The 230,686-nt window shown below is 43.7% G+C and carries 234 protein-coding genes, 4 tRNA genes and 1 other annotated feature (2 of these 239 only partly in view); of the genes, 60 read left to right on the plus strand and 178 right to left on the minus strand.

Annotated features, from left to right (window positions below; translation table 11 throughout):
* Positions 1–276, minus strand: the start of a protein-coding gene (locus tag DYB02_RS10320; protein WP_029805568.1) for a phosphoethanolamine transferase. The gene continues 1,374 nt to the left of window position 1, outside the view; the window shows 276 of its 1,650 coding nt (coding positions 1–276); its start codon is at positions 274–276; the stop codon falls past the left edge of the window.
* Between the two features lie 276 nt (positions 277–552).
* On the opposite strand from DYB02_RS10320, the gene DYB02_RS10325 reads away from it, so the two are divergent.
* From DYB02_RS10325 to DYB02_RS10335, 3 genes are all read left to right on the plus strand, one after another.
* Entirely contained in the window at positions 553–834 is a 282-nt protein-coding gene (locus tag DYB02_RS10325; protein ID WP_031810041.1) for a PepSY domain-containing protein, read from the plus strand.
* Positions 821–1,339 carry a cytochrome b/b6 domain-containing protein gene (locus DYB02_RS10330; protein ID WP_029805571.1) on the plus strand — a complete coding sequence of 173 codons (519 nt, stop codon included), beginning with the start codon at positions 821–823 and terminating at the stop codon, positions 1,337–1,339. The genes DYB02_RS10325 and DYB02_RS10330 overlap by 14 nt, the downstream gene beginning before the upstream one ends.
* Positions 1,340–1,909: 570 nt before the next feature.
* Positions 1,910–2,092, plus strand: a complete 183-nt coding sequence (locus DYB02_RS10335; protein WP_021448657.1) for a YegP family protein — start codon at positions 1,910–1,912, stop codon at positions 2,090–2,092.
* A gap of 420 nt (positions 2,093–2,512) precedes the next feature.
* On the opposite strand, the gene DYB02_RS10340 is transcribed toward DYB02_RS10335, so the two are convergent.
* The 19 genes from DYB02_RS10340 to DYB02_RS10475 all read right to left on the minus strand — a co-directional run bounded on the left by DYB02_RS10340 (position 2,513) and on the right by DYB02_RS10475 (position 17,346).
* On the minus strand, positions 2,513–2,923 hold the full coding sequence (locus tag DYB02_RS10340; RefSeq protein ID WP_021448658.1) for a hypothetical protein: 411 nt from the start codon (positions 2,921–2,923) through the stop codon (positions 2,513–2,515).
* A 64-nt stretch (positions 2,924–2,987) separates the two neighbouring features.
* Positions 2,988–3,332 (minus strand): hypothetical protein, encoded by a 345-nt coding sequence (locus tag DYB02_RS10345; protein WP_025523159.1) that lies wholly within the window; start codon positions 3,330–3,332, stop codon positions 2,988–2,990.
* A 434-nt stretch (positions 3,333–3,766) separates the two neighbouring features.
* A complete protein-coding gene (locus DYB02_RS10350) occupies positions 3,767–5,017 on the minus strand; it encodes a VapE domain-containing protein (protein WP_021448660.1) in 1,251 nt (416 codons plus the stop codon).
* Positions 5,010–5,252 carry a helix-turn-helix transcriptional regulator gene (locus DYB02_RS10355; protein ID WP_021448661.1) on the minus strand — a complete coding sequence of 81 codons (243 nt, stop codon included), beginning with the start codon at positions 5,250–5,252 and terminating at the stop codon, positions 5,010–5,012. Before DYB02_RS10355 ends, DYB02_RS10350 begins: the two co-directional genes overlap by 8 nt.
* Positions 5,253–5,338: 86 nt before the next feature.
* On the minus strand, positions 5,339–6,346 hold the full coding sequence (locus DYB02_RS10360; protein WP_029805573.1) for a hypothetical protein: 1,008 nt from the start codon (positions 6,344–6,346) through the stop codon (positions 5,339–5,341).
* Positions 6,347–6,457: 111 nt separating this feature from the next.
* A complete protein-coding gene (locus tag DYB02_RS10365) occupies positions 6,458–7,642 on the minus strand; it encodes a site-specific integrase (RefSeq protein ID WP_029805575.1) in 1,185 nt (394 codons plus the stop codon).
* 281 nt (positions 7,643–7,923) lie between these two features.
* Positions 7,924–8,550: a LysE family translocator gene (locus tag DYB02_RS10375; RefSeq protein ID WP_021823303.1), complete on the minus strand. Its 627-nt coding sequence runs from the start codon at positions 8,548–8,550 to the stop codon at positions 7,924–7,926.
* Positions 8,551–8,699: 149 nt separating this feature from the next.
* Positions 8,700–9,005, minus strand: coding sequence for a hypothetical protein (locus tag DYB02_RS10385; protein WP_025630475.1), 306 nt, complete (start codon positions 9,003–9,005; stop codon positions 8,700–8,702).
* A 137-nt stretch (positions 9,006–9,142) separates the two neighbouring features.
* The gene (locus DYB02_RS10395) at positions 9,143–9,826 is read right to left on the minus strand and encodes a hypothetical protein (RefSeq protein WP_029807193.1); all 684 of its coding nucleotides are present in this window, start codon (positions 9,824–9,826) and stop codon (positions 9,143–9,145) included.
* A 160-nt stretch (positions 9,827–9,986) separates the two neighbouring features.
* Positions 9,987–10,388, minus strand: a complete 402-nt coding sequence (locus DYB02_RS10405) for an HIT family protein (protein WP_041956323.1) — start codon at positions 10,386–10,388, stop codon at positions 9,987–9,989.
* A 139-nt stretch (positions 10,389–10,527) separates the two neighbouring features.
* Positions 10,528–10,923 (minus strand): hypothetical protein, encoded by a 396-nt coding sequence (locus tag DYB02_RS10415; protein ID WP_029807295.1) that lies wholly within the window; start codon positions 10,921–10,923, stop codon positions 10,528–10,530.
* A gap of 140 nt (positions 10,924–11,063) precedes the next feature.
* Positions 11,064–11,810, minus strand: coding sequence for a KilA-N domain-containing protein (locus DYB02_RS10425; RefSeq protein WP_029807066.1), 747 nt, complete (start codon positions 11,808–11,810; stop codon positions 11,064–11,066).
* A 195-nt stretch (positions 11,811–12,005) separates the two neighbouring features.
* Positions 12,006–12,569 carry a hypothetical protein gene (locus DYB02_RS10435; RefSeq protein ID WP_029807064.1) on the minus strand — a complete coding sequence of 188 codons (564 nt, stop codon included), beginning with the start codon at positions 12,567–12,569 and terminating at the stop codon, positions 12,006–12,008.
* A gap of 144 nt (positions 12,570–12,713) precedes the next feature.
* Complete coding sequence (locus tag DYB02_RS25690) at positions 12,714–13,085, minus strand: hypothetical protein (protein WP_025506710.1); 372 nt, start codon at positions 13,083–13,085, stop codon at positions 12,714–12,716.
* 165 nt (positions 13,086–13,250) lie between these two features.
* Positions 13,251–13,697: a GNAT family N-acetyltransferase gene (locus DYB02_RS10440; protein ID WP_029806922.1), complete on the minus strand. Its 447-nt coding sequence runs from the start codon at positions 13,695–13,697 to the stop codon at positions 13,251–13,253.
* A gap of 1,339 nt (positions 13,698–15,036) precedes the next feature.
* Positions 15,037–15,249 carry a hypothetical protein gene (locus tag DYB02_RS10450; RefSeq protein WP_023623384.1) on the minus strand — a complete coding sequence of 71 codons (213 nt, stop codon included), beginning with the start codon at positions 15,247–15,249 and terminating at the stop codon, positions 15,037–15,039.
* Positions 15,250–15,356: 107 nt separating this feature from the next.
* Positions 15,357–15,788 carry a DUF695 domain-containing protein gene (locus tag DYB02_RS10455; protein ID WP_013571587.1) on the minus strand — a complete coding sequence of 144 codons (432 nt, stop codon included), beginning with the start codon at positions 15,786–15,788 and terminating at the stop codon, positions 15,357–15,359.
* Positions 15,789–15,955: 167 nt separating this feature from the next.
* Complete coding sequence (locus tag DYB02_RS10460; RefSeq protein WP_005477812.1) at positions 15,956–16,315, minus strand: VOC family protein; 360 nt, start codon at positions 16,313–16,315, stop codon at positions 15,956–15,958.
* 623 nt (positions 16,316–16,938) lie between these two features.
* Positions 16,939–17,346 (minus strand): hypothetical protein, encoded by a 408-nt coding sequence (locus tag DYB02_RS10475; RefSeq protein ID WP_031822898.1) that lies wholly within the window; start codon positions 17,344–17,346, stop codon positions 16,939–16,941.
* Positions 17,347–18,717: 1,371 nt separating this feature from the next.
* On the opposite strand from DYB02_RS10475, the gene DYB02_RS25695 reads away from it, so the two are divergent.
* The gene (locus DYB02_RS25695; protein ID WP_154216921.1) at positions 18,718–18,879 is read left to right on the plus strand and encodes a hypothetical protein; all 162 of its coding nucleotides are present in this window, start codon (positions 18,718–18,720) and stop codon (positions 18,877–18,879) included.
* Positions 18,880–18,926: 47 nt separating this feature from the next.
* Here DYB02_RS25695 and DYB02_RS10485 read toward each other — a convergent pair whose 3' ends face one another.
* From DYB02_RS10485 to DYB02_RS10565, 9 genes are all read right to left on the minus strand, one after another.
* Entirely contained in the window at positions 18,927–19,298 is a 372-nt protein-coding gene (locus DYB02_RS10485; protein ID WP_029806765.1) for a hypothetical protein, read from the minus strand.
* A 151-nt stretch (positions 19,299–19,449) separates the two neighbouring features.
* Positions 19,450–19,755 (minus strand): NIPSNAP family protein, encoded by a 306-nt coding sequence (locus tag DYB02_RS10490; RefSeq protein ID WP_029806764.1) that lies wholly within the window; start codon positions 19,753–19,755, stop codon positions 19,450–19,452.
* Positions 19,756–19,924: 169 nt separating this feature from the next.
* The gene (locus DYB02_RS10500) at positions 19,925–21,013 is read right to left on the minus strand and encodes an SEFIR domain-containing protein (RefSeq protein WP_031822893.1); all 1,089 of its coding nucleotides are present in this window, start codon (positions 21,011–21,013) and stop codon (positions 19,925–19,927) included.
* A gap of 765 nt (positions 21,014–21,778) precedes the next feature.
* Complete coding sequence (locus DYB02_RS10515; protein WP_041956334.1) at positions 21,779–22,180, minus strand: HIT family protein; 402 nt, start codon at positions 22,178–22,180, stop codon at positions 21,779–21,781.
* 151 nt (positions 22,181–22,331) lie between these two features.
* On the minus strand, positions 22,332–22,958 hold the full coding sequence (locus DYB02_RS10525; protein ID WP_021822674.1) for a LysE family translocator: 627 nt from the start codon (positions 22,956–22,958) through the stop codon (positions 22,332–22,334).
* A 159-nt stretch (positions 22,959–23,117) separates the two neighbouring features.
* Complete coding sequence (locus DYB02_RS10535) at positions 23,118–23,744, minus strand: LysE family translocator (RefSeq protein ID WP_031410966.1); 627 nt, start codon at positions 23,742–23,744, stop codon at positions 23,118–23,120.
* A 148-nt stretch (positions 23,745–23,892) separates the two neighbouring features.
* Positions 23,893–24,390, minus strand: a complete 498-nt coding sequence (locus DYB02_RS10545; RefSeq protein ID WP_029863388.1) for a DUF2867 domain-containing protein — start codon at positions 24,388–24,390, stop codon at positions 23,893–23,895.
* Between the two features lie 139 nt (positions 24,391–24,529).
* A complete protein-coding gene (locus DYB02_RS10550) occupies positions 24,530–24,964 on the minus strand; it encodes a GNAT family N-acetyltransferase (protein WP_029807282.1) in 435 nt (144 codons plus the stop codon).
* Positions 24,965–25,558: 594 nt separating this feature from the next.
* Positions 25,559–26,080, minus strand: a complete 522-nt coding sequence (locus tag DYB02_RS10565) for a GNAT family N-acetyltransferase (protein WP_029807265.1) — start codon at positions 26,078–26,080, stop codon at positions 25,559–25,561.
* Positions 26,081–26,431: 351 nt separating this feature from the next.
* Between DYB02_RS10565 and DYB02_RS10575 the strand changes: the two genes are divergently transcribed.
* Together DYB02_RS10575 and DYB02_RS10580 are read left to right on the plus strand one after the other, a co-directional pair.
* Entirely contained in the window at positions 26,432–27,562 is a 1,131-nt protein-coding gene (locus DYB02_RS10575) for an AAA family ATPase (RefSeq protein ID WP_005500272.1), read from the plus strand.
* A gap of 9 nt (positions 27,563–27,571) precedes the next feature.
* Entirely contained in the window at positions 27,572–28,444 is an 873-nt protein-coding gene (locus tag DYB02_RS10580) for a hypothetical protein (protein WP_029806891.1), read from the plus strand.
* A gap of 158 nt (positions 28,445–28,602) precedes the next feature.
* On the opposite strand, the gene DYB02_RS10590 is transcribed toward DYB02_RS10580, so the two are convergent.
* The 16 genes from DYB02_RS10590 to DYB02_RS10710 all read right to left on the minus strand — a co-directional run bounded on the left by DYB02_RS10590 (position 28,603) and on the right by DYB02_RS10710 (position 38,800).
* The gene (locus DYB02_RS10590) at positions 28,603–29,079 is read right to left on the minus strand and encodes a GNAT family N-acetyltransferase (RefSeq protein WP_025536975.1); all 477 of its coding nucleotides are present in this window, start codon (positions 29,077–29,079) and stop codon (positions 28,603–28,605) included.
* Positions 29,080–29,221: 142 nt separating this feature from the next.
* Positions 29,222–29,701 (minus strand): GNAT family N-acetyltransferase, encoded by a 480-nt coding sequence (locus tag DYB02_RS10595; protein WP_025523520.1) that lies wholly within the window; start codon positions 29,699–29,701, stop codon positions 29,222–29,224.
* Positions 29,702–29,847: 146 nt separating this feature from the next.
* The gene (locus tag DYB02_RS10605) at positions 29,848–30,120 is read right to left on the minus strand and encodes a nicotinamide mononucleotide transporter (protein ID WP_005462157.1); all 273 of its coding nucleotides are present in this window, start codon (positions 30,118–30,120) and stop codon (positions 29,848–29,850) included.
* Positions 30,121–30,725: 605 nt separating this feature from the next.
* On the minus strand, positions 30,726–31,220 hold the full coding sequence (locus tag DYB02_RS10615; RefSeq protein WP_029807001.1) for a GNAT family N-acetyltransferase: 495 nt from the start codon (positions 31,218–31,220) through the stop codon (positions 30,726–30,728).
* A 139-nt stretch (positions 31,221–31,359) separates the two neighbouring features.
* Positions 31,360–32,055, minus strand: coding sequence for a PIN domain-containing protein (locus DYB02_RS10625; RefSeq protein ID WP_029807000.1), 696 nt, complete (start codon positions 32,053–32,055; stop codon positions 31,360–31,362).
* Between the two features lie 286 nt (positions 32,056–32,341).
* The gene (locus tag DYB02_RS25915; RefSeq protein WP_256595181.1) at positions 32,342–32,473 is read right to left on the minus strand and encodes a hypothetical protein; all 132 of its coding nucleotides are present in this window, start codon (positions 32,471–32,473) and stop codon (positions 32,342–32,344) included.
* A gap of 223 nt (positions 32,474–32,696) precedes the next feature.
* Complete coding sequence (locus DYB02_RS25700; protein ID WP_154216439.1) at positions 32,697–32,834, minus strand: hypothetical protein; 138 nt, start codon at positions 32,832–32,834, stop codon at positions 32,697–32,699.
* A 2-nt stretch (positions 32,835–32,836) separates the two neighbouring features.
* On the minus strand, positions 32,837–33,334 hold the full coding sequence (locus DYB02_RS10640) for a hypothetical protein (RefSeq protein ID WP_049874847.1): 498 nt from the start codon (positions 33,332–33,334) through the stop codon (positions 32,837–32,839).
* A gap of 144 nt (positions 33,335–33,478) precedes the next feature.
* Complete coding sequence (locus DYB02_RS10650) at positions 33,479–33,820, minus strand: hypothetical protein (RefSeq protein WP_021822451.1); 342 nt, start codon at positions 33,818–33,820, stop codon at positions 33,479–33,481.
* Between the two features lie 190 nt (positions 33,821–34,010).
* Entirely contained in the window at positions 34,011–34,220 is a 210-nt protein-coding gene (locus DYB02_RS10660) for a DUF3955 domain-containing protein (protein WP_025506672.1), read from the minus strand.
* Positions 34,221–34,429: 209 nt separating this feature from the next.
* On the minus strand, positions 34,430–35,107 hold the full coding sequence (locus tag DYB02_RS10665) for a class I SAM-dependent methyltransferase (RefSeq protein ID WP_025527241.1): 678 nt from the start codon (positions 35,105–35,107) through the stop codon (positions 34,430–34,432).
* Between the two features lie 165 nt (positions 35,108–35,272).
* The gene (locus tag DYB02_RS10675) at positions 35,273–35,773 is read right to left on the minus strand and encodes a hypothetical protein (RefSeq protein ID WP_225868804.1); all 501 of its coding nucleotides are present in this window, start codon (positions 35,771–35,773) and stop codon (positions 35,273–35,275) included.
* A gap of 1,152 nt (positions 35,774–36,925) precedes the next feature.
* Complete coding sequence (locus tag DYB02_RS10690) at positions 36,926–37,246, minus strand: hypothetical protein (protein WP_025628418.1); 321 nt, start codon at positions 37,244–37,246, stop codon at positions 36,926–36,928.
* Positions 37,247–37,385: 139 nt separating this feature from the next.
* Positions 37,386–37,874 carry a hypothetical protein gene (locus DYB02_RS10695; protein ID WP_031822897.1) on the minus strand — a complete coding sequence of 163 codons (489 nt, stop codon included), beginning with the start codon at positions 37,872–37,874 and terminating at the stop codon, positions 37,386–37,388.
* 253 nt (positions 37,875–38,127) lie between these two features.
* Positions 38,128–38,451 carry a hypothetical protein gene (locus DYB02_RS10705; protein WP_029862746.1) on the minus strand — a complete coding sequence of 108 codons (324 nt, stop codon included), beginning with the start codon at positions 38,449–38,451 and terminating at the stop codon, positions 38,128–38,130.
* Entirely contained in the window at positions 38,444–38,800 is a 357-nt protein-coding gene (locus tag DYB02_RS10710; protein ID WP_029862745.1) for a DUF6864 domain-containing function, read from the minus strand. Before DYB02_RS10710 ends, DYB02_RS10705 begins: the two co-directional genes overlap by 8 nt.
* A gap of 261 nt (positions 38,801–39,061) precedes the next feature.
* Here DYB02_RS10710 and DYB02_RS10720 point away from each other — a divergent pair, with 261 nt between their 5' ends.
* Positions 39,062–39,460, plus strand: a complete 399-nt coding sequence (locus DYB02_RS10720) for a hypothetical protein (RefSeq protein ID WP_029862783.1) — start codon at positions 39,062–39,064, stop codon at positions 39,458–39,460.
* Positions 39,461–40,175: 715 nt separating this feature from the next.
* On the opposite strand, the gene DYB02_RS25710 is transcribed toward DYB02_RS10720, so the two are convergent.
* From DYB02_RS25710 to DYB02_RS11240, 53 genes are all read right to left on the minus strand, one after another.
* Entirely contained in the window at positions 40,176–40,601 is a 426-nt protein-coding gene (locus tag DYB02_RS25710) for a hypothetical protein (protein WP_162276216.1), read from the minus strand.
* Between the two features lie 537 nt (positions 40,602–41,138).
* Positions 41,139–41,378 (minus strand): hypothetical protein, encoded by a 240-nt coding sequence (locus tag DYB02_RS25715; protein ID WP_077345976.1) that lies wholly within the window; start codon positions 41,376–41,378, stop codon positions 41,139–41,141.
* A gap of 656 nt (positions 41,379–42,034) precedes the next feature.
* Entirely contained in the window at positions 42,035–42,643 is a 609-nt protein-coding gene (locus tag DYB02_RS10745; RefSeq protein ID WP_047022979.1) for a hypothetical protein, read from the minus strand.
* A 158-nt stretch (positions 42,644–42,801) separates the two neighbouring features.
* Positions 42,802–43,266 carry a GNAT family N-acetyltransferase gene (locus tag DYB02_RS10755; RefSeq protein WP_029862693.1) on the minus strand — a complete coding sequence of 155 codons (465 nt, stop codon included), beginning with the start codon at positions 43,264–43,266 and terminating at the stop codon, positions 42,802–42,804.
* A 160-nt stretch (positions 43,267–43,426) separates the two neighbouring features.
* The gene (locus DYB02_RS10765) at positions 43,427–43,612 is read right to left on the minus strand and encodes a hypothetical protein (RefSeq protein WP_011080267.1); all 186 of its coding nucleotides are present in this window, start codon (positions 43,610–43,612) and stop codon (positions 43,427–43,429) included.
* 256 nt (positions 43,613–43,868) lie between these two features.
* Entirely contained in the window at positions 43,869–44,315 is a 447-nt protein-coding gene (locus DYB02_RS10770) for a GNAT family N-acetyltransferase (protein ID WP_047022980.1), read from the minus strand.
* 1,591 nt (positions 44,316–45,906) lie between these two features.
* Positions 45,907–46,392 (minus strand): type VI secretion system amidase effector protein Tae4, encoded by a 486-nt coding sequence (locus tag DYB02_RS10800; protein ID WP_025611557.1) that lies wholly within the window; start codon positions 46,390–46,392, stop codon positions 45,907–45,909.
* Positions 46,393–46,651: 259 nt separating this feature from the next.
* Positions 46,652–47,209 carry a nucleotidyltransferase domain-containing protein gene (locus DYB02_RS10805; protein ID WP_029862606.1) on the minus strand — a complete coding sequence of 186 codons (558 nt, stop codon included), beginning with the start codon at positions 47,207–47,209 and terminating at the stop codon, positions 46,652–46,654.
* Between the two features lie 150 nt (positions 47,210–47,359).
* The gene (locus tag DYB02_RS10810) at positions 47,360–47,773 is read right to left on the minus strand and encodes a VOC family protein (protein ID WP_005483188.1); all 414 of its coding nucleotides are present in this window, start codon (positions 47,771–47,773) and stop codon (positions 47,360–47,362) included.
* A gap of 711 nt (positions 47,774–48,484) precedes the next feature.
* Positions 48,485–48,868 carry a RidA family protein gene (locus DYB02_RS10830; RefSeq protein WP_029862628.1) on the minus strand — a complete coding sequence of 128 codons (384 nt, stop codon included), beginning with the start codon at positions 48,866–48,868 and terminating at the stop codon, positions 48,485–48,487.
* A gap of 145 nt (positions 48,869–49,013) precedes the next feature.
* Complete coding sequence (locus tag DYB02_RS10840) at positions 49,014–49,916, minus strand: hypothetical protein (protein ID WP_049884690.1); 903 nt, start codon at positions 49,914–49,916, stop codon at positions 49,014–49,016.
* 1,047 nt (positions 49,917–50,963) lie between these two features.
* A complete protein-coding gene (locus DYB02_RS10850) occupies positions 50,964–51,176 on the minus strand; it encodes a hypothetical protein (RefSeq protein ID WP_047022985.1) in 213 nt (70 codons plus the stop codon).
* Between the two features lie 144 nt (positions 51,177–51,320).
* Complete coding sequence (locus DYB02_RS10855) at positions 51,321–51,722, minus strand: hypothetical protein (RefSeq protein WP_029862768.1); 402 nt, start codon at positions 51,720–51,722, stop codon at positions 51,321–51,323.
* 1,296 nt (positions 51,723–53,018) lie between these two features.
* Positions 53,019–53,573 carry a YdcF family protein gene (locus tag DYB02_RS10875; RefSeq protein WP_047022984.1) on the minus strand — a complete coding sequence of 185 codons (555 nt, stop codon included), beginning with the start codon at positions 53,571–53,573 and terminating at the stop codon, positions 53,019–53,021.
* 168 nt (positions 53,574–53,741) lie between these two features.
* Complete coding sequence (locus DYB02_RS10885; protein WP_029862668.1) at positions 53,742–54,134, minus strand: hypothetical protein; 393 nt, start codon at positions 54,132–54,134, stop codon at positions 53,742–53,744.
* Positions 54,135–54,815: 681 nt separating this feature from the next.
* On the minus strand, positions 54,816–55,130 hold the full coding sequence (locus DYB02_RS26105) for a pentapeptide repeat-containing protein (protein WP_200867533.1): 315 nt from the start codon (positions 55,128–55,130) through the stop codon (positions 54,816–54,818).
* Positions 55,042–55,428, minus strand: a complete 387-nt coding sequence (locus DYB02_RS25845) for a hypothetical protein (RefSeq protein WP_025441768.1) — start codon at positions 55,426–55,428, stop codon at positions 55,042–55,044. Before DYB02_RS25845 ends, DYB02_RS26105 begins: the two co-directional genes overlap by 89 nt.
* A gap of 134 nt (positions 55,429–55,562) precedes the next feature.
* Positions 55,563–55,997, minus strand: coding sequence for a hypothetical protein (locus DYB02_RS10915; RefSeq protein ID WP_025787444.1), 435 nt, complete (start codon positions 55,995–55,997; stop codon positions 55,563–55,565).
* 121 nt (positions 55,998–56,118) lie between these two features.
* Complete coding sequence (locus DYB02_RS10925; RefSeq protein ID WP_029862712.1) at positions 56,119–56,610, minus strand: GNAT family N-acetyltransferase; 492 nt, start codon at positions 56,608–56,610, stop codon at positions 56,119–56,121.
* Positions 56,611–56,743: 133 nt separating this feature from the next.
* Positions 56,744–57,241, minus strand: a complete 498-nt coding sequence (locus DYB02_RS10935; protein WP_029863388.1) for a DUF2867 domain-containing protein — start codon at positions 57,239–57,241, stop codon at positions 56,744–56,746.
* Between the two features lie 136 nt (positions 57,242–57,377).
* Positions 57,378–57,515 (minus strand): hypothetical protein, encoded by a 138-nt coding sequence (locus DYB02_RS25725; protein WP_154216439.1) that lies wholly within the window; start codon positions 57,513–57,515, stop codon positions 57,378–57,380.
* A 2-nt stretch (positions 57,516–57,517) separates the two neighbouring features.
* Positions 57,518–58,015: a hypothetical protein gene (locus tag DYB02_RS10945; protein WP_049874847.1), complete on the minus strand. Its 498-nt coding sequence runs from the start codon at positions 58,013–58,015 to the stop codon at positions 57,518–57,520.
* A 138-nt stretch (positions 58,016–58,153) separates the two neighbouring features.
* The gene (locus tag DYB02_RS10955) at positions 58,154–58,456 is read right to left on the minus strand and encodes a hypothetical protein (protein ID WP_024699549.1); all 303 of its coding nucleotides are present in this window, start codon (positions 58,454–58,456) and stop codon (positions 58,154–58,156) included.
* 138 nt (positions 58,457–58,594) lie between these two features.
* Positions 58,595–58,909: a hypothetical protein gene (locus tag DYB02_RS10960; protein WP_029862726.1), complete on the minus strand. Its 315-nt coding sequence runs from the start codon at positions 58,907–58,909 to the stop codon at positions 58,595–58,597.
* 149 nt (positions 58,910–59,058) lie between these two features.
* The gene (locus DYB02_RS10965; protein WP_047022986.1) at positions 59,059–59,556 is read right to left on the minus strand and encodes a DUF2867 domain-containing protein; all 498 of its coding nucleotides are present in this window, start codon (positions 59,554–59,556) and stop codon (positions 59,059–59,061) included.
* Between the two features lie 135 nt (positions 59,557–59,691).
* Entirely contained in the window at positions 59,692–60,174 is a 483-nt protein-coding gene (locus tag DYB02_RS10975) for a hypothetical protein (protein ID WP_015296910.1), read from the minus strand.
* Positions 60,175–61,338: 1,164 nt separating this feature from the next.
* Positions 61,339–61,806: a cold shock domain-containing protein gene (locus tag DYB02_RS10985; protein ID WP_029807252.1), complete on the minus strand. Its 468-nt coding sequence runs from the start codon at positions 61,804–61,806 to the stop codon at positions 61,339–61,341.
* A 217-nt stretch (positions 61,807–62,023) separates the two neighbouring features.
* The gene (locus tag DYB02_RS10995) at positions 62,024–62,446 is read right to left on the minus strand and encodes a hypothetical protein (protein WP_029807323.1); all 423 of its coding nucleotides are present in this window, start codon (positions 62,444–62,446) and stop codon (positions 62,024–62,026) included.
* A gap of 152 nt (positions 62,447–62,598) precedes the next feature.
* Positions 62,599–62,934 (minus strand): TonB family protein, encoded by a 336-nt coding sequence (locus DYB02_RS11005; protein ID WP_005378535.1) that lies wholly within the window; start codon positions 62,932–62,934, stop codon positions 62,599–62,601.
* Between the two features lie 548 nt (positions 62,935–63,482).
* Positions 63,483–63,956: a GNAT family N-acetyltransferase gene (locus DYB02_RS11015; RefSeq protein ID WP_029807254.1), complete on the minus strand. Its 474-nt coding sequence runs from the start codon at positions 63,954–63,956 to the stop codon at positions 63,483–63,485.
* A gap of 151 nt (positions 63,957–64,107) precedes the next feature.
* Positions 64,108–64,485: a DUF6979 family protein gene (locus tag DYB02_RS11020; protein ID WP_029807319.1), complete on the minus strand. Its 378-nt coding sequence runs from the start codon at positions 64,483–64,485 to the stop codon at positions 64,108–64,110.
* Between the two features lie 237 nt (positions 64,486–64,722).
* The gene (locus DYB02_RS25735; RefSeq protein ID WP_172401954.1) at positions 64,723–64,938 is read right to left on the minus strand and encodes a hypothetical protein; all 216 of its coding nucleotides are present in this window, start codon (positions 64,936–64,938) and stop codon (positions 64,723–64,725) included.
* A gap of 303 nt (positions 64,939–65,241) precedes the next feature.
* Positions 65,242–65,649, minus strand: coding sequence for an SH3 domain-containing protein (locus DYB02_RS26115; RefSeq protein WP_115224154.1), 408 nt, complete (start codon positions 65,647–65,649; stop codon positions 65,242–65,244).
* 148 nt (positions 65,650–65,797) lie between these two features.
* Positions 65,798–66,178, minus strand: coding sequence for a hypothetical protein (locus DYB02_RS11050; protein WP_017039289.1), 381 nt, complete (start codon positions 66,176–66,178; stop codon positions 65,798–65,800).
* 157 nt (positions 66,179–66,335) lie between these two features.
* Positions 66,336–66,848, minus strand: a complete 513-nt coding sequence (locus DYB02_RS11060; RefSeq protein ID WP_031822894.1) for a GNAT family N-acetyltransferase — start codon at positions 66,846–66,848, stop codon at positions 66,336–66,338.
* Between the two features lie 137 nt (positions 66,849–66,985).
* Positions 66,986–67,372, minus strand: coding sequence for an ASCH domain-containing protein (locus DYB02_RS11065; RefSeq protein ID WP_029807053.1), 387 nt, complete (start codon positions 67,370–67,372; stop codon positions 66,986–66,988).
* Positions 67,373–68,036: 664 nt separating this feature from the next.
* Complete coding sequence (locus DYB02_RS11080; RefSeq protein ID WP_017449638.1) at positions 68,037–68,405, minus strand: VOC family protein; 369 nt, start codon at positions 68,403–68,405, stop codon at positions 68,037–68,039.
* 136 nt (positions 68,406–68,541) lie between these two features.
* Positions 68,542–69,288, minus strand: coding sequence for a DUF4145 domain-containing protein (locus DYB02_RS11090; RefSeq protein ID WP_029807239.1), 747 nt, complete (start codon positions 69,286–69,288; stop codon positions 68,542–68,544).
* Between the two features lie 149 nt (positions 69,289–69,437).
* Entirely contained in the window at positions 69,438–70,394 is a 957-nt protein-coding gene (locus DYB02_RS11100) for a hypothetical protein (RefSeq protein ID WP_029807210.1), read from the minus strand.
* A gap of 195 nt (positions 70,395–70,589) precedes the next feature.
* Positions 70,590–71,069 carry a hypothetical protein gene (locus DYB02_RS11105; protein ID WP_225868802.1) on the minus strand — a complete coding sequence of 160 codons (480 nt, stop codon included), beginning with the start codon at positions 71,067–71,069 and terminating at the stop codon, positions 70,590–70,592.
* Between the two features lie 134 nt (positions 71,070–71,203).
* Positions 71,204–71,965 carry a hypothetical protein gene (locus tag DYB02_RS11110; RefSeq protein WP_029807115.1) on the minus strand — a complete coding sequence of 254 codons (762 nt, stop codon included), beginning with the start codon at positions 71,963–71,965 and terminating at the stop codon, positions 71,204–71,206.
* A gap of 600 nt (positions 71,966–72,565) precedes the next feature.
* A complete protein-coding gene (locus DYB02_RS11125) occupies positions 72,566–73,204 on the minus strand; it encodes a hypothetical protein (RefSeq protein WP_077345721.1) in 639 nt (212 codons plus the stop codon).
* A gap of 166 nt (positions 73,205–73,370) precedes the next feature.
* Positions 73,371–73,658 carry a hypothetical protein gene (locus DYB02_RS11130; protein ID WP_029807151.1) on the minus strand — a complete coding sequence of 96 codons (288 nt, stop codon included), beginning with the start codon at positions 73,656–73,658 and terminating at the stop codon, positions 73,371–73,373.
* Positions 73,659–73,856: 198 nt separating this feature from the next.
* Positions 73,857–74,159, minus strand: coding sequence for a type II toxin-antitoxin system RelE/ParE family toxin (locus tag DYB02_RS11140; protein ID WP_010448451.1), 303 nt, complete (start codon positions 74,157–74,159; stop codon positions 73,857–73,859).
* Entirely contained in the window at positions 74,147–74,404 is a 258-nt protein-coding gene (locus DYB02_RS11145) for a type II toxin-antitoxin system Phd/YefM family antitoxin (protein ID WP_005448240.1), read from the minus strand. Before DYB02_RS11145 ends, DYB02_RS11140 begins: the two co-directional genes overlap by 13 nt.
* 190 nt (positions 74,405–74,594) lie before the next feature.
* On the minus strand, positions 74,595–74,960 hold the full coding sequence (locus tag DYB02_RS11150; protein ID WP_029807180.1) for a DUF6404 family protein: 366 nt from the start codon (positions 74,958–74,960) through the stop codon (positions 74,595–74,597).
* Positions 74,961–75,135: 175 nt separating this feature from the next.
* Complete coding sequence (locus tag DYB02_RS11160) at positions 75,136–75,447, minus strand: antibiotic biosynthesis monooxygenase family protein (protein WP_017420651.1); 312 nt, start codon at positions 75,445–75,447, stop codon at positions 75,136–75,138.
* Between the two features lie 662 nt (positions 75,448–76,109).
* Entirely contained in the window at positions 76,110–76,739 is a 630-nt protein-coding gene (locus DYB02_RS11170) for a hypothetical protein (RefSeq protein ID WP_029807123.1), read from the minus strand.
* Between the two features lie 139 nt (positions 76,740–76,878).
* Positions 76,879–77,490: a hypothetical protein gene (locus DYB02_RS11180; protein ID WP_029807124.1), complete on the minus strand. Its 612-nt coding sequence runs from the start codon at positions 77,488–77,490 to the stop codon at positions 76,879–76,881.
* An 858-nt stretch (positions 77,491–78,348) separates the two neighbouring features.
* On the minus strand, positions 78,349–78,921 hold the full coding sequence (locus DYB02_RS11195; RefSeq protein WP_025639178.1) for a hypothetical protein: 573 nt from the start codon (positions 78,919–78,921) through the stop codon (positions 78,349–78,351).
* A 159-nt stretch (positions 78,922–79,080) separates the two neighbouring features.
* The gene (locus tag DYB02_RS11205) at positions 79,081–79,443 is read right to left on the minus strand and encodes a hypothetical protein (protein ID WP_029807170.1); all 363 of its coding nucleotides are present in this window, start codon (positions 79,441–79,443) and stop codon (positions 79,081–79,083) included.
* A 1,946-nt stretch (positions 79,444–81,389) separates the two neighbouring features.
* Complete coding sequence (locus DYB02_RS11235) at positions 81,390–82,118, minus strand: hypothetical protein (protein ID WP_029807091.1); 729 nt, start codon at positions 82,116–82,118, stop codon at positions 81,390–81,392.
* A gap of 227 nt (positions 82,119–82,345) precedes the next feature.
* Entirely contained in the window at positions 82,346–82,555 is a 210-nt protein-coding gene (locus tag DYB02_RS11240; RefSeq protein WP_025510468.1) for a DUF3955 domain-containing protein, read from the minus strand.
* A 309-nt stretch (positions 82,556–82,864) separates the two neighbouring features.
* Here DYB02_RS11240 and DYB02_RS11245 point away from each other — a divergent pair, with 309 nt between their 5' ends.
* Positions 82,865–83,827: an integron integrase gene (locus DYB02_RS11245; protein WP_021823496.1), complete on the plus strand. Its 963-nt coding sequence runs from the start codon at positions 82,865–82,867 to the stop codon at positions 83,825–83,827.
* Between the two features lie 60 nt (positions 83,828–83,887).
* Here the strand turns inward: DYB02_RS11245 and DYB02_RS11250 are convergent, their stop codons facing one another.
* The 8 genes from DYB02_RS11250 to DYB02_RS11285 form a co-directional block, all read right to left on the minus strand.
* Entirely contained in the window at positions 83,888–84,361 is a 474-nt protein-coding gene (locus DYB02_RS11250) for a DUF2947 domain-containing protein (RefSeq protein WP_005458833.1), read from the minus strand.
* Positions 84,362–84,374: 13 nt separating this feature from the next.
* Positions 84,375–84,962 carry an HD domain-containing protein gene (locus DYB02_RS11255; RefSeq protein WP_029805496.1) on the minus strand — a complete coding sequence of 196 codons (588 nt, stop codon included), beginning with the start codon at positions 84,960–84,962 and terminating at the stop codon, positions 84,375–84,377.
* Between the two features lies 1 nt (position 84,963).
* Complete coding sequence (gene rimJ / locus DYB02_RS11260) at positions 84,964–85,548, minus strand: ribosomal protein S5-alanine N-acetyltransferase (RefSeq protein WP_005458831.1); 585 nt, start codon at positions 85,546–85,548, stop codon at positions 84,964–84,966.
* A gap of 36 nt (positions 85,549–85,584) precedes the next feature.
* Positions 85,585–87,129 (minus strand): transcriptional regulator TyrR, encoded by a 1,545-nt coding sequence (gene tyrR, locus DYB02_RS11265; protein WP_029805497.1) that lies wholly within the window; start codon positions 87,127–87,129, stop codon positions 85,585–85,587.
* 100 nt (positions 87,130–87,229) lie between these two features.
* Entirely contained in the window at positions 87,230–88,270 is a 1,041-nt protein-coding gene (locus DYB02_RS11270; RefSeq protein ID WP_029805498.1) for a YcjF family protein, read from the minus strand.
* Positions 88,267–89,643, minus strand: a complete 1,377-nt coding sequence (locus DYB02_RS11275; protein WP_021453018.1) for a YcjX family GTP-binding protein — start codon at positions 89,641–89,643, stop codon at positions 88,267–88,269. The genes DYB02_RS11270 and DYB02_RS11275 overlap by 4 nt, the downstream gene beginning before the upstream one ends.
* Positions 89,644–89,854: 211 nt before the next feature.
* On the minus strand, positions 89,855–90,040 hold the full coding sequence (locus tag DYB02_RS11280) for a hypothetical protein (RefSeq protein WP_005458825.1): 186 nt from the start codon (positions 90,038–90,040) through the stop codon (positions 89,855–89,857).
* Between the two features lie 173 nt (positions 90,041–90,213).
* The gene (locus DYB02_RS11285) at positions 90,214–91,731 is read right to left on the minus strand and encodes a fumarate hydratase (protein ID WP_005376905.1); all 1,518 of its coding nucleotides are present in this window, start codon (positions 91,729–91,731) and stop codon (positions 90,214–90,216) included.
* Positions 91,732–92,002: 271 nt separating this feature from the next.
* Between DYB02_RS11285 and pabB the strand changes: the two genes are divergently transcribed.
* Positions 92,003–93,367 (plus strand): aminodeoxychorismate synthase component I, encoded by a 1,365-nt coding sequence (pabB, locus tag DYB02_RS11295; protein ID WP_029805500.1) that lies wholly within the window; start codon positions 92,003–92,005, stop codon positions 93,365–93,367.
* 138 nt (positions 93,368–93,505) lie between these two features.
* Here the strand turns inward: pabB and DYB02_RS11300 are convergent, their stop codons facing one another.
* Together DYB02_RS11300 and DYB02_RS11305 are read right to left on the minus strand one after the other, a co-directional pair.
* Positions 93,506–95,206: an ATP-binding protein gene (locus DYB02_RS11300; RefSeq protein ID WP_029806263.1), complete on the minus strand. Its 1,701-nt coding sequence runs from the start codon at positions 95,204–95,206 to the stop codon at positions 93,506–93,508.
* A 7-nt stretch (positions 95,207–95,213) separates the two neighbouring features.
* Positions 95,214–95,753, minus strand: a complete 540-nt coding sequence (locus tag DYB02_RS11305; protein ID WP_025518838.1) for a heme NO-binding domain-containing protein — start codon at positions 95,751–95,753, stop codon at positions 95,214–95,216.
* Between the two features lie 284 nt (positions 95,754–96,037).
* Here DYB02_RS11305 and DYB02_RS11310 point away from each other — a divergent pair, with 284 nt between their 5' ends.
* The 5 genes from DYB02_RS11310 (at position 96,038) to DYB02_RS11330 (ending at position 102,374) form a co-directional block, all read left to right on the plus strand.
* Positions 96,038–96,637: a CoA pyrophosphatase gene (locus DYB02_RS11310; protein ID WP_005458814.1), complete on the plus strand. Its 600-nt coding sequence runs from the start codon at positions 96,038–96,040 to the stop codon at positions 96,635–96,637.
* Between the two features lie 354 nt (positions 96,638–96,991).
* Positions 96,992–98,245, plus strand: coding sequence for a serine transporter (locus DYB02_RS11315; protein WP_005458812.1), 1,254 nt, complete (start codon positions 96,992–96,994; stop codon positions 98,243–98,245).
* 98 nt (positions 98,246–98,343) lie between these two features.
* Positions 98,344–99,705, plus strand: coding sequence for an L-serine ammonia-lyase (locus tag DYB02_RS11320; RefSeq protein ID WP_021823429.1), 1,362 nt, complete (start codon positions 98,344–98,346; stop codon positions 99,703–99,705).
* A 303-nt stretch (positions 99,706–100,008) separates the two neighbouring features.
* Complete coding sequence (gene tpdA / locus DYB02_RS11325) at positions 100,009–101,724, plus strand: cyclic di-GMP phosphodiesterase TpdA (protein ID WP_017448448.1); 1,716 nt, start codon at positions 100,009–100,011, stop codon at positions 101,722–101,724.
* 182 nt (positions 101,725–101,906) lie between these two features.
* Positions 101,907–102,374 (plus strand): GNAT family N-acetyltransferase, encoded by a 468-nt coding sequence (locus tag DYB02_RS11330; RefSeq protein WP_021447722.1) that lies wholly within the window; start codon positions 101,907–101,909, stop codon positions 102,372–102,374.
* Between the two features lie 82 nt (positions 102,375–102,456).
* Here the strand turns inward: DYB02_RS11330 and queD are convergent, their stop codons facing one another.
* Positions 102,457–102,819, minus strand: a complete 363-nt coding sequence (gene queD, locus DYB02_RS11335; RefSeq protein WP_005494779.1) for a 6-carboxytetrahydropterin synthase QueD — start codon at positions 102,817–102,819, stop codon at positions 102,457–102,459.
* A 294-nt stretch (positions 102,820–103,113) separates the two neighbouring features.
* On the opposite strand from queD, the gene DYB02_RS11340 reads away from it, so the two are divergent.
* Together DYB02_RS11340 and asnS are read left to right on the plus strand one after the other, a co-directional pair.
* Entirely contained in the window at positions 103,114–104,739 is a 1,626-nt protein-coding gene (locus DYB02_RS11340; protein WP_029805398.1) for a methyl-accepting chemotaxis protein, read from the plus strand.
* Between the two features lie 188 nt (positions 104,740–104,927).
* Positions 104,928–106,328 carry an asparagine--tRNA ligase gene (gene asnS, locus DYB02_RS11345; RefSeq protein WP_005458036.1) on the plus strand — a complete coding sequence of 467 codons (1,401 nt, stop codon included), beginning with the start codon at positions 104,928–104,930 and terminating at the stop codon, positions 106,326–106,328.
* A 91-nt stretch (positions 106,329–106,419) separates the two neighbouring features.
* Here asnS and DYB02_RS11350 read toward each other — a convergent pair whose 3' ends face one another.
* Positions 106,420–106,644 carry a hypothetical protein gene (locus DYB02_RS11350; protein WP_025612712.1) on the minus strand — a complete coding sequence of 75 codons (225 nt, stop codon included), beginning with the start codon at positions 106,642–106,644 and terminating at the stop codon, positions 106,420–106,422.
* A 99-nt stretch (positions 106,645–106,743) separates the two neighbouring features.
* Positions 106,744–108,135 carry an aminotransferase-like domain-containing protein gene (locus DYB02_RS11355; protein WP_041955572.1) on the minus strand — a complete coding sequence of 464 codons (1,392 nt, stop codon included), beginning with the start codon at positions 108,133–108,135 and terminating at the stop codon, positions 106,744–106,746.
* A 178-nt stretch (positions 108,136–108,313) separates the two neighbouring features.
* Between DYB02_RS11355 and DYB02_RS11365 the strand changes: the two genes are divergently transcribed.
* The 3 genes from DYB02_RS11365 to DYB02_RS11380 all read left to right on the plus strand — a co-directional run bounded on the left by DYB02_RS11365 (position 108,314) and on the right by DYB02_RS11380 (position 110,606).
* Positions 108,314–108,544: a hypothetical protein gene (locus DYB02_RS11365; protein WP_029806685.1), complete on the plus strand. Its 231-nt coding sequence runs from the start codon at positions 108,314–108,316 to the stop codon at positions 108,542–108,544.
* Positions 108,545–108,742: 198 nt separating this feature from the next.
* Complete coding sequence (locus DYB02_RS11370; protein ID WP_005458048.1) at positions 108,743–109,042, plus strand: hypothetical protein; 300 nt, start codon at positions 108,743–108,745, stop codon at positions 109,040–109,042.
* A gap of 373 nt (positions 109,043–109,415) precedes the next feature.
* The gene (locus DYB02_RS11380) at positions 109,416–110,606 is read left to right on the plus strand and encodes an amino acid aminotransferase (protein ID WP_005458051.1); all 1,191 of its coding nucleotides are present in this window, start codon (positions 109,416–109,418) and stop codon (positions 110,604–110,606) included.
* Between the two features lie 99 nt (positions 110,607–110,705).
* Here DYB02_RS11380 and DYB02_RS11385 read toward each other — a convergent pair whose 3' ends face one another.
* A complete protein-coding gene (locus DYB02_RS11385) occupies positions 110,706–111,347 on the minus strand; it encodes an outer membrane beta-barrel protein (RefSeq protein WP_005485468.1) in 642 nt (213 codons plus the stop codon).
* Between the two features lie 194 nt (positions 111,348–111,541).
* Here DYB02_RS11385 and DYB02_RS11390 point away from each other — a divergent pair, with 194 nt between their 5' ends.
* Together DYB02_RS11390 and DYB02_RS11395 are read left to right on the plus strand one after the other, a co-directional pair.
* Positions 111,542–113,431 (plus strand): putative nucleotidyltransferase substrate binding domain-containing protein, encoded by a 1,890-nt coding sequence (locus DYB02_RS11390; protein WP_017448443.1) that lies wholly within the window; start codon positions 111,542–111,544, stop codon positions 113,429–113,431.
* 8 nt (positions 113,432–113,439) lie between these two features.
* Entirely contained in the window at positions 113,440–114,159 is a 720-nt protein-coding gene (locus DYB02_RS11395; RefSeq protein ID WP_005494764.1) for a 3'-5' exonuclease, read from the plus strand.
* A gap of 101 nt (positions 114,160–114,260) precedes the next feature.
* Here the strand turns inward: DYB02_RS11395 and DYB02_RS11400 are convergent, their stop codons facing one another.
* The gene (locus DYB02_RS11400) at positions 114,261–116,144 is read right to left on the minus strand and encodes a methyl-accepting chemotaxis protein (protein ID WP_005458057.1); all 1,884 of its coding nucleotides are present in this window, start codon (positions 116,142–116,144) and stop codon (positions 114,261–114,263) included.
* Between the two features lie 226 nt (positions 116,145–116,370).
* Positions 116,371–117,942 (minus strand): BCCT family transporter, encoded by a 1,572-nt coding sequence (locus tag DYB02_RS11405; RefSeq protein WP_005458059.1) that lies wholly within the window; start codon positions 117,940–117,942, stop codon positions 116,371–116,373.
* Between the two features lie 395 nt (positions 117,943–118,337).
* Between DYB02_RS11405 and cosR the strand changes: the two genes are divergently transcribed.
* Complete coding sequence (gene cosR / locus DYB02_RS11410) at positions 118,338–118,814, plus strand: MarR family transcriptional regulator CosR (RefSeq protein ID WP_005494763.1); 477 nt, start codon at positions 118,338–118,340, stop codon at positions 118,812–118,814.
* A gap of 37 nt (positions 118,815–118,851) precedes the next feature.
* Here the strand turns inward: cosR and DYB02_RS11415 are convergent, their stop codons facing one another.
* The 6 genes from DYB02_RS11415 to DYB02_RS11440 form a co-directional block, all read right to left on the minus strand.
* Entirely contained in the window at positions 118,852–119,490 is a 639-nt protein-coding gene (locus DYB02_RS11415) for a response regulator (protein WP_025525656.1), read from the minus strand.
* Positions 119,474–120,838: a cache domain-containing protein gene (locus DYB02_RS11420; RefSeq protein WP_029805323.1), complete on the minus strand. Its 1,365-nt coding sequence runs from the start codon at positions 120,836–120,838 to the stop codon at positions 119,474–119,476. Before DYB02_RS11420 ends, DYB02_RS11415 begins: the two co-directional genes overlap by 17 nt.
* A gap of 114 nt (positions 120,839–120,952) precedes the next feature.
* Positions 120,953–122,239 carry a TRAP transporter large permease gene (locus DYB02_RS11425; protein ID WP_005483284.1) on the minus strand — a complete coding sequence of 429 codons (1,287 nt, stop codon included), beginning with the start codon at positions 122,237–122,239 and terminating at the stop codon, positions 120,953–120,955.
* A gap of 12 nt (positions 122,240–122,251) precedes the next feature.
* Positions 122,252–122,791: a TRAP transporter small permease subunit gene (locus DYB02_RS11430; protein WP_020838784.1), complete on the minus strand. Its 540-nt coding sequence runs from the start codon at positions 122,789–122,791 to the stop codon at positions 122,252–122,254.
* A gap of 125 nt (positions 122,792–122,916) precedes the next feature.
* Positions 122,917–124,005, minus strand: a complete 1,089-nt coding sequence (locus DYB02_RS11435; protein ID WP_029804163.1) for a TRAP transporter substrate-binding protein — start codon at positions 124,003–124,005, stop codon at positions 122,917–122,919.
* A 486-nt stretch (positions 124,006–124,491) separates the two neighbouring features.
* On the minus strand, positions 124,492–124,881 hold the full coding sequence (locus tag DYB02_RS11440) for a hypothetical protein (RefSeq protein WP_005490722.1): 390 nt from the start codon (positions 124,879–124,881) through the stop codon (positions 124,492–124,494).
* Positions 124,882–125,151: 270 nt separating this feature from the next.
* Between DYB02_RS11440 and DYB02_RS11445 the strand changes: the two genes are divergently transcribed.
* Positions 125,152–125,817: a DUF2982 domain-containing protein gene (locus tag DYB02_RS11445; protein WP_029804164.1), complete on the plus strand. Its 666-nt coding sequence runs from the start codon at positions 125,152–125,154 to the stop codon at positions 125,815–125,817.
* Between the two features lie 20 nt (positions 125,818–125,837).
* Here the strand turns inward: DYB02_RS11445 and DYB02_RS11450 are convergent, their stop codons facing one another.
* The 15 genes from DYB02_RS11450 to nrfB form a co-directional block, all read right to left on the minus strand.
* Entirely contained in the window at positions 125,838–126,494 is a 657-nt protein-coding gene (locus DYB02_RS11450) for an MBL fold metallo-hydrolase (protein WP_025625995.1), read from the minus strand.
* A 96-nt stretch (positions 126,495–126,590) separates the two neighbouring features.
* Complete coding sequence (mepK, locus tag DYB02_RS11455; RefSeq protein WP_005457820.1) at positions 126,591–127,139, minus strand: peptidoglycan L,D-endopeptidase MepK; 549 nt, start codon at positions 127,137–127,139, stop codon at positions 126,591–126,593.
* A 181-nt stretch (positions 127,140–127,320) separates the two neighbouring features.
* Positions 127,321–128,883 carry a L,D-transpeptidase family protein gene (locus DYB02_RS11460; RefSeq protein ID WP_456341217.1) on the minus strand — a complete coding sequence of 521 codons (1,563 nt, stop codon included), beginning with the start codon at positions 128,881–128,883 and terminating at the stop codon, positions 127,321–127,323.
* Between the two features lie 131 nt (positions 128,884–129,014).
* The gene (locus DYB02_RS11465; protein ID WP_029804166.1) at positions 129,015–130,097 is read right to left on the minus strand and encodes a DUF1513 domain-containing protein; all 1,083 of its coding nucleotides are present in this window, start codon (positions 130,095–130,097) and stop codon (positions 129,015–129,017) included.
* The gene (locus DYB02_RS11470) at positions 130,078–131,115 is read right to left on the minus strand and encodes an imelysin family protein (RefSeq protein WP_024702489.1); all 1,038 of its coding nucleotides are present in this window, start codon (positions 131,113–131,115) and stop codon (positions 130,078–130,080) included. Before DYB02_RS11470 ends, DYB02_RS11465 begins: the two co-directional genes overlap by 20 nt.
* Positions 131,116–131,125: 10 nt before the next feature.
* Entirely contained in the window at positions 131,126–132,508 is a 1,383-nt protein-coding gene (locus DYB02_RS11475) for a di-heme oxidoreductase family protein (RefSeq protein WP_024702490.1), read from the minus strand.
* 84 nt (positions 132,509–132,592) lie between these two features.
* A complete protein-coding gene (locus DYB02_RS11480; RefSeq protein WP_029804168.1) occupies positions 132,593–133,855 on the minus strand; it encodes an imelysin family protein in 1,263 nt (420 codons plus the stop codon).
* A gap of 176 nt (positions 133,856–134,031) precedes the next feature.
* Entirely contained in the window at positions 134,032–134,688 is a 657-nt protein-coding gene (ribA, locus tag DYB02_RS11485) for a GTP cyclohydrolase II (protein ID WP_005457833.1), read from the minus strand.
* Between the two features lie 221 nt (positions 134,689–134,909).
* Positions 134,910–135,086 (minus strand): hypothetical protein, encoded by a 177-nt coding sequence (locus tag DYB02_RS11490; protein ID WP_005483239.1) that lies wholly within the window; start codon positions 135,084–135,086, stop codon positions 134,910–134,912.
* Between the two features lie 148 nt (positions 135,087–135,234).
* Positions 135,235–135,645, minus strand: a complete 411-nt coding sequence (gene nrfF / locus DYB02_RS11495) for a heme lyase NrfEFG subunit NrfF (protein WP_005494740.1) — start codon at positions 135,643–135,645, stop codon at positions 135,235–135,237.
* Complete coding sequence (locus DYB02_RS11500) at positions 135,632–136,165, minus strand: DsbE family thiol:disulfide interchange protein (RefSeq protein ID WP_024699808.1); 534 nt, start codon at positions 136,163–136,165, stop codon at positions 135,632–135,634. Before DYB02_RS11500 ends, nrfF begins: the two co-directional genes overlap by 14 nt.
* Positions 136,143–138,050, minus strand: a complete 1,908-nt coding sequence (locus DYB02_RS11505; RefSeq protein ID WP_029804169.1) for a heme lyase CcmF/NrfE family subunit — start codon at positions 138,048–138,050, stop codon at positions 136,143–136,145. The genes DYB02_RS11500 and DYB02_RS11505 overlap by 23 nt, the downstream gene beginning before the upstream one ends.
* A gap of 9 nt (positions 138,051–138,059) precedes the next feature.
* Positions 138,060–139,031 (minus strand): cytochrome c nitrite reductase subunit NrfD, encoded by a 972-nt coding sequence (gene nrfD / locus DYB02_RS11510; protein WP_029804171.1) that lies wholly within the window; start codon positions 139,029–139,031, stop codon positions 138,060–138,062.
* Positions 139,028–139,714 carry a cytochrome c nitrite reductase Fe-S protein gene (gene nrfC / locus DYB02_RS11515; protein ID WP_017448429.1) on the minus strand — a complete coding sequence of 229 codons (687 nt, stop codon included), beginning with the start codon at positions 139,712–139,714 and terminating at the stop codon, positions 139,028–139,030. Before nrfC ends, nrfD begins: the two co-directional genes overlap by 4 nt.
* A 1-nt stretch (position 139,715) precedes the next feature.
* Positions 139,716–140,318 (minus strand): cytochrome c nitrite reductase pentaheme subunit, encoded by a 603-nt coding sequence (nrfB, locus tag DYB02_RS11520; protein ID WP_029804172.1) that lies wholly within the window; start codon positions 140,316–140,318, stop codon positions 139,716–139,718.
* Between the two features lie 468 nt (positions 140,319–140,786).
* On the opposite strand from nrfB, the gene nrfA reads away from it, so the two are divergent.
* Positions 140,787–142,196: an ammonia-forming nitrite reductase cytochrome c552 subunit gene (nrfA, locus tag DYB02_RS11525; RefSeq protein ID WP_021454367.1), complete on the plus strand. Its 1,410-nt coding sequence runs from the start codon at positions 140,787–140,789 to the stop codon at positions 142,194–142,196.
* Positions 142,197–142,312: 116 nt separating this feature from the next.
* Here nrfA and DYB02_RS11530 read toward each other — a convergent pair whose 3' ends face one another.
* The 3 genes from DYB02_RS11530 to gyrA form a co-directional block, all read right to left on the minus strand.
* Positions 142,313–142,864, minus strand: coding sequence for a hypothetical protein (locus DYB02_RS11530; protein WP_029804173.1), 552 nt, complete (start codon positions 142,862–142,864; stop codon positions 142,313–142,315).
* Between the two features lie 32 nt (positions 142,865–142,896).
* Positions 142,897–143,520: a TPR domain-containing protein gene (locus tag DYB02_RS11535; protein WP_029804175.1), complete on the minus strand. Its 624-nt coding sequence runs from the start codon at positions 143,518–143,520 to the stop codon at positions 142,897–142,899.
* Positions 143,521–143,641: 121 nt separating this feature from the next.
* Positions 143,642–146,278, minus strand: coding sequence for a DNA topoisomerase (ATP-hydrolyzing) subunit A (gene gyrA / locus DYB02_RS11540; protein ID WP_005494728.1), 2,637 nt, complete (start codon positions 146,276–146,278; stop codon positions 143,642–143,644).
* A gap of 309 nt (positions 146,279–146,587) precedes the next feature.
* Here gyrA and ubiG point away from each other — a divergent pair, with 309 nt between their 5' ends.
* The 4 genes from ubiG to yfaE all read left to right on the plus strand — a co-directional run bounded on the left by ubiG (position 146,588) and on the right by yfaE (position 151,572).
* Positions 146,588–147,295 (plus strand): bifunctional 2-polyprenyl-6-hydroxyphenol methylase/3-demethylubiquinol 3-O-methyltransferase UbiG, encoded by a 708-nt coding sequence (ubiG, locus tag DYB02_RS11545; protein ID WP_025535381.1) that lies wholly within the window; start codon positions 146,588–146,590, stop codon positions 147,293–147,295.
* Between the two features lie 501 nt (positions 147,296–147,796).
* Positions 147,797–150,079, plus strand: coding sequence for a class 1a ribonucleoside-diphosphate reductase subunit alpha (gene nrdA, locus DYB02_RS11550; protein WP_005457837.1), 2,283 nt, complete (start codon positions 147,797–147,799; stop codon positions 150,077–150,079).
* An 81-nt stretch (positions 150,080–150,160) separates the two neighbouring features.
* Positions 150,161–151,294: a class Ia ribonucleoside-diphosphate reductase subunit beta gene (nrdB, locus tag DYB02_RS11555; RefSeq protein WP_005494727.1), complete on the plus strand. Its 1,134-nt coding sequence runs from the start codon at positions 150,161–150,163 to the stop codon at positions 151,292–151,294.
* Positions 151,294–151,572: a class I ribonucleotide reductase maintenance protein YfaE gene (yfaE, locus tag DYB02_RS11560; RefSeq protein ID WP_005457859.1), complete on the plus strand. Its 279-nt coding sequence runs from the start codon at positions 151,294–151,296 to the stop codon at positions 151,570–151,572. The genes nrdB and yfaE overlap by 1 nt, the downstream gene beginning before the upstream one ends.
* A gap of 72 nt (positions 151,573–151,644) precedes the next feature.
* On the opposite strand, the gene DYB02_RS11565 is transcribed toward yfaE, so the two are convergent.
* The gene (locus DYB02_RS11565; protein ID WP_021448871.1) at positions 151,645–152,877 is read right to left on the minus strand and encodes a CinA family nicotinamide mononucleotide deamidase-related protein; all 1,233 of its coding nucleotides are present in this window, start codon (positions 152,875–152,877) and stop codon (positions 151,645–151,647) included.
* A 197-nt stretch (positions 152,878–153,074) separates the two neighbouring features.
* Between DYB02_RS11565 and DYB02_RS11570 the strand changes: the two genes are divergently transcribed.
* Positions 153,075–153,977 (plus strand): DUF3943 domain-containing protein, encoded by a 903-nt coding sequence (locus DYB02_RS11570; protein ID WP_021448933.1) that lies wholly within the window; start codon positions 153,075–153,077, stop codon positions 153,975–153,977.
* 224 nt (positions 153,978–154,201) lie between these two features.
* Positions 154,202–154,714 carry a glycine cleavage system transcriptional repressor gene (locus DYB02_RS11575; RefSeq protein WP_005483182.1) on the plus strand — a complete coding sequence of 171 codons (513 nt, stop codon included), beginning with the start codon at positions 154,202–154,204 and terminating at the stop codon, positions 154,712–154,714.
* A gap of 77 nt (positions 154,715–154,791) precedes the next feature.
* On the opposite strand, the gene nspC is transcribed toward DYB02_RS11575, so the two are convergent.
* The 10 genes from nspC to uvrY all read right to left on the minus strand — a co-directional run bounded on the left by nspC (position 154,792) and on the right by uvrY (position 164,915).
* Complete coding sequence (nspC, locus tag DYB02_RS11580; RefSeq protein WP_029806139.1) at positions 154,792–155,925, minus strand: carboxynorspermidine decarboxylase; 1,134 nt, start codon at positions 155,923–155,925, stop codon at positions 154,792–154,794.
* Between the two features lie 199 nt (positions 155,926–156,124).
* Positions 156,125–157,375, minus strand: coding sequence for a carboxynorspermidine synthase (locus tag DYB02_RS11585; protein ID WP_020838767.1), 1,251 nt, complete (start codon positions 157,373–157,375; stop codon positions 156,125–156,127).
* A gap of 18 nt (positions 157,376–157,393) precedes the next feature.
* Complete coding sequence (locus DYB02_RS11590) at positions 157,394–160,270, minus strand: pyridoxal phosphate-dependent class III aminotransferase (RefSeq protein WP_029806141.1); 2,877 nt, start codon at positions 160,268–160,270, stop codon at positions 157,394–157,396.
* Between the two features lie 736 nt (positions 160,271–161,006).
* Positions 161,007–161,082: transfer RNA gene (locus DYB02_RS11595), tRNA-Gly, on the minus strand.
* Between the two features lie 10 nt (positions 161,083–161,092).
* Positions 161,093–161,179: transfer RNA gene (locus tag DYB02_RS11600), tRNA-Leu, on the minus strand.
* 76 nt (positions 161,180–161,255) lie between these two features.
* Positions 161,256–161,331: transfer RNA gene (locus DYB02_RS11605), tRNA-Gly, on the minus strand.
* A 37-nt stretch (positions 161,332–161,368) separates the two neighbouring features.
* Positions 161,369–161,442, minus strand: a tRNA-Cys gene (locus tag DYB02_RS11610).
* A 390-nt stretch (positions 161,443–161,832) separates the two neighbouring features.
* Positions 161,833–162,390, minus strand: a complete 558-nt coding sequence (pgsA, locus tag DYB02_RS11615; RefSeq protein ID WP_005494716.1) for a CDP-diacylglycerol--glycerol-3-phosphate 3-phosphatidyltransferase — start codon at positions 162,388–162,390, stop codon at positions 161,833–161,835.
* 46 nt (positions 162,391–162,436) lie between these two features.
* A complete protein-coding gene (uvrC, locus tag DYB02_RS11620; protein WP_077345793.1) occupies positions 162,437–164,269 on the minus strand; it encodes an excinuclease ABC subunit UvrC in 1,833 nt (610 codons plus the stop codon).
* Between the two features lies 1 nt (position 164,270).
* Complete coding sequence (uvrY, locus tag DYB02_RS11625; RefSeq protein WP_005386783.1) at positions 164,271–164,915, minus strand: UvrY/SirA/GacA family response regulator transcription factor; 645 nt, start codon at positions 164,913–164,915, stop codon at positions 164,271–164,273.
* A gap of 499 nt (positions 164,916–165,414) precedes the next feature.
* On the opposite strand from uvrY, the gene DYB02_RS11630 reads away from it, so the two are divergent.
* Positions 165,415–167,778 (plus strand): DNA polymerase II, encoded by a 2,364-nt coding sequence (locus DYB02_RS11630; RefSeq protein WP_029804414.1) that lies wholly within the window; start codon positions 165,415–165,417, stop codon positions 167,776–167,778.
* On the opposite strand, the gene DYB02_RS11635 is transcribed toward DYB02_RS11630, so the two are convergent.
* Positions 167,775–168,542 (minus strand): nucleotidyltransferase domain-containing protein, encoded by a 768-nt coding sequence (locus tag DYB02_RS11635; RefSeq protein ID WP_017448417.1) that lies wholly within the window; start codon positions 168,540–168,542, stop codon positions 167,775–167,777. The genes DYB02_RS11630 and DYB02_RS11635 overlap by 4 nt on opposite strands.
* A 186-nt stretch (positions 168,543–168,728) precedes the next feature.
* On the opposite strand from DYB02_RS11635, the gene efpL reads away from it, so the two are divergent.
* Both efpL and DYB02_RS11645 read left to right on the plus strand, forming a co-directional pair.
* Entirely contained in the window at positions 168,729–169,295 is a 567-nt protein-coding gene (efpL, locus tag DYB02_RS11640) for an elongation factor P-like protein EfpL (protein WP_005465079.1), read from the plus strand.
* Positions 169,296–169,297: 2 nt separating this feature from the next.
* Positions 169,298–169,618, plus strand: coding sequence for an HI1450 family dsDNA-mimic protein (locus DYB02_RS11645; RefSeq protein WP_005465080.1), 321 nt, complete (start codon positions 169,298–169,300; stop codon positions 169,616–169,618).
* Between the two features lie 152 nt (positions 169,619–169,770).
* On the opposite strand, the gene rluB is transcribed toward DYB02_RS11645, so the two are convergent.
* A complete protein-coding gene (gene rluB, locus DYB02_RS11655; RefSeq protein WP_005465081.1) occupies positions 169,771–170,709 on the minus strand; it encodes a 23S rRNA pseudouridine(2605) synthase RluB in 939 nt (312 codons plus the stop codon).
* A 344-nt stretch (positions 170,710–171,053) separates the two neighbouring features.
* On the opposite strand from rluB, the gene DYB02_RS11660 reads away from it, so the two are divergent.
* A complete protein-coding gene (locus tag DYB02_RS11660; RefSeq protein WP_023585313.1) occupies positions 171,054–171,764 on the plus strand; it encodes a calcium-binding protein in 711 nt (236 codons plus the stop codon).
* An 89-nt stretch (positions 171,765–171,853) separates the two neighbouring features.
* Here DYB02_RS11660 and DYB02_RS11665 read toward each other — a convergent pair whose 3' ends face one another.
* Positions 171,854–172,474 (minus strand): L-threonylcarbamoyladenylate synthase, encoded by a 621-nt coding sequence (locus DYB02_RS11665; RefSeq protein WP_005465083.1) that lies wholly within the window; start codon positions 172,472–172,474, stop codon positions 171,854–171,856.
* 109 nt (positions 172,475–172,583) lie between these two features.
* Complete coding sequence (gene rnm, locus DYB02_RS11670) at positions 172,584–173,441, minus strand: RNase RNM (protein ID WP_005465084.1); 858 nt, start codon at positions 173,439–173,441, stop codon at positions 172,584–172,586.
* Positions 173,442–173,536: 95 nt separating this feature from the next.
* Here rnm and trpL2 point away from each other — a divergent pair, with 95 nt between their 5' ends.
* The 8 genes from trpL2 to DYB02_RS11710 all read left to right on the plus strand — a co-directional run bounded on the left by trpL2 (position 173,537) and on the right by DYB02_RS11710 (position 181,384).
* Entirely contained in the window at positions 173,537–173,662 is a 126-nt protein-coding gene (gene trpL2 / locus DYB02_RS11675) for a tryptophan operon leader peptide (RefSeq protein ID WP_005465085.1), read from the plus strand.
* Positions 173,609–173,712 (plus strand) — a sequence feature (Trp leader region). (Overlaps the previous gene by 54 nt.)
* A gap of 125 nt (positions 173,713–173,837) precedes the next feature.
* A complete protein-coding gene (locus tag DYB02_RS11680; protein ID WP_029804413.1) occupies positions 173,838–175,415 on the plus strand; it encodes an anthranilate synthase component 1 in 1,578 nt (525 codons plus the stop codon).
* Between the two features lie 5 nt (positions 175,416–175,420).
* Positions 175,421–176,011, plus strand: a complete 591-nt coding sequence (locus DYB02_RS11685; RefSeq protein WP_005465090.1) for an aminodeoxychorismate/anthranilate synthase component II — start codon at positions 175,421–175,423, stop codon at positions 176,009–176,011.
* A gap of 19 nt (positions 176,012–176,030) precedes the next feature.
* Positions 176,031–177,029 (plus strand): anthranilate phosphoribosyltransferase, encoded by a 999-nt coding sequence (gene trpD / locus DYB02_RS11690; protein WP_029804412.1) that lies wholly within the window; start codon positions 176,031–176,033, stop codon positions 177,027–177,029.
* Positions 177,030–177,042: 13 nt separating this feature from the next.
* On the plus strand, positions 177,043–178,482 hold the full coding sequence (gene trpCF / locus DYB02_RS11695) for a bifunctional indole-3-glycerol-phosphate synthase TrpC/phosphoribosylanthranilate isomerase TrpF (protein ID WP_029804411.1): 1,440 nt from the start codon (positions 177,043–177,045) through the stop codon (positions 178,480–178,482).
* Between the two features lie 40 nt (positions 178,483–178,522).
* Positions 178,523–179,713 carry a tryptophan synthase subunit beta gene (trpB, locus tag DYB02_RS11700; RefSeq protein WP_005465096.1) on the plus strand — a complete coding sequence of 397 codons (1,191 nt, stop codon included), beginning with the start codon at positions 178,523–178,525 and terminating at the stop codon, positions 179,711–179,713.
* The gene (gene trpA, locus DYB02_RS11705; RefSeq protein WP_029804410.1) at positions 179,713–180,519 is read left to right on the plus strand and encodes a tryptophan synthase subunit alpha; all 807 of its coding nucleotides are present in this window, start codon (positions 179,713–179,715) and stop codon (positions 180,517–180,519) included. Before trpB ends, trpA begins: the two co-directional genes overlap by 1 nt.
* 172 nt (positions 180,520–180,691) lie before the next feature.
* Positions 180,692–181,384: a Crp/Fnr family transcriptional regulator gene (locus DYB02_RS11710; RefSeq protein ID WP_029804408.1), complete on the plus strand. Its 693-nt coding sequence runs from the start codon at positions 180,692–180,694 to the stop codon at positions 181,382–181,384.
* 117 nt (positions 181,385–181,501) lie between these two features.
* Here DYB02_RS11710 and DYB02_RS11715 read toward each other — a convergent pair whose 3' ends face one another.
* On the minus strand, positions 181,502–183,043 hold the full coding sequence (locus tag DYB02_RS11715) for a long-chain-fatty-acid--CoA ligase (protein ID WP_029804406.1): 1,542 nt from the start codon (positions 183,041–183,043) through the stop codon (positions 181,502–181,504).
* Positions 183,044–183,584: 541 nt separating this feature from the next.
* On the opposite strand from DYB02_RS11715, the gene DYB02_RS11725 reads away from it, so the two are divergent.
* From DYB02_RS11725 to DYB02_RS11760, 8 genes are all read left to right on the plus strand, one after another.
* A complete protein-coding gene (locus tag DYB02_RS11725; RefSeq protein WP_005481619.1) occupies positions 183,585–184,844 on the plus strand; it encodes a dicarboxylate/amino acid:cation symporter in 1,260 nt (419 codons plus the stop codon).
* Between the two features lie 155 nt (positions 184,845–184,999).
* Entirely contained in the window at positions 185,000–186,181 is a 1,182-nt protein-coding gene (opaM, locus tag DYB02_RS11730) for an acyl-homoserine-lactone synthase OpaM (RefSeq protein ID WP_029806551.1), read from the plus strand.
* Positions 186,174–188,726, plus strand: a complete 2,553-nt coding sequence (gene luxN, locus DYB02_RS11735; RefSeq protein ID WP_029806549.1) for a quorum-sensing autoinducer 1 sensor kinase/phosphatase LuxN — start codon at positions 186,174–186,176, stop codon at positions 188,724–188,726. The genes opaM and luxN overlap by 8 nt, the downstream gene beginning before the upstream one ends.
* 95 nt (positions 188,727–188,821) lie before the next feature.
* Positions 188,822–189,064 (plus strand): hypothetical protein, encoded by a 243-nt coding sequence (locus DYB02_RS11740; protein ID WP_005481662.1) that lies wholly within the window; start codon positions 188,822–188,824, stop codon positions 189,062–189,064.
* Between the two features lie 221 nt (positions 189,065–189,285).
* Positions 189,286–189,849: a septation protein A gene (locus DYB02_RS11745; RefSeq protein ID WP_005481614.1), complete on the plus strand. Its 564-nt coding sequence runs from the start codon at positions 189,286–189,288 to the stop codon at positions 189,847–189,849.
* A 157-nt stretch (positions 189,850–190,006) separates the two neighbouring features.
* Complete coding sequence (gene yciA, locus DYB02_RS11750) at positions 190,007–190,402, plus strand: acyl-CoA thioester hydrolase YciA (protein WP_005459205.1); 396 nt, start codon at positions 190,007–190,009, stop codon at positions 190,400–190,402.
* Between the two features lie 115 nt (positions 190,403–190,517).
* Positions 190,518–190,814, plus strand: a complete 297-nt coding sequence (locus tag DYB02_RS11755) for a YciI family protein (RefSeq protein ID WP_005481648.1) — start codon at positions 190,518–190,520, stop codon at positions 190,812–190,814.
* A gap of 3 nt (positions 190,815–190,817) precedes the next feature.
* Positions 190,818–191,210 carry a GspS/AspS pilotin family protein gene (locus DYB02_RS11760; RefSeq protein ID WP_015296982.1) on the plus strand — a complete coding sequence of 131 codons (393 nt, stop codon included), beginning with the start codon at positions 190,818–190,820 and terminating at the stop codon, positions 191,208–191,210.
* A gap of 144 nt (positions 191,211–191,354) precedes the next feature.
* On the opposite strand, the gene metE is transcribed toward DYB02_RS11760, so the two are convergent.
* Positions 191,355–193,637, minus strand: coding sequence for a 5-methyltetrahydropteroyltriglutamate--homocysteine S-methyltransferase (gene metE, locus DYB02_RS11765; protein WP_029805603.1), 2,283 nt, complete (start codon positions 193,635–193,637; stop codon positions 191,355–191,357).
* Between the two features lie 455 nt (positions 193,638–194,092).
* Between metE and metR the strand changes: the two genes are divergently transcribed.
* Positions 194,093–195,004 carry an HTH-type transcriptional regulator MetR gene (metR, locus tag DYB02_RS11775; RefSeq protein WP_005481610.1) on the plus strand — a complete coding sequence of 304 codons (912 nt, stop codon included), beginning with the start codon at positions 194,093–194,095 and terminating at the stop codon, positions 195,002–195,004.
* A 20-nt stretch (positions 195,005–195,024) separates the two neighbouring features.
* On the opposite strand, the gene DYB02_RS11780 is transcribed toward metR, so the two are convergent.
* From DYB02_RS11780 to DYB02_RS11790, 3 genes are all read right to left on the minus strand, one after another.
* Positions 195,025–195,225 carry a DUF4250 domain-containing protein gene (locus DYB02_RS11780; protein ID WP_005457961.1) on the minus strand — a complete coding sequence of 67 codons (201 nt, stop codon included), beginning with the start codon at positions 195,223–195,225 and terminating at the stop codon, positions 195,025–195,027.
* Positions 195,226–195,598: 373 nt separating this feature from the next.
* The gene (locus tag DYB02_RS11785) at positions 195,599–196,285 is read right to left on the minus strand and encodes an HI_1241 family integral membrane domain (protein ID WP_005457936.1); all 687 of its coding nucleotides are present in this window, start codon (positions 196,283–196,285) and stop codon (positions 195,599–195,601) included.
* Between the two features lie 164 nt (positions 196,286–196,449).
* Positions 196,450–198,906 carry an EAL domain-containing protein gene (locus tag DYB02_RS11790; protein ID WP_005457928.1) on the minus strand — a complete coding sequence of 819 codons (2,457 nt, stop codon included), beginning with the start codon at positions 198,904–198,906 and terminating at the stop codon, positions 196,450–196,452.
* Between the two features lie 431 nt (positions 198,907–199,337).
* Between DYB02_RS11790 and DYB02_RS11795 the strand changes: the two genes are divergently transcribed.
* Positions 199,338–201,671, plus strand: a complete 2,334-nt coding sequence (locus DYB02_RS11795; protein ID WP_029805604.1) for a YgiQ family radical SAM protein — start codon at positions 199,338–199,340, stop codon at positions 201,669–201,671.
* Positions 201,672–201,801: 130 nt separating this feature from the next.
* Here the strand turns inward: DYB02_RS11795 and DYB02_RS11800 are convergent, their stop codons facing one another.
* Positions 201,802–203,898: a methyl-accepting chemotaxis protein gene (locus tag DYB02_RS11800; RefSeq protein ID WP_029803679.1), complete on the minus strand. Its 2,097-nt coding sequence runs from the start codon at positions 203,896–203,898 to the stop codon at positions 201,802–201,804.
* 560 nt (positions 203,899–204,458) lie between these two features.
* Between DYB02_RS11800 and DYB02_RS11810 the strand changes: the two genes are divergently transcribed.
* Together DYB02_RS11810 and DYB02_RS11815 are read left to right on the plus strand one after the other, a co-directional pair.
* Positions 204,459–205,136, plus strand: coding sequence for a response regulator transcription factor (locus DYB02_RS11810; RefSeq protein WP_005457963.1), 678 nt, complete (start codon positions 204,459–204,461; stop codon positions 205,134–205,136).
* A complete protein-coding gene (locus DYB02_RS11815; RefSeq protein ID WP_029803681.1) occupies positions 205,133–206,437 on the plus strand; it encodes a sensor histidine kinase in 1,305 nt (434 codons plus the stop codon). Before DYB02_RS11810 ends, DYB02_RS11815 begins: the two co-directional genes overlap by 4 nt.
* A gap of 80 nt (positions 206,438–206,517) precedes the next feature.
* Here the strand turns inward: DYB02_RS11815 and DYB02_RS11820 are convergent, their stop codons facing one another.
* Positions 206,518–207,756, minus strand: coding sequence for a leucine-rich repeat-containing protein kinase family protein (locus DYB02_RS11820; RefSeq protein ID WP_029803682.1), 1,239 nt, complete (start codon positions 207,754–207,756; stop codon positions 206,518–206,520).
* A 280-nt stretch (positions 207,757–208,036) separates the two neighbouring features.
* On the opposite strand from DYB02_RS11820, the gene DYB02_RS11825 reads away from it, so the two are divergent.
* A complete protein-coding gene (locus DYB02_RS11825; protein WP_031822822.1) occupies positions 208,037–208,933 on the plus strand; it encodes a 1-aminocyclopropane-1-carboxylate deaminase/D-cysteine desulfhydrase in 897 nt (298 codons plus the stop codon).
* Positions 208,934–208,972: 39 nt separating this feature from the next.
* Here the strand turns inward: DYB02_RS11825 and DYB02_RS11830 are convergent, their stop codons facing one another.
* Both DYB02_RS11830 and DYB02_RS11835 read right to left on the minus strand, forming a co-directional pair.
* Complete coding sequence (locus DYB02_RS11830) at positions 208,973–209,515, minus strand: isochorismatase family protein (RefSeq protein WP_029803686.1); 543 nt, start codon at positions 209,513–209,515, stop codon at positions 208,973–208,975.
* 150 nt (positions 209,516–209,665) lie between these two features.
* A complete protein-coding gene (locus tag DYB02_RS11835; protein WP_029803688.1) occupies positions 209,666–210,526 on the minus strand; it encodes a LysR family transcriptional regulator in 861 nt (286 codons plus the stop codon).
* 99 nt (positions 210,527–210,625) lie between these two features.
* On the opposite strand from DYB02_RS11835, the gene DYB02_RS11840 reads away from it, so the two are divergent.
* Together DYB02_RS11840 and DYB02_RS11845 are read left to right on the plus strand one after the other, a co-directional pair.
* A complete protein-coding gene (locus DYB02_RS11840) occupies positions 210,626–211,690 on the plus strand; it encodes an HlyD family secretion protein (RefSeq protein ID WP_025555651.1) in 1,065 nt (354 codons plus the stop codon).
* A gap of 9 nt (positions 211,691–211,699) precedes the next feature.
* Entirely contained in the window at positions 211,700–212,719 is a 1,020-nt protein-coding gene (locus DYB02_RS11845) for a DUF2955 domain-containing protein (protein WP_029803690.1), read from the plus strand.
* Positions 212,720–212,806: 87 nt separating this feature from the next.
* Here DYB02_RS11845 and DYB02_RS11850 read toward each other — a convergent pair whose 3' ends face one another.
* The 3 genes from DYB02_RS11850 to DYB02_RS11860 all read right to left on the minus strand — a co-directional run bounded on the left by DYB02_RS11850 (position 212,807) and on the right by DYB02_RS11860 (position 216,083).
* Positions 212,807–213,835, minus strand: coding sequence for a methionine synthase (locus DYB02_RS11850; protein WP_025499965.1), 1,029 nt, complete (start codon positions 213,833–213,835; stop codon positions 212,807–212,809).
* Positions 213,836–213,865: 30 nt separating this feature from the next.
* Positions 213,866–214,840, minus strand: coding sequence for a DUF1852 domain-containing protein (locus DYB02_RS11855; protein WP_005457949.1), 975 nt, complete (start codon positions 214,838–214,840; stop codon positions 213,866–213,868).
* A 328-nt stretch (positions 214,841–215,168) separates the two neighbouring features.
* Complete coding sequence (locus DYB02_RS11860) at positions 215,169–216,083, minus strand: GlxA family transcriptional regulator (RefSeq protein ID WP_029803691.1); 915 nt, start codon at positions 216,081–216,083, stop codon at positions 215,169–215,171.
* A gap of 110 nt (positions 216,084–216,193) precedes the next feature.
* Between DYB02_RS11860 and DYB02_RS11865 the strand changes: the two genes are divergently transcribed.
* Positions 216,194–216,718 carry a cysteine hydrolase family protein gene (locus DYB02_RS11865; RefSeq protein ID WP_029803693.1) on the plus strand — a complete coding sequence of 175 codons (525 nt, stop codon included), beginning with the start codon at positions 216,194–216,196 and terminating at the stop codon, positions 216,716–216,718.
* A gap of 122 nt (positions 216,719–216,840) precedes the next feature.
* Here the strand turns inward: DYB02_RS11865 and DYB02_RS11870 are convergent, their stop codons facing one another.
* The 9 genes from DYB02_RS11870 to DYB02_RS11910 form a co-directional block, all read right to left on the minus strand.
* Positions 216,841–217,560 carry an ABC transporter ATP-binding protein gene (locus DYB02_RS11870; protein WP_025591509.1) on the minus strand — a complete coding sequence of 240 codons (720 nt, stop codon included), beginning with the start codon at positions 217,558–217,560 and terminating at the stop codon, positions 216,841–216,843.
* 22 nt (positions 217,561–217,582) lie between these two features.
* Positions 217,583–218,866: an ABC transporter permease gene (locus DYB02_RS11875; RefSeq protein WP_029803696.1), complete on the minus strand. Its 1,284-nt coding sequence runs from the start codon at positions 218,864–218,866 to the stop codon at positions 217,583–217,585.
* Between the two features lie 2 nt (positions 218,867–218,868).
* The gene (locus DYB02_RS11880) at positions 218,869–220,083 is read right to left on the minus strand and encodes an ABC transporter permease (protein WP_029803697.1); all 1,215 of its coding nucleotides are present in this window, start codon (positions 220,081–220,083) and stop codon (positions 218,869–218,871) included.
* Positions 220,080–221,351 (minus strand): TolC family protein, encoded by a 1,272-nt coding sequence (locus tag DYB02_RS11885; RefSeq protein WP_029803698.1) that lies wholly within the window; start codon positions 221,349–221,351, stop codon positions 220,080–220,082. Before DYB02_RS11885 ends, DYB02_RS11880 begins: the two co-directional genes overlap by 4 nt.
* Entirely contained in the window at positions 221,344–222,477 is a 1,134-nt protein-coding gene (locus tag DYB02_RS11890; RefSeq protein WP_005457947.1) for an efflux RND transporter periplasmic adaptor subunit, read from the minus strand. The genes DYB02_RS11885 and DYB02_RS11890 overlap by 8 nt, the downstream gene beginning before the upstream one ends.
* A gap of 227 nt (positions 222,478–222,704) precedes the next feature.
* Positions 222,705–223,265 (minus strand): GNAT family N-acetyltransferase, encoded by a 561-nt coding sequence (locus tag DYB02_RS11895; protein ID WP_029803700.1) that lies wholly within the window; start codon positions 223,263–223,265, stop codon positions 222,705–222,707.
* A gap of 3 nt (positions 223,266–223,268) precedes the next feature.
* Complete coding sequence (locus DYB02_RS11900; RefSeq protein ID WP_029803702.1) at positions 223,269–223,694, minus strand: GNAT family N-acetyltransferase; 426 nt, start codon at positions 223,692–223,694, stop codon at positions 223,269–223,271.
* A 19-nt stretch (positions 223,695–223,713) separates the two neighbouring features.
* Positions 223,714–224,469 (minus strand): class I SAM-dependent methyltransferase, encoded by a 756-nt coding sequence (locus DYB02_RS11905; RefSeq protein ID WP_029803704.1) that lies wholly within the window; start codon positions 224,467–224,469, stop codon positions 223,714–223,716.
* Positions 224,470–224,494: 25 nt separating this feature from the next.
* Positions 224,495–225,127 (minus strand): class I SAM-dependent DNA methyltransferase, encoded by a 633-nt coding sequence (locus DYB02_RS11910; protein ID WP_029803706.1) that lies wholly within the window; start codon positions 225,125–225,127, stop codon positions 224,495–224,497.
* Positions 225,128–225,519: 392 nt separating this feature from the next.
* On the opposite strand from DYB02_RS11910, the gene DYB02_RS11915 reads away from it, so the two are divergent.
* Complete coding sequence (locus DYB02_RS11915; protein WP_005397084.1) at positions 225,520–226,053, plus strand: hypothetical protein; 534 nt, start codon at positions 225,520–225,522, stop codon at positions 226,051–226,053.
* Between the two features lie 49 nt (positions 226,054–226,102).
* On the opposite strand, the gene DYB02_RS11920 is transcribed toward DYB02_RS11915, so the two are convergent.
* The 3 genes from DYB02_RS11920 to DYB02_RS11930 form a co-directional block, all read right to left on the minus strand.
* Complete coding sequence (locus tag DYB02_RS11920) at positions 226,103–226,618, minus strand: protein disulfide oxidoreductase (RefSeq protein ID WP_029803707.1); 516 nt, start codon at positions 226,616–226,618, stop codon at positions 226,103–226,105.
* Positions 226,615–228,726 carry a protein-disulfide reductase DsbD family protein gene (locus DYB02_RS11925; RefSeq protein WP_029803709.1) on the minus strand — a complete coding sequence of 704 codons (2,112 nt, stop codon included), beginning with the start codon at positions 228,724–228,726 and terminating at the stop codon, positions 226,615–226,617. The genes DYB02_RS11920 and DYB02_RS11925 overlap by 4 nt, the downstream gene beginning before the upstream one ends.
* 61 nt (positions 228,727–228,787) lie before the next feature.
* Complete coding sequence (locus DYB02_RS11930; RefSeq protein ID WP_029803711.1) at positions 228,788–229,186, minus strand: hypothetical protein; 399 nt, start codon at positions 229,184–229,186, stop codon at positions 228,788–228,790.
* Positions 229,187–229,326: 140 nt separating this feature from the next.
* Between DYB02_RS11930 and DYB02_RS11935 the strand changes: the two genes are divergently transcribed.
* Complete coding sequence (locus DYB02_RS11935) at positions 229,327–230,223, plus strand: LysR family transcriptional regulator (RefSeq protein ID WP_029803712.1); 897 nt, start codon at positions 229,327–229,329, stop codon at positions 230,221–230,223.
* A 19-nt stretch (positions 230,224–230,242) separates the two neighbouring features.
* Here the strand turns inward: DYB02_RS11935 and DYB02_RS11940 are convergent, their stop codons facing one another.
* Positions 230,243–230,686 carry the 3' portion of a response regulator transcription factor gene (locus tag DYB02_RS11940; protein ID WP_005457930.1) on the minus strand. The gene runs 168 nt beyond the window's last position, so only the last 444 of its 612 coding nucleotides appear in the window; its start codon lies beyond the right edge, outside the window — the gene reads right to left on this strand; the stop codon is at positions 230,243–230,245.

The raw sequence follows: 230,686 nt of genomic DNA on the forward strand, positions 1-230,686 counted from the left end.
CATTGATGACAGTAATACCAATATGATTGATAAAGGCTTCAATAAAAATGGAAATGAGAAGAGTGTAAAAATAATGATGAAGCAGAAGAATAGTAGTAAAGGGCTGCTCAAAGCAAAACTGAGGGAATCTTCTGCTGCCAACTCGAAAATTTTGCTGGTAACAGGAAAGTTTAAAACTATGGCAAAGTATGCAGCAATTATCGTGATATAAGTCACAACATATATTTCGATTTGGAAAGATTGATGAAGTCTTTTGATGAATGGATTGTTTTTCATGAGTCCTAGCCGTGGAGAGGTTTATATTATTTCCATATAATTTCAAATGTTATCATGACGATATAAATGTGTAGATGTATTGATTTGAAAATTCTGGAACTAAAATCAAATACACCCAGCAAGTAGAGTCACGATAACTATCTTCAGAGCGAATTAGATCCAAAGTACTTGCATACAGAATTCTACTCTAATCAGTTTTCTTAAGTTTATCTTAAGTATTCAACACTAACATAATGCTTAATGTTGAATATCACTGATTTGAATAGGATATGCTATATGAATATTAATTTATTTTTCGTTACAACATTCGCAGTAACTGGCGTCATTTCTTTCAATGCATTGGCTGATCCCATCTGTACAACAGAATCACCAACCAAATGGATGCCAATAGATGCTGCAAAAGAAGTGGTTAAGTCACAAGGATATAAAGTGAAGAAATTAAAAAAAACGAGCTCAGGCTGTTATGAGCTTTATGGGTATGACAAAGATGGTAAGCGAGCTGAAATTTATTATAACCCTGTAGACATGTCAGTAGTTGAGGAGAATGATGAAGACTAAATTAGCCTATTGGGATCCTGTAGTAAAAGTGACCCATTGGGCCGCAGCGATTCTGTTTTTGTTGAATTTTTTCGTGACCAAGGCAGGGAGTGATGTTCATCAGTACATTGGATATACCTTGGTGGGCATCATTATTATCCGACTGGTTTGGGGGTGCATTGCCCCCCCTCCAGCACGATTGACATCATTTTTGCCTTCAATACCTAACGCAATTAAGCATATCAAAGAGGTCATAAAGACAAATACGGATTCTCATTCAGGCCACAACCCCGCTGGCGCTATTATGATTTGGGGTATGTGGAGCGGTCTCATTATCTCTGGTGTTTCAGGCTTCATGATGGAGACAGATCAATATTGGGGAGAAGATTGGGTCGAACTGGTTCACAATGGAGCTGTGAATATCACTTTCATTTGTGTTTGTATTCATGTATGCGCCGTGATTATGATGAGCCGCATGACAGGACATTCATACTTAAGGTACATGCTTCCTAAACGCAAAAAATAATATGATAGTACAATTTATTTAGTGGTTGGTTAATCTAAGCTTCTGAGAGCCAGTTGTTAAATAGCCAGTATCGGAAATACTGGCTATTCATTACTTCTAATTTGATTTTGATCGGGATGTAACAGGCATTCTCTCACCATAATTTTTGATATTAAGTTTAGCTACTGTGCTTCATGTTCCAATTTATGGATAAGCGACAATATTCTGCGACTGATTTCCAGTTGAACTAAACTCAGATAAATTTGGGTAGGGAAAATGTACCTAAATTGGATACTTTAGGATACTTTAGGATACTTTAGGATACTTACTCTAAACAGTTTTGGGGCAGAAACGTGCCAGTGACTTTGCTAATTTAGCATGATATCAATTGAGTCAAATACAGTGCTCCTCTAGTTTACTGACCAAATTCATCTTTCCACTACACTTTCGAATTCATTGAAACCGAGACAAATCATAATTTGCTCACAAAACACGCAAAATGCACTTGAGTTGATATGCAATAAGATCAATAAATATATCTGTGTGAGAAATCGTTCTCATAACTTACATTTACCCCAAAGGAGTAAACAAATGGGCAAGTATGTAATTAAGAAATCTACAAAGGATACCGTTCAACCATACTACTTTGTACTTAAAGCAGACAACGGGCAAGTGATTGCGACCAGTGAAATGTACGCTTCAAAGCAAGGGGCAGAAAATGGTATCGCCTCTGTTAAGAATAACGCAGACTCAGTAACTGTTGACGAGTCTTAAAATGATCCAGTTTCTGGCTTATAGCTGTCAACAAAGCCACCTACCAAGGTGGCTTTTTAGGTAACAATGTTATTCAATTTTATTGGAAAATTTAACAATATCGAAAGTGTTTAAGCTCAGACCCATCACTAACTCCTACCTAAGCAATAGACAGATTGCAATCGGCACTTTTGTTTTAATTTACCATTACACCTGATGTGCGCATTCAAGATGTTAAATGCATAAAATTAGTTCAGTCAAAGACAAGCCAGTAGAAATACTAAGAGGACCCGCGTTAGCGCAGTTTGGGGTATAAATGAGCTAGAGTAACCTGTTATATCTGAACCCAGACATCCCTACTTTCATGTAATATTATTATCTAAATTGAAGCTAGGGCAGTCAGGTTGGCTATGATATTACGACAATCAACCTGTATTGCGGTTAGTCTCTAAACTTGAGTTGTTCTCCAACAACTTGGATGTTGAACATATCAACTTGTTCTGAGATTTGATTTACTTTGTGCTTATCGATACCTTCTAGCTCACCTTCATCAGGCCAGTTAAAAGCGCCCAACACGGTAAGTGTCTCATTCAGTTTTGCATGTTTTCCTTTATCGACCAAACGTTCTAGCTCTAACGACTCTTGCTCAGAGCACGCTTGTAGCTTCAAGTTGTTAATATAGAGAACAACCTTTACCTTGTCCTCTTTAGATAACGAGTCAAACCATTCGTTACGAGGAAACAACTCTTTGCTTTGCTTTTCTTTAGCGATGCATTTCTCTCTCTGAATAATCCAGTTAAGAGTCGCCTCTTTAGTCTGTTTATCCATATGGAATTTTGTTACCCAATCCATATTTATGGATTCCGCTACAGCATTGGAGCTACTAAAGAGAACAAGGGATAACAATCCAATAAATTTATAATGACGCATTAGATACACACTTCCAAAACTTTTGTTCTTCACCGCTGGTTTGCCAAGTCATAGGCTCAGCAACCTGATAAATTCGACTACGAGTAACGGCGCTTGTGGCCAACATTGCATCACCAAACGTTTCCCAGTCATACTCTCGAATGGTGACCAGTTTTTCGAATGGACTGGAGGTGACACTGGGTGTTCCAAAAACAGCATAAAAAGGAGTTGCCGCTAGTACACCTGACAAAAGATTGCCACTTTCCATGATGCTTTTTATATCTCCTATAGCTCCCTTACTTTTATGACTAAGAGCCATATCTTTTACATCACAATACCCCAAAGATGCCATTTACTTTTCCTACCACTTTAAAAAATTAATTGTACCATACTGTTTTTAATGGCTTTTATTAATGTAATGGTGACGAAAAAGTTAATATCACTATAAAAAAGTGCACTTTGGGTTGTTTTATTGATATTACAACGTCCGCGATATCGATAGACAGAGAGCAGCATTCCCTGAGTGACAAATCATGTCTTTAGCTCGAATTGTACAGCACTCGCATAGCAAAGCGATACGCTATCTTTTTTAAGCTCTCTTTTTGGGAGGCCGATACCGGTTAGGGTAAAGCCAATTCCTCAATACGCAACTAGGGACCTTAAAGCTGAATGTTTTATCTATTACATGCCGAGAATGATGTGTCGTTTTCTGAAAGTAGAACAACTTACCCCACCTACCCCACTTAATATCGATTCAAGTGGAGTAAGTGGGGTAAGTTTAAGTACTTAGCAAAATGACGTTTGAGGACGAACGGTAGGGAAACAGTAGCGGTTTGAGCCATTGAGCATTTTCTTTTCTAACTTACCGTCTTTAGTCAGTTGGTTGAGCGCTTTACCAATCACATTTCCTTTTGATGTGTCAGCGTTGATAACTTCACATATCTGTTTGGTTGATAACCACTCTCTCGCTTTACCTGTACATTCTTCTAGGTGGTCGTTTAGCAAGTTATACCAGTTGCCTTTATCTACGTATTTGGATGACTCTTGCGACACTTGCGCTTGAATGTCAGACGACAACATCCAAGGATGATGTTCAACCATGAATTTGTGTTTCACCTCTAACCAGAATTGGCGCAGATTCTCTGGTTGGTTCAGCGTTAGCTCACCTGTTGGTTTGTAGTCCCAACCCAATATGTTATTGAGCGCATCCATGTCCGTCTCGCCCACCAGCTCAATGACGGCGTAGCGGGTATTTCCGGTTTCGTCTTTTAGAAAGTCCGTGCCGTTTACCGTCGCAATGAGGTTGGTTTGTCGGTCTTTCTTAATGTCATTGCGTGCATAAGGAGGACGCACCGTATCGCAAGCTCTTGTCACGAACGCTTTCAATGCCCCTTGGCAGTTTTTGGTTGAGCGTTCTAGTTCACCCAATTCCACTATCCATGAGCGAATAACGGTCAGCACACTGTCTTTGTTATCAGGGTTGAGCTCTGCTCCTTCAAGAAACGCACTCGGCATCACATTGGCAATTCGTTCAACAAAGGCGGTCTTTTTAAAGGATTGCTCACCTTGTAAAACAGGCACGAGCTTGGATTTAAAGCTACCCACAAAAAGACATGCTACACAGCCCACCAGCCAGTGTAGTAACACGATATTAGAGAGCGCGGGATTCTTAGTCTCTAAGCAATTAAGTACTGCTTCCACACGGGGCTTTCTATCCCACTCGCCATCAAGCCAATCAGCGATTGGATGGTAACTATTTTCATGTGCCACGGCGTTAAAATGGTCATCAATCGCGGATTTGGGCAATGTGTAAATTGACGCCAACGATACAAGCTCACTTCTGACGATATCTGGCGAACCCATACAAACCTTACCTTTGAATATATCAGGCTCTAAGGTCATCTTGTTGAGTTTAGCTTGGTAACCCGTACTCTTAAGTAATGCTTTCAAGTTATCGGCCGTGTTCAATACGATTTGTTGGCCTGACTCCTTGTATCTGACATGGGGAAATTCTGGTGCATTGCTATCGTTAAGCATGGAAGCCCTCCCCTTGTAGCAAGTGGTCACGTTTGACATGACTATCTAACCACTGGTCTAAGTCTTCTTTAAGATAACGGACAGCACGACCAATTTTAATGAAAGGAGGCGCAGCAGTTCGGTTCTTGCGCTGCCCTTCCATACGAGCTTGGCGTAAAAATGAACGGCTCATACCAATGTAAAGCGCCGTTTCTTGTTCTGTGTATACACGTTTATCAAGTGTGGTTTGAGTCATGTTGTTGTTCCCTCTTGTTCATTGAGGTTTCAACTTAACGACCACAAACGTCATATGACGTTATCAACGACGATGACGACGACGTTTTATTTTGACGGCCTAATTTGCCTCCTTACGTCGACCAATACATTCTTTCTGAATGAGTTATAAGACATGGTGTTTTCATTATCCCCACGACCAAACCACGTCACCGAGTCCTGAGTAATGCTTTCAATCAACGCATCAACATCAAATTGACGGTTAAACTCGTTCGCTCTCACGTCCTGCCTTATCATGTTCCAAACCTTATCCGCTCTGGCTTGAGGGTTGAGTGTTAATACTCGATGAGCAATTTGTGCAATGGGGTGGATTGGCATCGGTTGGATAACCGAATCCAACCCGAGTTCAGTAGGCGCATTAACCGACTCAATACACTGACCAGCAGTCTGGCTAACCGTTGAGCCTAGTGTTGCCTTAACCGTATCAACCGCTTGGCAACCACGATTCAATAGTACTGCTTTACCAAAAACATCAATGACCTGTTCCATATCAACGCGTATTTGACTGGGTTTAACCGTTAACGCATCGGTTGAAAGGCGTTGACCACGTTGACTTGGGTATTGCTCAGTAAGTTGATGCGTTCCGTCATTAGAGAAAATGGCGGATGCTTTAGTGATGAATTCCCCAACCACGCTCTCAGTGGTTAGAGAGGCATTAACCGATGCATAAGCAACAAACGCTTTGTTCGGTGGGGAGAGTGCATTAGGTGTGTATTTAAAGTGCGCTTGCAATACATGGTCAAACGTTTCAGTAACCGCACGCCAACGGTTGATACCATGCATCTCAACGATGATGACGTGTTGAACCTTTATAGATTCTAATGAACGCGCAAACCGCTTGGATGAGCTTTCAGTGAGTTGGACAATACCTTGATAGTCGAAGATGGCCGCGACACATTGACTTGGTGGATGAATAGCCCCAAGACTCGAAGCAGAAATATCGGCAAACAAACATAACCGCTCACCTTCAATGGCATCCAGTATATCCCACTTAGTTAAATGAGTTTTATCACAGGCTTCCTCAAGCCTTATATAACGGCGTTTAAACTGGCTCACTTCAATCCCTTGTTGAGTTAACGATTTCAACAACGAATTACAGCACCAAGACCACTGTATATAAAACCATACCTTTAATGCTTCGAGTGATGTCTCGATTTATCTTGCAACTTAACCAATCAGATTCACCGCCGCCGCTTTGTGCTCTGGAGCTAAGTGTGCATAACGCAGCGTCATCTTGAGGTCAGCATGCCCAAGCAACTCACGCACGATATTCAAATCAACGCCCGCCATCACTAACTTGCTTGCGAAGTGATGCCGCAAATCGTGGAACCTAAAATTCTCGATAGCTGCCTCTTTCAATAATGATTGCCACGGATATTGAAAGAACTCAACGGGCTGGTTATTCGATATAAAGACATAGTCAGCATCAGGATTCTGTGCTCGCCAGCGTTCAAAAAGCTTTAATACCGTGTCATTGAGCGGTATCGTTCGCGTCTTCTTCGACTTAGCATTTTCAGAAAGAATAGTTAAGTAACGATTAGGCAGTGAAACGTATTCCCATCGAAGGCTTAATAGCTCTCCTTTACGCATTCCTGTATTCATTGCGGTGATCACTAACGGCTCGAAGAAATCAACGAACTGAAGATGCTCTATCTTGTTATTGGACTTTCGAACGCGTTGATTTCGGCCTTCAAGGGTATCGAGTAAGCGCTTCTCTTCTTCCTTAGAGAGATACCGTATTCGAGTGTTATCTTGCTTGATGAGTTTAACACTGCTTAAGTTGTGGCTATCGATGAATTCCCACTCTACCGCACGATTTAAAGCGGCTCGAAGTCGGTTCACACAATACTCTATCGTTGCTGGGGCACGCCCTAATTTGCGACGCTCCGTGATCCACTGCTGAACATCCCACGCTTTTATCTCCTCTAACGGTCTGTCTAGGAGGTGAACAAACGAATGAGCGATGCAAGCATAAGCCTGATCCGCCCGCTTGGGGTTCATTGAGATAAGGTAGTCTTTATAGTGCTCAGAGAGAAAACGGCCAAGCGTCAGGTTTTTGCGCATCTCTGTCTTTTTAGCTTCATGACGAGATTCTTGGATATCCACCCCGCTCGCCACTAATCCAGCTTTCTCTTTGACTAAATCTCTCGCTTGAGCGGGTGTGAGTGAATCCGCCGAGCCGATGAAGTAATTTCGTTGTTTGCCATTTAAACGGTAGTAAAAGTAATACTTGATTGCGCCTTTAGGTGAAATGCGAGCATGAAACCCGCTGATTTCAGTGTCGTTGAGCCGTCCCTGTTCGACAGTTAGCGCCTTGATTGAGGTGTTGGTTATCTTCTTCTTAATGGGCATGCACAAGTCCTTTGTGTAGCATATATGTAGCAGAATAATTGTACATACACACATATCCATGAACAACAAAGCACAAACAACATACACATAAGTACATGTTTTTATGCGAGTATTAGCTCATTCTTGTTCATTGTTGTTTACTGGAGGCTTTTGCCCATTCCCACTGTTAAGGGGTGAACAACGCAATACCTAGGCCGTTGCAAACCGCCTTAAACACTAAAACTAACGCATAGTAAAAATGCCACGCGTTGTGAATCCCTCTTGAACAGTTTGTTATGCCACTAGCGCTCACTGATTGCGACTTTGCCTGCTAGCCCAATAAGCAGAACTCCCGAAACGCCCTCAAGAGCTCGCGAATAACGCTGAGAATTTGATCGACTGAAAACCCAACTACCGACTGAGGCATATAGAACGTTACACAGCGTAGCTAATGCGCTGAAGAGCAAACCAAGCACTAATAATTGCATTGATGCGGAGCCTGTAGATGTATCGACAAACTGAGGTAAGAATGAAAGGAAGAATAGCGCTACCTTCGGGTTCAAAACACTAACAATAACGCCTTGTACAAATACATTTTTGTTGGTTTCAACACTTTCACTAACCACTATTTTACTGTCTCCACGCCACATAGAAAGTAGAGACTGAACACCTAAATATACTAAGTAAGCGGCACCCAACCATTTTACCGCACTAAAAGCTACAGCAGAGCTGAGGATTATCGCGGACAAACCTAAACACGCAGCTAATGTATGAACAAAGTAGCCAACACCAAGACCAATTGCAGCTTTAAACCCAGTTGCCAGCTTACCTTTCATTGTGTTTGAAACGATGTAGATTACGTCTGGTCCAGGTATCATATTGATAGCCAGACAAGCGACTACAAATAGTAATATTGAGTTTAAATCCATTTCCTTTCCTCCATGTTGAACGTCTTGTGGCATAACGCCCTGTTAAGGTGTGAGCAACGCAATACCGATGCCGCCGCATAACACCTTAATCACCGAAACCAACGCATAGTAAAAATGCCACGCGTTGCGAATCACTCTTAAACAGTTTGTTAGGCAAATTTTACCTTCGCTACTTTCAATATGTACACAATAATAGCGACTAATAGTGCCCAAGGCATTGCAAACCACCAATAGTATGGTTCCTGGCTATCAGCAAGGTAGTAATTAAAAACTATAATTACACTCACAATTGTCGAAATGACATATGCTCCACCTAAAGCCATACAGATATCTGAGTGATGTTTAGAAAGTTCAAATTCACGCAGTTGAAATACTACAATGAAAAACACAAAAGGACTAAAAAGACAAACTGCAATGTGTAGAAATGAAAGAAGAATTAACCACCCAAGTGTCATATGTTTTCCTTTTATTTGTCTAACGCCCTGTTAAGGTGTGAGCAACACAATACCGAAGCCACCGCATAACACCTTAAACACTAAAAACAACGCATAGTAAAAATGCCACGCGTTGCGAATCACTTTTAAACAGTTTGTTATAACGATTTTTCCCGCTCTTCATAGCTAAACATCGTTAAAAAGTACTTTAGTTCATATAACTGCTCCCTCGTATTGGGAGTCAATTTATGCAGAATATATAAAAAAGCGATTAAAGATATGCCAACGACCCCTATCTGGGCTATGGTTTGAATATTCAAATTTTTCATTGTTGCAACTAAGATTGACATTGCAAACGTAACCGAAAAGCCCACTATTTTTTGTACGCTAACACCACTGTTTTCACATACAGCTATCCTAGAGTCGAGGATTTCCAGTATATCGCTAATATGAGATTGTTGGATATCATTTAGCCGAAGAGCTCTACGGAATTTCAAATATCGAGCCTTTTGATCTTTATAATCCTCAGGAGGTGCTTGAGATAATTCGTAATCTGAGTACTCTTCTTTTGTATATTTACTCTGGGCTTTAAACACTGAAATCAAACTAGAAGCTTCAAAAATCAAGAATGAAACAAGATATATATAGTACATATTTCGGTTGTCATCGAATGCAGCAAACATCGCTAAAGTCAGAAAAACTCCGAAAAGAATGATGGAACCCAAAATCAATACTTTGAATTTAAAGCTTATAAACTTGAGACTTTCTTTGAAAATCACAATCCTAGTACAATCTCTTTTATAAGCATTGAAGCATATTTCCCATTTACTTCGATATTTCAAACTTTAACATCTCCGAATCGTTATAACGCCTTGTTAAGGTGTGAGGCACGCAATACCGAAGCTTCTGCATACCACCTTAACCGCTAAAACCAACGCATTGTCAAAATGCCACGCGTGCCGAATCACTCTTGAACAATTTGTTAGCATACTTTTTCAACGCTCATAGATCTTTAAGTGATTCTCTAAGTTTATCCATACTTTGAATCCCAAGTTCACTACTAATCCAACCATACTGGTCGCCATGGAACCGAGGGAAAATATGCAAATGGTAATGGTCGAGCTCGTTGAAATGAGGTGCCTCTCCGTTGTTTTGCATAAAGCCGATACCATCGGGATTGAACTTAGCTTCTATACGCTTATATAAATCTCTTGCGACGTCGGTGATCTCTAAAAACACAGACTCGGGCAAGTCGATGAAAGTGCGGTATTGAGTCTTGGGACAAATTAAAATATGTCCAAAGTTGATTGGGTCATGGTCTGCAAAAGCTATAACTTGGTCAGATTCGTACACGATGACCGAGTCAATTTCACGATTAACAATTTGTTCGACTATCGTAGTCATCTAAACTCCTATCAAAGTATGCTAACGCCATGTTAAGGGGTGAGCAACGCAATACCTAAGTTGCTGTAAACCACCTTAATCACTAAAACCAAGGCATAGTGAAAATGCCACGCGTTGCGAATCCCTCTTGAACATTTTGTTATGTTTCGGGCTTAAAGGTAATTTCAAAATTATCACCATCCCAAAGAGAGACAACACCAAACCAATCTTCTCTAGTGTGAAATTTATTTTTTAGCTTACTTGCATCTTTACCGTCACTGACTGCTTTTTCATCATTGGTGCGAGCTATAACTGCACGGATTATCCGTTTGTTTTTAAAAGCGTCTTCGATATGGACTCGAAACTCATTATTACCATGACCTGACCATCTAGACACTCGATCAGCGTACACTATCGTTTTAGGCTCAGTCCCTTTCTGAAAGAATTGATTCCAAAGGCTACAAACTAGTTCACCTTTTTCATTTAGCGCCGAGACTGACCAATTTACATTTTTGAGTTTCGCACCATACTTGGCGAAACAAGATTGAATACCCATATTTTCCCCGTAGAAACATAACGCCCTGTTAAGGTGTGAGCAACGCAATACCGAAGCTCCCGCACACCACCTTAAACACGAAACGCAACGCATAGCAAAAATGCCACGCGTTGCGAATCACTCTTAAACAGTTTGTTAGCTTACTTTGCTTCCAACATTAATGTTTGAATTAAAGACAAAGCCTGTGGACTACGTTGTTTAAAATATTTTGGCGCCTGAATTGGAATCCACACCTCATTAAAGTGGCGACGAAAATCTTCATACAACTCAATTGGATAAAGTTTTGCATCAACTTCTCGACCATCAGGATATTCATGTTTGTAAGTTGGAAATGAATTAGGTTCAATACCCTTATTGTCTCGTAGCCACTTGCAAAACATACGTCCCTCAGAAATGTCGGGAACTAATGTATCCGGAAGCGTATAACCTGCCTGCTCAAGAGGAGCAATTAGGTTTAGAGTCAACTCATTTAACATCGAAAAATGTGTGTAAGGAACTTTGGAACGATTTTGCATATAGCGTTCCAAGTGAGCAGGAAGAACGGCTTTAGCACTCCCTTGTTGCCATTCTGTTACCCATTGAGAAACTTTTACTGCAAATTTAGCAGATAACCACTGTGCTAGGTTGATTGCCAAATAAGGGTGAACCCAAGTTCCTTGTAACTTAGGATCCCCACCGCGAATAACGTGGATAAGTTGCTCTTTCGGCACACCGGTTTGCGCTGATAATTCCCCGATGAACTCTTGCGTGCTTTTTAAAGAATGATAATTTGAGAATTGCTTACCAACGGATTGACATAGCGCCGTAGCACTAATATACCCATCACCAACGCGTTGTGGAATAATTTCTCCCTCTTCAACTCGAGGGATTAAAGCCAGTTGTTCCAACTTAAACTCCTATAAACTTTAGTACCAAACTGATTGCCTATTATCTGCAATTTATAGTATGACGTCCATAGTAAGCTAACGCCGCGTTAAGTAGTGAGCAACGCCACCACGAAACCTAACCATACCACCGTAAACACAAAACCCAACGATGGAACGAAAAATGCCATGCGTTGGGAATCTGTGTTAAACGCTTTGTTATGTGAAATTACACTCTGAACATAATTCTTCTATAATTTTAGCGTCCAATTCTGGAAACAGTTCAGCAAGAGCATCTACTGAAGCGTCACCAAGAGAACCACAACGCTCCCTTATTTTCTTTGCACTTTCATAAACTCCACCTGGTAGCTTTTGTACCAATTCATGCGCTCTAGAATAAAATTTATCAGAAGGCGACATTGGATGCTGAGTATACTTACTGGACATATCGACAGAAAATGCCACCGCAACACCCTCTTCAAGAAAGTTTGTATAACCAGCGACTGGATTTAACAAATGAATTGTTTCATGCGCTAGTTCATATAAAGCACAGGGCCAATAACCTTTAGAATTATGACTCAACTTAGCCCAAGCCCCATCAAAGTTAACGCTATTCATAATACATGGACCACTCGTAGTATTTTCTGAAAACGTAGGTTGATATACTTTCTTATCTTGTTCGATTCGTCCCAATAAGCTTTCAGCTTCTTGAAGTAAGAACTGTTGTAGCTTCCAGACTTCTGGAGCTGAATGTTCTGGTAATATTTCCGGAAACTTGTACATATTTCGACCTTTTCACATAACGCCCTGTTAAGGGGTGAGCAACGCAATACCTAAGCTACCGCATGCCACCTTAAACACTTAAGCCAACGCATAGTAAAAATGCCACGCGTTGCGAATCCCTCTTGAACAGTTTGTTAGGTGTTTTTATGCCGTTGACTCTCTGACATAAACATCTGAGCGCTCATTAACTTTACCTAAACGGACTAGCCTAGAAGCAATAGAGCCTTTTGTCCTTTTATGAGATTTAGATAGTTCATCAATACTTAAACCCGAGTCAAACCCTTTAGACAGCATTTCATCTTCGTCTGACTTCCATGGTTTACCAGCATTCTCGGGTAAATCGGATTTGCGCTTCTCAGCAGCAATTGATGCTTCGAGATTCTGCTTTGCCACACACAAAGCTCGAATTATTTGTGGTTGGTTGAAACAACTTTCATCCGATAAATCTTCACCAGTTTCAGGGTTAACTCCGTCTGATAACGCTGAGATAATTTCTAACGCTTTAATCATTTCCATAATATTTCCTCTAGCACTAACGCTATGTAACACCTAACGCCCAATTAAGGGGTGAACAACGCCTCCACCCAAACCTAAAGCATTGTGCCATAAACACTAAAACTGAAGTAGAAGTAAAAGTGCCAAGCGTTGTGAATCCCTCTTAAATTGCTTGTTATGTGCGTACTAAACATTAACGTACAATCTCAGCATGTCTTTGTGTTGAATACCATTTTCATAGATTGGCTCGGGGTAGTTTAACAAAAAATGGTCTTTGATGATTGAGTCTACTCGAAAGCCTAAACGCTGATAATAAGTCAGTTGATAACCAAATGTACCCGTACCAAGCTCTACACGATTAATTCCCTTACTTGGTAACTGAGATAGAACGAACTTTAGCAGCTTAGAGCCAATACCTTGACCTTGGAGTTCTGGAGAAACTGATACATTAAATATCTCAGCAAAGCAGTTAGTCTGCGCTTTAACGATACAAGCCGCTAAAATTTGCCCATGATCTGATGCAGCAAAGCACCATGAATCAGATAAATATGAAGCGATGTTAACTTCAGAAGGATCAGCTTCAAGCAACAAATCTAGTGGAATATCGCTACTTTTGACTTCGATATATTGCATATTTTCTCCAAGCACATAACGCCCAATTAAGGGGTGAACAACGCCTCCACCCAACCTAACGCATAGTGCCATAAACACTAAATTTGAAGCAGAAGCGAAAGTGCCAAGCGTTGTGAATCCCTCTTAAATTGCTTGTTATGTTTTACCACAAACACATGATTTACTTGAGAAAGAACTGATATTTCTAACTAGTTTTCTGAAGCAAACCACAAGGCTGAAACCAACTTGGCCACCAAAGGCGACCAACTAGAAACGAGTCATTCCACTTCCCTGTCCAATGAGGCAACCCGACCAAGTAACAACAAGCGCCCTATCTTTCCAACCAAAGCGTAAGACAATGGCAAATTGCCGAGGCAACTGCCAAGCCGAAATACTGCTTGGTTGTGAACCTGAAAGCGACTTTAAGCCAGTTAAACCCGAAGCCAACCGCCACGACCTGACAATGAAGCAACCCGCGAACATTGGCATGTTTTACGGGCTGAGAAATTCAAGAACTTAGACCGACAATGCGGATTTGCTGAGTCTACTAGGGACGAATTACCAGCGGGACAAAGAACTAGAGCCTAAGACCTTTAAGCCTTTGAATTTCTAGTAAACATAACGCCGCATTAAGGTGCGAACAACGCTAAATACCTAACCCAAACCATTGCACCTTAAACACTAAAACCAAGTTTAAACTGAGATCGCCAAGCGTTGTGAGTCACTCTTAAATGCTTTGTTAGGCGCTTCACGCAAATAGTTAAAATGGGATTTAGAAAACCACCTTTTGGAAAAAAGAACGCACGTAACCCACTGAATTTGGTTAAGACCCAAAGGCTAAAGCGACTAAGTTTCTGAAAACCACTGCAACCAAAACACCAAAGAAATTGGCAATTCAACACATAGAAATGGAATTTGGAAAGGCTGACTATCGGAACGAAATTCCAGCCAATAAACCTGTTTCGAAGGCAGACAAACTTAAAGCGATTTGAGCCAAAGAAACTGACAACAAACCGACCAGAAAACCGAATGAGGCAACCTGCGAAACTTGGCATGTTTTACGGATTGAGTGATTCAAGAACTTGGGAAGATAAAGCCAGATTGCCGAAAAACTGGAGCGAATGGCCGGAGAGAAATTAGAGATATGACCCACGAAATTTCTCACTGCGCCTAACGCCGCGTTAAGGGGTGAACAACGCAAGCCACCAAACCTAAATTATTGTGCCATAAACACAAAAGCTAAACTTAGAACTAAAATTGCCAAGCGTTGAGAATCCCTCTTGAACGCTTTGTTATGTTCGTAGCTATTTGAAACCACTGATATTTACAAAACTAGGTCTGAACGATGCAACAAACTTGCTCAAGCTAAGTGCTGCAACACTTCAATTTGAATGTCTCTCAGTAAGTTTTGAGTATGCTCCGACTGTAAATTAAGTTCACACCAGCCATCAGTTCCCATATATTCAGCAGAAATATAGCTGATACTTTTAATACCACTTTCATTGTTGAGGATTCCAGATAGTCGGAAAATACCTAATTTTGTGTGGATTCTGCTAATTTTGAAGTTTTCCATAAACCTCCAAGAACATAACGCCGCATTAAGGTGTGAGCGACGCTTGGCTATACTTGAGCGAAGCGAAAACGCCAAGCGTTGCGAATCACTCTTAAATGCTTTGTTAGCTATATGCCGAAATCAGTCTGAAGCTTTTTAAGGTCGCTCCATTCCTTATCTTGATAGAAATTAACGTCAATAGGATAAACATCATGACCAGATAAGGCTTCATTAAAATGCTTCATGAATACCTCCCTATTTGCGATATAAAACACAAATTCCTTGAGATCGTTTCCAGTCGCTGAGTATACGTCGAAATAAAGTTCTTCACGACCTTTGATAGTTTCAAGGCCATCTTCAAGCTTGATCATGAGTTCATTCACATGCTTTGGTGGCATTCCGTTATTAGAAGAGCCATCATATTTCCATGAAACTACGGTCAGCCACTCCATTTTTGAACGAGTGCTATTATCAGGAAATTCATTCATAAACTTATAAACGACAGGCTTTCCTTGAATTGTGGCTTCACCAACAGACCATGTTTCCTCTGACCACGCCATGAATGAAACTCCCAAAATTAGAATTGATAAAAGATACTTGAACATATAGCTAACGCCGCATTAAGGGGTGAACAACGCACCACCTAACCTAAACCATTGTGCCGTAAACACTAAAGCCAATTCAAACCAAAACTGCCAAGCGTTGTAAATCCCTCTTAAATGCTTTGTTATACGCGGGCTTTCGACCAAACTGCGAACTCATTACCACTTGGTTCTAGAAAATGAAAACGGCAACCACCAGGAAATTCGAATATAGGGCGAATGATTTCACCACCACTTTGAACGACTTTATTTAGAGTACTTTCAATGTCAGAGCTGTAGAATACTAAAAGTGCCCCACCGGTATTAGTTTGGCTGCAGCAATCAGCTTTGAAGAAACCACCGTCTAATCCCTGATTTGAAAAAGCTGTATATTCAGGTCCGTAGTCGACAAACTCCCAACCGAAAACTGAAGAGAAGAATGATTTTGTCGACTCTAAGTCTTTTGCGCCAAACTCAACATAATTAAGTTTTTCATGCTGATTCATTTCCTTGCTCCTTTTTGATTGCCCTGATAAGCGTATAACGCCGCGTTAAGGGGTGAATGCCGCACAAACCGACTTCCCGCAGACCACTTTCACCACCAAAAACCAACCGCATACCAAAAATGCCACGCGGCATGAATCCCTCTTGAACGCCTTGTTATGCTTAAGCTTCAATGGGTTACGTTTTACTAGAAACAAGATTAACTCGACTTTGATTTACAAACAAAAGACAAAACGTAGAAAACCGAAAAGACTCATAGTTTTAAATATCGGACTTTGAAATTTGGCCGCTAAAACTCAAAAACCAAAGATCAAATTGCTGATTGAGCCAGTCACCTTAACCTCGCACTTACCTGAAAATTGATTGAGGCAACTCTCTGAATTTTCAGCGCCAAAGAATAGTGTCCGAAAAATAGCGCCCAATGAAATCAACTTGCCGACAAGCACAAAACCAATCAGCCAAGGGAACAAAGAAAAACCATAAACCACTGATTTTATTTGATTAAGCATAACGCCCAGTTAAGGGGTGAAGCACGCAATACCGATGTTACTGCATGGCACTTCAACAATAAAATCAAACGCATATCAAAAATGCCACGCGTGCTGAATCCCTCTTGAACTGTTTGTTATATTTTAGTTTTAACCTCGGACATTGAGCTTAAAAGCGTATTTAGTTGCTCTGTAACTATTTTTAAGTTCTCTTGTTGAGTGTGACCAGCCGCACCCGGTTGAGGATTAGCTGCAATTTCATTGATTGATGTTTTCAAACTTTCAACCAAAGCTTGAGCTGCTTCAACTTTGGCAAGCGCGGCTTTACCCTCTATTACTTGTGGAGTTGAATCCAAAATACTAACGGTTGATTCCATGATTTGTTTTTGCCAACCTTGGATTGCAGCATTAACCTGACTTAGCGTCGCCTGTGCGTTATCTGAGTCTTTTTTAGCACTAGCTGAAAACCAAACAGCTAAAAGAATACTGCCCACAGACAAGACAATACTTAAAATAGGCATAATCCAATCTTTTACTATTTCCACAAAACTCTCCAAAAAATATAACGCCCTGTTAAGGGGTGAAGCACGCAATGACCAAGTTTCTGCATGGCACTTCAACACCGAAACCAACGCATACCAAAAATGCCACGCGTGCTGAATCCCACTTGAACTGTTTGTTAGCACGCTGCCCTTTAAGCCTTTGGCACACGCCAAGATATTGAAATATAGCACAAAATTTATAACTAAAAACACTGAAACCAAACGGGCAGCTGCTAAACTGAAAACTAACTTCAAGACGTAAGTTAGCTAGAAGAAAAACATGCTTAACTGCCCTTTTTCACCGCTTTCAAATTAGCAAAGGATTCGGACTTCGGACTTGAACAAACACGGCAAAGAGCCTAATTTAAGGTAAGAAATCGACCGCATCAAAGAAACCGCGCCAGAGAAATAGCCCGAAAGTTAGAAACAGTAAACGGTAAAATCAAAGCGAAAACATCTCATATAGTGCCACCAGAGCGAACATGAAAGGCACATTTGATCCGGTGTAAAGCGAGGAAAAGAAACCAATAAAAACAGAAACTTTTAACCTTTGATGCCAACCCAGTGCTAACGCGCAGTTAAGGTGTGAGAGACACACATGCACCCTAACCTAAAATAAACTCTGATAAATCCGTGCCTATTTGGGCACTAAAACCCCAATGCGTTTCGAATCGCCTTGAACGTCTTGTTATTCCGCAACTAAAGTCGGCTATGTTTACGCCTAATCTTTTGATATGACGAGAAATTTTCGGTATGCAGGCAAAAATCGAAGCCGAAGTATTTGGCAGCTCACTACCTTAAATCGCTTTAGCGTCACTCTTTAATTGCTGCGCCATATTAAGGTGCGCTTAAAGCGCTTTAAGGCTAGCATGGAAATGACCAATATTCGCCCTTTTCGCCGCTTTTCCACCCTATTACCCCGCCACTTTCACTCTTAGGCTACAACCACGTACATTCAGCCTGAGAGATCCGTTGCGGAAATAACGCCCTGTTAAGGGGTGAGCAACGCTAGCCACCCAACCTAAAATTTATACCGTAAACACTTTTACCAAATTTAGCATTAAACCGCCAAGCGTTGGGAATCCCGCTTGAACAGTTTGTTAGTTGCCAGATCCAAGGCTTTAATTTGAAGTTTATGAGCACTTTGCCAAGACGACCTTTACGTATTTTGTAAAACTCAAATCAGGCGCAGTTTCAAAGCGCCTGTCACTGAAACCACTTGGAATTTACAACGCCGTAGAAAACGGACTTTGAACACCAAACAAACCTTTTGGAACGACAATGCAGCAGAGCAGACTTTCAACAAGCTAATCAGCGTCTGAAACAGAAAAGTTAACAGCCAAAGAAACCAAAGCGCGATTTTTGCAAACCCAAATGACTCAAAACCGAATTGCTAAACCTAGCCAAAAAACATGGACATTAGCCCTAAACATTCTGCTGTGGGTACATTTTTCCTCGTTGGCAACTAACGCCCGCTTAAGTGGTGAGCAACGCTACCACGAAACGCAACTATTGCACCGTAAACACAACAGTTAATTCAAACCAAAATCGCCGAGCGTTGCGAATCCGTCTTAAAGCGTTTGTTAGGTGTGTTTCACTATATTTAGGTTGCCGTCTACAAACCCAATACTTAAACTTTTGTTGGACAAAGCTTTTTGGCGAATAGAACCACACGAGTTTACGTACTGCTTTGTAAACTGAAGTAGATTTTGCTCTGCCGTTTGCCAAGAACTACCGAATAGTGATTCACTGACTTTAATTTGCCGTTTGTTTGGTAGCCAATCTTCATTGCAAGCCCAATCCTCATTGTCCAAATCAAACTCTTCAGAACCGACAATTTCGACCAGAAATGGGGACTCGTAAATGTTTATATTAAACGCAATTATCCGTTCAGGAATAGCCTCTGACAACTGAGTATCCAACCAATCGCAGAAATCTTGTTCGTTGTGTATCATAATTTCCTTTAAACACCTAACGCCCAATTAAGGGGTGAGCAACGCTACCACCCAACCTAAAGCATTGTACCGTAACCACTAAAATTGAAGTAGAAGCAAAAATGCCAAGCGTTGGGAATCCCTCTTAAATTGTTTGTTATACGTTGCTTCCTTACCCGAGCACTGGTCTGAAAAAGCTACGTTCATAGCTAATAATGCAGTCTACTTTATCTGCAAACTCAAAAGCTTTAATACACTCAGGATCATTTAAAGATTTAAGACGATACTCTTCATATGCTGATAAGCTTTCAAATGTTAACAAAGCTAGAGCTATATTATTCGCACCTTCTGACGGTAGGAAATAGCCATTGTGTTGACCACCGAACTTCTCAACAAGTGGAATCCACATTCTTGCGTATTCTTCAAATTCTTTGACCTTTTTCGGGTCAATCACGTACCTGACATAGCAAGTAATCATAAGCTTTAAATCCTTCTAATTGCTTAATTTTATGCGCAACGTATAACGCCCTGTTAAGGTGTGAGCAACGCAATGCCGAAGCTCCCGCATACCACCTTAAACACAAAACGCAACGCATGGTAAAAATGCCAAGCGTTGCGAATCACTCTTAAACAGTTTGTTATGTAATTTATTCCCTCGTACTAAACACTACTGCATCAGGGTCATTCTCATCTGCCAAAACTTCCTCTTTCGTACGGAAGAGGATATTTGTCATTTTAATCATATTTTGGGATGACGGTTTCAACCCGTTTTTCTTATCCATTGCGACGTTTGTAATATAGAACTCTCTAAAATACTCAAATGAACTCTTAAACATTGCCATACTAGTGTCATTGTTTGGATTCATTTCATGAACGCGACTCAATGACATAATCATCGATTCATCTGGCTCTAAGCCAGCAGCTTTAAGCTTTTCAACCATAGACTCCCAATTTGAACCGAAATGAACTTTATAATCTTGTGGTCTAGATTTTGAAATACCATGGATAATACTAACCCGAATTTCATTCTTATGATCTGAGTACCCAAACTGTTTTTTGAGGCGATGAAAAATTTTCTCGCCAACCTGATTGTCATTAAACACAAATCCAAGCACGGGTGGGGACTGAAACGAAGGGTCAATAATTGTCGACATTGCTTTCCAACCAGCTTGATTCCATAAATCCAAATCAATGATCGTGCTGATGAACATAGATTTACGTTCTTTAGGCTCTAATGGTTCAGGTTGAACAGTTTGAGTCACTGGTTCACCCAGAGCTGGACGAATTGACTTAGACAAACCAAGAATGCGATCTTTTAGCTTTAACTTGACCTGCTCTTCAGAGACGCAGTAATGCGTATAGGGCTGAAGTGGCAGTGGTATATAGTCTAACGACGCTCGTTCAAAAACGATTGGGATAAATTTAGTATTATTGGTATTTAGGTTATAGAGTTGCTGTAAAATTAAGTTGGTTTCCCATTTCACGCCACCGCCTTGACTACTACCAGAGAAGTCATTAGCACGTTCATAAAATAGTCGAGAACAAACAACTAGGACATAGTCAGCCTCTTGAACTTGCCTCATCATCCATTTTGGCCACCCCTCAGGTGGAGACTCTTCATATTGGTCAATTTCTGAGTCAATTCCTTGGCTACGAAGATAGTTCGAGAACTGGAGAACAGAGTCAGACAACTCTTCAGACTCATGGGCATAGCTAATAAAAACTTTCTTGGTCATAACCTTAACCACAATATAATAAAGGAAAAGAATATCATTTTAGAACAGTGCCTTAAAGTAGCTTAGGCTAGCAAATTACATAACGCCCAGTTAAGGGGTGAAGCACGCAATACCGATGTTACCGCATAGCACTTCAACACCGAAACCAACGCATACTAAAAATGCCACGCGTGCTGAATCCCTCTTGAACTGTTTGTTAGCACGCTGCCCTTAAAGCCTTTGATATACGCCAAGACATTGAAATATAGCACGAAACTGTTGGCTAAAAACACTGAAGCTAAACGGAAAGCTACCAAACTTAAAACTAGCTTCAAGACGTGAGTTGGCTAGAAGAAAAACATGCTTAACTGCCCTTTTTGTCACCAGTTTCCAATTAGCAAAGAATACTGACTTCGGACTTTAACAGCAGCTTCAAAGAAACCTAGCTTTGACGAAAACATCTCAGCGCTAAAGAAACCACACCAGAGAAATAGCCCATAAGTTAGAAACCGTAAACGCTGCAAGCAAAGCGAAAACTTCACATCTAGTGCCACCGGAGCGAACGTGAGAGGCACATTGGTCAGGTGTAAATCTGGGAAAAGAAACTAAGAAACATCAAGACTTCTGACCTTTGAACCCAACCCAGTGCTAACGCCTTGTTAAGGTGTGAGGCACGCAATACCAAAGCTTCCGCATAACACCTTAACCACCAAAACCAACGCATAGTAAAAATGCCACGCGTGCCGAATCACTCTTGAACAATTTGTTAGCATACTTTTTCAATGCTCATAGATCTTTAAGTGATTCTCTTAGTTTATCCATAGTTTGAATTCCAAGTTCACTACTAACCCAACCGTACTGGTCTCCATGAAACCTAAGGAAAATATGCAAATGGTAGTGATCGAGCTCGTTGAAATGAGGTGCCTCTCCATTGTTTTGCATAAAGCCGATACCATTGGGATTGAACTTAGCTTCTATACGTTTATACAAATCTCTTGCAACGTCGGTGATCTCAAAAAACACAGACTCAGGCAGATCAATGAATGTACGGTATTGAGTCTTAGGACAAATTAAAATATGCCCAAAGTTGATTGGATCATGATCTGCAAAAGCTATAACTTGGTCAGATTCGTACACGATGACCGAGTCAATTTCACGATTAACAATTTGTTCGACTATCGTAGCCACCTGAACTCCTATCAAAGTATGCTAACGCCCTGTTAAGGTGTGAGCAACGCAATACCAAAGCCGCCGTATACCACCTTAAACACTAAAACCAACGCATAGTAAAAATGCCACGCGTTGCGAATCACTCTTAAACAGTTTGTTAGCACTTAGATCATCGCTGCTTCATAAACGCTATTGCTAACCCAGAAGACACGAATGTGATACCTGCACCAATATTTAACCCTGACACTAGTTTAGGCTTGTTTCTAAACCACTCAGACAATTGAGAAGAAAACACACCCATTAAGCTAAAGCCAATTGCTGTTAATGCTGCAAACCACACACCGTAGCCAATCATTTGAGTTGTCACTGAGCCTAAACTTGGGTTTACAAATTGAGGTACAAAAGCAAGAACAAACATACCTGGCTTCGGATTAAGTGCTGCTGATAGAAACCCAGTAGAAAAGATAAGTTTCAGAGACTGTTTTTTCGCTGGTTCCAGTGAGAACAGGTTTCTCGTACGGAGTACTTTCACACCTAACCATATTAGGTAAGCAGCGCCAACCAGTTTTACAACATAAAACGCCACTTCAGAGGTTTGAATTAAAAGGGTTAGCCCGAATGTTGCTGCGACTACATGAAATAAAATACCAGCACCAGAAGACATGCCTGACATTACTGCCGCCAGTCGACCTTGGCTTAAACCTCTACCTATAGCGAGCAAGTTATCCGGACCCGGCGAGATCACCAAAAGTAAACAAGCTAATGTATAAGTAACAAATACCTCTAATGGAAACATAAAACCTCCTTGTTGAATGATTCTGAGTGCTAACGCCCTGTTAAGGGGTGAGCAACGCAATACCGAAGCCGCCGCATACCACCTTAAACACTAAAAACAACGCAAAGTAAAAATGCCACGCGTTGTGAATCCCTCTTAAACAGTTTGTTAGCACTTCGATTATCGCTGCTTCATAAACGCTACTGCTAACCCAGAAGACACGAATGTGATACCTGCACCAATATTTAACCCTGACACTAGTTTAGGCTTGTTTCTAAACCACTCAGACAGTTGAGAAGAAAACACACCCATTAAGCTAAAGCCAATTGCAGTTAATGCTGCAAACCACACCCCGTAGCCAATCATTTGAGTTGTCACTGAGCCTAAGCTTGGGTTTACAAATTGAGGTACAAAAGCAAGAACAAACATACCTGGCTTCGGATTAAGTGCTGCTGATAGAAACCCAGTAGAAAAGATAACTTTCAGAGACTGTTTTTTCGCTGGTTCCAGTGAGAACAGGTTTCTCGTACGAAGTACTTTCACACCTAACCAAATTAGGTAAGCAGCACCAACCAGTTTTACAACATAAAACGCCAATTCAGAGGTTTGAATTAAAAGGGTTAGTCCGAATGTTGCTGCGACTACGTGAAATAAGATACCAGCACCAGAAGATATACCTGACATTACTGCCGCCAGTCGACCTTGGCTTAAACCGCGACCTATAGCGAGCAAGTTATCCGGACCCGGCGAGATCACCAAAAGTAAACAAGCTAATGTGTAAGTAACAAACACCTCTAATGGAAACATAAAACCTCCTTGTTGCATGATTCTGAGTGCTAACGCCGCGTTAAGGTGTGAACAACGCGACCACCTAACCTAAACCATTGTGCCGAAAACACTAAAGCCGATACAAACCGAAAATGCCGAGCGTTGAGAATCACTCTTAAACGCTTTGTTATGCCTGTGCCAACGTTTTCAAAGAACTAGGGACGATGAGCTTGTGAACTGGAGCAACAAAAAACATGTACACTTTGCCAAACATGTTATGTACATGCACCACCGTAGTGGCGTGTACTGTGATTTTATCGCCAACTACGTCCAGTAAAAACGACACTCTTACATCAAGATGTTTGTCACTGTCCTCTAAGACAATTTCAGTATCACTATTGCTGTGTAACGTGAAAATACCGATTCTCTCACCAACGCTAATGTTTGCTACATTTCCCGCTGACATAGCATCCTGAAGTCGACCTAAGTGCTTTAAACCAAGCATTGATACGATGCGATTTCTCGTTGCCATTAAGAATGAAACCCACGCTGGCGTTTGTTTCGCGATTTCAAGATAGACATCGAGCGCGGTTTGGTTATTGTTAGGGATTTCGCGTGAAAAGCTATCAGCGAAATAAGCCCCTTCGGCATAATCAAACAACTCAGAATGTTTTGGAATTGACATGTATTTCTCCCAAAAGGCATAACGCCCAATTAAGGGGTGAACAACGCCTCCACCCAAACCTAAAGTATTGTGCCATAAACACTAAATTTGAAGTAGAAGCAAAAATGCCAAGCGTTGTGAATCCCTCTTAAATTGCTTGTTATAAGCGTGGTTTGAGCATGTGCACGAACTGTTCATCCTGCCCTGTAACCTCAAAGCCAAACCTTTTGTAAAGTTGCCCTACTCGGTTTCCTTGTAAGTAGCAAAGCGTTATCGGTAACGACTTTTGTTCAGCAAGCTCAATGACCGCTTTTAATACTTGGCTACCAATTCCTTTACCCTGATATTCTGGTAATAGGAAAAAGCGACCAAAGTACAGATGCTCAGAATGATACTGCACCAAGTAACTGCCCACTGCGGTTCCATCGACTTCGATTATGGTTGGCTTTTCTTCGACCCACTCATTGTGATGAATTTCTCTTTGAACACTTTCGTCCCAACCAAATACAGCTTTGATTGGTTCAAATTCTGCTGATTTCTTAAGTTCGAATAGGAACTCATAGTCACTATTTTCAGCTTTACGGGTTTCGTACACCTAACTCTCCAAACCTACAACTACGGATAAGCTTATAACGCCCTGTTAAGGTGTGAGCAACGCATTACCGATGCCGCCGCATACTACCTTAAACACTAAAATCAACGCATAGTAAAAATGCCACGCGTTGCGAATCACTCTTGAACAGTTTGTTATGTGCGCTTGTACAGCGTATTCAATACATTAACAGTTAAGGGCCTAACCTTGTGTTGCGCACAAAAAGATCAATTGTGTGCATTCAACGGCGTTTTTTTAAAGTACAACAAGGCTAAGAAAATGAAATTTAATGGCGGGATAAATGCGAATATAAATCCAAAAATTGCCCCTGCTACACCTTTATTCAGCTTCCTTTCACCTAAAAAGAATCCAATTATTGAGTTGACCACTGCATAAACAATAAAGATCAGTAGAGGTAAATAAATCGCGTGCATAATAAATCCTTTTAAAATAAACACTGTGAGAACGTTATAACTTGCTTTACCTTAGCACATAACGCCGCATTAAGGTGTGAGCGACGCTTGGCTATACTTGAGCGAAGCGAAACTGCCAAGCGTTGCGAATCACTCTTAAATGCTTTGTTAGCCCTGTGGTTGACTAGTACATATAACCTAGCCAATCAAAATGTCCAACACCCCACGCCTTATCTCTGAGTGGTTTCACATACAGTTCATCAATATGCTCTACAGCAACTCCAAAGTTGGTGTGCTCGTGAAGCCTTAACCAAGACTGCATACATTGAACTTTGTTAAAGCCATTTGATGAGTAGAAATCATGTAACTCAGATATGAGGATTATGAAATCAACGTCTTTAGTTTCGGCAAATGCCGATACTTCTGACAACATGAAAGAGCCAATACCTTGCCCTCGATAACGTTCATCAACACAGAAGTCGATTATGCCCAGAACCTTATGTATTTCCCCACCGACGCTAACAACGCGATAGTCCAGTCCAAGATAGCCAACCAACTGTTCACCTTGAAAATGAAGGGCACGCATATGAGGTAGCTGCTTAAAGTAAGAACGACTTACTTGGCTGTCTGGAAAAGCTTGGTTTCTTAATGCTTCGATTGCCTTATGATGCAATTCTGAAACATCTATTTCTTGTACGATTTCCATATCGTTTCCTCGAAAAGGGCTAACGCCCTGTTAAGGTGTGAGCAACGCAATACAAAAGCCGCCGTATACCATCTTAAACACTAAACTCAACGCATAGTAAAAATGCCACGCGTTGCGAATCACTCTTAAACAGTTTGTTAGGCAAACGCGTGTGTGCGGTCATGTATTTGAGTTTTTTCATATCAATGTGATTCCAATGTGCAAAGTTGCTATCTAGATTCAACCAATTTTGGTTGTTTAGCAATGATATCAATGTTCACTTGAGCTGTGTTATTGTAAACTTCCCTTACATTGACAACACACGTGCGCCCTGGTTGTAGGGCACCACAAGTGAATTGAGTTGAATTCATAATGCTACTAAAGATTTCAGTCGAAAACTTCCACAGTTTCAAAAACAAAGTTGAATTGGACTTTACATCCAAAGATGGAGCTAACTTTCAGAAAACTAAATTTGGCAATGTGGCACCAGTAACAGCAATATTTGGAAAAAATGCATCAGGAAAAACTAACTTTCTAAAAAGTCTGAACTTTCTTAGAGGGTTTTGTGGTGGGAGAAGTTCCAATAACACTATCGATTCTATCAAGACGTTTCTGTTTAATAGTGACCCAACCAAATTTGAAGTCGAATTCTTCGAGGATGAACAACTGTTCAACTACAAACTAGTAGTCGATTCAAGCTCATCGGTATCTGAGTCTTTGTGGGTTGAAGATAAGTTGGTAATGAAGAGAGAAGGAACAAAAATAAACCTTGTCGATACTAACCATAAGTCGATAGAGATGCCGGTGCCTAGAGATCTATCTGCTATTAGGCATGCTGAGCGAAACTTGGACGGTGAATACAATTATATAAACTCTGTTTCGAAATTCTTTTATTGTATCGAGTCAAACGTTTACCATAATTCATTTAATATTGACAACACAAGTGTCTACAATATTTCGAGACGTCTAGCTAAAGATAAATTTTCATTTGGCTTGACAGAAAAGCTACTGACGCAATTTGACCCATCTTTAAAGAGAATCGAACTAAATAAACGAGAATTTAAAGATAGAGAACAATTTTATCCTGTCTTCTACCATAAAAGTGGCAATCAAGAATTTGCTGTGTCTTTAGACCAGGAGTCAAGTGCAATCAAACGATTATATGGGATTTTACCTCTAGTTTTATTCGTTAGTGCTGTTGGTGGAGTGCTAGTTATTGATGAGCTTGAATCTCACCTTCACCCTCAAATTGTTAATAAATTACTAGAGCTATTTCTTAAATTCAACTCTAATAATGCCCAATTAATATTTACCACCCACCAAGTATTACTTATGGATATACTTCCTAAAGATGCTATTTGGATTGCTGAGAAGGAAGATTGTGGTAGTAATATGACGAAACTTGTCGATAGAATGGCAGAAGGGAGCATAGATATTAATGATATTAGTGGCAACTATCTTTCAGGGAGATTTGACATAACTAAGGCTAATATAAAAAAGTAGTATATACACATGAATCATTTAAAATATTTAGTTTTGGTTTGTTTGTTTTTAACTAATTATTCAAACGCACAATATGCATCTAGTGACTTTGTAGATAGAAGTAGTTTAAAAATAAATTACATAGAAATTACCCAGGAAGAAGCTATTAAAAAATACAACCTTCCAGAAGACCTACCTACTTGGCTAATGAATGACCTTGTTAGAATTCATAGCCGAATTGAGAATGTTGATGCATTAGGAGCGACAAAAGCAGAATTAATCGCTTATAAAACTGCGCTCACTGAAAAAGAAAAAGAAATACTTGAACTAAAAACAGCATTGGATGCAAATAACACTCGATTAGACGACATGCGTGACTTTGGGTTGGGCTTTATCGGCATAATAAGCCTACTATCTGTTATTTCAGGGTATTTTTCCTATGTAAACGCTGGTACACATGCCCGGGCTGAAGTAGTAAAAGGCGTGCAAGAAGCAAAATCAGATGTTATTAAAGGTGTTGACGATACAAAAAATCATTACTTAGAAAAAGCCAAAAGCTTAATTGATAGCTTAGAAAGTGAAACCAAGTCCGCGTCTACAACTTTGAAAAATCTAAGTGAAAAAGAAAAGTCCGTTCTAGATGAGATATCTGAACTGGAAAATTTGAAAAATGACACAGAAAAACTATTATCGGAACTAAAAGTAGAAAGAAGTAGAATATCTGAATTTGAAGAAAAAATTGAACACTTACAAAATGACATTTCAAAGTTTAAAAAGGAACTTGCTTCTTCAGACTCCGAAAAGGTTTTTAAAGGCGGGAATAACGAAACAATTAACGAAGAGCATTACTTATCCATGATAAGAAACTTTAGTAAAAAACTGGATGAGAATATCGATGAGTAAGTATGTTCAAGCGAATATAGTTACTATTGAGGGAGTTTGCCTAACGCTCTGTTAAGGGGTGAGCAACGCAATACCGAAGCCGCCGCAAACCACCTTAATCACTAAAATCAACGCATAGTGAAAATGCCACGCGTTGCGAATCCCTCTTGAACAGTTTGTTAGGTGCGTAGCCAAAGTTGGTAAAAGTCTGTTTCATCGTGCTTGGGATTCTTGCGCACGAACTCCCAACCATGACGCTTATAGAATGTAAGAGCTCGATGGTTAGTTCGGCTTACTGAAAGTACAGCACGCAAACAACCCGCTTTACTCAAAGTGCTTACAATATAATCCTGCAATTTTGCAGCGAGTCCTGAACCACGAAAATTCGGCTTTAAGTAAATGAGATGTACATAGCCAGTCCCCGGCTCGGGTGAAAAGCTACGAAACTCTAACTGCCCTGCAAACTGACCATCCACAAATATATGGATATAGAACCATCCTGATGTTGCTAACCGGTCTAATACTCGTTCACGATAACCACTGATGAAGTCATCGAAACCATCGTAATGCCCAAAACTACAAAAGTATGCATCTTTTCTTGCAGCAACGCATAATTCGAAATCATCAATGTTTATCTGCCGAAAAGTAATTTCCATACTTACCTTTTCCTTCAAGCACCTAACGCCGCGTTAAGGGGCAGCAACGCGCTACCACAAACTTCAATTTACCACCGTAAACACAGATGCCAAGATTTGAGCCAAACTCGCCAAGCGTTGACTGTCCCTCTTGAACGCTTTGTTAGGCATAGGACGCTTTGTTTAGCACCCATTTTTCCAGTTCTTCGTTGTCATCATCAACGACAATGCCTGTAAAAACGAAATTGTTAGCTTTTACAACATTAAGTGAAGCTACATTGATTGAAGAAATCAAAGCAACTACGTTTTCAACCACACCTGTTCCAAACGCTAAATCGCAAAGTTGGTTAACTGCAGACTTTGCCAACCCACGACCTTGTTGCTTAGGTGCAACATTGTATCCAATTTCCACCTCACCAGCTTTGGGCTCATATTTAAAGCCACAAAAGCCAACAACATTATCTTGAAATAACATCATATAAGGCAGTGACCATATTTCAGCCCCAGCCTTTTGAGCTTGTTGCAATGAACGATTGAGTACATGATTAGGTGGAATAGAACCATTACAAAACTCAATTTCTTTCCCTGTTGTTCCAGTAATCAATTGATTCAGCTGTTTCTTATTTATCTGCTGTAGTTTCATTTTCCACTCTATGCCTAACGCTCTGTTAAGGGGTGAGCAACGCAATACCAAAGCCGCCGCAGACCACCTTAAACACGAAAACCAACGCATTGTGAAAATGCCACGCGTTGCGAATCCCTCTTGAACAGTTTGTTATGTGCGAACTTCTAGCTTGTAGATGACTGCTCAGCAACACTAACTTTAGGCTCTTTCTCTGGCGTCGACCATTTGATGATTGCTCTAAGGTTCATTGAGAAAAAGATGATATTTGCAATTATCATTGCCACACTGCCAGTAAGATAACCAACTGCTACCCAACTAGTGTTACCGCACATCATTAAAATGAAACCGATTTTGTTCTTATTTCCAATTTGCCAAATTGCAAGAAACGTAAGTACCATTGCAACCCAGTCGATTCCATAGTACTGAAAATATTCCATTTTTCCTCCAAGCACATAACGCCCTGTTAAGGGGTGAGCAACGCAATACCGAAGCCGCCGCAAACCACCTTAAACACTAAAATCAACGCATAGTAAAAATGCCACGCGTTGCGAATCCCTCTTGAACAGTTTGTTAACTGAGCGCCCTTCAGTTTTCGCCGAGCTTACAGCCACTGTAGCCAAAGCTGGTTTCACTAATTAATGATTAGTAAAGCTAACTCAAATATGTGTTTAACCAAAAGATTACAGTTTATCTTTAGTTTGAAATGTGTCTCACAACACCATACTTCGGCGATGTAAGTTCGCCGAACTAATCGCGAATGCCTTATATTATTAGAAGGCTTTGTGCCGCCTTTCACATCAGTAAACTTAAGTACCAAATTTAAATTAGTCGCATTAGCTAAATTAAGGAAACCAACCGAACACGCTAGACCTCTGGACCTAGAAACAGTATCAATGTGCTTTCGTATTTTCTGCGCCAGTTAACGCCGCGTTAAGGGGTGAACAACGCAATGCCACTCAACTTAAACTATTGTGCCATAAACACAAAAGCTAAACTTTAAACCAAAACTGCCAAGCGTTGAGAATCCCTCTTAAACGCTTTGTTATGTGCGTGCTAGACGGTAACGCCTTACCGTACCCTCACTGTCATCTGTGTAGTTACCGAGATATTCACCACCACAGTTTTCGATGACCTTTTGAGATGCGGGATTGTCAATTGAGCAAGTAACAATGACTGAGTCAGAGACAACGTGATCTCGCACCCAAGCAAGCAGAAATGAGGCTACACCCTTACCAGGAGCTGACGGTCTAGTTTCGTAGCCGACATGACCAATGACATTTTCTACGTTGGCATTAGTACCTTTGCGAACTCGGATTGCGCCTAAAATTTCAGAGTTCGATACACAGTAGTAAGTTGTGCTGGGTAAATATCCGTTTGGTAACTCGGAAGTTGCCTTAGAACGTTCGATCAAACCTGACAAATAAGCTGTTGGATTTTGCTCTACACCCGAATATTTTGGGATACCCGAATCTAAGCATTCTTTCGCATAACTCACTGATATTGGAGCCAAATCAGGATTGGCCTCAACCACTTCCATGTCGATTTTCCTCATAAGCACATAACGCCCTGTTAAGGTGTGAGCAACGCAATACCGATGCCACAGCATACCACCTTAAACACTAAACGCAACGCACAGCAAAAATGCCACGCGTTGCGAATCACTCTTAAACAGATTGTTAGCTTACAAACTTAACCTTGTCGTTGTATTCTTTGAATTCTTTTTGGACAGCCAATCCGTCAATAGACTTAAATTGTGTATTTTGATTAGCATCAGAAACTAGTTGGTTTGCACGAATTCTCAACTCACGATCATCTGTGATCAATAGTAAGTTATTGTACTCATCAGTTGCTTTTATTAGTAATTTTATAATCTCTGGGTCAGCATAAGCTTCTTTTTCAGCGTCAAATCCTAACGGAATGATTTTGATGACATTAGAGTTTTGTAACCTTTCAATTCGGCTGAGAGCACACCTTGCCAACTTGCTCTTAACATTACCGTAAGGCAGGTTTTTCAAATTCACAATCTCATCAAACTGCACCTGTGGGATTTTGATTACATTGTTCGATTTACTTAAATATGACTCTAATGAATTAAATAGGTCATCATAGTCATAGTTCATCCAAATATTTGAATCAATCACCACTAAGTCACTAAGCCTCTCATCCCACTGACTCTCAAAACTTTTAATAAACAAGTTAGCCCTGCTTAAAGCTTCTTGGTGACGTCGAGCCTCATCAGCTTTTTCTTGAGCTTGCTTTCGTACCTCTTCTGCTTCTGCTTTTTCCTTTTCTTCTTCAGTATAATCGTAATACTTCTTGCCACCGTAAGCTGCAGCGACTAAAGCCGCAGCACCAATAATGATAGGTATCATTTCTTCTTCCTTTTAATAAATATCAGATTACTCTCTGTAAGCTAACGCCGCATTAAGGGGTGAACAACGCCACCGACCAACCTAAACCATTGTGCCGTAAACACTAAAACTGATTCAAACCAAAACTGCCAAGCGTTGTGAATCCCTCTTGAATGCTTTGTTAGTTGCCAAACCTAAAGCTTTGATTTGAAGTTGATTGCCGTTTTGCCAACACTAGCTTTATGTGTATTGATAGACTCAAATCAGGCGCAGCTTCAAAGCGCCTGTCACTGAAACCACTTGGAACTCAAAGCGCCGCAGAAAACGAACCAACAACACCAAAAAGCTCTTTTAGACAGACAATGTCACCGAGCTGACTTTCAACAAGTAAATCGACTTCTGAAACGGCAAACCAAACTAGGAAAAGAACGAAGCTCAATTTCCGCGAACCAAGATTCCGAAGTTCGAAGTGCAGAATCGAGCAAAGCACACGAACGATTAGACCTAAACACTCTGTTTTAGCCGCGATTTTCCTCGTTGGCAACTAACGCCCTGTTAAGGTGTGAGCAACGCAATACCGAAGCCCCCGCATACCACCTTAAACACTAAACGCAACGCATAGCAAAAATGCCACGCGTTGCGAATCACTCTTAAACAGTTTGTTAGCCATCTTTCTTACCACCTCCGGATGACTTGGGCGGTTTTACAGGGGGCATTGGTGTTCCAACTTTCATATTAGGTAGATTACGTCCTGTATTTGGTACAATGACTCGACCTTTACCTTGAGGTTTATCTGACATGTTTACGCTCCAAGATAGTTTTCAGTGAAATATTCATCTGCTGCATTTTCAGCGGCTGCTTTTAGTTTGTTCTTTCGCGGTAAAACAATACCATTCAAACTTGCCCTTTCAGCCGATAAGATACGACCTTTTAAACGAACTGTTTCTTCATGAATTTCTTCTTCAGTTAACAAGCCCTCTGATACTTTGTACCAAATAGTCTCAGCTTCTAGGAAGATAGCTTGAACTTGATTATTTAGCTCAGACACTGCTTTTAAGCGTTTTCGATACGGCAAAAATGGTTTAATTGCAGTGATCACCTGTGACAAAGCAATTATGCAAGCCCATACCATTTGATGCTCTTTCCAAAGAGCCCAGGTAGCAATACTTGCTGATGACGCAATAGCCATGAATATACTCAAAGCTTTATCTGTCCATTCATCCTTTGCCGCGTACCCGTGAAGGTATGCAATTTGCGCTTTAAGTTCTTTCAGTAAATTCCAATATCGTAACTGATACAACTAGGTTTCCTCCTTGATGGCTAACGCCCTGCTAAGGGGTGAGCAACGCAAATACCGATGCTTCCGCACACCACTTTTATCACTAAAATCAACGCATAGTAAAAATGCCACGCGTTGCGAATCCCTCTTGAGCAGTTTGTTAGCTTAAATTATGTAGCACCAAACCACGCCACCCCAAAACAGAATATTTAGTGTCCAAACCATTATGCTTTGAACTGGGAACATATGAAAAACTAACTGGGGGCATGCTTTTAGCTCACTTGGAGAAAACAGCATTTGAGGTTGAAAATCCCAACTAGTAGCTAAACGACAACCTCGTTTGAATCGAGGATGATTAACCAAATATTCTGCGTAGGATGAATAAATTGTCCATAAGCCCAAAAAGCCAAATAACTCAATTAGAGAGATCACTTCCAAGCTAAATGGCAATAGTGAAGGTCCACCAATGAGTATAATTGCTACAAATATCCATTTTTTGTTTCTCATTACACATCCTTGTTAATGATTTAAGCTAACGCCGCATTAAGGTGTGAGCAACGCAACCACCAAGACTAAACCATTGTACCGTAAACACAAAACCCAACGATGGAATAAAAAATGCCAAGCGTTGGGAATCACTCTTAAATGCTTTGTTATAACGAAGCTTCTTAGTGCGCTTGTGGCTTAACTAACCCGTTTACTGAACCTTTCTATGTTTAACGAAGGTAACAACCAAAGCCACTAACGCCAGTAGCTGAAAAAGCCAAAATAAAGGAATGAACCCAAATGGCTCAACTAAGAAGCCATTCTCATCTACGTATGAACCGATGGTGTTATAAGCAATTAAACACAAAATACCGCTGATACAGAAAAGAACGCTTATTTTATACTTACGGAGAAATTTCATCGGAGCCTCAATATTTGAATATCTAACCATGTTAGACATTTTGTAAGAGTACATGGTTCACCCCAATAATCATGATTGGACAGACAAGTTATAACGCCGCGTTAAGTAGTGAGCAACGATACCACCTAACCTAAACGATTGCCCCGTAAACACTAAAGCCAATTTGAACTTAGAATGCCACGCGTTGCGAATCTGCCTTAAACGCTTTGTTATGCGGCTTTTACCACAAGCATCTGGGTTGCGCCTTTTTGAAACTCATATTCAACACTTTTTAGGCTTACAGAAATACCAAGACTCTCTAAATGCCTAACCACCCCAGATAAATAACTTGAGGGTTTACCATTTAACGAAATCAAAGGGTATATCCTAACCTCGTGTGATACGCGAACAAGCTCGGTAATAGCTTGAATATGCTCTCGTTCAGATACATGCTCGTCATAAAGAAACAAAAAGTGAGAACACAATGCTAGATCAAATTCTTTGTCGTCAAATGGAAGTTGAGGCAGTGAGCCACTAACGTACCTTTGCGAATTTTTACCATCTTCATAATCGGCTAAAAAGTGGTTCATTGCCATCATTCTAGTGTTCTCTAACGCCTGCGGAGAACCTATTACATCCCAGACATAACCATCCAAATTTTTCGTTAGCTGCTGCATTATTATCGGGCGGACTTCATCGATCCTACGGCTTATTTGCTCTTTAGAAAACTGATAAATAGGGTCAATTGAAACTACATAGCGCCCACTTTGGGTCAATTCTGCATTAAAACTTGCAGGACCATCACCGCATCCAAGGATTCTTTTCTCTTTATCTTCTTCAAGTATGTTAAACATTAGCTCATATTCTTTGAGCGTTCGCCCCCAAGGAACAACATCTTCTAATTTCACGTCTAAAGTCCTTTTTTATGATTAACGTTTGCCCGCATAACGCCCTGCTAAGGGGTGAGCAACGCAATACCAAAGCCGCTGCATAACACCTTAATCACGAAATTCAACGCATAGTAAAAATGCCACGCGTTGCGAATCCCTCTTGAGCAGTTTGTTATGTGAAAATTAATTTGGGCAGAGAAAAGAACCTACTAAAGGCTCTTCCACAACCTCACACTCTAACGTTCCATTTACTGAGAGTTTTAGAGGGTTCAAAGGTGTGCAACATTCATCTTCAGGCGCTATGGAGTTTTCGACTTGGTACTTAAAAATGTTGTCGTTATCTTGCCTATAAGTAAACTCACACCCCGAAAACTCACCATTAGTATCGCCAAGAACCATACCATAGCGTGTAACTATCTGAAATCTGTCTTCAAACTCGGTAAAAGTTTGAGAGACAATTTCAACATTCCCCTCATAGCATTCGAATATAGCCTCTGTAAATTCATGTTCGTTCAAAGCACTACTAATATTTACTGGTCGAAAATAAATATAGGGGCGGCAAAGGACACTATTATTGTAGCGAAAGACAACGCTAAGCTCGTCTTCCCCTATGTATTCGTAATCATTTTTATTCAAAGTTATATGCTGCGTGAAGTACGCTAATTTGAGCATTATATCTTTCACTATCTAATACCTTTACTTAGAGCTAACAACGGCTTCAGGAGAATTTTCACATAACGCCGCATTAAGGGGTGAACAACGCCACCACCTAACCTAAACCATTGTGCCGTAAACACTAAAGCCAATTCAAACCAAAACTGCCAAGCGTTGTGAATCCCTCTTGAATGCTTTGTTAGTTGCCAAACCTAAAGCTTTGCTTTGATTTGATGTTAATTGCCGCTTTGCCAACACTGTCTTTGCGTATTTTGGAAAACTCAAATCAGGCGCAGTTTCAAAGCGCCTGTCACTGAAACCACTTGGAATATACAACGCCGTAGAAAACGCGCCAACAACACCAAAAAGCGCCTTTGGATAAACAATGTTACAGAGCTAACTTTCAACATATAAATCGGTTTCTGAAATAGAGAATACAACCACAAAAGAAACCAACGCACAATTTTACAAACCTAAATAACTAGAAATTGAAATACGAAAACTGAGCCAAAAACACACGGACCTTAGCCCTAAATATTTTGTTTTAGCTGCGTTTTTCTCGTTGGCAACTAACGCCGCATTAAGGGGTGAACAACGCATTCCACCCAGACTAAACCATTGTGCCGTAAACACTAAAGCTGATTCAAACCAAAACTGCCAAGCGTTGTGAATCCCTCTTGAATGCCTTGTTAGTTGCCAGACCTAAAGCTTTGATTTGAAGTCGATTGCCGTTTTGCCAACACTTGCTTTACGTATTTTGAAAAACTCAAATCAGGCGTAGTTTCAAAGCGCCTGTCACTGAAACCACTTGGGACACAAAGCGCCGTAGAAAACGGATTAACAACACCAAAAAGCGCCTTTGGACAAACAATGTTACAGAGCTAACTTTCAACATATAAACCGGTTTCTGAAATATAGAGTCCAACCACAAAAGAAACCAACGCACGATTTTACAAACCCAAATAACTAGAAGTTGAAATACGAAAACCGAGCCAAAAACATACGGACCTTAGCCCTAAATATTTTGTTTTAGCTGCGTTTTTCTCGTTGGCAACTAACGCCTTGTTAAGGTGTGAGGCACGCAATACCGATGCGCCCGTATACCACCTTACCCACTAAACCTAACGCATAGTAAAAATGCCACGCGTGCCGAATCACTCTTGAACAATTTGTTATGTGGCTTTATAGCTGCACGCCTGGAAATAGTACCCAAATTATTGTGCTAACTACGGCTAAAAAAAGTGCAAAACCTATAATGTTAATAAGCCTCTGAACCGACACACTTTTATTTTGATAGTTAGGGTAAAAATTCTCTAAAGCAAAGCTATTAAGAAAACCTGCTATGGACATTTTCCCTATCCATACCAGCAGGCTGTTATTATCGGTACGCAACATGAAAATTTGGTTGATCGTTTGACCAGTTTCAAAAGCTTCATATGCCCAAATCAGTCCGAAAAGGACTGGTGGTGCAATTAAAAAGAAAATTGGTGCTTTAAACTTCATTTTTCTCCAGCCACATAACGCCGCATTAAGGTGTGAGCAACGCTACCACGAAACTTAACCTTACCACCGTAAACACAAAACCCAACGATTGAATGAAAAATGCCAAGCGTTGGGAATCACTCTTAAATGCTTTGTTATATTAATTTTCGTTCAACAAAGTACTGTTATCTCTTACTTGCCTAGTTGGATAGCAAGCAAACGGGAAATATAAATGCTCTTTGGTTCCATTTAGTTGCACGTATTCTAGTATTAGATGACAGTTTTTTTCGATAACTCCATACCTTTCAGTATATGCAGCGATAATTTCATGAGGAATTGCTGAAGGTATAGCTGACCTATTAGAAGCAGTAACAACATGAGCTTCATTTGGGTTCAGCAATTGATTGTCTAACTTGCTTTGTAGATACGCTGTGGTGCTAATACCTGACTGTTCAACATTGTAAATATTAATCCTAGATAATGCAGCCGGGCTATTACCAACATTGGACAACATGAAAGTGAGTTGAGTATGATCTCCTTCCAAAATTGAAATTTTCATTTCAGCTTTATATTCAACAAAAAGTTCTTTAATTGGCGGTGCTGTCCATATGGAAAGCCAAGTAAGAATAAAACCTGCGGTTATTACCACTGGGCTGACGTATCTCCTCCAATTTTGCACCGCCCCGCATTGGGCACACTTTTTCGCACCAGCTTTCAACTCACTTTTACATTCTATGCATTGACTCAATTTTTCGAATATCTCCAATTAATATAACGCCCTGTTAAGGTGTGAGCAACGCAATACCGATGCTTCCGCATACCACCTTAAGCACTAAACGCAACGCATAGCAAAAATGCCACGCGTTGCGAATCACTCTTAAACAGTTTGTTAGGGCTCTTTTTTATTGCCCTTTACCAAAAGCATAACCAAGAGCAAGAGTAATAATTGGCGTAAAAATAGCCCATGTATTTTTAATACTATCCATGGTATCTGAGCTATTGCCATCAGAACACAAGTCAACTAAGAAAAACGCAACACTAATTCCTGACGCAATACAAAAGCTCCAAGTAATTGTCATCCAAATGAAAGAGTCTTTTGCATTCTGACCAGTACCAATATGCTGTGCTATTTTACCTACGAGGTGACGTTCTGTAGCTTTAACCTTTTCTTTTTGATTAGTATCAATACTAGGTTGAAAGGTAATCTTACTTTGTTCATCAGCCATTAATTGCTCCAAGCATAAATGTATAGTGAAACTCCCTCATTTCTCCACCGTTGAAACTGTTCACGTAGTAAGTAATATAAAGCTGCTTCCCTTTTACCGAAGCGATAGGGATTGGGTCAGGATTCCCCTCTCCCAGTGAATTTTTGAAGTTGAATAGAGTCATTTTAAGTATGTTGTCTTCTACCTTACCTTCATATCTCCCACCCTTGTCATCCTCTTTAAATTCAAATTTGAGAGTTAAATTATCAATTTTGAAAGTTAGTTCAGGGGTTGTCAGATGAACGATGCCTGAAGAAATAACTTCCAGTCCATTGGTTGACACGGTGATTGGTATACCATAGTTATTCATTCTTTAACTCATTTCCTGATCATTACTATTCTTGGGATGCAATTTTACACGCATTTGTAATTGAAGCTAGTTCAAGAGTCCTAACGCCCTGTTAAGGTGTGAGCAACGCAATACCGATGCTTCCGCATACCACCTTAAACACTAAAACCAACGCATAGTAAAAATGCCACGTGTTGCGAATCACTCTTAAACAGTTTGTTAGGCAGACAACTATATGAAATAATCATCTCTACTCGTCTATTCATTCCACATATAAACATAATGAAAAAATCAGAAAATATCTTTAAGAAAATATGCAACACTTATAAATCCACCCTTTTCAAAGGCATCGACTTATCAATTCCCAACCAAAGCAATGCGAAGAGGTCACACTGGGTAGATGCACTGACAGCATTTGGACTGTTACTGGCTCTTTTCTACGCAGGTTTAGTCATCTATCGAGGGGCTGTAATCTTCAACGATATACTAGGTGCTGCGGGCACCATCATTTGGGCTTTAGTCGTGCTAGCATTATCTATTTCAACTTTAATAGATAACAATATAATGGCTAAAAAGGGCTACGACCGATTCTACAAAAGGTTCTTCTTTAAAAGCTTGTTAACTGTCGCCTTTGGTGCGATAAGCTCATATTACTCTTGGCAAGCTATGCTAGGGGCATAGTTATTTTAGAGGGAGGGGTAAACCTCTCCCTATCTTTGTAAGGCTGCCTAACGCCCAATTAAGGGGTGAGTAACGCAACACCGATGCTACCGCAAACCACCTTAATCACCAAAATTAACGCATAGTAAAAATACCACGCGTTACGAATCCCTCTTGAATTGTTTGTTAGCACGCTGCCCTTAAAGCCTTTGGCACACGCCAAGATGTTGAAATATTGAACGAAATTTATGATTTAAAACACTAAAACCAAACGGACAGCTGCCAAACTAAAAACACACTTCAAGACGTAAGTTGGCTAGAAGAAAAACATGCTTACCTGCCCTTTTTCACCACTTTCAAATTAACAAAGAATACGGGCTTCGAACTTGAACAACAGCGACAAAGAAACGCTTGTTTTGCCGAAAATTTGTCAGCACCAAAGAAACCACGCCAGAGAAATAGCCCGAAAGTTAGAAACCGTAAACGATAAACTCACAGAGAAAACTTCACATCTAGTGCCACCGGAGCGAACCTGAAAGGCACATTTAATTAGGTGTAAAGCGAGGAAAAGAAACCAATAAAAACAGAAACTTTTAGCCTTTGATGCCAACCCAGTGCTAACGCCGCATTAAGGGGTGAACAACGTCACCACCTAACTAAACCATTGTGCCGTAAACACCCAAAACCACTGCAAACCAAAACTGCCAAGCGTTGTGAATCCCTCTTGAATGCTTTGTTAGTTGCCAAACCTAAAGCTTTGATTTGAAGTCGATTGCCGTTTTGCCAACACTAGTTTTATGTGCTTTGAAAAACTCAAATCAGGCGCAGTTTTAAAGCGCCTGTCACTGAAACCACTTGGAACACGCAACGCCGTAGAAAACGAACTGACAACACCAAAAAGACCTTTTGGAGAAACAGTGCCACAAAGCTGACTTTCAACAAGTAAATCTGCTTCTGAAACGGCAAACCAAACTAGGAAAAGATCGAAGCTCAATTTCCGCGAACCAAGATCCCGAAGTTCGAAGTGCAGAATCAAGCAAAGCACACGAACGATTAGACCTAAACACTCTGTTTTAGCTGCGATTTTCTCGTTGGCAACTAACGCCGCATTAAGGGGTGAACAACGCATTCCACCCAAACTAAACCATTGTGCCGTAAACACTAAAGCCGATTCAAACTAAAACTGCCAAGCGTTGTGAATCCCTCTTGAATGCTTTGTTAGTCGCCATACCCAAGGCTTAGGTTTGGAGTTTATTACCGCTTTGCCTACACTGTTGTTACGTGCTTTGAAAAACTCAGTTCAGGCGCAGTTTCAAAGCGCCTGTCACTGAAACCACTTGGAACACGCAACGCCGTAGAAAACTAACTGACAACACCAAAAAGACCTTTTGGAGAAACAGTGCCACAAAGCTGACTTTCAACAAGTAAATCGGATTCTGAAACAGCAAACCAAGCTAGGAAAAGATCGAAACTCATTTCCGCGAGCCAAGATCCCGAAGTTCGAAGTGCAGAATCGAGCAAAGCACACGAACGATTAGACCTAAACACTCTGTTTTAGCTGTGATTTTCTCGTTGGCAACTAACGCCGCATTAAGGGGTGAGCAACGCTAACCACCTAACTTAAACCATTGTGCCGTAAACACTAAAGCTAATTCAAACCAAAACTGCCAAGCGTTGTGAATCCCTCTTGAATGCTTTGTTAGTTGCCAAACTTAAAGCTTTGATTTGAAGTTGATTGCCGCTTTGCCAACACTAACTTTACGTACGTTGAAAAACTAAAATCAGGCGCAGATCCAAAGCGCCTGTCACTGAAACCACTTGGAACAGATAGCGCCGTAGAAAGCGGACTAACAACACCAAAAAGATCTTTTGAGAAGACAATATTACAAAGCTGACTTTCAATAAGTAAATCGGTTTCTGAAACAGAGAATCCAACCACAAAAGAAACCTGAGAACGATTTTCACAAACTCGAACGATTCAAAATTGAAGTACGAAACCCCACCAAAAACACACTGACTTTAGCTCTAAACATTCTGTTTATGCTGCATTTTCCTCGTTGGCAACTAACGCGCAGTTAAGGTGTGAGAGACGCACATGCACCCTAACCTAAAATAAACTCTGATAAATCCGTGCCTATTTGGGCACTAAAACCCCAATGCGTTTCGAATCGCCTTGAACGTCTTGTTATTCCGCAACTAAAGTCGGCTATGTTTACGCCTAATCTTTTGATATGACGAGAAATTTTCGGTATGCAGGCAAAAATCGAAGCCGAAGTATTTGGCAGCTCACTACCTTAAATCGCTTTAGCGTCACTCTTTAATTGCTGCGCCATATTAAGGTGCGCTTAAAGCGCTTTAAGGCTAGCATGGAAATGACCAATATTCGCCCTTTTCGCCGCTTTTCCACCCTATTACCCCGCCACTTTCACTCTTAGGCTACAATCACGTACATTCAGCCTGAGAGATCCGTTGCGGAAATAACGCCCAATTAAGGTGTGAAGCACGCTACTACCACACCCAATTTGACCACCGTAAACACTAAACTAAACTCAAGCCAAAAATGCCAAGCGTGCTGAATCACTCTTAAATTGTTTGTTAGGTTTTTACTATCTCACTATGTATAAGCCGATTGTAAGGAACCTCATAAGCACTGGTATAATAATCAATTATTGACTGATCGCCGCCTTGTTTCTGATATAAGTCGATGTACCGAAACAGCCCGTTGGACGCATTTAGTGCTTGTAACCATATTTCATTATCTTGAAACAAAGAACCATCGGGTTGGCGTCGTAACTTGGGACTCTCTTTAAGTACTGACAAGTGATGTTCCCAGTCTAGTGAGTCACTTTTTAAAAGAGTACTCAATGGAAGTTCTTTCAACCCTGCATACTCTCCTCCCATATCGTGCGTCCAAAGCCATGGGTCATCACAAGTTACAACCATCTCATACAAACTTTTAAGATCTTTCTCATAAGCTCGAATAGCGATTAGTGTCTCAGAGCTAATTTGTTGATTTTTAATAAACTTTAAATTCTCTAGACCAGCACGAAACGCCAAAAATGCAAACAAAGGACCAAGAACTCCACCAATATAACTACCAAAGCTTCCCCAGTCACTCTGCTCATTTGAGAGACCTGAGTGAAACTGTATAAAAAAAGCACCTAGACTTATACCTGTAATCAAAACAGCAACAATAGTTGCCATATTATCTCGAATTAGATTATTCAAATTACTCCCCAAAAACCTAACGCCTTGTTAAGGGGTGAAGCACGCAACACCGATGCTACCGCATACCGCCTTAATCACTAAAACCAACGCATAGTAAAAATGCCACGCGTGCTGAATCCCTCTTGAACAATTTGTTAGCTGTATTTTTCCATTACAAAATTTCTTAGTTTTTGACCGCGGACTTCCATTTCTTGGGCTTGAACTACTTTAAAACCGAAGTGTTCGTAAAATGGACGAGCAGTGATACTGACTTCAGAAAAATAACGTTTTATACCGCGTGAATTGCCAACCTTAAAAACATGATTCATTAGAGCTTTACCTACACCTTTGCCTTGATACTCATGGTGACAAAAGAAATGGTCTATAAGCCCACTAGCTTGCAAATCTGTGTAGCCAACAATGACACCGTCTATTTCAGCAACAAATGGAGATAACCCTTTCATCCGTTTTTCCCAGACTGACGGTTCTAGACGTTCTGGAGCCCAAGCTTCGACTTGAGCTTGAGAATAGTCACGAATATTAATATTCCGAATTGTATAAAAGTGAATATCCCATAGTGCTTTGGCATCTTCTACGCTGTAATTTCTAATTGTAATCATCGTGCTTACTCCATAATACAGCTAACGCCGCGTTAAGGGGCGCAGGCACGCAATACAAAAGTGACCGTATAACACCTTAACCACTAAACACAACGCAAATTGAAAATGCCACGCGTGCCAAGTCCCTCTTGAACGCTTTGTTATGTGATGCTGTTCGAAACTACGATATGAAGACACTAACCACCCAATCAGGCAGTCCGAATAAAAATGACCAACCGCCCAAAATCGCTGCTATTGGTGAAGTAATCGGGAACAACGCCAATGCAAACATTGCAAAACCGCCAATTTTTACTGCAACCCAAAGCCAGTAGACCCAACCTAGTGGCAATAGAAGCCACATACTCATAATGACCCAACTAAAAAGTGTTGAAATAACATTTCCCATACGCCAACCACCTGTCTCTGTTGCAAAATATAAGCATAGACTTATTTTAATTATTGTATTCTGAGTTGTGTCACTATTGGGGAGTCACATAACGCCAAATTAAGGTGTGAACAACGCTAACACCTTAGCTAAAGCATTGTGCCATAAACACTAAACTTGCTTGAAGTGAAAACGCCGAGCGTTGTGAATCACTCTTAAATTTCTTGTTATGTGCGTACTAAATATTTACGTACAATCTCAGCATGTCTTTGTGTTGAATACCATTTTCATAGATTGGCTCCGGATAGTTTAGCAAAAAATGATCTTTGATGATTGAGTCTACTCGAAAACCTAAACGCTGATAATAAGTCAGTTGATAACCAAATGTACCCGTACCAAGCTCGACACGATTGATTCCTTTACTTGGTAGCTGAGATAGAACAAGCTTTAGTAACTTAGTACCAATACCCTGACCTTGCAGCTCTGGAGATACCGATACATTAAATATCTCAGCAAGGCTGTTGGTCTGCGCTTTAACTATACAAGCAGCAAAAACTCGTCCGTTGTCAAATGCAGCAAAACACCATGAACCAGGTAAATACGAAGCGATACTAGCTTCAGAAGGATCAGCTTCAAGCAATAAATCTAGTGGAATTTCGCTACTTTTGACTTCGATATATTGCATATTTCCTCCAAGCACATAACGCCCAGTTAAGGGGTGAAGCACGCAATACCGATGTTACTGCATGGTACTTCAACACAAAAACCAACGCATACCAAAAATGCCACGCGTGCTGAATCCCTCTTGAACTGTTTGTTAGCACGCTGCCCTTTAAGCCTTTGGTACACGCCAAAATATTGAAATATAGCACGAAATTCATGGCTTAAAACACCAAAACCAAACGGACAGCTGCCAAACTAAAAACAAACTTCAAGAAGTAAGTTGGCTAGAAGAAAAACATGCTTAACTGCCCTTTTTCGACGCTTTCAAATTAGCAAAGAATACGAGCTTCGAACTTGAACAACAGCAACAAAGAAACGCTTGTTTTGCCGAAAATTTCTCAGCGCCAAAGAAACCACGCCAGAGAAATAGCCCGAAAGTTAGAAACCGTAAACGATAAACTCAAAGCGAAAACTTCACATCTAGTGCCACCGGAGCGAACGTGAAAGGAACATTTGATCAGGTGTAAATCTGGGAAAAGAGACCAATAAACATCAAGACTTTTGCCCTTTGATTCCAACCCAGTGCTAACGGCTTGCTAAGGTGTGAGTAACGCAATACAAAAGCTACCGCACAGCGCCTTAATCACATAAGCCACCGCAAAGTAAAAATGCCACGCGTTACGAATCACTCTTAAGCAATTTGTTAGTACATGCGCTACTTCTATTTATGCGCTCCAAGATATTGAAAAGTGGCATGATATGAAAGGCTTTGAACACTGAAGTGAGACGGGCAGCTACAAAACTTTACCCCAGATGAAAGACGAAAGTTGGCTAGAAGAAAAACGCACTGAACAGCCCTACTTTCACTGGCTTCAAATTAGAAAAGGATTCTTTCCTCGTACTTCAACAGCCACACCAAAAATAATCAAGGTTCTCTCAAAAGCCACCACGAAAATGAAGAAGCTCCAAAGAAATAGGCTAAGAGTTAGAAACCGTAAACGGTGAAATCAAAGCGAACACTCCGTATATAGTGCCACCGGAAAGAACGTGAAAGGCACTAACTGAAAGGTGTAAAGGCGAGCGCCAAAACAGATACACACCAAAACTTATGACATTTAATGCCAAACCCGTACTAACGCCCTGTTAAGGTGTGAGCAACGCAATACCGATGCCGCCGCATACCATCTTAACCACTAAACGCAACGCATAGCAAAAATGCCACGCGTTGCGAATCACTCTTAAACAGTTTGTTATGTAACTTTACTCAACCTGAGTCAACAAGCTCAGATTTTCTAGAAAAACAGGATCGTTTTCCAAAGTAAAACACTTCGCGAGTAAAGGAGACGTCTCATTCTTATAATTAATTGCGGGCTCATATTTTTTTACTAGCCTAGATACTTCAACGAAAGTGTCTGGTGATATAGAACTCATTTGCACTATACCTGCAGAGATATTTCTAATATCACCTAAGTCGTAGTTTTTATGTTGAAAGTACTGATATAAACAATTCGCTCTCGCGAATTGTATTAATTGTTCATCGATATTAGATTGGGGACCAGTATTAGCTTTTACAGATAATGACATCAGCAAAAGTATGAAAGTCATAACCTTGATCATGTGCACTCCCAGAACAGAACTTTGTGAGTGACTGATGCATACCCTTGGTATACACATTTATTCCCATCCCATAGGTCAGCATGCCCTGTCGCATCACTCCATCCGTCAACTTGATAGACAATAATGCCCTTACGCCCTTTAATTTTCTCTAGGTGCTCTTCGGGAGTTAGCTCTTCAGGGCTAAAGTATTTTTCTGATAGGTATTTGATAAGAATTTTGACTCGAAAAATATACCAAAATTTATTTTGTCCCGAAGAGACTTGAAGACTCATTTTTCCTTCCGGCCCAATCGCGTTGTAACGAGGAATTTTGTGTTCTACACCGCTACCATTAAGAGCTTTGGAAACTCTAATAGCACAAGCGTTTGAAAATATACCTAGTTCGTAGTTCAAACCTACTTTACCACCAATTTTTTCAAAAACCACATTAGCTGGTAACGCAGGGTAATTGGCACGAAGTTTTTCCCATGTTGGCAACTTCATTTTCACCTCAATCCTTAGTAAATATCTTAGGATAGATAATGTGCCGCTGATTCGACCTCATGTAAAAAAGAGAAGAAAACTTTATGATTGAAATTATATAGTTTTGAAACTGACTAATCATGAAGTTACATAACGCCGCGTTAAGTGGTGAACAACGCGCCCACCAAACCTAACCATTGTGCCGTAAACACTAAAGTTGAATCAAACTGAAAATGCCAAGCGTTGTGAATCCGTCTTAAACGCTTTGTTATACAAACTGTTACAGCTTATCCGCCAACTTCTTAAGGTAAGATTTGGCTAGTTCATTTTTACCCCGGCTTAACCACTTTATACACTCCAAAAGTTCCCAGATTAAGCCTTGGTCACCATTTGTATATGCAGGAAAGTCTTCATGCTTTGGCGCTGGAGCATCGGTTAATCGTGACTCCACCGCACCTGCTTTATCAAATAGCACTTTGAAAGGTCTAGAGATATCAAAAGGTTCGCTTAGATCTAGGCAATGAATCTCTGTGCTGGTTAAATCCGTAAAAATGTACTTTGTAAAGTAAGCATTCTCGTTATGAAAGCCTTGATTACGATAGAAAATTTCTTTACCACGCTCAAAAGCCAAGAAGCACTCTTGTGTGGACTTATGAAATTCATTTTGGGTAAGAATCAAAATGTCAGCGTCAGATACTCGGTCACCCTTACCTGCAGCCAATGAGCCTAATAACACTGCGGCAACCACATTGTCTTCGGAAATAAACGCAGAACAAGCAGATCTAACCAGTTCATTTTGAAGGGGAAGATTTTCAAGATTAAGTTCTTCTAAACTCACAGTTACCTCCGTTTGTATAACGCCGCGTTAAGGGGTGAACAACGCTATACCACCCAACTTAAACCATTGTGCCATAAACACAAAAACTAAACTTTGAGCCAAAACCGCCAAGCGTTGAGAATCCCTCTTGAACGCTTTGTTATGTGCATGCTACTTGGTTGCTCTGTTCAGTTGCAGTAAATCCCATTTGTTACCATAGAGATCTTGGAATACCACCACTGTCCCGTATTCTTCAACTCGTGGCTCTTCATTAAATACAATGCCATTTGTCTTCATTAATTCGTAGTCTCGCCAGAAATCGTTAGTTTGTAAGAACAAGAACACACGACCACCCGTTTGATTCCCTACTGCTTGCATTTGTTCTGGTGTACTCGCTTGAGCCAAAAGCAGGTTCGTACCACTGGAATTTGGAGGAGAAACTTGAACCCAGCGTTTACCACCACCTAAGTCAGTATCTTCAACCAATGTGAATTGAAGTTTTTGAGTATAGAACTCAATAGCATCGTCGTAATTTTCAACGACTAGAGCGATGTTTCCAATTTGCTGCTGAACAGTTTTAGACATGACAATTTCCGCTATTTCAAAACGCTGATTGTACGCTATTTTATGATTTTCCGAGAAAGCACATAACGCCCAATTAAGGGGTGAGTAACGCAACACCGATGCCGCTGCAAACCGCCTTAATCACTAAAATTGCCGCATAACAAAAATGCCACGCGTTACGAATCCCTCTTGAATTGTTTGTTAGCACGCTGCCATTAAAGCCTTTGGTACATGCCAACATATTGAAATATAGCACGAAAATATGGTTTAAAACACGAGAGCAAAACAGACAACTGCCAAACTAAAAACAAACATCAAGACGTAAGTTAGCTAGAAAAAAAACATGCTTAACTGCCCTTCTTCACCGCTTCCAAATTAGCAAAGAATACGGACTTCGAACTTGAACAACAGCGTCAAAGAAACGCTTGTTTTGCCGAAAATCTCTCAGTTCCAAAGAAACCACGCCAGAGAAATAGCCCGAAAGTTAGAAACCGTAAACGATAAACTCAAAGAGAAAACTTCACATCTAGTGCCACCGGAGCGAACCTGAAAGGCACATTTGGTCAGGTGTAAAGCGAGGAAAAGAAACCAATAAACACCAAAACTTTTGACCGCTGATGCCACCCCTGTGCTAACGCCGCGTTAAGGTGTGACGTAATGCGTGCCAAACTTGAGCGAAGCGAAACTGGCACGCGTTGCGGAATCGCTCTTAAACGCTTTGTTATGGCGATACTAACGTTTAGCCACTATTCTCATTTCAACAAGTGCGTTCTCTGGGATAAATTCTGACACTCCAATAGCTGACCAAGCAGGATAAGGCTTTTTAACATATTCATCTTTTACTTTTGAAAACACATCTATGTGCTTTTTTAAGTCAATGTGGAATGTCGTCATCTCGAGGATATCGTCGTAAGTTAACCCTACCGCATTAAGGTAAACCCCGAGCTTGTAAAAAGCATCATGGAACTGTTCTTCTGGGTTCGTACTTATTTGCTTATCCTTGCGAGCAGCTGTAACGCCTGACAAATATACAGTGCCATCAGTTTCAATTACTGGCGAAAAATGCCAATCATCAAAGTAATGCCTAAATTCTTCTGGTACTATCGATGTTTTCATATTTCCCTCTAAGCCATAACGCCCTGTTAAGGTGTGAGCAACGCAATACTGATGCCGACGCATACCACCTTAAACACTAAACGCAACGCATAGTGAAAATGCCACGCGTTGCGAATCACTCTTAAACAGTTTGTTATATGCAATTTTACACGTCTTGTAGATTGACTCTTGCCTCATATTCCAATTGTTCTGACTTCAATGGAACATCCCTTTGGGCTTGTTGTAATATACGAATGTACTCATCTTGACCTAATACGTCCCACGCCAAATTCCCTTGATAGTTTGACGCATCATTTTGTGAAATATATTCAAGAATCTTAGGATGTTGCAAAAATAACTGACTAACACGCTGATTCATTTCAGATACAGATTTTTGGAATTCCAAGCCAGTTTCGTTAGTCCAATTAACATAGTAGATTGATTGATCAAATTCTTCTTTTTTTATGTAGTTTCCATTACCATCATGACCAGCCCGTTTATGCACTAATACTGAAAATATATCTGAACCACAACTTTCTGAAAACGTATTTCCGCTGCTATCTTTACCTAATAAAAAGATCTCTTTTTTATAATAAAGATTCAAGATAAACAGAGCAGCTAAAGCTCTTAGTAGATTTCCTAGATTACCTTTACTTAAACTTTTTACGCGTTCATGCTTAACCGCTTGATATGCTTTTTTCCAGTCCGCGCCACTTGAACCACGCTTAAAAGATTTATGTAACGGTGTTAGTAACTTATTACTCTCATTTTCAAAATGAAAATTTGAAGAACTTGGAACAACAACTTTCTTACTCAGTTTCCATTTTTCGTCCAAAAACTTAAGACAGTCTGTATCAAAATAAAGGTCGCCCTCCTCTGGTAACACCCCACCATTCTCGAGGTAAAGATCCTTTGAAATCGACTCGATTTCTACAGAGCAGCGAATCAACAACTCTGAGATCTTAACTGAATACACGAATAATTGTTTATCATCGAAGTGAACCCAATTTGAAAGCTCAACAACTTCTTTTTCTAGATTTTTGTATATCGGCCAATATAAATTTGACACTCAAGCCTCCTATTGCATATAACGCCGCGTTAAGGGGCGTAGGCACGCACTACAAACGTAACCGCATTACGCCTTAATCACTAAACAAACTGCAAACCAAAAATGCCACGCGAGCCAAGTCCCGCTTGAACGCTTTGTTATGTAGCCTGTCTTTCGGATTCAATTTACCACCCAAGAAAAGCTGAACAAGCTGCGAATCTTGCCGCAGCCAAATTACCTGAAATGGTTCACGAAATTGGGTAGACAAAAAGACCAGCGCCCTGGGATTCAAATCTACCAGAGACAAAGATCGCTTTTGTGTAGGGAAAACCTAACGAACGGAACCGACATTGCATACAGACGTTTCGATAACATAATGCTCGCCACACCTTGCGCCAAAAGAACCGTCTACGCGCCGTTGGCTAAAGACGACTGGATATAAACACCAAAAGTCATAAAGCTATATAACGCGCAGTTAAGGTGTGAGAGACGCACATGCACCCTAACCTAAAATAAACTCTGATAAATCCGTGCCTATTTGGGCACTAAAACCCCAATGCGTTTCGAATCGCCTTGAACGTCTTGTTATTCCGCAACTAAAGTCGGCTATGTTTACGCCTAATCTTTTGATATGACGAGAAATTTTCGGTATGCAGGCAAAAATCGAAGCCGAAGTATTTGGCAGCTCACTACCTTAAATCGCTTTAGCGTCACTCTTTAATTGCTGCGCCATATTAAGGTGCGCTTAAAGCGCTTTAAGGCTAGCATGGAAATGACCAATATTCGCCCTTTTCGCCGCTTTTCCACCCTATTACCCCGCCACTTTCACTCTTAGGCTACAATCACGTACATTCAGCCTGAGAGATCCGTTGCGGAAATAACGCCGCGTTAAGGGGTGAACAACGCAAGCCACCAAACCTTAATTATTGTGCCATAAACACAAAAAGCTAAACTTAGAACCAAAATTGCCAAGCGTTGAGAATCCCTCTTGAACGCTTTGTTATGTTCGTAGCTATTTGAAGCCACTGACATTTACAAAACTACGTCTGGTCGATGCAACAGACTTGCTCAAGCTAGGTGCTGCAACACTTCAATTTGAATGTCTCTCAATAAGTTTTGAGTATGCTCCGACTGTAAATTAAGTTCGCACCAGCCATCAGTTCCCATATATTCAGCAGAAATATAGCTGATATTTTTAATACCACTTTCATTGTTGAGGATTACAGATAGTCGGAAAATACCTAACTTCGTGTGGATTCTGCTAATTTTGAAGTTTTCCATAAACCTCCAAGAACATAACGCCAAATTAAGGTGTGAACAACGCTACCACCTTACCTAAACCATTGTGCCATAATCACTAAACTGGCTTGAAGTGAAAGCGCCGAGCGTTGTGAATCACTCTTAAATTTATTGTTATGTTTTCACTTAATACGTATACATAAGCTTAACCATTTCATTAGCTTGTTCCTTATCCAATTGGAACCAATCTAACAAGTTGGCTATACCAACAGGGTCTGAGCTATACCTCGCTAGAAGTAAGGTTAGATTTTTTTCTAACAATATAGATTCTCGAAACAGCCTGTTAATCAAAGAACAAGTATCTCCGCAAGAAATATCTTTGTCATAACAAAACAAATCAATAAATTCTATTAAGTTTTGAATATTGATCTTAGTCGTATTACTACAGTCTTTAATACTCTCTACTAGATACGACGAAACCCTTCTAGAAACCCCACTGTTAATAAGCCTAAGCTCAAATTGAACCCAATTAATTTTGAGCGGGATTTGGTTATACATCGTTTCAATCACAAATTTTGGTAACGCCATACATATCCTCGGAAACATAACGCCCAGTTAAGGGGTGAAGCACGCAATAACTAAGTTACTGCATGGCACTTCAACATTAAACCAACCGCATACCAAAAATGCCACGCGTGCTGAATCCCTCTTGAACTGTTTGTTAGCACGCTGCCCTTAAAGCTTTTGATATACGCCAAGATATTGAAATATAACACGAAAATGTTGGCTAAAAACACTGAAGCTAAACGGAAATCTGCCAAACTTAAAATTAGCTTCAAGACGTAAGTTGGCTAGAAGAAAAACATGCTTAACTGCCCTTTTTCACCAGTTTCCAATTAGCAAAGGATACGGGCGTCGGACTTTAACAGCAGCTTCAAAGAAACCTAACTTTGACGAAAATATCTCAGCGTTAAAGAAACCACACCAGAGAAATCACCCAAAAGTTAGAAACCGTAAACGATGAGGTCAAAGCGAAAACTTGGCATATAGTGCCACCGGAGCGAACATGAAAGGCACATTTGATCAGGTGTAAAGCTAGGAAAAGAAACCAATAAACACAGAAACTTTTAACCTTTGATGCCAACCCAGTGCTAACGCCCTGCTAAGGGGTGAACAACGCAATACCGAAGCCGCTGCAAACCACCTTAATCACTAAAATCAACGCATAGTAAAAATGCCACGCGTTGTGAATCCCTCTTGAGCAGTTTGTTAGTTTGCAGACCCAAAGGGTTGATTTTACGTTGTTTTAAACTTTGCGAACAACAAACTTTATGTACGTTGATGCACTTAAGTCAGGCGTAGTATCAAAGCGGCTAGTCAATGAAACCACTTGGAACAAACAACGCCGCAGAAAACGAACTCACAACACCAAAAAGCACTTTTGGAAAACCAATCTCACAATGCGGACTTTCAACAAAGTCACTGAAACCACGTGAACTTACCACACCAGAGAAAACGTCCTTGCAGCGAGTAAACTTGCAGCGAGTAAATCGGCTTTTGTACCAACAAACTCACAGAGCAGAGTTTCAGCAAAAAAGTTCGACTCAGTTACCCAAAAAGTCACAGCACCAAAGAACAAATCAACCGCTGAAACGATGCCAATTTTGTTTTTTTACCACGCTGATTAACACTGAAATTAAATGCCGATACGACATGAGCTTTTACCGCTAGATCTTGCGATATAGCTACGTTTTTCCTCTTGCAAACTAACGCCCTGTTAAGGTGTGAGGCACGCAACACCAAAGCTTCCGCATACCACCTTAACCACTAAAACCAACGCATAGCAAAAATGCCATGCGTGCCGAATCACTCTTGAACAATTTGTTATGCGTATGGTTTAACGCCTAAACTCTTTATTACTTCATGACTGTGCATTACACGTGAGACCGCGCTCTCTGTCAGCCACCAATTATCCCTGCGAGAGCTTCTATCGTTTACAAAGCAACCATAAAGTTCCAAGCTTTGCGGTAAGACGTTTTTAAATAGGTGCTTTGCCCGTTTTATGTGGAAAGCCGTTGTCAGTATTGCCACTGATTTTTTCGCGACTTCACTTTCTACGATAATCTCTGCGGAAAATTGTGCATTCTCTACTGTATTTTTTGCATGTGGCTCTAAGATAATATCCGATTCTGAAACACCATTAGTCAAAGCATACTCTCTCATCGACTCAAATTCGGGCTTTCGATCTATTGCCAAGTTGCCACCTGACAACAGAAGCTTGGAAACTTTTTTCTCTTTGTACAGTTGTACAGCAGTTGGCATCTTGTATTGGGTTGCTTTGTAACTACCAAGAACAACAAGTACTTCTGCATGTTGGAACTCATCTTGGTGTTTCGGAAAAACCACCTGCGTAATACCCTCGATTTCGTTTTTATTCAATCCTATTCCCTTACACGAGTGAATACGCATAACGCCGCGTTAAGTAGTGAGCGACGCCTACACCCAACCTAATTAATTGCACCGTAAACACACAACTCAATTTGAACTGAAAGTACCACGCGTTGCAAATCTGTCTTAAACGCTTTGTTATACATATATTTTATGTCGCTAGTAATCCAATAACTGCTGAACAAACCTCAAAGGATTAGCTAAAACAAATGACCATACTAGCAGAGAAAAACCGGTTACCTGTGTATACGGAACTGATATGGCATCGAAATATTGTGGCAGTAACCCTATAGCTCCAAGTGGCATACAAAACATACCCACGTAGGTTCGAAACTCACTTACATAGACCTCAGCAAAGGAAATCGACAACAAGACCAATGATGCTAACATTATACCAACCACAAAAAGCGGAACATAAATTTCCCAGAAGCCCATCTTTGGATGCAATAACGGTGAAAACTCAGAAAATAGAGCACTAATAAACACAGGGATGAATATTTTCGAAGACAAATCGTCAATTGCTTTAGCATAAATTGTTCCGAAAGTTTCCACTTTACCTCCATATGTATAACGCCCTGCTAAGGGGTGAGCAACGCAATACCCAAGCCGCCGCAAACCACCTTAATCACTAAATTAAACGCATAGTAAAAATGCCACGCGTTGCGAATCCCTCTTGAGCAGTTTGTTAGCACGCTGCCATTAAAGTCTTTGATATACGCCAAGATATTGAAATATAGCACGAAATTTAAGGCTGAAAACACTGAAACCAAACAGACAACTGCCAAACTGAAAACTAACTTCAAAACGTAAGTTAGCTAGAAGAAAAACATGCTTAACTGCCCTTTTTCACCGCATTCAAATTAGCAAAGGATTTGGGCTTCGGACTTGAACAGCAGCGTCAAAGAGACCAAGCTTTGACGGAAATATCTCAGCACTAAAGAAACCACACCAGATAAATAGCCAAAAAGTTAGAAACCGTAAACGCTTAAACAAGAGCAAAAACAACTCATATAGTGCCACCGTAGCGAACATGAAAGGCACACTTGAACAGCTGTAAAGCTAAGAAAAGAAACCAATAAACCCCAAGACTTTTGACCTCTGATGCCAACCCAGTGCTAACGCCGCATTAAGGGGCAGCCAACGTTACCACCAACTTACCGCATAACACCGTAATCACAAAAACCAACGCATAATAAAAGTGCCACGCGTTGGCTGTCCCTCTTAAATGCTTTGTTAGAATTTTATTCCACGGGCTTGTTTATAATTTGACCCATCAAAAACCGCCCCATCAAGAATAGCATCGTCGAAGTTTGCACCTGCTAATTTAGCTGACTTGAAAACAGCATTAGTTAAATTTGCACCAGAGAAGTTTGCCTTATCGAGTTTTGCTCCAGTAAAATCGGCCCCCTCCAAATTAGCCCCAGTAAAACAAGCAAGTATCGCTTTACTGGCTCTAAAGTTAGTTTTTTTTAAGCAAGCACTTATTGAAATTAGCTTGGAATAATTCTTTTTTCTGAAAGTCCTTTCCAGATAAATCTTGGCACGCAAAATTTTCAGGCTGGATTTCTTTTGCCTTTCGTTTGTCTTTTTCTTTAGGCTGCAGTTGCCCTTTTTGCAGCACACTGATTCTTTTACCACGTTCAGCAACAATAGATTCAAGCTCTATGACTTGCTCGATGTGCCAATACAAAGCATTAAAAGCATCAGTATCTGATTCAGATAATCGTTCTAAAATTTTACTCACCTGAAGAAAATCACCTGAAAGTGATTTACCTTTCTTTTCACTGTATAAATCAGAATAACGACTCAGTGTTTGTCTGATTTTTTGTTCTTTTGATTTAGCCATTATTTCCTCCAAAATTCTAACGCCCTGTTAAGGTGTGAGCAACGCAATGCCGAAGCCGCCGCATACCACCTTAAACACTAAAACCAACGCATAGTAAAAATGCCACGCGTTGCGAATCACTCTTAAACAGATTGTTAGGTTTCAATCCAGACGCTAGTAATTGCCAATAAAGTAGCGGATAGAACACCTAACCCAAACATCGTATAGTTAAAAAATCGGTAGTACTTTAACTTCTTTAACGCTTTATCTTCGGACTTTTCGCGAATCACTGCTTCAAAATATTTTTGATTTGAGTTGAAAATGAAGAGTGTCGATACAATGGCTATACAAAACATCACAACAGCAATAGTAAAGAGTAACTTTATGGTGCATGTAATATTGCTTACATCTTGATAAGCTGTTATCAAAATCGCTAGTGCAGCTGAAGATATCGCCAATATAGCTTTGTTTATCTCACTCCCACTATTCAGATAGGCACTTAAAATAACAGAATAATGGTTGATATTCTTGCCTTCCAGCTCCTTCAACCTACGGACTCTATTCTCTTCTTCTGTTTCAGATTTATGCATAATTCTCCTTGAAACCTAACGCCGCGTTAAGGGGTGCAGGCACGCAATACAATAGTTTCTGCACGCACCTTAAACACCAAAATCAACGCATAGTAAAAATGCCACACGTGCCAAATCCCTCTTAAACGCTTTGTTGGGCGCAGAATGCTTTATTTAGCACCCACTTTTCCAACTCTTCGTTATCACCATCAACGACGATACCAGCAAAAACGAAATTGTTAGCTTTTACAACTGAGAGAGAAGCTACATTTGCTGATGAAATCAAAGCAACTACACTTTCAGCCAAACCAGAATTGAATGCTAAGTCACAAAGTTGGTTAACCGCGAACTTTGCCATCCCTCGACCTTGTTGTTGAGGTGCAACATTGTATCCAATCTCCACCTCACCGGCTTTAGGCTCATCTTTAAAACCACAAAAACCAACAACATGATCCTTGTACAGAATCATATAAGGTAATGACCATATTTGAGCCATGGTGCTTTGAGCGTATTGAACCGAACGATTGAGTACATGTATTGGCGGAATAGAGCCACTACAAAACTCAATTTCTATATCGGTTGCCTCAGCGATCAATTGCTGAAGTTGTGTTTTATTTATCTGCTGTAGTTCCATTTTCCACTCTGCGCCTAACGCCGCGTTAAGGTGTGAACAACGCGACCACCTAACCTAAACCATTGTGCCGAAAACACTAAAGCCGATACAAACCGAAAATGCCGAGCGTTGAGAATCACTCTTAAACGCTTTGTTATGCCTGTGCCAACGTTTTCAAAGAACTAGGGACGATGAGCTTGTGAACTGGAGCAACAAAAAACATGTACACTTTGCCAAACATGTTATGTACATGCACCACCGTAGTGGCGTGTACTGTGATTTTATCGCCAACTACGTCCAGTAAAAACGACACTCTTACATCAAGATGTTTGTCACTGTCCTCTAAGACAATTTCAGTATCACTATTGCTGTGTAACGTGAAAATACCGATTCTCTCACCAACGCTAATGTTTGCTACATTTCCCGCTGACATAGCATCCTGAAGTCGACCTAAGTGCTTTAAACCAAGCATTGATACGATGCGATTTCTCGTTGCCATTAAGAATGAAACCCACGCTGGCGTTTGTTTCGCGATTTCAAGATAGACATCGAGCGCGGTTTGGTTATTGTTAGGGATTTCGCGTGAAAAGCTATCAGCGAAATAAGCCCCTTCGGCATAATCAAACAACTCAGAATGTTTTGGAATTGACATGTATTTCTCCCAAAAGGCATAACGCCCTGTTAAGGTGTGAGCAACGCAATACCGAAGCCCCCGCATACCACCTTAAACACTAAACGCAACGCATAGCAAAAATGCCACGCGTTGCGAATCACTCTTAAACAGTTTGTTAGCCATCTTTCTTACCACCTCCGGATGACTTGGGCGGTTTTACAGGGGGCATTGGTGTTCCAACTTTCATATTAGGTAGATTACGTCCTGTATTTGGTACAATGACTCGACCTTTACCTTGAGGTTTATCTGACATGTTTACGCTCCAAGATAGTTTTCAGTGAAATATTCATCTGCTGCATTTTCAGCGGCTGCTTTTAGTTTGTTCTTTCGCGGTAAAACAATACCATTCAAACTTGCCCTTTCAGCCGATAAGATACGACCTTTTAAACGAACTGTTTCTTCATGAATTTCTTCTTCAGTTAACAAGCCCTCTGATACTTTGTACCAAATAGTCTCAGCTTCTAGGAAGATAGCTTGAACTTGATTATTTAGCTCAGACACTGCTTTTAAGCGTTTTCGATACGGCAAAAATGGTTTAATTGCAGTGATCACCTGTGACAAAGCAATTATGCAAGCCCATACCATTTGATGCTCTTTCCAAAGAGCCCAGGTAGCAATACTTGCTGATGACGCAATAGCCATGAATATACTCAAAGCTTTATCTGTCCATTCATCCTTTGCCGCGTACCCGTGAAGGTATGCAATTTGCGCTTTAAGTTCTTTCAGTAAATTCCAATATCGTAACTGATACAACTAGGTTTCCTCCTTGATGGCTAACGCCCAGTTAAGGGGTGAACAACGCAATACCGAAGCCGCTGCATACCGCCTTAAACACTAAAACCAACGCATAGTAAAAATGCCACGCGTTGTGAATCCCTCTTGAACTGTTTGTTAGGCTAATTTTACGCTCGCTATTCGCCAGTAGCCTACAAGAACGGCCAATACCACCCATTGCGTTAAATACCATAGATAATACGATGCTTGGCTATCAATTAAGTAAAAATAAATTACTAGTCCGAAACTCGTGAACACCGAAAAGACATATAGAAACCATAGCGCTACACAAACATTATTGTTGAATTCAGAAAGCTTCTCTCCCCGATCTATACCTGAGAGAAATATAAGCCCAAAACCAATAATGCTACCTACTCCAAGCTGGAAAAATGAAAGCGGAACCAAAACCCAAAGTGACATTTTTATCTCCCTGATTAGCCTAACGCCGCGTTAAGTGGTGAACAACGCGACCACCCGACCTAACTCATTGTTCCGTAAACACTAAAGTTGATTCAAACTAAAAATGCCAAGCGTTGTGAATCCGCCTTAAACGCTTTGTTATGTTGCGAACTCATCGATATACAATTTACCTAAAATCGATTCAACAGCAGTAATTTTACCGCCACTACCATGATAAGTTTCAGCGCGAAGATGTATTACTTGCCCACAAAGCTTGCAAACAAAGTAATTGCTTACGAAATCGCCCCAATTTTTCCCATTAGCTATTTGGGAAAAAGGCTGGCCATAAGATCCAAACCCTAAATATTTGAGATTTCCCTTGTCTGTGTTTGTTCTTAAAAGAAGTATCGATTCCGTTAACTTTTGGGGATTTCGAATCTCCCTGACTAATTCAGAACACTTTCCACAACTCATCCCAATGTCCTTTTGATAGCTATAGCAACATAACGCCGCGTTAAGTGGTGAACAACGCCAACCACCAAACCTAAGCCAATGTACCTTAAACACTAAACTCAACTTGAGCTAAGATCGCCAAGCGTTGTGAATCCGCCTTAAACGCTTTGTTATGCCTGTGCCAACGTTTTCAAAGAACTAGGGACAATGAGCTTGTGAACTGGAGCAACAAAAAACATGTACACTTTGCCAAACATGTTATGTACATGCACCACCGTGGTTGCGTGTACTGTGATTTTATCGCCAACTACGTCCAATAAAAACGACACTCTTACATCAAGATGTTTGTCACTGTCCTCTAAGACAATTTCAGTATCACTATTGCTGTGTAACGTGAAAATACCGATTCTCTCACCAACGCTAATGTTTGCTACATTTCCCGCTGACATAGCATCCTGAAGTCGGCCTAAGTGCTTTAAACCAAGCATTGATACGATGCGATTTCTCGTTACCATTAAGAATGAAACCCACGCTGGCGTTTGTTTCGCGATTTCAAGATAGACATCGAGTGCGGTTTGGTTATTGTTAGGGATTTTGCGTGAAAAGCTATCAGCGAAATAAGCCCCTTTGGCATAATCAAACAACTCAGAATGTTTTGGAATTGACATGTATTTCTCCCAAAAGGCATAACGCCCAATTAAGGTGTGAAGTACGCAATACCTATGCTGCTGCATGGTACTTCAACACAGAAACCACCGCATAACAAAAATGCCACGCGTGCTGAATCACTCTTAAATTGTTTGTTATGGCGCTCCACTCAACGTTAGCTCTTGTATGTCAATTTGGTCAACTTCCCTGCCCAATATCCGCTTGTACTCGACTAAACGATGAACTGGGATAACTGGCAACTCGATACCTTGATAATCTTTAATAACTGATTCTGAAAAGTAGATTTCAAGCTGGTGCCAAGAGCCATCTTGACGTGATTGTATCTTAGTATGTTCAGACAAACCGATTTCAATTTTTTGATTTTGGTAAACCAATTGGAAATACTCTAGATCCCAACCATATTCGGCATAATGAGTTAACGGTTTGGATATGTATTTTGCTACATGCGATAGCACTTTGTCTGCGTCTGAGTTTCGAATGTAAAGATCTATATCTGCGATTTCCCGACTTCCACCATGAATAGTTGCCGCTAATCCACCTACTATTTGATACTCCACAACCTCTGCATCCAAGATCTCTTTGAGCCACTGTAAGGCTACTTTAACTTTATCACTCATCTAGTTCCCTTAGCTGAATTTTGCCCTGCGCCATAACGCCGCATTAAGGGGTGAACAACGCCACCACCCTACCTAAACCATTGTGCCGTAACCACTAAAGCTAATTCAAACCAAAACTGCCAAGCGTTGTGAATCCCTCTTGAATGCTTTGTTAGTTGCCAAACCTAAAGCTTTAATTTGAAGTTAATTACCGCTTTGCCAACGCTAGCTTTATGTACTTTGAAAAACTCAAATCAGGCTCAGTTTCAAAGCGCCTGTTACTGAAACCACTTAGAACAAACAACACCGTAGAAAACGGATTAACCACACCAACAAGCGCTTTTTAGCACACAATGTATCAGAACTTACTTTCAGCAAGTAAATCGATTTCTGAAACAGAAAAGTTAACAGCCAAAGAAACCAAAGCGCGATTTTTGCAAACCCAAATGACTCAAAACCGAATTGCTAAACCTAGTCAAAAACACATGGACATTAGCCCTAAACATTCTGTTTTGGATACGTTTTTCCTCGTTGGCAACTAACGCCGCGTTAAGGGGCAGCAACGTGCTACCGCCAAACTTCAATTTACCACCGTAAACACAACTGCCAAGATTTGAGTCAAATTCGCCACGCGTTGACTGTCCCTCTTGAACGCCTTGTTAGCTTAATTCATGCAAGCCATTGTATACCAAAAAACTGACCTACTACGCTATCAAGTATGAACTTGAGACAGACAACTGAGCCGAATTTACAGGTTTGAGCTTTGAATTACCTTGAACTAAACCAAAACTGCCGAGCGTGGAGACTCACGGAACTTCACACACAAAAGCTGACATTTGAATTGCTGATTTCACACGAGGACTTTGTCACTTACACCTAACGAGGCGATACTTGAATTTGACCCGCCTTGATATCAAACCGATAACCGATAACCGATAACCGATATAGCTTAGTTAGGAACAAAACGAGTATAAGATAAAACATTGCCAGAGCACGATATTTCGATTTAGTTCGGCACTAAACATTTGCTATAAAATACTGATTTTTAGAGAGTAAGCTAACGCCCTGTTAAGGGGTGAGCAACGCAATACCGAAGCCGCCGCTACCACCTTAATCACTTAAACCAACGCATAATGAAAATGCCACGCGTTGCGAATCCCTCTTGAACAGTTTGTTATGCCGATACTACCAGTTGCCGCAAAACTGGCTTTCACACGGTATACCATCGTTGTCACCGTCTATTTTGACATTAGGACAGTTTGATAGATAAAACTTAGCTTCGTTGCACGATACCATCTCACTACAGTAAGTTTTACCTTGGCAACTAAAACCCGTGTTTTCATATTCTGGATTTAATGTCGGCTCTATACCGAATAGATAGAATCCCGCACCAACAATGCAAATAAACACTGCGGACAATAACATTGAAAATGGATTGACTTTGTTGGGCTCTACACCGAGCAACTGTGCCGTCGATGCACTTAATTTTGGAGCATTGTTTACCAATTGAAACTCGACTTGGTCACCTATTTGTGGACGTCGATAACCCTTTTTGAACTTGGAGACATGAACAAAGATATCTCCATCAAGTTCTTCGGAATTTATGAACCCAAAACCTCTGTCATCAACCCAGCGAACAACTATTCCTTTCATAATCTCCCCTACTTTCCATATATCACTTTTAGATAGACCCTAGCTCTAACTTAATAAAGTGTCTACTAAACATGGGGGACTCGAGAGGCATAACGCCTTGTTAAGGTGTGAGGCACGCAATACCGAAGCCTCCGCATTCCACCTTAACCACTAAAACTAACGCATAGTAAAAATGCCACGCGTGCCGAATCACTCTTGAACAATTTGTTAGAAGCCATCACTTCGCAGTATCTAGCATTGAAAAAACACTTGTTTTCAGTTCCGCAGTGCTCAAATACGTATTTTTTTGGGGCTCAAAAGTCGTAGCACTATAGCCCTCGGATAATAGATACGCTGTTGAAAGAGCTGATGTCATTTCAGAGAAATCACCTCCCCACCTCAGAGTAACTAACACCGGTTGTTGATATTGCTGTGCGTCAAAAGAAGACAATTTGATTGAGGCTGTGTCATATGCAGATGTATGAATTTCCAAACCTGACTTTCTACCCGCCACTTTGGCTGGCAGATACCCCTTAATATCTCGAAGCTCGATACCAGCTTCATAAACTATCGGAATCGATACCTTCTCTGCCAGTTCATTCATTTGAGAAGTGTTTGGCAAAGTTTCTAATGCCAAAACTACAAATAATTCCATTGCCATTTTAAGTTACCTAAGTTTGAGTGGCTTCTAACGCCCTGCTAAGGGGTGAGCAACGCAATACAAAAGTCGCCGTAAACCACCTTAATCACTAAAGTCAACGCATAGCAAAAATGCCACGCGTTGCGAATCCCTCTTGAGCAGTTTGTTATGTGTCAAATTTTAAACTCGAACTTAGCTTTTTTAGGGCCAGTTTCCCCTTTTTCGGAAGGCGCATACTTCCGTTTTGATAATATTCGCACTGCTTCAGCATCGAACACTCCTTTAGGCACAGAATCAGTAACCATTATGTCAATCACATCACCCTGACTACTAATATTAAACGTGAGTACAACAGTACCGACTAATTTGTTTTTCCTTGAACCTTTATGATTCCTAGGCGATACACTGTCCCGAGCTTTGTGTTCTTGATAGTTTGGGGAACTAGCACTTTCAATTAAACCAGCGCAACCAGACAATAATGTCGCTATAAATACTATTAAAATCTTCATACTTAATCTTTGACAACATAACGCGCAGTTAAGGTGTGAGAGACGCACATGCACCCTAACCTAAAATAAACTCTGATAAATCCGTGCCTATTTGGGCACTAAAACCCCAATGCGTTTCGAATCGCCTTGAACGTCTTGTTATTCCGCAACTAAAGTCGGCTATGTTTACGCCTAATCTTTTGATATGACGAGAAATTTTCGGTATGCAGGCAAAAATCGAAGCCGAAGTATTTGGCAGCTCACTACCTTAAATCGCTTTAGCGTCACTCTTTAATTGCTGCGCCATATTAAGGTGCGCTTAAAGCGCTTTAAGGCTAGCATGGAAATGACCAATATTCGCCCTTTTCGCCGCTTTTCCACCCTATTGCCCCGCCACTTTCACTCTTAGGCTACAACCACGTACATTCAGCCTGAGAGATCCGTTGCGGAAATAACGCCCAGTTAAGGGGTGAAGCACGCAATGACCAAGCCGCCGCATAGCACTTCAACACCGAAATCAAACGCACACCAAAAATGCCACGCGTGCTGAATCCCTCTTGAACTGTTTGTTAGGCGACTTTTCGCTGCATTACATGTTGAGGACCAACCGGACCACCAAGGTACAACTCCCCTGTATCCTCAAAACCACATTTACAGTAGCAGTTATACGCTACTTTATTACGGCAATTTACCGTTAATTGAAGAACTTGAAAATCTGGATAATTGTTAACGACATAAGAAGGCAACAAGTTAATTGCTTTAGTCGCTACACCCTGACCTTGAAAACGCTGGTCGACTAGAAGCGCTCGAACACCTAAAGCTTTGGAGTTGCTGAAACCATAAGTTTCTGTATATGACAAATCAAGAAGGAAAAAACCAGCAACTTCGCCGTTATTAATAATCAAATGAGGATGCTCATATTCCTTTAACGATGAAACAACTTCATTAATGTTACCCACCGTAAATTCACTCTGTTCAGGTTTAACACTGAGCAAGTTAGCTTCATATTCCCTTTTAACATTATATTGTTCTATTGAGATCATTTGTTCCCTCGATCTTTAATGACGCCTAACGCCCTGTTAAGGGGTGAGCAACGCAATACCGAAGCTGCCGCATACCACCTTAATCACTTAAGCCAACGCAAAGTAAAAATGCCACGCGTTGCGAATCCCTCTTGAACAGTTTGTTATGTGCTTATTCCAGCAGCCCTCGAGACCACAGTGCCACAACAACATCCATTTGGCTATTATGTACTTTAGACTCAGATCCACATGACTGAACCCAGAGTTTTTTGATGTCATTTTGCATGCCTGGATTTTCGTTTAACAGCCTTACTGCCTCTAAAGCATACTGTTTATTTAAAACTGATTTTGTATAACTTCCTTTGGACACACCAACGACAAAGCCACTTTCAGCTAAACCTAGAAAAGCGTTTTTGGGACAACTTTTTTTGATAGAAGCGACATTATTCTTGAACTCTTTTTCTGCAGCTGTATTCCAAGCTTCAACTGGACAGACTCCAGTTTGAGCTATGTGAGTAGCTTCTATAGCAACATCACCATATCTGTTCATTTAACCTCCTGCACATAACGCCCTGCTAAGGGGTGAGCAACGCAATACAAAAAGCCGCCGCAAACCACCTTAATCACTAAAATCAATGCATAGTAAAAATGCCACGCGTTGCGAATCCCTCTTGAGCAGTTTGTTAGTTTGCAAACCCAAAGCGTTGATTTTACGTTATTTTAAACTTTGCAAACAACAAGCATTATGTGCTTTGATGCACTTAAGTCAGGCTTAGTCTCAAAGCAGCTAGTCAATGAAACCACTTGGAACAAACAACGCCGCAGAAAACGAACTCACAACACCAAAAAGCGCTTTTGGAAAACCAATCTCACAATGCGGACTTTCAACAAAGTCACTGAAACCACGTGGAACTTGCCACACCAAAGAAAGCGTCATTTCAGCGAGTAGATCGGCTTTTATACCAACAAGCTCAACGAGCAGAGTTTCAGCAAAAAAGTTCAACTCAGTTAACCCAAAAGTCTCCGCACCAAAGAACAAATCAACCGTTGAAACGATACCAATTTTGAGTTTACACCACGCAAGTTAACACTGAAATTGAATGCCGATAAGACAATTTCGACTTTAAGCTTTTACCACTAGATCTTGCGATATAGGCGCGTTTTTCCTCTTGCAAACTAACGCCCTGTTAAGGTGTGAGCAACGCAATACCGATGCTACCGCATACCACCTTAAACACTTAAACCAACGTATAGCAAAAATGCCACGCGTTGCGAATCACTCTTAAACAGTTTGTTATAAGCAATTTTAACTCATTCGTTTGAGGTACTTTTTACTAACCCAATAAAAAGACGACTTGTAGCGAATCATTGCCCAATCACTAACAAATGAATGTACATACACCCTTTGACCTTTACTTAAAGTACCTACGACCTCTTTTGAACTAAATGGGTTATCACGGACATTTAGTTTAGTAGCAGTAACTTCGTAATCACCTGCACTCAATTTATTTTGCGATTTATATTTAGGTGACTTTGCACTAGTCGCGGATTTAGATGGCGAGTAACTCTTCGAGGAGTACGTCCCAATGCGACAAGTTTTCTTCCATGATATACATGAATTCCCGCATGGTTGCCCTTTTTTACAGATCTTAGCTTGCACATTGAATCCAACAGTCAAACCAAGAAACAAAACTAAAAGAATCTTATATTTCACTCTCGTAATCTCATAATTGCTTATAACGCCTTGTTAAGGGGTGAGCAACGCAATACCGATGCCGCCGCATAACACCTTAATCACTAAAATCAACGCATAGTGAAAATGCCACGCGTTGCGAATCCCTCTTGAACAATTTGTTAGCAGTTTAGTCGCAGCGCCCCTTGATGTTACCTACGAACATGTTTGCCCCATTAAAACTTCCAAAACCATTGATGGACTTTGTATATACAGCCTTTCCTGAATCTGGATACACAGCCCAAGTTTCTATCGTAGATTCGCCACTATTACCAACATCAGCGCAGATTAATGTAGCCGCGCCCGCTTGAAAACAACTCATGTCATTTGGAGAAACGCTACTTTCATCACCTTTAAACTCAACAATGAATTTTTGTGATGAAATGCCATCTTTACCTATTTCGAAACTTTCAATTTGACGTGTAGAAAAGCCTTTTAGGTCGCCTACAACATAGCAACTAGCTTGACTAGTAAATGATATTAACGAAAAAACAAAAATGAGATACTTCATAACTTCTCCAAACTGCTAACGCTGCGTTAAGGGGTGAATGCCGCTTAAACCAACTTTCAGCACACCTCTTTCACCACCAAAACTCGCCGCATACCAAAAATGCCACGCGGCATGAATCCCTCTTGAACGCCTTGTTATGTGAATTTTTCCAGCGCGCTCAATACACACAACCATTAAACTCAATGATTTTATTGCTTAGAGCGTGACCAACATTGTAAGTCTTAACCATGCCTCCACGGTAGACAAACTCGTTCCAATTTTTCTGCTGTATATCGTAGTAATGAATAGGACAAACTAACTCTGAATACCCTGAACTTCGATATACATCTGGCTCATAAGCGAAGAGAAAAGAATGAGTTACACCAAAAGACATCAAGTATTTATCCAGTTCTTTTACGATAACCTTGGCTAAACCCAGACCACGCTTATTTGCTGCAACTGCTATACCGCCAACTATGCCCGCTTTGAAGTTGATGGAGCCCTGTGACATTAACCGGCTATAAGCAAAGCCGGTAGCAACAATCTGACTGTCGCCTTCAATTAGAACTGCACAAACGAATTCTTGGTTAAAATTGACTGTAGAATCTTGACCAAAAACTGAGTTTAGATGTGCATTAAGTGACGCTTCATACGCCTCAATTTCACCACTTTTGACGACTGATATTTTCAAGATGAGCTCCATTCACATAACGCCGCGTTAAGGGGCAGCAACGCGCCACCACCAAACTTCAATTTACCACCGTAAACACAAATGCCAAGAGTTAAGCCAAAGTCGCCACGCGTTGACTGTCCCTCTTGAACGCCTTGTTATGTTTCTGACGCAAGGTGGACTAAGTCACTTTCTGCTTTTGTTAACTCATAGAAACCGCGCTTGGCTGTTGCAGGGATAGGGCGATTGAGTTCTCTGACATTAGTGATTTCCCAAGCTAACCAACCCTCTTCAAACTCGGATTCATCACACCCTGAATTTTCACAATCAGAACGCTCCCAAGCTCTGCAACCGACAATATCAATGATTGCAACTACAATTCCATTTGGATCTTCTTGCCCGTTAGCTGTAAGTCGTACGTCATTTTGAACCAGTGCAATATCCTGCATTGGTAACTTTTCAGGACTCCATGACCTAATTTCAAGAGACTTAGTGCCTTTGGCAATCAAGCTGCCCCAAGGCTGAACCACAGAGAGTGCTTTCAAATTTCCTCCTTGAAACTGTCTACTAAACGTGGGGTACTCGGAAACATAACGCCGCATTAAGGGGCAGCAACGCGCTACCACCAAACTTCAATTTAACACCGTAAACACAGTTACCAAGATTTAAACCAAACTCGCCACGCGTTGACTGTCCCTCTTGAATGCTTTGTTAGTTGCCAAGCCTAACGCTTTGATTTGAAGTTAATTGCAGCTTTACCAACACGAACTTTACGTGTTTTGAAAAACTTAAATTAGGCGCAGTTTCAAAGCGACTGTCACTGAAACCACTTGGAACACACAACGCCGTAGAAAACGGGCTAACAACACCAAAAAGTTCCTTTGGGCAGACAATGTTACACAGCTAACTTTCAACATATAAATCGGTTTCTGAAATAGAAAATCCAACCACAAAAAAAACAACGCACGATTTTCATAAACCGAAAATATAGAAGTTGAAATACGAAAACCTAGTTACAACACACACGGATATCAGCCCTAAACACTCTGCTTTAAGTACGTTTTTCCTCGTTGGCAACTAACGCCCTGTTAAGGGGTGAGCAGCGCAATACCGATGCTTCCGCACACCACCTTAAACACTAAAAACAACGCATAGTGAAAATGCCACGCGTTGCGAATCCCTCTTGAACAGTTTGTTAGGGCGCAGAGCCTATTGATACACGCTGACTTCTATTAAGTTTTTATCAAGATCCAAAAAATAGACCGATTGGATTGCACCAACAGCTCCTGATTTTTCGACTGGACCCTCAATGATTTTGACATTTTCTTTGACTAAATGATTTACCACTGATGTCAACGGCCAATCTGAAACTAAGCAAACATCACCTGAACCAACATTAGCTACATTTCGTGGTTCTTGACCAAGAAGCTGAAAGTTAATCTTTTGATTTCCGAACGTTACTGCCTTACGGCCATTGGCAAAAGTTACTTCTTCCATGCACAAAACCCGTTTATAAAAGTCCACTGATTTTTCTATGTCGGAGACTGTGAGAACAATATGATCTATGTGATGAATCATCATTTTACTCCTTGCGCCCTAACGCCCTGTTAAGGTGTGAGCAACGCAATACCAGAGCCGCCGCATACCACCTTAATCACTAAAATCAACGCATAGTAAAAATGCCACGCGTTGCGAATCACTCTTAAACAGTTTGTTATGTGTTTTTACGATCACGTTGCTCAATGTGTCTTTTAGTTTCGTCCGGAATGATATCGTTATACAAACTTTCCAGTTCCTTTGGTTTAGTAATTAGCTCTTCTGCAATGTAATTAAGAATCTGAAAAAGTTTCAAAGCAACATCCGTACTATCTTGGAAATCAATAGCGCCCGGATGTACTGCGTTGTTGCCTACTACTCGTAGAATATCTAAAGCTTGCTGAATCTTGGGACTCAATCCGTCCGAAACCAAACCTTTTATATCATCGTTGATATTTTTACCTGATTTACCGACTTGCTTTAAAAGCATTTGTAGAGCAAGACGTAGCAGAGCAGAGGCACCTTTGGGTGAATTGTTCAATATGGATGCAGCTTCCAAATAAATTGATTTTATATCTTCATTTAGGTCGTTGTTAGGCTCTGGGATGGAGTTAGCTACTGGAAATACGACTTTATCATTTACCCATAGAGTCTCTGCATTACAACTAGCACACATAGAGATTGAGAAGTTGTCTGGAACATATTGTCTCAAATTTCTCGCTAAGTCATTTTTATAACGTTCCATAAAGCTTTGTAAATCGCGCTCCGTATACTCAGAAATAGACGAGCGAGCATCCAAATAAGAGTGTTCTAAAATAGCAGACGTTATTCTTGTAACAGTTTGCCTGCTGAACCAGCGCTGTTGAGACAGAACACCACAGTGTAAACATTTAAACTTATCTTCGTTTAATTTAGGAATTGTCATAGATTACCTCCAAGAAACACATAACGCCCTGTTAAGGTGTGAGCAACGCAATACCGAAGCTACCGCATACCACCTTAAACACTACACGCAACGCATAGCAAAAATGCCACGCGTTGCGAATCACTCTTAAACAGTTTGTTAGGGCTCGTCTAATTGCTAGCAAATAAATCTTGCTGGGCGTCTTTTAATGCTTTTTGATGGCGGTACTTTTTGCCCTGCATTGTCTCTTGAAAAACGCTTTCTTGACCGTTTTCAATTACCGTATCGACAGAATAACCAGTAACTACGACATCTCCAACCTCGTCTAGTTTTCGATGTATGTGCAAAACACACTTAATAACAGCGCCATGAGTAAAGCTGATTTGCTCAGATAAAACATCACGCTTAAAGTCTTGATCGTTCATGGAGAAGCTAATGCTTTCGCCTTTATAAATACCTTTCCATTTGTGTCTCCCCTTACGGAGAACCGGAGATATAATTTCTATGACAGCATTATCTTCGATTTGGACTGGCAATGAATTTGAGTGAAGAATAAAACGTTTAAAATCGCTACGTTGAACCATTGCTTCTTTAAAAGCTTCCTCTCCCTCTTTATCCAAGCCATTAATGCCAACCTTAGTAATTTTTGGAGTGTTATTTAGTTGCTTATAAAAATTAGACTTACGGGTAACTACTTTGTAATTAGTATCAACAAGTGAAGCAACTTTCTCGACTGTATCTTGGGTAACTTTGTCTTCTTCTACTTCCTTTTGCAGCTTTGCTAAGTTTATACGACGCTCCAAAATACTGAGCTTTAGATCTTCTTTCTGAAGTTGCTCTAGTTCCGGATCAGTCGTGGGGATACGTGATATAACAATACCAGCAATGCTTACGATTACTGAAATCACGGCTGCATTTGCATTAGTAAATGCCCAGATATCTCTGAGCCCACCCTCTTTCCAAGCTTCAGCTTCAATGACTATTTGAGTGTTAAGTACTTTGGCTATTTCTTGGACTATTGCAAGAACTTCAGACTCGCATTTATTACGAGCAATTGCATCCATACTATGAGAGCCGTTCTCAAGATAGTAGTGCATTTGAAGTTTAGTTGAATGGGCGATTTGCATGGATTTACCTTATGTCTTATTCCATAAATAAAATGAGGGTAAAAATGAAAAACTCAAGAAGACAAATGCAACAAGGCTCACATTTTTGATATAGAGCCCTAACGCCGCATTAAGGTGTGAGCGACGCTTGGCTATACTTGAGCGAAGCGAAACTGCCAAGCGTTGAGAATCACTCTTAAATGCTTTGTTAGGTTTTTACTCAAATAGTTCACTAAACTTCTCTGAATTCCAGACTGAAACAACTGGCGAATCTGATACAACCGCTTTGCTAAAACCATACTTTTCGCTTTTAGTAACGAAAGCTATGGGAACGCTTCTATATAGTAAGGCTACTGAATTACCATCAGCCGACCATTGAAAGCTAAAATCTTGCTCTACTGTCTTCTCAATAATTGCTGTTTTGGAAACTAGCCCTTGGTGTAATTGTGGCGGTTCCCCTGCTCTCATTTTCTGCTTCCAAGATTCCTCGGAAACAGGTGCGTACTGTATGTACGCCACAGCATCTCTTTCTGGCTTTTGAGTTTGAGGCTTAGTTAGGTAAAGCACCCCAGACTCTTCAAACTCATCGAGAATTGCATAACGTTCGGACACTTCGTTATATGAGCTTAAAAACAAACCCTCAGACATTACTACTCCTGACATCAACGTACACAAAATAAACAGAATTTTCTTCATGTGACTCCGAAAACCTAACGCCGCATTAAGGTGTGAACAACGTAACCACGAAACTTAACCCTACCACCGTAAACACCGCACTCAAAGATAGAATGAAAAATGCCAAGCGTTGTGAATCACTCTTAAATGCTTTGTTAGTTGTATTTTGGGCACAATAGTCCAGATTGTTCATACAAATTAGATGGTGAGTCAGTTAGGCATTCAAGGTTCATTTTGCCTTGTGCGATTTGATTGAGCAGAAAATTTGAGTCAGCATCACACGACATAACAGCTTTATTTAAAGGGCTTCCTTTATCACGATCAGCGCTAGCGTAGATAAGTTCAATATTTTCAGGTAGCAGCCCCATGCCTGGAATTTCTTTTTGTCTTCTATTTAATAACGGTAAATAACCAAGATCATGATCGGTCACAAGACCAATGCGTAAATCTTTATCTGCTAGTCGCTCTGACTGCATAAATTGCACCCAACCAATTTTTTCTTCATGTTCGCCTTTGGTTGGATTAGTAAATATGTATGCAGGTAAACGAGTTAATTTTAGCTGCCAGCACTGGGATCTCAAGAGTTCTAATTGAAGATGCATTCTGTTAGATATGCAGTAGTCAGTACCATTGACTACCTTTTTATTTGTATCTATCGCATAAAGAACGTCATATTTTGAAAGCAATTTATATAAATTTGTAGAAATTGGATCATTAATTGAAGGTACGCTATTTGTAACTTTAAACTTCCCTTTTGCAGTGTGATACCCCAACCCCACTTGACAATACTCGGGAATAACTCGCACTCCTTGTGGGTTAAACAAGGTTATGACTTCATTTTCTTCAACAGTACTTGCGACTTGTTCACCGTCTTTTAAAACAAGAACTAAATCACCATATCTTTCTTCCGACTTCATACATCTCCATACAACTAACGCCCTGTTAAGGTGTGAGCAACGCATTACCGATGCCGCCGCATACTACCTTAAACACTAAAATCAACGCATAGTAAAAATGCCACGCGTTGCGAATCACTCTTGAACAGTTTGTTATGTGCGCTTGTACAGCGTATTCAATACATTAACAGTTAAGGGCCTAACCTTGTGTTGCGCACAAAAAGATCAATTGTGTGCATTCAACGGCGTTTTTTTAAAGTACAACAAGGCTAAGAAAATGAAATTTAATGGCGGGATAAATGCGAATATAAATCCAAAAATTGCCCCTGCTACACCTTTATTCAGCTTCCTTTCACCTAAAAAGAATCCAATTATTGAGTTGACCACTGCATAAACAATAAAGATCAGTAGAGGTAAATAAATCGCGTGCATAATAAATCCTTTTAAAATAAACACTGTGAGAACGTTATAACTTGCTTTACCTTAGCACATAACGCCCAATTAAGGTGTGAACCACGCAACCACAAAACTCAATTTGAACGCCATAGACACTAAACTAGACCCAACCCCAAAATGCCAAGCGTGGTGAATCACTCTTAAATTGTTTGTTATGCTGATTTTCTACTTGAGCCCCAATTTAAAAAACATGGGGTTCCACATCGTTTCATCATAGGAAATACCGCTAGAGAAGCAACATGCTTTAGCAAAGTCCTCCCAAGTTGCATGTTTTGAAAAGGTGAAACGCTCTTTTTCAACGCTTAGTTTTTTAAGATGGAACATTGCCTGAGTCACATCAACCAAAAGAAGTCCCGTGTAATAGCTTATTCTTTTAGAATGGTCTCGCTCCTCTTCATTATCCATCATGTGACCATTTAACATCCAAGTCTCAATATATTTATTACGATTTTCATCGTTTTTGGCCAGACTTGCGATTACTGGACGTAAGCGAACTATCAGTTTTCTTTGTTCTGGAGTAACAACTTTCTCAGTGCTCGCTAACTCTATGACAAGTGCATCAATCAGTGATAGATCTAAAAAAGGCAAACCCGAATATTGCTCCTTTAACGGATCTCGATATTCTATTATTAATGTACTAAACCATTTTACGAGCGAATCTGATATATATTCAAATTCATTATAGAAAGCTGCTTCTACTCTATTTGCTCTTTGCTTATTGTTTCTGTCGGTAAATAGGTAACTAAAAAGTGCACCAACTACCGCACCAACTAGCGCGCTAACAATTGCAATAAACCATTCCACCTGCCAATTACCCCATAATTTTATAAGCAGCATAACGCCCAATTAAGGTGTGAAGCACGCGACCACGGCACTTCGTTTGACCGCCGTAAACACTGAACTAAAGCCAAACCCAAAATGCCAAGCGTGCTGAATCACTCTTAAATTGTTTGTTATGCTTGTACTCAAGTTAGCTAACGAACTTATAAAACCTTTCAAGAATGTAAGCTCTCAACTCTTGCTCACGATCTGGAAAAGCTCCTCGGGCAAGATAAAATTTGTTTGTATTTGAGAGTTGATCATACACCGCCTCATCGATATCAAGAGCATTACCTATACGACCAAACAAAGCCGACATAGCACAGTTCATAGATGTTTTTGAGAAAGAATCATCCGATATCAGAAATTTTTCTAATGCGCCTAAGTCATCGGATTCATGTAGGTAATTGCCAGCCAATGATAAATCTACTTTTTTCATATCACGTCCTTATTATTGAAAACTAATGAAAACCTGCCACTTTTTCTTCGCAAAAAAGCATAACGCCCTGTTAAGGTGTGAGCAACGCAATACCGAAGCTCCCGCATACCACCTTAAACACTAAACGCAACGCATAGTAAAAATGCCACGCGTTGCGAATCACTCTTAAACAGTTTGTTAGCCGCTCATTCCCAAAGGCTATTGCTTACCCAACAAGAACTTACGCAAATCTCTCTCTGCACGCATAACAAACAGAATAAACACTTTGTCACCGTCTTGTTTATAGAAAACACGACATGGATTAACGACAACTTCACGATAACTTAAATGTTCTAGCTCGGGTGGAATACGACCTGACTCTGGGAAAGTTTGTAGGCGTTCGACTTTGGAGAAGATCGTTTGTACTAACTGCTTTGCAGCTACGATATTTTCAAGTGCGATGTATTCAGCGATATCATTGAGGTCAGATAACGCTGGTTCAGTCCAGATTACTTCAGCCATTTTGACATTTTGTCCTTGGCTTCATCATGGCTTACAACTTTACCATCAGCTAGTGCACGCTCACCTCGTGCAATACCCTCAAGAATAGCTAAACGATTTTGCATAAATTCGTAGTCATCAACATCAACTAGATACGCAGATGGCTTACCATGCTCGGTAATTAACACTGGTTCTTTGGTGTCGTGGAGATCGGCGAGGATCTTAGTTGCTTGACGTTTGAGTGATGTAACTAGTTCTACTTTCATGAGAGCTGCTCCAAAGGAATACTAAAGTGATACTATTCTATCACTTTGAGTATAGCAAGCTCCATGACGGCTAACGCCGCGTTAAGTAGTGAGCAACGCTAACCACCCAACCTAAAACCTCACACCGTAGACACAAATGCTGAGTCGAAGTGAAACCGCCAAGCGTTGTGAATCTGTCTTAAACGCTTTGTTATGGTGCTGACTCGTAGTTTGCTTTACACCATTCCCCCCAACCAAGAGGACCAAGTTTTTTCTTGGCTTTGTGTACACGCCAAGCCGTAACGAGCCCCATACTCAAACCAAAAGCAATTGATAAAATGACATAGATTGGCCATCCCTCTGGGCGTAAATGCCAAACTATAAACCACATAAATCCCCCCCAAATTACGCTCTCATATAATGCATCAAGAACAAACAGTTTTATTGGCGATTGAAAGACCAGAGGTTTACCTTTGGACTTAAAAAGCTTTGCCCAAAGAAAAGGCCAAGGATAGACTAGATCTGTGGGGACTCCTTTTTCAATAAGGTGCTGCCGAATGAAAACGACTTTGTCCACGTTAACCTCCCTGTAATTCATTTCTGACTAGATGACTGTGGTTCTATGGCTGCGCCATAACGCCGCGTTAAGGGGCGCAGGCACGCAATACAAAAGTGACCGCATAGCACCTTAACCACTAAACCCAACGCAAATTGGAAATGCCACGCGTGCCAAGTCCCTCTTAAACGCTTTGTTATAACCACATGTTCTCGCGGACTTCATAATGGCTCACGTGGAGATCAGGATTTAATTTGTACTTCTCGTCTTCTGGGTACAACTTAGCAATACTGATATCTTCACCTGCAAACGACTTAATACAATCTAGGTCTTCCCAGTAAGTCAGCAACGTGATTTCAGCATCATCTCCTAAATCTCGATTCAGAATTTGTGCCCCAAGAAAACCTTTGGTGGCTGATGTGTCTTTTATGCCTGTCTCGTAAAGGTACACAATAAACCCTTCTTCATGCTCCTTCGGACAGGTAGCTTTCCATTCCCTTGCTATCATAAATACTCCATTTTATGCCGTGGTTATAACGCCTTGCTAAGGTGTGAGTAACGCAATACAAAAGCTACCGCACAGCGCCTTAATCACCATAAGCCACCGCAAAGTAAAAATGCCACGCGTTACGAATCACTCTTAAGCAATTTGTTAGTACATGCGCTACTTCTATTTATACGCTCCAAGATATTGAAAAGTGGCATGATATGAAAGGCTTTGAACACTGAAGTGAGACGGGCAGCTACAAAACTTAAACTCGGTTAAGAGACGAAAGTTGGCTAGAAGAAAAACGTACTGAACTCCCCTACTTTTACTGACTTCAAATTAGAAAAGGATTCGACCCTCGCACTTCAACAGCAACACCAAAGAAAGACAATGCTGACTTAGTAAAAGCCACGAAAAAGAAGAAGCACCAAAGAAATAGGCTAAGAGTTAGAAGTCGTAAACGGTGAAGTCAAAACAAACACTCCGCATGTAGTGCCACCGGAAAGAACGTGAAAGGTACAAACTGAAAGGTGTAAAGACGAGCGCAAAAACAGATAAACACCAAAACTTATGACCTTTGATGTCAAACCCGTACTAACGCCGCATTAAGGTGTGAGCAGCGCTTGGCTATACTTGAGCGAAGCGAAAACGCCAAGCGTTGCGAATCACTCTTAAATGCTTTGTTAGCTTTGTACTCCCAGCTCGTGCATTAGTTTCTTTCTGCACTTTTCGACAGACTCAATGGCTGACGAATAACCTGAGACTGCTGATTCTAATATTGCTTCGTCAGGACCATTGCTGAGAGCAAGTTCCATACTAGATAGCATACCTATAGATTGAGATAAGTCTGACAAGGCTTGCTTTGCTGCTGAAGTAAGGTAAAGACCGTGAACCATTTTAACTTTATCTATAGCGACGCGATAATAATGAAAATGTCGATTGTCGGCTAAAGTGTCGACATTACTCCAAACGTAATGTTCATTTGGTAATCGTTCTGCGAGTTGTTTCCAGCTGTATAGATGAATTTCTACGAGTAACTCATCAATTGCAGTCAGCGCGTCCAAACTCTTAGATTGAAATGACTGACGAAGAGCACCTTTCACATCTAGTTCTGTTTTGATTTTTTCGAGTTCAACAGCATGCTGACGTTTAATGGATTCTACTTGATCTGTAATCTGCCCAATATCTTCTTTTGTCGCTAAGTTTTTGGCTTTTTCAGATAAATACTTGGGAAAGTAGTTTCTAACAAGAAAGCCGCCGATGGATATGGATACCACCACAGCAATGTTTAAGATTAATACTAAATCTTCCAATTGACCTCCAAAGAAGCTAACGCTGCGTTAAGGGGTGAATGCCGCATAAACCAACTTTCCGCAGACCACTTTCACCACGAAAATCAACGCAAACTAAAAATGCCACGCGGCATGAATCCCACTTGAACGCCTTGTTAGGCTAAAAATCCATCAGTAACTTTTTTGTGGTTTCAGTAGCCAAATCATTGATTTCTCGAAAACCTATTAACTCCATTTCCATGATTTTCTTTAAACCAGACATTATAAAAATGCCAAGCAATATCACCATTTTGGGGTGTTTTAAGGCATTTTCTTGGTAGTATACTTTTGTATCTTCTTTTGCATACCAGCTTATTGTGTCAGCCCAAGCCTTTTTTTGATTCTTATCTAGTGAACCAATGTAGCTATCGAAAGTAAACTCCATATTTTCAATACGGTGCGCTAAGTTATTACGCAAGTTTGAAAACATCTTGATAAATTTACGTTCATTCGCATCGAGTAAATCTAGATCTTTTGCCATTTTAAGCTTGCCTGCCTGTTCATCCGATAATGGCAACCTCTCTATCGTCGGACGGATCCGATCGTCATTAATTTGAGTTAAAAGCAGCTCGGTAACCATTGCTTCAATAAAAGCATGCATTTTAATAACAAAAGACCAGTCATCCTCTTCATAAATCTTGAAAAGTGTGCCCCTCTTGTGATCCAAAGCATCAAAAAGTTCACTATGGCGTTTTTTAAGAAGTATCGCCGCTTCTTTCTTTGATACATACACCGTGCTTACCTCTTTTAGCCTAACGCCCTGCTAAGGGGTGAGCAACGCAATACCGAAGCCGCCGCATACCACCTTAATCACTAAATTCAACGCATAGTAAAAATGCCACGCGTTGCGAATCCCTCTTGAGCAGTTTGTTAGTTTGCAAACCCAAAACGTTGATTTTAAGTCATTTTAAACTTTGCAAACAACAAACTTTATGTGTTTTGATGCATTTGAGTCAGGCGTAGTCTAAAAGCGGCTAGTCAATGAAACCACGTGGAACAAACAACGCCGCAGAAAACGAACTTACAACACCAAAAAGCGCTTTTGGAAAACCAATCTCACAATGCGGACTTTCAACAAAGCCACTGAAACCACATGAACTTACCACACCAGAGAAAACGTTATTTCAGCGAGTAAATCGGCTTTTGTACCAGCAAACTCAACGAGCAGAGTTTCAGCAAAAGAGTTCAGCTCAATTAACCCAAAAGTCACCGCACCAAAGAATAAATCAACCGTTGAAACGATGCCAATTTTGGATTTTAACCACGCTAATTAACACTGAAATTGAACACCAATACGACAATTTCAACTTTGAACTTTTACCGCTAGATCTTGCGATATAGCTACGTTTATCCTCTTGCAAACTAACGCCCTGTTAAGGTGTGAGCAACGCAATACCAATGCTTCCGCATACCACCTTATACACTAAACGCAACGCATAGCAAAAATGCCACGCGTTGCGAATCACTCTTAAACAGTTTGTTATAGCAATTTTAACCGCGTCTTGTTGGTCTCGTTGGAGGAGGTGGTGGCGGTGGGACTGCATGTTTTGGCGTTTCTCTTGGTTGATCAACTGGTCTAGGTGGGGTTTTATCATTCATTCTCTTTTATCTCCGTTGTGTTCGTTGGTTGCCCAACTTCTGTTACTTGATTTGACTCAAGTTTTTGAAAATCTGTATTTTGGAAAACAAATAATCCAAACGAAGCAATAGCTAGAAACAGAGCTATTGCACCAAAGTAATGTGAGAGACGAGCAACAAGAACTAGTTTTTTATTCTCAGAAAACACCGCTTCTTCAGGAACCTCATCACCTTCATTTTGAATCGCACTTATAATACTTATTCTGTTTTGAATAATGCTATCTGAAAGCTCTCTGTTTCTATAATACAGGTGTCCTGAAAACAGCAAGCTAGATAAAACAAAGAACACCGAGACTACAAACAATAACCAGCTCGATTTTGCAAATATCAGGCTATCAACATTACCTTCAATGTAAAGTTTATCAAACAAGGTAAATGTTAAACCTAGACCCGCACTTGAAATTGCAAGCACAGCTTTATCAAGTCCCTCAGAAACCTTGGTTTCACCCTCAACCAATTGACTCCTATAATTTAAATAAGACTCAATTTCCGAGTTTAGCTGTTCAATTCGTGAACTTTCAGACATATTCATCCTTAAATTGCTATAACGCCTTGTTAAGGTGTGAGGCATGCAATACCGATGCTTCCGCATACTACCTTAACCACTAAACCTAACGCATAGTAAAAATGCTACGCGTGCCGAATCACTCTTGAACAATTTGTTATGAGGAATTGACGACATAGCTTAACTTCCCATAAGAGCTTTATATCGCCAACCGACTCCGGGGATCTCTGCTATAACTAAACCTGAAACCACTGCAAACAAAGTAAAAATTACAAGACCTACAATCCAGCCCCAAAAGTTGGAGCTAGACCGGCTTGCCACTTTAGTTCCACCGTACACAGCTATGCCAAATGTTGCTAGAGCAGTCCCCCAAAATAAGGCAACAGCTAATGAAGCTTCCACAACACCAGAAAAATAGTTTTTCTCCCCCCACGCTTGAGAGACACCATCCAGTAAACAAAACACGACAAAACCGACTAGATACTTTACCCAATTGGGAGCATTTACTAATTTATCAATCAACGTGAACTCGCCTTTACTCATAACGCCCTGTTAAGGTGTGAGCAACGCATTACCGATGCCGCCGCATACTACCTTAAACACTAAAATCAACGCATAGTAAAAATGCCACGCGTTGCGAATCACTCTTGAACAGTTTGTTATGTGCGCTTGTACAGCGTATTCAATACATTAACAGTTAAGGGCCTAACCTTGTGTTGCGCACAAAAAGATCAATTGTGTGCATTCAACGGCGTTTTTTTAAAGTACAACAAGGCTAAGAAAATGAAATTTAATGGCGGGATAAATGCGAATATAAATCCAAAAATTGCCCCTGCTACACCTTTATTCAGCTTCCTTTCACCTAAAAAGAATCCAATTATTGAGTTGACCACTGCATAAACAATAAAGATCAGTAGAGGTAAATAAATCGCGTGCATAATAAATCCTTTTAAAATAAACACTGTGAGAACGTTATAACTTGCTTTACCTTAGCACATAACGCGCAGTTAAGGTGTGAGAGACGCACATGCACCCTAACCTAAAATAAACTCTGATAAATCCGTGCCTATTTGGGCACTAAAACCCCAATGCGTTTCGAATCGCCTTGAACGTCTTGTTATTCCGCAACTAAAGTCGGCTATGTTTACGCCTAATCTTTTGATATGACGAGAAATTTTCGGTATGCAGGCAAAAATCGAAGCCGAAGTATTTGGCAGCTCACTACCTTAAATCGCTTTAGCGTCACTCTTTAATTGCTGCGCCATATTAAGGTGCGCTTAAAGCGCTTTAAGGCTAGCATGGAAATGACCAATATTCGCCCTTTTCGCCGCTTTTCCACCCTATTACCCCGCCACTTTCACTCTTAGGCTACAATCACGTACATTCAGCCTGAGAGATCCGTTGCGGAAATAACGCGCAGTTAAGGTGTGAGAGACACACATGCACCCTAACCTAAAATAAACTCTGATAAATCCGTGCCTATTTGGGCACTAAAACCCCAATGCGTTTCGAATCGCCTTGAACGTCTTGTTATTCCGCAACTAAAGTCGGCTATGTTTACGCCTAATCTTTTGATATGACGAGAAATTTTCGGTATGCAGGCAAAAATCGAAGCCGAAGTATTTGGCAGCTCACTACCTTAAATCGCTTTAGCGTCACTCTTTAATTGCTGCGCCATATTAAGGTGCGCTTAAAGCGCTTTAAGGCTAGCATGGAAATGACCAATATTCGCCCTTTTCGCCGCTTTTCCACCCTATTACCCCGCCACTTTCACTCTTAGGCTACAACCACGTACATTCAGCCTGAGAGATCCGTTGCGGAAATAACGCCCAATTAAGGTGTGAGGCACGCAATACCAATGCTGCCGCATACCACCTTAATCACTAAAACCAACGCATACTAAAAATGCCACGCGTGCCGAATCACTCTTAAATTGTTTGTTAGTACGCTGTACCTAAACCTTTTGGTTTGCACCAAGATATTGAAATATAGCACGAAACTGTTGGCTTAAAACGCTGAAACTGAGGGACAACTGCCAAACTAGAACTCAACCTCAAAACGTAAGTTGGCGAGAAGAAAAACACGCCAAGTTGCCCTATTTTGACCAGTTTCAAATTAGCAAAGGATTCGCTCACCAGACTTAAACAATCACACCAAAGTACCGAATTGAAGACTAAAAAACCAACCACAAAAAAGAAACAGCGCCAACGAAACAGCCCAAAAGTTAGAAACCGTAAACGGTGAAATAAAAGCGAAAACAACTCATATAGTGCCACCGGAGCGAACATGAAACGCACATTTGATCCTGTGTAAAGCTAGGAAAAGAAACCAATAAATACCAAGACTTTTAACCTCTGATGCCAACCCAGTGCTAACGCCCTGTTAAGGTGTGAGCAACGCAATACCGATGTTCCCGCATGCTACCTTAAACACTAAATGCAACGCATAGCAAAAATGCCAAGCGTTGCGAATCACTCTTGAACAGATTGTTATAACTCAAGTTTAAAAGTGAGTTTTTTATTATTTTTTTCTTTTTCCAGGACTAGATCTTCTTCCATCTTTTTGTTGACTAGATCAAGGTTAATAGATTCTTGTTCAATTTTCTTTTTTTCTAGAACAAGATTAATTAATTCTTGTTCTACTTTGTCATTTTCCAAAATAACTATGGCCATTTCATTTTCGATTTTTCGCAACTCTAGCTCTCTAAACTTAAGATTAAGTTTTGTCATTTGGTCAATTGGCTTTTGCACATTATCACGCCAATTTCTCATTCCAACAACGAGTAAAGCTATAGAAATTACAAAACCAACACTATAAATAAGGTGTAGGTTAATTCCTGTTACAAAATTAACATTTTCAGTCAGTGGTTTCGCTATTTCCTCATGCTTTTTATATAATGAAATATTTATTTCTTGAATTGTTCTTAGGTAGTCTAATTTTTCGATTTCGATATAATCACTTGTTTCAGTAACTATCAACTTCCCACAATCTTTACTTTCATCATGAGGATTTAAAATTTGTTCTTTCCTACAATCAATCATATCCAACATATTAACAGCATTATGATAGCTAGAAGAAAATCTGTTCATTTCACTGAAATTGAAATACAAATAGTGGATATACAGAAAAGAAATAGAGAAAAATATTGTTAATATCAAGCCCAAAACAGCCTGAAACTTATATAAGCTATCTGTTGGAATTGATTGCGTAACCCTCATAACCATCCTTTTTATTTATAAATTTTAACTATCAATCTTGATTTGCTATACCTACGATACAACATACGAATTTTTTACGTTACGCCCTTGAGTTATAACGCCGCATTAAGGTGTGAGCAGCGCTTGGCTATACTTGAGCAAAGCGAAACTGCCAAGCGTTGCGAATCACTCTTAAATGCTTTGTTATAACGAAGCTTCTTAGTGCGCTTGTGGCTTAACTAACCCGTTTACTGAACCTTTCTATGTTTAACGAAGGTAACAACCAAAGCCACTAACGCCAGTAGCTGAAAAAGCCAAAATAAAGGAATGAACCCAAATGGCTCAACTAAGAAGCCATTTCCATCTACGTATGAACCGATGGTGTTATAAGCAATTAAACACAAAATACCGCTGATACAGAAAAGAACGCTTATTTTATACTTACGGAGAAATTTCATCGGAGCCTCAATATTTGAATATCTAACAATGTTAGACATTTTGTAAGAGTACATGGTTCACCCCAATAATCATGATTGGACAGACAAGTTATAACGCTTTCTATACCGCAAATAGCGGCCTTTCTCGCACGCTACCGCCTTCTTTCCTGACAAGAGAAAAGCAAATCCTAGCACTTATCTTCATGAAACAAATAGAAAAGTAGTATGAATATGTGTGTTTGAACACGCAATTAGACGGCAAAAAGCATGATAACTGGGCCAGTATTGATAAATTACAACACCTGTATAAATAAACAGACCTATAATATTATGAAAAGTCAATTTCTGCTAAGTGTAAAAGAGCATATGCTTACTCGCCATTATGCCAACAAAACTATCGAGAGTTACCTATTCTGGATAAAGCGCTTTATTGTATTCCATCAGCTTGCTCATCCATCGAAGTTATCTGAAGACGACGTTATTCGATTTCTCAGCCACCTCGCTATCGATGAAAAAGTTGCAGTCAAAACTCAAGCATTGGCGCTGAATGCTATTTCGTTTTTATATCGAGACTTTTTTAAAACCCCGCTTTCACTGGATATGAGGTTCCAAAAATCACTGACGGAAAAGAAGCTCCCTGTTGTTTTGACTCGCGATGAAGTCCGCAGGTTTGTGCAACATATCGATCCGAGATATAAGCTTCACATCCAACTCCTATACGGTTCTGGGCTTCGAATTATGGAATGCCTTAGACTAAGAATCCAAGACATAGATTATGACTATGGTGCAGTGAGAGTCTGGCAAGGGAAAGGTGGAAAAAACCGTACGGTCACATTGGCGAAAGAGCTCCATGAGCCGCTAAAATCGCAGATGAACTTAGCAAGAAACTACTACTTCAAGGACCGGCATGTACCCGGATACGCAGGTGTTTACATCTCTGAAGGTTTGCGCCGTAAATATCCGAATGCAGAATTAGATTTCAATTGGCACTTTTTGTTTCCGTCTAACAAGTTAAGTGTCGACAAAGAGACAGGACAACTGCGAAGACATCATATAAATGAAAGCGCAATTCAAAGAGCGGTAAAGCGCTCCGCGCTCGATGCAAACATAGAAAAAACGGTCACCTGTCACACGTTAAGACATAGCTTTGCAACGCATTTATTGGAATCTGGTGCTGATATTAGAACAGTACAAGAGCAGCTTGGTCACACCGATGTAAAGACCACCCAAATATATACCCACGTAATTGAGAGAGGTGCAGGCGGAGTCCTAAGCCCTTTATCAAGTCTTTAAAAAAACAAAAGCCACCTGGTTGGTGGCTAGTATCATGAGCGGGTGATGAGTTAGTACAAGTTAGTGACGCTCACCAAGTTTAACCATTCCTTTTGAGTCAAACCACAATGCTTGCGAGCGGCGACGACCAATAAGAATAGGACCATCATCATAGAACAAAAAGTTCTTCCAATGCTTTTTAAAAATCGACCATTTTGTTTCTATGACATTGTACTTTTCGTAACAGAAATACACGGTCACATCATCTTGCCAATCGATATGTGCATCAACTTCTTGTGGCATTTCAGGCTCATCCGATTCCCATGCAGCCATCCAATCTACAGATTCTAACCAATTTGATTCACTCATCGGCCAATCTTGTGAGCTTAGGCGATCCATATCAGGGCTTTGCGCGCTAATGTTCTCTTTCCAAAATTGCGCAGAACGAGCTTGGCTCATCGGCTTGATAAATGCCAAATCTTCTTCTGGCACTGGCATCGACTGATGCGTAAAAATCCATTTTCTTTGGTATTCATCCAAAGGCAAATAAGACATTCAGTCTCCTTTATTACGATTTCAGCCAACCTTTCTCTGTGGCTTCTTCAATCAACTCTTTCGCTTTGTCCCACAAGGTAACAGAGCCAAATTCAATTCGTTTATTAATGGTAAGCGCCTGTTCACGCGTTACACTATTCTCTTTCCAACTTTGACCATTGGTATGGTAGTTCAAGAGCATGGGAATTAAACGATCAAGCGCTTTTGCATATTTTGCATCATCACTCTGCGCGGCTTCAAACTCTAGCCAAAGCGCTAATAATTCTTGCCCTTGATCTGTTGGTAACATACCAAATAAGCGTTCAGCGGCTTTTATTTCTTTTTCTGCTTGCTCTTTTGAAGCTGCAGTATCATAAACAAACGTGTCGCCTGCGTCGATCTCAACAACGTCATGTATCAATAGCATTTTCATCACTCGACAGATATCGACTGGCGCATTTGCGTGCTCGACCATTAAGACTGCCATCAATGTGACATGCCAACTGTGCTCACCACTGTTTTCAAGACGACCTTCGGCGCTTTTCACCCGAGTACGACGCAATACGCTTTTGAGCTTATCAAGCTCAATGAGTAATGCTAACTGCTTTTCTAATCGATCCATATTAGCGCCCTTCTTGCTGCCAATGAGGGTTAGTTAATGATGTCAGCACATGATCTTGCCATTCACCATTGATCAAAAGGTAATCTTTTGCGTAACCTTCTTTGCTAAACCCGACAAACTCTAGCACAGCTTCACTGCGTTTGTTATGAGGCATATAGCCGGCTTGGATACGATGCATTTTTTGCACGTTAAACATGTAGTCGCATGCCATTTTTAACCCACGACGCATATAGCCGTGACCTTGTGCCTCTTCCGCCAAGGAATAGCCAACGTTACAGCTATAAAATGGAAAACGACTCATACTGCTGAATGAAATCGTTCCTAGCATGCGCCCTGTATCAACATGAATTAGCAAGCAATAGTAGCCAAGCCCCATGCGATGAAGCTCGTTCAACTTAATCAGTTTTTGGAGCCAACCATTAACAGAGAAAAACGCCTCTTCTCGCTTTGGTTCAAATGGCTTCAAATAATCGCGATTAGATTGAAAATACGCCGCGATCATATCGGCATCACCGATTTCAGCGGTTCGTAGAAGCAAGTCGCCGTCCAACTTGTGAACGGCGATTGATGAACTATGATCTTCCATTACAAACGACAACTTCCCTTTTCTTGATTACTCGCGTTAATTCTTACGAATCCCATAGTCACGTAACTTATTCGCAATAGACGTGTGCGACACATTCAAACGCTTCGCTAACTTACGGCTTGACGGGAACGACTGGTACAAACGCTCCAACACCTGGGATTCATAATCACGCATTATCTCGTCCAAAGAACCATCAATATTGAGCGTTGCACTGCCCCCGCCAACTGACTGCGGCTGTGGCAAATTAAAATGTTCGGCTTTCAGTAAATGACCATCCATTTCTGTTAGCGCTCGCAACACCATATTATCTAGCTGACGCATGTTACCCGGCCATTGGTAGCCGGCCAGAGCATCAACCAAACCGTCATCCAGCCCCGGCTTATCGATACCCAGCTGCTGCGCGTGTTTTGTCACGAACAAATCCAGCAAAGGTGCCACATCATTCGAGCGCTTACGCAGTGGAGGAATGCTTAACGTCAGTACATTGAGGCGATAATACAAATCTTCACGGAACATACCCGCTTCAGAAAGCTCAGCAAGGTTATGTTTTGTCGAAGCAATAATGCGAACATCTACATGCATTTCATCTTCTGCACCAACACGACGGAAGTTACCATCTTGTAGAAAACGAAGAAGTTTGATTTGCAGATGAGCACTCATCTCACCAATTTCATCAAGAAATACCGTACCACCATTTGCCTGTTCAAAAATACCTTTGTGGCCTTGTTCGTGATTGAATGAACCCGGCGCATGACCAAACAGCTCGGTTTCTGCAACGTCATCTGGCATGGATGCACAGCTCAACACAAGGAATGGTTTACTCGCACGGCTAGAACGACTATGACAGGCTTTTGCGAGCATTTCTTTGCCAGTACCTGTTTCACCTTCGATTAGTAGCGGTTGATCCAGAACAGAAAGCTTCTTAGCCTGATTAATCAATGCTTTATGGCGGTTTGATATTCCTACAAAGTGCTCAAAACCCAATGGATTATGCAACGGCAGTCTTTCTTCGATTTGCGTGCCGTGCTGGCTTGTTCGAATCGTCATCAAAGTGCTTGCAAGCGTAGAATTTTGCGCTTCGTCTCTGATATAGACAGGCATGAGCTCTAAGATGTAATCCAACCCATCAATAACTAGGTTTTCACGAGTACGAGCGTTCACGCCTTCAGACCAACGAGAGAAACGGACGCTTGGTAATAACGCACCAATCTGAGTGCCGATGACTTCTTGTTTATGCAGGCCGAGTAGCGACAAAGCAGACATGTTCGCCATATCGACAGCACCTTTGAGGTCGATTGCAAAAACCGGGTCCGGCAAATTATCAACCAACGAAAGCAGCTCAGTGTTGTGGCGCTCCATTGGCATAAATTGGATTTTACGTACGTCTTTAACCCCCCGAATACGGCGGATTTCAGCCATCAACTCACTAAAAGTATCAAAATCAATATCTGGGCAATTTAAATAGATGATGCCACTGATATCGATTTCAATACCACGTAAGTCGATACTTTTAGACGCTAAAATATCGAGCAGTTCTCGGGTAAGACCGAGTCTATCTTCACATAAGACTTCAAGACGCACTGAAAATATCCCAATTCACAACTGTCAGGAAAAGTTGACAGTAGTTTCTATCAAGCTTGTATTGGCGTCAAGCAATCCTATCGGTCAAAGGTGATATTCGTTATGGTTTCATCGTGATTGATGCAACTTTCGCCACCACGGCTTTGCGGATAGTCCCGAGTTTGACTTGGCGATCAGGATACCAAGGAAGCGGACGCAGTAAGGCCATCGCTTTCAATCCTAAACGCGCAGTAAGAATCCCCACGCCAAGCCCCTGCCCTGCACGAGCAGAAACTTTGCCAGCAAGATCCATCGACATCAAATCCATACCGGCGTCAATGGCTAACTCACTTGCACCTGCCGCTGCCATATTCACGAATACCGCTCTCAATAGCTTGATGCGCGAAGCATAACCTAATTCAACGCCATACACTTTGGATAAGTTATCGATCATTTTGAAGTTTCGCCACGCCACCAGCAACATATCAGCGGCGGCGAGTGGACTTACCGCAACTAGCGCAGCAGACTCAGTCGCGTGCTGAGAAACCACTTTTGTAGCGAGCTTGTCTTGTTGACTAACGACCATAGAATCGTACATATCGAGGATTTCCGCATCACTGTGTGCTGGGTTAATGCTGTTCTGCCAGCGATCAAAGCCTGGGTTCTCTGCTAAAACACCACTCTGTTCCGCCACCTTTTCGCAAAACACCTTGCCTTTACCCACACTGTCACTGTGAACGAGCAGTTCGGCTTCTTCTTGAATGCTGAAATGATTTCTTAATTTACGTAGCTTCCAGAGTTCTTTACCGATAGCACCGAGGCCCAATGAAGCCACTGCAGTAATGAAACCCGCCCAACCTAATGCTAGCCAGTCAGCTGTTTGCACCGCAGTGACAAATGAGTCTACAGCCTGCCACCCGACCAATCCGGCAAAAGTAGCAAACACGCCGGTTGCGAGCCATTTTCTGCTCGGCCTAGGGCGAATCACATGTTCAAGTTGCAGTTCTTGTTCGGTTTCAATTCGATCTTCTTCTATCTTCACTGGTACAAAAGTTTCTTTTTCACTGAATGTCTTTTGCGCCGTTAACTCTGGTGAATCCGATTGCTGCTCTTTCTCTAGTGCTTTGTCAGAGAAAATTTGTTTCTGCTTCAATTCGCTCATTTCAATTTGTCTCCTAGCAGATAATCCAGTGCTTTATCTAGACGTATGTGTTTCATCGGTTCATCACTTGCTGACGGCATAGGACGGAAGGAAGTAAAGTCAAAACCACTGTTTTGCCAATAGGCGGCATTGGGTAGCTTCTTCGGCACCTCTCCTGGGAACATCGTCATTGGCTCACCGTTTAAGGTCGTACCTTGTAACGCCGAAATGGTTTTGTCGCCTGAGGTAATAAAACCTGAAGTGGTCGCTTGGATGGAGGCAATGCTCATACAACTCATTTCAATGTTCTCATAAGCAGCGGTTTGCCATGCTGGGTGCACCATTTGTTGCAGTAGAGAAACAAGATGCGGATGCTGATCTGGTGTCACGTGATCGGCCTTGGTGGCGGCAAATAGCACTTTGTCTATTTTTGGCGAGAACAAACGACGCAAAAAGCTACTGCGACCATAACGAAAGCTGTGCATGATCTGCTCAAGAGCCTGACGCATATCATAAAACGCCTCGTCGCCAGCATTAAGTGGCTGTAAACAATCCACCAGCACAATTTGGCGGTCAAATGTTGCAAAATGGTGCTTATAAAACGCTTTCACGACTTTTTGCTGATATTCATGAAAACGCGCTTCTAACATGGCTAAGTTACTGCCTTTAGGCGCTTTGCTTTCCGATTCAAATCGACAAGGAAAGAACTGTAACACCGGTGCACCAGCAAGCTCCCCTGGTAACACAAATCGTCCTGGCTGAACCCAGTGCAGCCCAGCATCTTTACAAGCATGGAGATAATCCGTGTAAGCGTGAGCCACTTTCTCTAGCTGTTTTTCATCTGCATCCGCATTGAGCTCAATCTGTTCGAGTTCAGCTAGCCATGCTTGAGCTAACTCTTTGCGTTTGCCTTTCAGCGCGTCAAACTGCGTTTGAGACCAACTCGAAAAATTCATATCGAGCAAAGGCAAGTCCAATAGCCATTCACCCGGATAGTCGATGATGTCAACATTGAGAACCGCCGTTTTACTGAGCAGCTTCTTGGTCGTTTTCTTTGGTTTGTATTTTAAAGCTAGGCGAATTTCGCTCACATCACGCGTTGGCACAGGCCATTGTGGTGGGTTCGCATGAATCTGGCTCATCGCCTCGTCGTAAGCAAAGCGAGGCACCATCATATTGGTTTGAGGTTCACGCTTTGCACCAATAAGGCGTTTGTCTCTCGCGGCGGTCAATAAAGGTAGATTGTCGTGAGTGGCGGTGTGAAGCAACTGATTAACCAAAGACGTGATAAAGGCCGTTTTACCCGCTCGGGATAACCCAGTTACCGCAATTCTTACATTAGAATCCATACCACGGCTGATAAAGTCGTTCACTTCTTGCTTTATTCTTTTCATAGTTTTTATTTATCTCACCAGTTTTTATACCCAACGCTTCAATAGAAGTAACTTGAGTATCACGAGTCTAAGTTTACCAACCTTAATCAAAGATGAACAAAATCTGCAATCTAGTGCTGACCTCGATAAGTGTAAAATATTGCTGCCTATAAACGGAAAAGCCTCTGAATCACTTCAGAGGCTTATATATTCTAACTAGAGGCTTGATGTTCTAATCTTCTTCAATCAGCTTGTAGATAACAAAGAGTGCGATTTCAAGAACAAACCAAAGCACACAAGTGATGGTGACGTATTTCTCATCAAAAATACTGATACCGTGAAGAATCAAGTCGTAGCCAACAAAGCCACCAACCACTACAGCAAGAATAATTTGTAGAATCTGAATAAAACGAGGCATGCCGTCTCCTAATTATTGTTCGCATAACGTTTGATTGCTATGCCCTAAGGTTTATATCTACATTATATAGACAAAAAGTGCAGTTTTCGCTGCACTTTTGTCAAATGTTTGCTAGGTAAATCAGCACCTTGTCACATTCTCTCTACTGAGACAATGTAAGATTACCGTTTACCTTACGCTTCCATCTCTTGAATTTTTACTTTCCAAGTGTCAGGACCGATTTGGTGCGCGTTAACGCCATTTGAGTCTACAGCCACTGTTACTGGCATATCTTCAACTTCAAATTCGTAAATCGCTTCCATACCTAAATCTTCAAATGCAACAACGCGAGCTTTCTTGATCGCTTTCGCCACCAAGTACGCAGCGCCACCAACAGCCATTAGGTAAACCGCTTTGTGATTCTTGATAGATTCAACCGTTGCAGGGCCACGCTCAGCTTTACCGATCATGCCCATGATGCCGGTTTTTTCTAACATCATATCGGTGAATTTATCCATACGAGTTGATGTTGTTGGGCCAGCAGGACCAACGACCTCATCACCAACTGCATCGACAGGACCTACGTAGTAAATGAACTTACCGTTTAGATCTACGCCTTCAGGTAGACCTTCACCGTTATCTAACATGCCTTGAATACGTTTATGCGCCGCATCACGACCAGTCAGAATTTTACCTGATAGAAGAACAGTTTCGCCTGTCTTCCACTCTTGTACTTCTTCTTTAGTGATCGTGTCTAAGTTTACGCGACGCGTATTTTCGCCCGCTTCCCAAGTAATGTCTGGCCAATCTTCTAGTTTAGGTGGCGTTAGCTCTGCTGGGCCGCTGCCATCAAGCGTGAAGTGTACGTGACGAGTCGCCGCACAGTTCGGGATCAAACAAACAGGCTTAGAAGCCGCGTGCGTTGGCGCAGTTTTGATCTTAACGTCGACAACAGTCGTCAAACCGCCAAGGCCTTGCGCGCCGATACCAAGTTTGTTCACGCGGTTGAAGATATCAAGACGAAGCTCTTCTTCTGCGTTTTGTGGGCCACGGTCGATAAGTTCTTGAATATCGATGTGTTCCATTAGAGATTCTTTTGCCAATACCGCTGCTTTTTCAGCCGTACCGCCAATACCAATGCCAAGCATGCCTGGTGGACACCAGCCCGCGCCCATTGTTGGTAGCGTTTTCTCTACCCACTCAGCAATATCGTCAGATGGGTTTAGCATCACCATCTTAGTTTTGTTTTCACTACCGCCGCCCTTCGCTGCGATCTGAATTTCAACTTTATCGCCCGGTACCATGTTGATGTGTACGACAGCAGGCGTGTTGTCTTTGGTATTAATACGTTTACCGGCAGGATCCATAAGTACTGACGCACGCAACGGGTTGTCTGGGTTCGTATACGCTTGTCGAACACCTTCATCTACCATCTGCTGAACCGTCATGTCGGTTGAGTCCCATTGCACGCCCATACCGATGTTGACGAAACACGTCACGATGCCAGTATCCTGACAAATTGGTCGGTGACCTTCTGCTGACATTCGGGAGTTAATTAGGATCTGAGCAATCGCGTCTTTCGCGGCTTGACTCTCTTCGCGGTGATAGGCTTTTTCAAGAGCTTGAACAAAGTCTAGCGGGTGGTAGTAAGAAATATACTGTAGCGCATCAGCGACACTGCTGATTACATCCTGCTTGCGTATTACCGTCATTACATGCCTCGTTATAGTTATGCTTCCATTATTGGCTTGGCTTCAATCGTGTTTGTTGAGCTTATTGCTCTTTTGAGCTTCGTTTTTTTATAAACAATTGTCGAACGGCTGATATCGACACACGAAACGCTGAAGTCGCCTACTTGTAAACCATCTCAAAACCCTATGAATAGAGGGAGTTTGGCTATACAGAGGAATATGATACTCTTGCTGCCCATGACATGCCATGCAGTGAACGATCTCTTTGTCACAAATTACACAAATGAACAACATGGACAATCAATTCATTGATTTTAAAGCGCTGGAATACGCGCCAGAGTTTGCTCTTCACCTCTTTTCTCGCATTCAACACCAGCCTTGGGCGATGTTGCTGCGTTCTGCATCAAAAACGCATATCGATAGTCGCTTCGATGTATTGGTTGCCAACCCAATTGCAACGTTAGAAACCATTGCCGACAGCACACAAGTTGAAACGCCATCGAATGCCTATTCAACTCAAGATGACCCATTCACGCTGCTTCATCAGTTGCAAGAACAGTGGCTTCCTCACGTTGAGTTAGATAAAGAATTGGATTTGCCTTTTGTCGGCGGAGCGCTCGGTTACTTCAGTTACGATTTAGGTCGACGCGTAGAAACAATGCCAGAACAGGCCGAAAAGGATCTTAACGCGCCTGATATGGCGGTAGGTCTGTATGAATGGGCCGTCGTTGTTGACCACAAGCTTAAAAAAGCATACTTAGTCGGTCAGAATATCGAGCAAGCTTGGCAATGGTTAGACAAACAAGAAGCGGAGCAAAGTGTAGACTTCGCTCTGTCTGGCGATTGGCAGTCAAACATGACGAAAGAGAGCTACGCTACTCGCTTTGACAAGGTGCAAGAATACTTGTTGAGCGGTGACTGCTATCAGATCAATTTGGCGCAACGCTTTAACGCACCGTATCAAGGCAGCGAGTGGCAAGCGTATCTGAAATTGGAGTCCGCCAACCAAGCGCCATTCTCAGCGTTTATCCGCATGCCTGAGTCTTCGATTTTGAGTATCTCTCCAGAGCGCTTTTTAGAACTCAAAGATCGCGTCATTGAAACGAAACCAATCAAAGGTACTCGCCCACGCAGCGAAGATCCAAAGCAAGATAACGCTAATGCCCATGACTTGCAGACAGCGGAAAAAGATCAGGCAGAAAACCTGATGATTGTCGATTTGCTGCGTAATGACATTGGTCGAGTTGCATCACCGGGTAGCGTTCACGTGCCAAAGCTGTTTGATATTGAAAGCTTCCCTGCCGTGCATCATTTGGTGAGCACCATTCGTGCGAATTTGGACGAGCAATATTCTCCTGCAGATTTGCTACGAGCGTGCTTCCCGGGCGGTTCAATTACGGGCGCACCTAAAGTTCGCGCAATGCAGATCATTGAAGAGTTGGAGCCGCATCGACGCAGCGCGTATTGCGGCAGTATTGGCTACATTTCTCGCCATGGTCGTATGGATACCAGCATCACCATCCGCACTCTCGTAGCGGAAAATCACAAACTGTACGCTTGGGCTGGCGGCGGCGTCGTTGCAGATAGCGATTGTGCCTCTGAATATCAAGAAACGTTGGATAAGCTTTCAAAGATTTTGCCAGCGCTGCAATCGTAGGTTTCGACAGATGACAACGTCTCTTGAATCCTGCTGATGAAAACAAGTCAAAACGCCTCCAGTACGGAGGCGTTTTTGTGAGCGCTGTTTGTATGTACTTTAGCGTTTAGCCGTTAGCCGTTTTTTAAGAGGTAGCGTCTACTGCTCAAGCCACTTACACATGATCTGCTCAATATCGGTTGCGGTGTACGGCTTAGTGAGGATGTCGTCCATGCCTGAATCAATGCACTTTTGACGTTCTTCAATCGTTGTGCCTGCTGTTAAGGCGATGATAGGACGGTCGAAGCCTTTTTGTCGCAAGTGAGCCGTTGCTTCGTAACCATCCATTTCCGGCATTCGACAATCCATAAATATCAATTCGTAATCTTTGTTTTTAACCGCTTCTAGCGCTTCCAAACCATTGGCTTTTAAATCAGGAGTAATGTCGAGCTTTTTCAGCATCTGCGTCACAATGACTTGGTTCATTCGGATATCATCCACCACCAATATCGAGCGCCCAGCTAAGTCGCTTCGTTCGACAACAGCCAACTCACCCGACGCTGCGCCTTGAGCTTGCCCCTCTTTTAAAGGGATGGAGACTTTAAAGGTTGTACCTTTGCGCTCTTCACTTTCGAAACTGATCTCACCTTGCATTAAATCCACGAGGTTCTTACAAATCGCTAAGCCCAAACCTGAGCCTTCAAAACTGCGTTTTGCCGAGCGGTCAACTTGTACAAAAGGGTCAAACAACGAACTTTGCGCCGCTAACGGTATCCCAATTCCGGTATCTTCCACCTCAAAAAACGCAGTGCCGTTTACCCACTCGACTCGCAAGACCACGCCGCCCAAATGGGTAAATTTGATCGCGTTCCCAATCAAATTAACTAAGATTTGGGTGATTCGTTCTAAATCGCCAATCAGAAACTCCGGAATGCCTAACTTCTTGTCGATAGAAAAATGAATGCGCTTCTCTGCCGCTTTCGCAGCAAATACGCCCGTAATGGCTTTTTCGAGATCATCCCACGCAAAAACCTTGTCGATAATTTCCATCATGCCAGCATTCATCTTGCTGAAATCGAGCAAGTCGTTGATGATGACGCGAAGTAAATCGCCCGACCGAATCAAATTACCGAGATATTGCCGTTGATCTTCTCCCAACTGAGTTTTGCTTAACAGCTCTGCGCTGCCGAGTACGCCATTTAGTGGCGTTCTTAACTCGTGGTTAATCATCGCGACAAACTCTTTCGTCGCTTTTTCTGACTCTTCCGCTCGCTTTCTTAGCTCGACTTCACGTTCAAGGCTGAGGTGACGACTGATCACGCCGTGAACCAAATCAGAAACCAGTTCCATTTGTTTGGAGATAAAAGCTTGCTCAATTTGTTCCAACGACACAGAAAATATCAATTCGCCAACGACTCGCTCATCAATGATGATGGGTAAATGTAGCGCCTCATTCTGCCAATTGGGTGTTCGAGCGATAGGTTTGTCACTTTTTAGATCCAAATGCCCGAAATGATGACGACGCAAAGAAGTGAGTTGGACAGGATCAAGGTATAAATACGAAGCGGTAATAACAGAATTGGACGTCAGTTGCTCAAGAAAACTGGCAATCATTGTCTCGTCGAAAGTGCTGGAAAGGAATGTCCGTCCAAACCGAATAAGCGTGGCATCAATTTTTTCTTCAAACTCAAACTTGCGCAGATCGCTTTCCGATCGAAGTTCTAGCTTCTTTAACGCGACACTCAATTTTTGCGTCGATTCGTAGAGCTCATAACTTTTTTGCTCTAAAAGCAGTTCTGCCGCCTTTCTTGAGGCGATTTCTCGTTTGAGTTTCCTTTCTAATGAGGAGTTACCCGTCATACTCTTTTTATTGTGCCTCCAGCCAAAATCGAACTTGGCTTCCGTCTTCGATTTGGTTTTGATGCGTAATATGAATGACCTGTCCAAAGTGCGCAGCACAGCCTTTGAGCAACCCTAAACAAACATGCGCCATACACCTTGCACTATGGTAGTCGAACACCAGTTCTGACTGTGTTTCGCTGATAAAATCGAACTTAGGCGGATTGGCGTCTGGGTAAAGTTTTTTAACTTCTACATGAATAAAGCTTTCTACATGTCGAACAAATTGAAAGGTATTATCGCACTGCTGCAAGCTTGCATGACTGGGAATGGAGCGTAGAAGGTTCAAAAATACGCTTTCACCAAACACTTCTTGTAACTGCTCTGGGGGAATATCAGAAACTTTGCTGAGATTGACGATCAGTTTGACTAAGTCTCGGTGATCATAGCTGCCGACAGAGGTATATACCCCTTCGTCATCGGAAAGTTCGAGCACTTGGTCAAGCACTTCAAGTCCAAATTTGCTTTCCACTAACTCCATGAACTCGGTAAAGATTATCCCTTTCATTGGCAAACACCAACCTCATTGCAACGCCTTAAAAATAAGAATGGTGTATAACCCTATAAGTTTCAAATCAATATGCTTCGGCAGAGTGAGACACAAAGCACAAAGCAAAAGGTTGCCTAGATGTGAAGCGATTTTCCTTTAACATTTGAGCTTACTGTTTTATTAACAATGAGTCGGAGTGCACTCACCACTCATTTTCTCACTCAAGCACGCTCGCTTCCGGAATTTAGGGTTATTATCTTGGGTGTATAATAATGAGTAGACACGAAAATTAGGGGTTCGGTTTGGTTATCGACAAAACAAAATTGCTGCAGAACTTTCAATTTCATCTTCCGACGGGGTATCACAAGGAGTCTCTTGCCCGCCTGAATTTTATGAAAGGTAAACCGCTTCGAGACGCCGCGGTTCTGATTGGTTTTGTGGATAGACCTGAAGGCCTACAAGTGATTTTGACCAAGCGAGCCGAACATCTTCGGCATCATCCAGGGCAAATCAGCTTTCCTGGCGGTAAGTTTGAACCCGAAGATATCCATCTGGTGAATACGGCGCTTCGTGAGACTAATGAAGAGGTCGGTATAGAAGATAAACACATTCATGTGTTCGGTCAGTTGCCAAAACTGCCAACGATTAGTCAATTTAATGTGACACCATTTTTGGCCTTTATTTCTCCAGATTACAAAACGCATATTGACCCAAATGAGGTCGAGTCGGTTTTTGAGGTACCAGCCAACCATATTTTGAACCCAAATAAGCTCTACAGCAGTAAGTTTGAGTTAAAAAGAAGCAGTCATCGTGTATTTGCTATCCCATATCGTCAACATTTCATCTGGGGCATGACGGCGCAGATCATTGAGTCGATGCAAAAGCACATCATTTCCGGCTAAATCTCTCCTCTTTCATTCGATAATGATCATACGACCAATGCGATCATTATGTGCATCAATATTAATAAAACGTTACTTCATAAACATTCATTCACATTAGATTAATTTGCCATTTTCACCGCAAACGCTTGCGGTGAAATAAATTTATACAAATCGCCCTATTGATAAGTTTTTCTAATTTTACTCATTAGCAATAATCACGAGTAGCACATCATTTTCGTGATAAAAAGCAGGTTTTTGACATATCATTCAATAAGCACAAGCAATACATGATTTAGATCTAATTTTCCTAGTGTAAAATCTTGCAAAATTGCCCGCGACTTATTTCCTGTTCCCAAAATGAGTAACTCAAAAATGAATACAACTACTTCTGCGGTTTCTACCGCACAATCGTCTAGTAAGTTTACTTACAAAGACTTCACCTGGTGTCTGTCTCTGTTCGGCACGGCAGTAGGTGCAGGTGTACTTTTCCTTCCTATTAAAGCTGGTGCGGGTGGTTTTTGGCCATTAGTAATCCTAGCTCTAATCGCGGCACCAATGACTTGGTTCGCACACAAATCTCTAGCTCGCTTCGTTCTTTCAGCTAAGAACCCAGAAGCAGACATCACTGACACAGTAGAAGAACACTTCGGTAAAACTGGCGCAAACCTTATTACGTTCGCATACTTCTTCGCTATTTACCCAATCGTACTTATCTACGGTGTTGGTATCACAAACACGGTTGACTCTTTCCTAGTTAACCAAATGGGCATGGAATCGATTCCTCGCTGGCTACTTTCTGGTGCGCTTATCGCAGCAATGACAGCAGGCGTAGTATTCGGTAAAGAACTGATGCTGAAAGCAACTTCAGCAATGGTTTACCCTCTAGTGTTCATCCTATTGGCGTTGTCTTTCTACCTAATCCCTGAGTGGAACACGTCCATGATCGAAGTGGCTCCAGACTGGGCTGCAATGCCAACTATCGTTTGGTTAGCAATTCCTATCATCGTATTCTCATTCAACCACAGCCCAATCATTTCTCAGTTCTCTAAAGAGCAACGCATGCAATACGGCGACGAAGCTTACAAGAAAACAGACATGATCACTGGCGGTGCAGCGATGATGCTAATGGGCTTTGTTATGTTCTTCGTATTCTCTGTAGTGCTTTCTCTATCTCCAGAGCAACTAGCATCTGCGAAAGAACAAAACATCTCTGTACTTTCTTACCTAGCGAACATCCACGAATCTCCACTGATCTCTTACATGGGTCCATTGGTTGCATTCGCGGCGATCACTTCTAGCTACTTCGGTCACTTCCTAGGTGCACACGAAGGTCTAGTAGGTCTAATCAAATCTCGCTCACAATCTCCAGTAAGCAAGATCGAAAAAGGTTCTCTACTGTTCATCGTTATCACTACTTGGATTGTGGCTATCGTTAACCCAAGCATCCTAGGCATGATCGAAACAATGGGCGCGCCAATGATTGCGGCAATCCTATTCTTGATGCCTGTATTCGCGATGCAAAAAGTTCCAGCAATGGCGAAGTACAAAACTTCAGCACCTGTGCAAATTTTCACAGCAATCTGTGGTCTTGCAGCAATTACTTCTGTAATCTACGGCGCTCTTTAATCATCCCTGTTTTTTAACAGAATGATTAATCCAAAAATATAACGATAAAATTAAGCCTCCCAACTCCCCTTGGGAGGCTTTCTTCTGAGGTAATCGATATGATTAGTGTTTTTGATATCTATAAAATCGGTGTTGGTCCTTCAAGCTCACACACTGTAGGCCCAATGAAAGCGGGTAAAGAGTTTATTGATGATCTTCGTGCAATGGGAAAACTGCGCGACATCACTAAAATCACCGTTGACGTTTATGGATCACTATCACTGACAGGGAAAGGTCACCACACAGATATTGCTATCATCATGGGTCTTGCGGGCAACTCCCCTGAGAAAGTTGATATCGATTCTATTCCGGGCTTCATCGCTCGCGTAGAAGAAACTGAGCGCCTTCCTGTTGGCATGCACTGTCATACAGTATCGTTCCCACGTGAAGGTGGAATGAACTTCCACAAAACGAACCTTGAGCTACACGAAAACGGCATGCAAATCCACGCTTGGATTGATGACGAAAAAGCGTACTCAAAAACTTACTACTCTATCGGTGGTGGCTTCATCGTTGATGAAGAGAACTTCGGTAAAGAAGCTGAGAACCCAATCAAGGTTCCTTACGAGTTCACAACAGCTGAAGAGCTGGTTAACCAGTGTAAAGAAAGCGGTCTTTCTATCAGCGCGCTGGTGATGAAGAACGAACAAGCACTTCACTCAGACGAAGAAACTCGTACTTACTTCGCGAACATCTGGCGCACGATGCGCGAATGTATGGATCGCGGTATGAACGAAGAAGGCATTCTGCCTGGCCCACTACGTGTACCTCGTCGTGCTGCAGCACTTCGTCAGCAACTGCTTACTTCTGAGAAAACAACGAACGACCCAATGTCTGTTGTTGACTGGGTAAACATGTTCGCTTTCGCAGTAAACGAAGAGAACGCAGCCGGTGGCCGTGTTGTTACCGCACCGACTAACGGCGCTTGTGGCATCATCCCAGCAGTATTGGCTTACTACGACAAGTTCATCCAAACTGTGACTGAAAAAGATTACATCCGTTACTTTGCCGCTTCTGGCGCAATCGGTGGTCTTTACAAGCGCAACGCGTCAATCTCTGGTGCAGAGGTTGGCTGCCAGGGTGAAGTTGGTGTGGCATGTTCTATGGCGGCGGCTGGTCTTGCAGAGCTTATGGGTGGTAGCCCAGAGCAAGTATGTATGGCAGCAGAAATCGCGATGGAGCACAACCTAGGTCTAACTTGTGACCCAGTTGCAGGTCAGGTTCAAGTTCCATGTATCGAGCGTAACGGTATCGCAGCTGTAAAAGCGATCAACTCAACTCGTATGGCACTACGTCGTTCTTCTGCTCCTACTGTATCTCTAGATAAAGTTATCGAAACAATGCTAGAGACTGGTAAGGACATGAACGCGAAATACCGCGAAACTTCTCAAGGCGGTCTAGCAATCAAAGTGATTTGCTAACCGTCTCGTTATAAAAAAGATATCGATAAGCCCGAGTGAATACTCGGGCTTTTTTTATCTAAAATACGATGAGGCATGTGCATTCAAATGCATTTGAAGCATCACCCGTCATTGCCTTATTCCTGCCGATATTTTTGTCTGTTCCGGCTAAAAACCAGTCAGAGCCTACTCTCGCTGTAGCTCATAAAAAAAACTAAAACTGTTACTATATCCAAATGTTTAGGATATCCCCGTACAAAATCACACCCTTCACTTCTCATTATTGATAACGTAGCCAAAATTTAAATTGGAGCTTATCAACACATGATTAGGTTTGAACTTGGAAACCAAATCTGCGTTTGCTTGTCCGAAAACGACATTTCTTTAGAGATCAACAACACACTCCACCACGCCATCCCTGTTAGTTCAAATGAGTATGCCATTCTTTCAACTATTGCTACTTACGGCAGTTTAAATGCGCCGATCAGTCAGCGCGTTATTGAGAGAAAAATCACTCAACACTACAAGATGGCTTTGCCAGAAAATGGATTTAAAAACGCGGTGGCAGCATTGAGAAAGAAGTTTCGCAAGCTCACGGAAGATCACGTTTCTCCCACGAGAAACATCATAGAAAACATTCACAGGACGGGATATTTCATCCCTTTTACCATGCTACATACTCATCAAAGCGGCATCTATCAACAGAAGAGAATCAACCAACACACGAAAAACAGCGTCAGAAAAGCCCTTCGTATTTGCTTGCGGAATAAAAGGATATACACCGACATCGCTTGGGTGCTGCTGGTTACTACAGCTATCTTTTTCTCGGTCTGCTATTACGCCATCAACAGCATTGTGAAACACAACTATTTAGATAGCGCATTGGACATTGCCGACAGCCTGTCTCAGATGAGTTGCTATGCTGATGAAGACCAACTAAAAGGGTTGTTTGATAACGTAAAGCTCGTTGAATCCAGCATGATGTTGGATCGCTTTAATATTCGCTGCTTGGTCACGCCAGAGGCGGTGGTTCCCGTCAGCCAAAAAGCGTTCAACGAGTGGAGCGATAACAGCAATTACACGACTCAATCCTTCGACATCAACAACGCCACCATTTTAGTTCGTGTGAAAAACATCAACTTACAGAATAACGTGGAGAGCCACATCTCGCGCTTTTTCCTTTCCGGGATGAAGCTTTACACCAACACAGGTACATCGTTCGAAATTGGCAATACCAACGGGCGATACTTTCACTATCAAATTAAAGATACAGGCTATAAAGAGGTGTATTACATCTCAGGACCTTTTAAGAGCATCATTTTGTTGAGCCTGTTCTTTCTGGTGATACTAAGACATCGGTCGCTACAAGCGTTCATCACCTATCTGTTTGCTATTCGAGAATTTCATATCAAGCTCGAACCGATCTACAACACCTCAACGCAACAAAATATTCACTACGAAGCCCTTTCTCGATTCAAAGTGAAGAACACCCAAAGGTTCATCGAAACACTCATCAGCAATGGACTGCTTTTGATCCACACGATCTTGGTGATCCGAGCAATTTACGCCAAACAGCCGACTTTGTTGGTGCCCATCAGCATCAATGTGTGCCCTTCTCTTCTGCGAGGCAGAAACTTCTCGACTCTTTATCAAGAACTCGCGAGCAGAGACTGCCGATTACTGACCATCGAAATCACGGAGAACGCGTCCATGTACTACACCTCCGAGATCTACGACAACGTCGCGAAACTAAAATTACTGAGCTGCAAAATCAGCATTGATGACTTTGGTACTGGCAACAACAACGTGTCACTTATCAGCAAAATCAATCCAGATTATTTGAAAATAGATCGGGAGTTTGTGATTGGTTTAAAGTCGGATGATAAGAAAGTGGAAACGCTGCGTCAGTTGATTGCGATGGGAAACACTTACCGCTGCACAGTCATCGTCGAAGGCGTCGAAACCGCAGATAGTGCTCACTTACTCACAACGTTAGGAGCCTACATTCATCAAGGTTACTTCTATCCTCTGCATTTCTAGCTTTTCTTAATGCCGCGAGTTACTTAAACTAGCTGATACCCAAATGACTTCATAATGCATTCGCGCAAAGTGTGCGAAGTGATTTGGGTATCACTAGCGTCTATAACTGGATGAAAGTTAAAGACGTTCGTACATTTTTGTTAGGTGGTGAGATCATCCACCACCCACTCGTGATTGAAACCATGATTGCTATTAAACCAACCAAACTGAAAGATTTTTCGAGTTTGATGCAATTGGACGTGCAGGAAGAGCAAATAGGATTTGCCAAGCCGTTTGAACAGGCTTACCAAAAGCGAAACAAGTCAGAAGTATTTTTTACTATTTATTCGGACTACCTAACCGTTGGCTATCTGATCATCGACAAAGGGTTTGCTCAGCATGCTCCTTTTGCAATGCGGCATGAGTTGGGCCTTAATTATTTGATGATTGATCGCCGCTTTCAACGCCAAGGTATTGGTGCAGAGGCGCTGAAAAAACTGTTTGTGTACGCATATACCATCGACCCAGAGAGCACCTCGCTTTGCGTGACGGTGCCAAATAGCCATCAAGGCGCACTCGACTTTTTCTTGGCTTGTGGCTTTACCAACACAGAAAAAGCCATTTATGGCGAGCAAGAAAAAGAATGGTTGATGCGTCACCCGCTTGGTTAAACGCTCAATAACCAAACGCTAGATAAAACAAAGGCAAGCGATAGGCTTGCCTTTGTTATTGAACATGGGATTACTACGAAGGTTATTCACCCTTGTAGATACAACCTGCTGTACAAGTTTCTTTGATCTCTACTTTGCTTAGTAGCGGTAGGTTTGGTTTTAGCTGTTGCCAAATCCATTTTGCTAACACTTCGCTGGTCGGGTTTTCTAGACCTTCGATGTCGTTTAGGTAGTAGTGGTCTAAGCGATTGTAAATTGGTTTAAATGCAGCTTTTATCTCTGCAAAATCCACAACCCAACCTGTATGTGGATCAACTTCACCTTCTACATAAAGACGAACAAGGAAAGAGTGTCCGTGCAAACGACCACACTTGTGACCTTCTGGTACGTGTGGCAAATGGTGTGCCGCTTCGAACATAAACTCTTTGTACAATTCTGTTTTCATCTTGATTCTCAGGCTTTAAAAAAGACAGGCAATACTAAGGAATTCGCTGCCAAGAGACAAGCGTTACCCCATACAAGCGTAGCAAAAACTGCCGCTTATTCCTGACCTCTTTGCCATCACGCACACCAAAGCGTCGCATTTTTGTCATGCGCCAAACATTTGATTACACAGTACTCACATCACAATTACATATCCCCAACATGTGTAGGGTCACAATCATTCATTTCGCTCATCGCGCAACCTATGCGAGAAGACTAATATTGTGCAGTTCGTTCCAATTACACTTATAAAAATATGCGCTCAACTATTACCTTTAAGCTCCTGCTCGCGTTAATTGTCGTTTTTAGCTGTGTTCTCGCCGCGTCGACGGCATACCAACACTATCAACAAAAAACGCTGATAAATGATGTTCTTAGTGAACAACTGCACGACAAAGCCAGCAACTACTTCGATAGTCTGAACATGATGATGCTCACTGGCACCATGTCTCAAAAGGAAACGCTGCGACAAAAAGCACTAGCTCAAGAAGGTATTGAGCAAGTTCGAGTGCTACGTGCCGATGCCGTTACAAAACTGTACGGTGCAGGGCAAGCCAATCAGCAACCTATTGATGAGATTGATCAGCGTGCACTAGCGGGCGAGCTTGTGATAGAACCAATTACTGCGGACTGGGGCAAAGGCATTGTTGTGGCGCTGCCAATGAAATCGAGCCAAAACTATCGCGGCACCAATTGTGTTTCTTGCCATGTCGCGCCAGAGGGTGAAGTATTGGGTGCTATTCGCTTGGAATACAACATGAACCACGTGAGTTCGATGATCAATAAACAAGCGATGTACGCGATGGGCATCATGTCTGCCATTGCGTTGGTTGGTTTTCTCATCACCATGGGCTTGATTCGTAAGATCATCGTGCGACCAATTCAAAAAACCTCGCACTTTATGTCAAACGTTAGTGCCAGCAAAGATCTCTCCCAAAGACTTGTCCATAAACAAACTGACGAAGTTGGCCAACTTTCCCAGTCTATTAATTCCTTTATGGATACCGTTTCGGAAAGTCTTGAGCGCGTGCAAGACACCTCACACTCGTTAGCAGGGTCTGCAGGTCGTCTCACCGACGTTGCTCAATCCACTGATGAGGCAGCAAACAATCAGCAATTAGAAACCAATGAAGTGCAAAACAACATTATTGATATGTTGCAACAGCAAGTCGTGGTTGAAGAAGCAACAATCAACGCAACGACGTTGGTAAACCACACCGTTGACGTAGCTACAAACAGCGCCAGCCAAGCGCACAATGTCAGCGAAGACATCAAGAGCTTAGTCAGCGACATTGAACAAGTGCGTGAGAAGATTACTTCTCTAAATCAGAGAACCGAAGAAGTTTCCTCAATTCTAGGTGTAATTAAAGGCATCGCCGAACAAACTAACCTACTCGCTCTAAACGCAGCAATCGAAGCAGCGCGCGCCGGAGAGCAAGGTCGTGGCTTTGCGGTCGTTGCCGATGAAGTGAGAAATCTGGCTTCACGTACCGCCGAAGCCACCAGCAACATTGAAAGCATCATTTCCCAATTTCAGCAAGGCAGCGAAGAGTCCCTGTCGTCGGTCGATCATGTTTGTCAATTTGCTCATCAACGTTCACTGGATGTCGAAGCGCTGTCTGAAACCATGCACAATGTTGTAGACGAGATGCATCAAGTGCTGAAACACGCAGAAAACATCCAACTGCAAACTCAAACCACCTCGGATGTCAGCAAGCACATTCAATCGAAAATCGACGTGATTACTTTGCACGCGAACGACACGTCTCAATCTGCCTCTCATACACGGGATATCAGTGTCGATTTGGAAGAACTTTCTGACCGTTTAGAGCAATTACTTAACCAATTCACCCTTTCTGAGCAACAAAGGGCGAATAAATAGGAAATTTCTCGCGTCCAAATTGAATATAAAGGTTGAAGCTGACGAATTGACGGGTAATATGTCCCATTGAATCTGTAAAATTCTATCCAACTCAATGCTTCGCTTGTTTTTTAAACAAAAATGTTTTGAGACAAGCACTTTGATAAGCGTTGAGTTGAATTTTTACCTCAATGGAGAATATTTAAAACATGACTTACGCGCCTGTATCAGACGTACTAAGCGGTAAGCTAGCAGTAGACAGTGAAGTAACTGTTCGCGGCTGGATCCGTTCACGTCGTGATTCCAAAGCTGGAATCTCTTTCCTTGCCATATATGACGGCTCTTGTTTCGACCCGATTCAGGCCGTGGTCCCTAATAATCTTAATAATTACGACAATGAAGTGCTTAAGCTAACGACTGGCTGCTCTGTTGAAGTAACTGGTAAGATTGTTGAGTCTCCTGCGCAAGGTCAGGACTTCGAACTGGCTGCAACTGACGTTAAAGTTGTAGGTTGGGTTGAAGATGCTGAAACTTACCCAATGGCAAAAACTCGTCACTCTATCGAGTACCTACGTGAAGTTGCGCACCTACGTCCGCGCACTAACGTAATCGGTGCGGTAGCACGTGTACGTAACTGTCTATCTCAAGCAATTCACCGTTTCTACCACGAGCAAGGCTACTTTTGGGTATCTGCGCCACTAATCACGGCTTCTGATGCAGAAGGTGCTGGTGAAATGTTCCGCGTTTCTACGCTAGACATGGAAAACCTACCTCGCACAGACGCAGGCAAAGTGGACTACAACGAAGACTTCTTCGGTAAAGAAACGTTCCTAACCGTATCTGGTCAGCTAAACGCGGAAGCTTACGCTTGTGCACTAAGCAAGGTTTACACTTTCGGTCCTACTTTCCGTGCTGAAAACTCAAACACAAGCCGCCACCTAGCAGAATTCTGGATGGTTGAGCCTGAAGTTGCGTTCGCAGAACTAGACGATGTAGCGAAACTGGCTGAAGACATGCTTAAGTACGTGTTCAAAGCAGTACTTGAAGAGCGTCGCGATGACCTTGAGTTCTTCGCTCAGCGTATCGACAAGCAAGCGATCACTCGTCTAGAGCAATTCGTTTCTTCTGACTTTGCACAAGTTGACTACACTGACGCGATCCAAATCCTTCTGGACTCTGGTCGCGAGTTCGAATTCCCAGTTGAATGGGGTATCGATATGTCTTCTGAGCACGAGCGTTTCCTAGCTGAAGAGCACTTTAAAGCGCCAGTAATCGTGAAGAACTACCCGAAAGACATCAAAGCGTTCTACATGCGTATGAACGACGATGGCAAGACTGTAGCTGCGATGGACGTTCTCGCACCTGGCATCGGTGAAATCATCGGTGGTTCTCAGCGTGAAGAGCGTCTAGACGTTCTAGATGCACGTATGCGTGAAATGGGCATCGACCCTGAACACATGAGCTGGTACCGTGACCTACGTCGCTACGGCACAGTGCCACACGCTGGCTTTGGTCTAGGCTTTGAGCGTCTAGTCTCTTACGTAACAGGCATGGGCAACGTTCGTGACGTGATCCCATTCCCACGTACACCTCGCTCTGCGAACTTCTAATCACTTTTTGGTGACTCAGAATTAGAAAGACCTCCCAAGTGGAGGTCTTTTATTTTGTACGAATAATTTTCTCGCAATCTGCGTGTACAATTTAGCTGTTGCTTTCGTCTTCATCCTTATCTGCTCGAGCGGCGTATTTCACTCCAACAACACACAAACCAAACATGACGAATGGAATCACAGCGGCGGTGTATTCCGTCCAAACCATATGAGAAAAAGACTTCGCCAATATCAGGTGCGCAAACACCAACAAAAATGCGCTAAAGATAGCAATACCCATTAGCCTAAGTTCATGCTTTACCAACTGCTTTTTCATTATTGCTCCTAACCTAAAATGGTTGTCTGCTAGTAATTGAAACACAGCTTCGGATTCGTTCACTGATACAGTTTGAGCAAAAAATAGGTAAACAGTTGGCTAGTGAAGTAATTCTCCGATCTTCTTCACGGCTTCTTCTAGTTCATCGTTGCAGGGTAACGAAGTATTAAGCCTTAGGTAGTTCTCATAATCTGTACCGACAGAAAACAACTTACCGAATGCAACGGTGATGTTGTCTTCCAATAACTTCCGATAAATCGATTTTCCGCATTTTGATTCCGGCAGTTCAACCCATAAAAAATAGCCGCCCTCTGGCTGTGTGTAATGAATCGATTTAGGAAAGTACTTATCGATCAGTTCAATGAACGTGGATTGTCGCTGCTCAAGATTCTTTCGAAGTTTTCTAAGGTGATTATCATAGCTGTCGTTTTGCAAATAATGCGCGATACCTTGTTGGACAGGCGCACTACCTGACAAAGTCGAGATAAGTTGCAGTTTTTGCAGATGCTCATTAAAGCGCTTGTTGACCACCCACCCCAGCCGATAACCCGGGCAAAGACTTTTTGAAAATGATCCGCAATGCAACACGCGATCTTGGGTATCAAAAGTTTTAAGCGAACTTGGTTTCTTGTTAGAAAAGAAGAGCTCTGAATACACATCGTCTTCAATCAAATACACATCGTGTTTATCAGCAAGCTCGACGATGCGCTGCTTCTGCTCATCGTTTAATGACGTTCCGGTTGGGTTGTGGAAATTCGTCATCAACCAACACGCGCGAACATCATGGCCAGTAAAAGCCGCTTCAATTTGTTGCAAAGAGTGCCCGATGCGCGGGTCTACTGAGATTTCTATCGCCTTTAAGCCCAAACGTTCTATCGCTTGAAGCGCTCCGTAAAATGTTGGCGATTCAACCACGATAGTATCTCCCGGTTGTGTCACGGCCTGAAGGCTCAAATTTAACGCTTCTAACGCCCCTGAAGTAATGACAATGTCATCATGGGTTAACACCATGCCTTGTTGAATGTAACGTTGAGCAATCAAACGACGCAGTGATTCAGAGCCTGGCGGTAAGTTATCCAATAACGTCTCTGGCCCCATCTTCCTACCAGAACTGGCCAGATTGCGATTCAACGCATCCAATGGAAACAACGCAGGATCTGGAAAGGCAGATCCGAACTTCATCGCATCCGGTGACGCTTGATTTTTGAGGTAGTCGTAAAGCTCATCATTGATGTTAGAGCGATAAACAGAGGTCGCAGGAGGGCTCGGTTCCAAACGATCCAGCTCTGCGGTAACAAAGTAGCCAGACTGAGGTTTTGCCGCGACCCAGCCTTGCGCTTCGAGCAACTGATAAGCTTGTAACACCGTTCCGGCGCTGACGGAATGATTTCGGCTGGTGACACGCACTGACGGCAGCTTTTCTCCTGCTCTCCATGTGTTTTGCTGAATCTGCGTTTTGAACAGTTCAGCCAGTTGGCGGTATCGGTTCATGTTTCCCTCATTTATCACGACCGAGCGAACCTTAGCATACTTCGCGCCCGTATTCTGATAACGCGACTATCAATCTCGAAACGTAATTAATCAATCTTAGTGATATCAATTCGCGATACGAAGTGAGAATTTATGTTCCATACTTTCAAAGGTATGACTTTTATTTCGGGAGAAAATGATGAAAGTATTTACTATGGATGACCTCTCATACCGAGGTGCTCATAAAGGCGTACACAGTTGGGATCACCCAGCCAGCACAACGCCTTACTACTGGCACCCTGACTGGTTACATATTGCAGAAGACGCGCTAGGTGTGCACAAAACAGCGGATCTAGTCGTTCCAGAAGGCGAAACACCAACAGAAGAGCACGCAAAAGAGGCGATTGTTAAGCACATTAATGGTAAATAGCCAGAAGCGAACCTTCTGTTATGCAAGGTTGAGTGCCTTTTGGAACAAAACATGTCTGAATGAGAACTGTGCATCATCGTGAGCAATCTATCGACAGGATAAATAGATTGCTATCACATTAATTTTCATGCCATCTGTTACATTTAGAGGCTAATGGTGATGCACACCTCAACTCATAGACTATGAGAGACGATTATAATGACGAAATACAACGAGAATGACATCAAATATAAAGGCGAGACCAATGGCGTACATACGTGGAGTGTGCCATCAGGACAGCCTTACTACTGGCATCCAGATTGGCTACACGTTGCCGAAGATGCGACAGGGTCACACCCAAAAGAAAAACTAGATGTTCAAGCTGGTGACACCCCAACGCAAAAGCATGCGCTTAAAGCAATCCTAAAACACATGAACGATTGGGCGACAGATAAGTTGTCTTCAAATCCTGACATCGAAACCAATGCGGTAGAGTCAGAAATTGAGCTAAAGAAATAGACCTCAACGTTCGATGTAAATTGAATATGCAAGCGCCCCTCACCGTTGGGGCGTTTCTTACCCTTCCCTACTTTTTCCTCCACAACAGGCTCTGCTTACCTCGCTGGATTCACGTTTTAAACCGCCTAAAATCGCTCCTCAGTAGCCATCAGATTCATGAATTGTTCGATTGAATAAATTAGCACCGAATTGCTACAAAACTCCCCTTTACATCCGGATTTAACCAAGGTTTTCATAGCAAAAGCATCGGTTATGTTAGCATCCTGTTTCAAATCGAAATTTTTTTACGTTTTCTTATCAGTAAGTGTTGTAACGAATATTGCTGAAAGGTATAAATACGAGCAGACCCCTTCGATTAACATGGATGAAGATTATGTTTGAAAAAGTAGTTGCCGCTCCGGCCGACCCTATCCTTGGCCTTACTGAAGAATTTAAAAAAGATCCTCGCGCTGAAAAGATTAACCTTGGCGTTGGTATTTACAAAAACGAACAAGGCGAAACACCTGTTCTTGCTACCGTAAAGAAAGCCGAAGCAGCACTGATTGAAACGGAAAAAACCAAATCATACCTAACCATCGAAGGGACTGCTGAGTACGGTCTGGCGGTACAAAAACTACTTTTCGGCGCAGACGCTGAAATCGTAGCGGAAAAACGCGCAAAAACAGCTCAAGCGCCTGGTGGTACAGGTGCATTACGCGTGGCGGGTGAATTCATCAAACGCCAACTTGGTAACGTAAAAATCTGGATCAGCAACCCAACTTGGGCAAACCACAACGGCGTGTTTACCGCTGCAGGTCTAGAAACGGCTCAATACACTTACTACAACGCAGAAACTAAAGACAAAGACTTCGATGCAATGCTAAACGATCTTCAAGCTGCATCTGAAGGTGACATCGTTCTTCTACACGGCTGCTGCCACAACCCAACCGGCATCGATCCAACTGCTGAAGAATGGGAAACACTAGCGAAGCTGATTGCTGAGAAGAAACTGCTTCCTCTGTTCGACTTTGCATACCAAGGCTTTGCCAAGGGTGTAGAAGAAGACGCAGCTGGCCTACGTACTTTCGCGAAATACAACAAAGAAATTCTCGTTGCGAGCTCGTTCTCGAAAAACTTCGGCCTATACAATGAACGTGTAGGCGCATTCACGCTTGTCGCTGAATCTGAAGAAGTGGCAACAACAGCATTCTCTCAAGTAAAAGCCATCATCCGCTCTATCTACTCTAACCCACCAGCTCACGGTAGTGCTGTTGTTACTCATATTCTAAACAACGAAGAACTGCGTGCTGAATGGGAAGCGGAAGTACAAGAAATGCGTGACCGTATTCAAGAGATGCGCGAACTGTTCGTAGCAACTCTGAAAGAAGAAGGTGTGGATGCAGATTTCAGCTTTATCGAACGTCAAAACGGCATGTTCTCGTTCTCTGGTCTATCTAAAGAGCAAGTTAATCGTCTGAAAGATGAGTTCGCAATTTACATCGTTGGTTCTGGCCGTATCAGCGTAGCTGGTATGACAAAATCAAACATGGGCCCGCTATGTAAAGGTATCGCAGCGGTTCTATAATCTGTCGAAAATAGACGAAATAAACGAAAAGGTCAGCGTATGCTGACCTTTTTTGTTGTTCTTAAATCTGTTGATTCCGGTTGAAGTTACTAAATGGGATTAAAATACGAACTTCAAACTTAAGCCGACTTCGTTGATGTAATCCGAACTTTCACCACTGTAATCTGTATCACGGTATTGGTAATACAAGCCCGTGCCAATCACATCATGCCATTGGTAATTGAAGCCGATTCTGTACTTGTTCTCGTCAACCACATCACTTCGGTTGGCCTGAATCTGTGCTGACACCATCCATTGTTCATTCAAAAGATAGTTTGCGCCAATGGTCACCGCTTGAAGAAACTCGGTGTCAGAGGAAATGGTGCTATCCGTTTTTTCATCCGTCGCTTTCGCTTTCAGCGCACCAAGCCCATAAGTACCATAAACGTCCAGTTGGTCGTTAATCCCATAACGATAACCACCACCAAACAACAATCGATCCACACGTAGTGTTAGATCGTCAGGATGGAAAAACTGCGCTGAGTAATCAACATTAAACAACCAATTATCGGTGATGAGATAATTGCCACCCAATCCCAGTGTGGTCGCATTCGAGTTGTCTAGCCAATCTTTATTGGTCGTACCCGACCCCACATCCAAATAAATGTGCTCATACCCAAATTTTGCAGCTTGTTCCGCTTCCGAAGCGATACTGATTGCGGGCAAAACTACAAGAGGCACAAGCAATAACTGTCTCACCATCTTACTTCCTTTCATGAGAGTCACCTAAAAACTTAACTACAATTGGCAATTTCCATATTAGCCGAATTAACAAAACCTTGTCGCGGGAGATGTCCGAATCTTATGACTCAGTACGAAAAAGCGTGATCCAATAAGATTCTGTCTTAAAACTGCGTTAAGATTACTTTATTATTTGCGAAACAAAAGGCACCCGAATGGATGCAGAACTTCTCGAGATATATAACTTTCTCGCCAAGTACCCCCCTTTCAACGAACTTCCAGAAGAAACTCTGACCAAAGTGACAGAAAGCGTTGAAATCTCTTACTACCGACAAGATACCCCAATCATTCACTTCGGTGACCATATTCAAGATCTCTTCGTGGTAAGAAGTGGCGTGGTGGAAGTTTATCGCCGCAAAGGTGAGCTTTATAACCGTCTCGATGAAGGCGACTTATTCGGTCAAATGGGGCTGCTTACCAACAACAAAGTTCGTTTCCCGGTAAAAGCTATTGAAGACACCCTACTCTACTGCATTCCGGTCGAGGTGTTTCAAGAGATCTACGACAACTTCGACTCTTTCGCCGATTTTGTTGAAGTAGAAAACAGCGCCCGCTTGCGCCAAACCATTTCAGAAAACAAAGACGCAAACGACTTAACCACCTCTAAAGTCAAGACCCTACTTACTGGCGATGCCCCGACCATAAACCGCGGCCAAACAATCCAACAAGCAGCGCAGTTAATGGCTCAGGACAACATTTCATCACTCTTGATTGTCGACCCCGATTTTGTCCGTGACGAAGATGATCCGCAATCGCCCGTTTTAGGCATCATTACTGACCGAGATTTATGTACTCGAGTGCTTGCAGAAGGCTTGTCTCCTCAAGATGATGTTTCAACAGTCATGACGACGGAAGTGATCTCTCTCGACCATAATGCTTACATCTATGAAGCCATGCTAACGATGTTACGCTACAACGTGCATCATCTGCCGGTGGTCAAAAATCAACTACCGATAGGCATCATCGAAACTACCGATATTGTTCGTTATGAATCGCAAAACTCACTGCTTCTTGTAAGCAGCATTTTTCAGCAGCAAAGCATCGAAGATTTAGCGACAGTCGCAGAAGAAGTCAAAAGCAGCTTCGTACGTCTGGTTAACGAAGACGCCAATTCACACATGGTTGGCAGCGCGATGTCAGTAATTGGCCGAAGTTTCAAACAGCGTTTGTTGGAGTTGGCCGAAGAAGAACTTGGTGCGCCTCCGATTCCTTATTGCTTCCTCGCATTAGGTTCAATGGGACGCGACGAACAGTTGCTGGTTACTGACCAAGACAACGCCATTATTCTGGACGAATCCTATCAAGAAGAGAAACATGGCAAGTACTTTGAAGATCTCGCCAAGTTTGTCAGTGACGGCCTTGACGCTTGTGGTTACAAATATTGTACCGGTGACATCATGGCCACAAACCCGATGTGGCGAATGACTCGCTCCGAATGGGAAGAATGTTTCGCTGACTGGATTGACGATCCCAACCCGAAAGCGTTACTGAATGCATCAATATTTTTCGATTTAGATGGCGTGTATGGCCGCTTAAAATGGGCAGAACAGCTCACCAGCTTCATTGTGCGTCGAGCGCGTAAAAATAATCGCTTCTTAGCATGTTTGGCTCGAAATGCGCTAAACCGCACGCCGCCATTAGGCTTCTTCAAAGATTTTGTGATGGAAAAAGACGGCCAGCACAAAAACTCGATCAACCTAAAACGTCGTGGCACCGCGCCGCTGGTTGATCTGATTCGTGTGCATGCCTTGGCAGTGGGCTCTCGTGCACAAAACTCGTTTGAACGTCTCGACGACATTATTGACGCAGGCATCTTGCCAAAAGGTCGAGCACAGGATTTAAAAGACGCGTTAGAGTTCATCTCTATGGTACGAATTCGCCATCAAGCAACCGATGTTGAACTCGGAATAGAGCCAGATAACAACATCGAGCCAGAAAACCTCTCCGATTTTGAACGCCGTAATTTGAAAGATGCCTTCCAAATTCTCAGCAATGGGCAGAACTTCCTTAAGTTCCGTTATCAAGCAAATAAGAGCTTTAAGTGAGGTTTGGCATGATCAAAAAGCTATTTCAAAAGCCTGCGATTCAATGGCCAACCAAGTTTCAGCAAAAGTTGGAGCTCGTCAGTGATGAAAATCTTGTCGCCTTTTACGGCAGCGAATTACCAGCGCCCAATACCCCCATTTCAGAGGTTGAATTTGTCGCGTTGGATTTCGAAACGACGGGGCTCAATCCCGAAAAACACGACATTATTACTATCGGTTTAGTACCTTTCAATCTGAGACGTATTTTTCTGCGCGATGCTCGACATTGGAAAGTAAGGCCTCAAAAAAAGTTGGATGAAGATTCCGTTATCATCCACGGTATCACTCACAGCGAATTGATTGATGCGCCAGATCTGAGCGATATTTTGGGTGAGTTGCTGCCTTGCTTAAGCGGCAAAATCATCGTTGTGCATTACCGTCGAATCGAGAGAGAATTCTTGGATCAAGCGCTGAAAGCGCGCATAGGGGAAGGGATTGAATTTCCCGTGTTAGACACGCTACAAATCGAAGAGAACATCCAAAAGAGAAGCGCTGGCGGCATTTGGAATCGCCTGAAAGGAAAGAGACCAGAGTCTCTACGTTTGGCGCAGTCTCGACGCCGCTATGGGTTACCAGACTACTCTCCGCATCACGCGTTAACTGATGCGATTGCTACTGCCGAGTTGCTTCAGGCGCAGATGGCGCATCACTACAATGATGACCAACCCATCAGTGATTTTTGGTTGTAGATAGATTTTTTGTTGTAGCTATTTACCAACAATCATTCACCGAAAAACATGCATTAAAAAGGAGCCTATCGGCTCCTTTTTCTTTTTCGTCAAACTGAGGATTACAGTTTAAAACGTTTGATCTCTTGCTCAAGCTCGTGAGACAGCTCAGATAGGTGCGCTGCTTGCTCCGCTGCTGAGTGAGCTTCTACAGAAAGCTCGTTCGATACGTCGCGGATGCCTTCTGTGTTACGAGTGATTTCTGTTGTTACAGATGCTTGCTCTTCCGCCGCAGACGCAATTTGCGTTGCCATGTCGCTGATGCGCTCTACCGCACTGTGGATTTGCGTCAGGCTCGCTGCTGCAGAATTCGCGTCATCCACACTGGTATCAGCCAAACGACGACCATCTCCCATGATATCAACCGCTTTCTTGGTTGTACCTTGAAGCATTTCGATCGTTTCTTGGATTTCTTTCGTCGATGCGTGAGTACGTTGGCTCAATACGCGAACTTCGTCAGCAACAACCGCAAAACCACGACCTTGATCGCCTGCACGCGCCGCTTCGATCGCTGCGTTCAGTGCCAACAAGTTAGTTTGCTCTGCAATGTCTTGAATCGTCGATAGAATCGTGTTGATGCTATTACCGTGCGCTTCAAGTTCTTGGATAACATTTGTCGCGACTTGAACTTCTTGCGCCAGATTCTGGATAGAACCTTGCGTTTGATTCACTTGGCTAGAACCGTGAGCACATGCTTGCACCGCTTCTTCAGAGCTATGCGCTGTGCTGTCTGCGTTACCCGCAATCTCTTGCGTTGCTGCTGCCATTTCATTAACCGCAGTCGCAACCATGTTGATTTCGTCTTGCTGGTAAGAAATACGCTGGCTACGTTCTTCTGCTTGTTGTGCTGTTGTACGTGCTTGCTCAGAAAGTGAGGCAGAAACTTGGCTTAGCTTGGTAACCATCGTGTGCATGTTACCCACAAAGCGGTTGAAGTTTTCAGCCAGTTTGCCTACTTCATCGTCACTGCGAGGTTCTAGACGTTGAGTAAGGTCGCCCTCACCAGATGCAATTTCTTCCAACGCATCAGACACGCGGCCTAGGTCACGGAACAAGAAGCCAACCAACCAAGATACCGCAAGAATCACAACGATGGTGATCATCACAGCGGTGATCAGCAGGTCACGAAGCAGTACTGCATGGCCTGCTTCTTCTGTTGCGCGATCCATTTCAATCGCGAACATCCAATGCGTGCCAGGTACTTTCTTGAAGTAGTAAAGCTTCTCTTGGCCTTTCAGCATCGTGCTTTCAATCTTGCCTTCTGCTGCCGCACGCTCAATAGCCTCTTCTGAAAAGTCTTTTAGAAAACTGGTGATAGGCTTAAGCGTTAGGCTTTTATCTGGGTGAGCAAGGAACGTACCTTCGTTCATATCAATCAACATTGCGTGCGCATTTTCACCCGCATCAAGATTGATTACGTCATCGATCAGCTGATCGATAAGTACGTCAGCACCCACTACACCGATAAACTTGCCGTTTTTCATTACTGGTTCAGCAATGGTCACTAGCAATGCGTTAGTGATAGCGTCTTGGTATGCTTCTGTGATGATCTGCTTACCTGCTGCATTGGCATCTTTATACCAAGGGCGAGTACGCGGATCGTAGTCAGCACGGTTACGCTCTGGGTGAGAACGGTACATATCTCCGTTTGGTGTACCCAAGAAGATGTCGTCAAAGCCACCAGCTTTGCGTGCTTGCTGTAGGAAAGGAACAACGTCTTGCTCTGTCGAGTAGTCGTTGAATGCGCTTGCAATATCCTTACGGATATTAACCCAGTCCGAAATACCTTCTGACGCTGTGGTACTTAGACTTTGTGCTCGTGAATAGACACCTGAACGAGTCTGATCAAATAATTGACCAGCCGACAACCAAGTAAGTGCTGTTGCCATCACAACAACAGCAGAAAGGCTTGCGCCTATTAGCTTTTGTTTTAATGATATTTTCATAATTATAATTGAGTTGGGAGAACAGTTAAGGTGGGTGAATATTACACACTTTTTCACGACTATTCACTAATTTTTAAAAAACAAAATAGCGCATTAACTCTTTGTAAAATATGGACTTTTGCGTGTCATTTTTTTGTCTAGCGTCAGAAAAACCGCACAAAAAAAGCCAGCAGGGTGCTGGCTTCTTAATTACTTGTTATTTAAGCAAATTTATAAAATTAATGGATTATTGACGCTCTGTCTTCATCCCCATCAATAAACTTACACACATTGCTAGCAATATAAAGGTAAATGGCAGTGCTGTAGAAATGGCGCCCGCTTGTAACGCTTGTACCGCTTCTGAGCCACCAATCCAAAGCAGTGCAACCGCAATCGCACCTTCCATAAATGCCCAGAAAACACGCTGCAATACAGGCGCATCGACTTTACCACCCGCCGTGATGCTGTCGATAACTAGCGAGCCAGAGTCTGAAGAGGTGATAAAGAATACCAATACCAGAACCACAGCAATGATCGATAATATGTTGCCAAATGGCAGTACATCAAACATTTGGAACATTGCCAGTGATACGTCGGTCAGACCGTTTGCGCCTAACTCGCCTACTTTGTTGACGACTTGATCAATCGCCAGACCGCCAAACACCGACATCCAAACCACGGTGACTACCGTCGGAACAATCAGTACCGCTGTGATGAACTCACGTACTGTACGGCCACGTGAAACGCGAGCGATGAACATACCAACGAATGGTGACCAAGAGATCCACCAAGCCCAGTAGAATACCGTCCAGCCTTGGAACCAAGCTTCGTCAGTACGACCAAACGGGTTACTCAATGGAATGATGTTTTCTACGTACGCCATTAACGTTGTTGGGATCGAGCCTAAACTCGCCGCCCAGCCAATCAAACCAACAAGGATAAGCAGCAAAAACGCTACAACCATGTTGATGTTACTGATCACTTTTACGCCGCCGTCGATACCGCGAACAACAGAAACCACTGCGAGCAGAGTAACCACAGTGATAACGACAATTTGCAAACCTAAACCAGGTTCAACACCAAATACATGGTGAATACCACTTGCCGCCTGCTGAGCGCCCAAACCAAGTGATGTCGCTAGACCAAATAGCGTGGCAAGTACTGCAAGAATATCAACGATATGGCCAGCCCAGCCCCAAGCGCGATCGCCCAATAATGGGTAAAAGATCGAACGCATTGATAGAGGCAACCCTTTGTTGTAGGTGAAAAATGCAAGTGAAAGTGCCACAACGCCGTAAATTGCCCAAGGGTGAAGACCCCAGTGGAACATCGTCGCGCCTAGCGCCAAACGTGCGGCTTCTGGTGAGTTTGCTTCTACGCCAAGTGGCGTTTCGTACCAACCAGTGAAGTAAGCCACTGGTTCTGCCACACTCCAGAACATCAAACCAATACCCATACCGGCTGCGAACAACATCGCGAGCCAAGACATGAATGAATAATCAGCGACGGCATCTTTACCGCCTAATCGTATTTTCCCGAGCGGTGACACAATCAACGCTAAGCAGAAAATAACGAAAATGTTACCAGCGATAATAAACAGCCAGTCGAATGAACCAATGATCTTCCACTTAAGCCCATCCAATGCCGTCTTCGCGGTATGAGCATCTAGAACTAATGCTGCGACAAGAAACAGTGCAATAAAGCCTGCACTAATACCAAAAACTGGGTTATGAACATCAAAGCCCCACTTTTGAACGTTGTCTTGACCTACCGTATAGTCGGTACTGTCAATACTGTACTTATCTATACCCTTTGTCATCGTTCCTCTCTATTTTTGTATTATTTTTTCCGTACCAAACAAAAAATCGTTCGAACACGATACGTTTTACATTCCTTGAAAGCGGAAGATCCTATCATTTGAGGCGTTTTTGTCTATCTTTTGCTGTTAAAAAATCCAATAACTTACTTTTCAGTCGGTAATTTGCATTACAAAAAGCGAAAATCTCCACATCATTAATTAGACCACAAACAATTATTGCTATAATAATTTTAGGTCTTTCTGTTTCAGTTGCACGAGCGAATAAAAAGAAATCGCCAAAGACGAATAAATAGTTGAAAAATGTCGACCTAAATTTTGACTGCAGCCCTTTAAATAACAGCGCATTTGAGTTAGTGTCGCGTCGTTACATGTTCCCTACAGACTGGATGAAAAAATTGGAAAAGTACGAAGAAGTATTGGTCTCGATTCGTCAGATCATCCGCGCTATTGATTTACATTCTAAAAAGCTGAGCAAAGAGTCGGGATTGACCGCTCCGCAATTGATTTTGATGCGTGCTATCAATGAGTTAGATAACGTGACTATCAAGCAGTTGTCTAACCACACCAATATGAGTCAAGCAACTGCGACCACGATTTTGGACAGATTAGAACGCAATCAACTCGTTGAGCGTCGTCGTAGCGTTGAAGATAAACGTAAGGTACATGCGGTACTTACCGAGAAGGGCGAAGAAGCTCTGAGACAGGCGCCAACTCCGCTGCAAGAACACTTCATCAATCGATTCCAAAAATTGGAAGAGTGGGAACAAACATTACTGCTTTCTTCTGTCCAGCGCATCTCCACCATGATGAACGCAGAAGACATCGATGTAGCGCCTCTTCTAGAAATCGGCAGCATCACCAAACCAGAATAATCACCTCTTTAAGTGCTCGTATTAAACGGGCACTTTTTTATTCCGTCAGCCCCGTTTCAAATGCGTATTTGGCTAATTCCGCTGTCGAATGCAGATCTAATTTATGTTTGATGTTGTGACGATGCGTTTCTACTGTTCGATAGCTGATATTGAGTAACGTCGCGATTTTCTTACTGCTATTGCCTTGTGCCACCAACCTCAAGACCGCCTCTTCTCGTCGACTAAGCGGATTGGGTTTGTGATGGGTGGGTTTGATTTCTTGCGTAAAGAGCGTCTGAGTTACGGACTCGCAAAAATAGGTTGAACCTTGGTTCACGGTTTTGATGGCTTGCACCATTTTCTCGGCTGAAATTTCTTTGAGCATGTACCCCACCGCCCCTGCCTGCATCACTTTCATGATGTATTCGCGGTTATCATGCATCGTAAGCATGAGAATTTTACTCTCGGGTAATTCCTCTTTAATCACACCCGTTGCTTCGATGCCATTCATGATTGGCATGCTGATGTCCATAAGCACAACATCCGGTCGCAGATGCTTAACGACCTCAATCGCTTCCAAGCCGTTGCTTGCCGTGCCAATCACATCAATATCCGGCTCCAGCTCTAAACGCGCGATAAATCCATCTAACACCACTTGGTGATCATCGACGATCACCACACTAATCGGTTTGTCCATAAACTAATTCATCCAAATTCAAAAGCACGGTAATTTCCGTGCCTAAACCAAGCTCACTCATGAGTTCGAACTCGCCACCAATAAACTCCACACGTTCTTGCATGTTGCGCAAACCAATCCCTTGGCGATGCACAGCTTGGTTGACGACAAACCCTACGCCATCGTCTCTAATGAGTAATTGCAGCATATTGCCCATTTTTTGCAAAATAACCGTCACTTTTTTCGCTTTTGCATGCTTTTCAATGTTATTTAGCGACTCTTGCGCAACTCGGTACAGTGTTGTTGCGACTTCGGAGGTCAGCTTGTGCTGTTGAGTGTCAAAATGGCTGTCGATATCAATTCCAGAGTGTGAATGGAAATCTTGCAGCAATGTCGTCAACGCAGCTTCCAAACCGATATCATCCAATGCGCTTGGGCGAAGTTGATGGGAAATGTGCCGCACTTCATTAATTGCCGTCACCAAAGAGCGTTGTGATTTGTCGAGATGCGACTTGAGCTTTTGATCTTGCAATCGATGGCTCATTAAATCCAAATGACATTTACTCGATACCAGAAGCTGATTGATCCCATCGTGCAGCTCGCGCGCTAAATGTTTCTTCTCATCTTCTTGAAACATCACCGTTTTGTGGGCAAGTTCTTTGAGGTTTTTATCGGCAAGTCGATGCTCATGTAAATTGATGGCTAAAGTCAGCACAATGATCACCGCCACTGTGACCACCAAAATCACCACCACGGAAAAAAACGTGGTCTCGATGTTTTTGTTCACCGCAGCACGCATGTTCGCGACTTCTTGGCTGACATCTTCAATGTAAAGACCAGTGCCAATCATCCACTCCCATTTATCCAACCATGCGGCGTAACTGAGCTTGGGTACAATGTCGCCAGTCGAGGGTTTCTGCCACAAGTATTGGTGAAAGCCGCCTCCGGATTGCGCTTGGTAAAGCAACGCTTCTATAAGCCTGTCGCCATTTTCGTCTTCTAGGTGAAGTAAGTTCTCCCCAACCAATTCAGGAAGAACGGGATGTACGAGGTTAGTGCCGTGTTTATCGTAAGCAAAGAAGTACCCGTCAGAGCCGTAAGTTAGGCGATTGAGAATGGCTTTCACTCGAGCTTTAGCGACACGTTCTTCAATCGTCGAATCGTTGTAAATGTGGGAAATGGCATCAAATGCGACATCAACGGTATCTTTGAGCGCCGCTTCTTTGGATTGAATGAGGTTTTGATGGAAGATCTCCACCTCTCGTTGACCCAATGTTTTGGCCTGATAAATGGAAATCCAACTGATGCTTGCCGACACTAAAACCACCGGAATCAGTGCCAGCAAAATTAACTTGGCTTTGAGAGGCATCCTTCCCTCCATGAAACGCTGCCCAACGGGTCAATATGCCCCAAGAGCAGCTTAACAACTTGTCTCAAAAGGTGAAGACTCTCAGCTCACAAAATCTCTTTTATTCCTTACCAATTAACCCATGCCGTAGAAACTTGGGAAAAACAGTAAGGAGGCAAGGACGAGAATTTGAATCGCAATGAATGGCATCACGCCACGATAAATATCCCGTGTAGTCACGCCTGCAGGCGCAACCCCTTTCAAATAGAACAAGCTGAAGCCAAATGGCGGTGTTAAGAAGGAGGTTTGTAAGTTCATCGCGATGAGAATAGCAAACCATGTCATGTTGATGCCGAGCAGCTCAGCAACCGGTGCGATAATAGGAACGATGATGAAACAGATTTCAACGAAGTCGATAAAGAAGCCCAGAATCAAAATCACAATCATCGTAATGATCAAGAAGCCCCACTTCTCACCCGGGATCTGCAACATCCATTCTTCGACCAGATAGTCACCGCCTGTATACGTAAACGCCATCGAGAACGCCGTCGCACCCAGCAAAATCGCGAACACCATCGCGGTCACTTTAACCGTCTCTTTCGACGCATCGTAGACCATTGACCAACTAAATTGCTTGTACAGTACGGCGAGAACAATCGCCCCAGCCCCGCCCAGTGCTGCCGATTCCGTTGGCGTTGCAACACCGGCAAAGATGGAGCCCAACACAACAATGATCAACGCCAATGGTGGTAATACAGCTTTCAGCGCCTTGATCACTTCTTCCCTGCGGCTGAGTGACTCATCACGTTCAATCGGCTGTGCTGCTTCAGGGTTAAGCTTGGCGTAAATAAGGATGTAAACAACGTATGCACCCACTAGCGCGATACCCGGCCACACGGCCGCTTGGAACAAATCTCCCACTGGCACGCCAAGCACATCGCCGAGCAAAATGAGTACGATGGAAGGAGGAATAATTTGCCCCAACGTACCTGAAGCACAAATGGTTCCGCACGCGAGGCCTTTGTCATAGTTGTATTTGAGCATCACAGGCAGCGAGATCAACCCCATGGCCACCACAGATGCTCCCACTACGCCAGTCGATGCCGCAAGTAGCGCGCCCACCAGCACTGTCGAAATTGCGATGCCGCCACGGACGCCACCAAACAGACGCCCCATCGATTCCAGCAGCTGCTCTGCTAGCTTCGTTTTTTGCAGCACGAGCCCCATGAAAACAAACAGCGGTACAGCCATCAGCACCGTGTTTTCCATGATGGATTGAATTCGATATGGCATGAAGGCAAACATGTCCATGCCCTCTGCCCAAACACCAAAAATAAGAGCAATACCGCCGAATGTGAACGCGACGGGAAACCCGAGCAGTAGCGCAAAGAGCGCCACAAAAAACATCACTATACCGATCATAATGACTTCCTTTTACGACTTACCGTTGCTACCGGCATAGATAAGATGAGGGTTAACGATTTTATTGACTGAGTGCAGCAGCAAACCAACGCCACTCACCGCCATAAATAAGAAAGACACCGGGATCATGCCTTTGATTATCCATCGATACGGCAAACCACCTGGATCACCAGACGTCTCGCCCAAGGCATAACTCTCTTTCGCGAAATCAATACCAAACCATGCGACCAGCAAACAAAAAGGAAAGAGGAAAAACAGGGTGCCGATGATGTCGATGATGGATTGCGCTTTATATGACAGTCGCTCATAAAAAATGTCGACTCGGACGTGACCGCCGGATTTGATGGCATAAGGCACGCCAAGCAAAAAGACAGCAGAGAATAAGTGCCACTCCATTTCTTGAAACGCGATAGACACATCGTTAAACACGTAACGCATCACAACGTCATACACTACGTTCAACAACAACAAAATGAAGAGGATGCTGGATAACCACCCCAGAAAATCACCAAAGCGGTTGAAGATTCGCTCAATATAGATAAGGCTTCTCATTCCGAACTCCATGGAACGTGTGGGTTGGCTCCGCAGTATCTACGGAGCGTTTTTATGATTTTTATTTGAAATTTTTCTTGGGCTTCCTCGTCGGCCAAATCATACGATTTGGCCAGACCGAGTTTTTATTGCGCTTGGCTATTCAAGTACGCTCGGTGCGAGATGTTCGACCATGGACGAACTTGCTTAATGTAGTTCGCTTGAGATTCTTGAATCTCTTTTGCCAACGCATCTTCCTCAGCATGCTGTTTAAGCAGCTTGTCATTGGCAGAACGCAACGCATCCATCACCTCAGGTGGGAAATCTTTTACTTCCACATTTGGGTACTCAGACTGAATAGATGCCCAGTTTTTGCCGCTTTCATGCTTCGATTGCGTGTACATGTCGTACGCAGCGGTTTTCATCGCGACTTGGAGAATTGCTTTCAGATCATCCGGTAGACGCTCCCAAGTTCGCTTATTGACGAGGAACTGAAGCTCAGTCGCAGGCTCATGCCAACCGGTGTAGTAGTAAGGCGCAATTTTGTGAAAGCCCATACGCAAGTCCAAAGACGGACCTACCCACTCCAACGCATCGATAGTACGACGCTCAAGTGAGGTATAAAGCTCACCCGGTGCAATGTTGGTTGGCTTCGCGCCTAATTCAGCCAAGATTTCACCCGCAAAACCCGGAATACGCATCTTCAACCCTTGTAGGTCATCGACCGACTTAATTTCTTTTTGGAACCAGCCACCCATCTGAACATCGGTATTACCACCAGGGAAAGACATCAAATTGTGCGGAGAGTAAACCTTTTCCATCAACTCCATTCCGCCACCGTAGTAGAACCATGCGTATTGTTCTGTCGGCAACATTCCGAACGGCATAGAAGTGAAGTAAAGCGTGTTTGGCACTTTGCCTTTCCAGTAATAAGACGCAGAGTGTCCCATGTCGTATTGGCCGGATTTCACCATGTCGAATACGCCAAATGGTGCTTTGTGTTTGTTCGCAGAGTCGATACGAATTTGTAGACGGCCGTTTGACATTTCCTCTGCCATTTTCGCCATATTTTTCGTCGTGTCGCCAAAGATTGGGAAGTTAGGCCCCCACGTTTCAGCCAGCTTTAGGCGATATACTTTTTCAGCAGCACTTGCAGAAGTTGCCACGAATGTCATCGCTGCCACTACGGCAGTCATTTTGAGCACTCGTTTCAAAGATTTTTGGATAAGACTCATCGTTCACGTCCTTTGTCACCAAGGTTATTGTTGTCATCCATTTCATGCGGATTTGAAGTACGACAAGCTGACCAGCACCATTCTCATGTCAAAACACGAGCCGAGTAGCGACGCTTGAAGTAACTTGGGTATAAAGATGTAACAATGTTGTCCAATTCGAAATGGGCGTGAACACGCAAGTTATCTTAGTATCAATAACCTAATTAGCCCTTAGTATTACGTATTTATACGTAGGAGATTAGATGGTGGTAATTTTATAACGCCTTAAATCATTGAGTTATGAATCAAACATGAAAGGCATTATTTAGAAAGCTACTTACGTATTAACTTGCCAAAAAATTTACACAGTATTTAAAAAAATGTGACAAACGCCATTTTTGTATCGCTAAAATACACGCTTGTTTAGAAGGGAAAGTAAGAAATTAGGGCAAAAAAATACCCCGGCGATCACCGAGGCATTGTATAAAAACAGAACAATAGCGGTAATTAAACTGCTTTGTAGATAACTTTGTTACCTGCCAACTGCTCTTTTTGAACTAGGTTTTCTTCAAGAAGCTTCTTCAGTGCGCCAGTAGCCCATGATGCTGCTTTAGCGTCTTCTTGACCCGCTGCTAAACCGATGCCTTTAGGGTTGATACCTTCAGCATTCGCTACAACGATGTCTAGTACTTGTTGTTGCTTAGGAGTAAGTGCAACATCAACAGTTTTCGCTGCAGCTACTTTCTTCTCAGCTACTGCTTTCTCCACAACAGGTTTTACTGCTGCTTTTTCCGCAACAGGCTTTGCTGTTTTTGGTGCTGCAGCTAGGTTTGCTACTGTCGCTTTAATGCGTTTTTGCAGTTTCATCTGCACTTTACGCTTATGAGCAAGTCTCATTGAATATTTCTCCAGTTCACTGCATCTCAGCAGGGATGAAAATTTGAAGCGCGTTTTATACCAAAATTTACAATCGATTTGTAGGTTTTAGCGGCGAAACGCTACGAAAAATGCGCTCAAAGCTTAGAACGTCTACTATTTAAACAGATCATTTGTGAACGGATTTATTGAATACTGGGTATAAAAACAGAGGTTTCGTTTTGATTAAAAGCATCAAGCTGCATATCAAGAAATCTCGATTTTATTTGGAGTATTCATTGAGGTATGAGCATGGAAACGCTGCATCTAACAAATTCACACTTCAAGTCTGATTCGCCAATCAACAGATTGATTTTGTTGCTGGTAGCGCTCATTACACTATTTCTTGTCGTGATTTCTCCGGGTTGGAAACAAGCAATGCTTTCCGTCATTTTGATGGCAATCATCGTCGGTTTCGCCGCCCTGATGATTAAGAAAAGCCAAGTCACTTTCACACTGACCGCCTCGCACTTTCAGCAACACCTGTTTAAAGGCGGTTGGGTTGTCCGTTGGCGAAATATTGAGTCCATTGGTATATGCAGTTATCAACAAGACGGTTGGCATCAACCGCTCCCGTGGATAGGCATCCGCTTGAAACACTACTCCCCTTATCTTGATGCAATTTGCCCGCGTATCGCGACGGAGATTTTACTTAGCCAACGCGCTTTGTTGTATTTGGGCGCAAGGCAGAACCATTGTGAAGAGAAATTTGAAGATATGGTGCTCGACCCACAACCGTACACTAGCAAAGCGGGAAAACAATACGACGGTTTGCAAGCCATGTTGGCGAATAGAATGAAGTATCAGAGAGAATTTTACGGCTATGATGTGTTTATTTCTGCCAGTGATTTAGACAGGGAAGCCGACGAATTTGTAGGGCTGACTCGGCGATACTTAGCGGCTGCCGAGCCAGAATAGTTACGAGTACAGACAAGGCGCTAGTATAGTGGCATCTCGTCAGCAACAAACGGGTTGGTTTTGCGTTCGTGACCGAAGGTAGATTGAGGACCATGACCCGGTACAAATGTAACATCGTTACCTAGAGGCCAAAGTTTCTCTTTAATTGAACTAATCAACGTATTGAAGTCGCCTTGAGGGAAGTCAGTACGACCAATGCTACCGTTAAACAGAACATCACCAACAAACGCTAAACGCGCTTCTTCACTATAAAGCACTACGTGACCTGGCGTATGGCCAGGGGTATGGATAACGTTCAGCTTTTGACTACCAAAAGTGACAACGTCACCTTCATTCAACCATTGATTCGGCTCAAATGCCTCAGTTAGAGGGAAACCGAACATTTTGCTTTGCCCTTCCAAACCTTGTAGCCAGAAGTTATCCGCTTTGTGCGGCCCAACGATTTCTGTTCCGCCTAACAGCGCTGATAATGGCTCAGTACCGCCAACGTGATCTAAGTGACCATGGGTCAATACCAATTTCACCACATCAACACCCAGCTCTTTGATGAGCATTGCAAGCTGTTTTTCGTCACCGCCAGGATCAACAACGATGCCTTTCATCGTTTCGTCACACCACACGATAGAACAGTTTTGAGAAAAAGAAGTCACTGGGACAACTTGGTATTTCAGAGCCATAGATAACCTATTACCGAATAAATTTGCGTGAAAACTGCCGCAACTATGACACTAACCCTAGGCGACTTCAAGACTTACGCCAGCCCTAAAATAGGCTTACCAACTGCGCACTGCACCCGTATCAATGTGGACAAAGTTACTGCCCGGATAGTATCCAACACCACCAGCCTTCAAACTGATTGCCGCATCACGCACCGTAGACAGCTTTACACCATCGAGACGAAAATCAATCGCCTTCCCTTCCATGTGTAGACTCTTCTTAGCAACACCAGTAGAACCGCTGCGCAGGGACGCATTGGTCACTGGAGAACGGTAGCCAGAAATCACGATAACTTCGGATTCAGTACCGATGAGCTTTTGAATTTGGCTGATTTGATCGAACAGACGTTTATCCATTGGATGCACTTCATTACGGCGATGATCACGGCAAAACTCATTCAAACGCTGCAATTCTTTGCCGACGTAGCGATTCCCATCGAAGTAGCACGTCTCGAGAAGCTCACCCGTATTCAAGTTATTCATGGCTAACACGCGTGGTTCATCCGGAAGTGAAGCCCATGAAAGTGTAGGCATTGCAGACGCCAGTACGACACCACCAGCGGTCATTTTAAGGAAATCACGGCGAGAAAAATTACGACTTACCATAAACAAAAACACTGCTCAATTACTAAACAAAGAAAGCGGACGATACCGAAACCAATTTATCTCGTCAAATGCATAAATTGGTCCGGAATATCGAAGTCGCGCTGAATTTTTTGTTTACTTATTGAACAGAAAACGATTTTTTAGAATTGTAAATTTTCTTAAATTTACGAGCCATGCAGGCTTAGCCTTGATGGTCGTATTTGTAGATGTCATCTCGGTAATACAGCGTGCCTTCTTCCAACCAAGCTGTTTGGTAGATGATGTGTACCGGAATACGTTCCCCTAGTGGCACCGAAGTCGTTGATGAACGAGCGCTTTCCCGCTTTTTCTCTAAACGCTCTTCCAAACCTTGAGTTTTGAACAGAAGCTCTGCAAGTTGATCGGCGTTTTCTACTCGAACACAACCCGAGCTAAACGCCCTTCTATCTTGTTGGAACAAGTTTTTACTCGGCGTGTCGTGTAGATATATGGCTTGTGGGTTCGGCATGTTGAATTTGTACAAACCCAACGCATTGTGCGAACCAGAAGCCTGACGCATGCGGTACGGGAAGGTTCTTGGATTAACTGTTGCCCAGTTGATCGTGGTTGGATCGATGATTTCGCGCGACGTCCAAGAACGGATGATTTGAATGTTATGTTCCATTAAATACATCGGATTGCGTTTCACTTTTGGAATGATGTCTTTCACCATGATTTTCCAAGGCACATTCCAAGTTGGATTTAAGATCACCGAATCCAGCGTTCCCGTCATGATTGGGGTTTTTCTTGAAGCTCGACCAACCACAACTTTTGATTCAAACAGTGGCTGACCATCATGCCAGTACGTAACTTCATAACCCGGCACGTTCACAAACACGACATTGTCTCGTTCTTTCGCCCAAATACGAGAACGCTCAGCATTCAATGCCAGCAAGTGCAAACGTTGTTGAGGAGAGAAGTTAATCCAACGAATGGTGTTCGGACCAATTACGCCATCTTGGTTCAAGCCATGAATACGCTGGAACTCTTTCACCGCCAGCTCCAAATTTTCATCGTATTGCGGTATTTCTGAATCGATGTAACTGACATCCACTCCGACGATCGCCATGCGTTCAACAAGGGTTGATTTGTTTTCTATCGGATCACCGACGCGCAACAGACCTTTTTGCTCATAGAAAGGATATTGATATTGCGAGAATTCAGAAAGCGAAGCAAATACCGTATTAAATGAGGCATCCATCTGCAAAGGCGAGCGCAAGCTGGCTAAAAACTGATCCAACTTCCCTACCGTGATCTCATTGCTCAGTACCGATAGCGTATCCACACTAGGCGCAGGAAAGCTCACATGGGCTTTATTTGCAAACAACCAGTTAACGCCTTCTTGAGGAACCTGCTCAAGATAGCTGAGGTACATAAGGAGGGAATCGGTCATCACCAAATCGAAGTCAAGGTTGTCTCCTTTCCATCTTACTTGGTTAATACGATGCAGTTGGTTGTCAAACTCTTTAGAAACGTCAGCAAGCGCGACCAGCTTCATCTGAAAAATGAACTGTTCAACATCGCTCTCATTTTCCCAATTCAAACGGTAATTCGTACTTTGGTAAAGTTGATCAATCACCGTTGGATAATGGATCATTTTTTCGACAGACAACTGCTCTACGGCCCCTTCTTGCTCCGTTTGGGCAGAAGCATCGAGAGAAACCACGGTAGAAAAGCTGCAAAACGGCACCATAAGTGCCGTCATTATTAAAACCCTAGCAAACACTGAAACGATCCTTGCGCTACTTGCCATAAAAAAAGTATGGCAAATATCTCACAGCTTGCAGGTTTAAAATTAAGAATCTGGTGACGAAATCGACAACAAATCTCTCAATAAGAGATTATTTATTGAACTTTTTAAATAATTCGTGACCAATGATTGTCCCATTGAACACCGCTTGAGTATGCGTTTTTGAATTGCGAAGGTCTCTGTTCAACGACTTTTCCCGCTCCAGAACTGACGCGAAACTCATCGCCGTAAATCACCACACCAGACGCATCTGGCAGTGCATTCAGCTCCACCAGCTTGCCCGTTTCTTTAGACCAAATGCCATAACAACTGCCAGGAGGTGATGTTGCTAAAATCCAATCATTGGTTGCAGCAATACTGGCTATATAGTGATTAAAGCGTGCCCATTCTTCAGGTTCTGCTTGCAGTGTTTGCATCTCTCCTCCACGCGTATGCATGGCGAGCAAAGCAGGATATTCGTCAGGTTCTCCGCGATATTGCTGACCGCACAACACCGTTTCTGAACCATCATGCGCAAGATGACGAATGCTCAGCTTATGATCCGGCAACGCAACTTGATCAAGCAACTCGCCGTTTTGCGAAAGGTAGCTCAAGCTTGGCGTCATGCTGTCCAAATTCAAAGGCTCACGGCCATTAGTATGCACTCCACCCACACCAATCGCTAACGTGCCATCGGGCATCATGATCACTTCATGAGGCCCAATGCCGAATCCCGATAACTCAACGATTTTTCGGTATTGGTTTTTAACATCGTAAACACCAATGATGCCTCGGCTAGTGCCTCTTTCGCCTTCCGTAGCGAAGAGATAAAGACCATCGTGAGAATAAACGCCGTGGCCGTAAAAATGGCGCTCCGGTTTTGCCAGTTCCAACTTGACCATTTGCTCTGTTCGATAGTCGAACACCATAAAGAAAGTGCCAGGACGTCGACCAAAAACAACTGCGTGGCCATGCTGATTGGTCGCCACGCCATGTCCACGTTCAGGGATAGGTAACGTCGAAATAGGCATACCATGTTCATCAGCCACCACGGCAGCAAACTTATCTCGCCCGACAATGGAACAACCAATCAATGCGGGCTCTCGCTTTGTTGTCGCCGCACAACCAAACGGCAACACGGGAGTTACCGCTCCAAATAGTGCCGCTTTTAGAAGCGTTCGGCGGGTTTGATCAGTCACCATCGGTTGCATTAAACCCTATAACGACACCAAGCTCGATAGCCACCTCTTCATGGATGAGGTATTTAAGTTGTTCTAGCTTGTTGTATTGCGCGAGAACCAAACGATATCCGTCCACACTTTGTAGTGCAGAGAACAGGCTTTTATCTTCAGGCCAAGTCTCTAAAGCCATGTCAAACTGATACGCGACGCGATCCGCCAATTGCGTTTTACCTTGCGCCCTTAACAGCGCATCTAACCCTTTACCGTTCGCAAAATACAACTGATGCAAGCTTTCTAGGTTAGCTTTTAAGTTAGAGAGCGAGGTTTCTGAGCGCCAAGACTCCGAGAAGTAAGGACGAGGATGCCCTATCTTGGCTAGCGGACGGCTGAGCTTTTTCATGCTGTATTCTAGCTGGTTAGAAAGCAGCGAAATGTACTCCGATTCCCACTCTGTCTTTTGCAAAGACTTCCACGGGTTTTGAGCCCAAGAATTAGCGATGATCTGTGCTTTATCGTGCAAATTTTCGGCAATCGCAACACCTGAGGCACATACATTGCTATTGGTATTAAGCGTGGATGCATCATCATAAAGTAACCATTCCAACGCCCCTAAACCTTGCACAGTCACGCTTTGTGTCGATATCTCTTCCACTGTCCAAACTTTATCGGCTTTAGTCAGCGCCGACATTTTGCGCCCGGTGGTATTTTTTTTATCTGGCCAGAATTGTACGTTCCAGCTTTGCTCCAGCGCGGTCGAGGGGCCACGTTCCTGTCCTTGAAGCGCCATCCAAGCCAGCATGGTTCTGTGCCACTGTTGTTGTACTGGTTCCACGTCATTTTTCGGCGCCGAACAAAAATCAGCAAAGCTCTGTTCTAACTGCGAAGCTTGGCTTAAAAATGACTGTGCGGCATGAAACTCCACTTCGTAAACAGCTTGAGAAATATGGCTAGTTTGCTCTGGTTGTGCATCCGACGAGCCCGTTGTCGATTGGCAACCAACTAAGCTTAGCGTTGCAACAACAGCGCTCATTAATGTTGTTTTCTTCATGGTTGCATCCTTACAGAGAGTTCAGAAACGCGATCAATGCGTCACGTTCTTTTTGGTTAAGCGATAGCACATTTTGTTTCGCTTGTTCCGCTTCACCACCATGCCAAAGCACCGCTTCCATCAAGTTACGTGCTCGACCATCATGTAAGAAATACGTGTGACCGTTCACTTCTTCTGTGTAACCAATCCCCCAAAGTGGTGGCGTACGCCATTCACGGCCATTGGCAAGATATTCAGGTCGATGATCAGCAAGGCCCTCTCCCATGTCATGCAACAGCAGATCGGTATACGGGTGGATAAGTTGCTCTGAAAGCGCAGGCCGGTCTGCTCGTTTTGTCGTTTTTACACTGGTTTTATGGCAGCTTTCGCACCCCGAAGCAGCAAAGATCTTTTGGCCAAGCTGAACATCAGGAGCATTCACATTTCGACGAATCGGCACGGCTAAGTGTTGGCTGTAAAACTCTACGAAGTCGAGTATGTTTTGGCTTACTTCTGGCTTGCCGCCATTTGGCAACTCCTCACAAAGGGATTGCTTCGCCGTGCAGTTTTCATTCGGGAACAAGTGACTTGTTAGACCAACATCACCATTAAACGCGGCCGCATTTTGCTGCATCAACGTTGGTTGTCCTGCTTTCCATCCAAAACGGCCAATCGAAAAGTCGCCTTTTTCGATGTCCCAAACTTTATTCACCTTGCCTGAGATGCCATCGCTATTACGGTCATTTTCGTCTGCCCACTTAAGCAACGTTTCATCAGGAATACTTTCTAGCAAACCTAAACCAATCATAGGTGGCGCGACACGAGCGGAAAACTGCGTATCAGGGTGCATGTCCCCATAACCTAAATCGGTAATTTTCAGCGTAGGCTTTCTCAACGTCACTTTTTTGCCATCTTTAAACTCAACGGGAACGTCCGTATAAGTAATAGCAATTTTGCCCTCCGGCGTTTGGTCTTGCAGAGCAAAATCTTGCAGTTGCCCACCATACGTAGGCTCCGGAATACCGCCATCCATGATGTAAGCTTTCTTCTGCTCTAGCGTCATCGCCGGGATACTCAAACGCACCAACATAGACACGGCATGAATGTCGTCTTTTTCAGGAGGATGCCCACGGCCATCTTTTATGTGGCAATTCTGACAACCATTGGTGTTGAAAAGCGGGCCAAGGCCGTCTCTTGCATCTGTAGTCGCTGGCGCTTGCACCCATGGGTTACGGAAAAAACTATTGCCCACACTAAAATCAAGTCGCTTACTCATTGGCAAGTTCGTCGCGGGTAATGAATAGGCATTAGCACCGTCTTTTTTGACACTGGTGTTGCCACCAGACTTAACATCGTAAGCCATGGCAGAAGTCGAAAGGATCGCGGCAAAGGCGGAAAGTAGGTATGGCTTCATATCACTGCTCTTATATGAATGGATAACAACGAGCTCTAACGGCAAAAGGGCTCACGATGAGCCCTTGTTTATTATTATGTGTTCTTAAAACTCGTGGTCTGCGGTGTCTGGGCTTAGGCTATCGATGCCGACAATACCCGCTGCACGCTCAATAGCACCGGTTTGTGCAACCAACGCCATGATGGTGTCGTTAACCAGAGCATTGCCTTGAGCATTACCCGCAGCAATAAGTTGGTCGAAATGCTGATTGTGTTTTTCAGCAGAAGTCACCAACTCGCCAACTTGACTGCGTGTTACGTCAAATTGCTTCTGGATTTCTTCAGCGGCTTTCTTATCTTCCTGAGCAACTAGGTTTGCGATACTTGGACCAGTAAGAACCGTGCCATCTTGGCGGCTGTATGTACCCGTATAAACGTTGTAGATACCTTGCTCGTTGTAGTAATGCGAGTTGTGCGTGTTATCCGAGAAGCAATCGTGCTCGTCTTCCGTAGAGTTCGCTTCTAGCGCAACTTTCATACGCTCACCAGCTAACTCACCCAAAGACAAAGAGCCCATACCAAACAGCATTTTACGTAAACCATTATCTGCAGAACCTGTTAGTAGCTCTTGACGGTAGTTGCCTTTTTCATCAGCAGACCACTGTTTTTCCATCCATTCAAGATCTTGAACCAGTAGATCGGCCGCGGCTTTTAAGTACTCACCGCGACGATCGCAGTGACCATTTGTACAACCAGAACCAACAACAAAGTCCGTGTAAGCACGCTGACCTGCACCTGCATTTGTGCCGTTCAGATCTTGTCCCCATAGAAGGAATTCGATCGCATGATAGCCCGTTGCTACGTTTGCTTCTGAGCCACCTACTTCGTTCAAGCTAGCAAGTAATTCTGGAGTAATTTTTGCCACGTCAAGCTTAGACGGGCCGATCGTTAGACTTGTGTTAGCAATGATATTTGCCGCTGCACCTTCGTTACCAAGCTCATATTGGTAGTCAGCAGCTACATAATCGATAAGACCTTCGTCAAGTGGCCAGGCATTAAGTTGACCTTCCCAATCGTCGACTACTGCGTTGCCAAAACGGAAAACTTCAGACTGTTGGTATGGCACGCGGGACTCTAGCCAAGCTTGCTTAACGTCTTCAAGCTTTGCCTCAGATGGTGCTTTTAAAAATTCATCGATTTTCACTTCCAACGTTTTTGCCGTCGTCAGTGAGTCAGCAAATACGGCGTGAGCCACATCTGCATAATGTTCAACAACTTGTTGTTTTGTTACTTGAGCAGCAACGGTAGTACCACTGGCAATGAGGAGTGAAGCAGCAATAGATTGGACTAATACTGTTTTTGCATTCATCTGAAGCATCCTTGTTGAGCAATTCATTTGTTATATTCGTAGTGCTAATTATTCTTATTTGCACTTTTAGTCACGAGATAATACAAATTTACAATTTATTTGCAACTCCAGATACAAAAAAAGCCTCATCACTGTGAGGCTTTTAACATTCATAATTGACAGTTTTCTCTTTAGGATTAAACCTTTAGGTTATGTTTGCCGTGAGAAACTTTCGCTCTAAGATAGTTTTCATTACCATCTTTAATGTGCGCCGAAGTATTGACAACTTCGACAATCTCAATTCCGTATTCCGCTAATTCACGGATTTTCTTAGGGTTATTGGTCACAAGACGAATTTTCTTGATACCTAACGCTTCTAACATTTGTGCCGCTTCTGTGAAGTCTCTTAAATCATCATCAAAGCCTAAATGGTTGTTTGCTTCGTAAGTGTTCATCCCCTGGCTTTGCAGACGATACGCATCAATCTTGTTGTACAAACCGATACCACGGCCCTCTTGGCGAAGGTAAAGGATCACGCCGCCAGATTCGCCCATACGTTGGATCGTTTCTTCTAACTGCTCACCGCAGTCACAGCGAGATGAGTGGAAAACATCGCCAGTCAGACACTCGGAATGCATACGCACTAGCGGCGTGTCTTGCGTTTGATCCGCTTGTTTAAAAATAACTGCCACATGCTCTTTATCTGTCTTAAGGCCACGGAAAGACAGGATCTCAGCATCGATATTACTTTTAGCCCCGACTTTAAAATCTACTCTGGCACGTACTTCCGCCATATCTATACTCACTCGATTTATTGCTTGATGCGCTTGGTGCGTTTTTGTTATTGCATTCATGGGATTCACTTATTGCTCTTCAACTATGGGGATTGATACCGCATTTTTCAATGTTGAGATCACAATTGGGTTGATCTTATCCCCTTCCGCAGACAAAGACGATCACTTATCTTGCTGCGCTGATGAATTGTTATAGTATAACAATTTTATAAAACTACAATAAAAAACCCCAGACAAATTTTTGCCTGGGGTTGGTAAAGGTTAGAGCATGAAAAGGAATCTTAATGAGTTTGGCTACGTTTCCAAACCGCTAATTCTATCCATACCGCTTCGAGTTCTTGAATTTCTTCGTCTGTTAGGACGGCGAGAGTTGAAGTCACTTGTGGCAGCTTCGGTGTTTGAAACGCACGAATCTGCGAATAAAAGTCCTTCTTTAACTGCAATATAACTGAATCCACTGCGTACACCTACTGTTGTTCTTTTATTACTTCTCCAGCTCAAATTTTATCGTTAGCTTTATACTGGAGGCTTCATAAATTCCAAAAAATGATAACACTCTGCTTGTTATATGCACAATTTATTTTCCATACTGGAATAATGGTCACATTAATTTCGCTTGATTAGTCGGATCGAAAATAGAGCAAAAAAGATCAAAAATATAATAGGAAAGATCCACAATAGCGCAGTTGAATAATTAAATGGAGGTTGATACAGAACAATATTTCCATATCGTTCAACCAAATAATCTTTTACCTGCTGATCGGAGCTACCTTCATTGACCATGGTATAGACCTTTAACCGAAGATCTTTAGCCGCTGGCGCATTGGACTCAATCAAGTTCTGGTTTTGGCATTGTGGGCAGCGCAATGTCTTAGCGAGCGAGGTTGCTCGTTGTTGCACTTCTACAGATTGAAATTCAAAAAGATCAACGTTCTGCTTAATTTCACTCCCATTGCTCACAGGAGAATATAATGCAAGTGCAAAAACGGTAATAAATATATATTTAAATAGCGCCATTAAAATACCTAGAAAATATTGAGTTCCATTTGTCGATCGTGATTGCTCCCCGATATTTGATCAAAACCTTGCCATTTTGATCAATAAGATAAGTTTCTGGTGTACCTATCACTCCCAGCTCAACCGCTAATTCGCCATTTGGGTCACTAATCACGTCTTGATAAGGATTGTTTTTAGAGCTCAAGTAGTTTTGAGCGGCAGAGTTATTATCTCGATAATTCAAACCAATGATCGGCACTCCCGCATCCGCTATCTGCAAAAGTGTTTCATGTTCTTTCTTACAGATCCCACACCATGACGCCCACACATTCAGCAACTTATAGCCATTGTCTTGAAACAACACCTGAGTTACCTCTTTTCCAGAGATAACCGATACAGCGCTGAAATTTGGAACCATTAGCGTGCTTTCCTTTGCTTGCTCAACGTGGGGGCGGTCAGATAACGCCGCAACGACCACGACTGAAAAGACGGCAACAGCAATAAATAACCCGAATAGTTTAGGCATAGTTTTCGGTGACATTCACGGCCCTCTTTCTTTTGCGATACACAGTCGTCAATGCGCCAAACACCGCTATCAAACCGCCTGACCATATCCACCAAATCCCCGCCCGGTACTGAACTTTTATTGCATAAGCGTTTGTGCCAACTTTATCCCCCAACGTCAGATAATAGTCTCCGTGCCATAAACTCAGAATCGCGGGCTCAGTCATGTTCATTACTCGCACGGGATAATGGCGTTTTTCAGGTTGTAATGCATAGCGGGTCTGATCATCAAGGCGCAAAATGATCCTTGCTTGTTCTGCGGTGTAATTTGGCCCTATTACCCAATCCATACCTTGATAATCGATACCAATGTTTGCTCTTTGATGTGAAACACCAGGCTCTACTCGCAAGTTGTATTGGTACGAGTATTCACTGTTGAAGACAGCTCCCACAACGGCTACAGAAAAACCGACGTGTACTAATACCATCTTGATTAGTGGCCCTTTGTTTTCGGCATTCAGCCATAACATAGTGTGCGTAGTAATAACCCAAGCTGCTAAAAATACACTCGTGATTGTCCCAATACGCACGGTATCAACCGACAAGATAAAGACGGCTACGACACCTAAAGCGATAGTACTTGCGAAGGCGAATTGCCTTTTCCAGTTCGCACACACTCCTTTTGTCCACCGCAAAATTGGCGTCATGGCTAACGCCAACAAAGCGAAAATACTGAGAGGAAATATTAAGCTATTAAAATACGGCGCACCAACAGAGATGTTTCCCAACCCTAGCAATTGATAAATCATCGGGTAGAACGTACCTAAAAAGACGATCGCCGTGGATATGACCAAAAGTCCAATGGACACACACACCATATAAGCTCGACTGATCAAGGAACGTAACCTAAATGGTTTGATGGCATCTCCACGCACAATCAGTACGCTAAACGTCATCAATACTAACGCACTAAGCACAGCAAGCAGGGCTAAACCTTTGGTAGGATCCACAGCAAAAGCATGCACCGACGTTAATACGCCAGAACGTACGATAAATGTCCCGAGAATGCTTAAACTAAAGGTCGCAAACGCCAACGCGTATGTGCTCCACAACGCTCCCTGATTTTTCTTTGCTAATACTCCGCTGTGCAGGAGTGCAGTGCCTGTTAACCACGGCAATAAAGAGGCATTTTCTACTGGGTCCCAAAACCACCAGCCTCCCCAGCCAAGTTCATTGTATGCCCACCAAGAGCCGACAAGGATACCAACAGTCAAGGTTCCCCAGGCAAAATATGCGGCTTTTCGCGTACAACAGTACCATTCATTGACAGGCCGTTTGCTTAATAACGCCGAAAGTGCAAACGCCAAAATGGCGGAATAACCAACGTAACCTAAATATAAAAGTGGCGGATGAATGATCAATCCAATGTCCTGCAGCATTGGATTCAAATCACGTCCTTCTACTGCCAATGTTTTTGCGAACTCAAAAGGGTTAGACGTTGTTAACGTAAACCAAGCAAAAACGGCAATCAGGACATTCATAATGCCAAGGCAATCTGCGGTGTAGCATTGGTTAATCGGAGAACTAAGAGCAATGTATGATGCCCATAAACTGAGCGTCACGACCCAAAACAGCATGGAGCCTTGGTGCCCACCCCATGCCGCTGCAACCTTGTAGGCGGTTGGCAATTGGCTGTTGGAATGAGTGATCACATATTCAAGAGCAAAATTGTCTTGGATAAAACAGACAATCAGCAGTAATAGACAAACAACAGAGGCTAAACTGATGAGATGTGAGGTCGCAAGTTGGTGTTCTAACATAATGGGCTTAGCCGCTGCACGGCGATACCAATGCAATACAGCAGAACAACTCGCCCCCATTGCGACGAAAATCAGTAAGAAGAACCCTAGTTCAGCCTCCATTGTTCCTCCTTAGACAACGGTCATTTGACCCGCATAGAGTATGAACGTACGCAGCATCAGCACGCCGACCAAACTCAATGTTGTCACGACAAAGACGTAACTACCTTTATGGCGAACTTCAGAAGGCATTAACCAGTTCAATGTTAGCGGCATCAACATACCAATCAACACAACACCAACCCAGAACCACTGCGCCCAAAAGCCGTTGGATATTGCATTCCAAGCTGCGACTTCGTTTTGACCCCCGCTGAAAATCAAGCCAGTAAAGAACGTGACTAAAACGAACAACTCGAATAATACAACCGGACGTTCAAAGCCATGCACCCATGAAACACTAGGACTGGATGTCGGCTCTTTAAACACTAAGATTCCGAACATCAAACATGCCGCTGCGCCCGAAGATAGGCTTGAGAATAGGAACAAAATCGGCAACACCGGATTGTTGAGCATCGGGTAGGTTTTAAGTGCCGATAGTAGGAAGCCAGTATATGCCGCCAGTACTATCGCCAAGAAACCCAAGAACAACTCGATGGCATTACTCACCTTTCCAGCCTTGATCAAAAAGCCATCCACAAAGTCGAGTAATCCGCTCGGTAATTTGCCTTCACAAAATCTGATGATTTGATGGCGAAAGATCACGCCAATCCAAACAAACAACACAACCATGTAGACTTGAAACAAGACAACGCCCATCGACATCACCGACGTCGGGTTGTAGTAAATCATGATTTTCCAAAACTGGAGTGGCTTAGTTAAATGGAAAATCAAAATCACCAAACCGGAAATGATGCCAAATGGCGCGAGCCAAGCCATCGCTTTCATAATGCCATTGTTCGCCGGATCTCCCTCAATGACTTTGCGTTTAAGGTAGATAGAAATCATCACTGCGCCAGCAGACATCCCAGCTAAAAATAGGTAAATCGCGATGATCCAATCCCACACTAATGAATCAAAGTGGAAAGCACTTTCAAAACCGTTCATGATGACACCTCCCCTTTGTTGTGCGGAATTTTAAACAACTTAGGTTGCGTTCCTAAATGTGACTTATCGCGATACACAAGATGGTTATCAATGACTTTGCTGACCTCGCTAGTTGGGTCATTCAAATCACCAAAGATGAGTGCTTTTGTTGGGCAAGATTCCACGCAAGCTGGCTGCTTACCTTGTGCTAGGTTGGTATCACGGCAGAAGTTACATTTGTCTGCAGAATGGTCAACAGGGTTGAAAAAGCGCACTTGATAAGGACAAGCCGCCAAACAATAGCCACAGCCGACACATCGCTCTTTGTGTACATCAACTATGCCCGTAGCTTCATCTTTATACGCAGCACCCGTAGGGCAAACATACACACATGGTGGATTATCACAGTGCTGACAAGATTCACGCGTAAACTGGTACTCAACATCAGGAAATTCCCCAATGGGTTCACTGCGATGAATTTTTAGGCGGGTCACCCCTTCTGGCACTTCATTCACTTCGCGACATGCTTCGGTACACGCAGTACATCCTATACACGCATTTTCATCATGCACCATGCCAAAACGTTTGGTTTGCTCACTATCACTGGCATAAAGAGAAGCACTAACAACAGAAGTGCCAGCAACGCCAGTGGTCAAAATCAATGCGCCGCTACTGGCTAAAAAATTTCGTCTTGAACACTTCATGCTATCTCTCCTCTTCTTTTGCAAGTTCAGGTTCAGCAGCAAACTGAGAGTGGCAATCGACACATTGTTTGATGAGCTGTTTTCTGTCGTAAGAAAGCGCTTTCGTTTTGACAGCGTGAACATCGTGACAATTTGAACAGGTCAAATTTTTAGCATGAACATCATGCGTCCAATTACTTTCTCTCAACTGAGTTGGAGCGTGGCAATCTACACACTGGCTATTCGCTTTGAGAATGGTGCTTGGATCAAGAAAAACCTTGTCATGCACTGCTTTTGATTGCGCAGCAGCAAACTTGATCACATCAGGAGCCCCTTCACGGTGATCAGGCCCGATATTGCTGTGACAGTTTGTGCAGTTCAGTGTTTTACCTTGGCTAAGCAGCGCTTCTGGCTCATGCGACAAATTCAGAGTTTCTTTGGCATCCTTATGACATTGAAGACATTTGTAGTCTCGGTCACGAATCAGCTCAACTTGATGGCGAGTGGTTTGTGCACCCTCAACAGGCTCTGATGAAATCGCATGGGCGGAGATAGAAAAACCATAGATGGCAAAGGCGAAGAGAAATTTCAGCATTGTCACTATGGTCAATTTTATATTGCCCATATTTTTCTTTCCTTAGCTCTAAAATAATTGATAACTGTTCTCAACTATTTAATGGAGCGACAATTAATTTCTTCTGAAGATACTTTTATACCTTCAAATGACATCAATTCTTATTTTGGAAAGCCACAACGCTAAACCTATATTCATAATACCCCTATTATTCCTAAGAGGTAGAAGGTACTGTTCAAAAAGCGAACTTAATCACCTTATTTATAAAATGGTTATACCTCTAACCCACTGTCAATAAAGGGGATTAAATCATACCACTTTAGAGGTATATGAAATTAAACATGATTAAGATCACTAGTGTAAATTGATCTAAAGCAAGACTCATTCCGCTCACTATTTCATCTCTTTATTTATACAATAATATTATTTGTAGATCTCCGATTCTTATTTGGAATAGCTTCTCACAACGCTGCTAATAAAAACGAATATGGAGATAACACCGTGAGCATAAAACACTGGATGAGCGCACCTATCGCGGTTGCGACCTTATTCGCTAGCCAATTATTATTGGCCGGCTCTGTGTTGGCGGCAGAAAACAACGATCGACTTGATCCTCGTAATGACGCCTTCGAACAAAACCATCCTGACCAATATCATTCTTGGAAGGCAACATCAGAAAGTAAACATATTGAAGACGCCCTAAGTGAAGACCCAAATATGGTGATTCTTTGGGCTGGCTACGGATTTGCTAAAGACTACAACAAGGCTCGAGGTCACTTTTATGCGCTCGACGATGTAAGGCAAACCCTAAGGACAGGCGCACCAGCAGATGAAAACTCCGGGCCAATGCCAATGGCATGTTGGAGTTGTAAAAGTCCTGATGTCGCTCGCGTGATAGAAGAACGTGGCGAGGATGGCTACTTCTCTGGTAAATGGGCACGTCTAGGCTCAGAAATCGTCAATCCTATCGGATGTTCTGATTGTCACGACACTCGCTCAGAAAAATTCAACCAAGGAGAGCCAGAACTAGCACTAACCAGACCTTATGTTGAGCGAGCATTCGATGTAATTGGAAAAAACTTTGATGAACAGTCGCGCCTTGATAAACAAGCGTCTGTGTGTGCTCAGTGCCATGTCGAATACTACTTTACAGGACCAACGAAAGCGGTGAAATTCCCTTGGGATATGGGTACGACTGTCGGTGACATGGAGAAGTATTACGATGCGTTGGACTTTAAAGATTGGACTCACGCCGTTTCTAAAGCACCGATGCTAAAAGCACAGCACCCTGGCTTCGAGACTTGGCGTGAAGGAATTCACGGCAAAAACAAAGTGGTTTGCGTCGACTGCCATATGCCGAAGGTGACAAAAGAAGATGGTACCGTTTATACCGATCATAAAGTAGGCAATCCTTTCGACCGCTTCGAAGACACATGTGCGCAGTGCCATACTCAAACCAAAGAGCAGCTACGTAACATCGTGTCTTCACGTAAAGCGCAGGTGTTGAACATGAAATTAACCGCCGAGAAGCAAATTGTCGCGGCGCATTTTGAAGCTGGAGAAGCATGGAAAGCAGGAGCAACGGAAAAAGAAATGAAGCCGATTCTCCAAGATATTCGCCATGCGCAATGGCGTTGGGATTATGCGATCGCCTCTCACGGTGTTCACATGCACGCACCAGAAGTGGCGCTGGAAGTTCTCGGTACCGCAGTTGATCGCGCCGCCGATGCTCGTACTAAATTGGTACGCTTACTGGCAACAAAAGGCATTACTGAACCTGTTCAAATTCCAGATATCTCGACCAAAGCAAAAGCCCAAGAAGCTTTAGGAATGGATATGGAAAAAATGAACGCGGATAAAAAGCACTTCTTAGACACCGTCGTACCAGATTGGGATAAAGCAGCGGCCGAACGAGAAGCAACCTATTAGTCAAACCGAAAATAGGATTCGAGACCTATGATGCAACAACAAAGGGCGCGTTCTGCGCCCTTTGTTTTCATCAGTTCATTCTAGTCGAAGTACATCATCAAAATGCAAGTAAACCATTAACGTCGACGAATTCTTGGCACCGGTTGGATGTTTGGTCGAGTCTGAGGTCTCTGAATATTTGGCTTGGTAATCGGACGCGGCACGTTATGCGCGGGTAATGGCTGTGTCTTCAATGTTGATTCTGGCAACGTCGTTTGTTTTGGTAACGTTTTTGTTTCTACACGTTGGGGACGCTCGTGCCATTTTGCTTGAATCGCTTGTTTTTGTTCATCCGGCAACGTTTGCCAGTGGTTATCCAGTTGTCGCTTCATGTTATCGAAGTTGGCGTTCATATCGCCATCTTTCCAATCTTCAACTTTGTCTTTGATTGACTGTTGTTGATCGTCGTCGAGACTATTCCACCATGCCTCGAGCTTTTCTCGATGGTCATGTCCGTCGTCACAGCAACCCGGATAATAGTAAATCCAATAGTCATCGTGACCATACCACCAAGGGTCGTAATACCCACTCGAATAATAGACAGATGAAGAACCAGTTGAAGGAGACGAGCATCCCACCAGCACTGTACCGCACAACAATACCAACAAACCCGCTTCTAGCTTCTGCATACCGACTCTCCTCTTTACTCTACATTGTATGCTTACATCAGCTTTTTCGCTTTGTTGATGGACTCGATGATCGTCACTCTGTCTAAATTAGGGTCATTGGAATCTAGGAGTAGCACCCAAGTATCGATGGCTTCTTGAAAGCGGAAAGAAATGAAGTGATCGTTCGCTATCAACGACAGTGCGGCTTCATTATAAGGTTCAAGTTGCAACGCCTGTTCTAATAGTAAACTGACTTCATCAGTCATCGCTTGTTTATGAAGGTAGTATAATGTTGTCGCCTTAGCGGCAAGTTGCGTCGCGGTTACGTTGTCGGTGAGTTGGCGTGTGTAGTCGAAACAAATCAACGCGGCATCAAATTCTCCCTCCAACAGATAACCTTGACCTAACTGAAACCAAAGCTCATCGTTATTAGGCTCTTGTTTTAACTGTTGCTGTATTTCATCCATGATGTCTCGCGAGGTCATCATTCGAGCTATCTCCGCTTGGATAGGTTTCGGTGGGGTTTGCTTCAACAATAAGTAGCCAGCGCTAGTGAGTGCTAACACCATCAAACAAAAGCCAAACCACTGCGTAGGCTTAACTTTAGAAGCGCTAAGTGACAAAACGACGATAAAAAGCCCCATCAAAGTGATGGCAATGAAGAACCATAAAGACATAGCGATACCCGTGAGTAAACATAAGTTTAGTGTACTGGTTTGGTTGAAAGATTGCGTTGATGAAGATACAAAAAAGCCGAGCATCTTGCTCGGCTTTCATATTTAGCGATGAAGGAGAAGATTACTCTTCTTTGCCCTCTTCCGCGTCGTCTGCTGCTGGCGCTTCAGGAGCTTGCTGTTCTGCATTCGCTTCTGTTGTTTCTGCTTCTTCGCCTTCTGGCAATTCCACTTCTTCAACTTCATCGATACGTTGTAGACCAACAACTGACTCATCTTCTGCTGTACGGATCAGCGTTACACCTTGAGTGTTACGGCCTACTTGGCTAACTTCTGCTACACGTGTACGAACCAGAGTACCAGCGTCGGTGATCATCATCATCTCGTCGCCTTCTTCTACTTGCACTGCCCCAACTACTGGGCCATTACGCTCAGAAACCTTGATAGACACAACGCCCTGAGTTGCACGACCTTTCGTTGGGTATTCAGCCAGTTCGGTACGTTTACCGTAACCGTTTTGAGTAACCGTTAGGATGTCGCCTTCGTTAGACGGAACGATTAGTGAAACCACTTGGTCGTCGTCAGCCAGCTTCATACCACGGACACCTGCCGCTGTACGACCCATTGCACGTACTTTGTCCTCGCTAAAGCGAACAACTTTACCTGCTTTAGAGAACAACATGATGTCGCTTGAACCCGTTGTGATATCAACGCCGATTAGAGAATCGTCATCACGTAGGTTCACCGCAATTAGACCGTTTGAACGTACGTTCGCAAACTGGTCTAGAGAAGTCTTCTTAACGGTACCGTCGCCAGTTGCCATGAAGATGAACTTGTCTGCTGAGAACTCATCGACAGGAAGAATTGCAGTAATACGCTCGCCATCTTCTAGTGGAAGGATGTTCACGATCGGTTTACCACGTGCAGTACGGCTCGCCAATGGCAATTGGTAAACTTTCAGACGGTAAGTCTTACCGCGAGTAGAGAAACATAGAATGTTGTCGTGGGTATTCGCCACTAGAAGACGTTCAATGTAGTCTTCATCTTTCATTCGAGTTGCACTCTTACCTTTACCACCACGGCGCTGTGCTTCGTAGTCGCTTAGAATTTGGTACTTAACGTAACCTTCGTGAGATAGAGTTACGACTACGTCTTCACGAGCAATCAGCTCTTCCATGTCGATGTCATGGCTAGCTGCTGTGATTTCAGTACGGCGTGCATCAGCAAATCCGTCACGAACTGCCTCTAGTTCTTCACGGATCACTTCCATCAAACGCTCAGTGCTTGCAAGAATGTGCATTAACTCAGCGATTTCTTCTAGAAGCTCTTTGTATTCAGCAAGAATCTTCTCGTGTTCTAGACCGGTCAATTTATGTAGACGTAGATCTAGAATTGCTTGCGCTTGTTGTTCAGTCAGGAAGTATTGGCCGTCGCGGATACCGTATTGAGGCTCTAGCCATTCTGGGCGAGCCGCATCAGTACCAGCACGCTCAAGCATTGCTGCTACGTTACCTAGATCCCAACCACGAGCAATAAGACCAGCTTTTGCTTCAGCAGGAGTCGGCGCTTTACGAATTAGGTCGATGATTTCATCGATGTTCGCTAGAGCAAGTGCAAGACCTTCAAGAATGTGCGCACGCTCACGAGCTTTACGCAATTCGAAGATAGTACGGCGAGTCACAACTTCACGACGGTGATCCACAAAGCACTTCAACATATCTTTCAGGTTGAATAGCTGTGGCTGACCATTGTTCAGCGCAACCATGTTGATACCGAAAGTCGTTTGTAGCTGAGTTTGAGCGTAAAGGTTGTTAAGAACCACTTCGCCTACTGCATCACGCTTACATTCAATAACGATACGCATACCATCTTTGTCAGATTCGTCACGTAGCGCACTGATGCCTTCAACTTTTTTATCTTTAACAAGTTCAGCAATCTTCTCGATCAGACGAGCTTTGTTCACTTGGTAAGGAATTTCGGTAACGATGATGGTTTCTTTACCGTTTTTCTCTGTTTCGATTTCCGCTTTTGAACGCATGTAGATCTTACCGCGACCTGTTTTGTACGCGTCTACAATGCCTTTACGACCGCTGATAAGCGCCGCAGTTGGGAAATCTGGACCAGGGATGTAATCCATTAGTTCATCAATAGTGATTTCTTCATTATTGATGTATGCAAGACAGCCATCGATCACTTCGCCAAGGTTATGTGGCGGGATGTTGGTTGCCATACCTACCGCGATACCAGAAGCACCGTTGACCAATAGGTTTGGAATTTTGGTTGGAAGAACCGCAGGAATCTGTTCTGTACCATCATAGTTAGGTACGTAGTCTACGGTTTCTTTGTCTAGGTCAGCCAAAAGTTCGTGGGCAATTTTTGCCATACGGACTTCGGTGTAACGCATTGCCGCAGCAGAGTCGCCATCGATTGAGCCAAAGTTACCTTGACCATCGACCAGCATGTAACGAAGTGAGAACGGCTGAGCCATACGTACGATTGTGTCGTACACAGCACTATCACCGTGTGGGTGATATTTACCGATTACGTCGCCGACAACACGGGCTGATTTTTTATATGGTTTGTTCCAATCGTTGCCTAGTACGTTCATCGCGAATAAAACGCGGCGGTGTACTGGTTTTAGGCCATCACGCACATCTGGAAGAGCACGACCCACGATAACTGACATCGCGTAGTCTAGGTATGAACCTCTAAGCTCATCTTCAATGTTTACGGGCGTGATCTCTTTAGCTAAATCGCTCATAGAGCCATTATCCCTCTATTTTCTGATCGTAATTACGATACGTGTAAGGTGCAAAAATATAACACACAATTCATCACTGGGGCATCACTTTCCCGCTCGTTTTATCAGGTTGTGAGCTTCGTTATGAGTTAAATGAAGAGAAATTGCACATTCATCCCATATCTTTCTGAAAACTGACTACATTTCCACCAACTGTCGCCAAAAAAGTCTCCTGTAACGATTGTGAGAAAAGAAGCAGTTTAAACGTATCGTACCATTAGAGTATAATCTCGCCTTCCAAAGGACTATTAGCGAAGCAAAATAACTATCATGACTAAAGCACAAAACGTCGACCCTAGTGAAATTAAGAAATTCGAAGAGATGGCTTCTCGTTGGTGGGATTTAGAAGGCGAGTTCAAACCTCTTCATCAAATTAATCCGCTTCGCTTGAACTATGTCCTAGAAAAAGCCGATGGCCTTTTCGGCAAGAAAGTTCTCGATGTTGGTTGTGGCGGCGGCATCTTAGCAGAAAGCATGGCAAAGGAAGGCGCCACCGTGACTGGTCTAGATATGGGTAAAGAGCCACTAGAAGTTGCTCGCCTACATGCATTGGAGACAGGGACTAAGCTGACCTACATCCAAAGCACCATCGAAGACCACGCTGCGGAAAATGCCGGGACTTACGATGTCGTGACCTGCATGGAAATGCTAGAACACGTGCCAGACCCACTCTCTGTAATTCGCTCATGTGCCGCGTTGGTTAAGCCTGGAGGACATGTGTTCTTCTCGACGTTAAACCGCAACATCAAGTCGTACTTGTTTGCGATTGTAGGCGCAGAAAAACTATTGAAGATTGTGCCAGAAGGCACGCACGATCATGAAAAGTTCATCAAACCTGCTGAAATGATGAAGATGATCGACCAAACAGATTTGACTGAAATGGGCATCACAGGCCTTCATTACAACCCGCTAAATGACAACTATAAGCTAGGTCGTAATGTAGATGTAAACTACATCGTCCACACTAAAAAATACTGAACGGCGTTACATTAAAAATGCCTTCTTGTGATTGACATTTCAGTCATAAAATGAATCAAAAGCGGTAGCACAAAGTTGCCGCTTTTTTTGTCTTTTTATGTATGAAATTCGTGCTCTAGATTCCATTTTAACCAACCCATTTTTCGCAAATAAAAACAGGCAAAGATCAAGGAATTTTTTTTTGAGGGCGGTTATTTATAAACCGATCTTCAAAGCTTAGTTTTCCCCATTCAAGTCAGCCCTTTTCTCATCGGTTAGTGTTCACTTACTGAATTTTTTTATTTTATTACTTATCCACAAGTCATCCCAAATCTGTACCTTGATAAATCAGTGCAATAGCACTATCTTGTAACCCGCAAACAAATGAACCCCTATATGTTGTGTTTAAGCTACAATATATAGATAGACTTTGATCACAAAGCCGCCGCAAGCTTTACAAACTTTGCACATAAACAAACAAAAATACGGCTTTTATCAGTTTTCTTAGGGAAATAAAGCAGAATGAACCAACAACTTACCGTCACTAAGCGTGATGGCCGTAAAGAAAGTATTGATCTGGATAAAATCCATCGCGTTATCACTTGGGCTGCAGAAGGTCTAAATAACGTTTCAGTCTCTCAAGTAGAACTTCGCGCTCACATCCAGTTTTACGACGGTATCACAACGACAGATATCCACGAGACTATCATCAAGTCAGCGGCAGACCTGATCTCTGAAGAGACCCCGGATTACCAATACCTAGCTGCTCGCCTAGCGGTATTCCACCTACGTAAAAAAGCGTACGGCCAATATGAGCCGCCAACGCTGTTTGATCACGTGTCTCGTCTTGTAGATATGGGTAAGTACGACCAACATATCCTTGAAGACTACTCGAAAGCTGAACTGGACGAACTAGATTCTTACATCGACCACAAACGCGACCTTAACTTCTCTTACGCTGCGGTCAAACAGCTTGAAGGCAAGTACTTCGTGCAAAACCGTGTGTCTGGCGAGATCTACGAAAGTGCTCAGTTCCTTTACATTCTAGTGTCGGCTTGCCTGTTCGCTAACTACCCGAAAGAAACACGTCTTGACTACATCAAGCGTTTCTACGATGCGACGTCAACATTTAAAATCTCTCTACCTACACCAATTATGTCTGGTGTACGTACCCCTACTCGTCAGTTCAGCTCATGCGTACTGATTGAGTGTGGTGACAGCCTAGATTCTATCAACGCAACTGCAAGTTCTATTGTTCGTTACGTATCTCAACGTGCTGGTATCGGTATCAACGCGGGTCGCATTCGTGCGCTAGGTTCTGAAATCCGTGGCGGTGAAGCATTCCACACAGGTTGTATCCCGTTCTACAAGTACTTCCAAACAGCCGTAAAATGTTGTTCTCAAGGTGGTGTACGTGGTGGTGCAGCAACGGTGTTCTACCCAATGTGGCACGGCGAAGCACGTTCACTAATGGTGCTAAAGAACAACCGTGGTGTCGAAGAGAACCGCGTTCGTCACATGGATTACGGCGTACAGCTAAACAAACTGATGTACCAGCGTCTGGTTGAGGGTGGCAACATCACTCTATTCTCACCTTCAGACGTACCGGGTCTATACGACGCATTCTTCGAGAACCAAGAAGAATTTGAACGTCTATACGTGAAATACGAGAACGATCCTTCAGTTAAGAAGGAAACGGTAAAAGCCATCGAAATGTTCTCGCTACTCATGCAAGAGCGTGCTTCAACAGGTCGCATCTACATTCAGAACGTAGACCACTGTAACACTCACAGCCCATTCGACTCTGAAGTTGCACCAGTTCGTCAGTCTAACCTATGTCTGGAAATCGCACTTCCAACTAAACCACTGACTAACGTTGAAGATGATTCAGGTGAGATTGCACTATGTACGCTTTCCGCGTTCAACCTTGGCGCAATCAAATCTCTGGATGATTTCGAAGAGCTTTCTGATCTTGTTGTTCGCGCTCTAGATGCACTACTGGATTACCAAGATTACCCACTACCAGCGGCGTACAAGTCAACAATGAACCGTCGTACGCTAGGTGTTGGTGTTATCAACTTCGCTTACTACCTAGCGAAGCATGGAGTGAAATACTCTGACGGCAGCGCAAATGGCCTGACTCACCGCACGTTTGAAGCAATGCAATACTACTTGCTAAAAGCATCGGTAGCGCTAGCAAAAGAACAAGGCAAGTGTCCTTCGTTCCACGAAACAAACTACGCGAAAGGCTTACTGCCAATCGACACTTACAAGAAAGATATCGACCTAATTTGTGATGAAGAGCTGCACTACGATTGGGACAGCCTACGTCAAGAAATCATGGAACACGGTCTTCGTAACTCAACACTGACAGCGCTAATGCCTTCTGAGACCTCTTCTCAGATCTCGAACGCTACAAACGGTATTGAGCCACCACGCGGTTACGTATCTGTAAAAGCATCGAAAGATGGTATCTTGAAGCAAGTTGTTCCTGAGTTCACAGAACTGAAAAACAACTACGAACTGCTTTGGAATATCGGTTCTAACGACGGTTACCTTCACCTTGTGGGCATCATGCAGAAATTCGTTGACCAAGCGATCTCTGCAAACACAAACTACGACCCATCGCGTTACGAGACGGGCAAGGTTCCAATGAAGAAACTTCTTCAAGACCTACTTACAGCGTATAAGTTTGGTGTTAAGACGCTTTACTACCATAACACTCGTGATGGTGCGAAAGACGACCAGAAAGACGCGGTTCAACCACAAGATGACGATTGTGCAGGCGGCGGTTGTAAGATTTAATCTTCCCTACCCTAACAATCCGCAGTAACAGAATATCGAACACCTCCCCTTATGGGGAGGTCTAAAAGGAATTGAGGCATTATGGCTTACAGTACTTTTAACCAGAACAAAAATGACCAACTGAAAGAACCTATGTTCCTTGGTCAATCAGTAAACGTTGCTCGTTACGACCAACAAAAATTCGAAATTTTCGAAAAGCTTATCGAAAAGCAACTGTCTTTCTTCTGGCGTCCAGAAGAAGTTGACGTATCTAGCGATCGTATCGACTACAACAAACTGCCAGACCACGAGAAGCACATCTTCATCTCTAACTTGAAGTACCAAACGCTTCTAGACTCAATCCAAGGTCGTAGCCCAAACGTGGCACTACTTCCACTCGTTTCTCTTCCTGAGCTAGAAACATGGATTGAAACTTGGTCTTTCTCTGAAACGATTCACTCTCGTTCATACACTCATATCATTCGTAACATCGTGAATGATCCAAGTGTTGTATTTGACGACATCGTAGAGAACGAGCACATTCTAAAACGTGCTAAAGACATCGCACACTACTACGATGATCTAATCCAAACGACTAACGACTACCACCGCTACGGTGAGGGTGAGCATGTTATCAACGGTGAAACGGTTAAAATCAGCCTGTACGATCTTAAGAAGAAACTGTACATCTGTCTGATGTCTGTAAACGCGCTAGAAGCAATCCGTTTCTACGTAAGTTTCGCGTGTTCATTCGCTTTCGCAGAGCGTGAGCTAATGGAAGGTAACGCGAAAATCATCAAGCTGATCGCTCGTGATGAAGCGCTTCACTTGAATGGCACGCAGCACATGATCAACCTGCTACGTAACGGTCAAGATGACTTCTCATTCATGCAAATCGCAGAAGAAGCAAAACAAGACTGTTTTGACCTATTCAAAGAAGCGGCAGAGCAAGAGAAGGAATGGGCAGAGTACTTGTTCAAAGACGGTTCAATGATCGGCTTGAACAAAGACATCCTGAGCCAATACGTTGAGTACATCACCAACATCCGTATGCAAGCGGTAGGTCTACCAGCAGCGTACCCAGAAGCAACAACCAACCCAATCCCTTGGATTAACGCTTGGTTGTCTTCAGATAACGTTCAAGTAGCACCTCAAGAAGCGGAAATTTCGTCTTACCTAGTCGGTCAGATTGACAACGAAGTTCGCGCAGACGACTTTGAAGGGTTCGAGCTGTAATGCCAACCATCAAAATCAACAAACTTGTTAGCATTGAATCCAACCCATCCAATACCATTTTGGAGACCATGGAACAGGCGGGCTTACTTCCAGAATACAACTGTCGCGACGGTCACTGCGGTGCATGTCGTTGTAAGTTGGAATCTGGTGAAGTGGAGTATGTTGGTTTTGCCATGGCTTACACGCAAGGTGATGAGATTCTCCCTTGTATCTGTAAAGCCAAATCAAGCGTTTCACTGACTGGTGTGAACTACGCGATGAAAGAAAAGCGCGCATAGTTCCAGACGAAGAAACACGAAAAAGCCAAGGCGATCGCCTTGGCTTTTTGTTATCTGTAGATGGTGAATAGCCTAAAGTGCGCTGTTAGGAATATGCATCTCTTTCACTTTCTCTAAAAACGCATAGTGGGCAAACATAGGTTTTCGCTCTAAGTAACGGCGTAATAAATCCAGCGCTGCGGTGCTGATCACTTTCACTTGGTCGTCACGTTGATACTTTTTCGCTAACTTATAAGACGCGCCCCATTCACCTGATGGTGTAGACAAGGCGACAGAAAATACCCCACCTTCAACCTGTCCGGTCACTAATGCTAAATCGGTAGCGCACTTTTCGCGAGTCGCTCCCGCTAACGCAAATGTTGCAGCCAATGGATCGCCCTCATGGTTTACAGTTTGGTTACGCCCTGCCAGCACCCAACCGTGACCCAATTGCTTTTCTGCATTTTCATCACTGTTTAACCAGTAGGTTAAATATCCAGCACTGCTTTTTTCAGACACAGAAAGTGTGAGATCTTTATCCGCCAGCAGTTGTCCTACATGCTCAACCATCGGAAGGTCGATGCTAACCGTATTGCTTTCGAGGTGCTTGTTGATCAACTGCATCAGCTTCAAACGTTGTTCAAGCTGATCTGCCGGGCCAAACAGCTTCACTTCAATAAAAGGCAGATAAGAGCGATACCCAAGCTCATAGCCTTGTGGCAGTTTTAGCTGATCCAACTTATCCGAGATCCCAGATTCAGAAAGACCAAAAGTGTAGATTCGACTACAGCATGAACCTTTTACATCAGGAAATACTCTTCGAAGATCAGGCAAAATTTGTGTTTCTGCCATCAATTTAAATTCGCTTGGTACACCAGGAGTAAAATAAAAAATCGCGTCATTGATCAGCATTTTAAAGCCACATGCCGTGCCAATAGGATTGTCTAAAATTTCTGCGATTTCAGGTAGCATGGCTTGTTTTAAATTGCTATCAGGCATAGGAATGCCACGCCGAGCATACATGCTCTCCAGTTGCTCTAGCCATTCTTTAAACAATACCAGTTTGCACTCAGCCGCTTTCGCTGCCGCTGCGGCGCTCATGTCGTCGGTCGTTGGCCCCAATCCACCGTTAACAATGACTACGTCATTGTTGAAGCTCAGCATTAAAAACTCTTCGATTAAGCTCGACTGCTTGTCTCCCACAGTGGATCGTTTGGTTAAACCAAACCCATGCTGATAAAACAAACTCGACAGCCACGCCGCGTTAGTATCAACAATATCTCCGTGAAGCACTTCCTCACCAGTACTTAGCATTGCAATTTTCACAACTGACTCCTGAACATAAGCACAATTCTATTTCTATACGGAGCACTTATATCGTTTTCTTTTTATCAGACTAATCGCTTAGTCAATTTGTTGGGATTAAATTAAGGTCAAGTATTTAAATGGGTTTTCTTTTAAGGGATAATTGTGAGCCCGATCATCAAACCATTAACTCGGAGACCTTTGTGTCAAAATCATCCATGTTCAAGAAGACTCTCGCAGGACTCTTACTGACGACGTCGGCCGTTGCTAACGCAAGCCAGTACGATATGAGCCGCCACTCAGAGTTTTCTTACACGCCTGATTGTATGTCAGGTTACTGCGAAACAACCAATCTGTACACCTTCGAATCTCAAAATCGCAGTCTTGCTTTTGAACAGAATAACGATGATTCTTTAAATCTTGACGCAGGCCTTCAGCCTAGACACCTTATCGTTCCTCAAGATAAGGACTGGGATTACCTAATGGGCCAGACGTACACCATTCTTGGCCTGAGTGTGGCTACTGTTGGTTTGATGACGTTTCTTCCTGAAAGCATTACTAAGTGGGATGAAGAAGACCGCGACATGAGTAAGCTGGGTAGCAAATGGAAAGATAACGTTTCTGATGGCCCGGTATGGGACCGTGACGAACACTTCCTAAACTACATCATGCACCCATACTTTGGCGGTGTTTACTACACGGCGGCAAGACATGCAGGTTACAACGAATTTGAATCATTCTTGTACTCTGCCACCATGTCTACTTTCTTCTGGGAATACGGTGTTGAAGCGTTTGCAGAAGTCCCTTCTTGGCAGGACATCTTTATCACGCCATTCTTTGGTGCGGTCGTGGGTGAAATGATGCTAACAGCAGAGCAAGACATCGTAGCAAATGGCGGCGAAGTGTTAGGTTCAGAAACTGCAGGCGACGTTTCTCTCTTCTTCCTAAACCCTGTTGGTCATATCCACCACTGGGTGACTGACGCATGGGGCGGCAGCGCTGAATTGAAATTCAACTCCTCACCTTGGTTCGGCAATCAAGATGTTGCGAAGTTTGCCATGGACGCAGGTGCAAGCTACGACAGTCAGTTTTACGGCGTAGAGCTGAAAGTAACGTTCTAAGCCAACCATATTGAACGACATTAATGAAGAGCAGCCAAACGGCTGCTCTTTTTGTATCTAGTGCACTGTTTTGATTATTTGCTTCGCGAATTAGTGTGAAAAATTGACTTCTATCAAACATAACCCCTTCCTAGGACCTACACTGAAGAAAAGGACTTATTCCAATAACTTAAGCGATGCGTTCCACCGCACTGCGTCCAAACCTTATTCCAGGAGGGGACATCATGAACACTGTGTTTATCGTTAACTTTGTCGGTCAAGCATCACCGGCGACTATCAAACAACTGGCTGCTGTTACTCATGAAAACGGAGGCAAATGGTTAATCAGTAAAGTGAACTTTATTGAAGACCAAGTCGCTGGGGTGATAAAAGTTGAGTTACCTGAAGAAAACGCGGACACGGTGAAAGAAGCGTTTTCAGCCTGCCAGACTCTAGTAGTTAAATTTGTGGATTCAGAGCCTCACTCACACAAAGAAGATACCATTTTCCAACTTCGTCTCGATTCCAATGACCGTGCAGGTATCGTCAATGAAATCACTCACGTTTTGGATGCACAAGGCATCTCTATTTTAGATATGGATTGCCAACGCGTATTTATTGCCGGGGGTGGCGGTGTGAGTTCTAGCTTGTTCAGCGCCAAAATGGCTATCAAGCTGCCAAGCGAATTGGAAATCGAAGATGTGGCGAACGAGTTAGAAGCGCTCAGCGAAGACACCAGAGTGATAATTGAAAGCTAGTCGATTTAGCCTTTTATTCATAGAAAAAGAGCAGCTATAAATAGCTGCTCTTTGTCATTGTAAGCATGAGAAAAACATTACTTCACAGACCACTGTGACAGTGAGCGTTTGAAGTCTGAGTAGTCAAACTCATTCAGTTTTTGAATCTCGCCGCTTGAACGCTCACAGTAAACAGAAGGCATACGTAGACCATTGAACCAGTTTAGTTTCACCATCGTGTAACCAGCGCTGTCTAGAATGTGCAGACGTTGACCAATCTCTAGTGGCTGATCAAAATTCGCCACACAGAACTGATCACCGGCAAGACATGAACACGAACCAATCACGTACTCGTGCTCGCCGTTGTCAGATGCCTCTAGAATGGAAGCTGGTTCATTGTAAATCAGCGTATCAAGACGGTGTGCTTCAGTTGCAGAGTCAACAATTGCTGTCTTCTTCACGTTCTCAACGATATCGACCACAGTAACCACTAAGTCTGTCGTCTTAGTGATGATGGCTTCACCCGGCTCTAGGTACATTTGCACGCCGTGCTTCTCAGAGAATACTTTTAACGCTAGACCTAGCTTCTCAATATCGTAACCCGGCCACGTGAAGAATACGCCGCCACCCATGCTCACCCAATCCAGCTTGTTTAAGTATTCGCCAAACTGCTCTGAAATCGCATCTAATAGGCCGATAAACGCGTCCACATCTTTGTTTTCACAATTCATATGGAACATCACGCCATCAATACCTTCAAATACTTCAGGTTTGATGTGATCAGCTTGTACACCTAAGCGAGAGAATTTGCGCGCAGGGTTTGCGAGGTCTTGACCCGCGTAGCTCACGCCCGGATTTAAACGTAAACCAATCGACGCTTTGCCTTCAACAATGTGGCGGTAAGCTGCAAGTTGAGATTGCGAGTTGAAAATCATTTTGTCACAGATGTCTGCGACTTCACGTACGTCATCTTCGCTGTAACCCACACTGTAGGCGTGCGTTTCGCCACCAAACGTTTCGTATCCAAGTTTTACTTCGAATGGGCCGGAGCTGGTTGTGCCGTCTAAGTACGGCTTGATGATGTCAAACACACCCCAAGTAGAGAAACACTTCAGTGCTAGCACAAGCTTTACACCTGAGATTTCTTTGAGCTGTTTCGCTTTCTCTAGGTTCGCAATCAGCTTGTCTTCATTAATCATGAAGTACGGAGTTTTTAGTTCATTGTGTTGCATGTTAATACCTTGAGTACTTTCGCCTGAACGAAGCCACTATAAAATCGAACAAAGCCGACGCAGTTGCATCGGCTTAGATTTTAATTATTTAACTTTGTTTGTAATTCGCCGAAATTTGCCTCTGTAGCGAGGAGAACGCGTGGAGTTTACGAATGTAAATGAGCACGTTCGACAAAGCCACAGAGGCAAATAACAAGAATTACTTCAAAGCATGGATAACTGGTAGACCTTGAGCCGGTTCCAGCTCCTGAACATGCCAATCTAGACCGATTTCTGGCATTGTTTCTAGGAACGGATCTGGGTCTAGCTGCTCCATGTTGAACACGCCTTTGTCAGCCCACTTGCCACGGAAGAATTGAAGTGCGGCTGTGATCGCTGGTACACCTGTTGTGTAAGAAATCGCTTGATGCTCTACATCTTCGTATGCCACTTCGTGGTCAGCGTTGTTGTAGATGAATACGCTACGCTCTTTACCGTCTTTCTTACCTTGAACCCAAGTACCGATACACGTTAGGCCTGTGTAACCCGGTGCTAAAGATGTTGGATCTGGTAGTAGCGCTTTCAATACATGGAGAGGTTGTACTACTGTGCCATCGTGCAGCGTTAGCGGATCTGGACTTAGTAGGCCGATGTCGCGCATTACGTTGAAGTAGTTAAGGTAACGATCACCGAAGCCCATCCAGAACTCAATACGCTTCGCAGGGATGAACTCTTTCATTGAACGCACTTCGTCGTGCGCCATTGAGTACACTTTGTGTGAGCCACAGTTCGGGAATTCGAACTCAAGCATACGTGAGTGACAAGGTACTTGCTTCCACTCGCCATTTTCCCAGTAGAAAGAGTCACCTTGGATCTCTAGCATATTGGTTTCTGGGTCAAAGTTCGTCGCAAACTTCTTACCGTGATCACCCGCGTTTACATCCATCACGTCGATTGTGTCGATCTCGTCGAACAGGTGTTTTACTGCGTATGCTGCAAACACAGAAACTACGCCTGGATCGAAACCAGCGCCTAAGATGCCAGTGATGCCCGCTTCTTCGAACTTCTCACGGTAGCCCCATTGCCAATCGTAAGCTTCAGGGACTTGCTGACCTTCTGAACATAGGTCAACCGCTACTGATGTATCTAGATATGAAACTTTTGCTCGGTAACACGCTTCCATGATTGGCATGTTTACCCAAGGAGGACCCGCGTTGATAACTAGATCCGGCTTCACTTCTTCAATCAAAGCAACAAGAGAATCTACGTCGTCAGCATTTACTGCACGAGCTTCTAGTTTCTTAGTTGAATCTTTCAGATTGTTTTTCTTCTGAATCGATTCGATGATTTTCTCACACTTACCTACGGTACGTGATGCGATTGTGATATCACCCAGAACGTCGTTGTTTTGTGCTGCTTTGTGTGCAACTACCCAGCCAACGCCGCCTGCACCAATCTGTAGAATTGCCATAGTTTTCCGTTACCTTTGTTAAACTAGCTCAACTGCTAGCATATTGATTTTAGAGAGCAAAGATTCAAAGTCCGAAGTCGTTAGACACGGGTTCAAAATCGTAAATTTAAGCGCGGTTTTACCGTCGACAATGGTTTCACCCAATACCGCGATACCGCGAGTCAACGCTTCTAAACGTAGCGCTTTGTTCAGTTCATCAAGATCTGCTGTTTCGTGTGTTGCACGGAACAATACCGTCGACAGTGAAGGCTCAGCTAGTAGTTCAAACTGATCGTTTGTACGGATCATGTCAGCCACTTCAAGCGTTTGAGCGAGTAGATGATCGTACATGTCACCCAGTGCCTTCGGACCCACGTTTTGCATGGTCATAAAGACTTTCAATGCATCGAAACGTTTGGTTGTCGCGATGGATTTATCGACCAAGTTTGGTAGCTCATCGTGCTCACGATTCAAGTAATCTGCGTGATGAAGCAAGAACTTAAAGTTCGACTTGTCGTTCACCAAAAGTGCGCCACAGCTGATTGTTTGGTAGAACAATTTGTGGAAATCGACACTGATAGAGTGAGCGCGCTCAACGCCTTTCAGGCGAGACTTATGACTGCTAAGGATCAGCGCACCACCGTAAGCACCATCCACATGCATCCACATGTCGTGCTTGACTGCCATGTCGGCGATGAAGTCTAGGTCATCAATTGCACCGTGATCCGTCGTACCCGCAGTACCAACAATCGCAAATGGAATTAACCCTTCAGCTTTCGCTTGCGCAATCACTTCATCTAGCTTCGTGATATCCATGGTGCCATCAGCGTTTGCATCCACAGTCATCACCGCTTTCTCACCAAGCCCCATCCAAGATGCAGACTTTTGAACTGTGAAGTGTGATTTCTTAGAACATACGATGCGAAGTTTGTCAGCGTAGTCAGGCAGACCTAACTTCTGGATTGAGTGGCCACTGAGCTTATCTGCGATCCAATCACGTGCCAGCATCAAACCCATTTGGTTACTTTGAGTGCCACCGCTAGTGAAAATACCATCGGCTTTTTCGCCTAAGTCGTACTTGCCGCACAGCCAGTTGACCACTTTTTGCTCAACGTAAGTTGCAGAAGATGCTTGGTCCCATGAATCCATTGATTGGTTCAGTGCTGCAATCATCGCCTCTGCTGCAACAGCCGGCATTAAAGGAGGCGTATGCAAATGCGCGATACAATCAGGGTGTTGAGTGAAGATAGCGTTCTTAGCCACCAGCTCTGCCGCATCATCGATTACGGATTTAAGTGGCGCATTTTTGTTGTCTAGGTCAACCGCGTTGATCGCATCTTCTAACGCTTTAGGATCCATACCTGAGTATGGTGCGTTAACTTGTTCAAACACTGACTTCATTGCAGAAGTTGTGTGATTCATTACTGATGCAAACTCAGCACTGCCTAGTTCACCGGTATGGATGAAGTGCTTTTTCCACTCTTCTTGTGGTGCAGCTTCAACGTGGCTACCGCCTGCGGCGATGATCGCTTCTTCAAGCACACGTAATGCGAAGTCAATCTGTTCGAATGAAATGATAAGTGGTGGAAGGAAGCGAATAACAGAACCTTCGCGGCCGCCTTTCTCAACCATCAAACCACGCTCAAGCGCAGCACGTTGAATCGCTAGGGTCAACTGACCGTCCGCAAGAGGTTCACCAAACTTGTTAAGCTCGCCGTTAGGATTCTTGATTTCAACGCCTAGCATCAAGCCTTTGCCACGAACTTCAGCAATACAGTTAACACGTTTTTGGATGCTTTCGAGACCAAAACGTAGGTATTGGCCCGCAACGTTCGCATGCTCAACAAGGTTGTCACGTTGGATAATTTCAAGCGCTTTAGCACCTGAAACCATTGCAAGTTGGTTACCACGGAATGTGCCCGTGTGCTCGCCTGGCTTCCACGTATCGTGTTGCTTATTGATCACAAGCAGTGACATTGGCAAGCCGCCGCCAATCGCTTTAGAAAGACACAATACATCAGGCACGATACCCGCTTCTTCGAAAGCGAAGTTGTAACCAGATTTACCCACACCACACTGAATTTCATCAAAAATCAGTAGGATACCGTGCTCATCACAAATACGACGTAGTTCGCGCAACCAGAATGCTGGAGCAGGAATTACACCGCCCTCACCTTGAACTGGCTCTACGATGATCGCAGCAGGCTTCATGATACCCGCTTCATCATCGTTCAATAAACGCTCGACATAACGAATACTTGCTTTCGCACCTTCGTCACCGCCAAGACCAAATGGACAGCGTAGGTTGTATGGGAAAGGCATAAAGTGCACATCTGACATTAAGCCAGTACGACGCGCTTTTGTTCCTAAATTACCCATCATGCCCATCGTACCGTTTGTCATACCGTGGTATGCACCACGGAAAGCAAACATGGTATTACGACCTGTCGTTTGTTTCGCTAGCTTGATCGCAGCTTCAACCGCATCAGCACCCGATGGTCCACAGAACTGAATAACACAGTTATCGCCCAGCTCTTGAGGAAGAAAAGACTTAACAGACTTAATAAAGTGAGTTTTAGCAGAAGTGGCAATATCAAGAGTTTGATAAGGCAGACCAGAGTCTAACTGCTCTTTTAACGCTTGGTTAATTTCAGGATGGTTGTAACCCAACGCTAAAGTACCAGCACCAGCTAGACAATCTAGGAAGACTTGACCACGAGTATCTTCTACCAAACAGCCATATGCTTGCTTTATCGCAATCGGTAGACGACGTGGATAAGAACGAACCTCAGATTCATGCTCCGCCTGTTCTAATAGAACTTGATCCGGCGTTAAGTCATACGTTCCCTCAACAAAAGGAACCTGAGAAGAAAAAATGTTTGCGATAGTGTTATCGACTTCAAAGGCAGTGCTCATACTACTTAATCCCTTGAATTGTAATAATTCTCGAACCTGTATTTATTTTCGTTTGAATTTAATTACAGGAGATATAGGTAAACCTCCGCATTTGTCGCTACGTAAAAGACAAATACAGATAGTCAGTCACAACATCGGTGACTTTTATTTGTGCTGGGAATTAATCAAGGTTCCGTAATGCAACCGTTTTGTAAAACAGGACATTTCGGCAGTATGAAGCTGATTAGTGTGTGTTTATTCAAAGGTTTCAATGTTGGGTTTCCCATTAACATGCTGCATTTACAGCATTAGTATCCCGTCTATCGACAAATGGCTTTACCGATACCTACCCTACGTAGTGTCACAATCAGCTTGAATGGTCACTACGCGTATCCCCCAGAGAACTAGCGTCATAAATTACGCTCCGAGATTGCGCGCGAATTTATCACAAAATAAAATCTTCTGGCAACGACTTTTCACAATTCATAAGTTGACAGCGATCACAACAAAACCATTCTTATTCTGATCTCAATAACTTACCTGATAGAGGTGAATTTATCTTGTTCTGTCGATATGCATCTAACGAAGTCATCAATAGTACTGGTTGAATAGTGTGGATGTGCATTTAAAAGAATTGGTTTCCCAGATAGCCTAGAATTTGCATTTATTTGTTTGGCGAGAGTTGGACTTATTTGTTGAAGTTGTTGAGAAACAACGAATACGAAAAAGCCCAGCTAAAAAGCTGGGCTTATCAATCTGGAGCGACACACGAGGTTCGAACTCGTGACCTCAACCTTGGCAAGGTTGCGCTCTACCAACTGAGCTAGTGTCGCAGATTTAAGATGGTGCCCCGGGCCGGACTTGAACCGGCACAACGCGAACGTCGAGGGATTTTAAATCCCTTGTGTCTACCAATTCCACCACCAGGGCACACAAATATTCTTTGTGATGCCTTTACAGAAAAGTAAAACACCATCTGATACCGCATAACGCCATATCTATAATTTGGAGCGACACACGAGGTTCGAACTCGTGACCTCAACCTTGGCAAGGTTGCGCTCTACCAACTGAGCTAGTGTCGCATTTATTCTCGAAAGTAATTCACTCTCAAAATAATAATGGAGGCGCCTCCCGGAGTCGAACCGAGGTCCACGGATTTGCAATCCGCTGCATAGCCACTCTGCCAAGGCGCCTCATTTGTGAAGTAAGCATCGCTTTTTTCACCACCCTTTCAAGCCGTGCTCTCTCGGGTACGGGATGCATTCTACGGATTCGAGCGATCGAGTCAACACTATTTTTATTTTTTTAAATCGTTTGACCAGATTTTGTGCGAAAGACTGTGGATTGATTAGTTTTGATACGAAAACATGACCAATTACACTTGTTTATCTTGAGTTTATGGCTACTCAGCACCCGCTGCTAGGGTAGGTTCTCGACATTTCAAGTAGAGATAATTGGACAATTACAAATCTAACAAACACCGACTGAACAAAAAACAAGATTAAGATCACATTTCTATTTTTAGAAAGTCATTCGAAACGCACAAAAAAAGCAGGCATAGCGACCTGCTTTCTTAATCTCGTTTAGTGATGTTCTTCGTTCAGCAAATCATCTTTTGCTGCTGCAAGATACTGAACCATCGACCAATATGTTAGGAATGTAGCGACGTACAGAGCGGCAAAGCCTAGCCAAACCATCCATTCGTCATAGCGCCAAATCAGAACCCATAATGCAAACATCTGAGAAACTGTTTTTACTTTACCAACCCAGGATACAGCGACACTTGCGCGTTTACCGATTTCAGCCATCCATTCACGCAATGCAGAGATGATAATCTCTCGCGCAATCATGGTTACAGCAGGGATAGTTACCCAAATGGTGTGGTAGTGCTCTGTAATCAAAATCAACGCTGTCGCAACCAGTACTTTATCAGCGACTGGATCGATAAACGCACCAAACCTTGAAGTTTGGCCAAGTTTACGAGCTAGCATGCCATCTAACCAGTCGGTAAAACCTGCAACCCAGAACACCATTGCTGCCGCAAAGGGAGCCCAAGAATAAGGCAGATAGAAGACAACCACGAATACAGGGATTAAGAACAGTCTAAGAAGGGACAGAATGTTCGGGATATTCAAACGCATTTTATTATTCTCTTACACATTGCGTGTTTATGTTGCTGGATTTTCCTTATTGTTTCAATGCTTGGAAAATAATTTCTGCTAAAGAGTGACTAATTCCCGGTACTTTGGCGATTTCTTCAACACTTGCACGCTTAAGTTCCTGCAATCCACCCATGTATTTCAATAAAGCTTGGCGTCGTTTTGGCCCAACACCTTCAATCCCCTCCAACGAGCTTGTACGTCGAGTTTTACCACGTTTCGCTCTGTGACCCGCAATCGCATGATTATGACTCTCATCGCGAATATGTTGAATCAAGTGTAAGGCTGGAGCATCACTTGGTAAGTTGAACTCTTCGCCATCAACCGTAATTAAGGTTTCAAGGCCAGGTTTACGTGTTACACCTTTGGCAATACCAATCATGATTGGTCGCTTAGGCCAATCTCCCCAATACTGGGCGATGATTTCATGCGCACGATTTAACTGACCTTTACCACCATCAATAAAGATGATGTCAGGGATTTTTTCTACGTCCAACTGCTTTGAGTAGCGCCGCTCTAACGCCTGCCCCATCGCTGCATAATCATCGCCACCCGTGATTCCAGTAATGTTATAGCGTCGGTATTCTTGCTTTACAGGACCTTCGTTGTTGAAGACCACACATGATGCGATAGTGCTCTCGCCCATCGTATGGGAAATATCAAAACACTCCATCCTCATAATAGACTCCATTCCCAGCGTCTCGCGAAGTGCTTTGAAACGTTGGTTGATCGTCATCTTATGGTTGATTTTTGTCGTGATGGCAGTAAGTGCATTGGTATTAGACAGCTTAAGATATCTCCCTCTCGCACCAGTCGGAGAAGTATGAAAATGAACCTTACGTCCTGCGACTTCACTCAGTGCTTTTTGAATGGGTTCGAGATCGTCGGCCAACTCTTGGTTCAGTATTATTCGAGATGGGATTGTTCGCGCCTCATTGTGGCTCAGGTAGTACTGAGTCAAAAAGCTATCGAATACCTCTTGTTGGCTCGTGTTTTGAGGAATCTTAGGGAAATGACTGCGACTGCCTAACACTTTACCCTGACGAATCATCAATATGTGGATGCAAGCAATGCCGTTCTCTTGCGCAAAACCCAGCACATCCATATCGTCCATGCTGTCTTCCGATACATATTGCTGTTCTTGGACTCGTCTTATCGCTTGTATCTGATCACGAAACTTTGCCGCGTCTTCAAACCGAAGTTGCTGACTAGCAACCTCCATTTTCTCTATCAACTGCTTCAGTACTTGCTGATCTTTACCTTGCAGAAATAGACGAACAAAACCCACCAGCTCAGCATACTCTTCATCTGAGATAATCGAGCTAACACACGGGCCAGCGCAGCGACCAATTTGATACATCAAGCAAGGGCGCGTTCGATTGGAGTAAACCGTATCTTCACACTGTCTAACAGGAAATATTTTTTGCAGCAAGTGCAGCGTTTCTCGTACCGCCCCTGAGTCAGGGTAAGGACCAAAATACTCGCCTTTACGCTTCTTGGCCCCACGGTGCATCGACAATCTCGGATGTTTATGACCGCTAATGAATATATAAGGGTACGATTTATCATCACGCAGAAGCACGTTGTATTTCGGTAAATACTGCTTGATGTAATTGTGTTCAAGAATCAGCGCTTCTGTCTCGGTATGCGTCACCGTGACATCTATTTTGGCAATATTGCTCACCAAAGCGCGTGTTTTTTCACTGTCGACTTTTTTGCGAAAGTAACTAGAAAGGCGTTTTTGAAGATCTTTGGCTTTACCGACGTAAATAACAACAGCATCGGCGTTGTACATGCGGTACACGCCGGGCTGATGAGTTACTGTCTTGAGAAAGGAAGCCGAATCGAAAGGAGGATTCACACTAAAGGGTCTCGGTGTCCAGCATTCCGTGGCGAATCGCTAAGTGTGTTAACTCGACGTCACCATTAATGTCCAGCTTGCTAAACAGTCGATAGCGGTAGCTGTTGACTGTCTTTGGACTTAAGTTAAGTTGCTCAGAAATATCCGTTACTTTCTGACCTTTCGTGATCATAAGCATGATTTGCAGTTCACGTTCGGACAAATCTTTAAATGGGTTTTCAGAGGCTGGTGAGAACTGGCTCAATGCCATTTGCTGCGCTATCTCTGGGGAGATGTAACGCTGCCCACTATTGACCACACGAATTGCATTTACCATTTCATCCGGCCCTGCACCTTTGGTTAAATAACCAGAAGCACCAGCCTGCATCACTTTGGTTGGAAACGGATTTTCCGTATGAACGGTTAGTACGATGATTTTCACATCTGGATTCACGCGAAGAATTTTCTTGGTGGCTTCCAAGCCGCCAATCCCAGGCATGTTCATGTCCATTAAAACGACGTCAGCATGATTACTGCGACACCATTTCACTGCATCTTCACCGCTGTCAGCTTCTCCTGCTACGTTCATTCCACGGACGTCTTCAATAATACGTCGTATCCCTGTGCGAACCAGCTCGTGATCATCTACAAGGAAAACATTAATCAAACTTGTATCTCCACACTTTTTATTGGCTCTGCACCCACATAACTTTACTAAATGTGGATATCAGTATGACTGCCTATATACTAACGTATTTGGCAAAAAATTGCTTTCTATGAATATGTGCTGAAACGCAAACTTTAGCAAGAACTTATTCATAAACCACTCTATTATTTCAGAGCGTGATGTGCAGAGCCGAAATCTAGGAAAAACTAATTAACAACATTACCCCCAACAAATCAAGTATCTATATCCATATAACCTCGATATATTAGAATCACTTAACTTGCAAACGAGAAAACAACTGGCAGATCTGGTGGTTTAACATACAGAAATCGTTGACTAGAAATCCTTTTTTAAGCCATTTGTAATTGCTAAAAACCTCCGATTAAACAAGCCCGAAGTAACTATGTTGAAGTATCTAATTCCATTTTCTATTACTGGTTATTTTTACAGTCCATAATGTTAGAATGGCGACTTGAAAAATTTATAAGGTTTCTCTCTTTTGAACATCCAACAAGGTTTCCTACTTACTCGCCAAGCACGAGACATCAAAGGCCAAACTCAGATAGAGTTGTGGCTCGCGACAGAAGCAGGTCCGACTCAACTATTGATCAATGGTGAGAAACCCGTGTTCTTCATCGCTCAAGAACACATTGAACAAACCCAAAACCTGGCGTTATCGAAAAGTATTCAAGTAGAAATTCGAACTCTTGAACTGAAAACGTTCGAGCATACCCCTCTCGCAGCTTGCTATACGAAAGTAACCAAAGAAGCACTCGTATTACAAGATCTGCTCTCACAGCAAGATATCGTGACTTACGAAGGCGATATACGACTCGCTGACCGCTATCTAATGGAGCGCTTTATTAAAGGGAGTGTGGAGTTTACAGGTCATCAGCAATCGCGAAATGGCTTTCATCGTATCCAGAATGCAAAGTGTCGAAGTGGTGACTATGAGCCTAAGTTGCATGTCGTTTCGCTAGACTTGGAGTGTTCAGAAAAAGGCAATCTTTACTCCATCGGTTTGGATAGCCCTCATGACTCTCGAGTCATTATGATTGGAGAACCAGAACCAGCTGAAACAAATATTCAATGGGTTCAAAATGAAAAAGCACTACTCGAAGCATTGATTGCTTGGTTTAAGTCGTTCGATCCTGATGTTATTGTTGGTTGGAACGTTATCGACTTCGATTTTCGTCTCCTTCATAAACGTGCGGAATGGCACAACATGAAGTTGATGTTGGGTCGCGCCGATCAGCCAAGCTTCTTTCGTAGCTCATCCCAAAGCCAACAGGGGTTTATCTCAATTCCCGGACGTGTAGTACTCGATGGCATCGATACACTAAAAACCGCGACTTATCACTTTCGGTCTTGGTCATTAGAATCGGTTTCACAAGAATTACTCGGTGAAGGCAAAGAGATCCATAACGTGCATGACCGTATGGACGAAATCAATCGCATGTATCGCTCCGATAAGCCTTCACTTGCCAAATACAACCTGCAAGACTGCGTGCTGGTAAACAAAATCTTCGAACACACTCATCTCCTCGCGTTTGCTATTGAACGGTCGAGGTTGACGGGGGTTGAGTTGGATCGCGTCGGAGGCTCAGTCGCGGCGTTCACCAATCTTTATTTGCCACAAATTCATCGAGCAGGTTACGTCGCACCCAATTTGCACCCTGAAAACTGGATTGCGAGTCCCGGCGGTTACGTAATGGACTCAATCCCTAACCTTTATGACTCAGTTTTAGTGCTGGATTTTAAGAGTCTATATCCCTCTATTATTCGCTCTTTCTTAATCGACCCTATGGGTTTGGTCGAGGGTTTATTACTGGACATTGGTAAGGATGACGATCAAGCCGTACCTGGTTTTCGTGGTGGTCAGTTTCATCGTTCGAAACACTTTTTGCCAGAGATGATCGAAAAGCTTTGGGCGGCACGAGATGTTGCGAAGAAAAACAACGAGAAAGCTTTTTCTCAAGCAATCAAAATCATCATGAACTCGTTTTATGGCGTATTGGGCTCATCGGGATGTCGTTTCTTTGATACTCGATTAGCTTCCAGCATCACCATGCGCGGGCATGAAATCATGAAGCAAACTAAAGTGCTGATTGAAAACAAAGGCTATCAAGTGATTTATGGAGATACAGACTCAACATTTGTCTCTTTGAATGGTTCATACAGCCAAGCGGAAGCGGATGAAGTCGGCAATCACTTGGTTGAATACATAAACTCTTGGTGGCAAGAGCATCTTCGCGCTGAGTACAACCTCACTTCAATGCTTGAAATTGAATATGAAACTCACTACCGCAAGTTTCTGATGCCAACTATTCGTGGCTCGGAAACGGGCTCGAAAAAACGTTATGCGGGTTTAATTGGTGAGGGAGAACAAGAGCGCATTGTATTCAAAGGGCTAGAAAGTGCGCGTACCGACTGGACGCCATTAGCGCAAAAATTCCAAAACACGCTCTATCGAATGGTATTTCACGGCGAAGACCCGAGTGACTATGTGCGTGAAGTAGTAGAAAAAACCAATAATGGGGAGTTTGATGACCAATTGGTTTATCAAAAGCGACTACGCCGAAAGCTGCATGAGTACCAAAAAAACATTCCACCTCAAGTGCGTGCAGCGCGTTTAGCCGACGACATTAATGCCAAGCTTGGCCGACCTTTACAGTATCAAAATCGTGGGCGCATAGAGTATTTGATTACCCTAAATGGCCCTGAGCCTCATGAATACCGTAACAGTCCTATCGACTACCAGCACTACATCGACAAACAGCTAAAGCCTGTTGCAGATGCGATTCTGCCATTTATCGGCACAGACTTTGAAACCCTCTCAGCACCACAGATGGGACTGTTCTAACCAATACGAAACTCAGTCTTTTGGTACTGCTTCACGAGCCAGCCACCGAAAGCATCAATTAGGCCAATGACCGAACGCTTGGGAATTGGCCTTCCAGATAACAATATGCAGAGGCGGTCAATCTCCAGTTTTTTCTCGGGATGATATTGCAAAAACACTTCACCACATTCTATTGGATCATCAAACCAGCGCTTATCGCGATACATCACCAAAGAGTAAGAAGCTCTTAATAACTTTTTAGCGATGACTACCTGCGCACGAACTTGCTCCTCAAGGCTTGTCGCCTGGACAATCTTAGCTCGATACACCGCTAGCCATTCTTCAACATCCATATTCCAGTGCTTAGCAATTTCCCAACTCGGCACATAGTCGCCAAAACAATCAGCCAAGTCATCGCCATGCACACAAACACAGCAGTGCTTGAGCATAAAGCCCCAAGTAAAAATGCTATCAAGATTGGCAACTTCGCTAACAAGTGCCGTTCTTATCGCCACTCCCTTGACTTGCGGGTGATCTTGCTGAGCTCGCCACTTTATAGTATTGAGCAGCGTCGCTCGGTTGTTCTCAAACGTCGACTTTGTCACCACAACTAAATCCAGGTTGGACTTTCCTGCTATTGCCGTTTTTCGCGCAACACTTCCGTACACATAAACGCTGTGAAGATTTTGCCCTAGACCGCCTGTTAGGCACATCAACACTTCTTTGATTAAAGGAGCAAACTCTGGTTGAAAAGGTTGTTTAGGATCGATAACTGGAAGAGACATGGATTAAAAAGCGCGCTCAAAGTTTGTCAGTAAGATTGGCTTATGATCCCCTAGCCCCTATTCGGAATCAAGCCTAATCAAACGTTTAATCTTGATTCAACAATCACGATGAATTTTGGTGCCACACAACAAACTTAGCGCTATAATCAGCGAGTTTTGCTTAATAAGTATGAATAGGAATATACAATGCCAAAGGCAAGTGAAATCAAAAAAGGCTTCGCAATCGAGTCTAATGGTAAAACTCTTCTAGTTAAAGACATCGAAGTAACGACTCCTGGCGGTCGTGGCGGCGCTAAAATCTACAAAATGCGTTGTACAGATCTAACAACTGGCGCACGCGTAGATGAGCGTTACAAGTCTGATGACGTTGTAGAAACAGTTGAGATGAACAAACGTGCAGTTGTGTACTCATACGCTGACGGCGATGAGCATATCTTTATGGATAACGAAGACTACTCACAGTACACATTCAAACACAATGAAGTTGAAGACGACATGTTGTTCATCAACGAAGACACGCAAGGTATTCACATTATCCTTGTGGACGGTTCTGCTGTAGGTCTTGAACTGCCTTCTTCTGTTGAACTAGTCATCGAAGAAACTGACCCTTCAATCAAAGGCGCTTCAGCTTCTGCTCGTACTAAACCTGCGCGTTTTGCTTCAGGTCTAGTGGTTCAAGTTCCAGAATACATCGCAACTGGTGACCGTGTAGTTATCAACACTGCTGAACGTAAATACATGAGCCGAGCATAAGCATGTCTGATTTGATTTCTTACGACGACGTTATCGACGCAGCGTACGACATCTTCCTTGAAATGGCTCCAGACAATCTAGAGCCAGCTGATGTCATTCTGTTTACTGCTCAATTTGAAGATCGCGGTGCCGCAGAACTTGTTGAAACTGGTGAAGACTGGGTTGAACATGTGGGCTTTGAGGTCGACAAAGAAGTGTATGCAGAAGTTAGAATCGGCCTAGTAAACGAAGAAAATGACGTACTTGATGACGTATTCGCTCGTATGCTAATCAGCCGAGACCCAGAACATAAGTTCTGCCATATGCTTTGGAAGCGCGACTAACGCTCCTTCTCTTATGAATAAAAACACCAGCCTAGTGCTGGTGTTTTTTTATCTTCAAACATCACCGAAGATAGAAAACTGGCCTTTTTGCGTATAAAAGAAAAAGGCCTGCCAATTGGCAAGCCTTTCTGATTTTCGTTTTTCGCTCTCGATTAACGATGCTTATTGCGTGCACCTTGTTCGCCAGCATTTTTCTTTGGCTTACGACGAGCAGGATTGTTGCTGCGACCTTTAGACGTGCTTACACGTTCTTCATGGCGCTTAACCGCGCGGCGGATTTTTTGGCTGCGAGCACGTTCACGCTTACGTGACGTATTATCCTTGCTCAAATCTAGCATGGTTTCTTTCTCTGGGCGAAGTTCTACAAGCTCACGCAGGTAGTTTACTTCTTTCAGATCCAGTTCCATCCAACCGCCACGAGGCAGTTTTTTGTCTAGGAAGATATCACCGTAACGAACACGTTTCAGACGGCTAACGGTACACTCTTGAGATTCCCATAGACGACGAACTTCACGGTTACGACCTTCGTTGATCACTACGTAGAAAGTGTGGTTCATACCTTCACCACCTGCGTAGACAACGTCTTCAAAGCGAGCTAAACCGTCTTCCAGTTCAACCCCTTTTACTAGATTACGAACTTTTTGTTCGGTTACTTCACCAAACACACGCACTAGGTATTCACGCTCAACTTGGCGACTTGGGTGCATTAGACGGTTTGCTAATTCACCATCAGTAGTGAAAAGTAGCAGACCAGACGTGTTTGCATCCAAACGACCAACAGAGATCCAACGAGAGCCACGAATTTTTGGCAGACGGTCGAAAACCGTGCGACGGCCTTCTGGGTCATGACGAGTACACAGCTCACCCTCAGGCTTGTAGTACGCAAGTACACGACAGATCACTTCTTCTTGAACCTTTGCAGATACAATGTGACCATCGATACGAACTACACTGCTCTCATCTTCCAGTCTTTCACCAAGTTTAGCGACCACACCGTTCACGCTTACGCGTCCGGATTTAATTAACGATTCGATCTCACGACGAGAACCGTGTCCAGCACGTGCTAATACTTTTTGTAACTTTTCGCTCATTTATCTACCTATGTGTCGTCTTCACAGACGTCGAGACCAGAATTGGCCTTCATTGTGCAAGTTACCCATGTAGATGGGATTTTTTCGGTCGGTCATTATACGCGATTCTTGCATTTAATGTAAGTGAAATCCTGCCAATTCTCCGCCCACAATTTACCGTTCAAGACAAACTCTCGGCCCAACTTTTGTCCTACTAAGTATGAGATATTCCCATGCAGAATCGAACTATTATGGGTCGTTCCTATCCTCTTTCAAACGGTCTCAGCTGATAAAATTGTCAGGGTTATAACAACAATAACCCATTTAGCTTGCTGGCTATGGTAATCAGATAAAAGGAATAAAAAATGTCTAAGACAAATCTTGACCTAAACTGGATTTTTGGCACATCCGGAGATGACGATTTAACAGGAACAAAAGGATCTGAAACCACCGACATCTTTTTCGGATTTGGCGGTAACGATAAGTTTGTAGGCTACGGCGGCAATGATTATATTTTTGGCGGCTGGGGAGACGACACTCTGCTAGGCGGTCGTGGCAACGATTTTATTTCTGGCGGTTTTGGGAATGACTTCATCTCAGGTGGTCTAGGTAATGATTCATTGTTCGGTGGATGCGGTGATGATGTTATTTTCGACTATTCAGGCAACAACTTCCTCAGTGGGGGCTGGGGTAACGATACGCTTGTGATCGGCGATGGCGAGTCAGTGTTGAGCGGGGGCTGTGGTGACGACACATTTGTCTTTACCAACCGTCTGGCGATTGGCGTTCCTGATCAACCGGTATCCTCCAATGACATTGAGATAGAAGCCGATGTTCTCGACTTTAATATCTTCCACGACAAACTGGTCTTTGATTTGGGTAAAGATACAGATGGTGATGGCATTCGCGATACTTTCTTAGATTCGGCGGATGATCTGACCCTTAGCTACAACGAATGTGGTTGGGCAGTATTCTCTAACGAAGAATACAACGTAGAAGTCACGCTAAATGGCGTTAATTCAGCTTACATAAACTATGCTGAACACCACGGTATCGACATTTTCGAATTCGCATAAGCCATCTTTACTCGGCGTAAACACTGCTCAAGTATAAATAATGAAAAAGGAGGCTGATAGCCTCCTTTTGTTTATGTTGATATTTCAACTTATTCGAATGGTGATGGATCGCCAGAACCAATTCGCACCACTTCTGGCTCACCTTCGCTGAAGTCAATCACTGTAGTAGGTTGCTCACCTAAGTAACCACCATTCAGGATCACATCAACTGCATGTTCAAGTTTGTCGCGGATATCTTCCGGATCAGACTCTGTCACATCGCTACCAGGTAGAATCAATGACGTTGACATCAATGGCTCACCCAGTGCTTCGAGAAGATCCAATGCGATTTGGTTATTTGGCACACGAATACCGATAGTCTTACGTTTCGCATTCATCAAGCGACGAGGAACTTCCTTCGTACCTTTGAAGATGAACGTGTAAGGACCAGGAGTGTTGTTTTTCAGTAGTCGGAATGCTCCGTTGTCCACGCGCGCATACAGAGAAATTTCTGACAAATCGCGACACAACAACGTGAAGTTGTGCTTATCATCTAAGCGACGAATCTGACAAATGCGCTCTAGCGCTTGTTTGTTCTCCAATTGGCAACCAAGTGCATACCCTGAATCTGTCGGGTAAACCACGACACCGCCATTACGAATGATTGCTACTGCTTGATTGATCAAGCGAGCCTGTGGGTTTTCTGGATGAACGTAAAAAAACTGGCTCATTGTAATTCCTCATTATCGAGCCTCTCGGCTCTATATTTTTGTGGAGCTTGAATGCCGTCTTGTTGAGCACTATACCCAAGTCATTCTCGCTGAAACTAACGTCTTGACGTTACTTGGATACATCCAACGAAGGATCGATGCCCCAATCTTTCCAAACGGGTTCAACACCTGCAGGTAACCACAGGTTTCTGCCTAATTCCATCCAAGGAGATGGATAGTGAAAATCGCTGCCTTGAGAGGCTAATAGTTTGTATTGTATAGCATAATCAGCCAAGTTGCGTCTTTCTTGTTGTGCTTGCTGCGGTTGAGCAACTTCCATTGCATCTCCGTTAGCCTCAACAAACGCAGCTAGAAGACGCTTAATCCACTTTGCTGTCAACTGATATCTGCCCGGATGCGCCAATACCGCTTTACCACCAGCGGCATGGATAGCATCGACCGCCTCTTTCATTGAACACCAATTTGGCGGTACATAACCTGGGTTATTGCGAGTGAGATACTTTTTGAACACCATTTGCATGGTTTTCGCATAACCATTATCAACTAACCACTTAGCAAAGTGAGCTCGGGTAATCGGCGCGTCACCAGCCAGTTGCTGAACTTCTTCTAACACCCCTTCACGAGTGGCCTTTTGCAGACGAGAAGCGATCAGCTCAGAACGAGCCACACGATGTTGCTTTTGTTGCTCAATCAATGCCGCTAATGCAGGATTTTCAGGATCAATATTCAAACCAACGATATGGATATCTTTATTCTGCCAAACGGTTGATATTTCAATACCGTTAATGATTTTTATCGGCAAGTCGTTCTCTTCAACGTATTGTTTGGCACGCGCTAAACCGTCAACCGTGTCGTGATCTGTAATCGCCAAAACCTCGATATCAAAACCCAGTGCCCTATCCACTAAATCTTTCGGTTCTAATCGACCATCGGACGCCGTGGTGTGACTATGTAAATCAATTCTCATATTTTTGTCGTTTTAATGCTGTTTTGGGGTTGACTTTTTACTCTCGCACTAGTTAACTAGTACACAAATACAAAGCACGTAATTTAAGGCTCACTATGTTACAAGAATTTAACCAGAACCAAAAAGCGAAAGTTGCTGTTTGTCTTAATAAGACAAACTCAGCAGATCTTGCTTGGTGGCGCACTTGGACAAGTTCTTGGTGGGCTAACGTGTACTTCTAGTTTAGAAAAACAAACGTCATAAAGCCCGCTACTCAAGCGGGCTTTTTATTTTGTCGCCCAACTCACATTCAACTGCCTAAACATTAATCGGATATGACCAACTCTTGATTGGGAGAACGTTTGCTTTATGCGACTATGTACTGCAGGACGATTAAAACAGCTACAAGGAGGTCTTGTGAACAAGGCCATTGAAATTAAGAAACTTGGACAACTGGAAGTATTAAAAGCTTCTGTTCCTTACACTCAAGACCCAACCCGTCTGTTCCATACTATTTGTGAGAATAAAACGGATAGCTTGCTTTTAGAATCGGCTGAAATTGATTCTAAACAGAATCTCAAATCGCTGTTAATCGTCGATTCTGCGGTTCGCATCGTTTGTTATGGACATACCGTCAGCTTTCATGCTCTAACGGAGAACGGCAAAAACCTACTGACGCATGTGAATCAAAACGTACGTGGCGAAGTCGCAAGCCAATTTGACGGCGAAACACTGACTTTGGAATTCATCCAACCATGCGATACGATTGATGAAGATTCTCGTCTACGAGAAGCCTCTTCTTTTGATGCGCTTCGTTTGGTACAGCACAGTTTTGATCTTTCTTCGCAAGACAAACATGCCATTTTCCTTGGTGGCCTATTTGCGTATGACTTTGTGGCGAACTTCGAACCATTAGGAGACGCGGTAGCAACAAACCAGTGTCCGGATTACGTCTTCTATGTCGCGGAAACATTGCTGGTTGTAGATCACCAAACAGAATCCTGCCAACTGCAAGCAACATTGTTCGTTGACGGCTCGCAAAAAGCAGCGCTAGAAAGTCGAATCGAAGATATCCGAGCTCAATGCACATCGCCAAAACGCCTTCCAGACGCAACGCAAGTGGCCAATATCACAGCTCAACCAAGCGTTTCGGATCCAGACTTCTGTCAAATCGTCCGTGATCTAAAAGAATTCGTGGTAAAAGGCGATATTTTCCAAGTGGTTCCTTCTCGTCGATTCACATTGCCTTGCCCTTCTCCGTTGGCAGCTTACAAAGAGCTAAAACAAAGCAACCCAAGCCCTTACATGTTCTACATGCAAGATGAGCTGTTCACTTTGTTTGGTGCGTCTCCAGAAAGTGCGTTGAAGTATGAAACCGACACCAACCAAATAGAGATCTACCCAATTGCAGGGACTCGCCGTCGCGGTAAACGTCCAAATGGCGAAATCGATTTTGATTTAGATAGCCGTATTGAACTTGAACTGCGTAGCGACAAAAAAGAGAACGCTGAACATATGATGTTGGTAGACCTAGCTCGTAATGATGTAGCGCGCATCTCGCAAGCTGGTACTCGTCATGTTGCCGATCTCCTTAAAGTCGACCGCTATAGCCATGTTATGCACTTGGTGTCCCGCGTGGTTGGCCAGTTGCGCGATGACCTTGATGCTTTGCACGCTTACCAAGCTTGTATGAACATGGGCACGTTAACTGGAGCGCCAAAAATTCGTGCAATGCAACTGATTCGCGATGTCGAAGGTGCTCGTCGTGGCAGCTATGGCGGAGCGGTAGGCTACCTGACAGGAGAAGGCACGCTCGACACTTGTATCGTGATTCGCTCGGCTTACGTGGAAAACGGCATTGCTCAAGTACAAGCAGGTGCAGGCGTGGTATTCGATTCTGACCCTCAAGCGGAAGCCGATGAAACACGCGGAAAAGCTCAAGCGGTTATCTCTGCTATTCAAGCAGCGCATTCTCAACCTGCGAACAAGGAGTAGCAGACATGGCGAACATCGTATTCATCGATAACTTTGACTCGTTCACCTATAACCTTGTGGACCAATTCCGCTCATTAGGTCATTCAGTCAAAATTTATCGTAACCACATTCCGGCAGAAACCATCGAACAAGCAATAAACGAGCTCGAAAACCCCGTCGTTCTGCTGTCACCGGGGCCAGGTGCGCCATCAGAAGCTGGTTCGATGCCAGAGCTGATTCAACGAATGAAAGGCAAAGTGCCAATGATTGGTATTTGTCTTGGTCACCAAGCGATTGTTGAAGCATACGGCGGTACTGTCGCTGGCGCTGGTGAAATCATCCACGGCAAAGTGTCGATGATGGAGCACCAAGACCACGCAATTTATCAAAATTTGCCATCGCCACTTGCAATTGCGCGTTACCATTCTTTAGTGGCGACAAAGGTACCAGACAGCCTGACCATCACTGCCGAAGTCGACAATTTGGTCATGTCTGTTGTGCACGAACAAGATAAAGTTTGCGGATTTCAGTTCCACCCAGAGTCAATAATGACGACTTACGGCGCAACCTTGTTGGGCAACGCGATTGAATGGGCGCTTGAGAAAAATAACGCATAAGGAAATGGGGAGAGAAACTATGGAAGCAATCATCAACAAACTGTACGAACAGCAATCACTGACTCAAGAAGAAAGCCAACAGCTATTCGACATTATTATTCGCGGCGAGCTTGATCCAATTTTAATGGCATCGGCATTAACAGCATTAAAGATCAAAGGCGAAACGCCTGATGAAATTGCCGGTGCAGCAAAAGCCCTACTGGCGAATGCGAACCCGTTCCCTCGCCCTAATTACGACTTTGCAGACATCGTAGGAACAGGGGGCGATGGTCACAATACTATCAATATTTCGACGACGGCCGCCTTTGTTGCAGCAGCATGTGGCCTAAAAGTCGCGAAACACGGCAACCGCAGCGTATCAAGTAAATCCGGCTCTTCTGACTTACTGGACTCGTTTGGCATCAACCTAGCAATGAGTGCTGAAGACACCCGCAAAGCGGTTGACGACATTGGCGTTGCCTTCTTGTTCGCGCCTCAATATCACGGAGGCGTTCGTCACGCGATGCCTGTGCGCCAAACCATGAAAACGCGCACCATTTTCAACATTCTTGGCCCGTTGATTAACCCTGCACGTCCAAACATCGAATTAATGGGCGTCTACAGTGAAGAACTGGTTCGTCCTATCGCAGAAACCATGCTACAAATGGGTATGAAGCGCGCCGCTGTCGTACATGGTAGCGGATTGGATGAAGTGGCCATTCACGGTACAACAACGGTTGCCGAAATCAGAGATGGCAAGATCATCGAATACACGCTATCGCCAGAAGATTTTGGTCTAGAGTCTCACCCGCTAGAAGCCATTAAAGGCGGTGACCCGGAAGAAAACAAAGCAATAATCACCAACATTCTGACGGGTAAAGGTACAGACGCACAACTAGGCGCAGTCGCGGTTAACGTCGCACTTCTAATGCGTTTATTCGGCCTCGAAGATTTAAAAGCCAACACGCAGCAAGCGATCGAGGCTATGAACTCAGGCAAAGCTTACCAATTGGTACAGCAACTTGCCGCACACGCTTAAGGAGCAGATGAAGATGACTGACTTCAACACCCAGCAAGCAAACAACTTATCAGAGCACGTCTCAAAAAAAGAAGCAGAAATGGCGGAAGTGCTTGCCAAAATTGTTCGCGATAAATACCAATGGGTAGCAGAGCGAAAAGCATCACAGCATCTGAGCACTTTTCAATCGAATCTATTGCCGTCGGATCGCAGTTTTTATGATGCATTGAGTGGCGATAAAACCGTATTCATTACAGAATGCAAAAAGGCATCGCCATCAAAAGGCCTTATCCGCAACGACTTCGATTTGGACTACATCGCGTCGGTTTACAACAACTACGCAGACGCGATCTCGGTTCTGACCGATGAAAAATACTTCCAGGGTAGCTTCGATTTTCTACCTCAAGTTCGCCGACAAGTGAAACAGCCAGTGTTGTGTAAGGACTTCATGGTCGATACCTACCAAGTTTACCTTGCTCGTCATTATGGCGCGGATGCGGTATTGCTCATGCTTTCGGTACTGAATGACGAAGAGTACAAAGCGTTAGAAGAAGCTGCGCACAGCCTAAACATGGGCATTTTAACGGAAGTCAGCAACGAAGAAGAGCTTCACCGCGCAGTTCAGCTTGGCGCTAAAGTTATCGGTATAAACAACCGCAACTTGCGCGACTTAACAACGGATTTAAACCGAACTAAAGAGCTTGCGCCAACCATTCGTAAGCTTGCACCAAACGCAACGGTTATTTCAGAGTCTGGCATTTACACTCATCAACAAGTTCGTGACTTAGCAGAATATGCAGACGGCTTTTTGATTGGCAGCTCGCTGATGGCGGAAGACAACTTAGAACTTGCGGTTCGTAAAGTAACGCTAGGTGAAAATAAGGTTTGCGGTCTGACTCACCCAGATGATGCGGCAAAAGCGTATCAAGCAGGCGCAGTATTTGGTGGTCTGATTTTCGTTGAGAAATCAAAACGAGCGGTCGATTTTGAAAGTGCTCGCCTAACCATGAGCGGCGCGCCACTTAATTATGTTGGCGTGTTCCAAAATCACGACGTTGATTATGTCGCCTCAATCGTAACGTCGTTGGGTTTAAAAGCCGTGCAGTTACATGGGCTAGAAGATCAAGAGTACGTCAACCAGCTCAAAAAAGAACTACCCGTTGGCGTCGAGATTTGGAAAGCCTACGGCGTGGCGGATACAAAGCCATCCTTGCTCGCAGACAACATTGACCGTCACCTACTGGATGCTCAAGTTGGTACTCAAACTGGCGGCACAGGCCACGTGTTCGACTGGTCTTTGATCGGCGATCCAAGTCAAATCATGCTGGCAGGTGGACTGTCGCCTGAAAATGCACAGCAAGCAGCAAAATTAGGCTGCTTGGGATTAGATTTAAACTCTGGAGTAGAAAGCGCACCGGGGAAAAAAGATTCACAGAAGTTGCAAGCCGCATTTCACGCTATTCGCAACTACTAAAGTTATTCGCAGTTATAAAAATACGAGAAGGATTATCAAAATGGCAAAACTGAATGCCTACTTTGGCGAATATGGCGGTCAATACGTTCCGCAAATTCTAGTTCCAGCACTTGAGCAACTAGAGCAAGCGTTTATTGACGCGCAAGAAGATCCAGAATTCCGCAGCGAGTTCATGACGCTCCTTCAAGAGTACGCTGGTCGCCCAACGGCACTGACTCTGACTCGTAACCTAACCAAAGGCACAAAAACAAAATTGTACCTAAAACGTGAAGATCTGCTTCACGGCGGCGCACACAAAACCAACCAAGTACTTGGTCAGGCGCTACTTGCGAAGCGTATGGGTAAACACGAAATCATCGCAGAAACAGGCGCAGGTCAACACGGTGTAGCAACTGCACTTGCGTGTGCACTACTTGGCCTTAAGTGTCGAGTTTACATGGGTGCAAAAGACGTTGAACGTCAAAGCCCGAACGTGTTCCGCATGAAACTGATGGGTGCAGAAGTAATTCCTGTCCATTCAGGCTCTGCAACACTTAAAGATGCTTGTAATGAAGCACTGCGTGATTGGTCAGGCAGCTACGAAGACGCACACTACCTTCTCGGTACAGCAGCAGGCCCTCACCCATTCCCGACTATTGTGCGTGAGTTCCAACGCATGATTGGTGAAGAAACTAAAAACCAAATTCTGGCACGTGAAGGTCGCCTACCTGACGCTGTTATCGCCTGTGTGGGTGGCGGCTCAAACGCGATTGGTATGTTTGCAGATTTTATCGAAGAAGAAAGCGTTCGCCTGATTGGCGTGGAACCAGCAGGTAAAGGCATCGATACAGATCAACACGGTGCGCCACTTAAGCATGGTAAAACAGGTATCTTCTTTGGTATGAAGGCACCATTAATGCAAGATGAGAATGGTCAGGTTGAAGAGTCTTACTCTGTTTCAGCCGGTCTAGACTTCCCTTCTGTTGGTCCACAGCACGCACACCTTAACGCTATCGGTCGCGCTGAATACGACAACGTAACGGATGATGAAGCATTAGAAGCATTCCAAGAACTAGCTCGCAGCGAAGGCATCATTCCTGCACTTGAATCTTCTCATGCTCTGGCACATGCACTGCGCATGGCTCGTGAGAATCCTGAAAAAGAGCAATTACTGGTTGTTAACCTATCTGGTCGTGGTGACAAAGACATCTTCACCGTACACGCCATCTTAGAAGAAAAAGGAGTAATCTAATGAGCCGTTATGAGAAGATGTTTGCACGCCTAAACGAGAAAAACCAAGGCGCATTTGTACCATTCGTGACGGTTTGTGATCCAAACGCCGAGCAATCGTACAAGATTATGGAAACACTGGTTGAATCTGGCGCTGATGCGCTTGAACTTGGTATTCCGTTCTCAGACCCATTGGCGGACGGCCCAACAATTCAAGGTGCCAACATTCGAGCGTTAGATTCGGGTGCAACTCCGGATATCTGTTTTGAGCAAATCGGAAAAATTCGAGCAAAGTACCCAGACCTGCCAATTGGTCTATTAATGTACGCCAACCTTGTATACTCACGCGGTATTGAGAGCTTCTACGAGCGCTGTGCAAAAGCGGGCATCGATTCCGTTCTCATTGCAGACGTTCCGACTAACGAAAGCGCAGAGTTCGTAGCCGCGGTAGAGAAATTTGGAATCCACCCAATCTTTATCGCACCCCCAACGGCAAGTGACGAGACGCTAAAACAAGTTTCTGAATTAGGCGGCGGCTACACTTACCTGCTTTCGCGCGCGGGTGTGACGGGTGCAGAAACCAAAGCTAACATGCCAGTTGACCATATGCTTGAAAAGCTAAACCAGTTTGATGCACCACCAGCGTTACTTGGTTTCGGCATTTCTGAACCAGCACAAGTAAAACAAGCCATTGAAGCGGGTGCTGCAGGTGCAATTTCGGGTTCAGCAGTCGTAAAAATCATCGAAGCACACGTAGAGCAACCGCAAATCATGCTCGATAAGCTTGGTGAATTTGTCTCAGCAATGAAAGCAGCAACTCAAAAGTAATCGACACCACAAGCTAAACACCGCAAACGCTCATTGATTCTCGTTAATGGGCGTTTTTTTATCAACTTGATTGCAAACCTCGCAATGCTCTCACTTCCAACCGTCTTTTAAAGAAGCGAATCCATAAAGTGATAACATGCCATTGTTCAAACCTGTTGTGTAAGGTACTGACATGGAAGATATCAAATCATTGTTGCTGCAATGCCCTGTTTTAGCCGGTTTGCCAGTGGAAGGAATAAACGAAGCAGTACAAATCGTTCGCGCACGACACTTCGACGAGAAGGCACTCATTTGCAGTAAAGGCGCGCAGCACTCTTCATTGATGGTGATCGCCAAAGGATCTGTACGCGTTAACTCGATAAGTTCCAAAGGAAAAGAAGTCACCTTGATGATTTTCGAAGCCGGAGGATGGTTTGGTGACAATGTATTTTCTCCCGGCATGCCACGCATTTTCGGAGCAACGGCTCATACCGACGTAACCCTATTAGAGCTACCTGGCGATAAATTTCGGCAGTTGTTAGCCAAATATCCACAAAGCTACCCTGTGATTCTGGATCTGCTCAGCCGCAGATTATGGTCAGCTATTTCCATTATCGAAGACGACGCCATTCGCGGTATAGAAGAGAGGATCGGCAGACGGTTATTGCTTCTGGCAGAATATCAACATAACCGTCCTATAAGTGCCCAGTCTTGTGTAGTGAAAGTGACTCGTGAGCACATCGCCAACATGATGGGGCTAACACGACAAAGTGTTCATAAGGTACTAAAGAAATTGGAAAACTCGAACGTTCTTAGGCTGCAATATGGCAGTATTACCATATTGAATCCGCTGAAAATGGAAGCGTATCTCAAACAGTTGGAATAGTTGTAGATGCAAACACGTCTTTGGTCTAACGGCGTACTCAGCCAAAACGACCACCAGCAAATGCCATGTAGATCAAACAAAAAGCCAGCGAGAGCTTCGCTGGCTTTGACATCATATTTAAGCGACTTCGAGTTCCGATTTTAGCTCTCTCTTTAAGATCTTACCCGTAGCACTCATCGGTAACTGTTCACGAATTTCGACAAACCTTGGGTATTTGAAATTGGCTAACTGCTCTCGCCCCCATAGTTGCAGCTCATCGGCTTCGACAAATTGATTCGGTTTTAATACCACGTAGGCTTTGATCTCTTCGCCATATTCTTGATGCGGAATACCTATCACGGCCACCATCGCTACCGCAGGATGCGTCATGAATACTTCTTCAATCTCACGAGGATACACATTGAAGCCACCTCGAATGATCAAGTCTTTCATCCTGTCGACAATAAACAGATTACCCGACTCATCAAATCGCCCGACGTCACCGGTATGGAACCAACCACTTTGCAACACCGATTCCGTCACTTCTGGGCGATCAAGATAACCTTTCATGACGTTGTGCCCGCGCACAATAATTTCTCCTTCCTCACCGACAGGGAGAGCATGGCCGTCAAGATCAACGACTTTCACCTCAACACCTTGAATCGGTTGCCCGACAGAGCCCGGTACTCGCTCCTGATCAAGGTGATTAAAACACGCTATCGGACTGGTTTCGGACAAGCCGTAACCTTCTAGAATTGGTACATTGAATCGTGCTTCAAAGGTCTTAAATACTTCTGTCGGTAGCGACGAGCCTCCACTAACGGCTACTCGTAGCGACGAAATATCGCAATTATGTTCAACATGCAGCAAACCAATGTACATCGTAGGCACACCGGCAAAGAGCGTCACTCGATGCTTTTCGATCAGCTCCAACACATGTTTCGGATCAAATCGAGGTACTAAAACCAAAGTTGCACCGCTTTGCACGCTAGCATTGAGATGCACGGTTTGACCGAATGTATGAAACAGTGGCAACGTTACTAGATGAACATCATCAGCCTGACTCGCCATGATGTTCTGAGCCACAAGCGCATTCATTACGATGTTTTGCTGCGTGAGCTCTGCTCCTTTGGGCAGTCCCGTTGTGCCTGATGTATACAAAATCACACAAGTGTCATCCGCATCGCGAGCAACGTAATCCGCCAAAGGTTCGATATCTTCTATAAAATACGTCAGTGTCGGTAAACCTTGGTACTCTTTTTGCGTTTGATCTTGCGTCATTACGATCATCGTTTCACACGCATCCACCTCTTTAAACGCTTTCATGCCTTCTTTCGCCATTGGCAGTTCGGGCGTTCCTTCAAAACAGAAGTAAAACTTCGCTTTCGAATCTTCTAGGTGGTATTTGATTTCTCTAGATTTGAGCAACACGTTCAGCGGAACGGTAACGGCACCCGCCTTCTGAACCGCAAAATAAACGAAAGGAAAGAAAGGCAAATTCGGGCACGATAACGCCACTCGGTCTCCCGGTTTGACGCCCGCTTTAATCATCGAAGTCGCGATCTTACCTGCAATCGCGTCAAATTCTGCGTATGTGAATTTTTTATCACCACATATCAAAGCCGTTTTATTCGGTTTACTTGCAGCATTTCTCTGCAATGCAGCAGCAAGGTTCATCATAATGGCTTACCCTCTAAAACTTTGTCATTTTCATTGTTGTTCGTGAATTCCTTTAAGAGAGTCACGCATCATGGGCGACTAAGAGGCTTGGAAAAGCCACATCGCCTTTTGTTAACATTACATTTACAAGATTTAAAAACGCAAGAATGTAAAAAATTTAACATTCAGATGCCCGCACGAACCAAAATGTGAGCGTGTTAGCTAATTATTGTTATAAATATCAAACCAAAAAACCAAAGCCCTTCCTCAACTCCACCGTTGAACAAGCCATTAACATTAACTTAATTTCAACAAATGCAATCTATCACTCAAGAACACATCGAGACACAGAATCCATACATTAAGCAAATGGCAATCGTTTGCTATCGTGCAAAAAATTAGCACCCGTCAATGAAATATCGATTATTTCATCAATAAGCTTCTGCTGCATATTGCCAATTGTGAACGATACGTGTAAAAAGCAAGGCGAGATAATTATCCATAAAACAATTACAGGCTGGTGGGTAATTTTAGGATTTTACATTTTATTAGCACAGAGGTTATGGAAGTGTTAAAACAAAAGAGTTTGCTAAACAACATTGGCGTGCAAGTCGTCATTGCAATGATCGTGGGTACTGCCGTTGGTGCTCTAATGGGTCATGATGCGACTGTATTCGCGCCATTAGGTGCTATCTTTATCAACCTAATCAAGATGCTGGTAATCCCATTGGTTGCTGTCGCTTTGATTTCTGGTGCTGCTGGTCTTGGTAACAGCCAGTCTGCGGGTAAAGTTGGCTTGGTAACATTGGGTTACTTCGGTTTAACTTCGGCTCTAGCAGTTGCATTGGCTCTGTTTATGGGTGAAGTATTCCAACCGGGCATGGGCATCGACGTTTCTGGCGTAGAAGGCATGTTCTCGGCAGAGTACGCTTCAAAAGGTGAACTACCTACTTTCTGGGCAACCATTACTGGTATGATCCCAACCAACGTTTTCCAATCACTGAATGAAGCGAACATCCTACAGATCCTAGTATTCTGTATGTTCTTTGGTATTGCGATTTCTAAGCAAGCGAAAGAGCGTCGTGAACCAATCATCAATGGCGTGAACTGCATTGTTGATGCAATGGTTTGGATGATCAATAAAGTGATGATCATTGCACCTATTGGTGTTTTTGGTCTGATGGCAGAAGCCGTAGGTACGTTCGGTTTTGGCGCACTCATGGTTGTATTCAAACTGTTCGTTGTTTACGTTGCGGCAATCCTTGTGTTTGGCTTTATCGTATACCCTGCAATGGTGCATGTTTTCACTAAGACATCAGCGAAGAAATTCGTGTCTGCAATGAAAAAACCACAAGCAGTTGCACTATCAACAGCGTCGTCAATGGCGACACTGCCTGTCACTATGGATACGTGTGAAAAAGAACTTGGCGTGAAAAACTCAACTGCGTCATTCGTTCTGCCTCTGGGCGCGACCATCAACATGTCTGGTAATGCGATTTACTACGGCTTGGTGGCTATCTTCTTTGCACAGCTGTTCAACATCGACCTAGGCATGGGCGCTTACATCGCGATCATCGTGACTTCAACACTAGGTGCGGTTGGTCAAGCTGGTGTTCCAGGCCCTTCTTTCCTAGTGGTAGCAGTACTACTAGCGGCGGGTATCCCAATTGAAGGTCTGCCTCTACTCTTCGCTCTTGACCGTATCTTCGACATGATTCGTACGGCTCTAAACATTACTGGTGATGCAGCATGTGCGGTCATTGTTGATGCTTTAGTAGAAGAAACTGCCGCTGAAGCGGAGTTACAAAAGCAAGAAGCTTAGTTTCCTAACAAATACTTAAAAGCCGCTCAAAAGAGCGGCTTTTTTTTTGATTCTTTGCATTACGTAACCATACAAATAGAAACTAATAGCATAATTTTTCTGAAGTGATATAACGCCCGTACTAACTATAAAAAACGTCAGATCTAGGTTGTATCATGAGTCTTAAGCTGTCTTTGGTTTCGCTTTCCAATACAGATTTGCCTATTGAAACAAAACAACAGGCACTGATCGATATTGTTCTTCGCTTCCTAACACCACAAGAGAGAGCCTCTCTCTTTGAGTCCATCACTCATCAACGAGAAACGAACTTGCTGGCACGCTACCCTGAGTACCAGTCCAAAAGTCTTTCTGTCTTGTTTGAGTTAATGGATTATCGAGATTTGGTTCGACTGCATCCGAACAACCTACATGACGACGTCTATCTACTTGAATTAACCGTAGCAGAGTGCTTCCCTCATTGGTTAGACTTTTGGTGCGCTTGCGAAATCGAAGCCATCAAACAGAAATACTCGCTTGAAAACCGCGAGCCAGCGACTGAACTCTCCTTCGAAGACACCTCTTACTCAGCAATGCTCATTGATGATATTTCAGAGTCTTCAATGCGCGTTCAACTGCCCAGCTACCCAGTGGCAATGACTTTGAGTGACGCAGTTGCGCTGAGTAATTTGGAGCTCTTCGTTCAAGGAGAAAAGTGGTATGAGATTTTGCCCTTGTTGTCACTTTCTCAGAAAGGTAAGCACTTTATTCTGCTCCAAACTCAGACAACTCCGGTGTTAGTCTCATCAGCGCTAATCCAAGACTGGAACCAACGTAACACTTGGCTAAGTTATGCGCCGCAGTTTAACAGTGAAAAATGGCGATTCTGTCTACCTCTGCACGGCTATCAAGAGCTTAATCGTCTTGATATCTTGGCAAGTGACCTCGTTACAGACTATGGTTCTTTAACAGTGTTTGATCAGGCATTCCAAACACACATAACTAAAACAGAAACGGTATGCGAAGTGCTGCGTCTTACTGTGAGCGGCAGCGTTCAACACAAGCTCTACTTCTTATATCTTGCACAAAAAGAGCTGATGAATGTGCTGTTTCAGTCAGGCTACAAGGTTGGGTTCACCATTATAGAACAAGCGTTCATGTTAAATTTTTATCAATCTATTGATTCTAAAGCCTACTTTCATTCAGGATACTGCGACATTAACGGTGACGGTATTAATACGTACCGGGGTTTCTGGAATTTTGAATCCATGGTAGACACCTTTAAACGCACAGACTTTCGCGATTATAAACGCCGTATTCGAGTAATCAGACAAAATACGCAGGTGAATGAACATGCTTGATATAGGTCTTAGTGGCCTACTCTACCCGAAAGCCATCACACTGTTTGCTACAGTGGCCGTAGTTCTCGTGTGGCTGCTGTACTACTGCTATCGCCTTAAACAAAAGAACGAAGTGATCTTAGGTTCGTACCACGCGCCTTATATCGCCTATTCGACATGCATTATTATTTGGATTAGCAGTAACGCCTACTTCCATACCGATTTGCTACCTCTACTTGGGTCAGAAGGTGGTATTTTCATGGCGAAATTAGCCAACTTAGCTTCCTTCTTCGCATTTGCTTTTGCTTTCTACTTTTCTTGCCAGCTCGCTGCTGAGCAGAAAAAAGGCAAAGTAAAACTGTGGCAACAAGGCATTTTTGTTGCGCTGACGGTTTATTCTCTGGTCATCAATTTACGCCCGAACCTAACCGTTGAGAATGTGCTGATTGATGGCCCTAGCCAATTTGTGATTGAGTTTGGCCCTCACACTTCTTATTTCTTCATGGGATTGGTGACATTTGTCGTTATGACACTCACCAACCTCATTAGCATGCGCGCAAACAGCAGTAAGCTCTCTATAGCGAAGAACAATTACATGATCGCAGGGATCTTAGTATTCATGCTGTCTACGGCTGTCATACACCTAGGCATGACCTACTTCCTTGGGGATTTCTCACTAACGTGGCTACCACCAGCGTTATCCATCAGTGAAATGCTGTTTGTTGGTTACGCGCTGCTTACATCGAGATTCTACAGCGCCAAATACCTTGCTTATCTGACGATCAGTGTGCTTTTTGTTTGCACCATTTTCGTCCTGCCATTAGGTGCGGTATTTATTCCAATGTCTGAAGACAATCAATGGCTCATCTCAATTCCGATTTGCGCCTTGATTGGCATCACCTGGCACTTGGTCTACAAACGCGTTAGCCGAGTCGCATCGTTCTTTATCTACGGCAATCGACAAACACCAGTACAGCAGATCTTAGCGTTAGAAGAAGAGTTTAAGCGCTCAATCGACGATGCCGTGCATCAGTTGAGCACATTACTCAACATACCCAATGACAAACTTCAGCTCGTAACCAGTAACTACACCGAAACCTTCTACGAAGATTATTTACACAGCAATGATTCGGTTTTGGTGCTCGACGAACTTTCTGAAAGACTCGACGAAAAACCGTCTTCAAAAGGTTCAATCAAAGCTCTGTATGAACGCATGAGATCGAGTAACACGGCACTTGTTATGCCTCTGTTTGGCCGTGAAAAGTCAGTTTCACATTTGCTGATTTCTTCACACAAAAGCGATAACAAACTGTTTTCGAACGAAGAGATTTCAGCACTACAAACATTGTTGATCCGCGTACAAAATACGATTGAGTCTGATAGAAAGATTCGTCAAAGCCGCGCGTTAGCCAACTCGATCGCCCATGAAATGCGCAACCCATTGGCGCAAGTTCAGCTTCAATTTGAAGCGCTGAAACAGCACATTGATAGCAATGCATCCGATGACAAGATCAGAAGCGATATAGAAAAAGGCCAAGCAGCAATTCAGCGTGGACGCCAACTCATCGACATCATCTTGCGCGAAGTCAGCGATACTTCTGCTGTGCATGAACCCCTTTCGCTCACTTCGATTCATAAAGCTGTAGATCTTGCGGTGAGTCGATACGGTTTTGAAAACGAACACATCATCGAAAGGGTGAAACTTCCGACTCAAAACGACTTTGTCGCCAAAATCAACGAGACGCTGTTTAACTTTGTCATTTTCAATTTGATTCGCAATGCGATTTACTATTTTGATTCCTATCCCGATAGTCAAATTGAAATCAGAACCCTCGTCGGCCCTTATGAAAACACGCTTGTTTTCCGCGATACAGGGCCTGGGATTGATGACAGCATCGTACACAAAATCTTTGATGACTTTTTCTCATTCCAGAAAAGCGGCGGTAGCGGGCTTGGCTTGGGTTACTGTCAGCGTGTGATGCGTTCTTTTGGTGGTCGAATTGAGTGTAAATCGATAACTAATGAATTTACCGAGTTTTATCTGCATTTTCCGGTTGTGCCAAATGCACCGAAAGTAGAAACGCTTCGAACGCCAAACTTTTACAACTGGAATCAGAAAGTCAAAACTAAACCAAGTCCAGAACCTGTCGTACAAATCAACAAAGATGCACCAACTGTGCTCATTGTCGATGATAAAGAGGTGCAACGTACTTTGGTTCAAATGTACCTAAACCGACTTGGCGTCAATAGTTTACAAGCCAATAACGGCGCAAATGCGGTGGAACTGTTTCAATCACATCAGGTCGATTTGGTGTTGATGGATGTTCAAATGCCGGTAATGAATGGGTTTGATGCCAGCGAAAAAATCAAGCAGTGCTCCCCAACTACGCCAATCATCGCCCTGTCTGGCGAGTCTGGAGAGAAAGAGCTCGAGATGATTGCTAAGTTGATGGATGGTCGTCTGGAAAAGCCAACCACACTCAACGCATTGCGTGATGTACTGATGAGATGGCTTCATTTCGATAAAATCAGCGTAACGAACAGTTATCAAATTGCGAATGAATAGTTGGCATTAAAACTGCTTAACTGAAGTACAAACCGAATTATCCAGAGCGTTGAGCTTGCTGTTATGCAGTCAGTAAGCTTGATAAGGAGATGGCTATGTTACTTCACCGACACACATATTACGGCTTGATTCATCACGGAATAAAAGCACTATTGTTAGATAGAATCGGACGCTACACCGAGGAAGAGTATCACCAATATTTGAGCCTAATGACAGGCAAATCAACTTGCTTCACCATGACGCATGAAGAGCTAGAAGCCACCGTCGATAACTTGTTGAGAGAAGGCTATTTGGAAGACGTAAAGTCTCTGATTTCTCAATACCAACGTGTGGCGTAAGAAAGAATCGTTTAGCTCTCGAGCCATGAGTCAAGCCTACAGAAGCTCACCAAGCTATCTGTACTAACGAGCAAGATTTCGCCTTTTTAGGTGCCTTAAACATATCAATAAATTGCCGCTCATTGAGCGGCAATTTTTTATCCAAATCCCTTGAGCTATTCACATTACGCCAGATTCCGCTAGACTGTCAGCAACTCAACAACTCGGTAGTTTTTGGCAACATGAAGCAAATCCTTGATTTTATTCCTCTCATTATCTTCTTCGCTCTATACAAGATGTACGACATCTATGTAGCGACTGGAGCACTCATCGTTGCAACGGCAGTTCAACTTATCGTGACCTACGCGCTGTATAAGAAAGTAGAGAAGATGCAACTGATCACGTTTGTCATCGTCACGATATTCGGTAGCATGACCATTTTCTTCCATGACGACAACTTCATAAAATGGAAAGTCACTATCATTTACGTGGTGCTTGCCGTTGGCTTAACCGCCAGCCACTTAATGGGAAAATCGGTCGTCAAAGGCATGTTGGGTAAAGAGATCACGCTACCTGACGCGATTTGGGCGAAGATAAACTGGGCATGGGTAGGCTTCTTCTCATTTTTTGCAGGCCTAAACATTTACATCGCTTACGAGCTACCTCTGGATGTTTGGGTTAACTTCAAAGTATTTGGAATGCTGATCGCCACCTTCGCCTACATGATTGCTACTGGTGTCTACATTTACAAGCACATGCCAAAGGAAGAGAAAAATAACTCCTCCGATGTCTCGGTTGATGATTAAAAACTCAATTTTGCTATAATCCGCGCAAATGTATTATTCACAGCGACCTTAGGGTCGCTGTTTTGTTCAACGGACCAATAATTACTGCATTAGTATTCTTATTGGCACACCATATTTGCGCTTTTTTTGAGCGCCCTTGAAGATTTAGGATGTCACTATGAGCCAAGAATTTAACTCTCCGAAAGGCCAGCTTCTGCTTCGTACCCTTGCAATGCCCGCTGATACAAATGCAAACGGCGATATCTTTGGTGGTTGGATAATGTCTCAACTTGACTTGGCGGGTGCGATTCTGGCGAAAGAGATCTGTTCTGGTCGCGTCGTTACCGTTTCTGTTTCAAGCATTACATTTAAAAAACCAGTCAGCGTAGGTGACGTGGTTTGTTGTTACGGCGTGTGTAAGAAAATCGGCCGTACATCGATGAGCGTTGACCTAGAAGTTTGGGTGAAACCAGTGAAAGTCGACGGCATCGAAGATCGTTTCATGGTTTGCGAAGCAACCTTTAACTATGTAGCCATCGACAGTGAAGGCAAACCACGTCCAGTGCAAAGCTAAGTCGTCATAAAATCGAATTGCTAGGAAGAATCTCACATTTTCTATTGTTCACTTGTGAGAGGTTCAAAAAAGACGTTAAATTAACACTTTACCCCACCAATTAAGGAACTATGCTATGTGGTACGTCATCTTTTCTCAGGACGTCGAGAACTCATTGGAAAAACGTATGGGCGTTCGTCCTCAACATTTAGAACGCTTGCAACAGCTTCAAGATGAAGGTCGTTTACTTACCGCAGGTCCAATGCCAGCGATCGACTCTGATAACCCAGGAGAAGCCGGCTTTACTGGTTCGACAGTCATTGCTGAATTTTCCTCTTTGGAAGATGCCAAAACATGGGCTGACGCCGATCCTTATGTGGCGGCGGGCGTTTACGAAAACGTGATCGTAAAACCGTTCAAAAAAGTGTTTTAAGTTATGAAAAAATTACTGTGTCTCTTCCTCGCCTTTGGTGCATTGGCGGGTTGTTCATCAAACAATGACAACCAACGCCAACTTGAATTAATGGCGTCTAACCGTGCTGGTGTCTTGTCTGCCGGACTGCCGTTGGAATACGGTCCGCTGCAAATCATGCGTGTTTCTTCTAACAAGAACGTGGTAGAAATGATGATGATTTACAACGACGATGCTTTAGGTGCTAAACCATTAAACCAAGTACTGAATACCAGTATTTATACATACTGCAATACGCCGTCGGTAAGAGAGCAAATTGATATGGGTTTGATGTACCGATTGAAAGTGCGTAACTCACGCGGTCAGTTAATTGCTGATGAATTGGTTTCAGAGCAAACCTGTAGCAAAATCAAATAGACACAGTCATTTGCTTGTCGCCCAAGCCCGACGACAACGAGAGCCGTCGTTTGTGAGCTAGGCGGACATTAAATAAAAGACACAAAAGCGGAGACGATGGTCTCCGCTTTTTTATTAGCCACTTTAAATTGGTGACGAGCTACCTTATGCAAGCTCTGCGCGAAGCTTCTTCGCAGCAGACACAAGGTTGGCAAGTGCAGCTTCCGCCTCTGCCCAGTTACGTGTTTTCAAACCACAGTCTGGGTTTACCCACAAACGTTGTACCGGAATCTTTTCTGCCGCTTTCTTGATTAAGCCTTCAATCCACTCTTCCGTCGGAATGTTTGGAGAGTGAATGTCATAAACACCTGGGCCGATTTCGTTCGGGTAATTGAACTCTTCAAACGCTTTAAGCAGTTCCATATTCGAGCGTGACGTTTCAATGGTAATCACATCCGCATCGAGCGCTGCAACAGAATCGATGATTTCATTGAACTCGCTGTAACACATGTGAGTGTGAATCTGAGTTTCTGGTTTTGCACTCGCTGCTGAGATCTTAAATGCATTCACCGCCCATTCTAAATACGCTTTGTGATCGCGCTTTTTCAACGGCAGACCTTCACGAATCGCAGGCTCATCGATTTGAATGATATTGATGCCTGCATCTTGCAAATCAGAAACCTCATCACGCAGTGCTAATGCCAGTTGTTGCGCGATTTCTTGACGTGTGATGTCTTCACGCGGGAACGTCCAACATAGAATCGTCACTGGGCCAGTTAACATGCCTTTCATCTGCTTGCTGGTTAGCGATTGTGCGTACGTCGACCATTCAACCGTAATCGGCTTTTCACGCTCAATGTCGGCAACCACAATGGCAGGTTTCACACAGCGCGAGCCATAACTCTGCACCCAACCAAATTTCGTCGTTTGGAAGCCCGCCAAATTCTCCGCGAAGTATTCCACCATGTCGTTACGTTCTGCTTCACCATGCACAAGTACATCTAGGTCGAGCGCTTCTTGGCGTTTTACGGCATCCGCAATGTGTCCTTTAAGTGCCTGGATATAGTCGGACTCAGATAACTGACCAGTACGATAAGCACTGCGCTGAACACGGATTTCACCCGTTTGAGGGAAAGAGCCGATGGTCGTGGTTGGCAGCAAAGGTAAACCCAACACTTCAGCTTGATGCGCAGCACGCTCCGCGTAAGGTGCGCTGCGCTCGGCAAGTGACGCTGTAATACTGTTTAAACGAGCTTGCACTTGGGGCTTATTCACATGTGTTGCCGTTTTACGTGCTTTGATTGGCTGGCTATAGGTATCACAAGCGAGAATCGCATTTTGATCACCGTCGAGTGCTCGGCCAAGCAAAGCGACTTCTGTCACTTTTTGTTTTGCGAATGCAAACCAGCTTTTCACTTCTTCACTTAGCTCTGTTTCCAGTTCCAGATCAACTGGGCTATGTAATAGAGAGCATGAACTCGCCACCCAAAGCTTGTCGCCCAATTTCTCTTTGACTGGCTGTAGACGTTCAAGTTGCGCACTCAAATCCGAGCGCCACACGTTACGACCATTCACAACTCCGGCAGAAAACACCCAACCTTCTGGTAGTTTGGCAACCACGTCGTCAAGCTGTTGAGGAGCGGCAGACAAATCAACGTGCAAACCGTCTACTGGTAACTCAATAATTTTGTCTAGGGTATCGGTGACAGAATCGAAGTACGTCGTTAGCAGCACTTTCACATCGCTACGAATCACTTGGTATGCCAGCTTGAACGCGTCAGCCCACTGTTTTTCTAGCTCAAGCGACAAAATCGGCTCATCAATCTGAACCCACTCAACACCTTGGCTCGCCAGCTTAGCCAAAATAGCTTGGTAAGCCGTAAGCAATCGTGGCAGTAGCGTCAGGCGATCGAACCCTTCTTCTACCTCTTTACCTAAGTAAAGATAACTAACTGGGCCGAGCAATACCGGCTTCACTTTATGCTCAGCTTGGACTGCTTCGTTGATTTCTTCAAACAGTTGCGGCCAGCTCACTTCAAACGTATCGTCCTTGCTGAATTCAGGTACGATGTAGTGGTAGTTTGTGTTGAACCATTTAGTCATATCCGATGCTGCAGCACCCGCACAACCACAACCCGCTTGAGATTGACCACGACCCACTTTGAATAGCGTATCGAGATTAGGAAAACCACCTGCGTGACGTTTTGGCACGTGACCCAATAGCAACGTCGTCGTCAATACATGATCGTACCAAGCGAAGTCGCCAGCGGTAGTAAAACTTAAACCAGCCTCTGTTTGTGTTTGCCAGTTTTTAGCGCGCAGATCTGCACCAACTTTTTTAAGCTCTGTTTGATCGATGTCACCGCGCCAGTATTTTTCCTGAGCGAATTTTAATTCTCGTTTTTCACCGATGCGTGGGTAACCGAGTATGTGCGTTGTTGTAGCCATGTCCCTATTCCTTTTTCAATCTTGTTCAATCTTGTTCAATTTGTTTAGGTCAGAGCATCTTTCTCTAAGTTCACAAGATGTCTGGATGGCTAAACTATCTCTCTCCTCTGTCGTTTGGACAACGTCCATTTATTCAACTTGTTTATTAAAAAAATTCATCATGGGTCGATTTCATTCGCAAATAAATCACAACAATAGACGTCTAGACGTTTACATATCCATTTTTTGTCGTTAAGTTAGTTATGTCTGTCGCAGTCAATCAATACGTTTTAACAGCAATAAAAAATTGCTTGCGAGTGAAGTGGATTTGTTTGATAAGTGTTTATTCTTAAATCAAAAATTCAAATTAGCTATTGAGTATTTCAACAAGGCAGAGCATTAAGAAACCATATTGAGCCGTTATTGACTGGGATAGGAATTCGTTCACGGCGAACCACAAAGGATGAAAGGGATTCATGATAGAGCTAAAACATTTGCGAACATTAACTTCGCTTCGAGACACCGGCTCGTTAACTGCTACGGCTACTGCCTTGCACTTAACGCAATCCGCTCTTTCTCACCAAATCAAAGATCTCGAATCTCGTATTGGCGGTCAGTTATTTTTACGCAAAACTCGCCCAGTGAAATTTACCTCTGAGGGTGAAATTCTCTTGCGCCTCGCGGAAGATATTTTGCCGAAGCTGGCAAGAGCAGAAAACGAACTGGCGAGTTTGAAAGAGGACGTCAACGGTCGATTACACATGGCGATCGAATGTCACTCATGCTTCCAATGGCTCATGCCTGCTCTAAGGGAATATCAATTGGCGTGGCCAAGCGTCACGTTGGATTTTTCGTCCGGATTTGGGTTTGAGCCCCTACCTGCATTGCTGGCTGGCGAGTTAGATCTCGTTATCACGTCGGATATTCAACCTCGTTCTGAGGTACATTATGAACCGTTGTTTGACTTCGAAATGCGCCTAATTACTGCGACTAATCATCCATTAGCTGACAAAGAAATTATCGAACCACAAGATCTTGCCGATCAAACTATGCTCTCTTATCCGGTTCAAAAACAAAGATTGGACGTTGTTAAGCACTTCTTGCAGCCGGCCGGCGTCGAGCCTGCCAGATGGAAGCAAGCGGACAATACCTTAATGCTGGTGCAAATGGTTTCGGCAGGGTTGGGCGTTGCGGCGCTGCCAAACTGGGCGATATCCGAGTTTTCTCGTCAGGGGTTAATCACCAGTAAACCATTTGGCAAAGGTTTGTGGCGTCGTCTGTTCGCAGCAACGCGTAACTCTGAAAAAGATAAGCGTTATCTGCAAGCCTTCTTCGCGACGGCGAGACAACAATGCAAAAGCCATCTTGACGGCATCAAGATGGCTTAACAACAAGGAATCGATTGAGACTAGCGTTCGTACGCTTTGAATTGATTGGTGAGTGGGTCGTACTGATAACCAAGCATATCAAGCTTGCCCACCACCGACTCAACATCCATTTCGTAGACCGAAGCCAACTCGTCAAAACTGTCGCACTCTAAGCGTAGTTTTTCGTTGACGATCCCCAACAAAATGATGCTATCCAGATTGCCTACATTGCTTAAATCCATCGCGACACTCCTCTTCGACAACGTATCAAGGTATATACCCAAGTGACTTCAAGATGTAGAGTTCAGAGCGTTGTCACTAATTCAAGTTCAAGGAAAACAACGCTGCGGAATAGCCAGCTATTTCCAAGTTTTTTGACGATGAAATTGCTTTAGTGACACGCTCCCAAAGGGCGAGTTGTCTTGGTTTGCATGCTTTGTTAACAATTTTTGATTTAGAACTACTAGCTCTTCAAATTGTTGCCTCGCCTTCAAACCAAGTCATTCTCGCTGAACCAAGCATCTCGAGGTTACTTGGGTATATACATACAGCGTAGACAGGATCTGGAGAATTTAAAGTGAGCTCACTCGAGATCGTGAACTCACTATCAGACTGTTAAACAGCCAGAGCAAACAAACCTTGTAGGCTTGTCATGGAAGCAAGAGCAAGCAGCAAAGCAATGCTCAGTTGCACTTTTTCTGGCGCCTTGTGTGTGAAGATATGCCAACACCAAACCACAATGGTAGAGATAAGCAGCGCTAAAGAGATCAAAATCGGCTGCGTTGCGCTCGCAAGCGTAGCTTCATCCAATTGGTACGATGAAAATAAAGTCGCAAGCACCAATAGCATGCCAGACACAATACCCGTTACAGGTAAAATACGGTGGAACGCCTGTAGTCGGCTACGGGCAATCGTAAGCAGCAATTGAGAGAACGACGCACCTAAGAAGAAGATCATCACAGCCATCGCTGCTGAAGCAGGCCAATTCGGCTGTTCAAACACTTGAATGCTCACGTATGCAAAGGCCAAACCATTCGCCAAATGCAGCGCCCACAACGGGCCCTTTTCACGCGTTTTCTTAGTCTGAACTTGAGAGTAGAAATAGAAAATCGCGAACACCACCATAAACGCTTCAATACGAAGTGATGCTACCGCAAGCCAAAGTACCCCTATCGCAGGCAACATTTTGTGGAGACGACCTCGCTGACCCGGACAAATATCGCCCTTGATCAAAAGCAAAGTCAGCAGCGCTTGTGCGCCAAATAACATTGGAGGGAAAGTAACCAGCAGTTGTTGAATCATGTTGAATGCAAGCTCAAAAGTCGTTTTGGGGTGGCGATAATAGCAAATCACCTATCGCCAAACCACCTAAACTCTCCGCCTAACTTGCGATCCAAATAGCATCAAACAGGCTTAATGCTCATGCGTTTAATATTAAGCCTGTGCAGCAATACTTGACCTAGTCATTAGCATGAAGCCAGATACTGCAAGGCATCATCTTGAGTGAGTAGCCCACGATATTCTTCTTTGGCGTCGCACAAGATCCAAGGGAAGCCTATACCAGCTTTGATCAAATCTCGAATGGCCGCTACTGGCAAACAGGCATCAACTTGCTCAAATGCGGTGCTCATCACCTGATTGACTGGCCGTTTCCAAAGTCGATGCTCGCGCTCGGTTTCTAAATCTGTCCCCATCGCTGGCGTCATGTGCAAGTTGACTTGCTCTTTGGTGATCAACCCAACGCAGCGGTTTTCATTGATAACCACTAAAGGTGCGCTTGGGCTCAGATTCATGTATTCCACCGCCAAAGACAGCGGTTCACCTGGGTCGAGTCGGCGCACATCGTGATGACATAACGACTGTAACATCGCATCTTGAGTCGGTTTAACCATCACACCATTAAAAAGTGTGTCATGTGCTTGAGCCGTATCGAGTAGTACCACTGGCAACGCCTGAGAAAAGAGGAAGCCCTGCATGTAATCAACACCAATACCAGCCAACACTTCGAGCTCGCGTTGTGACTCGACACCTTCGGCAACCACCTCGACGTTCAGCTTGTGTGCCAAATCGGTAATGGTTTTGACGATGTTATAACTTGTACTACCCTCATGAATATTCTTGACGAACTTGCGGTCGATTTTTAGTACATCAAATTGCCCTTCTTCCAAATAAGAAAACGAAGAGTAGCCCGTACCAAAGTCGTCAATCGCAATTTGAATGCCCTCTTGGCGAATCTGTTCTAACGCAAACGCGTGTTCTTCATCTTGCTCGAAATACGCGGTTTCTGTTAACTCAATAGTCACCAGTTTTGGGTTTACATCGCTGGCTTTAATCAAATCGAGCGATCGCTGGAGAACTTGCAATGAATCCAGCTTGGTATTCAACGAGCGATTAATGGAAAGTCCGATATTTTCGCCATAGATTTTTTGCAAATGTGACCACTGCTTCAGCGCGGTTTGGCAAACAACGTCATCCAGCGCAGCGATCAACTCCAGGTCTTCAATGATGGAAATCATCTCTTGCGTGCTGTACTCGCTGTTTTCGTGATAGAAGCGCGCTAATGCCTCAAACTTCACCACATTGCCGGTTCGCGTTTCGATAATTGGCTGAAAATACACATCCACCAGCTCACTTTCAATTTGGGTTTTCAGGAACGTTTCCAAATGCTGACGTTTCACCAACTCGGCGTGAAGTTCACTGTTGTAAAAGTTGAAGTAGCCGTTTTCTCCGGCTTTCGAAGACACCATCGCTTGCGCCGCATGAGCAAGTGCCTGTTTTGGATTATTGGTGTCATACCCAAGGACAGAAACCCCGGTTTGCCCTTCCACAATCGTAGCGTGCATTTTGTTTCCCATTTCACTTCTCAGCTCAGAAAAGAAACCTTTCATGGCTATTTGAATCAAGCGCAAAGGGCTCAACCACTGACAATGTGGCGTTTGTAAACAGACTACAAAGACGTCTCGCGATAACTGCCCCGCAATGCTGGTGTAGCGACTACGCATGATAAAGTCCGCAAAACCTAGCTGTTGTTCCAACATGCATTTCTGGGCAAAGTTCGGTCTTAGCGTCATCACGATATTGAGGTCTTTGTGACCACTTTCGTTTGCGAGGTTATCCAATTGAAGTTCGAATTCATCTCTGGTTGGCAAAAATGCCGACCAGTCTTGCACTTGCTCACAACGATTTTTCATCCACAAAAGGGAAGCCGAGATATCCGTTGAAAAACCGAGAAAAAGCACACGCCCTGAATTGAATGTGAGGCGATAGATACACAAATGATGCGCTTGGTTACTACCATTGGCTGTGCGGCTAAGAAGATTGCCGCTCCAATACCCTTCTTCATCAATGTGTTTCCAAAGCTGATCGTAGAACGCTTGGCTATGGTGAGAAGTGCTGAAGATGTAGGTTTTTAACCCAACGAGATCGCGATTTTGATACCCCATCTGAAGCTCAAAGGCGCGATTGCAACCAAGAATACGCGTGTCTTCATCGGCAACGAGTACGCCGACGTTTGGCAAATCGAAGATGGTTTCAAGAATCTTCGCCAGCTCTTCACACCCAGTGATGGTCAGCTGAGGAATGATTGTGCCTTGAACAATCCGCTCGTTGAGCTTTTCAAAACTCATGGTGACATGAATGAGCTTGGCGTCATTAGGCATTAAGCAGCAAGAAAAATGCCCTTGCCCACCCATAAATTCGACGTCCGCAATGCGTTGACGACAAGCCTCTTGCTGCCCCATCAACATATATTGAAGCAGCTCATCTAAACTGTTAATCGGACGTTTAAAGCCAAAAGCATTGGCCATGCTTGGTTGATCGCATTCAAACTCACGAGTATAGATGTCATAAGACCATTCCACGACCTGAGTGTGATTGGCTGCATGCTGCACTTGTCCTTGTGCAATCGTTAGTGATTCGCTCATTTCCTAGCCCCCTTATTTTGGTCGGCCTTTTTGCTCTCCATTCAAAACCCAATGTCACAGTCGATGTTTGAGGAACCTTTAGGTTCTCTGTTATGACTCGAAAGTTAACAGGTAAGCCTTGCGGTTTTGAATGTTGCTTCGAGCATGCTCGGCACATGCACTTTTAACTATGCACTAATTTGATTATAGGCGAGTTTCAAATAAGCATTCCATTGCTTATCAAATGTATTAAAATTGCGACAAACAAATCTAAGCAGGCTAATAACCATAAGGCTTCAAAGGGGATATCAGATAAAAAATCGTCGATATAACAATGATATTTCTGCAAACCAAATAAAACTCTCTGAACTGAGCTTGAATAGATGAGTTTGTTATAGATACCTGATCATCAAATCGCTATAATTCGCGCTCCCTGGAACAGAGAGCAAAATATGACCAATAACATCACTCCTATTCATGAGTACAAAAAATACTGGGCAGAGTGTTTTGGTACGGCACCTTTCTTGCCGACCAGTCGCAAAGAAATGGATGCCCTAGGATGGGATAGCTGTGACATTATCATCGTAACCGGTGACGCTTACGTAGATCACCCGAGCTTTGGTATGGCTATCATTGGCCGTCTGCTAGAAGCGCAGGGGTTCCGTGTCGGTATCATTGCTCAACCAGAATGGCAAAACAAAGATGCGTTCATGCAGCTTGGTAAGCCAAATCTGTTCTTCGGGATCACTGCGGGTAACATGGACTCCATGATCAACCGTTACACTGCGGATAAAAAACTTCGTCACGATGACGCGTACACACCAAATAACGAAGGTGGCAAACGCCCAGACCGCGCGACTTTGGTTTACTCTCAGCGTTGTCGTGAAGCTTACAAAGAAGTACCTATTGTTTTAGGTGGTATCGAAGCCAGCCTACGCCGTGTTGCGCACTACGATTACTGGTCAGATAAAGTTCGCCGTTCGGTACTGTTTGATGCAAAAGCAGACATCCTACTTTTCGGTAACGCAGAACGCGCACTTGTAGAAGTAGCGCATCGCATTGCAAATGGCGAAGACATCAGCACCATGACCAATATTCGTGGTACTGCCGTGAACTTGCCAGCCCCGCCAGAAGGCTACACGGTTATCGATTCTTCTCGCATTGAAAAACCTCGTAAAGAAGCGTTCGTACCAAAGAACCCATACGAAGTAGAAACTCAGTGTGAAACTAAAAAAGATGAGCCAGTTGCACAACCAATCACGATTCGCCCATCACGCCACGATGCTGCGACAACTGCGGTTCGCTTACCTTCGTTTGAAAAACTAAGAAACGATCGCATTCTTTATGCCCACGCAAGTCGTGTATTGCATTTAGAAACGAACCCGTACTCAGGTCGAGCGTTACTTCAAAGCCATGGTGATCGTGAACTTTGGGTAAACCAAGCCCCAATCCCATTGACGACCGAAGAGATGGACTTTGTGTTTGGTCTGCCTTACGCGCGTGTTCCTCATCCTATGTACGGCAAAGCAAAAATTCCAGCGTATGACATGATCAAAACGTCTGTGAACATCATGCGTGGTTGTTTTGGTGGCTGTTCTTTCTGTTCAATTACCGAGCATGAAGGTCGAATCATTCAAAACCGCTCGAAAGAATCGATCATCAACGAGATTGAAGAAATTCGCGACAAAGTTCCAGGTTTTACCGGCACAATTTCCGATCTTGGTGGCCCAACTGCAAACATGTACCGCCTAGGTTGTAAAGATCCAAAAGCAGAAGCGAACTGTCGTCGTCCGTCTTGTGTATTCCCGGGCATCTGTAACAAGCTAAATACAGACCACAAACACACCATCGATCTATACCGCGAAGCGCGTAAAGTTGAAGGCGTGAAGAAAGTGATGGTCGCATCTGGCGTACGTTACGACCTTGCGATTGAATCACCAGAATACGTGAAAGAGCTCGTAACTCACCACGTAGGTGGTTACTTGAAGATTGCACCGGAACATACAGAGAAAGGCCCTCTTGATCTGATGATGAAACCGGGCATGGGCACGTATGATCGCTTTAAAGAGATGTTCGAAAAGTACAGTGCTGAAGCAGGCAAAAAGCAGTACTTAATCCCTTACTTTATCTCTGCGCACCCAGGCACAGAAGATGAAGACATGTTGAACCTTGCTCTGTGGCTGAAGAAAAACAACTTCGAGTGTGACCAAGTACAAAACTTCTACCCATCACCGATGTGTAACGCAACGTCAATGTACTACTCGGAGACTAACCCTCTGAAACGCGTGAAGTACAAACAGCGCGAAGACATTCCAGTCGCGAAAGGTGAACGTCAACGTCGTTTGCATAAAGCACTACTGCGTTACCACGATCCTGCTAACTGGCCATTAATTCGTGAAGCACTGGTCAACATGGGCAAGAAGCATTTGATTGGTGACAAACCAACGTGTTTGGTTCCTGCAGAAGATATTGATGCTCAAACTCCAGCGCAACGTCGTAAGTCTGGCCGTCACGGTGCAAACCGCTTTGCAACCAAGCACACCAAAAATCAACCAGGTTTCGGTGGCCACTTGAACAAACGCGCTGAAGGCGGTTCAAAAGATGGTAAACCATCAGGCAACCGTAACGGTTCTGGTAAAGTACAAGGTGGTCAACGCCCTGCTAGCAACGGCCAGCGCCCTAGCGGCAACGGTGCAAACCTCCCAGCAGGTAGCAAGCCGCAAGGCCAAGGTCGTCCACAAGGCCAAGGCAAACCAGCCGGTCAACGTAAGCCAAAACGTCGTTAGTTCATTAGAACTTGAATATTAAAAAGGGCTCCAGAGGTAACTCTGGAGCCCTTTTGTTTTGTTCGATATTTCTCGCCAATCGTTTTGCCGGAAATGAACCTAGTGAGCTGGCTTGAACTCACTCGCTTGATTAAGACAACTTGAACTTACTCAACTCACCGTGAAGATCACTGGCTTTTACTGTCAGTTCGTTACTGATCGCTACAGAAGATGACATGGTATCCATCACTTCCATCGCCGTATCATTAATCACAACCACATTACGGTTGATCTCTTCCGACACCGAGCTTTGCTCTTCTGCCGCTGAAGCGATCTGATTATTCATATCATTAATCACTTCAATAGCTTGGTTGATTTCGGCCAACGCCAACTGCGCTGCTTGTGTTTCTTCTTTGGTATCCACCGCTTGCTTCTGGCTTTGCTCCATCAACACGACGATTGATTGCGTTTCTTGCTCCAAACGAGCCAACATTGCACGAATTTCTTCTGTCGAGCCTTGTGTGCGCGTTGCAAGGTTGCGGACTTCATCGGCTACCACAGCAAAACCACGACCCGCTTCACCAGCACGCGCAGCTTCAATCGCAGCGTTCAGAGCCAACAAGTTGGTTTGATCGGCAATGCCACCAATCTCACTCAGAATACCCTGAATCGCCGTGCTTGAAGCCACCAAATTCTGCGTCTGGTGCTGTGCATCATTCACTTGCGAAGCGAGGTTATCCACCGCGCTTGCAGCATTGTCCATACGCGACATGCCATTCGCACTATTGCTTTGAACTTGGCTTGCCGCCGCTGCTGCTTGTACCGCAGAATTTGCCACTTCTTGTGCGGTTGCGCTCATCTCATTAATCGCCGTTGCTAGCGAGTTGACTTCGTTCACTTGAACGTTCAGTTGATCTCTCGAAGCTGCCGCGCGAGCTTGGCCTTCACTTGCGTTTTTATCAACTTGGTCTGCCGTCGCCATTACGGTTAAAAGCATTTCCTGAATGCGAGCGAGGAAGGTATTAAACCAGTGCGCCAGTTGGGCGGTTTCGTCCTTACCTTTCACCTCAATGCGGTAAGTTAGGTCGCCCTCGCCTTGTGCTGCGTCTTTAAAACGCTCCACTAAGTTAGTTAACACTTTGCCCAACGAGGTCGCGATCATCGTCATCGCAACAATACCAATCAGAGCCGCAATAATCCCTGCCCACACTCCCTTTTCAAGAGCTTCTGCACTTTGTTCTTCACTCCATCGCTCGTAGTCATCCACGTTCTTTTTAAGGAAGCTACTGGGAACCGATACCATAACGATCCAAGGTGCATCGCTGGTTTCAATTGCAGTAATCGCATACTCATCCCCGCCAAACGTCACAAGGCCTGCGCCTTTTTGTTTCGCAATGGATTGAATACGAGCCCATTGAGACGCCAACTCATGAAAAACTTTCTTGCCCACTTGATCCGCTTGGCTGCTGTTCGCCAGTGTGATGCCTTTCCACGAAGAAATCAGAATACGGCCTTGTCCATCAAACAAGTCGCTCGCGTAATCTTCACTTTGGCTTTGTAACTCGTTCAATGACAAATCAAAACCGAGAGAGCCGATGATCTCGCCACGTAACTTGATTGGTTGGCTGATGGTCGTGATCAGTTCTTGTTTGCCACGAACCGGATACATGTACGGTTCCATCACGAACGTTTTGCCCGTTTCGTAAGGCATCAAGTGCCAATCGTCTTTACGCTCACCGTTGTTGTTTAATTCAGTATTGCTAAAGCTATCCATCGCCACGACATCAAAACTGTTGTGCGAATTTGGCGAAAAGAATGGCGCTAAGTAGCCTTCGCTATTAAAGCCAAGGCTTTTGTCTTGAATCGTTGGCTCAACCCACGATGGCTTTTCCCATACCATGTAACCAGCAAACACAGCTTTGTTCTGAGCTTCTAGCGACGCAATAAACTGTTTAACAATAATGTCTGGCGTCGCGGCCGTCTCTGCGCTTAATTCGATAATTGAACGCGCTTGCTTTAGGTTCGCCAACACTGGCTCTAACTGGTTGGAAATATTCAGCCCTTGCTGAATCGCCGTATTGCTCAGGTCGGTCGTGGTGGCTTCGTTCAGTTGAGATTTTACTTTTGTAGTGATTTGTTCATTCACTTGCGTGAACGCATTGGTTGTCATACCCATTGCAATCAATAGAGTGAAGGCCATTGCCCCACCCGCACTGACAGCAATTCGAGTGCGTATACTGTTAAACATGATAGCCTCACAAATTGATTTTTATCTGGCATTAAGCATTGGAAGGATCATGGATTTTAAACAAGTAAAGTTAATGGGAGACTTTCATTTGTGAACAGATCAAGAACAGAAAATGTAGTTTTATTAATAAAAATAAAATAATGCAGCGTTTCGCTTATGCATGAAACCATTGATTTGATTGAATTATCTCAAAAAAGAGAATCTAAGCGTTTGTATTTAAACGTAATAGCCATATCTAAAAAATGGTTTTATAAAAAGTAAGAACCTTTCCTATCGAGTGCACTTGTGAAGATTGGCAATTATTAATAATGTGCTCAGTGTCACATAAATAATTTAGTATCTTCATGTTTTATATGGAGTTAACAGAACCAACCAATCTATACCATTTATATTTCAATCAGTATTGATAGATATAAATAAACAGGTACAACTGTATTTAAGTTAGACATTGAAAACCGACACAAAGGTGAGAAAATCATTGTCGACAACTTTTTCACACCTATAGTGAATAATGTTCGTTAAGATCAACATTCGAATTTATCGAGATTGGATAAGAATAAATGAAACGTGTACTTTTGGTAGAAGATAATCGTGAAATAGCGGGAATGTTGTTCGATTATTTTGAATGTGCTGGCATGCAGCTGGATTACGCCGACAACGGTGAGCTAGGCTTAAAACTGGCGATGGATAATGCGTTTGACATCATTTTGCTCGACCTCATGCTGCCGCGCATGGATGGCCTAACACTGTGCAACAAGCTGCGCGATGCCGGTAATAACACTCCGGTGTTGATGTTGACTGCACTTGATAGCCGAGACGACATGCTTAAAGGCTTCCAACACGGCGCCGACGACTACCTCACCAAACCGTTTGATCTCGATATTCTTGAAGCACGCATGACTGCATTGATTAAACGCTACCGCGGTACGGTTGCATCAACCAAACTCCAGTATGGCGAAGTGTCTATCGATCAAAAAACGCATCAAGCCTACCGTCAAGATAAGCTGTTGGCGTTGAATCCAACCACGTACACGATTCTAGAAATGCTGGTCAAAAATGCCCCCGAAGTTGTGACGCGTGAAGAAATCGCATTCCGCTTATGGCAAGAAAATGAGCCAAACAATGACGTTTTGCGCAGCCACATTTATCAACTGCGCGGTCAACTCGATAAACCCTTTGAAGAACATTTATTGAAAACCATCCCTAAAGTCGGCTTCCGCTTGGAGCCGGGGGCATGATTCGCCGCTTATTTAACAACACACAAAGCTTAACTGGACGCCTCGAACTCTTCTTCCTGTTGGTGTCGATTGTGATTGGTCTGCTGTGCTTCGCACTTGTTAGTGGCGCGTTGTTGTGGTCGGAAGATCGCGTCGGTGAACGACGTATTATGATCGACAAGAAAGAAGCGATTGAGCATTTTAGGCGTCATCCTGGCGACGGAATGATCAAGCTCGATCTGCTAACAACGGCGTACAACGATATCAATCTGATCCCACCTGTCTACCAGCCTTTTTTGCAAGACAAGCAGTACTTTCTCGGTGAAGTCGGTCAAGAGCCGAACACCAGAATGATTTACATGAGCACTTTTAACCAAAATGGCGAAGAGCACCCTATCATTCTGATTTCACTCATTGATGAAATCGAAATCACCTCAACCGAGTTTGTTTATGTCATCGTAATGGTACTGGCGGTGGTAACGGCGCTTATCCTAATTTTTGGCAGCCTTTTACTGCGCCTATCGCAACGTTTGATTGAGCCAGTCAGCGCACTCAAGGTGCAACTAGACCAACACCAAGGCGATACATCCCAAAAATTCATCGTGCCTGAAGGTTCGGCTAAAGAGTTCCAAACGTTAGCCTCTCAGCTCAATGAATATCGCAGCCAAATCAATCAGGTGATCAAACGTGAGCAAGCTTTTGCGCGATATGCCAGTCATGAACTGAGAACGCCACTAACGGTAATGAAAGGCTCGAGCAGCCTGCTAGCCAGAAGCCCAAGCACGCCGTTTCAAGAGCGTCAGATTGGCCGTATTCAAGATGCTACTCAGCAGATGTCGACCATGGTTGATGCTTTGTTGGGTTTGGTGCGATATGAACGCAACACAGACGACAGCCCCGTTCGAACCATCTCAGAGCAAGAGCTTCACAACATCGTTGCTCTTAGCCAAGCGCAAGCCGATGAAAAGTCGTTGGAATTTAATGTACAGATATTGGGCCATCCGCAAACCAAAGCGACCACTGCAGTGCTTAACATTACGTTGAGTAACTTAATTCGCAACGGCATTGCAGCCACGTCAACAGGAACGATTCATATCACCATGACCGATACCACACTGTCGGTGAGAGATGAAGGTGAAGGCTTCTCTTCCGTGCCAGATGCCGAAGGCCATGGTTTGGGGCTCATGATTGTGGATGACTTATGCCGACGCTATGGCTGGCAATTCACTATTGATACACATTCTGAGGGTGGATGTGAGGCAGTGATTGACCTTTCGTCAGAGCATCATGAGGCTTGCTCAGAGCAACTTCCTCAGCACTAGATTCAATCAAGAGGTATCTCATTTGCTCAGTATCAAAACGGGTAGTTCGATACCTCTTTCTTATTCGATTGAATGAAATCTTATGCCGCAAGCGCAACTAGTCGTTCGAATGCTTGCGATGCCGATTCCGACGCTTCACACACAGAAAACACATCTTCGATAAAGTACTTCAACGCTCTGGATTCAATGGCTCTGATTGCAGCTTGCTGCTCGTCCGATAAATAGCCGTAAATGCTCGCCGCGCCAAAGTCACCGAAGATCATCTTCCCTTGTTCGTTCACCAACGTATTGTGCGCATACAAATCACCATGACACACCTTGTTGTCGTGTAGGTGATTAAATACGTCCACCATCTGCTCAACAATAGAGTTCACTTGCTCGACTGTCAGCGTAAACCCTTGTGGGAACGTATCTCGGGTGCAGGTTTCCAACGTTGGTGGCAAACCTAAGTTGTAGTAATTGTTTGGAATCAGCTCCATCACCAACGCAAGCTCTTTACCGTCATTCACTTGCGCGATGGATTTCACTAAGTTGTTGTGATGCCCAGCTTGCAAACACGCTTCAAGTTCATCATGAGGGTAACCATCACTGGTGACCTCGCCCTTGAACACTTTTACCGCAACTTCACTCGGGAAGTTGTATTGAGCGTCAGTCCAGTTAGCGTGAGAAATCACGCCACTTGCCCCTTGGCCGAGAACATGGTTAAGCGAGTAACTGTTTGTGGTCACTTTCGGCACACTGTCTAGCGAAGATGGGTGTTTGCAGAATGGATTACCTGCAAAAGCAAACCATGCCAATTTAGGTAGCTTCATCAGCACATCCGGAAAGTGCTCTAGCTGGTTCGCAGAGAGACGAACCAATTCCAAATTAACTAAGTTTTCCATGCTACTTGGCAGTCGTTTGATGCGATTCCCTGCCAGTGCAAGCTTTCTTAAGCGCGGCCTTTCACCCAGACTGTTTGGCAGCGTTTCAATCTCGTTGTCAGTCAGGATCAGCCAACGCAACTGACTTGGTAGTGAGGCTTCACTCACCACTTTAATCTTGTTGGTTTTAAATCCAACCATCTCAAGGTTTGGCAGCTTGCCCAATACCTCTGGTAAATGGGTGAACTGATTATTGGAAGCAAAAATGATTTTTAGTTTGGTCAGCTGTTCCAGCTCTTGTGGCAAATCTGACAGTGCGTTGCCGGATAAATCTAACACTTCAAGCGAGTCTGCAAGCTCTAAAATTTCCATAGGGAACTCAGTTAGCCCTTCCGCCAACTTCAGTTGTTTAATTTCTACTAATTGTCCTGTTTTTAATTGTTCTAGAGTCTGCAAAACCAAGCCTTCTGATTGAATGGAAATAAGCGGCGTAGTGTACGTGGCTTGAGGCAGAAAGGCGAGACATGGGGTGGAATAGCATGGAATCAAAGCAACCAAAGGATAGAAGTGAAACAATTGCAATGGTATTACAGCACCGGTGAGTGCGAGTCAAAGCATCAGGAATAACCGAAATGGTTGTACTGAAACACAGACTTTTTATCTGGGTTTAATGGCGTTACACTACGCGCCCTTTTTAAATGGCAAAGGTGACACGGTTTATTCCGTCAGCATCGACATGAAACTCTTAGAAAGTCCTATCACCCAACATAGCTTTAATGGGCGCAAATTTTTCCTTAAACGTGACGACATGCTCCACTCCCACTTTTCCGGGAACAAAGCACGTAAGTTTATGACGTTAATGGAAGAGCAAAATCCCGACATCACCACGTTAATAAGCTTTGGCTCCGCTCAATCTAATGCCATGTACTCGCTAGCGGCTCTTGCCCAGATTAAAGGTTGGGCATTTGAGTTTTATGTTCATCACATTCCATCTTGGCTAAAAAACTCCCCCATCGGAAACTATCGCGGCGCTCTCGATTTGGGTATGAAAATCACCGCCATGCAAGACATCGGTAGCGAACTCCACCCTAGTGAATACATCCACCAGGTACGAAGAGTAGATGAGTCGACATTGCTTATTCCAGAGGGTGGACGTTCCCACCTCGCTGAAGCTGGCATCAAACAGTTAGCACGAGAAATTCTTGATTGGACGCGATTGAGAGGTAAAGAGCAGTTTACGGTCGCCCTGCCATCAGGCACTGGCACGACCGCTTTATATCTTCATAAACATTTAAGCCCACACGGCATAGAAGTGCTAACTTGCCCTTGCGTAGGCGATGCAGATTACTTAACTGAACAGTTCAACCAGCTCGGTGAAAACAGCCACCCAACCATTTTAACCGTGCGCAACAAACACCATTTTGGTCGCTTGTACGAAGAAGATTACATCACATGGAAAGCACTCTTTGAGCAAACCGACCTCGAATTTGACCTGTTATACGACCCGTATATGTGGCAATGCCTCACCCCTTGGTTGGAAGAGAACACAGATAAAACGGTGATTTATATTCACCAAGGCGGGTTACTTGGCAACGAGTCGATGTTGCCAAGATATCAACGAGAATTTGAATAGCGTGTTCAAATAAAGTTGTTGCTGATTACAGTGATTCCACTATTTGATGAGCGCCAGAATTTCTTTGAATTCAGGTGCTCGGCAATCTTCGACCATTTCATACAAACACATTTCTAGCCCAGTGAGCACCACACCGTTAGCGGTTAGCTTCGCAAGAGCGAGCGCTTTATTGGCAGCGGTTCGGGAAGATACACAATCCGTGACTAATTCAACGCGATAACCGGACTGGCGCAGAGAAACCGCGGTTTGATAGACGCAAATGTGGGATTCAATACCGCAAACCAACCAGGTATCCACTTTTGCGTTCTCCACCGCGACCTTAAACGTCGCCTCTTTGCAACCATCAAACGTGTACTTGGTAACAGGTAAATGCGTGCTTTCAAGCACTTCACGAATCGGCTCCGCGGTTGAGCCCAACCTTTCTGGATTCTGTTCTAGCCACAGAATAGGCAAATCTAGTGCTTTGGCGCCCTTTACCAGTTTCGTGATATTTTCAATCAGTGCGTCGCTTTCATGCATTAATGTAGCGAGTTTGCCCTGAACATCCACCACAATCAGGCCCGTGTTTCCTTTCGACAACATTTCCATCTCCTATCTTGTGCGACCACAAACCATACTCAACAAGTTGAGCAACAGTTAATGTATCAGAACCCTTTCATGTTAGAGCAATAAAACCTAGAAAGATGACCTTCGCTCACACATTTGCCCTTAGGTAAGGGTGGTTTGAACTGACTATTTAAATTTCTCTCGAATTAGCTCAATCAAGGCTTTGACTTTATTGGGCAGAAATAAGGCCGAGGGATAAATCAGAGTAAGATGCTGCTTCGGATGCGCAAATTGAGGCAGCACCTCGACCAACAAACCATCTCGCAATGCAGGCTTGGAATGAATTTGTGGAATAAACGCGATGCCGTTTCCTGCTATCGCCATCGAGCGCAGCAAGTTGAGGTCGTCCGAGCGCAACGCCACATGCAGATCTGAATCGAGCAAATCAGCATTGTAACGATTAGTTAAAAGGCGATGCTGCTTAAGATCTTCCACCGTTTTTACTTGCGGATGCGATTCTAGATAGGCTTTTGACGCAACAAAGTGACTACGATAAGGCAAAAGACTGAACTGCACATAGCTGTCATCGGTGACTTTGACCACGCTCGGAAGAAGCTGCAAATCAAACGATTGACGCTTGAGATCGACACTCTCTTGATGGTTTTCAATCTCGACCGAAATATCCGGATACCGCGTTGTGTACTCGGTGATGATCGCGTTAAACGCGGCAGAGCTCATCAATGCGGAAGGAATGGCTAAACGCACCTTGCCCGTCAGCTCTTGTTGATATTCGTGCATGGCATTTAAACCTTGCTGAATATGGTCAATAGGCTGCCCCACCAACTCAAACAAGCGTTTCCCGTGCTCCGTCAACTCAATGCTGCGTGTTGTGCGAATCAAAAGCTGTACCCCGAGCGATTTCTCTAATTCTTGCAGGCGACGACTCACTTTTGATCGTTGTAGTTGATTCGCCTCTGCCGCTGCACTTATACCGCCGTGAACCACCGTCTGAGTGAATAGGTAAATATCATCAAAACTAACGTTCATTGTCCTATTTTTAGGTCATTTATGTTCGTATTATCATTCTACTGAATTGTGAGTGACTTCTCTATAATCCGCTATCCAATATGTTTAACGGAACTTGTAATGACGGCTGACCAAAAATTCAAACACTGGATGCGAACTTTGATTGTCCTGTTCATCGTACTATTTTTGTACATTATCATTGCTGACCGCCACGCCCCCTTAACGACCGAAGGACGAGTGCAAGGATACGTTGTCCAAGTCGCGCCCGAGGTATCTGGTAAAGTGACCGACGTTCTCATCGAGAATAACCAGTCCGTTCAAAAAGGCGATGTGTTGTTTACGATTGATGATCGTAAATACAAGATAGCACTTGAACAGGCGGAGCTGTCTCTGCAATCCGCTTATGAAAAAGAAGCAACGCTGTATTCTCAACGCGAAGCCGCTCTTGCCAACATTGCCCGCGCACAAGCGACATTTGATAATGCACACCGCGAATACAACCGCTTACTGACGTTATCGAAGCAGAAAGTCATCTCTCAATCGACACTCGATAATGCCTTTGCCCAAAATCAGGTATCACGTGCAGCGCTTAAAGCGGAAAGACAAAACTTAAAAGTCATTGAGGCGCAATTAGGCGATCAAAAAGGTCAAAGCACCGCCGTTCGAATTGCCAAAAACGGGATCGAAAAGGCGCAACTTGATTTGGCAAATACCGCAGTACTCGCTCCCAGTGATGGTGTCGTGACCAACCTGCAACTAGAAGTTGGCACGATGGCAAACACCAACATGCCATTGCTGACATTTGTACCAACAGGATCACTCTGGGTAGCCGCTGATTTTCGTGAAAAGTCCGTCGCGAACGTAGACAAGACTTTCCACGCCTTGGTCACATTTGATGCCAACCCAGGTTCGGTGTACGACTTTGATTTAGCTAGCCGCGATTACGGTGTAGCAGCCGCACAACAAACGCCTAATGGCGCACTAACCAAAGTGGAAGTGAACAACCGCTGGGTACGTGATGCGCAGCGTACACGAGTGAACCTAACCAGCAGCGAAGAGTTACCACCAGCACTGTTTGTCGGCTCTCGCGCTACCATTGTTTTGTACCCAGACAACAACATTTTCTGGCAGTTGATGGCGCAAGCACAGATTCACCTCGCAAGCTGGTTCCACTTCATTTACTAGGCGGCGACAATGAAAACCTTACGAATTTGGTTCGGCTGCTCTTTAGGGCTCGCGCTAAGCATGATCTTCGGTTGGTCTTACGGATTTTTTGCCATCATGATGCCGCTGTTTATATTGGGCAGAATGGACAACTTTAATCTTTCGGCTCTATTGATCGTGTTTTTCTCTGCGGTGTGGACAACCATACAAGCCACATTTTTGCTGGAATACTTGCAGTTTCATCCAACATTAATGACCATTGCCGTCGGGATCATGATGCTGTTCAAGTGCATTGCAATGATGAACCAGAAAACCTATTTGTTTGGTTACATGGGGCTGTTGGTGGGTTCAATTGTGTTGAATTTTGCCAGCTATAACTTCATGGATATTGAAGAGTTCAACGTCAACATGTGGGTGATGGCGTTCAGCAATATTTTTGTTTGCGCATTCGCGTATTGGTTGTTCCCGGAGCCAAAATCCCCCGCCGAGCACATTGATATGTCGACCCCAGTGAAAAGCGATATTGACTACATCAGCCAAGTTGCTATGGGTTGGGTAGTGGCGATGGCGGCATTTATCGTATTCCAAGTAGCGGACTTATATGACTCGCTGTCCGCACAAGCTTCCATTTTGATCATCCTAACCCCAATGACTTTAGCGGGCTCGCTCGCCATGGCAAAAATTCGCATCATCGGCACCGCACTAGGCTGCATCGCAGGGATGGCTGTTCAGCTGATATTGGGCAGTTGGTATGGGCATGGGCTACTCTTTTGGCTCGCCTTTACCATTGCGATGGGGCCATTCTGCTTGTGGCTCACCAAAGGGCAAATTAAAGCGGCTATCGCGTTTTCTGCCATGTCTGCCCTATCGGTTCCGCTGACGACCTCATTGGTGCCAGAACAAAAAGACGCGTTCTTTTCGATCTTGTACCGTTTCAGCTCGATTTTCGTCGCGGTTTTGCTCACCGCGATGGTGATGTGGGTAGTGCATCACTGGATTCGTGTAATGTTGCTAAAGCATCCTGAAGTTCGACAGCTAGAAATGAACTAGCGCGAAGTTACCGTCTGTTTTAAGAAAAAACCAAGAACCGAGCTCTTGGTTTTTTTGTTTATCTAAAGGGAAAATATTTTGAATAACTTAAGCAGACAGCTCTCTACGAACAATCTCCGCTCCCGCACTTAGCGCATTGAGCTTAGCGGTTGATACTTCACGAGACAAAGGCGCCATACCACAGTTGGTACATGGGTAAAGCTTGTCGGCATCAACGTACTTCAACGCCTCTCGCAGTGTATTCGCCACTTCTTCTGGCGTTTCAATTTTGTTGGTTGCAACGTCAATCGCACCAACCATCACTTTCTTACCGCGAATCAACTCAAGCAACTCAATAGGCACTCGTGAGTTATGACATTCGAGCGAGATAATATCGATATTCGATTGCTGTAATTTAGGGAATACTTCTTCGTATTGTCGCCATTCAGTGCCTAGCGTTTGCTTCCAATCTGTGTTCGCTTTGATGCCGTAGCCATAGCAGATATGCACCGCCGTTTCACATTTCAGCCCTTCAATCGCACGCTCTAAACATGCAATGCCCCACTCGTTCACATCATCGAAGAACACATTGAACGCAGGCTCATCAAACTGAATGATGTCGACACCTGCAGCTTCAAGCTCCTTCGCTTCTTGATTGAGGATCTTCGCAAATTCCCAAGCCAGCTTCTCACGGCTGCCGTAATGATCATCATAAAGCGTGTCGATCATCGTCATAGGGCCCGGCAACGCCCACTTGATAGGTTGCTTAGTTTGCTGACGCAAGAACTTTGCATCTTCAACAAACACGGGCTTTGTGCGGCTTACAGGGCCAACCACCGTCGGAACACTTGCTTCATAACGGTTGCGAATGGTCACCGTTTTGCGGTTTTCAAAATCTACGCCGCTTAAATGCTCAATAAAGGTCGTCACAAAATGTTGGCGAGTTTGCTCGCCATCACTGACGATATCAACGCCTGCCAGTTCTTGTTCTTGCAAAGCGACACGTAACGCATCGCGTTTGCCATCAATCAGTTCTTCACCTTGCAGTTTCCACGGTGACCAAAGTTTTTCTGGTTCCGCTAGCCAAGAAGGTTTCGGCAAGCTGCCAGCCGTTGAAGTCGGTAATAGTGTTTTCATCGTCATTCCTTTCTAGATTCTCGTTGTCGATTACGCGTAGTTTGCAGACCATTGTTCAAGCACAGATTGATAAGGTTTGATGAAATGCTCCTCGGCAAATTTCCCTTGTTCAATCGCCAGTTGGCTGCGCTCTTCTCGGTCGTAAACGATTTGAGTTAGCGAGTGGTCTAGGTTTTTTAGGTTTGGCTGGTAGCAATTACCGGCAACCGCGTTGGCATTGTAAATCTCAGGTCGGTAAATCTTCTGGAATGTCTCCATCGTGCTAATCGTACTGATAAGCTCTAGGTTTGAATAATCGTTCAACAAGTCACCGAAGAAGTAGAATGCCAATGGTGCAACACTGTTTGGCGGCATAAAGTAGCGCACCTGTAAGCCCATCTTTTTAAAATACTGCTCAGTCAACGAAGATTCGTTCGGCTGATATTCAAAGCCCAAAACAGGATGTTGATTTTCGGTGCGTCGGTATACCTTGTTGTCCGATACACTCAGACAAATCACCGGCAGCTTTTTGAAATGCTGTTTGTAAGACTCAGAATTAACGAAAGCTTTGAACAGTTTGCCATGCAAATCACCGAAATTAGCTGGGATGCTGAAACGGGGCTGGTTTTTGTTGTGGTCCAACAGCAAAACGCTAAAGTCGTAATCACGAACGTATGAAGAGAAGTTGTTGCCCACAATGCCTTCGATGCGCTCGTTAGTGTTGTGGTCAACAATGTTGGTTTTGAGCACTTCAATTGATGGGAAGGCTTCGCCACTGCCTTGGATATCCATATCAACAGAGATGATTTCAAGCTCAACTGAGTAGCGGTCACCTTGCGCATTATCCCAATGTGCCAACGCATTAAAACGATTGTCGATCATTCGGAGTGCATTGCGCAGATTCTCTCGGCGGTAGTTTCCACGAGCCAGATTAGCAAAGTTGGTAGTGATTCGCGTGTTGTCTGATGGTTGGTAATTCTCATCAAAGCGAATGCTTTTGATAGCAAATGTGAAATCGTTATTCATCGTGAGTTGGTATCCTATTTCCTTAGATAAAGCAGACTTTTCCTAACTCTGTGCATGGGGATATTTTTGTTTTTTGGTTTTCCCAATCGTTAGGTTGCGCAGCGTTCACGACGAATCGTTCGTACTAAAAACGGCGGTCGCAGTGCCTAACACCAGAGCAGTCCGTTTTTTATACTTGCTTCACGAGTTGAATAATATTGGTATTGTTTCACATTGAACATGAAAGAAATTCATGACTAGAGAAATGGACCTACGCATACTTCCATTCTTTGCGGTTTCACTTGAAACTCGCAACTTCACCGAGTTGCTCTACATATTCAAACAAGACTCAAGCAAATCGTTTTCTAAACTCTCGCGGAGTTAAACCAATGACGTTTATGAAAACCTTCCTACATGCGCTCGTATCCTCGTAACCAACTTGATGGCTTATAGAATCAAAGGAATGCTGTGTGCTTTCTAACAAATCACATGCGCTCTGAATTCTAAGACGCTGCAAGTATTGATTAGGGTTGTATCCTGTCGCTTTCAAAAATCGTCGTTGCATCGTGCGTTCTGTAAGGTTGGCTTGCTTTGCTAACTGCTTTATGGACAAAGGCTCTGCATAGCGCTGATGCATGATTTGTTGAATGGAAACAATCGCATAATCACCGTGAGAAAACGATGGATGAAACTGTTGGTAGTAGCTCTGCGCTCGCTGAGCGGTATCAATAACCAGCGTTTTTCCAAGCTGACGCACAACACCCGGCGAAGCGTATTTCGCGATCAGCTCAAAGCCAAGATCTAACCATGACATCATCCCACCCGCCGTTACTATGTCACCGTGATTGATCAATATCTTATTGCTATCCAGCGCAATGCTAGGAAAGGCTTGGGAGAATGTTTCCGCCAATGCCCAATGGGTTGTGACCTCTCTCGAATCGATCAAGTTGGTTGCGGCAAGAATGAATACTCCAGCACATGCAGAAGATAACACCGCCCCTTGTGAGTAGTGCGCTTTAAGCCATCTAATCAACGCTTCATCAGGAGCTAAATAGTAATTATCAAGTGACGCAGGTGGCAACAAAACAACCGTTAGTCTTTCTGCGGTTAGGTCTGTATGCGGAATTAAAATCGGCTCAAACACAACCTCAATGTTCTGTTCCTTACATATTCTGTTGGCCAGTAAAAACATCTCTTCAAAGCCATAAACTGCCGACTTCAATACTGAGGGATACTTGCAGATTCCAATCGTTATTTTGATCATCTTTAATTTGTCGTTTTTGACTTCTTTTATGTCATTTTAGACTCTAAAAATAATGCAGCAAGTTACTCATAATTTGGCAAGACGTGAACCAAAATCAGCAGGAATTGAACATGAGCAACAGCGCATTACTTGTAATCGATATACAAAACGACTATTTCCCGAATGGCCGATTTCCTTTGTGGAATACCGATACCACTTTGGACAACATTAAGCAGTTGATGGCGAAAGCCAAAGCACAAGATATCCCGATATTCCTTGTTCAACATGTATCTTCGGCCCCTAAAGGGAAAGCCCCTTTCTTTGAGGAAGGCAGTGTTGGTGTGGAGATTCATCCCGACGTCATCTCAATATGTCCTGACGCCGAGATAATTCAAAAACAGCACGCTGACAGTTTTTATCAAACGGACCTCGAACAAGCACTAGAACGGAGCGGCGTAGATGAATTGTTGATCTGCGGAATGATGACGCAAAATTGCGTGACACATACGGCAATTTCAAAAGCAGCGGAAAAATACAACGTTTCCATCATTGAAGATTGTTGTACGACGACCGATCAAATGATTCATAACATTGCTTTAAGTGCGGTATCTATTCGAGTACCTCTATTGGCTTCTTCCGACGTGCTTTTAAAATAAACGCCCAACAGAAAAGTTAAACCAGTATTATTTGCCCGTTAGCTCTCATACCAATCGAACTTAGGCAGTTATGGTGTCAGCATCCATAGCTGCCCAAATTCAAATCATCGATCTTATCTAGCTTAGCAGTGAGAAATTGCGTTCTCCTTCTCTATCGGCGCTCTATCCGAAATCACCTTGCCATCTTTGATCGTGATGATGCGCTTGGTGCGTTCTGCGAGGGCGTTATCGTGCGTCACGATGATTAAGGTTCTGCCTTCAGCGTGGAGTTGGTTGAACAAGGCTTCAATCTCTGCGCCGGATTTTGAATCCAATGCCCCCGTTGGCTCGTCAGCTAGGATGATTTGCGGATCGTTGACCAAGGCTCTTGCAATCGCAACTCTCTGCTTTTGACCACCAGAAAGCTGGTTTGGTTTATGGTCTAAACGATCCCCTAGCCCGACTTGCTCTAGCAATTTAGCTGCGCGCTGGCGACGTTCTTTGGCTTTGATACCAGAGTAAACCAACGGCAGTGCCACGTTATCAAGCGCCGTCGCGTATTCCAATAAGTTAAAGCTTTGGAAGACAAATCCGATCTTTTGGTTACGAATGCCAGCCAGCTCATTCGCACTTAAACTTGCGACGTTTTGGCCGCCAAGTTGGTACTCGCCATCGGTGGGCTTATCTAAACAGCCGAGCATGTTCATCAACGTTGATTTGCCTGAACCGGACGGGCCAAGAATCGAAAGAAACTCGCCTTGATTAATGGTTAAGTCAACGCCGTCTAGCGCGCGAACTTCCGCCTCCCCGCTTGAGTAGTATTTACAGATGTTGGTCAGCTCAACAAGCGGCTTGTTCGACATGTTCTTTCCAGAGTTATTGTTGTTATTCACTTTGTAGCGCCTCCAACGGGCTGACTTTTGCGGCTCGGTTTGCAGGTAACCATGCAGATGCCACACCAATGATCACTAAGGTGAGGATGACAATCGCGACAACGACCCACGACAACTCAGGGACAGGTTTACCCAGTTGTTCATAAAAGGCATTGCCCTCTAAAGGAATGGAACTGATGGCAGACACCAGCGCGTACGTCACGGCTAATCCAAGCACGCCCCCCATCATCATTGTCAATAAAGACTGCACTAAATAGTGCATACGAATGGCCGTTGGGGTTGCACCGACTGCCATGCGCACGCCGATATCACGCGTAGATCGCTTTACGGTGGCATACATCACATTGGCGATGCCAACGCCAGCAACAGCTAACGTCACGAAGCCGATAATGCCAAGAAAACTCTGCAAACCTATCAGAAACTGCTGCATACTCTTTTGCTTAAGGAACATATCATCGACTTGGACGACCTGTTCATCACTGACACTTGCCCCGTGTTTACGGGCAATCACTTGCCTTATCGTCTTTGCTAAGGCTTCTCGGTCTACATCCGCTTGTGGCTGCACATTGATGCCACCAATTTCACCGTTGACATGAAATCGCTTCCACGTCGCTAACGGCACAAAGCTGGAATAGTTGATAAGATCCCCCAGTTCTATTTGAGCGCTGTTTTTCTCCAATACGCCCACAACGGTGAACTCCTCATTGCCAATTTTTACCTTTTTCCCCACAGGGTTGAGTTGCAATGTGACTGTCGCAAACCAACTAAAGTCCTCATTCGGGTTGAATAAGTCGGCTGCCAGTTCATAACCCAGTACAACGACTTTGCGCGTCTCTTTTTGATCGAGTGGATTTAACCATCGCCCTCCCGCCATCGGCACCAAATTGGTCATGGATTGAAACTCGCTCGTGACCGCTAAGGGCTCTTGCCACGAGCTTCTGTCACCAACGGTGATGCGCTCTTTCCACTTCGCAGTTGGCGCAACACTTTTTACATCGGGTAACGCTCGAACGACCTCTGAATCGTCCATTTTTAATGTCAGAAATTTACCTTGGTGAAAAGCACCGTGGTCGACGGTGGCCATCCCTCCGGTCAAATAAATCAAGTTGCCGTTACCATTTTGTGCGGTTTTCAATACGCCCTGACGAATACCCTCACCTACCGCCAACATAGCAGCGATACAGAGGGTCGCCCACGCTACAGCCAGAATGGTCAAACCCAATCTCAGCTTTTCTGCAGCCATTTCTTGGAAAATTTGTCTCATCGGTAACAACATGACTAGGCCCTCGCACTCAAAGCAATGACTGGCGTGAGACGCGATGCTCGCCTTGCTGGGAAATACGATGCCATCAATGCCAAGACAAGCGTCACAAGTAAAGACCAAGCAATGGAATCTGGCGTGATCACAGGCCAACCAATCCATTCCGGTAATGTCATGCTGCTTAAGACAGATACCACGGCATACGAAAACATCAGACCTAATGCCGTGCCCACGGCTACCAAAATAAGCCCTTCAAGAATAAACTGACTGAGTATGGATTTTTGAGTCGCCCCGATCGCTAAACGCACACCGATTTCACGCGTGCGCTCCGTGACAGATAAAAACATGATGTTGGCAACGCCAAGCGCACCGACCGCCATGGTCATCGCACCACTCGCTCCGAGAAAAATCTGAATGCCACGTAAAATTCCACTGATGACCGCCTCACCTTCACTAAAATCGGGTAATTCGATCGCATCTTTATCACTTGGGTCAAAATGAAGCTGTTTGGCGAAAAAGTTCACGATATTTTGTCGAAACGACGGTGCATCCATCCCGTCTCTCGGCTTCATCAATACCATCCAAGGTTTCGCATCCCACAAATCGCGGTACGTTGTTTGAGGAATGAAAACCGTGCGGCTATCGCCGAATGAAATGCCAGTGTCCTCACCGACGGTTATCCCAATCACCAAAAACGGAATGCCATTGACTTTGAGCCTATCCCCGATTTGGATTCCGCCCATTTGCGCAATTTGATCGCCTAACACTGCCACGCGAGTGTGGTTGTCCATATCACTTGGTGACAGGTTTCTCGAACCGGATTGCAGCTTGCGTTGCATTAAAGGAAAGTAAGACGTATCAATACCGCTGACCGTACTCGATAAATTCTGTCCTTTGAGATTGGTGATATTCGCATCCCATTTGGCGTAAACGCTCGACGCCTGTTGCACGAAGCCCGACTGTTTGATCATGTCGACTTTTTCTTGTGGAATATCAATTTGTCGTCTTGAAGGTAACCCTTGCCACGGTTTACTGGTACTCGACGGAAACACCACTTGCACATTGTTGATCATAAATGAAAACGACTGGGTCTGATGGCGATAAAAGCCTTCGCCCAGTGCGATTAACACCACCACAGAGATCACGCCCCAAGCAATCGCGATAATGGCTAGCACGCTCTTCATACGGTGCGCCATCAACGTTTGCCAAGTTTGCTGCAACAGGCTGCTCATGAATGAAAAGCCCGAGAGATCAACGCCATGGTATCGTCATCGAGTTTCCCTGCGGTTTGCAGTAAGCCGATTCTCTTACGCCAATAGCTGTACAAGTTGGTTTGCAGACTGTTTTTCGCCTCAAACAAGCTGTTGTGTGCACTGATAACTTCCGACACTTCAAGCAGACCAGCGTCGTAAAGCTTCTCTTTGCTTTGCAACACTCTGGCGCGCGACTCAACCAGCTCGTTCGCTATTAAAACTTGATTCCAATTGATATCGACCTGCGTAAACTGCTGAATAACTCGTTTCTGAATATCAATTTCCACTCTACGCATATCTTGCTTGGCGCTTAAAATGTTCAACGATGCTTCGTCCACTTTCGCTCGCACTGCACCATTGAGGTCAATCGGCAAACTCAAACTAATCCCAGCGTTAAACTCGCCGTTTGAACGATTGTCACCATCGCTGTAGCCCACACTACCTTTGACGGTCGGGTAGTATCCACCTTTAGCTGAATCTTTCGCGAACTCGCTCGCTTTCACCATCTGCGCCGCTACCAACAGCTCTGGACTGCTGTCTTTCGCCAGTTTTAGCCATTGCTCCTGAGAGTCCACCAGCATCGGCGGCTGAATCAAAGAATCCGTTCGAATTTGGTCGACACTCTCCGGCATTTGATTGATTAACGCCGCAAGCTCTGCTTTTTTCACTTCGAGATCGGCTTTTGCATTGAGGATACTTGCTTGCTCAGAGACTTGATTCGCTCGCATCTCTTCAACATCAACCGACTTCACTTTGCCTGCTCGATAGCGTTTCTCGATGATGTTGAGAAGTTCTTTCCCCTCCTCCAGCTTGGACTGCGCCAATTTGAGGTCGCCCTGTGCGCTTGCCACATCTAGGTAAGCGGTGAGCAACTTTTGCGCAAGCTCGTTATGCGCTTGAGATAACTCTAACTGTACTTTGAGATAATTGGCATTCGCTTGATCCAGTTCCGACCACAAACTGCTATCCCAAATAGTTTGAGATAAGGTCGCGCCGTAACTGTTGGAATGGCTTGAGGACTCATTCCAATCCGCTGACGCACTGGCACTTAAACCCGGCAATAACGCACTGCGGCTACTCTGTACGCCAACCTCGCCAAGCTGGACGCCGATTTTCGCTTTTTCGTAATTTGGATCGTTCTGCTTTGCTTGTTGCCAAGCTTGTTCAATAGAAATTGCGTAGGTCGGCAAACTGAGCGTGGCAGCCAACAATGCAAAGGCGATTGTTGATCGTTGCAGCTTAACCATGCGCCGCTCCCATCATGCTGTTGTCGATAACCTCTTCATCAAGCTCCACGCCGTCAAGCACTTCGACATTGATGCCATCTGACAGACCGAGTTTCACAGGTTGTTTATGAAACCCTTGTTCTGAGCTGTCGGGGATCAGAACATTCGGTGCGTCACCATCAAATTGCAGAGCGCGCTCCGGTAGAGTGAGCACGTTTTCAGACTTCTTCAGAATGATTTGAGCCGTCGATGAAAAACCAGAACGAAGCAACACATCTTGTGGGATCTTGAGTTCTCCCACTTCAACCTCAAAACCGTTATCAAAACTTTTTGCAGAAGCATTGCCCTCTGGTGAGTTAAGGTTCTCAGATTGAATCGCCACTTTGGTTAGCACACCAGAAATCGCCACATCAGGATAAGGCGCAACCGTCAACATAACGGGCATTCCCGGAGACAACTGCGCAGCATCATGCTCACTGACGCTACCTTTAAAAATCAGACTGTTCATGTCGGCCAATGACATCATTTCAGTCGCGGCTTGGCTTGATTGAGTCGAGATGATCGGCTCTCCGACCTCTACTTTCTGGTTGAGTACTGTGCCATCAATTGGCGCGTAGATCGTCGACGTTAAACGCGCATCGCCGATAGACGCCTCACCACTGCGGATGAGTTCGAGATTCTGGCGCTTTTGCAATACGTCCGCTTGCGCAGATTTGACTGCCGAGCGCGCACTTACGTATTCGTCGTAGTTACTTGGAATAATGTCCTGCTTGACCAAGCTTTCTAAGTTGGACAGTTTTTGTTTGGCGGATTCCAGATCGGCTTCGCTACGCATGAGTTCTGCCGATGCATCCGTTAATGCTTGGGGAGTTGGGTTTGGACGCACTTTGATCAGCGGCTGGCCTTGCTTCACCTTTTCACCAACTTTCGCGTACACTTCACCGACGATACCGTCGATTTGTGACTTGATAGACACAGAGTGTGCAGGGACAATTTTACCAACAGCCACAGCTTGTTTTTCAATCGTGCCTTTTTCCACAATCAATGTAGGCAGCAATTCTGGTTGAGCAGCAGATTGGAGATAGAAATACGTACCACCGCCGAGCAGCGCGATGCTCACAGCGGAGACAAGCCAACGTTTCGTCATTATTTATTCCAACAATTATTGGGTAGTCTAATGACTACTCCTAAAACACAAAGTTGAAGGAATAATATCCTGCTTTAATAGCGGTTTGGTTGTCACAGTTGGTAAGGCTTTGTCAGTCGCCTCTGACAATCAAAGACTAAAAAATCTCGACGAATCATTCAGCAAAGACGCTGTCTACGATGGCGACTAACAAGCTCTGTAACCGCTCGTTTCAACCGCCCCCCTTTTCATTCTGAACAACGTGCAAAATGGCGCAGTTCTGTATCCTCCAATCGCATATCCATACAGTCTTGCGCCTCACGTCCTAGAGCAGGAAAAACCGCATGCGCTTTTAAAATGCCTTGGCTGATAAAGCCACATTTCTCCAACACACGAATACTCGCGCGGTTGCCAATATGCGGGGTAGTGCGAATGCGCGTTATACCCAAGCTTTGCAGGTAAACAACGCCAAGTTTGCAGGCTTGGGTTGCATAGCCTTTTCCCTGATAGCGAGCAGAAATACCAAAATGGATTTCACTGCTGTCTTGCTCAGGTATCAGCACCAGACAGCCTATAGGAGTTTGAGAAGTAAGTTCTTCAATGGTGAAGACTAATAGATTGGGAGACTTTTGATCATATTGAGCACGCCATCTTTCGATAGCTTCAAGGGTTTGATTTGAATTTTGGTGGGCTTGGCGATGGAGGAAGCGACATGCTTGCTCATCGCCTAAATAGTTTTCAAACAGGGGTGCAGCGTCTGTTGTTTTGAGGTATCTGATTGCCACTTGTTGAGCTTCAACTCTCATCATGATTTAGCTCTGACAAACATTCGGTTTCCAGATTTGCATGAAGTTTTCTACTGGAGCAATAGGAGTGAACCCAAACTGTTCGTACAACCCATGAGCATCGCGGGTTGCAAGCATCATACGGCGTAAGCCTTGTAGTTCTGGATGAGCAACAATTTCTGAGATCAACCACTTACTGATGCCTTTACCACGGTGTGCCTCCACTACAAACACATCGGCAAGATACGCAAACGTGGTGCGATCGGTAATTAACCGAGCAAAAGCGACGAGTTGATTTTCGTCATCCAAAACCGCGAAACAGAACGAATGGCGCAATGACTTCTCAAGGCGTTCTCTTGGAATGCCCTTTCCCCAATAACTGTTTGAAATGAACTCGTAGATAACGCCTAAATCCATGTCATCTAACAATGTAGTAATTCGAAACCCTTGCATTGTATCCCTCAACATTGGTTTATATTTTCTCAGCCACACAGACAAGCGAGTTGGCATTCGCCTCAAATACTTGCGCTGACCAAGATTGGTACTTCTCTATAATTCTGAATCCCGCTTGTTCAAGGAAAACCTCTATGTCTTCCAGCGGGCGATATTTTAAATCAATGCTGGAATGCTCAATCGTTCCACTTTCAAAATGGCGCTCTTTGTTCAAATACATGATGAACGTTTGCAAGTCATACTCGGCCTTCATACCGAAATAATTCACTTCACCATAGGTTGGAGAAACATAGGTTTGCCACAGCGCCATCTCATGATCCAATTCTAGATTCTCTGGCGTTGGTAACCGCGTATCGAAGACAAATCGCCCACCTTTTTCTAGGTGCTTTGATATTGAGCTCAGTGCGCCTGCCAGCATGTCGTCACTTAAAAAGGCTTGGAATGCATTCCCTGTCATTATGGCTAGGTCAAACTTCTTACCTAACGAAAACTGGGTTGCGTCGAGATGAGGAAAACGTAAGTTACTCCTACTTTTGGCTTTGTCCTTTGCGTGTTTGAGCATCCCTTCAGAAATATCAATGCCAATGGCTTCGTTGAGTTGCTCAGAGACTGGAATCGTGACAATGCCGGAACCACAACAGACATCCAGTACACTTCGAGCATTGGTTTCTTCGATTAACCTTGTGATGAAAGCAATGTCGTAATGGTAATGCTGCTCGTATTGGGCATCGTATTCAATGCCCGACCCGAACTCGGTTAAATCTTGTGTTTTCAAAAACAGTCCTTGTTTGTTACTTATTTCAGCGGTGTGACTTTTTCAGCTCTAGCATCAAGTATCTGCACACATAACCAACACCAGATACGTAACCAATCACATTTTCTAAGGAAACCACTTCCAACCCAGCCCGCTGACAGAGTTGTTCAACTTCACTTTCGGTATATGCCGTATGCACGACCGATCCACTATAAGTATTTCGAGGCAAATCTTGTCCATCCGGATCGTGGTATTGAAAGCTGATAAAACATCGTCCATTCGCAGTTAGCTTACGCGAAATGCACTCCAGCAGTTGTTGAGGCTCTGCTAGAAACTCAGTAAAACCAAGTGCGGTGATAAGGTCGAAGGTTTGCTCAAACAAAGGGGAAAATGGCTCATCAAGGTTATGAACCGAGACGCTTTGATAGAGGTTAGTTTGGCGCGCTTTATCAACCATTTTGGACGAGATGTCTAAACCATGGATGGTGAGATCTGGATAGTGATTTTTTACGACATGACCGATACTGCCTGTCGCACAGGCTAGGTCGAGAGCCAAGCCTTGCTCGATGGGAAAGGTTTTTAACTTCCCAGAAATCCAACGTGGGCCGACGTAATGGCTGTCATCCACCAACTTTTGATAGCGCTCCGACACATCATCATACATTTTTGCTACGTTCATCGTTTCCTCCTTGATAACCAGAACGATGCTCGAATGTAACACGCAATACGCACCTAAGCACTTATTAAATGGCTAATTTTTTATGAAACGTAACCGGCTGGTTATTCAGCGCTAACCAGTAGAAATAGATGAAATTTTGAAAAGTATTAGCCCGTAATTCCGATGGGATTTTTAAGTGCATAAAGAGAAAACATGTCCTGATAATCTGTCTTAGATTATTCAGCTAATCTTATTTCCATCATTCTATTCGCTGTATATAAAAACAATATTTAAATTAACATAACAAACCTATCGCTTATTATTTTTCATTTAAATAATGATTCTTATTGTTAATATCACTCTATAATTAAAGTGCTCAAATTCTCATGTTGTATTAACTTGAGGTTTAATTTATGAAACTAACTCCTTATTTAACTGCTGTTGTTTCGGTCAGCTGCGCTTTTGGCGCAATCGCAGCCGATGATTCAAAAGCACTTTTAGAAGATGCACTGAGTGCAGCACCACCGACTATTCGCGATAAAGTAACGGTGATGGACTGGAACAATAACGTTCTTCAAGAAGGTTCTAGCCAATACACTTGCTTCCCAACGCCACCTCAATTGGAAGGCATTGCTCCAATGTGTATGGATGGTCCTTGGATGGAATGGGCAGACGCTTGGATGAATAAAAAACCTTTCCAAGCCAAAGCATTAGGCATTTCTTACATGTTAGCGGGTGATGGCGGTGCCAGTAACACCGACCCATTTGCAGAAGGGATGACGGACGATAATCAATGGATTGTGGAAGGGCCACACTTGATGATTATTACCCCAGATCAAGCGTTGCTGGACTCTCTACCAACCGATCCAAGTTATGGTGGCCCATACGTGATGTGGAAAGGCACGCCATACGCACACATTATGATTCCCGTTGGAGCGAGAAAATAAAAAGAAAAAATCCGATATTCAGTATTTTGAATATCGGATTTTTATTTCGTTATCGAGCCAACCAAATTCTCGCCAATATTCCTATCGGCGTTGTGATGCCTGTCGTAATAGAGGTCACTTCACCATTTCTTAAAATATAAATGGTTGGAGTCACGCTAATTTTCCATTCACGCATAATATCGCTTGAAGGATCGTTTATGTTTTCAAAACGATATTCTTTTTCCTGCATAAACTGCGCCACGCGCTCATTCGGCCCCGATGAGCCAGAAACGCCAACTACGGCATAGTCATCACTCAGCCAACTCACGCTTGGGCTTACAAATTTACAAGCGGGACACCAAGTCGCCCAAAAGTAAACAACGACAGGTTGTTCATGACTTTGCGCGATTGCATCGAAGTATTCACCATCGCTCAATACTGAGCTCAATGGTGGTGCCTCCTGTTTAGGAATATCTTTGGTGCGATACCAATCCATCGCGATAGAAATAGCGGTGACAATGAGCACCATCTGTACGATTTGAACGAGCCAATATCGGAATGTTCTACGCTGCTTTGTCGAACTCATTGAATGGCTCCCCCACTCGCTTGTTTCACCGCGCTTAAAACAACATCATCAGTCAGAATAACAGGTAACGGGATACCTTGTGGCGCCGCCGGGCCATAGACGATGTTAAACGGCACACCGTAACGCTCATGAGCTCGTAAAAAGTCCGTTACCGAGCCGTCCGGATGTGTCCAATCCCCTTTTAGCGTCGCCACATTAGGACTTTGCAGCAATGAGTAGACAGGATCTTGCCAGATCACGCCGATCTTGTTCGCTTTACACGTGACACACCAATCCGCAGTCACATCCACGAACACCACTCGCCCATTATTGACGTGCTGTTCGATCGCCGAGTTGGAAAGCTTCTGCCATGCTAAGTCCTCAGGAAGCGGTGTCGCCCATTGATTTGCGGTGACACTGCCAAGTAGCAGCCCGCCAGCAATTAAGATAAGCGATGCAGAGCCGGATACCACGAGTGCTTTATCGCCATGAACGCGTTTAACGCGAATCATCAGAACAATAAACGCGACTAAACCGGCGAGAATGACCCAAAACACTGGTAGGTGATTGGCCATCAAAGACAGTAGCCAAACGCTGGTGGCCAACATCATCACACCAAATACGTCTTTGACCACGTTCATCCACTGACCCGGCTTCGGCAATTTAAGCGCAATGCTTGGGAAAATTGCCACCATAATCCAAGGCAACGCCATCCCCAAAGCTAAGGCGGTGAAAATTGCAAACAGCGTAACTACATCGGCACCCAAAGCAAACGCCACGGCTGTTCCTAGGAAAGGCGCAGAACACGGCGTAGCAAGCAAGGTTGCAAACATCCCTTGCACATAGTGTCCAGCTAACGAGTTGTCGCCTTTCGACGCGAGCCATGTACTGGTGCCAGACGAAAGACGGATTTGAAACAGTCCTAGCATGTTGGCGCCAAACAAACCTGTCACCAGAACCATCAATCCTAAAAACCAAGGGCTTTGGAACTGAACGCCCCAGCCAATGGCATTACCTGTCAGTTTGAGCGCCAAAATAAAGCCAGCGAGAATCCAGAACGACGTTAAGATGCCAAGTGAAGACGCAACAAACTGAGCGCGGATTTGACGACGCTCGATACCTTGAGCGGCAACAATACTACTGAGCTTCATCCCCAAAACCGGAAGAACGCAAGGCATGATGTTGAGAATCAAACCACCGAGCAAAGCGAACAGAAAAATACTCACTACAGACGTGCTCGGCAGTGGGTCTACTATCGCCTCAGCTATTGCTTGAGTGGTTTCTTCTGCCAACAAGTTGGCGTCTTTGATGTTCACAAACAGCGACTGATCACTTAACTCCACATCGCCTAACCAAGTATCCACCAAATAGCTCGCGGTAACGGTATTTCCCTCTTGATGTATACCTTCAAGCTTGAAGCTATAGTCTCGCGTTGTCTCATCGACACCGTCCACCAACACTTGTGGTTGGTTCCAACCTTGAGTGTTCGTGAGCTTGATTTGCAACTTCGATTGGTTTGCATCCCAACTTGCTTGAGTGACATCAATAAACGGCGATGGCTGGGGCACATTGCTCACCGCTTGGGCGTAACTGAACATCACCTGCTCGTCGATTTTCAGCTCAGATGGCAGGAAGGTCAGTTGAATTTGATAGTCCGTCAACACACAGATGGTGGTGCAGGAAGAGAGCTTGAGCACTGCATCAATCGTGACGGGTTTCGACATATTGTCGATATGCAGCGTCATTGGGAACAAAGTGTCGCCTTTGTAACCGAGAGTCTCAATGCCCAATAACTCGAACTTTTGCGGATATGGCCATTGCCAATCAACCTTGCTTAGGTTTTGCGAGTTTTGCCAATCTATCGATGGCGCGACACCACCCTCGCCCGGCGATCGCCAATAAGTTTTCCAGTCTCCACTCAGCTTAACATCCAAATAACCAGTGAGCGTTTTTGCTTGCGGATCTTGCTGACCAGTCAAAACAAAACGCGTTTGCACAGGCGGATGCTGTGGATTGGTCATCCATCCCGTGTCGGTAGTTTGCGCCGAGAGAGTAAGAGAGAACAAACCCAACACCAACGCCATAAAGAATATGGACGCGAGTTGAGTCGCTTTAGTAATGTGATTCATAGTGATTCCTAATTAATAACAAGTGTAGAAAATGGCTGGCGTTTTCGGCCAGAATCACTTGTCATTCTCGGAACACACAAAAGGTAAGATGAATTCGATGTTTGTCGTAGATGGGCTCAGTCCATTGCCTTACGTTAACAAAGGCACTGCATCGCCAAACTGCGGCTAAAACAATGCCAATGAACAAAACGACAATGAAGGCTTCGAGCTGATGCTGGGTAAACTGAATCAACTTTTCAGACAGTTCACACTTACTCGGCTCTTTGACTTTATCAGCTTTCACAACATGAGCATCATCGTTAGATAAAGCAGAAACCAAGGTTTGGTCATCACTCATCGAGCATGCCGAAACCAAACCAGAATTTTGCATCAGACACACGACGATGACCCAGCCAATCATTGCTAGCAGCCATTTCGCGCGCTTTTGAGGCGTGCCTTGTCGTGAAATCAATAAGCTCATAAAAAGTCAGATAAAGATGGAAACGCAGAAAATAATACGCAAGTTGTCGTAAAGCTCAAGTCGTTCGACCTTGCTTGCCGATATGATTGGTAAATAATTGTGATAACCTTAAACCCATCGCTTTTTGCAACACGCTCATTATGCTCAATAAAGTTAATCTCGCCGACATTCGCTCGTTTGTTTTGATCGCCCAACTTGGCAACTTCACCAAAGCGGCGGAAGCTCTGTCCGTTTCTCGTTCTCACGTTTCTCGCCAAATCAGCGGACTTGAAGCGCAAATGGGCGTGACACTACTCAACCGAACCACACGCACGCTGCGTTTAACTCATGCCGGCGAGCGATTTTATCACGACTGTGAAAAAGCTTTGCGAGACATCGACCAAGCGTTAATTGCCGCCGTCGATGATACTCAAGAGATTCGCGGCGTGATTCGAGTGAACTGTGTGGGTGGCTACATCGGCGAAGACATCATCGCCAAATACGTGTGTGAGTTTATGCAACAGTACCCGAACGTCAGCATTGACTTGGACTTTTCTTCGCCTCGTATTGATTTGATTGAAGATCAGTTTGATGTCGCATTTCGTATGGGGGAATTGGATGATGCAGGGTTTGTAGCGCGCAAGCTGATGACCGTTGACATGGTCACCCTCGCAAGCCCTAGCTATGTGCAGCAATATGGCATGCCAATACACCCAAAAGAGCTGGCCGAACATCGAACTCTCACTGGTTCAGTTACGCGTTGGAGCTATCGTAAAGCAGATAACCCAAATGACCACACCGATGTGGTCGTAAAAGGCAACTTGCGCTGTAAAAATGGACGAGCGTTAGTAATGGGCGCGCTGCACGGCAACGGCATTATTCGTGTTCCACTGAGTTACTGTGCAGAAGAAGTGGAGCTAGGCCAACTGATAAAAGTGATGCCAAATTGGGAAATTCCGTCGGTGCCCTTTTCCGCCATATTCCATCGAGATCGCTATCAACCGAAACGACTGCGAACTTTTATCGATTTCATCAAACAGAAGTTTGAAGGCTCCTAATCTTACAGCTCAGCTCTCGCTAGATGGGATTCTCCAACTTGCCATAAATGTAGGCCAATTCTGCGACGGTTTTGGCTGAGAACTTTTTCAGTAAGCTGGCTCGATGAACTTCCACCGTTCTCATTGCAATGCACAGCTCATCCGCAATTCGAATATTGCGCTTACCAGCAATGATCAAACGTAAGATATCTTTTTCGCGCGGCGTTAGTGATTCATATGCCGCTCTTGCCGCCACCATATCGAGGCTCGCCGCGGACTGCATCTGACCATGTAATATTGCTTGAGCCAGTTCATCGCCTTTAACTGGTTTTTGGAAAAAGTTGACCGCCCCAGCTTGCAACGCATCGACCGCCATCGGTACATCACCATGACCGGTCAGATAAATTACCGCTAATGGGCTGTGCGCCTCATTCAAAAATTGATGAACTTGCTGACCACGAAGGTTAGGCATTCGGCTATCAAG

It is taken from the genome of Vibrio parahaemolyticus (genome assembly GCF_900460535.1).
Classification (GTDB): domain Bacteria; phylum Pseudomonadota; class Gammaproteobacteria; order Enterobacterales; family Vibrionaceae; genus Vibrio; species Vibrio parahaemolyticus.

Bases quoted from the DNA above. Each gene is read 5' to 3' on its own strand.
- DYB02_RS10325 (WP_031810041.1), top strand. From the start codon at position 553: ATGAATATTAATTTATTTTTCGTTACAACATTCGCAGTAACTGGCGTC.
- DYB02_RS10330 (WP_029805571.1), top strand. From the start codon at position 821: ATGATGAAGACTAAATTAGCCTATTGGGATCCTGTAGTAAAAGTGACC.
- DYB02_RS10335 (WP_021448657.1), top strand. From the start codon at position 1,910: ATGGGCAAGTATGTAATTAAGAAATCTACAAAGGATACCGTTCAACCA.
- DYB02_RS10340 (WP_021448658.1), bottom strand. From the start codon at position 2,923: ATGGATTGGGTAACAAAATTCCATATGGATAAACAGACTAAAGAGGCG.
- DYB02_RS10345 (WP_025523159.1), bottom strand. From the start codon at position 3,332: ATGGCATCTTTGGGGTATTGTGATGTAAAAGATATGGCTCTTAGTCAT.
- DYB02_RS10350 (WP_021448660.1), bottom strand. From the start codon at position 5,017: ATGCTTAACGATAGCAATGCACCAGAATTTCCCCATGTCAGATACAAG.
- DYB02_RS10355 (WP_021448661.1), bottom strand. From the start codon at position 5,252: ATGACTCAAACCACACTTGATAAACGTGTATACACAGAACAAGAAACG.
- DYB02_RS10365 (WP_029805575.1), bottom strand. From the start codon at position 7,642: ATGCCCATTAAGAAGAAGATAACCAACACCTCAATCAAGGCGCTAACT.
- DYB02_RS10375 (WP_021823303.1), bottom strand. From the start codon at position 8,550: ATGGATTTAAACTCAATATTACTATTTGTAGTCGCTTGTCTGGCTATC.
- DYB02_RS10385 (WP_025630475.1), bottom strand. From the start codon at position 9,005: ATGACACTTGGGTGGTTAATTCTTCTTTCATTTCTACACATTGCAGTT.
- DYB02_RS10405 (WP_041956323.1), bottom strand. From the start codon at position 10,388: ATGACTACGATAGTCGAACAAATTGTTAATCGTGAAATTGACTCGGTC.
- DYB02_RS10415 (WP_029807295.1), bottom strand. From the start codon at position 10,923: ATGGGTATTCAATCTTGTTTCGCCAAGTATGGTGCGAAACTCAAAAAT.
- DYB02_RS10435 (WP_029807064.1), bottom strand. From the start codon at position 12,569: ATGTACAAGTTTCCGGAAATATTACCAGAACATTCAGCTCCAGAAGTC.
- DYB02_RS25690 (WP_025506710.1), bottom strand. From the start codon at position 13,085: ATGGAAATGATTAAAGCGTTAGAAATTATCTCAGCGTTATCAGACGGA.
- DYB02_RS10440 (WP_029806922.1), bottom strand. From the start codon at position 13,697: ATGCAATATATCGAAGTCAAAAGTAGCGATATTCCACTAGATTTGTTG.
- DYB02_RS10450 (WP_023623384.1), bottom strand. From the start codon at position 15,249: ATGGAAAACTTCAAAATTAGCAGAATCCACACAAAATTAGGTATTTTC.
- DYB02_RS10455 (WP_013571587.1), bottom strand. From the start codon at position 15,788: ATGGCGTGGTCAGAGGAAACATGGTCTGTTGGTGAAGCCACAATTCAA.
- DYB02_RS10460 (WP_005477812.1), bottom strand. From the start codon at position 16,315: ATGAATCAGCATGAAAAACTTAATTATGTTGAGTTTGGCGCAAAAGAC.
- DYB02_RS25695 (WP_154216921.1), top strand. From the start codon at position 18,718: ATGACTCAAAACCGAATTGCTAAACCTAGCCAAAAAACATGGACATTA.
- DYB02_RS10485 (WP_029806765.1), bottom strand. From the start codon at position 19,298: ATGATACACAACGAACAAGATTTCTGCGATTGGTTGGATACTCAGTTG.
- DYB02_RS10490 (WP_029806764.1), bottom strand. From the start codon at position 19,755: ATGATTACTTGCTATGTCAGGTACGTGATTGACCCGAAAAAGGTCAAA.
- DYB02_RS10500 (WP_031822893.1), bottom strand. From the start codon at position 21,013: ATGACCAAGAAAGTTTTTATTAGCTATGCCCATGAGTCTGAAGAGTTG.
- DYB02_RS10525 (WP_021822674.1), bottom strand. From the start codon at position 22,958: ATGTTTCCATTAGAGGTATTTGTTACTTATACATTAGCTTGTTTACTT.
- DYB02_RS10535 (WP_031410966.1), bottom strand. From the start codon at position 23,744: ATGTTTCCATTAGAGGTGTTTGTTACTTACACATTAGCTTGTTTACTT.
- DYB02_RS10545 (WP_029863388.1), bottom strand. From the start codon at position 24,390: ATGTCAATTCCAAAACATTCTGAGTTGTTTGATTATGCCGAAGGGGCT.
- DYB02_RS10565 (WP_029807265.1), bottom strand. From the start codon at position 26,080: ATGGAAATCGTACAAGAAATAGATGTTTCAGAATTGCATCATAAGGCA.
- DYB02_RS10575 (WP_005500272.1), top strand. From the start codon at position 26,432: ATGCTACTAAAGATTTCAGTCGAAAACTTCCACAGTTTCAAAAACAAA.
- DYB02_RS10580 (WP_029806891.1), top strand. From the start codon at position 27,572: ATGAATCATTTAAAATATTTAGTTTTGGTTTGTTTGTTTTTAACTAAT.
- DYB02_RS10590 (WP_025536975.1), bottom strand. From the start codon at position 29,079: ATGGAAATTACTTTTCGGCAGATAAACATTGATGATTTCGAATTATGC.
- DYB02_RS10595 (WP_025523520.1), bottom strand. From the start codon at position 29,701: ATGAAACTACAGCAGATAAATAAGAAACAGCTGAATCAATTGATTACT.
- DYB02_RS10605 (WP_005462157.1), bottom strand. From the start codon at position 30,120: ATGGAATATTTTCAGTACTATGGAATCGACTGGGTTGCAATGGTACTT.
- DYB02_RS10615 (WP_029807001.1), bottom strand. From the start codon at position 31,220: ATGGAAGTGGTTGAGGCCAATCCTGATTTGGCTCCAATATCAGTGAGT.
- DYB02_RS10625 (WP_029807000.1), bottom strand. From the start codon at position 32,055: ATGATACCTATCATTATTGGTGCTGCGGCTTTAGTCGCTGCAGCTTAC.
- DYB02_RS25700 (WP_154216439.1), bottom strand. From the start codon at position 32,834: ATGTCAGATAAACCTCAAGGTAAAGGTCGAGTCATTGTACCAAATACA.
- DYB02_RS10650 (WP_021822451.1), bottom strand. From the start codon at position 33,820: ATGAGAAACAAAAAATGGATATTTGTAGCAATTATACTCATTGGTGGA.
- DYB02_RS10660 (WP_025506672.1), bottom strand. From the start codon at position 34,220: ATGAAATTTCTCCGTAAGTATAAAATAAGCGTTCTTTTCTGTATCAGC.
- DYB02_RS10690 (WP_025628418.1), bottom strand. From the start codon at position 37,246: ATGAAGTTTAAAGCACCAATTTTCTTTTTAATTGCACCACCAGTCCTT.
- DYB02_RS10705 (WP_029862746.1), bottom strand. From the start codon at position 38,451: ATGGCTGATGAACAAAGTAAGATTACCTTTCAACCTAGTATTGATACT.
- DYB02_RS10710 (WP_029862745.1), bottom strand. From the start codon at position 38,800: ATGAATAACTATGGTATACCAATCACCGTGTCAACCAATGGACTGGAA.
- DYB02_RS10720 (WP_029862783.1), top strand. From the start codon at position 39,062: ATGAAAAAATCAGAAAATATCTTTAAGAAAATATGCAACACTTATAAA.
- DYB02_RS10745 (WP_047022979.1), bottom strand. From the start codon at position 42,643: ATGGCAACTATTGTTGCTGTTTTGATTACAGGTATAAGTCTAGGTGCT.
- DYB02_RS10755 (WP_029862693.1), bottom strand. From the start codon at position 43,266: ATGATTACAATTAGAAATTACAGCGTAGAAGATGCCAAAGCACTATGG.
- DYB02_RS10765 (WP_011080267.1), bottom strand. From the start codon at position 43,612: ATGAGTATGTGGCTTCTATTGCCACTAGGTTGGGTCTACTGGCTTTGG.
- DYB02_RS10770 (WP_047022980.1), bottom strand. From the start codon at position 44,315: ATGCAATATATCGAAGTCAAAAGTAGCGAAATTCCACTAGATTTATTG.
- DYB02_RS10800 (WP_025611557.1), bottom strand. From the start codon at position 46,392: ATGAAGTTGCCAACATGGGAAAAACTTCGTGCCAATTACCCTGCGTTA.
- DYB02_RS10810 (WP_005483188.1), bottom strand. From the start codon at position 47,773: ATGTCTAAAACTGTTCAGCAGCAAATTGGAAACATCGCTCTAGTCGTT.
- DYB02_RS10830 (WP_029862628.1), bottom strand. From the start codon at position 48,868: ATGAAAACATCGATAGTACCAGAAGAATTTAGGCATTACTTTGATGAT.
- DYB02_RS10850 (WP_047022985.1), bottom strand. From the start codon at position 51,176: ATGGAAAACTTCAAAATTAGCAGAATCCACACGAAGTTAGGTATTTTC.
- DYB02_RS10855 (WP_029862768.1), bottom strand. From the start codon at position 51,722: ATGGCGTTACCAAAATTTGTGATTGAAACGATGTATAACCAAATCCCG.
- DYB02_RS25845 (WP_025441768.1), bottom strand. From the start codon at position 55,428: ATGGCTAAATCAAAAGAACAAAAAATCAGACAAACACTGAGTCGTTAT.
- DYB02_RS10915 (WP_025787444.1), bottom strand. From the start codon at position 55,997: ATGCATAAATCTGAAACAGAAGAAGAGAATAGAGTCCGTAGGTTGAAG.
- DYB02_RS10925 (WP_029862712.1), bottom strand. From the start codon at position 56,610: ATGGAACTACAGCAGATAAATAAAACACAACTTCAGCAATTGATCGCT.
- DYB02_RS10935 (WP_029863388.1), bottom strand. From the start codon at position 57,241: ATGTCAATTCCAAAACATTCTGAGTTGTTTGATTATGCCGAAGGGGCT.
- DYB02_RS25725 (WP_154216439.1), bottom strand. From the start codon at position 57,515: ATGTCAGATAAACCTCAAGGTAAAGGTCGAGTCATTGTACCAAATACA.
- DYB02_RS10955 (WP_024699549.1), bottom strand. From the start codon at position 58,456: ATGTCACTTTGGGTTTTGGTTCCGCTTTCATTTTTCCAGCTTGGAGTA.
- DYB02_RS10960 (WP_029862726.1), bottom strand. From the start codon at position 58,909: ATGAGTTGTGGAAAGTGTTCTGAATTAGTCAGGGAGATTCGAAATCCC.
- DYB02_RS10965 (WP_047022986.1), bottom strand. From the start codon at position 59,556: ATGTCAATTCCAAAACATTCTGAGTTGTTTGATTATGCCAAAGGGGCT.
- DYB02_RS10975 (WP_015296910.1), bottom strand. From the start codon at position 60,174: ATGAGTGATAAAGTTAAAGTAGCCTTACAGTGGCTCAAAGAGATCTTG.
- DYB02_RS10985 (WP_029807252.1), bottom strand. From the start codon at position 61,806: ATGAAAGGAATAGTTGTTCGCTGGGTTGATGACAGAGGTTTTGGGTTC.
- DYB02_RS10995 (WP_029807323.1), bottom strand. From the start codon at position 62,446: ATGGCAATGGAATTATTTGTAGTTTTGGCATTAGAAACTTTGCCAAAC.
- DYB02_RS11005 (WP_005378535.1), bottom strand. From the start codon at position 62,934: ATGAAGATTTTAATAGTATTTATAGCGACATTATTGTCTGGTTGCGCT.
- DYB02_RS11015 (WP_029807254.1), bottom strand. From the start codon at position 63,956: ATGATCTCAATAGAACAATATAATGTTAAAAGGGAATATGAAGCTAAC.
- DYB02_RS11020 (WP_029807319.1), bottom strand. From the start codon at position 64,485: ATGAACAGATATGGTGATGTTGCTATAGAAGCTACTCACATAGCTCAA.
- DYB02_RS11050 (WP_017039289.1), bottom strand. From the start codon at position 66,178: ATGAAGTATCTCATTTTTGTTTTTTCGTTAATATCATTTACTAGTCAA.
- DYB02_RS11080 (WP_017449638.1), bottom strand. From the start codon at position 68,405: ATGATTCATCACATAGATCATATTGTTCTCACAGTCTCCGACATAGAA.
- DYB02_RS11090 (WP_029807239.1), bottom strand. From the start codon at position 69,288: ATGACAATTCCTAAATTAAACGAAGATAAGTTTAAATGTTTACACTGT.
- DYB02_RS11100 (WP_029807210.1), bottom strand. From the start codon at position 70,394: ATGCAAATCGCCCATTCAACTAAACTTCAAATGCACTACTATCTTGAG.
- DYB02_RS11105 (WP_225868802.1), bottom strand. From the start codon at position 71,069: ATGAAGAAAATTCTGTTTATTTTGTGTACGTTGATGTCAGGAGTAGTA.
- DYB02_RS11110 (WP_029807115.1), bottom strand. From the start codon at position 71,965: ATGAAGTCGGAAGAAAGATATGGTGATTTAGTTCTTGTTTTAAAAGAC.
- DYB02_RS11130 (WP_029807151.1), bottom strand. From the start codon at position 73,658: ATGAAAAAAGTAGATTTATCATTGGCTGGCAATTACCTACATGAATCC.
- DYB02_RS11140 (WP_010448451.1), bottom strand. From the start codon at position 74,159: ATGGCTGAAGTAATCTGGACTGAACCAGCGTTATCTGACCTCAATGAT.
- DYB02_RS11145 (WP_005448240.1), bottom strand. From the start codon at position 74,404: ATGAAAGTAGAACTAGTTACATCACTCAAACGTCAAGCAACTAAGATC.
- DYB02_RS11160 (WP_017420651.1), bottom strand. From the start codon at position 75,447: ATGATAGCAAGGGAATGGAAAGCTACCTGTCCGAAGGAGCATGAAGAA.
- DYB02_RS11195 (WP_025639178.1), bottom strand. From the start codon at position 78,921: ATGTCTGAAAGTTCACGAATTGAACAGCTAAACTCGGAAATTGAGTCT.
- DYB02_RS11205 (WP_029807170.1), bottom strand. From the start codon at position 79,443: ATGAGTAAAGGCGAGTTCACGTTGATTGATAAATTAGTAAATGCTCCC.
- DYB02_RS11235 (WP_029807091.1), bottom strand. From the start codon at position 82,118: ATGAGGGTTACGCAATCAATTCCAACAGATAGCTTATATAAGTTTCAG.
- DYB02_RS11240 (WP_025510468.1), bottom strand. From the start codon at position 82,555: ATGAAATTTCTCCGTAAGTATAAAATAAGCGTTCTTTTCTGTATCAGC.
- DYB02_RS11245 (WP_021823496.1), top strand. From the start codon at position 82,865: ATGAAAAGTCAATTTCTGCTAAGTGTAAAAGAGCATATGCTTACTCGC.
- DYB02_RS11250 (WP_005458833.1), bottom strand. From the start codon at position 84,361: ATGTCTTATTTGCCTTTGGATGAATACCAAAGAAAATGGATTTTTACG.
- DYB02_RS11255 (WP_029805496.1), bottom strand. From the start codon at position 84,962: ATGGATCGATTAGAAAAGCAGTTAGCATTACTCATTGAGCTTGATAAG.
- rimJ (WP_005458831.1), bottom strand. From the start codon at position 85,548: ATGGAAGATCATAGTTCATCAATCGCCGTTCACAAGTTGGACGGCGAC.
- DYB02_RS11270 (WP_029805498.1), bottom strand. From the start codon at position 88,270: ATGAGCGAATTGAAGCAGAAACAAATTTTCTCTGACAAAGCACTAGAG.
- DYB02_RS11275 (WP_021453018.1), bottom strand. From the start codon at position 89,643: ATGAAAAGAATAAAGCAAGAAGTGAACGACTTTATCAGCCGTGGTATG.
- DYB02_RS11280 (WP_005458825.1), bottom strand. From the start codon at position 90,040: ATGCCTCGTTTTATTCAGATTCTACAAATTATTCTTGCTGTAGTGGTT.
- DYB02_RS11285 (WP_005376905.1), bottom strand. From the start codon at position 91,731: ATGACGGTAATACGCAAGCAGGATGTAATCAGCAGTGTCGCTGATGCG.
- pabB (WP_029805500.1), top strand. From the start codon at position 92,003: ATGGACAATCAATTCATTGATTTTAAAGCGCTGGAATACGCGCCAGAG.
- DYB02_RS11300 (WP_029806263.1), bottom strand. From the start codon at position 95,206: ATGACGGGTAACTCCTCATTAGAAAGGAAACTCAAACGAGAAATCGCC.
- DYB02_RS11305 (WP_025518838.1), bottom strand. From the start codon at position 95,753: ATGAAAGGGATAATCTTTACCGAGTTCATGGAGTTAGTGGAAAGCAAA.
- DYB02_RS11315 (WP_005458812.1), top strand. From the start codon at position 96,992: ATGAATACAACTACTTCTGCGGTTTCTACCGCACAATCGTCTAGTAAG.
- DYB02_RS11320 (WP_021823429.1), top strand. From the start codon at position 98,344: ATGATTAGTGTTTTTGATATCTATAAAATCGGTGTTGGTCCTTCAAGC.
- tpdA (WP_017448448.1), top strand. From the start codon at position 100,009: ATGATTAGGTTTGAACTTGGAAACCAAATCTGCGTTTGCTTGTCCGAA.
- DYB02_RS11330 (WP_021447722.1), top strand. From the start codon at position 101,907: ATGATTGCTATTAAACCAACCAAACTGAAAGATTTTTCGAGTTTGATG.
- queD (WP_005494779.1), bottom strand. From the start codon at position 102,819: ATGAAAACAGAATTGTACAAAGAGTTTATGTTCGAAGCGGCACACCAT.
- DYB02_RS11340 (WP_029805398.1), top strand. From the start codon at position 103,114: ATGCGCTCAACTATTACCTTTAAGCTCCTGCTCGCGTTAATTGTCGTT.
- asnS (WP_005458036.1), top strand. From the start codon at position 104,928: ATGACTTACGCGCCTGTATCAGACGTACTAAGCGGTAAGCTAGCAGTA.
- DYB02_RS11350 (WP_025612712.1), bottom strand. From the start codon at position 106,644: ATGAAAAAGCAGTTGGTAAAGCATGAACTTAGGCTAATGGGTATTGCT.
- DYB02_RS11355 (WP_041955572.1), bottom strand. From the start codon at position 108,135: ATGAACCGATACCGCCAACTGGCTGAACTGTTCAAAACGCAGATTCAG.
- DYB02_RS11365 (WP_029806685.1), top strand. From the start codon at position 108,314: ATGAAAGTATTTACTATGGATGACCTCTCATACCGAGGTGCTCATAAA.
- DYB02_RS11370 (WP_005458048.1), top strand. From the start codon at position 108,743: ATGACGAAATACAACGAGAATGACATCAAATATAAAGGCGAGACCAAT.
- DYB02_RS11380 (WP_005458051.1), top strand. From the start codon at position 109,416: ATGTTTGAAAAAGTAGTTGCCGCTCCGGCCGACCCTATCCTTGGCCTT.
- DYB02_RS11385 (WP_005485468.1), bottom strand. From the start codon at position 111,347: ATGGTGAGACAGTTATTGCTTGTGCCTCTTGTAGTTTTGCCCGCAATC.
- DYB02_RS11390 (WP_017448443.1), top strand. From the start codon at position 111,542: ATGGATGCAGAACTTCTCGAGATATATAACTTTCTCGCCAAGTACCCC.
- DYB02_RS11395 (WP_005494764.1), top strand. From the start codon at position 113,440: ATGATCAAAAAGCTATTTCAAAAGCCTGCGATTCAATGGCCAACCAAG.
- DYB02_RS11400 (WP_005458057.1), bottom strand. From the start codon at position 116,144: ATGAAAATATCATTAAAACAAAAGCTAATAGGCGCAAGCCTTTCTGCT.
- DYB02_RS11405 (WP_005458059.1), bottom strand. From the start codon at position 117,942: ATGACAAAGGGTATAGATAAGTACAGTATTGACAGTACCGACTATACG.
- DYB02_RS11415 (WP_025525656.1), bottom strand. From the start codon at position 119,490: ATGGACAAACCGATTAGTGTGGTGATCGTCGATGATCACCAAGTGGTG.
- DYB02_RS11420 (WP_029805323.1), bottom strand. From the start codon at position 120,838: ATGCCTCTCAAAGCCAAGTTAATTTTGCTGGCACTGATTCCGGTGGTT.
- DYB02_RS11425 (WP_005483284.1), bottom strand. From the start codon at position 122,239: ATGATCGGTATAGTGATGTTTTTTGTGGCGCTCTTTGCGCTACTGCTC.
- DYB02_RS11430 (WP_020838784.1), bottom strand. From the start codon at position 122,791: ATGAGAAGCCTTATCTATATTGAGCGAATCTTCAACCGCTTTGGTGAT.
- DYB02_RS11435 (WP_029804163.1), bottom strand. From the start codon at position 124,005: ATGAGTCTTATCCAAAAATCTTTGAAACGAGTGCTCAAAATGACTGCC.
- DYB02_RS11440 (WP_005490722.1), bottom strand. From the start codon at position 124,881: ATGAGACTTGCTCATAAGCGTAAAGTGCAGATGAAACTGCAAAAACGC.
- DYB02_RS11445 (WP_029804164.1), top strand. From the start codon at position 125,152: ATGGAAACGCTGCATCTAACAAATTCACACTTCAAGTCTGATTCGCCA.
- DYB02_RS11450 (WP_025625995.1), bottom strand. From the start codon at position 126,494: ATGGCTCTGAAATACCAAGTTGTCCCAGTGACTTCTTTTTCTCAAAAC.
- mepK (WP_005457820.1), bottom strand. From the start codon at position 127,139: ATGGTAAGTCGTAATTTTTCTCGCCGTGATTTCCTTAAAATGACCGCT.
- DYB02_RS11465 (WP_029804166.1), bottom strand. From the start codon at position 130,097: ATGCAACCGATGGTGACTGATCAAACCCGCCGAACGCTTCTAAAAGCG.
- DYB02_RS11470 (WP_024702489.1), bottom strand. From the start codon at position 131,115: ATGAAGAAAACAACATTAATGAGCGCTGTTGTTGCAACGCTAAGCTTA.
- DYB02_RS11475 (WP_024702490.1), bottom strand. From the start codon at position 132,508: ATGAAGCCATACCTACTTTCCGCCTTTGCCGCGATCCTTTCGACTTCT.
- DYB02_RS11480 (WP_029804168.1), bottom strand. From the start codon at position 133,855: ATGAATGCAAAAACAGTATTAGTCCAATCTATTGCTGCTTCACTCCTC.
- ribA (WP_005457833.1), bottom strand. From the start codon at position 134,688: ATGAATGCAATAACAAAAACGCACCAAGCGCATCAAGCAATAAATCGA.
- nrfF (WP_005494740.1), bottom strand. From the start codon at position 135,645: ATGGCGCTATTTAAATATATATTTATTACCGTTTTTGCACTTGCATTA.
- DYB02_RS11500 (WP_024699808.1), bottom strand. From the start codon at position 136,165: ATGTCACCGAAAACTATGCCTAAACTATTCGGGTTATTTATTGCTGTT.
- DYB02_RS11505 (WP_029804169.1), bottom strand. From the start codon at position 138,050: ATGGAGGCTGAACTAGGGTTCTTCTTACTGATTTTCGTCGCAATGGGG.
- nrfD (WP_029804171.1), bottom strand. From the start codon at position 139,031: ATGAACGGTTTTGAAAGTGCTTTCCACTTTGATTCATTAGTGTGGGAT.
- nrfC (WP_017448429.1), bottom strand. From the start codon at position 139,714: ATGAAGTGTTCAAGACGAAATTTTTTAGCCAGTAGCGGCGCATTGATT.
- nrfB (WP_029804172.1), bottom strand. From the start codon at position 140,318: ATGGGCAATATAAAATTGACCATAGTGACAATGCTGAAATTTCTCTTC.
- nrfA (WP_021454367.1), top strand. From the start codon at position 140,787: ATGAGCGCACCTATCGCGGTTGCGACCTTATTCGCTAGCCAATTATTA.
- DYB02_RS11530 (WP_029804173.1), bottom strand. From the start codon at position 142,864: ATGCAGAAGCTAGAAGCGGGTTTGTTGGTATTGTTGTGCGGTACAGTG.
- DYB02_RS11535 (WP_029804175.1), bottom strand. From the start codon at position 143,520: ATGTCTTTATGGTTCTTCATTGCCATCACTTTGATGGGGCTTTTTATC.
- gyrA (WP_005494728.1), bottom strand. From the start codon at position 146,278: ATGAGCGATTTAGCTAAAGAGATCACGCCCGTAAACATTGAAGATGAG.
- ubiG (WP_025535381.1), top strand. From the start codon at position 146,588: ATGACTAAAGCACAAAACGTCGACCCTAGTGAAATTAAGAAATTCGAA.
- nrdA (WP_005457837.1), top strand. From the start codon at position 147,797: ATGAACCAACAACTTACCGTCACTAAGCGTGATGGCCGTAAAGAAAGT.
- nrdB (WP_005494727.1), top strand. From the start codon at position 150,161: ATGGCTTACAGTACTTTTAACCAGAACAAAAATGACCAACTGAAAGAA.
- yfaE (WP_005457859.1), top strand. From the start codon at position 151,294: ATGCCAACCATCAAAATCAACAAACTTGTTAGCATTGAATCCAACCCA.
- DYB02_RS11570 (WP_021448933.1), top strand. From the start codon at position 153,075: ATGTTCAAGAAGACTCTCGCAGGACTCTTACTGACGACGTCGGCCGTT.
- DYB02_RS11575 (WP_005483182.1), top strand. From the start codon at position 154,202: ATGAACACTGTGTTTATCGTTAACTTTGTCGGTCAAGCATCACCGGCG.
- nspC (WP_029806139.1), bottom strand. From the start codon at position 155,925: ATGCAACACAATGAACTAAAAACTCCGTACTTCATGATTAATGAAGAC.
- DYB02_RS11585 (WP_020838767.1), bottom strand. From the start codon at position 157,375: ATGGCAATTCTACAGATTGGTGCAGGCGGCGTTGGCTGGGTAGTTGCA.
- DYB02_RS11590 (WP_029806141.1), bottom strand. From the start codon at position 160,270: ATGAGCACTGCCTTTGAAGTCGATAACACTATCGCAAACATTTTTTCT.
- pgsA (WP_005494716.1), bottom strand. From the start codon at position 162,390: ATGCGTTTGAATATCCCGAACATTCTGTCCCTTCTTAGACTGTTCTTA.
- DYB02_RS11635 (WP_017448417.1), bottom strand. From the start codon at position 168,542: ATGTCTCTTCCAGTTATCGATCCTAAACAACCTTTTCAACCAGAGTTT.
- efpL (WP_005465079.1), top strand. From the start codon at position 168,729: ATGCCAAAGGCAAGTGAAATCAAAAAAGGCTTCGCAATCGAGTCTAAT.
- DYB02_RS11645 (WP_005465080.1), top strand. From the start codon at position 169,298: ATGTCTGATTTGATTTCTTACGACGACGTTATCGACGCAGCGTACGAC.
- rluB (WP_005465081.1), bottom strand. From the start codon at position 170,709: ATGAGCGAAAAGTTACAAAAAGTATTAGCACGTGCTGGACACGGTTCT.
- DYB02_RS11660 (WP_023585313.1), top strand. From the start codon at position 171,054: ATGTCTAAGACAAATCTTGACCTAAACTGGATTTTTGGCACATCCGGA.
- DYB02_RS11665 (WP_005465083.1), bottom strand. From the start codon at position 172,474: ATGAGCCAGTTTTTTTACGTTCATCCAGAAAACCCACAGGCTCGCTTG.
- rnm (WP_005465084.1), bottom strand. From the start codon at position 173,441: ATGAGAATTGATTTACATAGTCACACCACGGCGTCCGATGGTCGATTA.
- trpL2 (WP_005465085.1), top strand. From the start codon at position 173,537: ATGTTACAAGAATTTAACCAGAACCAAAAAGCGAAAGTTGCTGTTTGT.
- DYB02_RS11685 (WP_005465090.1), top strand. From the start codon at position 175,421: ATGGCGAACATCGTATTCATCGATAACTTTGACTCGTTCACCTATAAC.
- trpD (WP_029804412.1), top strand. From the start codon at position 176,031: ATGGAAGCAATCATCAACAAACTGTACGAACAGCAATCACTGACTCAA.
- trpCF (WP_029804411.1), top strand. From the start codon at position 177,043: ATGACTGACTTCAACACCCAGCAAGCAAACAACTTATCAGAGCACGTC.
- trpB (WP_005465096.1), top strand. From the start codon at position 178,523: ATGGCAAAACTGAATGCCTACTTTGGCGAATATGGCGGTCAATACGTT.
- trpA (WP_029804410.1), top strand. From the start codon at position 179,713: ATGAGCCGTTATGAGAAGATGTTTGCACGCCTAAACGAGAAAAACCAA.
- DYB02_RS11710 (WP_029804408.1), top strand. From the start codon at position 180,692: ATGGAAGATATCAAATCATTGTTGCTGCAATGCCCTGTTTTAGCCGGT.
- DYB02_RS11715 (WP_029804406.1), bottom strand. From the start codon at position 183,043: ATGATGAACCTTGCTGCTGCATTGCAGAGAAATGCTGCAAGTAAACCG.
- DYB02_RS11725 (WP_005481619.1), top strand. From the start codon at position 183,585: ATGGAAGTGTTAAAACAAAAGAGTTTGCTAAACAACATTGGCGTGCAA.
- opaM (WP_029806551.1), top strand. From the start codon at position 185,000: ATGAGTCTTAAGCTGTCTTTGGTTTCGCTTTCCAATACAGATTTGCCT.
- luxN (WP_029806549.1), top strand. From the start codon at position 186,174: ATGCTTGATATAGGTCTTAGTGGCCTACTCTACCCGAAAGCCATCACA.
- DYB02_RS11740 (WP_005481662.1), top strand. From the start codon at position 188,822: ATGTTACTTCACCGACACACATATTACGGCTTGATTCATCACGGAATA.
- DYB02_RS11745 (WP_005481614.1), top strand. From the start codon at position 189,286: ATGAAGCAAATCCTTGATTTTATTCCTCTCATTATCTTCTTCGCTCTA.
- yciA (WP_005459205.1), top strand. From the start codon at position 190,007: ATGAGCCAAGAATTTAACTCTCCGAAAGGCCAGCTTCTGCTTCGTACC.
- DYB02_RS11755 (WP_005481648.1), top strand. From the start codon at position 190,518: ATGTGGTACGTCATCTTTTCTCAGGACGTCGAGAACTCATTGGAAAAA.
- DYB02_RS11760 (WP_015296982.1), top strand. From the start codon at position 190,818: ATGAAAAAATTACTGTGTCTCTTCCTCGCCTTTGGTGCATTGGCGGGT.
- metE (WP_029805603.1), bottom strand. From the start codon at position 193,637: ATGGCTACAACAACGCACATACTCGGTTACCCACGCATCGGTGAAAAA.
- metR (WP_005481610.1), top strand. From the start codon at position 194,093: ATGATAGAGCTAAAACATTTGCGAACATTAACTTCGCTTCGAGACACC.
- DYB02_RS11780 (WP_005457961.1), bottom strand. From the start codon at position 195,225: ATGGATTTAAGCAATGTAGGCAATCTGGATAGCATCATTTTGTTGGGG.
- DYB02_RS11785 (WP_005457936.1), bottom strand. From the start codon at position 196,285: ATGATTCAACAACTGCTGGTTACTTTCCCTCCAATGTTATTTGGCGCA.
- DYB02_RS11790 (WP_005457928.1), bottom strand. From the start codon at position 198,906: ATGAGCGAATCACTAACGATTGCACAAGGACAAGTGCAGCATGCAGCC.
- DYB02_RS11795 (WP_029805604.1), top strand. From the start codon at position 199,338: ATGACCAATAACATCACTCCTATTCATGAGTACAAAAAATACTGGGCA.
- DYB02_RS11800 (WP_029803679.1), bottom strand. From the start codon at position 203,898: ATGTTTAACAGTATACGCACTCGAATTGCTGTCAGTGCGGGTGGGGCA.
- DYB02_RS11810 (WP_005457963.1), top strand. From the start codon at position 204,459: ATGAAACGTGTACTTTTGGTAGAAGATAATCGTGAAATAGCGGGAATG.
- DYB02_RS11815 (WP_029803681.1), top strand. From the start codon at position 205,133: ATGATTCGCCGCTTATTTAACAACACACAAAGCTTAACTGGACGCCTC.
- DYB02_RS11825 (WP_031822822.1), top strand. From the start codon at position 208,037: ATGAAACTCTTAGAAAGTCCTATCACCCAACATAGCTTTAATGGGCGC.
- DYB02_RS11830 (WP_029803686.1), bottom strand. From the start codon at position 209,515: ATGTTGTCGAAAGGAAACACGGGCCTGATTGTGGTGGATGTTCAGGGC.
- DYB02_RS11835 (WP_029803688.1), bottom strand. From the start codon at position 210,526: ATGAACGTTAGTTTTGATGATATTTACCTATTCACTCAGACGGTGGTT.
- DYB02_RS11840 (WP_025555651.1), top strand. From the start codon at position 210,626: ATGACGGCTGACCAAAAATTCAAACACTGGATGCGAACTTTGATTGTC.
- DYB02_RS11845 (WP_029803690.1), top strand. From the start codon at position 211,700: ATGAAAACCTTACGAATTTGGTTCGGCTGCTCTTTAGGGCTCGCGCTA.
- DYB02_RS11850 (WP_025499965.1), bottom strand. From the start codon at position 213,835: ATGAAAACACTATTACCGACTTCAACGGCTGGCAGCTTGCCGAAACCT.
- DYB02_RS11855 (WP_005457949.1), bottom strand. From the start codon at position 214,840: ATGAATAACGATTTCACATTTGCTATCAAAAGCATTCGCTTTGATGAG.
- DYB02_RS11860 (WP_029803691.1), bottom strand. From the start codon at position 216,083: ATGATCAAAATAACGATTGGAATCTGCAAGTATCCCTCAGTATTGAAG.
- DYB02_RS11865 (WP_029803693.1), top strand. From the start codon at position 216,194: ATGAGCAACAGCGCATTACTTGTAATCGATATACAAAACGACTATTTC.
- DYB02_RS11870 (WP_025591509.1), bottom strand. From the start codon at position 217,560: ATGTCGAACAAGCCGCTTGTTGAGCTGACCAACATCTGTAAATACTAC.
- DYB02_RS11875 (WP_029803696.1), bottom strand. From the start codon at position 218,866: ATGTTGTTACCGATGAGACAAATTTTCCAAGAAATGGCTGCAGAAAAG.
- DYB02_RS11880 (WP_029803697.1), bottom strand. From the start codon at position 220,083: ATGAGCAGCCTGTTGCAGCAAACTTGGCAAACGTTGATGGCGCACCGT.
- DYB02_RS11885 (WP_029803698.1), bottom strand. From the start codon at position 221,351: ATGGTTAAGCTGCAACGATCAACAATCGCCTTTGCATTGTTGGCTGCC.
- DYB02_RS11890 (WP_005457947.1), bottom strand. From the start codon at position 222,477: ATGACGAAACGTTGGCTTGTCTCCGCTGTGAGCATCGCGCTGCTCGGC.
- DYB02_RS11895 (WP_029803700.1), bottom strand. From the start codon at position 223,265: ATGATGAGAGTTGAAGCTCAACAAGTGGCAATCAGATACCTCAAAACA.
- DYB02_RS11900 (WP_029803702.1), bottom strand. From the start codon at position 223,694: ATGCAAGGGTTTCGAATTACTACATTGTTAGATGACATGGATTTAGGC.
- DYB02_RS11910 (WP_029803706.1), bottom strand. From the start codon at position 225,127: ATGAACGTAGCAAAAATGTATGATGATGTGTCGGAGCGCTATCAAAAG.
- DYB02_RS11915 (WP_005397084.1), top strand. From the start codon at position 225,520: ATGAAACTAACTCCTTATTTAACTGCTGTTGTTTCGGTCAGCTGCGCT.
- DYB02_RS11920 (WP_029803707.1), bottom strand. From the start codon at position 226,618: ATGAGTTCGACAAAGCAGCGTAGAACATTCCGATATTGGCTCGTTCAA.
- DYB02_RS11925 (WP_029803709.1), bottom strand. From the start codon at position 228,726: ATGAATCACATTACTAAAGCGACTCAACTCGCGTCCATATTCTTTATG.
- DYB02_RS11930 (WP_029803711.1), bottom strand. From the start codon at position 229,186: ATGAGCTTATTGATTTCACGACAAGGCACGCCTCAAAAGCGCGCGAAA.
- DYB02_RS11935 (WP_029803712.1), top strand. From the start codon at position 229,327: ATGCTCAATAAAGTTAATCTCGCCGACATTCGCTCGTTTGTTTTGATC.